The organism is Streptomyces hokutonensis, assembly GCF_000376565.1.
In the GTDB taxonomy this organism is placed as follows: Bacteria; Actinomycetota; Actinomycetes; order Streptomycetales; family Streptomycetaceae; genus Streptomyces; species Streptomyces hokutonensis.
Genome location: NZ_BARG01000044.1, coordinates 1 through 228,532, shown reverse-complemented (window position 1 = coordinate 228,532; position 228,532 = coordinate 1). Strand labels below are relative to the sequence as shown.

Sequence of the window (228,532 nt, the reverse complement as noted above, 5' to 3'; positions counted from 1 at the left end):
GACGATGTGCGGATCCTCACCCACCTGCCTCCTGATCTCGCGCCCCAGCCGTTTGCCGAGTTCGATGGTCTTCTCGGGCGTGAGTGGGGCGTCACCGCCCAGACCGATGTCGTTCCGGTTGATCACCACGTCACAGCCGAGGCGCCGCAGCACGTCCGCCCGGCTCTCGGAGCCGACCACCCCGATCGGGATGCCACCCGCGTTCTTCACCATCTGTACGGCGAAGGCGCCGAGGCCGCCGGTGGCTCCCCAGATGAGGACGATGTCGCCCTGCTTGACGCGTGCGCCCCGGTCGCTGACCAGCATCCGGTAGGACGTGGCGGCGGTGAGCAGGTTCCCGGCCGCCTCTTCCCATGTCAGATGTCCGGGCTTGGGCAGCAGTTGACTCGCGCGAACCACCGCGTAGTGGGCGAGTCCGCCGAAGTTCGTCTCGAAGCCCCAGATGCGCTGCTCGGCGCCGAGCATGGCGTCCGCGTGTGTGGCGGGCTCCTCCTCGTCGACCTGGACACAGCTCACCACGACGTGGTCACCGACCCGCCAGCGGCGCACGCCGTCGCCCACGCGCACGACGACTCCGGCCGCGTCCGAGCCGACCACGTGGTGGGGCAGGTCGTGGCGCGCCGCGAAACCGCCCTGCCGGGCATTGCGCTTGAGGAATTCGAAGGTGGGCACGGGCTCGAAGGTCGCCGACCACACCGTGTTGTAGTTGATGGAACTGGCCATCACCGCCACCAGAACTTCGTCCGGTGCGATGCGCGGCATGGGAACCCGGCCTATGTGCAGCGATTTACGGACGTCCTTGTCGTCCACCTCGTCGAACATCCCGACATCCGTGGCCCGTAGATGAGCGGCCAGATATTCGTCGGGTACGTCCTGCCGCTCCAGCGCCTCCGGGTCGGCATTCGCGAGCAGCGCCTCGGCCAAAGAATCCATGACTTCTCCTCCACCACGAAGAACACGCCGACGGAGTCAGCGGCCGCCGCCCGGGCGAGCCATACGTTACGGAGTCGACTACGCGCCGCCTACCCTTACTGGCCCCCTATCCGCGCTCCCGAAAGGCGGCGGAAAAGGAAAGCCGGCCGGTCCATCCAGGACAGGGCCCAGGATCGTTTGTCGCCTGTCGCGGCGTCACCCGCCGTGACGGGACTTCACGCAGCTCGCAGGTCAAGGGCTGTTTTTCGGTTCCGCCAAAGGGTCGTAAGAGGATCGGAGCGTCAAACGAGCGTCACGGCCGACGAACCGCTCCCCCCTTCAGAGAGCCAGACTGGGCGAGCGAAGGACCAGGGCCTGTCCGGTAAGCGGGGAGTAGTACCGGACAGGCCCTGGCGGCTTCGGGGACCGGGTCAGTCCCGGCGGAGCAGGGCCGTGGTGTCCGGGGGCAGCTGGCCGTCCTTGGTCAGGGGGCCGGAGGCCAGCAGCGTGGTGGTGGTGTCGGGGAGTGGGATCGGCTGATCGGAGAGGTTGACCGCGCACAGGATGCCGTTGCCGCGTTCGAAGAGGAGGGTGCCGGGCGGGGTGTCGAGCCAGTGGAAGTCCTCGCCCTGAAGGCCCTGTTCGGTGCGGCGCAGACGGAGGGCGGAGCGGTAGAGCTGGAGCATGGAGGTGGCATCGGCCTGGTTGGCTTCGGCGGTGCAGGTCTTCCAGTCCGGGGGTTGGGGCAGCCAGGGGGTGACGGTCGGGGAGGTGCTGAAGCCGAAGGATGGGGTGTCGCCGGTCCAGGGGAGGGGAACGCGGCAGCCGTCGCGGCCTCGGACGGTGTGGCCGGAGCGTTCCCAGGTGGGGTCCTGGAGGGCGGATTCCGGGATGTCCTCGACTTCGTAGAGGCCCAGTTCCTCGCCCTGGTAGATGTACGCGCTTCCGGGCAGGGCGAACATCAGCAGGGCTGCCACCCGTGCTCGGCGGGTGCCGAGAGCGAGGTCGCTGGGGATGGGCTGGTTGCGGAAGAGGGCCTGGACGCCGGTGTCGGCGCGGCCGTAGCGGGTGACGTGGCGGGTCTCGTCGTGGTTGGAGAGGACCCAGGTGGCGGGGGCGCCGACGGTGGCGAGGGTGGTGATGCTGCGGTCGATGACCTCGCGCAACTTGCCCGCGTCCAAAGGGCACTTGAGGAAGTCGAAGTTGAAGGCCGTGTGGAGTTCGTCCGGGCGGAGGTAGTGCGGCATGCGGCCGGGGCGGACGTGGGCCTCGGCGACGAAGACGCGGGGGGTGGGGTAGCTGTCGGCGATGGCTCGCCAGTTGCGGAAGATGTCGTGGACGCCGTCGCGGTCCCAGTGGGGGTGGTCCTGCTGGCCCTCGCCGGTGAGGACCGAGAACTCGGTCAGGCCGAGGTCCGGGAGGGCGGGGTCCTTGACCATGCCGTGGGCGACGTCGATGCGGAAGCCGTCGACGCCCAAACCTGCACCAGGCCAGATGGGAGTTGTGCAGGGTTGCACGACTTGTTGGCGCCGGTGGTGGCGAGCCAGGCCATGTCGGCGCCTTGAAGACGCCGCCGACCTTGCCTCCGACTGCCCGTAACTCCGGCTGGATTCCCAGATTCCAACCCCGCCGACCTCCCCACACGCGACCCGCCTCGGCCCAAGGCGCGAAGATCTGGGTCAGTCGGCCGTCGGCGGTGTCTTCGGTGCTCGCAGCAGGGCGCCGACCGCAGCGGCGAGTACGACAACGCTCACCGCGATCAGAGAGGCCGACAAGCCGTCCATGAACGCGGACTTGACGCCGTCGGCGAGAGCCGTGCCCCGGGTGCCGAGCCGGTCGGCGACATAGAGGCCGGCGGCTGCCGAGTGGCGTACGGACTCGGCCGCGTCGGCGGGGAGTTGGGCGACCGAGTCGGGGAGCGAGGAGCGGTAGTGACTGCCGTAGATCGAACCCATGAGGGCGATGCCGACCGCCGAACCGACCTCGCGGGTGGTGTCGTTCATGGCCGAGGCGACGCCCTGCTGTCCCCTGCCGAGGGAGCCGGTGATGGCCGCCGTGCCCACGGCGCCGCTCAGGCCGATGCCGAAGCCCGCCAGGACCAGGCCGCCGAGGAAGGGCAGGTACCCGGAGTCGACGTCGAGGAACGAGATCAGGAACAGGCCGGCGGCGAGCAGGAGCAGGCCGACGGACATGACGGCCTTCATGCCGACCCGCTGGACCAGGTGCGGGGTGAGCAGGGAGACGGGCAGTACCGCCAGCGCGACCGGAACGAGGGCGACGGCGGCCTTCAACGGGCTGTAGTCCAGGATGAGTTGCAGGTACTGCAGACCGACGAAGAAGAAGCCGAACACGGCCATGAACTGCACCAGGACCGTGATGGCACCGGCGCGGAAGCCGCGGATGCCGAACAGGGCCGGGTCGAGCAGAGGGTGTTCGGTGCGCAGGCCGAGATAGGCGTAGGCGGCGAAGGACACGGCCGTGACGACGAAGGCGCCGATCACCACCGGTTCCGTCCAGCCCCGCTCGTTGCCCTCGATGATGGCGTACACGAGGGTGCCGATGGCCAGGGCCGTGGTCACCGCGCCGGCCACATCGGGCCGGTGGGGATGGGCGTCCTTGGTGTTGGGGGCCAGCAGGACCGCACTGAGCGCTGCGGCCAGCGCGACGGCGGCGCTGGCGACGAAGATCGACCGCCAGGAGAACTGCTCCAGCAGCGCACCTGCCGCGAGCATCCCGATGATGGCGCCCGCGGCGGCGAACCCCGACCAGGTGGCCACGCCCTTGGCGCGCTGTTCGGGCGGGAAGGCGGCGGTGATGGTGGACAGCGTGCCCGGCATGATCATCGCGGCGCCGAGGCCCATGACGGCCCGCCAGACGATGAGGGTGGTCGTGGAGTCGGCGAAGGAGGCTGCCAGGGAGGCCGCACCGAAGACGACGGTGCCGACGACGAGCACGTTGCGGCGGCCGAGGCGGTCCCCGGTCGCACCGAGCGGCAGTACGAACGCGGCCAGCGCGACGGTGTAGGCATCGGCGATCCAGGTCAGGGCGCTGTTGGACGCCGACAGGTCGATGGCCAGGTCCGGCAGGGCGAGGTTGAGCGCGGAGACCGACGCGACGACCAGAACGAGTGAAAGGCACATCGCGAACAGGACACCGCGGGTTCCGGCGCGGCCGGTGGCGACGGACGGGGCCGTCTCCGTGTGGGGGGTGGTGGTCATGGGGGCCTCAGTGGGTGCTGGGTCGGACAGTGAGTCAGTACGGGAATCCTGATGAAAATATCAAACTTGACCATGCTTCGTTCAGGCTCGGAGCGGCACGGTCACCACTACACGAAGGCCGGGGTACATCCGGACTACCCGCGTCGCTGGGCGCGCCGTTCGGCACCGAGACGGGCGTAGTACGCGATCAGGGCAGGGTCGTCCAGAGCGGCCGGGTTGACGACCTGGTCGGCCGGGGCGCCCTGGAGCAGGCGTTTGACCGGGACCTCCAGCTTCTTGCCGGTGCGGGTGTGCGGGATGCCCGCCACCTCGATGATCTCGTCGGGGACGTGCCGGGGAGAGGCGCCCGTGCGGATGGCCTCGCGGATGCGGTCGCGCAGGGCGTCGTCCAGTTCGGTACCGGCCACGAGGACCACGAACAGAGGCATCCAGTACCCGCCGTCCGGCTCCTCCGCGCCGATGACCAGCGCCTCCGCGATCTCCGGCAGTCGCTCGACGACGTCGTGGATGTCGGCACTGCCCAGACGTACGCCATGCCGGTTGAGGGTGGAGTCGGAGCGGCCGTGCACGATCACCGAGCCGTGGGAGGTGAGGGTGATCCAGTCGCCGTGCCGCCACACGCCGTCGTACGTGGAGAAGTAGGCGTCGCGGTAGCGGCTGCCGTCGGGGTCGTTCCAGAAGTACAGCGGCATCGACGGCATCGGGCGGGTCACCACCAGCTCACCGACCCGGTCCACGACCGGCAGGCCCTCCTCGTCGTACGCGGCCAGCGCCACGCCGAGGTAGGGCGCGGACAACTCGCCGGCCCGCACGGGGACGGTGGGTGCTCCGCCGGCGAAGCCGGAGACGACGTCGGTGCCGCCGCTGATGGAGGCGAGCTGGACGTGTGCGCCGAGGTGCTCGCCGACCCAGGGGTAGGCGGAGGCGGGCAGCGCGGAGCCGGTGCAGCCGACCGCACGGATCGACGACAGGTCGTGCACCGACGGGTCGATGCCGAACTTGGCCATGCCCAGCAGGTATTGAGGGCTGGTGCCGAACAGCGTGACGCGGTGCCGGGCCGCCAGCTGCCAGAGGATGTCGGGCCGGGTCAGCAGGGCCGGGCTGCCGTCGTACGTGCAGGTCGTGGCACCCGTCAGGAGCGTGGAGACGACGAGGTTCCACATCATCCAGTGGGTGGTGGTGTACCAGAGGAGGCGGTCGCCGGGGCCCAGGTCGGACTGGAGGCCGAGGGTCTTCAGGTGCTCAAGGAGGACGCCGCCGTGGCCGTGGACGATGCCCTTGGGCAGACCGGTCGTACCGGAGGAGAACACGACCCACAGGGGATGGTCGAACGGCACCGGGGTGCAGGTGAGTTGTTCGGTGCGCGTCGCCGTCTCCTCCCAAGGAAGGACCAGCGACGGGTAGTTCGACGAGAGCCCCGGCAGGCCCACGTGGTCGACGAGGACTGTCGCCTTCAACGTCGGCAGTGCGCGGGCGAGTTCGAGGGCGGCCTCGCGGCGGTCGTAGGTGGTGCCGTTGAACAGGTAGCCGTCGGCCGCGATCAGGACGGTGGGTTCGAGCTGGGCGAAACGGTCGGCGGCGGCCGTGGGGGCGTAGTCCTGCCCGCACACCGACCAGACGGCGCCGAGACTCGCGGCGGCGAGGAACGCGACGATCGCGTGCGGGGTGTTGGGGAGATATCCGACGACCCGGTCGCCACGGCCCACTCCCAGGTCGCGCAGGGTGGCGGCAACGGAAGCGACCTGGGAGCGCAGCCGCTTCCCGGTCACCTCGTACCCGGAGCCGGTCTCGTCGAGGGCGACGATCGCCACGTCGTCGTCGGCGAGGTCGCGCAAGGCGTGGTGGGCGTAGTTGAGGGTGGCGCCGGGGAACCAGCGGGCGCCGGGCATCCTCTCGTCGGCCAGCACCCTCTGGTACGGCGTGTCCGCGTCGACGTCGAAGTACTCCCAGACCGCGCCCCAGAAGCCCTCCAGGTCGGTGACCGACCAGCGGTGCAGGGTGGGGTAGTCGGTGAGGTCGGTCTCGACGCCCCGGCGCCGGGCGGCCCAGCGGCCGAAGTCCGCGATCCGGCTGCGCGCGGCGGCTTCCGGGTCGGGGGTCCAGGACGGGTTCGCGTACGGCGTGGTCATCGCGCGGTGCTCCTCGGCAGCGGGGTGGACGCGGGCTGTTCGACGGGCCCGCGGGTGGTGCAGAGCAGGGGCGCCCAGGCGGCGGTGTCGGTGAAGTCGCCGCCGCCCGCCGGGACGACGTCCAGGACGACGCGGTCGGGGCGCAGCAGGACGGCGTCGGCGTGGCCGGCGCGCAGCCAGGCGGCGAGGGTGCCGTCGTCGCCGGACTCGTGGACGTCGACGACCCGGGCGCCGAGTCCGTCGGTGAGCGCGCGCGGTGCGGGCGACAGCGGCACCGCGGTCAGCACGGTGAAGGAGTCCCCGAGGACATCGTCGAAGCGGAGGTGTTGTCCGTCCTCGGTCGTCACCCGGGGCTGTGGGCAGGAGGTGCCGCCGAGTCGGCTGCGGCGCACCAGCGGACCTGTGGGCAGCGGGCGGCCGAGGTCCCGGCTCGCCCTGCCCGTCACCCCCGGTATGCGGCAGGCCGCGGCGACGGCGGTGCGGCGCAGTGCGGCGGCGCGGTCCTGGCCACCGGTCATCGCCCAGCCGGTGGCGACCGCGAGGCGGATCAGATGGCGGGCGTGCGGCTTGCGTTCCCGCTCGTAGGTGTCCAACAGCCGCTCGTCGCCGCCCTGTTGAAGGACGCGGGCGAGTTTCCAGCTCAGGTTGTGCGCGTCGCGCAGTCCCGAGCACAGGCCCTGTCCGACGAACGGCGGGGTGAGATGGGCGGCGTCGCCGAGAAGGAAGACGCGGCCCCGGCGCCAGCGGTCGGCGATCCGGGCCCGGAAGGTGTACTGCGCCTGCCGGACGACGTGGAAGTCGTCGACGCGGGAGATGTCGACCCAGGGGGCGACCAGCTCGCGCAGCCGCTCACCGTCGAGCTCCTCCCCCTCCCTCAGCCGGAACTCCCAGCGGTAGCGGTCCTCGCCGATGCGCATGAAGGTCGCCGGGCGGTGCGGGTCGCAGACCTGGTCGACGCCTTCCCAGCAGCGGACGGCGGCTTTCGTCGTCACGTCGATGACGGTCCAGTGTTCTTCGAAGCGAAGGTCCTCCCACCGCGCGCCGATGGCGTCGCGGGTGAGGCTGCCCGCGCCGTCGCAGCCGAGGACGGCGTCCGCGAGGAGCAGGTGCTCGCCGTCGTCGTCGCGGTAGGCGACGCGCACCGGCCCGTCGCCGTGCTGTCCGACCGCCGTCACCTCCGCTCCGCCCCGCAGCTCGCACTCCGGCCGGCGGGCGAGCGCCTCGCGCAGCAGCCGTTCCAGTTCGGGCTGGTCGAACATGCTGGTCTGCGGGTAGCCGTGGTGGCCCTGCGGTGAGCGCCGGAATTCGGCGATCACGCGGTGGCGGGCGTCCAGCAGCCGCAGTCCGCGCGCGGGGCGGGCGACGGCGGCGAACTCGTCGGCGATTCCGGCGGCTTGGAGGATGCGGCGGACCTCGTCGTCGGTGGCGACGGCGCGGGGCAGGGGGTAGAGGTCGTGGTGGCGTTCGAGGACGACGGTCCTCACCCCGTGCCGGGCGAGCAGCAGGGCGGCGGTCACCCCCACGGGCCCGGCTCCGACGATCACGACCGGCACGTGCTCGGCGGAGTCCGGTCGTACGGCTTGGTCGGCGGTCATGTGCGGCTCACTTCGGGTCTCAGTTCGCGTCGGCCACGGGCGTGCGCTGCTCGCCCAGGTCGATCCGGCCGTCCGGGGTGGCGATGGTGGCGGTGACGACGTCGCCCTGGTGCAAGTAGTGGGGGTTCTTGGCCTGGGTCTTGAAGAACGCCCTCCACTTCACGGCGGGCGGCAGCAGCGCGCCGATCTTCTCGACCGCCTTGGGCGGGGCCTTCAGGGCCGTGCCGCCGGGGGTGCCGGTCAGCAGCAGGTCGCCGGGGTCGAGGGTCTGGAACCGGGCCAGCAGGGTGAGGGCCTGCGCCGGGCGGACGATCATGTCGGCGAGGGTGCGGTCCTGACGCAGCTCACCGTTGACGCTCAACTTCAGCCGCAGATCGAGGAGATGACCGAAGTCCTCCGGCTCCAGCAGCGCCAGGTGGGGGCCGGTCGGCGTGAAGGTGGGGTACGACTTGCTCTCGTAGAACTGCGTCTTGGTCAACTGCACGTCACGCGCGCTGACGTCGTTCGTGACGACGAGCCCGGCGACGTACGTCGGGAGGTCCCGCTCCTCGACGACGGTGCCCACCGGCAGCGATGCCCCCATGACCAGCCCGAGTTCGACCTCGTAGTCGAGGAAGTTCACATGCGACGGCCGGACGATGGCGTCGCCGGGACCGCTGACCGAACCGGACGCCTTGCGGAAGAAGGCGGGCGGGATGTCGCCGGTGAAGCCCGAATCGCGGGCGTGGCTGCGGTAGTTGACCATCTGGGCGACCACCCGGCAGGGCGTGGTGACCGGGGAGAGGGCGACCAGGTCGGCCACGGGGGTGCCTGCCTCGCCGGAGCCGGCGGCCTCACCGACAGCGGCTCGGTCGGCCAGCAGTTCGGCGGTGGTGACGGCCTTGGTGTCGACACGGACGGCGCGCGCGTTGCGCACCACCCACCAACCGTCGGCGGTGCGCAGGACGTTGGTGCTCATGAGTTCATCGCTTTCATCAGGCCCAGCAGACGTGCGGGATCGAGTTCGTTGTCGCCGCGCAGGGCACGCAGCACCTCGCGGACCCTGGCGGGGGACGGACTGGCGCCCAGGAAGTCACGGGTGGCCGGCGGCCCCCACTGGGCCAGTCCGCTCGCCGACATCGGTGCCCAGCCGGGTTCGACATCACGGGAGAACAGGTCGCCGTCGGCGAAGTGCTCCAGCATGAAGTGGTCGGGGTCGCGCCAGTAGTCGAAGAGCTGGCTGCCCTGGATGTGCCGTCCGATGCCCCAACTCCGCTTGTATCCACGCTCGTTGAGGTACTCACCACCCGCGGCGATCGAGTCCAGGTCGGTGACCTGGTAGGCGGAGTGCACATACCCCGTCCCGGGCCCCAGGTGCATGGCCAGCGTGTGGTGGTCGGCCGGCACGCCGCCCAGGTCGCAGCGGATGAACGCCATCGTCGGACCCCGCTCGCGCTGTCCGTCCAGGAACAGGAAGTCGGACACGATCATCCCGAGCGTGTCCAGGTACCAGTCCAGGGCCCGGCCGAACACCCGTGTCTCCAGCACCACATGGCCCAGTCGCTGAATCCGGGACGGCTCCCGGGGCGGACGCTGCATGAGGTTCGTACGACGGTGATCCGTACCGAAGTTGAGGAGCAACGGCTGCTGCCCAGGCAGCGTCGGCAGGGCCTCGGCACAGTGCACGACCCGCACCGGGAAGCCGGACGGGTCGAGCAGACCGACCGCCTTGCCGCCGCCGGGCACGTCCGACTCCCGCACGTCCGTCCCCGTCGCCCGGGCCAGCCGGTCCAGGTCGGCCCGCTCGGCGGCACGGAACGCCGGGCCGATGAAACGCGACGTACGACCGCGCCGGATCACCATGCAGGGCGAGCCCGCGAACGTGCCTCGCAGCCACAGCTCCCGATCCGTGCGAGCCGCGATGCCGAAGCCGAAGTCACGGGCGAAGACCTCGGCCCGGTCCAGGTCGGGCTTCTCGAACTCCAGCCAGGCCAGGTCGGCGACCTTGATCACGGGGTTCCGGGACCGGCCGGAGTGCTCGCCACGCAGGGCACCCCGCGCGCTGTGAAGGTCCTGGTGGGGCGTCGCGACGGCGGCTTGGGCCACGCGTGTTCCAGACATGGTGTCCTCCGAGCAACATTGCCGTAATGAGGAAATCATCAGCTTTGACGGAAGCATCGTCAATAGCTGGAGCGAGAGCAAGTGATGAATTCATCAGAACTGTGGCGGCCCTGGAACCGCAGCTAGACTCGGCCCATGTCCACCTCAGCCCCGCCCGGCAACCGGTTCGAACGGCGCCGCGCCGAAACCCGCAGAGCGTTCGTCCGCGCCGCCCGGCAGATACTCGCCGAGACCGGGGACACCAGCGTCAGCATCCAGGCGATCGCCGAACGCGCCGACGTCGGCTTCGGCTCCTTCTACAACCACTTCGAGTCCAAGACGGAGCTGTTCGAGGCAGCGGTGGCGGACGCCCTGGAGGAATTCGGCCAGACCTTCGACGAGCGGCTGAACGGGATCGACGACCCCGCGGAACTCGTCACGGCCGGCTTCCGGCTCAGCGCGCGCATGGCCGACTCCCACCCGGAGCTCATGCAGGTGCTGCGCCGGCGCGGTCTCGGCCACCTCTACTCGGACAACGGCCTGGCGACCCGCGCGCTGCGCGATCTTCAGGTCGGCATCGCCTCAGGCCGCTTCACCGACGTCGAGCCGGTCGTGGCCCTCTCCGCGCTGGGCGGGACCCTGCTGTCCTTGGTGGAGCTGCGGTTCGCCCGCCCCGAACTGGACGGTGACGAGGCCGCGGTCAGTCTCGCCGAGATGGTCCTGCGCATGCTGGGCGTACCACCGGACGACGCCCACGAGGTCGCCCGTCGACCGCTGCCCGACCTGGGCTGAGTGGTCGACACCGCCGCACGGCGGGCTCGACTCCGTCGTGGTGAACGCACGGTCCGTCCCGCGAGGAACGGCGAACGTCACCGGCCGAGTCGGAGAGTCGAAACCCTCCGAACCACAGCGTCGGATCCTCCGGCGCTGTCCTGCGAGGCGTCGTCGGCTCGGAAGGTGACCGAGTGACCCGAGAAGTGGGCGATCAGGCCGTCGGTCGTGGTGGTGACCGAGCGCAGGTGCAGGCCGTGGGGGATGTTCCGCAGCTGGATGGGCTGCTCGAAGACCTTGTCCAGCGCGGCGCTCCCGGGGGCAGGCAGCGCACCGGCCGTGACGTCGAAGTCCTTGAAGGCGATGCGATTGCCCGAGGCCGCCGTAACGGTCGTCGTCACAGTGACCTGCTTCCCGAGGGGGACGAGGACCACCGCGCTCACCTGACCCGGGCGGCTGCCCTGGGAGATCTCCAGCCCAAGGGTGTTCGACACGTCCGTGTAGGACAGGAAGGCGGTCGCCTCGGCACTGTCGGCCCGTGCCTCACTGTCGTCCTCCGACTTCGTCAACCCCTGGAGCCGGAGGGAGAGTTCGGATACCGGCAGTGGGCGGGTGGCCCCCTGGGCCGGTATGTCGTGAGCGGTGATGTCCACGTGCCGCAGGGTTCCGGAGGCCGCCTGGGTCAGGACGGGGAAGCCTCGGACGTGGACCTGCGGAGGCAGAGGCGTGTCCATGCCCTCCTGGAACGCCTTGGCCGTGCGTGACTCTATGCGTGCTGCTACGACCCGGTCGACGGCAACGGAAAGGACGGCCAGCGCGACAAGAGCGGTGGTCGCGACAGCGAGGGGGTGCCGCCGACTCCGCCGGAGCCCGGGCGATGCGTACGGTTCATACAGAGTGGCCTCGTCCTGAGAGCCGTAGCCGTAGCCGTAGCTGTCATAAGAGGGGTAGTGGGGCTCGTACTGCGAGCCGTCGTCGTGCCTGTGCCGGGACGTGGACAAGGGCGATGCCCTCCTTCATTGGGGTCGGTGGGGCGAGTGGAGCGGCCTGGTTCCGTGCGGGCGGCGGACCGCGGCGGCGGCACTGGTCGACTCCGGCGGCGATCGGGACGGCGGTGGCGACGGTGCCGTCGTCGGCCCGGATCCCGGAGTTGACCATGGTCAGGGGGCCAGCAGGTGGGCCTTGATGGCGCGCGTCGCCGACGGGCGTCCACCCGGCCGGGCGTCATCTCGGGATCGGGAGGACCGGCGGCAACTGACGCGCCGTGGTCTCCGTGCCACCACTCGTGTCTCCGCCCGGCGTCGCGCCCCCGTCCGACTGGTCCTTGCCGGCGTCCTGAGTGACGACGACCACGGTGCTTCCCGCCTCCACCTCGCTCCCCGCGGCTGGAGTGCTCGACGTCACCACCGCGTCGGACGCTTGGGAGTATCCGGTGGCGACGGCGACCTGGAGGCCGAGCGCGTCCAGTTCGTCCTGGACCTCGGCAAGGGTCTTGCCGACGATGTCGGTGGGGATCTGCACGGTCTGCACGGCCTTGGCGATCTTCACGCCGATCGCCGTACCCGGCTCGACCTCGTCGCCGGAAGCGACGCTCTGTCCCACCACGGTCCCCGGCTCGGCGTCGCTCTCGACCTCGGTCGTACTGCCCAGTTTCAGGTCCTGTGCGGCCAGCAGCTTCCGGGCCTCGCTCACGGTCGCACCCGTGAGGTCCGGGACCGTCGCCTGCTGTGCCTCCTTGGCCGCCGTGAGGGTGATTTCGGTGCCCTTCTCGGCCTTCTCACCGCCCTCCGGGTCCTGTTTGAGGACGGTTCCGGGATCCTCGCTGCCGGATGTGACGTGCCGGAGCTTCACCTTGAATCCCTTGTCCTCCAGGATCCGGGACGCGTCGTCCTCGTCCTTGTCCGTGACGTCCGGCACCTCGACCTTGGGCGCCCCGGTGGACACGGTGACCGAGACCGCCTCGCCCTTGGCGAGCTCCCCTTTCGCGGGGCTCTGCTCACAGATGTGGCCACTCGGCTGGTCCGCGCAAGGCTCGCGCTTGTCGACGGTGACGGTGAGGTCGACGTTCTCCGCGGTACGCCGCGCCTCCTCCAGACTCTGGCCCACAAGGTCGGGCACGTCGGTCCTGCCGTCGTCTGCCGCACCACGCCCGAACATGAACCAGCCCACTACCAAAGCCAGGACGACGACGGCGACGCCCACCGTGATCAGCACGACGGTTCCCCTGCGCCGACCGCTCTCCTCCTCCTGGTCGGCGGCGTCGTACGGGAAGTCGCCCTCCACCGGCGGGGGTTCGGCGCCCGACATGCGCGGGCCCGTACCGAGGAACGCCTCGACGTCGTCGAGCATCTGCTCGGCGGACTGGTAGCGATATCCGGGATCCTTCTCCAGGGCGCGCAGGACGATCGCGTCCACCTGGGGTCCGACCTCCGGGTTGTAGAGGCTCGGCGGGCGCGGGACTTCCTGGATGTGCTGGTACATCAACGCCATCGGCGTCTCGCCGGTGAACGGCGTGCGGAAGGTCAGCAGTTCGTACAGCAGGCAGCCGATGGAGTACAGGTCGGACCGCGCGTCGGTCTCCCGTCCCATCGCCTGTTCCGGCGAGAGGTACTGGGCGGTCCCGATCACGACCGACGTCTGCGTCATGCCGACGTCCCGGGCGTCCCGGGCGATCCCGAAGTCCATGACCTTGACATCTCCGGCCCAGTTCAGCATGACGTTGGCCGGTTTGATGTCCCGGTGCACGATGCCGTGCTGATGGGAGTGGGCCAGGGCCCGCAGGACTCCGGCCGTCACCGCGAGGGCCCGTTCGGCGGTCATCGGCGGCCCGGAGTGCAGGGCGTCGCGCAGGGTGGTCCCGTCGACGTACTCCATCACGAGGTACGGCAACCGGGACCCGCCGTAAGCCACCTCCTCCCCCGTGTCATACACCGCTGCGATGGCGGGATGGTTGAGCGAAGCGGTGGACTGCGCCTCCCTCCGGAACCGTTCCTGAAGCGCCGGTTCGTGGGCGAGGTCGCCGCGCAGGGTCTTCACAGCCACACTGCGGTCGAGCCGGAGATCGTGCGCGAGATGCACCTCGGCCATACCGCCGGAGCCGAGCAGGTGTCGCAGCTCGTACCGGCCACCGATGAGGGCCACCGGGTGCCCCTGCTGGGGAAGCGTCAGGTCGTCTGGTCCGCCGAGGTTCACTGCGCTTCTCCACAGAGGGTCGGAAGTCAGGGCCGGGATCTGACGCGACAGCCGCGCCGCCCATGCAGCCAGGAGCAGAAAGATACTTGCACACTAGCGAGCAATTATGGTGTCCGGTGGGGTACAGAGCATGAGACGCTCATCACGGTTCACGTTCCGGGCTCCGCCTGGACGACACAACGGCAGCAGACGACTCCGCCCCGGCAGAGCCCGGGGCGGGCAAGATCGCTCACATGTCTGGTGCGACGGCGCCGACGGCTCAGTCGTCAGCCGCGGACTCCACGGTCACAGCCAGCGCGACAGTCACCCGCCCCTCCGACACTCCGGCCACAATCAGCGCGGTGAAGGCGACCCGGGTCCCGCCGCCGCCCTCCAGGGTCCCGGTGGTGACCGCCTCCGGCAGTGCGACCGCCCTCGCTTCCAGCCCTGACCCGATCCACACCGAAAGCGGGCCACGACGGCCGGCCACGAAGCCCCGGGCCGGCGATCCCGGGACCGTTTAGCCGACCCAGCGGTACGAAGTGAACGTCACCAGCGCACGCTCCGCCGCAGACGGTGCACTCCTCAAGGACGCACACCTGCCCTGCAGGGCAGGTGCCGGCCGACGAGCGCGCCTGACAAGTCCAGGGGATCCTCACCCAGCACGGACAGCACCAAGTCGCCCTTCTGGGGCGGCCGACGGAAGAGCCGCCCGTTCCCTCGCCACCACAAGCCGCCCGACCAGCAGCACAAGCCACCTGACACACCATCAGGACGAGCGTCGAATGACGCCCGCACCGCGCATACTGCGCACGCACAAAACCACAGGTCAGGACAGCTTGGCCACCGGCTCAAGGATCGCAACGCACTCCACAGGTGGGGTACTCGGAGGACGCCAACGGCCCACCCCGCTCACGTCTTCAGGTCCGCGCTGTCACCTACGGCCCGGACGTACACTCCCACTTCGCGGACTTCGTCCAGTTCGCGGCGACGCGCCGGACGGAGGTCAGCAGACAGGCGCGTACGGCGTGCTCGGGCCCGGAACCGCCGCGCACCGCCTGGAGCATGCGGGCGAAGACCTCGGCGGTCAGGTCGTCGGCGGTGTGCGCGTCCCGGCAGCAGGTGCGGGCGTAACGGCGCACGGCGTCCGCGTGGCGCCGGTACAGCTCCTCGTACGCCGTGTCGTCGCCGGCGCGCATCCGCTCGATCAGCGAGACGTCGGCCGCCGGCAGCTCCAGCACACCGCCCTCGCCGGGATCGCCACCCTGATCCGCAATGGCAGCCTCGATAGGGTCGGGCCCCCGAGGGAGGCGTCCTCCCCAGCCTGGCACCCTCGTGGAGCCGATGCCTCCCGAACCTACGTCACTGCCAACGAGTGACTCGTCCCACCCGGCAACACTCATCGCGAAAAGCCCCCGCCAAACGACTACTCTCCGTCAAGGACGTTCTGAATCTGGGCGACATCGTCGTGGTCGGTGACGGGGCAGCTCTGCACGACGGTGTCTCCGGTGTCGAGATCCTCGTACAGCCTTTGGCACTTGTCCTCCTCTCCGATGGTGCCCAGCATGCGGAGTTGTGGGGCTACGGGTCTGTCTCCTGCCACGGTGGGGAGCCCCGGCATGGTTTTGTGTCAGTGCTCAGGCAGCGAGGCGCCGTCGCGCGCGATCGCCGGGCCTGTACGCGGATGAACCCGATGCCGGGCACGGGTACGTGTCACGCATGCGGGTCAGCTCGGCCGGAGGTAGCGGCGGGCGATTGCCGTCCACTCCTCATCCGCCCGTCCGGGGACGAACCGACCGGCTGTCTCCCACTGCCGGGCGAGTTCGGTGAAGATCGGCTCCAGGTCGGGACGCAGAACCGCTTCATTGCCACTGCGCCACACACGGGTGACGGGCGTGAACCACATCGTCGTCGTGGCCCCGTCGGGCTCGAAGCCGTTTGGGTCATCGGATTGGCCTGCGTACGTCACGGTCTTCCTGTTCGCCGTCGGCTGCCCGCCGGTCAGCCCAGTGCCTTGGGCGGGCCAGGCCGTGCGGTGGGCGGTGTCGCGGCGGCTGTCGTCGTCGGGACACCTCGGATGGGGGAACTGAGGCTGCTGGCCCCAGGAGCTGGACTCGGCGTCGTGGCCAAGCCTCCAGCGGTCGACAACTGCGCCGGGGGCAGGCTGGAGAGACCGTCAGGTGAGCTGGCGGCCGAGTTCGTCCAGGGCGTGTGCGGTTGCGGAGAGGGGGTAGCGGGCGGCATTCGCGTATCCGGCCTGCCGCAGGGCGGTCAACAGTCCGGGGGCGGTCCGCAGGCGCTCGATGTCGCGGGCGAGGGGAGCGGTGCGGGTGAAGTCGGTCGCCATCCCGGAGCCGGCCAGGGTCTCGGTGAGGCCCGGAACCGGTTGGTAGAGGACGGGCAGCCCGCAAGCCTGGGCTTCGAGGGTCACCAACCCCATGGTCTCCGGTGCGAGCGCCGGCTTCACGAGCACGTCGTGCTCGGTGAAGGACCGCCACAGCTGTGGGCGGCGCAGCCAGCCGAGGTAGCGGATCCGCATCCCGGTGCGCTGCAGAAGCGGAGCCAGCGCCTGGAACTGGGTCTGGGGGGTGGCGACGCTCAACTCGACACCGGGGATCGCGGCCAGGCTGACCAGGTGTGCGGCGCCCGTCTCGGCGGTCAGTCGTCCTGCGTACAGCAGTCGCAGATGGCTCGTCGGCGAACGGGGCGGCCTGGCAGGCGGCGCGGTCAGCAGGTGGTCGGGGATGCCCCACGGGATGTGAGTGATCTTGCGGCGGTCGATCGGGGCGAGCTTGAGCAGGAGGTCGGCCATCGCAGCGGTGGGCACCACGATGGCATCGGCGGCCCGTGCGGTCTCGCGCAGGATCTGCATCTGGTCGCGGTGCGTCCTGGCGCAGATCAGGTCGGTGCCGTGGACGAGGGCGATCCTCGGGTGCGCGGGGAGGGCCCTGATCAGGGCCGGGGTGGCGCCGAAGGTGAGGTGCTGCAGGTGCAGGACGCCGATCCGGGCCGGGTCGAGTGCGGCCGTGAGAGCCCTGCGCAGGGCGAGGACGTAGCGGCCGAAGGCCGGGCCGTGAAGGCACTTGCCTGCCACCGACAGCAGGTGCAGTCCGCCCGGGAGGCGGAAGCGGGGGTCGGTGGGAGCGAGCATGAAGGCACGGGCCGGAATGAGAGGGCTCTCGCCGGTATAGAGACTGAGGTAGCGTCCGGCGCTGCCGCCGGGGCTGCCTGCGGGCAGGTCCATGAAGGTCGCGGCCAGGGGCCGCGACGGTGGGGGGACAGCGGGGTTCACCGGGGGTCTCCTTGGATCTCCTCGTACAGGCCGTACAGCCGGTCCGGGTTCCCTGCGGCCGGCCCGGATTCATGCCGGGCGGGGCGGGTCTGATCGGTGTCGATGACGAACGCGAACTCCTGGAACGCCACGGTCATGACCTCGCTGGGGGTGGGTTGTCGCCCGCGGCGAGCTGGGCGGCGCGGGCGGCCACGAGGGCTGCCCGCTCGGCATCGTCGAGGATGTCGCTCTCCTTGAGCACGGTCAGGACCTGCCGCCGGAGCGTCAACGCCCGCTCCCGGCGTCGGGTGCAAGCGTCGTGGCGGCTGACTCGTCGGGTGCGGCCGGTGTGGGGGGTGTTGGTCCCGCAGGCAGGCATGCCGTGGCCAGGAGCACCGCGCTGAGGCCGTAGGTCCGGCCGTCGCAGGGGAATGCCGGCACAGATTCCGAGGCGTCGTCCACAGCTGCCTCGTCGAACAGCACCCTGGCGGTCAGGGCCGGATTGCTGTGCATTGCGCCATGCGTGAGCACGGTGCCCCACGGACCCTTGACGGCTTCCCCCGTGCAGAGAATGACTGCCGGGTCGTCATCGGCACGGTCGACCACGGCGGGGTGGTGGGGCCAGAAGGCCACCTGGTCGAGGAAAGCGGGGCTGATCGGTACGAGCGTCGTGTCACCCGTCTCGGCTTCCTGGGCCCGCTCGGCGTCTGATGCATGGAAGACAAGTCGTGCACCGCAGGCGGTGCCCCGGGGCCGCGGCGCAAGCAGCCGGGGCCGGGGGTAGAGCGGCACGACGATCGCCCCGGCGCGCAGAGCACCGAAACAGAGGGCGGGAAAGGCCGGGACATTGGGCAGTCTCATCCCCACGCGATCGCCGGGGCGCACGCCGTGGGCGAGCAGTCCGCCGGCCACCCGGGCACTGAGCTCGTCCAACTCGGCATAGCTCAGGACACTCTCGTCGACGCGCACCGCCGGTCGCTGTGGGTGTCGTTCGGCCGCTTCCGCCAGGGCAGTGGCGAGATTGCTCACGTCAGGTCGCTTTCATGCACGCAGGTCTGATCTTTACGTGACGATCCTCGCAACAAGGACCTGCCGGACACCATGTCGTCATCGACACCCTTTTCTGTGCCCGTCGACAACGACCGAGCAGGGACTCAGTCGTTGGCGAGAAACCCGTGCCTGACGCTGCCCTAGGCTCGGCCACGTGCACGTGACAGCGCCCAGACGCCTGGTGGCCGAGCTGGCCAAGATCCTGCTCGGCAGGCTCGATGCCATCGCCGCGGAGATGGCCGAACTGACCTACGAGAACATTGAGTTCTACCGAACGATGGTGGTGCGCCCGGAGGACCTGCGCGCGTCCATGCGCCACAACTTCCATGGCTCCATCAGCTACCTGGCCGACCCCGACGTGCCGTCGATCGACCTGTCCGGGCCCGCGGAGACGGGCCGCAAACGCGCCCTGCAGAACGCGCCGTTGCCGGAGATCCTGCGTGCCTACCGCCTGGGCGCCCAACACCTCTGGGAGCAACTCCTCCTTGAGGCCAGGAAGTTGGGCGGAGACGCGCCCGACGCGCTCCTGGAATCGGCGGGGCAGATCTGGGACATCGCCGACGCGCAGTCCTCGGTCCTCACCAACGCCTACCGGGAAACGCTCGCGGAACGGATGGTGGAGACCGACCGGCGCCGCTCCGCCCTGGTCGCCGAGCTGATCGACGGGCCCTCCTCGGACAGCGACACCATCTGGGAAGTCGCACGCATGCTCGACTTCCCGTTCCAGGGATCGTTTCTCGTCGTGACCGCCGAGGCCCTCACCGTCGGCGATCCGCCACTGCCGGGACTGGACAGCCAGTTACGAGCCCTCGACGTCGGATCGGCGTGGCGTGCGCAGCCGAGTTCCGAGACAGGGGTGCTCTCCTGCCCGCAACGGCAGCCGGTGGAACGGATCCTCGATGCCGTACGCGCCGTCGCGACAGGCCGCGTGGGCGTGAGCCCGCTCTACGACCGTCTCGACCAGACGAGCCGTGCGCTGCGGTACGCGCAAGTCGCTGCGCAGTCACTGTCCCCAGGCTGTGCGGCGGTGCGCCAGCTCGACGACACACCTCTGACGGAACTGGTGATGCACAACCTGGAAACCACTCAGCGCGCCGTCCACCGCATTCTCGGCGGCGTGCTCTCCCTGCCCGAGGACGACCGCACCACTCTGCTCGCCACCGCCCGGGCATGGCTCGGAGCACACGGATCGGCGGCCGAGGCGGGACGGGCTCTGTACTGCCACCAGAACACGGTGCGCTATCGCATGCACCGCCTGGAGGAGTTCCTGCGCGGTCCCCTGGACGACCCGAGGATCGTCGCCGAACTCTCCATGGCACTCGACGCCGTGGGCACCTTCCCCACCCTCCTGGAGCAGCGCCCGCCACCTCTGACTCCCTGACGGACCGCTGCGAGCTGGAGACACCCCGTCGTTGCCCTGTCGGCTGTACGCCATCGAGTCCGTATCTCAGGCGGCGGTGATGGTGACCTTGACGTGTTTCATCAGTGGCTGGTCGCTCTGGGTGCTGTAGTCGCCGATCGCGCACAGTACGTTCATCTCCGGCATGTAGCCGGCCGCGCAGCCGCGGGGGATGTCGTAGGGAATGGCCAGGTAGCCGTTGAGGTGACGGTGGCTGCCGTCCTTGGCGGTGCTGGTGATGTCGACCGGGTCGAGTTCGGACAGGCCCCGTTCCCGCATGTCGTCCTGGTTCATGAAGACGAGTGTGCGCAGGTTCTTGATGCCCCGGTAGCGGTCGTTGTCGGAGTAGATCGTCGTGTTCCACTGGTCGTGGGAGCGCATGGTGCCCAGCGCCAGGGTGCCCGGGGCGGGGACCACGTCGGGCAGGGTGGCGGTGGAGAACTCGGCGCGGCCCGTCGGGGTGAGGAAGACCAGTTCGCGGGCGGGCTGCTTGATGCGGAACCCGAGCGGCAGGCGCACCCGGCGGTTGCAGTCCTCGAAGCCGTCGAGGGCCTGGGCCATGGTGTCGCGGATGCGGTCGTAGTCCTCGACGTACCACTCCCAGGGCGTGTTGCTGTCCGGGAGGGCCGCGCGGGCCATGCCGGCGATGATGGCGGGCTCGGAGAGCAGGTGCGGCGAGGCGGGGCGCTTCATGCCGACGGAGAGGTGGACCATGCTCATCGAGTCCTCGACCGAGGTGCTCTGGATGCCGCCTTTCTGGTGGTCCTTCTCGGTCCGGCCCAGGCACGGCAGGATGAGCGCCCGCCGGCCGTGGACGAGGTGACTGCGGTTCAGCTTGGTGCTCACCTGGACCGTGAGGTCGCACATGCGCAGGGCCTCGTAGGTGTAGACGGTGTCGGGTGCGGCGAGGGCGAAGTTGCCGCCCATGCCGACGAACACCTTCACCTCGCCGCGGTGCATCGCCTGGATGGTGGCGACGGTGTCCAGGCCGTGCTCGCGGGGCGGGTCAATCTTGCAGACCTCGGCCAGGCGGTCCAGGAACTCCTCGGTGGGCCGGTGGTCGATGCCGCACGTCCGGTTGCCCTGGACGTTGCTGTGCCCTCGCACCGGTGACGGTCCGGCTCCCTCCCGGCCCAGATTCCCGCGCAGGAGAAGGAGGTTGACGATCTCCCGGACGGTGTCGACACCGTGTTCGTGCTGGCTGACGCCCAGGCACCAGCTGACGATGCTGCGGTCGGCGTCACGGTAGACCCGGGCCGCTTTGAGGATGTCGTCCCGGCCGACACCGGACTGATGCTCGATCTCCTCCCAGGACGTGGCCTCGCACACCGCCCGGTACTCGTCGAAGTACGCCGTGTGCCGGTCGATGAACTCCTGGTCCACGGCCTTGGGATCGGTTCCGGCCCACTCCAGGACCGCCTTGGCCATGCCGCGCAGGAGCGCCATGTCGCCGCCGACGCGGGGCTGAAGGTTCAGGGTGCTGGTCCGGGTCGCCTTGAAGAGGGCCATGTCCGTGAAGTCGTGCGGCACGATGGTGCGGGTGGCGGCTGCTTCGACCAGCGGGTTGACGTGCACGATCTGGGCGCCACGACGGTATGCCTCGGCGAGGGCGGTGAGCATCCTCGGCGCGTTCGAGGCGGCGTTGACGCCCATGATGAACAGGGCGTCGGTGGCCTCCCAGTCCTTCAGGTCGACGGTCCCCTTGCCGGTGCCCAAGGACGCCTGCATGGCGCGACCGCTCGCCTCGTGGCACATGTTCGAGCAGTCGGGCAGGTTGTTCGTGCCCAGTTCACGGGCCATCAACTGGTACAGGAAGGTGGCCTCGTTCCCGAGGCGGCCGGACGTGTAGAACGACGCCTGGTTCGGATCGTCCAGTTCACGCAGAGCGCGGCCGGCCAGCTCGAACGCGTCGTGCCAGCTGATGGGGACGTAGTGGTCCGACTCCGGGTCGTAGGCCATCGGTTCGGTCAGCCGGCCCTGGTCCTCCAGGTCGAAGTCGCTCCAGCCGGACAGCTCGGTCACCGAGTGGGCGGCGAAGAACTCGCGGCCGACCCGTTTGCGGGTCATCTCCCAGGTGACGTGCTTGATGCCGTTCTCGCAGATGTCCAGGTGAAGGCCCTTGGTGTCATCCGGCCAGGCGCATCCCGGGCAGTCAAACCCCTTGTTCTCGTGGTTCATCCGCATGATCGCCCGTGGCCCGTCCACCAGCGCGCCCTCGCTCACCAGCACCCGGGTCACGCTCTTGGCGGCCCCCCAGCCCGCCGCGGGGTGATGGTAGGGGCTGAATCGCGGTTTCTCCGCCGGAACGGGTCCCACCCGGGGCTCCGGCTCTTGCTGGTCGTCATCGGAGGCGTTCAAAGGTCTCACCCCTTCGCGACCCGGGCATGGGCCGATGGCCGTCACTGTTTTTCAGGCTATGCCGGTGGATCAAGCGATGCATGCGGTGTACCGGCCGTGGTGCCGGCGGACCGCTTCGAGTTCGGGAGGGCGCCTCGGGCGGATTGCCGTGGGAGGCGGGTGCCGCGCCGTCCTGTCTCCGCGGCGAGGCCCCGGGGCGGGCTGTTTCGGCAACCGGTTCGGGCGGCCGGCCTGTGAAGAGTTTGTCCGTTTTGGAGCCGGCCTCGTGAAACGATCAGAGATGGATCCTGTCCTTGATCTTTTCCAACCGCTCGTGGAACTCCTCGCGGTGTTCGGCGCGCTTCTCGGCACGGAGTCTGTCGGCCGCGGCGGCCTGGGCCTCCTTGGCCGCCGCGCCGGCGGCCTCGTACTCGTCCAGGACCTCGTGAGCCGGGCGCCGGACCACCGTGCCGCCTTCCGCGGCGACATCGGTGTCGATGACGCTCTCCCGCACCTCGGTGACATCGGCGATCAGCGCGTTCCGCCCCGGCAGAACGGTCCTGGCCAGCTCGCTGATGGCAGCGTCGGTGTCGGATGCCTTGTGCGCATCGATGACACCACCGACCAGGGCGCCCGCGCCCCAGCCCAGCAGGACTCCGAACGGCCCGCCCAGAAGGCCCACGAGCAGGCCGATGAGGCTGCCCTTGGTCACACCCGCCGCCGTCACCTGGCCGGTTCCGTCCATGATCTCAAGGGTGCCGTCAGCCCTCCGTTCGATCACGACGGCGGCGTGGACGTCGACGAGACCATCGGTATCGGCGTTCTTCAGCAGCGCCAGTGCGCGGTATGTCTTGTCGTCATCGGCGAACCGAATCGCGATCACGTTCCGGGATTTCGTTTCACTCATGATTTCTCCATGGATTCCGGAGGTGCAGAAACGTGAAATCTGTCGGCCGACTGCACAGAAGCTAGAGCATGCCGTCCCTGATTTGTTCATGACGGTGACAGGTTTGGTCAGTGCGACAACATCCTTTGTGGTGCATGCCAGTGTTGGCGCGACAAGGTGTCGTGAGTGACACCCGGCGATAGCGTGGCCGCATCGTTTCCGTCGGGCGGGGAGCGCTTGTGAAAGGAGCCCGGCATGACCGATGAGGAGCTTCGGTTCGCGACAGCCGGTGGCTGCGCCAGGGGATGCGCCGACGACAGCGATGGCGGGTCACCGGTGGCGCGGGCACGGGCCCGGTTGCGGGATCTGGCCGTTCAACTGCGTGACGACGTCGCGTGGTTGGCCGATCCCCGCACGCAGGCGCTGTTCGGCACGACCGCGAATCTGCTCGTGGAACTGGACCGGGCGTTCGCCGAGGTCGACGCCCGGGCCGCCGCGTCCGCGTGGTCCGGCTGAGACCGGACCGCTTGAGCGGGGCACCGCATTTGTGCTGCATCGCTCCCCCCGTCTCACGCGGAATGGTGATTGTTGCGTACCGGATTGAACATCCCGCGGGAAGTCCATAGGAATCCATGGCCGACCCGGATTCTGCACCAGGAGTTGCTCATGTCGATGTCGTCATTCGGTTTCAGCCCGTCCGATCCCTTCAGTGAATTGTTGAACCGGTTCTTCGGTATGTCCCCCGCGTCATCGCCACCCGCGGTGCAGCGCGTGCCGATCGGGCGGCTGTTGAGCGAGCCGTCCCAGGAGCTGATCAATCTGGCGGCCCAGCGGGCGCTGGAGGACGGAACGTCGGACCTGGACACGGAGCATCTGTTGTGGGCGGCCACGAAGGTCGAGCCCGCACGAACGCTCCTCGCGCAGGCGGGTATGGATCCCGACGCGCTCGCGTCGCAGCTCGCCGGGATCCTTCCCCACGAGTCCGGCGAGCCGTCCTCGGAGCCGGGCCTCACCCCTGCCGCCAAGCGCACCCTGGCCACCGCGTACGCGCGCTCGCAGCGGGCCGGTGCGTCCTACATCGGCCCGGAGCACATTCTCGGAGCCCTCCTCGACGGTGCCGACAGCGGCGCTGCACGGCTGATACGCGGTGACGACGTGGACGTGCGCAGGCTGCGCGGTCTCACCGACCGGGCAGCCCAGGCAGACGGTGTCCCGGCGGCCGGCAAGGAGCCGTTGACGACGTTGGACGAGTTCGGGCGGGATCTGACGGAGGAGGCGAAGGCCGGCAGGCTCGACCCCGTGGTGGGTCGGGCCGAGGAGATCGAGCAGACGGTCGAGATCCTCTCGCGGCGTTCCAAGAACAACCCCGTGCTCATCGGTGAGCCCGGTGTGGGCAAGACCGCGATCGTGGAGGGACTGGCCCAGCGGATCGTGGCCGGCGAAGTCCCCCACACTCTCAAGGACAAGCGGGTCGTGGCCCTGGACCTGTCGGGCCTGGTCGCCGGCGCGCAGTACCGGGGGCAGTTCGAGGAACGGCTGAAGAAGGTCATCGAGGACGTCCAGGCGGCCGGCGGCGACGTCATCCTGTTCATCGACGAACTCCACACGGTCGTCGGCGCGGGAGCGACGGGCGAGGGCTCGATGGACGCGGGCAACATGCTCAAACCCGCCCTCGCCCGCGGTGAACTCCACGTGGTGGGCGCGACAACCATCGACGAGTACCGCAAGTACGTCGAGAAGGACGCCGCCCTCGAACGCCGCTTCCAGCCGGTGCTGGTTCCGGAACCGACGGTCGAGGAGACGGTCCAGATCCTTGAGGGGCTGCGCGACGCGTATGAGGCCCATCATCAGGTCCGTTTCGCAGACGGTGCCCTGACGGCCGCGGCGGACCTGTCCGACCGGTACATCAGCGACCGCTTCCTGCCGGACAAGGCGATCGACGTGATGGACCAGGCGGGCGCCCGGGTACGCCTGCGCAGCGCCGGCCGCTCCACCGAAGTGGTCAGCCGCGAGGACCGCATCGCCAAGCTGGGCCGCGAACGGGACCAGGCCGTCGCCGCGGAGGACTTCGAGAAGGCCGCGCAGCTCAAGCACCAGATCGCCGAGGCAGAGGGCGAACTCGCGGGCATCGAGGAGCGGCGCGAGGGGGTCGTCTCCGTCACCGCCGCCGACATCGCGGATGTGGTCTCCCGCCGCACGGGGATCCCGGTCTCCCAGCTCACCGCCAGGGAGAAGGAGAAACTGCTCAAGCTGGAAGCGGACATGCACGCCCGGATCGTCGGCCAGGACGAGGCGGTGACCGCCGTCTCGCAGGCCGTGCGCCGCAACCGGGCCGGCATGGGCGACCCGAACCGCCCCGTGGGCTCCTTCCTTTTCCTCGGCCCCACCGGCGTGGGCAAGACCGAACTCGCCAAGACCCTCGCCGAGTTGCTGTTCGGCGACGAGAACCGCATGATCCGCTTCGACATGAGCGAGTTCCAGGAGAAGCACACCGTCGCCCGTCTGGTCGGCGCGCCTCCCGGATACGTCGGGTACGAAGAAGCGGGCCAGCTCACCGAGAAGGTCCGCCGCCAGCCCTACAGCGTGGTCCTGTTCGACGAGGTGGAGAAGGCACACCCCGACATCTTCAACACGCTGCTGCAGATCCTCGACGACGGCCGCCTCACCGACGCGCAGGGCCGTACCGTCGCCTTCCGGCACTGTGTCGTCATCATGACGTCCAACATCGGAGCCCACCGCATCGTCGACCACAAGGGAGACGTATCGGAGCTCAGGGACGAACTGATGGACGATCTGCAGGCACGGTTCCTCCCCGAGTTCCTCAACCGCATCGACGACATCATCATCTTCCACAGCCTCACCGAGGACGATCTCGCGCAGATCGTGGACCATCTCCTGGACCGGAGCGAGCACCGGGTGCACGCACAGGGCCTGAAGCTGGAAGTGACGGAGGCCGCGAAGAAGCTCCTGGTCGCCCACGGCTATCAGCCCACGTTCGGTGCCCGCCCGTTGCGGCGCACCATCCAGACGGAACTCGACAACCGCATCGCCGACCTCCTGCTCGCAGGCGACGCCGACCCCGGCGACACCCTCATCGCCGACATCGACCACGACACCCTCCACGTCACGATCGGCAAGGGCACTGCCGACGACGACCCGGCCACGGAGCAGGAGAGCAGGAAGTCGCCCCACGACGACACAGAGACCGGAGAGGCGGACGCGAAGGCAGTGTCCTGACAAAGGCATATCCGTGCCCGCACGCTCGGATACTCACTGGAGGAGACCCCGGATGGCACACCATCACAAGCCGAACCGAGCTGTCGAAGGCGACCCGGACTCCGGCCACGGCAGGGGCCTGCCCCGACGGCCTGACGAGGACGAGCTCGCGGAGCGGACCGTGCAGGACCGACTGGACGCAGGGCTGCGCGGCGGCCCCTCCCCCACCCCCGAAGCCGCGTACGGGCAAGGACCGGTGGAGATCGATGCCGAAGTGGAGGCGGGCCCAGGTGTATCCGTACACCAGCCACACCATGCGCATGGTTCGGCTGGTGGTTCCACAGACGGGAGTGGGTAATCGGCGCGGGTTGTCACGGGCACCGGCATCACCGTCTTGGCCGCGCTGATGCCGGTGGCGATCGGTGGGCTGTTACTCAGCACGGGCCTGTCCTGTGGCATGGACTGACCGACAATCGCCGTGGCGAAGTCCGCGCCGCCATCGGAGAGTTGAGGGCGTGCGGCCACCGCTGCGGTCGGCGGCGATGGTGGCCGTCGAGACGGGAATCGGCGTTTTCGCCGCACGCGTTCTTGCGAGAAGTGTGGCCCCGGGCGATCGGGCCACGGCCTCACCAGGCTGTCTTACCGGCCCGTCTGTTGCCGGCCGGACGCGACACGGACCGCCGGCGCGGCCGGGCAGGTCGTCGGCGACGCAGTCTGCCGGCGCCGTCGCCGCGGCTGAGCCACGACGCGGATCCGATACGGCACACCGTCACGCACCGCCAGGTGCCCCACACCACGCTCTCCGTCGAGCCCCCGCCCGAACGTCAGCAGGAGAAGGCCAGAGGCGTGTCGCACGGCATCGGTCACACGGGACCGCCACCACCAGAGCCATCGTCCGCCCAGATAGCCCCCAGTCCGTGCTCCACCCCGCCGACCGGGTCCGACGCACGCACCAGAGATGGGAAAAGCGCACTCAGCCACTGCGGTCGGGCGAATCCCCCAGAGACACCACCACCGCGGTCGCCTGCCCCTCGGGGGCGTCGTAGCTGACCGTGTCCCCGGCACCGCGGCCGAGGAGGGCGCGTCCGAGGGGGCTGTCGGCCGTGACCAGCCGCTGGTCACGCGCCACGGCCGTCTCGCCGATGTGGACGGTCTCCACGGTGCCATCAGTGAACCGCACGGTGACGGTGCTGCCCACACCGACAAGGCTGATGGAAGGCGGGCCTGCCACATCCGCCTCACGCAGCCGTGCGGTGACCTCCGAGATGCGCTCATCGAGGTGCCTGAGCTCGTTGGCACGCTGCAACTCATCGGCTTCGTCAGCTCGGTCGCCGACCACCGAGTCGGAGTCCTGCAGTGTCGCTGCGACCGTCCTGCGTTCAGTGTGGAGGTCGGCAAGCTCTTGCCGGAGGGCGTCACGGGCAGCGTTGCTGATCGGCGCTGGTTCGCTGGGCATGCCTGCTCCTCGGGGACGCAGGAAGGCAGAAGCAAAAAGCGGATAATCCGCAGTTTATCAACACCTTTGGGTGCCATGTCGCGTCGCTGCGTGCCGTACGGAGTCGTGGGTGGCCCGTTTCCAGGCTGGTGTCATTCCGACCGGGCGCCCAGGGTCCGCTCGGGGACGGGCTCAGTCGCCGGAACCGGGCGGGATCCGAACCCGAGATCGCCGAACGCATCGGTTAGTGTTCCCGGGACCGCCGGGGTGCCGTAACTAGTCTCTTCCCGGTTTCAGAACCTCCCATCTGCCCGCCGGTCATGGCCTGCGGGCATTGAGGCGAACCGCCTGCTCCGCCGTCGCCAACTCGGCGAGTGCCAGGGGGTCGTTGAGAGACCTGCCGGTCAGCTCGCGCAGCCGGTTCAACCGGTACCGGACGGTGTTGGCGTGGCAGTGCAGGACCCGCGCGGCCCGGTCCGCCGATCCGCCGTGGTGCAGGAACGCGTGAAGAGTGTCCAAAAGCGCGTCGCGGTCTTCCGGCGGCAGATCGAGCACCGCGCCGAGCACCTCCGTCGCCAGCCGCCGCCCCTCGTCCGGGTCGTAGGCGATCAGCGCGGAGAGCGGGCTGGTACTGAACATGCGTACGTCGGTCTTGCCGGCCGGGATCTCGGCGAGAGAGGTCCGGGCCAGATGCAGGGCACGCGGCGTCTCGGTGAGCGACACGTAAGGAGGGCTCATCCCCGTGCGCGCGCCGGCCGCCGCGCGCAGGATCGCCAGTACCGTGGTGCTCTGCTCGTCGCGCATCGCCACCACACCGGCCTGCAGGGTGGAGGTGAGCTGCCACGCCGACACGATGCCGCGCTCAGCGAGCCTCCGCTCCACCCCGACCAGGCTCTCCTCTGCCAGGCCGCACGTCTCCGCGGCCACCACCACCAGCTTTGTGTCAAGTGGCAGACCCAGCAGCTTGCCCACTTCCCACGGGCCGGCGTCACTCAGCAGCTGACCGGTGAACAACGCTTCCACCAACGCCGAGCGCCGCCGTATCTGGACGGCCATCAGCTCCGCGGTCGCCGCCCGGTACGCCTCGGTGAGGAGCAGCGCATGCGCGTCAGCGAGCCGCCACAGCAGGCTCGAAGCCTCCAGCAGCGCGTCCATGACGCCCGGCCGGTCGTTGCGGCGGGCGTGCCCCACGAGCGCGTCGAAAAGCATGGAGCAGCCGATGCGGTAGACCTGCAACACCTCGGGCAGCGGCGCCCCCTGATGGGCCCGGCGCCGGCCGGTCTCGGACGGTGCGGCCCGATCGGGCGTGACCCCAGGATCACCGAGCCCGCTGACCATGAATCCCAAATTGAGCTCGACCGAACGATGCAGGTCATCGCGCGGTACGACATCGCCCTCGCGGTACAGGGCAATGCGTTCGCACACGGTGGCGCACACATCGTCGATCAACTTGGGCAGCTGCCGCCCGACCCACGCGACCAGCTCGGCGAGTGCGGCACCGCACGCCGGGTCCACTCCGTCTGCAGTGATTCGATCAGCCATCAACGCTCCCCGTCCGGCCCTTGACATCGTAGCCGCGGCGCGGAGGGACGCCTCCACGGGCTGAGGAGAGCGGGGGTGGAAGACGGCACCGCATGGCATCGAGCCGGGCGCGCCGGCGGCAGATCGGCGTCGCCGACGACGGCCGCCTGCCGGGTACCGTCAACCACTCACGATTCCCACCACGAGGTTGATGGCCGTGGCGAGAATGCTCGTGCCGAAGACGTAGGACATCAGCGAGTGCCGCAGCACGATCGCGCGGATCGTGGAACTTGAGACATCCGTGTCGGACACCTGATAAGTCATGCCGAGGTTGTAGCTGAAGTAGAAGAAATCCCGGTACGCCGGCGGATCGTCCGAATTGAAGTCGATGCCGCCCGCGGACTCGTAGTACACGTAGGCGTAGCGGGTGGCGTACATCAGGTGCAGCGCGGCCCAGGCCGTGAAGACCCCACACAGAGCGGTCGCGGCGTGGCCGGTCTCGGACCCGCCGCCGTGCACGAGAAGCAGCACGATGGCGACCAGCCCGCACAGAGCCACCGACACCACCACGACTTCCTCGGTGACGGGCCGGAAGTCCTCACGTCGCGCATTGCGGTGAGTGGCTGCAGCATCCATCGGCCACAGCACCGCCCAGCCCGCCAGCACGAAGAACAGTTCCATCGCGGCGATTCCGGCCAGCACACCCAGTGCCGCGTCGGTCGGCGGTCCGACCGCCACGCCGACCACGGCTCCGAGGACCACCGCACAGGCCAGGCGAGGCACGGCGCCCACGGGCAACCAGGTCCTCATGCACCACCATCGCAATCCCGTTGGCGCCTCAGCCCGGAGCCGTCCAACGCCGCCGAAACGGCGTCGGCCCTGCGAATGAGCGTCAACCCGACAGGAACACGGGGTATGTACCCAACATACCGATCCGGCATCGCCTCGTTCTTTCAAAGACCCGGAACGGCCGACGAGGATCACTCGCGACGCGACGTGGGTGCTGCATGCCGTGCGTGTGCATGGCAGCCGTGCCGAGACAATGCGCCGGATCGCGTGCCCGGCCTTTGCCGACCCGGACGGGGGTTCGATCAGTCGTCGCAGTGTGTGATCCGGCGAGCGGCGTCGCCACCTTCGTGCGGGTGACGCGTTGGGACTGCCGTGGCGCCGCAGAAGTGACGGTTCTGCACTGGGGCCTGCCGCCCCGGACCGCGGTGCCACCGCTTGCGGTGTCCGATGAGTACGGAAGGTCATGAACGTGTGGAAGTCTGTCGGCAACCCTGTGGCGCCGACTGTGTATGACGGTGGGTCGGACGAAGGTCTGATCGGCCGGGATCGGGAAGCCGCCGTCCTCCGGGAGTTGTTGACGGGGCACCACCTGGTGACGGTGACCGGCCGGCCCGGAATGGGCAAGAGCCGACTGGCAGTTGAGGCGGCGGCGAGGCCGGACGGGCCGTGGCGCCGCGTGGTCCACGTCCGTTGGCAAGAATCCGGACCCGGAGGTCCCGGGGCGCTGACCACAGCCGTGTGCCAGGCCCTGACCGGCCGACGGCCGCATCGCCGGGAATCGGACATCGCCGCGGTGCTGCGTCATCTTCCGGCCACAGGCACCCTGCTGTTCCTCGACGACGTCGACCCGGTCCACCGGGAATGCACCGGCCTGGTGCAACGCCTCCTCGTGGCCCTGCCGGCGCTGCGGGTACTGGTGACGTCACGTCGAGTGCTGGGGCTCGGAGAGGAACAGGTACTGGTGCTGCCGCCGCTGGCCACAAGGAGCCCGGACACCTCACCCGACCGGGCACCGGCAGTAGAGCTGTTCTTCCGGCGAGCGCGAGCCGTGAGGGAAGTGTCGCTCCCCGACAAGGCAGATCTGCCGGCGGACGCGGCGGAACTGCTGGCAGTGGAGGCGATCTGCCACTCGCTGGAAGGCGTTCCGCACGCCATCGAGTTGGCCGCCGAGCAGGTGGCGCACCAGCCGGTGGGCGAGCTGGCGGACCTGCTGGAGAGTCACCAGTGCTGGCTGTCCAGCGACCGGCCCATTTTGCGGCGGCACCGCTCACTGCGAGACACCATCGGGGCGAGCTACGCACTGTTCGAGCGCGAGGCCAGGATCGTGTGGGGCAGGGCCAGCGCCTTCGCCGGAGACTTTGACGAGTCGACGGCCGTGTTCCTGTGCGCCGGCGGAGGCGTGACGCCACACCAAGTGCCCTCCTTGCTGGTCCAGCTTGCGGCCGTGAACGTGCTGGAGGCGGTGCGTGACCCGGGCGGGCCTCGCCAGCCCCGCTACCGGATGACCCGGGCCGCACGCGACTTCGGTGCCGAACGGCTGCGGGAGGCCGGCGAGTGGGAGGTGGCCCTGGAACGCCGGGCCGCGCACTGCCGTCAGGTCGCGGCGGTCGCAGAGAATCTGTGGGCCTCGGGCTGCCAGGACCGGGCCGTACGCCTCGTCCAGGAGGAGCAGGCCGAACTGACGACCATGTTGCGCCAGGCTCTTTGCCGCCCTGACCAGGCCGAGACCGCCCTGCAGACGGTCGTGAGCCTGTGGTTCTGGTGGGCGGTGTTCGACCACGGCGAGGAAGGGCGCGGCTATCTGCTGCGACTGCTGCCGCTCTGCCCCCCGGACAGCGATGCAGGGATGCGCGGCAGCTGGCTCGCTGCCTGGCTCGGCGCAGGCTGCGATCCGCAGAATGCCCGTGCCCTGCTGGGCCGGGCCTGGCCGACGGCCGTCATGGCCGGCGACGATGCCACCGTCGGCCACATCGCCCACGTCCAAGGAATGATCGCCCTGCGCGAGGGGGATCACAGGGCAGCCGCCGAGCGCTTCGAGGAAGCCGCCCGCACCATCCCCGACCATGCCCGCAGCGGTCCCTCACCGGTCGTGAGCCTGGCCGCCCAGGCCATCGCCCAGACAGCCTTCGCCCCGGACACCGCGCACCGCACCGCACGCCGGGCACTGACCCGGCAAAACTTCCGCGACGACACGTGGGCCGCTCTCGAAGCCCGTTACGCCAAGGCGTTCGTCGACCATCATCAGGGCCGCAGTGGCCTGGCACGACGTCGCGCGCAGCGCGCGCTTTCCGCGCTGGACCCGACCCTTCCCGTGCCGCGATGCCATGAAGCGCTGCGCACACTGATCACCGACACCGAGGCCGGCGCTCCCGGCCGCCTGCCACTGCCCCGAGCGCTGCCCAACACGGCATTGCCTCACCAGGTCCGGGCCGAAAGGGCGGACAACGCCATTACCGGCTAGTGGAATGCGCCGCAGAAGGTCTGCGGGCGGGTGTGGGCGGACGTCACTTCGGTGATGACCAGAACCGCAGGCCGACGGCACAACAGGACTGACACCCCATCAGAACGAGCGTCAAATGAGCGTCACGAGCGTCATTTCAGCGTCAAGATATCGCCCGTAACGCCCACACCGCACCTACTGCGCACGCACAAAACCGCAGGTCAGGAAACCTTGGCCACCGGCTCAAGGATCGCAACACACTCCACATGGTGGGTCATCGGAAAGATGTCGGCCTGGGTGAGCCACAGAAAAGACCAGGTCAGAGGCGGTTTATTCGCTTGCTGTCCCGCGCGCGGAAGCCCAGAGCGTCAAACGAGCGTCACTACCGACAATCCATCCCCGCACTTCGGGCAGCCCTCCGCGCGACCAGGTGGCGGTCGTGCAGGGCATCACCACCTCGTTCAGCTCCGGTGTCAACGAGGGCCGCATCACCGATCTGAAACTGCCAACACGGCTCAGGGCCGGACGCGCGAAAGCCACGCTGCTCCGCCACCGCGTCATCCTCGCGGCCCTGCTCCGACCCCTCCACCCGTGACGGAGCGTCACCAGTGCTCGGGCGCACGCCCCAGCTTCCCGGGAATGTTGACAGGGCCGTGTTCAGGTATACGCCGACATTGGCCGCTGCCACGGAGCCAACGTCGAGTCGACGGCAGTAATGGACGGCCACATCATCGGAAGGCGGCTGTGGCGGGTGGCCGTCAGAGCCGTCGTCCTAGTTGCCAGGCACGGGTTCAGCGGCAAAACGATCTCGGTGCCGATGGGGGCGGCTGAACGCCGACTTGCTCTTCTCCACGTTGTGAGCGCCGCCTAAGTGGTCGGCTCCGGAAGTCCTTCGGGGGTTGACTCCGGAGCCGGTGCCGTGGCTGACGTTCGTCAGATGGCTGGGGTGGCGACGTAGAGGCCGCTGGCGCAGCTCCCTGATGGCCACGGACCGGGAGAACCGCGTCCCCATGGCCGTTGATATCTGAGGCGCACTGCTGTCGGCCTGCCCGCGTTTCGGCACGGGTCGTTCTTCCTCCTCGACCTCCATCGGCCGGTCTCGCCTCTGTACCCGGATGCTGTTCATATTCGAGTCGGCTGGCCGGCGGTTGACCCTCGACTTGGTGGAGGGCTCAGAGTTCCGGGTGTGGAGAGCGAGATGCGCAGTATTGGTGAGATGGCTCGGGACAGTGGACTGAGCGTGAGCGCCCTGCGGTTCTACGACGGTGCCGGCGTGCTGGTCCCGGCCTGGGTGGATCCGGTGAGCGGCTACCGCTGGTACCGCCCCGAGCAGCTTGAAGAGGCCCGGTTGCTGGCCCGGCTGCGCCGGGCCGGTATGGCATTGGCGGACATTCGGCTGGTGCTGGCCGGCTGGTCCAGTGAGAACACCGACCTGGTGCGGAAGCTGCTTCAAGCGCACCTGTGTCGTCTTGAACTGGGGCTGTCCGATGCCCGCATCGAGTTCTCCACGGTCCGAGCGCTACTCGAACGCAGGGAGAATCCCATGGCTTTGCTCCGCACCGCCACCGTCCGGTTGGCTGTCTCCGCGCCTGAGTTGGCCGCGGCGTTGGACGCGGTCCGCTTCGCCGCCAGTACCGACCCGGAGCTGCCGATGCTCGGCGGTGTCCTGTTCGACATCGAGGGGGAGACGCTCCATGTCGTGGCCACCGACCGGTACCGGATGGCAGTCGCACAAGCCGGTACCACCGGGCATGGCGGGCCCCGTGTGCAGGTCATCGTGCCATCCCCACTCGCCGACGCGATGCGAGCGCTGCTGAGTGACGACGCATCCGTCCAGCTCACTGTGGACGGTGACCGCGTGGCCCTGGAGGCAGGGGACCGTCAGGCCGCTGGGCAGCGTCTCCATCACGACTTTCCTGATTACCGTCGCCTCGTCCGCCTGCCGGCAGGGCACCGTGCCCTCGTCGATGTCCCGGCTTTCCGGGCGGCGGTGGAAACCGGCTCCGTCCGCGTCAGCGAGGTGCGCGAGCAGGACAGCGCGTCCTGTGACCTCAGCGTGCTCAAGGTGACGGGCGACGGCACGGTCTGCGTCTGTGAAGACGGTGACGACAGCCAGGGCAACATCGCCGTCAATCGCGAGTTCCTGCTGCATGCCCTCGCCGCCGGAGCCCGGGACCAACTGATTCTGGAGTTCGGCGCCCCTACGGCGCCCCTGGCGATCCGCCGGACCGACGGCGAGGGCACCTTTTCGATGCTGATGCCTGTCCGCCTGGAAAATTAACCGGTCTGCTTCGGAAGTCCTTCGAGGTCCTTCGAGGTCCTTCGAGGGTTGACTCCGGAGCCGGGTGCTGTGTGGCGTTGGTCAGACGCCCGGGGTGGCGAGGTAGAGGGCGAAGCCCCAGGTGGTAACGGAGCCGCCCTAGTGCAGGCGCATGAGCTTGATGCTTTCGCCAGCGGCCAGTTCGCCGTCCACGTAGGCGAACTGGCCGCAGTGGCGGACGTGCACGGCGGCCAGCTGGGGCCAAGCCGTGCGGGCTCGCGCGGTCAGTTTCTGGGCGCAGGAAAAATCCTCCGCCGCCCCGGCACCATGATCAACCCCCGAAGGACTTCCGGAGCAGACCACTAAGTTGACGGTGGGGCCTCCAAACCGGCGGCTGACCGTGAATCGCTGGACTCCAGGTCCGCCGATTTGAGCACGGCGACCTCCCATCCGAACCCAGCTACGAGGCGGCCGTCGGCAGTGGCGGTCAGCGCATTAACCCTGTCCGGCAGAGCGATCCGTGCCAGCAGGCGACCGGAGGCAAGGTGCCAGACAGCGAGCGCGGCGTCGTCACCGCCGGCTATGGCTACGGTCTGTCCGTCGAGCGCTGTCACAGTCACACACTTCACCCCCTCGTGCAGACCTCTGAGTCGACGCACCACCTCGCCGGTATAAAGGTTCCAGATGCTGACCTGTCCGTCGTCGGCTCCTGCAACCGCATGCAGTTGCCCCTCGATGTCCGTAAGGCCGACGGCGGTGACCATGTTCATGTCGTCCCGCAGCGCGCGTCCGAGCTGGACCCCTTGCTCGACATCCCACAGCAACAGGGACCCATCGTTGCTACCGCTCAGCGCAAGGGCCTGCTGTCCGTCGACCGAGACTGCGAGCGAGGTCACCCAGTCACCGTGTCCGGACAGGACGTGCCTGACAGTCTGGTGTTCTACGTCCCAGACCCGGACGTAAGTGTCGTCCCCTCCACTGATCAGCTGGCGTCCGCTGAGGCTGTCGACTGCTGCCAGCGCGCTGACTGGGCCGTCGTGGCCGTCCAGGGTGCCCAGGGTCCGGCCGGAGTCGATGTTCACCAGCCTGATGACTTCGTCTGTCCCAGCCACTGCGACCACACCGGTGGCTACCGTGGTCAGTGCGTCCATCTCCCCCTCGCCGGTACTGGTCGATACGGTGTGGGTCGGCCGCAGAACCGCGCGGGGCGTGCCAGCGTCAAGGTTCCATATCCGGATGGAACCGTCGGCGCCTGTGCTCGCGACAACGGGTTCACCGTCGCACACGGCGATTGTGACCGCTCTGACGTCCTGGGTGTGGTTACGTTCCTGGTCTGCTGCGGAGCCTGCGGTGAGGTCCCACAGGCGGGCCGTGTTGTCGGCGGATCCGGAGACTGCGACGGGCCGGCCGTCAAGCATTCCTGTGGCGACGGTCGTCACGGGCATGGTGTGGCCGGCCAGGACCGAGCTACGGCCCTCGGCGAGATCCCAGACGCGCATCGAGGAATCGTGGGACGCGCTGAGAATGTGAAGTCGGCCCTCCACCATGGTGACGTCAATGCCATTGACGAGTCCTTGCCCCTCCAGGGTGTGCAGGAGTTCTCCACCAGAGCCGTCCCACACCCGGATTCTTGCGTCGGTGGCGCCCGTCACCACCAGGTCGCCTTCGCCAGTACTCGCCACGGCTGTTGCGGTGACCCAGTCCTCGTGTTCGAGTCGCAGCAGTTGGTGGCCGGATTCCAGGTCCCAGACTGCGGCGGTGTTGTCCCTGCTGGCAGTAGCCGCAACGGGACGGCCTGCCATGCGGCCACATGCCACGGATGTGATGCCCCGCTGATGGCCCTCCAGCGGATGCGGGTCCCGTCCGTCAGCGAGGTCCCAGACCAGTAGTGTTCCGTTGTCGTCTCCGCTGACGAGCAGGGGACGATCGCTTGGGAGCACGCTCAGCGCGGTGACTGCTGCCGTATGCGCGTCGAGTTCCCTGACGTGCTGGCTTGTCACGAGATCCCACAGTCGGATCGTGTGGTCGTCCGAGCCTGAAGCGGCATACGTTCTGCCCGCGAGGCACGCTGTAGCGACGGCTCGTACGGTGTCGCGGTGGCCCTCCATCGGCAGGCCGATGTGTTGAGCGCTTCGAGCGTCCCAGAGGGTGAGCACGTTGCCTGTCGCTGCCAGGATGACGAGGCGTCCGCCAAGGTCGGCAAGTGCGACGGCGTTGCACCAGCCGGGTAGCGGGATCTTGGCGAGCAGGGCGGGTGTTGCCTGCGCATCGGTTGTCCAGTGCGGGGTCCAGGGCTGACGCACCGCGTCGCTCCGCTGCACGAGGTCACCCGCGAGGGCTTCGGCTCGGTGGCGTAAGGCGTCGATGCTGAGGAGTTGGCGCCGCTGGTTCACGTCTGTGGTCGGATGGACGCCGACGGAACTACGGTAGACCGCGGCGGCCAGTCGCGCGGCCGGTACACCGGCCCGGGCCAGCTCCGGCAGCAGGGTCTCGGGGTCGGCGTGGACCAGAAACTCGGGGTCAGTCAGCAGGTCGTCGACACGGCCCGCATCGACCGCGTGGGAGATGGCATGCCGTAGTGCGTATGCCTCAGCCAGGTCCCAGCGCGGTGCTGCACCGGGAGTAGGCCGTAAGGCGTCGAGTATCCCGGCCAGCACAGCCTGCTCGAACCAGTCAGTCATCGGCGCTCCTTCCCGGTTCCTGAGCGTGAGCCCGCAGGTAATCGGCGAGTCCTTGGTGGAAGAGCCGGTAGTGCGTTCGGGAATCCGGTCCGGGCGAGCGACGCAGATAGAACCGCATCGTGTCGAGAATCTCCTCGACACGCCAGGGCTCGGGTGGCACCGGCACGGGGCCGAGAGTGTCGGGTCGTCCGGGCCACTGGGTGAGGATGCTGGCGGCGATCTGACCGACCAGCCGTGCTGGTGTTCCGGTGTCCTTGGCAGCAGCCACGGCGGCGAGCACAGGCCGAAGCCACGTATCTGAGGGCAGTTGGGCGAGGTGCATTTCCAGCACCGCGCCCAAGGAAGTCGGGACTTCGGCGACCATGCCGTCAGGATCGTCGAGGAGATGCGGTGATGCCGTGGTGACATACGCCATGTACAGCGCGGCCACCAGGAACGGGCCGGCCTCGTCTCGTCTGACCCGTTCCACCACCGCGTCGGCCACCGCCCGTGCCAACTCCGGGCTTGGGCGGGTCGGCCGGGCCTCCTGCAAGAGCTTGCCGACATACTCGGCCACGTCCGCTCGGAGTTCGCTCTCCGGCACAGCGTCCAGGTCCAGCACCCCGTCGTGTCGGCGTGCCGTCTCGAAGAGTGGTTCGAAGTCCTCAAGCGGGCGGGTGCCGACAATAAGTCGGCACACCTTTGCCGTGCTCGTCTCGCCCGCTGTCGCGTCGGCCTTGGTTGCGGAGGCCGTGAGCTGGCCGAGGGGCAGGAGGAGGAAGGTCAACAGCTCGGGTGGGTGGGCGGCCTCGTCGAGTGCGTCGACGATGACGATGGCGGGTTCTTGCGCCGTGAATCTGTCCCGGATGGCCTCCAGGACTCCCTCCACGCTGGCGGATCCGGTACGTGACGTGAGTCCCAGCTGCTTGTGGATCGACTGAACGACTTGGGCGACTGACTGGCCTCGTGCGTGCACGGCTGCAAAACGATCACCGCATGACGCGGGAGTGTCAAGGGTGTCGTCGAGTGCGACCGGCCGGATCCTTGTCCGGATCTCCGGGTGAAGCAGGCACACCATCACCCCGAGCAAGGTGGACTTTCCGGCGCCGGGGCTACCGATGACCATGCGCAGTCCATCGGTGCGGGGACCTTGACCGCACAGCCAGTCCGCCAGGTCCTGCAACTGTTGTCGGCGGCCGGAGAAGAGAGACGGGGCTGATGTGAGCGGTGCCCCGGGGTGGGCCAGCGCACGCCCGATGTAGTGGCCCGGATCGAGGACACTGTCGAAGCTTGCTACGAAATCCCGCACGCCGATGTCCAATAGGGCAGCGCGACGGCGCGCCTCATCTTCTTCGTAGCGCGGATTTCGGAAAAACTCCGTCTGTGGTGACCCAGTGATGTGACTCAACGTTGCCGAAACCTGCTGGGCAGGCTGCGGTGGCCCAGGCATCGTCTCCGGGTCCAGCGCGGCCAGTTCCCGCTCGATCTCCTGAACCAACACGGGGAGGGGAACAAACTCGTCCGACGGATGGACCGGTAGGCGTTCTTGGTGGAGCCGACGTAGCACTTTCGCCGTTGCGGTGCTGAAACGCCCGTAGTAGGCCCATTCGTTAATTGCTGCACCACCGATGACCCAGGCGCGGCGCTCGCTGCTGTTCACCTCGTCGGCCCATGCGACCCAGTGCCGGGTCGCCGCTCCGGCGTGACAGACGTCCAGCAATATCAGGACGTGTGGTCCCGTCTCACTGTCCTCTATCAGGCGAAGTACGTGCTCGATGTCCAGAGCGGTCGTGGGTCTGGTGGGATCAGTGTCCGCTGCCGCCACATACAGCGAGCGGCTCGTTCTCCCGAGGATTCCGTGGCTGATGATGTGGATGACCACGGTTCCTGCATGTGCGTCGGCAAGCTCGTACAGGGACCGTTGCATGTCTGCGACGCGGATGTCGAGTTGCAGCCCGTCTCCCCTGAGGCGGTGGCCGAGTGCGCGCAGCACGTCAGCGATCTCCTGACCTTGGGGGCGTGCGAAGGGCAGAGCTGGCAGAACTCCATCGGAAGCCTCCTCGTCGGCGGCTTCGTCCCCGCGTGAACGTTTGGTGCGAAAATCGCCCACCGCGATGACCAGCGCATGCGGTCCGCCCAGCGCGTCGTCAGGGTCGACCTCCGTTGAAGGATCGCTCGGCACTTCGTCAGTTCCTCCCGGGCCCCAGATCGGACAACGCCCGCGCCGTCGCAGCGCAAGCCAGGTAATTTGCCGCCTTGTGAAAGTCGAACGCGTGGATGGCTTTCTCCGCGTCCTCTGGTTCGACCTGCGCGAAGTGGCGCGGGATGGCGCCACGGGGAATGGCCACGAGATCCCCGGGATCGGCGATGTTCACCCACTTGCGTACTCCTGGCGGGCGCGCGCCCCGGCCCGCACCGATTGCCGCCGGTTCCAGACGGTGCAGAACCGCATGTGGCAAAGCCAATGGCGATCCAACCGTCAGGAAGAGGTCGACATGAATGTCCGGATGTGCCCATAGCGCCTCGTAGGCGACAACCGAGCCGAGAGAGTGTGCGATCACCACCTGGGGCACCTTCCGGCGTATCTCGTCGGCCACTTCCTCTTGGGCTGCACGACGCGCAGGATGCACAGATCCGTCCGCTGCGAGGTAGGTCGCGACCTCGCGGAAGAAGGTGCAGACGAACTTCTCCACCGCGGGCTTCCCCAGGCGCCGGGACTGCGCCAGCCAACCCAACGTTTGTCGCAGTGGCCGCGTAGCCCACCCCTGCGACCCGTTCGCCTCCCCGACCAAGGTTTCCAACCACACTTCGACGAGCTCCCTCACCTCGGCAGGAAGACGGTCAACGGAGTCGTCAACTCCCTGGATACCGCGGGGCGCCAGGTGGTGCGCGTAATACGTGACCGAGACCTCACTCTGTCTGACGAGATCGGCCGCCGCTCCGCGCAGCAAGTGGCGATGCCACACGCTGCCTAAATCCCGTCGTACCTCTTCGGGTGTCTGGTTCGGTCTATAGTTGCCAACTCCATGCACCCCGACGATTCGCATGTCGGTCCCCCGGAAGTAGATGTCGTCGGCCCACAGGCTCCACCACGCAGCTTAGAGTCGTATGGTTCCGCCGTACTGAGTCTGCGTGTTTCCGTGCGCCCAGATCGATACAGTGGCGTCAAATGGCGTCGCGTATGTTCAATTTCTACGTCGCCAAGGGCCGTTGACAGCTGATGGATGGGTCAGCTGCCCGGCCTCGGCGGCGAGGTCGCCGTACTGGGCAATGTAGTCGGCCATATAGGCACGGTTGACCGCCCTGGCCCGTCCAGCAGCGCGGCGTCCACCTGCCCGTCCAGGGTGCGGCCCAGCGCAATACTGAGAGCCCGAGCGGGCGCCAGAGCCGGCCGACGCCCTGCGACGCAGTCGAACCGTCGCACCGGTCGCGGCGGACGAGGCGAACTGTCTGGAGTGGGCCGAGGCGTATACGGAACAACTCGACCCGCTCCTAGGCCCCTTGTGCACTCTGCCGGGCCCGCCGGCCGGGCGGGAAGTATGGCGTGAGCTGGCGAAGATCGATGCCTACGCCTACCAGTGTCCCGACACCAACGGCCGCTGGACTCGTCCCGACGACGACCCGAACGCCGCTCGTGGGTGATCCTTCCCGGACCAGCGCGGAGACGACTTCGCCCTGCCCGGGAAGGACAGGGCGAAGGTTTTATGCGGCGATGGTGAGCGGGGTTTCCATACGCTCCCAGGCTCCGAGGACGGCCTTGTGGGCGTCCGGCTGGAGGTGGGCGTAGCGCTGGGTGGTCTGAAAGCTCTCGTGGCCGAGGAGGTGCTGGACCTCGTAGAGCGAGACTCCCTTCTGGACCAGCCACGAGGCGCAGGTGTGGCGCATGGAGTGCGGCGGATAGTGCGGGACGAGCTGCAACTCACCGTCGTCGCCGAAGTGGTAGGCGGCCTCGACGACAGGCCACCACGTCTGCCGGCGCCAGTTACTGTCGGCGAGCAGGCGCCCGGTGCGGCCCTTGGTGATGGTGGTGAACACCACCGCGTCGCGGTCGAGCCGGTGGATGTGGCGTTCGAGGGCCTCCAGGACGTGGGGCGGGAGAGGGACTTCCCGACGGCTCTTGGAGCTCTTGGGATACTCCTTGATGCCGCTCTTGGTGTTGACCTCGACCACGAACAGTCGCGAGCGCCGCGTGTCGATGCGGTGGCGGTGCAGGCCGGAGAGTTCACCCCAACGCAGTCCGGTGTAGAAGCCGAGCAAGCACATCGTCCGCCAGGCGGGGGCGAGTCCGTCGAGGATGCTCTGCGCCTGGTCTGGCGTGAACCACTGCGGCGGTTTGACCGCGATGGCTGGCAGGTCGATGCTGCGGCACGGGCTCACCGCGATCACGTCGTCGTCCACTGCCGCGCGCATGATGGACGACGTCAGGTTGTATGCCCGCTTGATCGCGGAGGCCCCCGCCCCCTTCTCGACCAGGGAGCGGATCCAGCTCTGGACATCCATACGGGTGATGGCCCGCATCTCCCAGTCCGCCCAGTAGGGCATGACGTGGTTCTTGATGCTGGACGCGTCACCCCTCAGGGTATGAGGCTCGACGATGCGTGCGTTCCACCATCGATCGTGCCACTCCTGGAATGTGATTTCGCCGGCGCGCGGGTCGCGCATGCCTCCGCGGGCGAACTGGGTCTCCAGCTCGATGCCCCAAGCCCGCGCCTGGGTCTTGAGGGGGAAGGACTCGCTGAACCGGTCTCCTGACCGGTTGCGTACGGTCGCCTGCCACTTGCCGGACTGCAATTTGCGCAGGTACGCGGTACTACTCCTTCGTTCGGAATGGGTGAGGGCCGGACTGGTGGAGAGAAATCACCGGCGAGTGCGCGGGGAAGCAACCAGCCTTTTGGCGATGAACTCCTCAAGCCCAGTAGCGGGGACACGGACGCGGGAGCGTTCCGTCCCGGTACGCAGATCGACGACGGGGAGGTCTCCGGCGGCGATGAAGCGGTAGACGGTGCGGCGGTCGACGTCCAGGGCGGCGGCGACAGCGGGGATGGACAGCAAACGGGCAGGCATGCGCGAGTCCTCGGGAACAGAGTGGGATAGGCCAGGCCGACGCATCGATTCAGCCGGCTGTCGGGTGGTCCGGGACGAAGGTCAACCAGCCCCGTCGGGACAGTGAGACCTCATCGCCGAAGGACATCGTCATGTGATGGCGGCAGCGAGGCGTGGACCGCCGAAGTTCGGGATGCGCACGGCGGGTGGCCCCGCGCTCGGCGCGTCGGCCGGAGCGCGGGACGGGAATTACCGTTCGGAGGTGTCCCGAAGGCCCATGATCTCTTCCAGATGGTCCCAGTCGATCTCGACGTCTTCCAGTCTGAAGCGATGCGGGTAACGCAGCGCAACCCAACTCGCGCTCACACCAGCCCACTCAGCGACGCCCCACGCCGGAACGCCCGCCTTGAGCCAGCGGTCCAGACAGGAATCACGCAGACAGGAGACCTGCTCCCCCAAGCCCGCTTGCACCTCGTCCGGACTCAACACCGCCTGACGAGCCTGCCTCCACACCCTCCGGTACTCGGAGGACGACAACGGCCCACCCCGCTCACCGGGGAACAACAGATCGCCAGTCTTCAAGTCCGCCCTGTCGATCCACCGCCTCAGCACGCCCACGAGGTCCGGGGAGACAGGAACCTTCCGGCCCTCGCCGGCGCGGACCAGCACCTCCCCGAACTCCCCGTCCGGAAGCGTCACATCATGCACCCGAACCGAGGCCGCCTCGCCCGGCGACAGCGCGGTGCCCGCCATGGAGGCGAGGAAGGAGAAGACCGCTCCCGGAGATTCCTCCTGGATCCATTCCAGAAGGGAGCGGACGTGGTCCGCAGAGAGCAAGGACGATTCGTCTATTGCGAGCTGCGACAAGCCACTTGACTCCTCACGCGAGACATCGGGACGCCTCGGCGTCCCCTGGTCATTCAATGGTCCGAAGAAGCGCCGGTTTGGCCAACCGGCGATCGTCGGCTATGTTGCGCGCCGCGTCACGTACCCGACGTCTGCTTGGGCTCGCCATCGGCGGGAGGGGGAAGAAGGTACGAGCGCAAGGCCCCGGGCTCGTTGTCCGCGGCGACCACTAGAAGGCCGTCGCCCGCAAGCCGGTCGAGATTCACCGTGACGCGGCGCTCGGCAACACCGAGGGCCTGTGCCACTTGCCGAGTTGTGGCGCCTGGGTGGATGGCGTCCCGCCGGGTGGTGTAGCCGAATCAAGGCGTCGGAATCCACAGGTCGGGGACGGTGGATCGGCCAGACCAGGTACTCAACTCGCCTCAACAGGGCGCCTCGTGGACTGCCGCCCCTCCAAAGATCGTCAGGGACCTCGTACCGGAACGCGCAACGCTTGATCCCCTACACCACGACACGGGACACGACCCCTGGGTGCTGTGCCACGTACGCGAGGACGACACGATCGCCCCGGTACCCTCGTTGCAAGAGGTCTTCGCCGAAAAGGCCAGCCGCACAGACGCAGACACAGAGCCCGGTGGAGACCGCAAGGTAGTTACCTGCCGCCTGGCCGACCCAAGCGTTCAGTCCTCCGATGGCAAAGAGCACGGGTGAAGTGAAGCGGGCAGATCGGATAGCGGAATCAGACAGACAGACCTCCGAAGTAGCAGCCACGCCAGAGGACCGATCCACGCGACGCGTAATTCCGAGGTGTTTCGGAATCCTCATCGCACTCGAACGGCAGCACCGGTTGACCTGGTTTTTGCGGGACGTTGTACGTTGACATAGTCCTGACGCAACTATCCAGTTTTTCGGCGCGCTTTCTTGTCTGCCGTGGGCGAATCCCTAGCTCACGACGATGAGGTGTAGATAGTTACGGCCCTTTGGCCCGGGTATGCTGCCTCATCTCACATTCGACGTTGAAGCCGGGGCAACACGACACATCCTCGTCTCACCCGTGAGGCTCGATCAGGGCCGTACCCATTCTGATTGCGGCATAGCCTGGCACCTGCGTGCCCACGGGACGCCGCTGGATAGAGTCGGGTTACTCCCGGCTTGAGAGGCAGTGGCATGACCGACATCGTGATCGCGCAGACGACCAGCGACGACGAGGAGCTGGCGAAGGCGCTGGCCCGAGGTGCGGTTGAGAGCAAGTTGGCAGCCGGCGTTCACATCGATGCGCCGGTCGCCGCGTACTACTGGTGGGAGGGCAAGATCGCGGCAGCGCAGGAGTGGCGGATCTCGTACATGACCACGACAGACCGCCTCCCAGCACTGGAAGCCTGGCTACACGAGAACCACCCGTACGACGTTCCCCAGTGGATCACACTGCCCGTGACCGGGGGGTCGGAGGCGTACCTCTCCTGGGTTGCCGAGGAAACGAAATCGGTCTGAGAATTGCTGAGCCCGCCGTACGACGTCATTCGTTGCCCGCGATCGCCCGCGTCCTCCACGACGGGGCGCTCATGCTGCGAATTGCGCGAGGTGAAGGGCTAGTTCTTGCTCTCCTGCCGGAAGGGAAGCAGCGATGGCTGATGCGCGCTCCTTGCCCATCGTGTTGGGCTTAGCCTGAGCCGCCACGACGAACTGATGTGACACGTAGACGCCTTGGTCGACGTCGCCCCCGCGCAGGAGCGCCGAAGCAAGATCGCCGAGAACCACGACGCCCCCGTCCGAAAGTTCCCCTCCGAGGCGGTCGAGTGCGGTATCAGCTGTGGACGTGAGTTCGGGACGCCTCAGCTGGCCGTATACGGAGAGCGCCAACGAGTCCATGCGGTATGGGGTCACAAACCGAACCCATGCCTGCTCGCTGGTGTGATCCGCGAAGTCGTAGACGAACCGCGCTCGCTCCAACGCCCGGAGTGCACCCACCTCATCGTCGGCCGCCGCAGCTTCCTCGGCATGCCTGCCCAGGACCCAGGCGGCAGCCGTTGCGTTGCCATGGCCTCGTACGTCCCTGGCCGCTTGGGAGAGGAGTTCAGCCTTCGCCCTCGGCGTCGAGGTGCCGTAGCTGGCGTAGGTCAAGGCCAGAGCTCGGAGTGGAGGGTGCCCAGCGGTCGACGCACACTGCGACGTGACCTTGTAGTAGGCGTCGGCTTTGTCACACTCCCCCAGGTCCCAGGCCACCCATCCGGCCAGGGCGGCGGTCTCCCCGGCCGCGATGGTGAGCGCGCGTTCATGCTCGCCGGCATGAGGTAAGGCCGCGGTGATCGCGTCAAGATGCGACTCAACCGTGTTCTGTAGCCGCCGGGCGCTGAGGCTGAGTTCCTGAACGTGCAGATCAGCGGCCCGGTCGACGAGCGCGATGGCAGCGACCCTATCGATCTTGGCCCCCTTGCGGAGAGCGAATGCGAGGCGCCCCCAGGGCTCGGCAGCTGCGCTCACGCCGATCGCAGCGCCACCCAGCAAAGTGCGGCGCTTCACGACGTCCTGATCCTCCCCTGCATTGGCACGCCCCCTTCCCTTCCGAGCGCGGGCTTCCTTCGCCAACTGCTGTAGCTCCCCACAAGGGACACCACAGGCCACCGCAATATGGCCGATCGTGTGATTGGTGGGAATGGTCTCAAAGTTCTCATAACGACTGATCTCTCGGCGGGTCATGGTCTCCCGGCCGGAGACCACGTTAATCGCCTCTGCCTGCTCCTCCTGCGTTCTGCCCGCATCTTGCCGAAGTTGGAGGAGCAAGTCGGCGAACGGATCTGGCATGAGTCTGACCTCTGTTGGTGGGCGGAATCCAATCATGGCCTCAATTCCCCCTCCAGTTTCCCCCCTTGACAGATTTTTCCCCCTCCGAATTCCCCTGGTCCGAGGCCGGGGCACACGATGCGATGAGCCCATGACGATGTTCCGCAGGGTGGCACCGCTCCTGCTCGCGGGTAGGACCAACCTGGCGGGCAGAAGCTGGACCAGGAATAGGTATCCCTGCAACGCAGCCAAGCCGTCAGGCCGCGGCTGGCTCTTTGCGTACCGCCGGAGAGCAGGTCGCCGACGCTACCGAGCGTCGGAGCCGTTGATCGGCTCCACACTCTCCAAGGGGGCGCGGTGACGACCAATTCCGCCGTTTCAGCGTTCGGTGGCGTTTCGCCAGTAGTCCGTCAGCATCTCGCTCGGCCAAGAGGGCTGAGTAATGGGGCCGCGAGGAAGCATCTCCTCGAACACCGCCACCAGATCCACCACCTCCGTACCCTCATCTGCGTCGAGATCGGTCACGTGCAGATCGCGCCCGTCAACGCGGAGAAGTCGAGGAAACGAGGTCGCCAGCCGAGCTGGCCGCCGGTGGTTGTGGTGTACGAACGTGCCGGTCGCCGGCCACGCCGGATTGTCCCGTGGGCTACGGGCGTGCAGGGCTACGTCATCAGGGGACCCAAAGTTGAAGGACCAGGTGACCTGGAGGTGCGAGAACTCCTCGATGCCCTGCAGGGTCTCCACCGGGTAGTCCGGCCGCAATCGAATAATCGATTCCACGCCGCCCTTGAAGTCGTCGAGCCGCCCGGTATGGCCTCCAACCACTGTGGCGACGACAGGCACTTCAATGGACTGTGCGGACACGGCTTTCCCCTTCTCGGTTTAGAGCAGAGCGGGAGGCACGGCTGTACCGTGCTCGTCCTCGCCATCACGGCGCCGTCAGGCTACTCGTTCGAGTACGGCCTTGGCTCGCTCGTCGATCTCCGCTGCTGCGTGGATTCCGCGGTTCCGGAAAGGAGACAGCACTCGGCGCATGTTCACGACGGCTTCCCGTGCTCGTCCCGACTGGACGCCTTCCATGGCGTCCAGGGCTTGGGCCCACGTGTGGCAGGCTGCCTCGACGTTGCCCTGCTTGGCCTGGACGGTGCCCATGTAGCCCAGTGTCACAGCGTGGGTCCGGCTGAATGTGTCGGCCTTTCTTGTGAGCACGCTGTTGTTGAACTCGCGGAGCGCTCCTTCGAGGTCGCCGAGGGTCCACAGGGTGCGTGCCGTCTCATGAGCCAGCGACGCTTGTTGGAAGAACCACACCCGGTGGGGATCTTCGTCGCCGGGCTGTGCCGCAGCGAGGTCGTCCTCGGCCCGGAGAAGTGCCGCGATCGCCTCGCGCTTCTGTCCGTCCGTCGCGAGACTGCGTGCCTGCACGACGCCGAGCAGCGCGCGCTCTCGGGGCTTGGCCAGGGTGTACCGCTTTTGGTCCACAGAAGCCGCCGCGAGTCTCACTCCCGCCCTGGGATGGCCCAAGTCGGTTGCCTGATGGGCCATGGCGCGCAGAATGTGACCCGCCAGCGGGGCTTCGTCGGATTCGGCAGCGAGCTTCAGGGCAAGGGTGAAGTAGCGGCGCGCTGCCTCGTGTTGAGAGGCGTCGAAGCTCATCCAAGCGGCCACATACACGGCTTCAGAGGCGGCAGCGAGAAGGTCTCGGCGTGTCTCTTCGCTCGCGAAGACCCCACCCACGTACCCGGCGACGTCGTCGAGGATGTACTGCCGCAGAGCTGTGCGGCCGTCCATCCCGCCGTGCCGCTGGTCTCGCTTGGAGAAGAACTCGGTCATCTCGCGGACGGCGGTGACCTCGCTAGCGCCGATCCGACGGCTTGTTGCCGCTGGACGGGACCTGGCTCGCTGTGGGGCGTCGTCCCACCACTGCTGCCCGGGCAGCACCAGGCCGCCTACCGAGTAGGCGGCCCCAGCCAGCAGTTGGCGGCGTTCCAAGTCCACGTCGCTCCTCCCCAGATCCACCAGCGCTGTCAGCGTATCGACGCGCCATTCGGATGCCGGGGCGGCCTCGGGAGTCGATCCCGGGAGTCCAATCTCCGCCAGTGTGACCGGGCGTTGCAGCCGCCGGGACAACGTCTCACACAAGATACGGGGCGCCCTGCCAGTGGGGCGGGTTCCAGAGATCCACATCGCGATGTGCGAACGGCTCGTGCTGAACAGTTCGTCCGCGCCAACCTCCGCCGCAACCCTGACCACCGCTGCGGCCACCTTGGGCTGCGACCAGCCAGTCTCCGCGATCACAGCGGCCAGTTGTTCGTTCCTGGGTGCCATCCTGCGTCCCCGTTCACAAGAGAACAATCTTTGACGGGTTTGACGGCATCGAGGACTGGTCGGGGATACCAACCCGTCGTCATTCACGGTTCGCTCAAGGTCAACGAAACCACCATCTGCCTTTGCCCGGGAGGAAATCCGGTGAAGACCAGCCACACGTCTGGTGCCGACGCCAGAACCTATCCCGGGGCCTCGACAACCGCTACCGCGGTCTCAGGGGCGAAAGAGGGCTGGGAGCCACCGTTCCCCCCAGGGACGCGCCGTCAGGAGCCGGGCATGAATCAATCTCAGGCCAAAGACGGCTGGGTCGACATCCCCGAGCACCAGAAGAGTCTGACGCTGGCCGCAAACGACAGTGCCCCTCGGATGGCCCGTTCCTTCACCCGGGATGCCCTCAGTGCCTGGGGGCTGGCCGACCTCTTGGACGATGCCGTGCTCATCGTCAGTGAACTCACCACCAACGCCGAGCGCTATGGCCGGGCCTGCGAGGCTCCCGCGAGAGACCGGTCCACAGGACAGGGCGAGGGCCACGAGGAGATCACGCTGACGCTCGTGGTCCAGGCGGATGTGGTGACGATCGAGGTGCAGGACAACTCGCCTCACGCCCCGGTGGAGCACGCTGCCGATGAAGACTCGATCAGCGGGCGCGGCCTCCACCTCGTGTCGGCGACCGCCGACAGCTGGACCACGTGTCCCACCGAGGACGGGACCGGCAAGCGGGTGCTCGCCTTCATCAGGCGCCCCGAGCCGACTCCCGCCTCCTGAACCTCGTCATCCCCTCGTCCTCATTGGAGCCCTCCGTCATGCCCCCTCAGCTACCTCTCCCTACTCCGTCCACCGCGACGGAGAGCAAGTCCGACGCCGACTCCGAGGCACCGCGCAGCCTGCTCCTCGACTTGGACGGGGTCCTCGTCGACACACTTCCCGTGATGGAGAGCGCGTGGCACGCGGTGCAGGCGACCCATGGTCTCGACGTGCCATTCACGGCGTACCAGGAGCATCTCGGCCGCCCCTTCGACGTCATCATGGAACGTCTCGGCCTGGCCAACGCCGAGGCGATTCACCGGACATACACGGAAACGTCAACTGCCGTGGCCCACCTGGCCCGAGTGTTCGATGGCATCACGGACGTGCTGCTCGCCGTCGCTGCTGCCGGCTGGTCGCTCGGGGTCGTCACGTCCAAGCCGCTGCTCCGGGCAACGCCTCTTCTCTCGGAGCTGGGCTGCCCGTTCGCCGTGGTTCGCGGGCCCGACGGGCCGGGGCGCGGTAAGCCGGCGCCGGACCCGATCCTGCTCGCCTTGATCGAGCTCGGCACCGATCCGGCCAAGGCGACATACGTCGGCGACATGGCGGTCGACCAGGAGACCGCCCACCGAGCCGGCGTCCCCTATATCCATGCGGGTTGGGGGTACGGGGCTCCGATTGGTCCCTCCACCGTGGTCGCTGAATCTCCCAGGGAACTGTTACACCTGCTCGACGTCACCGCCTCTCCGGCCCCGTTTATCGAAGGGGGCCTGGTGTGAGGGCAGTTGGGCACAGCGCACTCGGCCTCGTGCAGACCGGTGCCACGGGCCAGTCGTTGTGGGCTTTGGTAGGAGAGGGCTCTCTCGCCCACATGCGGACGGAGCAGATCACCACTCGGGACCTGGAGGCTCTGCCACTGAATTCGGGCGAGGTGGACGAACACGTCGACCGGATCATGGGTGCCCTTGAGACGCACGGCGCGCACCTCGTGACGACACAGGGCGGTGCGGGTTGGCTCCATGTGCAGCATGTGCCGGCCCGGCGCCTGGTCGCGCAGCTGGTACGCAAGCTCTTAGCGCTCAGCGCCTGGGAACCGTTCGCGACGGCCCCGGGACCGATGGCACTCGCGCCGTACGAGGGGCTCGTCGGGGTGCGGTCGAGCAGTTCGCGAGAGTACCGGTCCTACACCGTCAGCTGGTCCGGTGTGGCCTTCGTGCTGGGCGCGGCAGCCCCGCACAACCCGCTGCGCTCCGCGCCATTGCGCACCCTTCCCGCTCCTCAGGTGGCTGCTGGTGCCTCGGCTGTCTTAGGGGACTTGAGCAGTGACGTGGTGGCGCTGTCATGGTCCTCTCGTCACGCGGCCACTCTGCTCCCCGTGCTCGACGTGCTCGCACGTGACGGGCGAAGGACCCTTCTGATCGACCTCGCCACCGATGCGGCGGAGCGGAGTCCGGCTCCAGATTCCGAGGACGTGGGGCTGTGCTCGCCGCCGGCTGGACTCTTCGGGCTGAGCAGTGCCGTGGAAGCGCTTCGGACGACGGACGGCGGCGGCGTGCGGGTGAAGGAGCACACGGTCCTGCTGGACCGGCTGCTCCAGCTCTTGTCGGTGCTGATGGAGACAAGCGGGGGTTGCACCCAGCCGTCGTGGCGCTCCGTCGTGGAAGCGGAAGCCTGGTTGGACGATGTCCTTGCCTCGGCCCGGCCGCACACTCTGCTGGTCAGCAACGACACCAGCCCGCTGGGAGCGCTCGCCGTGCACGCGGCTGAGCGCCACGGCATCAGCACGGTGCACGTTCAGCACGGTGCGTGGACGGCAGAGGCCGTTGCCTGGCCCGCGCTGCACAGCCGTCACATCGTCGTCATGGGAGAACGCGACGTCGCCCTCGCGAACGCCTGGGCGCGGCATCCCGACGCCGAGGTCCACGTCCTGGGCCAGCCTCGCTTCGACGGCCTGGCTCATCTCGACCCCGAGGCCCAACGGCGCTATCTGGCACGGCTGATGGCCTCCACCGCAGGGAGACAGCCCGAGCGGATCGCGGTCTGGGCCTGTCAGCCCTTCGGTCCTGACCGACTCCGCGCCCAGGCCAACGTGCTCATGGACGGACTCCGTAGAGCCGACGGCGACTGGGGACTCGTCATCGCCCCCCACCCCGCGCAGAGCGCCGACGCGTTCTCCGCCCTGACCCGGCAGAACGATGGACCGCTCGTGGCCGTGGCCGACCTGCAAGTCGGTGCACGGGGGTGCTTTGCCGGTGCCGATGCTCTGGCCAGCGCGTACTCGACCTGCGGTATCGAGGCGGCCCTCCTGAACGTGACGGTCCTCGAAATCGGCGCGGCCGGCGAGCGCACCCTCGGTCTGGCCGACCACGGCCTCGCCTCGCGCTGCACCAGTGCCGAGGAGGTCGCCGACGTTCTCTCCGCCCTGGCCCGGCCCGGCCAGTCCACCGACTTGACGGTGCCGGATGCGGTGTGCCGGTGGCGCGGCAACAGCGCTGCCGACATCGCACACCTCATCCTCGGCCGCGCCGACACCGTCGCGCGCCCTGCCCCCGTCCACCACGATGCCCCCGGCGCTGATCGCACGCAGGCGCAGGGAGAAGGAGTCCGTGCCCGATGACCCAGTTGACCGGCGACAGCGTCGCCGAACTCTTCGCCGGGGCCGTCGCCCTGGCGAAGAACGGTGTGAAGGTCGCACCGCGCGGCATGGCGACCCGCGAGGTCTTCGATGTCCACATGCTGCTGACCCAGCCCCGGGCCCGTCTGCTGTCTGCGCCGCCGTCGAGGATCCTCAATCCGGCGTTCGCGGTGGCCGAGACCGTCTGGCACCTCTCCGGCTCGGACGCCGACTGGATATTTAACTACAACGGCCGGTTAAGGAAGTACGCCGATGACGGTGTCCTGCGCGGTGCGTACGGGCCACGGATGCGGAACTGGGCAGGGAAGGTCGACCAGTTGCGCCGCGTCGTCGAAATCCTCACGGAGGATGCCGACTCGCGCCGGGCTCTGATCCAGCTGTACGACCCGGCTCTGGACGCGGCCGGGCACAAGGATGTGCCCTGCACGCTCGGTTTCGGCTTCCGCCTTCGCGCCGGCCACCTCCATATGACGACCTCCATGCGCGGCCAGGACGCGTGGGTCGGCATGCCGTACGACCTGTTCTTCTACACGGTCCTGCACGAGCTGGTCGCCGGGTGGCTGGGCGCCGAGCTCGGCAACTTCCACCACCACGTCGGGTCCCTGCACATCTACGAAGACCATCTCGACCAGGCCGAGCAGCTCACCTCGCTCACCGCGAGCGAGGTCATGCCCGACCTGCGCACGCCCTGGGAAGGCTTCGACGAACTGCTCCGGCACGTGCAGGCCCTGGACCTCACCGGGCATCCAGGTTGGGACGCCATGACCGCCACGATGCGCAGCTACCAGTTGTGGAAGATCAACCTGCGCGACACGGCGTGGCGCCAAGCGGAACAGGTCGACGGCCCTCTCGGCCCAGCGCTGACGTCCTGGTACCAGGAACTGAACCGCCGCGCCGCCTCCTCGTCCGCGCGCACCACAGCCGGGGCCAGGTGACAACCGCCATGGACCACACCCCTTCCGTCATCCTCGGTCTGTGCTCCTACACTCATGACTCGTCCGCCGCCCTGCTGGTCGAGGGGGAGCTGGTCGGATTCGTCGAGGAAGAGCGCCTGTCCGAGGACAAACACACCAAGGCGTTCCCGCAGCACGCGGTCGACTGGCTGCTGAAGGAAGCCGGACTCACCCCCGGCGATGTAGACGCCGTCGCCTACAACTTCCAGCCCGCTCACTACCTGGTGGAGTCCCCGGCCGCGCTGCGTCTGGCGCTGTCGGCGACGACCCGCGAGCGGGCGCTGCCCAGGGCCCACGGGTTCGCCAAGGTCGGGCTGCGTACCCAGCGGCGCGTCGGCGCCCTGGGTCGGTTGTTCCCCTCCGCCCGCGTGATGCCGGTCCTGCACCACCGGGCCCACCAGCTGGCGGCCTTCGCATGGTCGGGGTGGACGGAGTCCGCGGTGCTGGTCGTCGACAGCCTCGGCGAACGGCAGACCACCACCATCGCCCACGGCCACAACGCGCTGCGCCCGAGCAACCGCACCCTGGAATCCCTCAACGACCCGGCCTCGCTGGGCTACGTGTACGGCGCGGTCACCGAGCATCTGGGATGGCGCCGCGGTGATGAGGAAGGCACCGTGATGGCGCTCGCCGCCCTCGGCGACCCGAAACGGTTCCGGCATCTCTTCGCACGCGCCGTCCGCACCACACCGAGTGGCTTCTACGTCGACCCCTCCTATTTCCCCCCGCGCACGCTGTCCTCCGGCTACCCGCGCACCTCGCGTCGCTTCCTCGCCGAGACGTGTCCTGCGCGCCATGTGGCCGAGCCGGTCGCGTATGTACATCAGGACCTGGCGGCAGCCCTCCAGGAGCGCACCGAGCAGGTCATGCTGCACCTGGCCCGCCGAGCAAGGTTGCTCACCGGCTCGCGCCGGCTGTGCGCGGGTGGCGGGGTCGCCACGAACTGCGTGAGCATCGGCCGGATCATCGAGGCCGGCATCTTCGACGACGTCTTCGTGCCGCCTGCCCCCGGTGACGCCGGCACGGCGGTCGGTGCCGCGGTCGCCGTGCACATCGACAGCGGCAACCAGCGTCCGTTGTCGGGCATCGCGCGAAGCTGCTACCTCGGGCCGTCCTTTGAGGACCAGCCCCTCGACCTCACCGCGTGGCCCGGGCTGCAGCAGAAGATGCTGGGGATCGAGACGGCCGAGTTCCTCGCCGACCAGCTCGCCCACGGCATGATCGTCGGCTTGTTCCAGGGCCGGGTGGAAGCCGGCCCCCGTGCCCTGGGCAACCGCTCCATTCTCGCCTCGCCCCTTGAGCCGGGAGTGGTGGAGCGGCTGAACGCGACCGTGAAGTTCCGGGAGCCGTTTAGGCCCTTCGCCCCAATGGTCCTGGCCGCGCGCGCCGAGGAGTTTTTCACCCTCGGCCAGGAGGCGCCCTATATGTCGATGGCATCCGGCGTCACGGACACCGCGCGCGAGCGGGTGTCGGCCATCGTCCACGCCAACGGCACCTCCCGTCTGCAGACCGTGACCGCTGAACAGAATCCGTTCATGCATGCGGTGCTGACCGCCTTTGCCCGCCGAACCGGGGTCCCGGTGCTGATCAACACCTCGCTCAACGTCAAGGGAAAGCCGATCTGCGGGACACCGGCCATGGCCCTGGACTGCCTGACCGGCTCCGGCCTGGACGCTCTGCTGCTGGAAGGCCGGTGGATCACCAAATGAGGATCGGATACAGCTTCTGGGGGTTCCTCGGCAACGGGATCACTGACACGCCGGACGGGGGCCGCAGCCACCGCCGCCCCTTCATCGACGCCCTCCGCGACCGTGGGCACGAACTTGTCTTCCTCCAGGCCAACCGCGACCTGCTCGAAGCAGGAGACGACCTCGGCGGTGCCTACGTCTTCGACAACGGCCTTCCGGAGATCGATGTCCTGTTCCTGGAGTGGCGCTGGCTGATCAGCGGACGCAACACCAGCGCGTGCGGTACCGAGGGGCACACCTGCGACCTGCACCGCCAGGGCGAACTCCTCATGCACTACGCCGTACGGCGCGGCACGCCGACCGTGATCTGGGACAAGGACCGCACCCTGCGGATCGACAGCATATGGCGCCGCGCACCGCGGACCGCCGTGTGCGAAGCAGCCCTCGCCCTCTCGCCCGGCGCGCACCGCCTGCTCTTCCCGGTCAGCGACCGGCTCCTGGATCAGGCAGATCCGCTCGCGCTGGCCGCGACACCCCGCGATCTCGACCTCGGCTATGTGGGCAATCAGTACGACCGCGACCACCACTTCGACCGTTACTTCGCCCCGGCCGCCGCCCACGTCGCGCACCAGGTCGGCGGCAAGTGGACCCGGACCGAGCGCTGGCCGCAGGTCCGCTTCCTCGGCCGGATCCCCTTCCCTCAAGTCCACGAGCTGTACAGCAGGTCCCTGGCCACCGTCCTGATGCTGCCCGAGCGGTACACCGTCGTCGGGCAGATGACCCAGCGGATCTTCGAAGCGGTACTGGCCGGCTGCCTGCCGCTGGCGCCGGCCGACATCCTCCACGTCGAGCAGTTCGTGCCTGCCGAGCTGATCGTGTCCTCCGGTCGGGAGGCGATCGAGCGCCTCGCCTTCCTTAGGCAGATCGCCGGCGGCCAGCAGCACGAGGAGCTGATCGCGTCCTGTCTGGACCACCTGGATCTGTTCCGGCTGAGCAGGCAGGTCGACGCCCTGGAGAGCGTGCTGAACACACTCGTCGCCCCCTCGGCCGAGCGAGGAGCGGCATGATGCGACAGACCACCCGGGCCACCGTGCCCGGATCATCCGAATGCGTTCTGGCGGCCGGCCCGCTCGGGCGCCCGAGCGACTCTAGGCTGGAGCACCATGGAGAAGGTCGCAATCGTCGGCTGCGGAGGCAGCGGCAAGTCCTATCTGGCCCGAGCGCTGGGGAAGATCCTCGACGCCCCGGTGACGCACCTGGACGCCGCGTTCTACGACGACGAATGGACCCCGCTACCCATGGAGAAGTTCACCGAGCTGCAGCGGGAGCTGGTCGCGCAGCCGCGGTGGGTGATCGACGGCAACTACAACTCGACGCTCCAGACCCGGCTCGAAGCCTGCGACACCGTGGTGCTTATGGACGTGTCCACGATCTCCGCGCTGTACGGGATCTTCTCGCGGCAGCTGAGGCACGGGGCCGGGCACAAGGGCAACGGGGTGCACAACCGCATTCACTGGGGTGTGATCCAGTACGTGGCGACGTACCGCCGCAAGATGCGCCCGCGGGTCATGGCCAAGATCGAGGAGTTCGCCTCCGGCCGGGCCGACGTGGTGTTGCTGGCCAACCGGCGCCAGACGCGCCGCTGGCTGGAGACGGTGGCCGCCGAGCACCGCTGAGCCGTCCGCGCCCTTGGCGGGAGGGTCCGGCATGAGCGTCATCAATCCGTTCCTCGACCCCGAACGGCAGACGGAGCTGTACGGCGACGCGTCCCGGCTCGCCGGCCGGTCCAACGCTCTGATGCGGGCCAAGACCGCGGGCCGGCCCGTTCCGGACACGATCGTCGAGCTGGTGCGGGCCCATCACGTGCGCGCCGGCCGTCTCGGTGTGGCCCTGGACATCGGCTGCGGTCGTGGCACGAGCAGCGCGGTGCTGGCCACGTTGCTGCGCCCTCAGCGGGTCGTCGGTCTCGACGCGGCCCCGGCCCTGATCGGGCAGGCCCGCGAGCGGACCCGCCATCTGCCGGGCGGGCAGGTGAGCTTCCTCCAGGGCGACTTCCATCACCTGCCCCTGCCCACCGCCTCGTGCGACCTGGCGGTGGCCGCGTTCTGCCTCTACCACTCCTCGCGCCCGGAAACGGTGATCGCGGAGATCAACCGGGTCCTCGCCCCCGGCGGGCTGGCCGTGCTGGTCACCAAGAGCCTCGACAGCTACCGGGAGCTGGACCAGCTGGTCACCGCCGCGGGCCTCGACCCTCGCGCCGAGCGACACGAGAGCCTGTACGTCTCGGCGCACAGCGGGAACCTCGCCGCGCTAGCCTCCACGTCGCTCGACGTAGTAAGCGTTGAGAACGAGGAGCACGTCTTCACCTTCGACAGCCTCGACCACGTCGCCGAGTACGTGGCCACCAACCCGAAGTACGACCTCGCCCCGGGCCTGTACGGCCAGCCGGACGCCCTGGCTGCCGTGCTGCACGAGTTCGTGCCGGACCGGCCGCTGACGACCGGGTCCGTCATCACGTTCGTCGTGGCCCGCCCTCGGGAGGCCCGGGCATGACGAAGGAGCAGTTCACCAAGTTCTACGCGACGCCCGCTCAGGTCGGCGCGGCCGTCCGCCACCACTGGTGGCTCACCGAACACGCGCGCCCAATGCGGCTGCCGGCGTTCGTGGTGATCGGGACGGGCAGCCTGACCTACCGGCGGATCGAGGGCCGCTCGGTTCAGCCGGACGACCTGCCCGCGCTGGCCACGCTGCTCGGCCATGCCCACGGAAGTGCCTGGGAGAGCGATTTGCACGCCGCCGACCTGGCCGTACCGCACCGCTTCGAGGACGGCACCGCCTTCGCCGACTACCTCACTCCCCGCCGGACCGCCCTCCAACGCCGCCTGGAGCAGGGCTACTTGCCCAACAAGGCCGCTCTGCACGCGGTGTTGGCGCTGTTGGAGAAGACTGCGGAGGGGCCTACCGCCTTCTACAAGGACAGCAACCCCCGCAACTTTCTCATCACGCCGGCCGGGGACGTCGTCACTGTCGACACCGACGACCTCACCCTCGCGCCGATGGCGTACGACCTCGCGAAGCTGATTGCCACGCTGCTGCTGACCTACGGGCCGCTCCCCGAACTGGCTGTCGGCGCAGCCCTGGACGCCTACAACGAGGCCGCCGGACACCACGACACCCGTCTGGGGGTCACGGACCGCCACCGCCTCGACGACTTCCTCGCCCTGCACGCCGTCCTGACCGCCCCCTACATCGGGCGTCACGGCTACAGCTACGGCTGGCCCCCCGCCTACCCCCGACTCCGAGGTTGAGCATGATCGCCACCGAACTCGTCTTCGTCCGCCACGGCGAGGCCCAGTGCAACGCCGACGGCCTAGTCGGAGGACCTCGGAGCTGCACCGGACTGACCAACCGCGGCTACGCCCAGGTGGCACAGGTCACCCGCCGGCTCGCCGACGAACACCGCGACAGGTCGTTCGACGCGCTGTACGCCGGACCGCGCCTGCGCCTGCGCCAGACCGGCGAGATCATCAGCCAGGCCCTCCGGATCCCGCTCACCACGGACACCCGGCTCGACGGCCCTGTCCACGGCGACGCCGACGGCCGACCTTGGGCCGAGGTGAAGACCGCCGCCAACGGCGGCCCCCACGCCCACCCCGACACGCCCTGGGCGCTGGGCTCCGACACCTGGAACGGCTACCTGGAACGGGCCGGCGCCCACCTGGCACAGCTCATCGACGAACACGAGGGCGACCGCGTCCTGTTCGCCGCGCACGGCGAGACCGTGATCGCCGCCCACACCCTGCTCCTGGGCCTCCCGCCCGGCTCCCCGGCGGGCTTCACCATCACCCACGCCTCCATCACCTGCTGGCAGCACCACCGCAACCGCCTCGACCAGAGGCGGTGGATCCTCGACCGGCACAACGACACCTCCCACCAGGCCCTCCCGGCGCAGGAGGCTGCCTCGTGATCACGGCCCCCGCCGATCCGCGCCTGGAACTGGCCCGCGACCGGGTTGGCGCCGTCCGCGTCATACCGGACCCATCCCTTCCGCCCCACCTGCTCCAGCTTGCCGACGGCACGGGACGTAGATACTTCGCCAAGCAGCACACCGGCAGGACCCGGTACCTCCAGGAGGTCCACGCCTACCGCACCTGGGCGCCGCACCTGACCGGGCACGTGCCCAAGCTGGTCGGCAGCCACGACACCACACGCACGCTGCTGGTGACCGCGCTGTCCGGCACGTCGGCCGACACCGTCGCCCCGGGATCGTCCGAGGAGGAACTGGCCCACTACGAGGCGGGCCGCATCCTGCGCCTGCTCCACCAGGCCACCCTCATCCCGCGCTCCGGAGCCATCGGCCCCGACCTGGCGAACCGTCTCGCCCGCTGGATCCAGCGGGCCGATGAGGCCGGCCTCATTTCCGCTGTCGAGCGTCTCCTGCTGTCCGCCCACCGGGACATCCTGGCGGGCACGCTCATGGACAGTACGGCCTGTCACCTCGACTACCAGCCGCGGAACTGGAACATCGGCGAGTTCTTCGGCATGTACGACCTGGAACACATGCGGCGCGATGCCCGCATCCGTGATTTCGCCCGTCTCGAATTCCGCCGCTGGCAGGCGGCTCCCCAACTTAGGGACGCGTTCTACTCCGGTTATGGCCGCCGTCCCAACGACACCGAGCAGCGCCTTCTCGAATCCTTCGGTGCCATCGAGGCGGTCACCGCTCTCGTCCGCGGATACGAGCAGCAGGATCTCGCCCTCACCGCCCACGGCCGCACCGTCTTGGCCCGGCTGAGCTGAACCGCCGACCCCACCGCTTCTGGAGACCTCACCGTGACACAGCAGTTGAGCCCTCAACACCCCCAACTTCCGCGCCGTGCCGTCGTGACCGGCGCCGCCGGTTTCATCGGCTCCCACCTCGCCCACGCCCTCGTCCAGGCCGGGACCACGGTCATCGGCGTCGACCGCCGTGACCCGGCCGCCGACCCGACTGCCGCAGCCAACCTTGCCCCTCTGCGGTCGCTGCCCGGGTACATGAACGTCACGGCCGATCTGATCGGCTGTGCGATTGATCCCCTTCTCGTCGATGCGGACGCCGTCTTCCACCTCGCCGGCATCCCTGGCGTCCGTCCTTCCTGGGGAGCGCAGTTCGGCGAGTACGTTGCCTCCAACATCGTGGCCACCAAGCGCTTGCTGGACGCCGCCCTCCGCTTGCGCGTTCCCCGCCTGGTCGTCGCCTCCTCCTCTAGCGTGTACGGCTCCACCGACGGCGGACCGAGCGTCGAGACCGACCAGCCGCGGCCTGCCTCGCCGTACGCCGTCACCAAGCTCGCCGAGGAACAGCTCTGCCTCGCCCACGCCGCGCAACCGCACTGCCCCACCACCGTCGTCGCACTGCGCTACTTCACCGTGTACGGCCCCCGCCAGCGCACCGACATGTTCACCCACCGCGCTCTGCTGGCCGCCCTGACCGGCCAGCCCCTACGCCTGTACGGCGACGGTCACCAGCGCCGGGACTTCACCTACATCGACGACGCGGTCGCCGCCACCATCGCTGCGGCCACCGCACCCCACGCAAACGGGGTGATCAACGTAGGGGGAGGAGCGAACGCCTCCCTCCTCGAAGTGATCCACATCGCCAACAGCCTCGTCGGCCGCGACATCGAGATGCTTCAGGACGGCCCCCGCCACGGTGACGTCCTCACCACCCGCGCTCACCCCGGTCGCGCCCACGAGGTTCTGGGCTGGCAGCCACAGGTCGACCTCCACAGCGGCATGCGCGCCCACATGCAGACCCTCACCGCCGCGCCCACTGTGCGCGCGCAGGCCGCCTAACAAGCGGGAATTCAGAAGGAGTTGCTGTGGAGAGCCCCGAGCGAGCACGACTCGACACCTTCTTCCGGCGCATCACCGAGCAATTCCCCGCCGCCGGCCCGATCACCTCACTGATCATCACGCACCTGCTCTCCGAACGCCCGGCATTTCTGCGCGCCATGGCCGCGACCTCGACCATCGGTGCCGTCCTGCCCAAGCCCAAGTCCATCAACCAGCGAACCCTGGACACGGTCCGGGATCTCTACCCCGTCCACGAACTCAGCCGGGACCTGTTCGCCGACCCCACCCGTGCGCTGGAGTACGTCGAGGAGACCGCGGGCGGCCAGGACATCGTCCTGGCGGACATCGGCGGCTACTTCGCACCCAGCCTCGCCACGGTGGTCGAGAAGTTCTCCGGCCGTGTCCTGGGCGTCGTGGAGGACACGGAGAATGGCCACCAGCGCTACGCCGGACTCGACCAGCTCAGATGCCCCGTTATCTCGGTAGCCCGCTCACCCCTCAAAGACTGCGAAGACCACCTGGTCGGCCAGTCCATCGTCTTCTCCACCGACGCTCTGGTCCGCGCCCGCGGAGACATTTTGACCAGCCGCAACGCCTGCGTCCTGGGCTTCGGCAAGGTCGGCCGCGCCATCGCGCAGACCCTCCGCGCCCACGACCTGCGGGTCACGGTCTACGACAGGGACCCCATCCGGCGCGTGCAGGCGCACTCGCACGGCTTCCGTACGACCACGACCACCACCGAGGCGGTCAGGGACGCCGAACTCGTCCTGTGCGCCACCGGGAATCTCGCCCTGCGCCAGCACGACTTCGCCGCCCTGCGCAACGGCGCCTACCTCGCATCGGTGACCTCCTCGGAAGACGAGCTGGAACTCGCGCCCCTCCACGACCTCTACCAGCGCGTACCGGTGGGTGATCAGCTGACGCGCTACGAGATCACCGGTCACTACTTCTACGTGCTCGCCGACGGCGGCGCCGTCAACTTCGTCCACGGAGCGGCCGTCGGCACCTACATCCACCTCGTCCAGGCCGAGATCCTCGCCGCCACCGCCGCCCTCAGCCACGGACTCTTCGAGCCCGGCCTGCACACCATGCCCACCACCGACCGCCAGGCCATCGCCGGGATCTGGCTCGACCACTTCGAAAGGTGACCCTCGTGCCGCCGTCCCCCGACCGCATCCGCGCGACCGCCGAGGCGTATCTCGTCCGCAACGCGGGCGAACAGCAGCTGCTCGCCCCGCTGTTCACCGCTCTGGCCGGCCCGCAGGACCCCGCGCACCGCAAGACGTTCCCCGCTCACGTCACGTGCAGCGCCATCGTCCTCGACGCCGCCGACCGCGTGCTGCACATCCATCACAACGCCACCGGCAAGTACCTCGCGCCGGGCGGCCACATCGAACCGGGCGACCAGGACCTCCTCCACGCCGCCCTCCGCGAACTCTTCGAGGAAGCCGGCCTCCCCGACCACGCGGTCGCCCCGCTCCCCGGGTTCGAGACGGTTCCCCTCGACATCGACGTGCACGACATCGACGCCAACCCCGCCAAAGAGGAACCGGCGCACCAGCACATCGACTTCCGATTCGCCTTCCGGCTCACAGCGCAGCACACGGTGACACTCCAGACCGAAGAGGTCAGCGGCTACGACTGGCGGCCGTTTGAGGAGACCGCGTCACCGACCGTCCGCGCCAAGCTCGCGCTCCTTCAACGTCCCGCACGTTCCTGAAACGCCAACCAACCGGGGGTATTTGCCATGTCCGCCGCCTCACCAGCACAACCACGCACCGTACGCCGCCACATCGCGGTCATCCCCTGCCGGTGGGGCGCCTCACGCTTCCCCGGAAAACCCTTGGCCCTGCTCGGGGACAAACCTCTGCTGTGGCACGTGCACCAGCGATGCTTGGAGGCCACGCGTCTCGACGGCGTGGTGGTCGCGACCGACGACGCACGCATCGAGGCCGTCTGCCGCCGCCTGGGCATCGAGTCCATGCGCACCCGGGAACATCTCACCGGCACCGACCGCGTCGCGGAGTGCGCCGAGCGTGTGTCCGCCGACGGCTACATCAACGTCCAGGGCGACGAGCCATTCATCTCGCCGGCCGCGATCGACGCCGTCTCCGACGCTCTGCACCACCTCACCACCGGCAACCTCGCGGTGAACGCCTATACGGAACTGGTCGACGCCGCTGCCGTGCTCGACCACAACGTCGTCAAAACCGTGGTGGGAACGAGCGGCAGCGCCTTGATGTTCTCGCGCCAGCCGATCCCCTACCCGCGAGGGACCCGCCCCACATACCTGCGCCAACTCGGCCTCTACGGCTTCACGGGTGAGGCTCTCCGGCAATTCCAACAGCTCCCTCAGGGGCCCTTGGAGAAGGCTGAGGGCGTGGAGATGCTGCGTTTCATCGAGAACGGGTACGGCGTTCGGATGCTTCCCGTCACGGACGAGGGCGTAGCCGTTGACACTCCCGAGGATCTCGCAAGGGCCTTCAAAATCCTGCGTAGCCGAGCGATCGCTGCCGGAACCCGCGGTTGCCCCGCCTCGGGCGGCCTGCAGTGACTTCACTCGCCTGCACCCCCGGTTTGACGTCTATCTCCTGATCAGTGGCGGGGCCACGCTGTCCGTCGCCTCATCGACCATGGACTCGTGCACAAATTCGTGCAGATCAGGCGAGTCCCACGCCATCGGCGCGTGGCAGCCGAACGGTCTGGACGACGCGCCACTTGTAGGAAGCACACTCACGTCGCATTTCAACAAGATCGATGCGATCGACCAGCAGGTCTATGGGTGGCAACGATCGGAGGGGCTTCACAGCTGCATGGACGGGGCCGGCCGGACCCGCTGTGTGGCAGTAGCCAATCCCAATGTGCGGTCTGAGCCTGCTGGTGCTCTTCATGGGGGGTAGGCCGCATCCGGCCGACGTCTCGACCAGGAGCTGGTGGAGAGAAATGACTGGAGTCCAGGGAGCAACGCTGTAGCGCAGGGCTCCGCGGGATCCGGTCAGGGGCAGGGCCGACAGCTTGAACGTGTGCGGCGCACTGGCCTGAACAGCCTCGGCGATATACCTGAGTTGGTCCTCATCGACTTCATCAGTGCGACCAATGCGACCGAGCGTGAGGTGGAAGTCCCCCACGCCGATCAGATCGAACACTCCGAGATCGCGGACGAAGTGCTGACTGCGCAGAGCGTGGGCGACGAAGGTGTGGTCGTCGGGGATGGTGATCAGCCAGTAGTAGGCCCGGGTCTCCGCAGTCCATCCCGGGCGCTGCCAGTGGTCTTGCATCTGGACCAGCTCATCGAAAGCCTGCCACTCGTGGGCAACGATGACCGCGGGATCATCGAGGTCCGGAGGAGGCGTGGCGGGGAACGCGTCCGGGTGCGATATCAGCGGAGCCATTCCGTTGGCGACGTCCTTCCTGAGGCATCTCCTGATGCGGACATCGTGACAGATTCGGTCAACTGTCGTACGCGAGGGGTATCTGACCACGCCCGCAGGGCCTCGCCGTACTCGCGTACGGCCGCAGTCTCCTTCCAGCTCTTGGCACTGCGGTGCAGGGCGTGGGCACGCTGGACGACTGAAAGGATCAGGGGGCCTTGCTGTGCGTCGTCCAGGACCTGACACCCCAGGAGCATGGCCTGCTCGACATCCGTACTACGGCCGGAGACGAGGACGGTTGCGACGTCGAGTGCCACAAGGGAGCGGGTCCAATCCGATTCGGAGGTGGCGACGTGTCCGCTGATCTCGTTCTCGTAGCGCAGGACGTCAGCGGTGTCACCGAGGGCGACATGGCCGGTGATCGCGTTTGCCAGAGTGCGGGGAAGACCGTAGGGCTCCAGAGAAATACATGGAGTGAGAGCGGAGCTGACGTCGTGTCGGGCGGTGAGGTCTTCGGCCGCCAAGATCGCTTTGAGCGTGCCAGGACGGTCGCCTTGGCGGGCGAGTGCGCGGGCAAGTCCGTTGACTTGTAAGCGGATCGCCTGCGGATGGTCGGGAGCAAGGTCGATACCCGCGCTGGCCCAGCGAACTGCGTCCGTGAGGTTTCCTCGGTAGTAAGCCGACAGCGACAGCGTGCCGTGGGCCCACATCACTGTTTCCAGATCGCCGATGTCCACCGCCATGGCCACTGCTTCAGTGCAGTAGGCCGTGGTCAGGTTGTGGCGTCCGGCGTTGACGGCCATATAACCCAGGACCGCCGAGGTGCGTGAGGCGATCCGGAATAGCTCGGTACGGTGGGAAGGCGGCTGGTGCCCTTGCAACAGTTTGTGCAGACGGGAGCGGAGCCGGCGTGTCTCGGCCGCGAGCTGGAAGGGGCCCGTGGGGCCGTCAGACTCGTACTCCTCGATGATGCGCAGCAGTACGTCGCTCGATGCCTGAAGGGCGGCCAACGCAGTATTGGATGCCAGCAGGACGTCAAGAGTCGATGTGATGTCTACGGGACTGTCCCAGAGTGGCTCGACGGCGACCGTGTCGACTACGGCACCCTCAAGCAGGGTGTGGCGTTTCGTGCTGTCTTGGCTCTCTCCTTCCCCCTGGGCGCTCTGTCTGCGCCGCGCACGGGCGGCTGCCGCCTCCCGCTGTAAGCATTCGGTGGATGTGCCACAGGCCATCGCGATGTACACAAGCGTGTGGTTTGTCGGGATGGTTCTGGAGTTCTCGTAGCGGGTGATCTCACGTCGGGTCACGGTTTCCCGGCCCGAGGCAGCGTTGATCGCGTCGGCCTGCTGCTCTTGCGTCCGGCCTGCTCCCTTCCGGAGCTGGATCAGCAGTTCCGCGAACGGGTCTGTTGCCATGAGCGTGACCTTGTCCTCGTGTGTGTGCCAATCATGGCTGCAACTTCCCTCTTCCGTTTCCCCCTTGACAGATTTTTTCCCCCTCCGAATTCCCCTGGTGAGGCGCCCCGGCTCGCGAGACGGTCACTGTGTGACCACGATCCGTACAGGGCTTCCTTCGGAGCGACCCGATCGATATGGCTTCGCCCGCCGGGGCAGTCCCGCGCCTTCGTCCTCCGGTCATGTGAAATCACTCCACTCGGAAGGACTTCCGCTTCCATGCTCCGGCTCCTGATCCAACCGCCGCCCGTCCACTCCGCACGACTGGCCCGCTAACCAGTCGCAGGGACGGGCGCTGTCCCTCTGCCGGCTTCGTCCCGCCCGGTTCTTGGGCCTACCGACGCTGGAAGGACGGGCCCAAGTCCGTGCTCCCGCCACGTGTGAGGGAGATCCGGTTCTCCCTTCCAGCGGTCCGGCGAGTGCTGCTGATCCCTCCTGTGCCACACCATCCGTACGCCCGGACCGTCCGGGCCTTCCCCGAAACGAAAACATGACTCGCGCCCGCATCAAGGACTTCGGGCCTGTCGCAGACCCGCACATCGCCGCGATGGTCAGCCGGGACAGCGGTGTCTCACTGCCGAGCCGGAAGATGCACGTAGCAGTGGCATCGAACCCCACGCTGGCCAGCGTGCTCCCGGCCGCCTGTCTGGCCTCGTTACCTGTCGAGGTCTCGGTCGGCGACCTGTTCGACACCTTGGTTCTGCCCGAACCGCAGGCTCGGCAGGTCCTCGCTCGTCTCGCTCATCACCGTCCCCATCCCGTGGGTGCAGTCCTTGCCCGCCCTGGTGAGTGGGTGCTGTTCCTCCCGCCCGGGTCGGGCTTCGAGACGTACTGGCCGACGCCGGCGGTTCACAGGGACAGCGGCACGCTTCAGGTGCCGCCGGTACTGGCCCCGGCCGACGGGCACCTGCGGTGGGTCCGCCTCGGCAACGCCGGGCGCGCGCCGGCCGGGCCTTCACCGCGCCGATGATGCTGCATCCCGTACTGCCGCTGCTGCGCGTCGCCGAGTGTCCCGTCCCCGACTCCCGTACGTCCGTGAGGATCTGATGACGTCCCTGATACAGAACGCGCTGCTCTGGGCGCCGTCTGCCGGTCTCGGTGCCGCGAGTTTGGCCGCGCTGCACTACCGGGGCAAGGCCAAACGCGCTGAGGCCGACATCGAGGGTGCCGAGATTGACATCGAGCGGCAGTTGGCCGAGCGGGACGAGGAAGCCTGGCACCTGGCCAAAGCCAGGATTCCGGGGCTGGTGTACGCCCTCCAGAACGGTACCGGCACCCTCGCCTCCTCCGCCGGGCTGATGTTGCACCCGCACCTGGCCGGGACCGAGACCGGCAGGGCGTATCAGGCGATCCTGGAGCAGCTCGATGCCGCGCTCACGGAGGCCGCCGCTCGGGCCGAGGCGTCCGCCCGCGCCGCCGTACATGCTGCCACCAGCTCGGTTCAGCCACTGGTCTACGAGATACAGACCGCGATCACCGACCTGCTGAACGCAGAGCACGACGAGAAGGTCCTGGCGCGGGTCCAGCCGATCGACCACGCGGCGAGCCAGCTGGCCCGGCGCCTGCAGATCCTCGCGGTGATCATCGACAAGTGGCCGGGCCGTCAGCGTGAGGACGTGCCGATGCTGGACGCGGTCCGGGGAGGCGTGTCACGAATCCGCGACTACTCCAGAGTGCGGGTTCCCAGGGAAATCCCCTATCACCTGTCCAGCCGGTTCGTGGAACCGGTGGTGCTCGCGGTGGCGGAACTGCTGGACAACGCCGCCCGGCACAGCGCACCGAACACACCGGTCGAGGTGACCTTCGTAGATGCCCACCAGGGCATCAGCATCGAGATCCACGACGCCGGGTCCGGCATGACGGCCGAAGTCCGCGAAGAAGCAGCCCGGCGTCTGTCCGGAGATCACCCCGTCAGGCTCACGGAGCTGCGCACACCGCCCGCCTTTGGCCATCTGGGCGTGGGAGCGCTCGCCCATCGGTACGGCTTCCGCGTGTTTCTCGACCATGCGCACTCGGTCCACGGCGGAATCCGGGTCGTGGTGCATCTGCCCCGCACCATGCTCGCCGCTCCGCCGACCGACGCCTCCGAGCCCGGTACGACTCAGCCGGCACAGGCGGCTTCCCCGGCCGCCGACGACAACCAGCCCGTCTCCAACGGCGGATACCAGGTGACGCCCGACGGACTCGCGGCCCGCGGCCCGCGGCGCGGGGGGCCCCGCCACAGGGCTCCGGAACTGGTCGCGTCGGAACCCCCGCCCCCGGGTTCCGGCCGCGGGCTCGCCGCGTTCGCGCAGGGCACCCAGTCCGTGCACAACCCCACCACCGAAACCCCCACCGCTCCCGAGGAGCCGACGCGATGAACGCCTACCCGGAGTCGAAGCAACGCCCCGACCTGAGCTGGATCCTCGATGAACTCGTGAAGGTCCCCCATGCCCGGCACGCCGTCCTGCTGTCCGCCGACGGGCTCGCGATGTCGGCCTCGGACGGCGTCGGCCGGGTGCTCGCCGAAAGGATCGCGGCGACCACGACCGGGCTCCAGTCCCTCAGCCGCAACGGCGCCGAATTCGTCAGCGACCTGGACACTCCCTGGCAACAGACGATGGTCCAGTACCGGGACGGGTACCTGTTCGTCATCGCCGCCGGCAACGGCTCGTTCCTGGTGGCCTCGGCCGGTACGGCAGTGGAGATCGACCACTTCTCTTACACCATGGCCGACATCGTCAAACGCCTGAGTGACGCGCTGGCGGTCGATCCGCGACCGTCCGCCGAGCAGGGATGACGTCCGCAGGGCACGGCGGTGACCCGCTGGTACGGACATACGTGGTCACCGGTGGCCGTGCCACGGCCAGCCGCAACACGTTTGACTTCGTCACCCTCGTTGCCCTGTCTCCCTATTCCCCTCAGCCCGGCCGGGCCCAGCTCAATCACGAGCAGAACGCGATCCTCGACCTGCTCGCCCGCAGTGCCCAGTCGGTCGCCGAACTCGGCGCCCTCCTGAACCTGCCCATATGCGTAGTCCGCATCCTGCTCGCGGACCTCATGGAAACCGGACACATCACGACCGCGGGGCGCATCCACGAAGCCGCCGAAGCCCCCGACCGAACGCTGCTGGAGGCTGTCCTTGAAGGGCTGCACAAGCTCTGAACCCGCGCCGGTCCTGCGCGGGACCGAGGTGACCACGAAGATCCTCGTCGCCGGTCACCTCTCGGCCGGGAAGACCACGCTGATCGGCAGCGTGTCCCAGATCCGGCCCGTCACGACCGAGGAAACCATGACGAGCGCAGGTGCGGACGTCGACCGCACGGACCTGCCCGGCAAGACGAAGACCACGGTGGCCATGGACTTCGGCCGCCTGCACCTGAATGACAACCTCGTCCTCTATCTGTTCGGTGCACCAGGGCAGCCCCGCTTCTTCCCCATCCTCCAGGACCTGGCCCACGGTGCGCTCGGCGTGCTCCTCCTGGCCGACACTCGTCGCCTCGACGACACCTATCCCATCCTCGAACTCATTGAGGACCTCGGCCTGCCCTACGCGGTGGCCATCAACCGGTTCGACGGCGCTCCCGAGCCGACCGCGGACCGGCTGCGCGAGGTGATGCGCCTGGAGGCCACGACCCCGGTCGTGACCTGCGACGCCCGCGACCGAAGCAGCTGCCGCGACGCGCTGATCGCACTCATCACACACCTCCTCACCCTGACGCCGGAGCCCAGCCGATGACCACCCGTCCCCAGCCCGGAGTCCCGCAGTGCCCGGTGTCCGCGCCGGCCCCGCCGCCCGACAGGCCGCTGCCCATCTTCGGCCCCACCTTCAGCGCCGACCCCCACGCCACCTACGCCCGCCTGCGCGCACAGGCCCCGGTCGCTCCGGTCGAGATCCACCACGGTGTCTACGGATACCTGGCCGTCACCCACTGGTCCGTCAGCTACCTCGTGCGCAACAACCCGGACCTGTTCGCAAAGGACCCGGCACACTGGAGGGCACTCCAGCTCGGCCAGGTCCCGGCCAACAGTCCAGCCCTCATGATGATGGGGCCGCGCGACAACGCCCTGTGGAAGGACGGCGCCGAACACCTCCGGCTGCGCCACGCCATCACCAGTGCCCTCGACCGGGTCGACACATTCGCGCTGGGCGACTCCGTCGCCCAGATCGCCGACCAACTGCTCGACGCCATCGCCGCGGCGGGGCACGCGGATCTCATGGCCCAGTACGCGGGCCCGCTGCCGATGCTGACCGTGATCGGCATGTTCGACTGCCCACCCGCCCTCGGCGAACGCATCATCCACGCGGTCAGCCGTGTCTTCGACGCCGGCGACGACGCGGCCCAGGCCAACGCGGACCTTGAAGCGGCCTGCCTGGAACTCACCCGCCGCAAGCGCGCCCGCCCCGGCTCGGACGTCATCAGCTACCTGATCCAAGGCGGCCTCACCGACGAGGAGATGGTGCAGACCCTCCTTCTCCTGTTCGGCGCAGCCGCTCCCCCCACGACCGAATACATCGGCAGCGCCCTGCTCGACATCATCACCGACCCGCAGTTCGCCGGCAGCGTCCACACCGGCGTCCGCCCCGTGGAAGCCGCCCTCGAAGCGGTGCTGTGGAAGAACCCGCCCGTCGCCAACTACTCCCCCCTGTACGCGCGCGGCCCCCAGCTGATCCAGGGCGTCCTCGTCCAGCCCGGCTACCCGATTCTCTGCTCGTTCGCCGCCGCCAACAACGACCCGGACCTCTTCGTCGGCACCTCGCCCAGCAGCTTCGCGGGCAACCGCGGCCACCACGCCTTCTCCGCCGGCGCCCACGGCTGCCCGGCCCCGGGCATCGCACGGATCATCGGCCAGACCGCCGTCGAACGCGCCCTCGACCGCCTGCCCAAACTCGCTCTCACCATCAACCGGTCCGACGTGCCCACCCTGCCCGGACCGTTCCTGGCCGGGCCCACGTCACTGCCCGCCCAGTTCCAGCCAGACACGACCCGACCCGCCCTGTACGGAAGGTGACCGCCATGACCACCGCCCAGACCCCCGCCACCGGATGCCCCTACCGCCTCGACACCACCGGCTCGGACATCCACGGCGAAGCCGCCGCCCTGCGCGCTCTCGGCCCGGCCACCCGCGTCCTGCTCCCCGACAACATCCCCGCCTGGTCGGTCACCGACCCCGACCTCATCCGCCGCCTGCTCCTGCACCCCGACATCTCCAAGGACGCCCACCAGCACTGGCCCGCCTACATCAACGGGCAGATACCCGACACGTGGGTGTTCCGCCCGTGGGTCGACGTCATCAACGCCCTGACCGCGTACGGGAGCGAGCACACCCGGCTGCGCCGCCCCCTGGCCGCCGCCTTCAGCCCGCGCCGGGTGAAGGTACTGATCCCGCAGGTCGACGCCATCACGCACGCCCTCCTCGACGACCTCCAGACCGCCGGCCCGGACGAGGTCGTGGACCTGCGCGCCCGCTTCGCCTGGCGTCTGCCGCTGCTGGTCGCCAACATCATGCTCGGCGCCCCCGAAGAGCTGCACGACCCCTTCCGCGACGCGATTGGCTTGCTCTTCGCCACCAATCTGACTCCCGACGCGGCGAAGGCCGCCCCTGGCCGCGTCTACGAGCTCATCGCCAAGCTGATCGACCACAAGCGCCGCACCCCTGGTGAGGACGTCACCTCCGGGCTCATCACTGCGCACGACGAGGGCAGCCTGACGGAGCAGGAGTTGGCGGACAGCCTCCTGCTCCTGATCGGCGCGGGACACGAAACGACGGTCAACCTGCTGGACAACGGCATCGTCAGCCTCATCACCCACCCTGAACAGCTCGCCCTCGCTACCACCGGCGAGATCTCATGGGCCCTGGTCGTCGAGGAGATCCTGCGTCACCAAGCGCCCATCGCGACGATCCCCGCGCGTTTCGCCGTCCGCGAGGTCGTCGACCGGCCGACCGGTCTAGTTTTCGCCCAGGGCGACGTCATCGTCATCAACTACGCGGCGGCCGGCCGCGATCCGCAGCACCACGACAATGCTGACGCCTTCGACGTGACCCGCGAACGCCCCCGCGACCACCTCGCCTTCGGCTACGCAACCCACCTCTGCGTGGGCTCCGAACTCGCCCGCACGGAGGGCCGGATTGCCCTAGCGGCCCTCTTCGCGCGCTTCCCCAACCTTCGGCTCGCCACCGACCCCGGCAGCCTCCAGCCCTTGACGAGCTTCGTCTCCAACGGCCACCAGCGCCTGCCCGTCGTCCTCGGCCGCGCCGCCGCCTGAACCGACAGACCCCCGTCGTGGTGTCCGCCGACGGCGGCGGACACCACGACGGGCCCCGCGCCACCCCGGTTCCCGCCTCCGGGAACCGGCCCCTCCACACCCCCGCGGCTTGCGTCCGGTCACCGGCCGGACCGCAGCACACCCCCGGAGAACCTCTTGCCCGACATCATCGACTCCTCCGTCGCCAACTCGGCACGCGTCTGGAACTACTGGGCGGGCGGCAAGGACTACTACGACGTGGACCAAGAGGCGGGCGACGCCTATCTTGCGATCGCCCCCCAGGTCGCGACGATGGCCCGTGAGTCCCGCGAGTACCTGGTCCGCGCGGTCACGGCGCTCACCCGTGAGCTGGGCATCCGGCAGTTTTTGGACATCGGCACCGGCCTGCCCTCAGGCAACAACACCCACGAGGTCGCCCAACGCATCGCGCCGGAAGCCCGGATCGTGTACGTCGACAACGACCCGCAGGTCCTGGCCCATGCGCGGGCCCTCCTCTACAGCACGACACCCCAGGGCGTCACCGACTACATCGACGCGGATCTCCACGAGCCCGAGAAGATCCTCCACACGGCGCGCGGCATCCTGGACTTCGAGCAGCCCATCGCCCTGATGCTCATGGGGATCCTCGGGCACATCCAGGACTACGACGAAGCCACGTCCATCGCCCGCTATCTTCAGGCCGCCCTACCCTCCGGCAGCTATTTCGTGCACTACGACGGCGTCGACACCGACGCCGATCTCCGGGACGCCCAACAGGGCTACGACGACACCGGAGCCATTCCCTACGTCCTGCGCAATCCGGAGCAACTCGCCGCGTTCTACGAGGGTTTGGACGTGCTGCTCCCCGGCATCGTCTCCTGCCCCCTGTGGCGCCCCGACCCCGATCCCACCACCTCCCCGAAGCCCACGAACATCCACGGCGGCATCGCCCTCAAGCGCTAGCACGCCGAACCTCGTTCATCGCCACGCTGCCTCCGACGGCACTTCGCCGCAGAAGGGCAGATCCGGCCGTACGGCACGCGCGCCGTACGCCGCTGACCTTGGCCAGGTCACCGTGTCCATCCGTCCTGTCGGGCCACCAAAGGAATCCCGTGTCCACCGATGCCGATTCGGCCGGCCTCCGCCTGAGCGAGGTCAGCGGCCTCGATCCGAAAGCTGCCAGCCAGGCTGAGGGGGTGTACCGCAGGCTGAGCGAGTCCATCCTCGACGGCGAGATACCGCCCGGCGCCATCCTCAACAGCGCCGTCATCGCGACGGGATACAAGACCGGCGGCGAGGTCGTCCACGCCGTACTCAAGGGCCTCGCCCTGGCCGGCCTCACCAGCGAGCATGGGCGATCCGTACACGTCGCAGCCTCATTGGATCGTCCTTCTGGGGGCAGGGCCTCACCCAGGAAGCCGCCCGAGAGGCCCGCGGGCTGGGCGCAGTACTACCCGGCGTTCGGCGAGAACAAGACGTTGACCCAGTGGGTCGCTGATCGGCGATGCCGAGTGGACCTCATCCGTCTCCACCAGCGGATTCACACCGACCGCTGGGACGTCGAAAAGGCCATCACCACTCCTTCGGCCGGGAACCGCCGCTCCCGATGAGCACGGTCGGCGCGGCCTGCACCCGGACGGCCGCGCTCGCCGTAGGGCCACTCCTGACCCGTTCATCCCACTGCTGCCCCAGAACACGGAGACCACATGAAGCCTGACGTGCTCGTAGTCGCGTCCTGGAACATCCAGAAAAACGGACAAGCCCCGGTCGATGGCCGGAACCACTCTCCCAGTCCGACCGAGATCCTCGCGCAGTACAAGCCGCACATCGTCCACCGGCAGGAACTGTCGGGAGCGGGCGCCAACGGCAAACGCGCCCTGTACGCGGAGGCGCACGCGCTCGGCGGCCTGATCCCGTTCATGGGCGACGAAATCGAAGGGCGCAGCAAGAATCCTACGGGGGTGATGGTCGACCCCGGCCTGTTCGACATCGTCGCCCACACCACCGACGACCTGCCCTGGAAACAGATCTGCCACGTCCAGATCCGCCGCAAGGGCAGTCACAGAACACTGCACCTCGCCTCGGCCCACCTGACCCATTTCGATCCCGACCTGCGGGCCACCGAAGCCCGCCGGCTCACCACCTATGCCGACCACGGCAACACTGTCCTGATCGGCATGGACGCCAACAGCTACCCCCACCGCACCGCCGACGAGATCTCTGACCCGATCGACTGGGACATGGTCGAGGACCGCGTGCACTTCCAGCACCGCACCATCGAGCGCGACGGCCGACGGGTCTCCGACACCCGCCCCAGCGAGATCCTCACCGGCGGCGCGCGGCCCGTCTACACCGACCTCGCCCACCACGCCGCCACCGTCCTGGGCCGTCGCCAGGCCCTGACCCCCACCTCCAGCCTCCAACGAACCGACCAAGGCCCCCTGCGGCGCATCGACTGGCAGCTCAGCACCCCGGACCTGGCATCGGCTCTGATCGACTTCGAGGTCATCGCCACCGGCGACGTGCCGCGGTGGACTGATCACGCCATCACCATCAGCTGCTACGACCTCGACCGAGTCGATCGCCAACTGGGCAGGGCCGCGTAGCCCGACCCGCGCGTCAGGCCGTCCTGCCAGACACGCTCTAAGCCGATGAAGAGACAGAAGGGGCACGGTACGGTCCGATGTCCGATCCACTCGCACCCCACCACCCGCACAATCACGATGGTGCCGAAGCCGCTGGCCCTGCGTGCCTGCGCCGTCGGCTCGATGAGGCGTTCGAAGGCGCCGACTTCACTGCACGCGTCGACACCGGCCTCGCCCCCGCTCTCGTTTCCGCAACGCTGTACACGGGCAGCAAGATGCCCTTCGCCTCGCCTGAGGAGGCTGCGGCCTGGCTGGAGAAGGAGGCCGTTGATGCGAGTGCGCGCCTCGACGACATGGACAACATCGTCATCGACCTGCGCACCGCCTCCGCTGTCGAGCTTCTGATCAGCGTGCTGCTGGGGCCTCACATCCGTGCCCAGACCACGGCCACTGGCTTGCACAAGGTGCTGGCCGATCACGGACTGGAACACACCGTCCACGTACTCGTCGACAGCATCGTCGTAATTCTGAGGGACAGCGCCGAACAGGGCACTGCGACCACGCTCGCTGGCCTGCTCGGTGCTCCGCACCTCGACGCCGGACTCGACCTCAACCTTGACGGCGACCTGCGCCGCTTCGCCGACCATCTCGCCTTGCTCATCACGGGTGCCGTCGGCTCCCTCGTACTGGCCGGGGCTGTCCCTGGGTGCGCACACGAACCCGACCAGGTGACTCTGGGCCTCACGCTCGACCAGGCCCGCCTCCTGACCCTCCGCCTCGGACTCACTCGGGTCCCGGACGCAGACCCGTCGAGTAGCGCCAGCCAATGAGATGAACGGTAGGACCAGCCGACTGGTCGACCGCATCACTCCGGTTATCTGGCTGTTCGCCATGGACCCGCGGTGCCGTTTCGGCTCGCTCATGCGCATGGCCCTCGCCGCGTAGTGCAGGACCATGCACGCCCTTTCCATTCTTTCGACCAGAAGGAAACACCAGCAGTGCCCGTCACACACCAAATCACCTCGGAGCAGAGACCGTTCATACCGCTGCCGGTGCAGCGCGAGGCCGATGTGATGACCCGCAGGACCGCGGTCTCTCCGGTGATCACCCATGATGGCGAGGCTGCCATCCGCCTCACCCACGTCAACGGCCGTCTGCGGATCGAGACCGTCTTCCGACGTAGCAGCAGAGGATGGAAGCGGTCCGACTACCAGTTGTTCCAGGACGGCGAACGACGCCTCGCCACGGCAACGTGGGAGGAGTACGACGCACTCCTGGAGCGTCTGTCCTCTGACGCGTCCCAGCCGGCAGTACTTCCCGTCCTGACCCCGCTCAGCGAACAGGACGCGCTCCCGATGGAGATCCTCCAAAACCTGGAGCAGTGCGAGAGGCGGTTGGCCGGACGGGAGGACATTGCCGTCTGCGTCGGACGTGATGACAAGGGGCGGTACGTGATCGCCATCTCTTCCTCGAAGGCGGCCCTGCACCTGGCCTTCGAGACCCAGCGCCGCAGCGGGAGGAAAGGCGTCTGCGTCGCCAGCACCAACTCAGTCCGCGTGGTCACCGCAGAGGGGAAAGACCTCACCGAGGAGGTCCAGGGCAAACTGGCCAAAGCGCTCACCCGGCTCATGGCTGAGCCTCCCGGCACCAGCACGGCCGAAGCCGGAACCGGCGGCGCGCAGGGACCGCAGGGCGGCGGACCCTCGGATCGCAAGGGCACCATCCTGCGGCTGTAAGCCCACGGGATGATCGGAACCGATGATGGCGGCGATCAGTCTCGATACGGCCCACACGGCACGTTCCACCTCCCGCGTTCTTCTGTTACCGGCGCTGCCCGCCTTGTCCGCCATCCACGGACTCCCGGTTGCCGCGCCGCCGGCACGGCACGGGCCAGTCTTGCCCACTCCACGGCTGAAGGTTTCCTTGGCGGAATTGTCCACGCACGCCACAACTACGCGCCCCGTCCGCGCAGTTCCGGCTGCTGGAGCATGCGGTGCGGCCGTTCACACGGCTGTACTCACCGGCGCCGACAGTCCTTGCGCCGCAACAACTTCGGGACCGCAACACGATGGACAGCACTCACCTAGAGGCCCCAACTTTCCGCGCTGGGAGGCATGTTGATGGAGCAGCTCCACAATTGGGGCCCCGAGGATCCACGTAGCGCAGGCAATTCCCCGGAGTCGATCAACACAGACGCCTGGACTGCCTACGGCCACCACCACATCCAGCGCCTCACCCCGCTCACGGAGGTGGAGCAGATCGGCTGGGGCCCTTCCTATACCGGGCCGGGCGACGCGATCCTCGGTGTCCTCGAAGCCCGGCGAGTGCTAAATCTGGGCTGCGGTCCCGCCCGCCACGCCGCCCATCTCGCCCGCGACCTCAGCGCGGTGGTGGACGCCGTCGACTCCTCACCCACGCAGATCCAGCGTGCCCGCTCCCGTTACGGCGATCTACCCGGGCTGCGGCTGGTCGTGGCGGATGCCGCCAAGTATCTCAGCACCGCCGTGCCGTACGACCTGATCTATGCCGTCAACGCCGTCGCGTTTCGTGGCTTGGGGGTGCCGGTCCTCGGCGATTCGGCCACGACCGGGACCCCCGTGGGCCGCTGAATTCGGGGTGCGCGATGCCCGCGCCCCGTAACTGTGGGGTGGGGACGCGACTCAAACACGCGCGTTCGAAAGCGGCGGTCGGCTCGTTGTCCCGGTCATCATCAGTCATCCCCAACCTGGCCTGCCCGCCGCCCTGTTGGCGATTGATACCGGTGGCCGTCGTCCGTGCTGGCACCGGTACACGCTCGTTCGTTCGCACCGTCGATCGCAGGAGGAATCATGCGCCCCACCCCCGTTTTCACCCATCGTGTCCCTGGACGGCCCGAGGCCGCGCGCGCGGCTGCTCGTTCCCGTGTGCCGGTCGGTGCCTGTGTTGCCGTGTCGCCCCTCGCGGATATGTCACGTCCGACACCGAGGTGGGGGGCATGAGCGTCGGCCATCCGATCCCGCCCGCTCTCCGGGAATGGGCCCAGGGCGTCGCCGGCCCGGTACGGTCCGCACGCAATTTCTCCCACGACCGCCCCGACTCCCGTGTGTGGGAGCTGACTTGTGATACCGGTCGGGTCTTCGCGAAGCTGTCCCCGAACCCGGCGTTCTTCGGCCGGGAGACCCGCGCCCTGCGCGAAGTGGCACCCGGTCTTCAACCAGGCACCGTCCCCTTACTTCGGGGAGCCGACCCGCTTCAGCAGGCGCTGCTCCTCTCCCCGGTCGCGGGCTGCCCGGTGAAGTCGCTGTCCCTCACCTCCGCCGAGCAGTGCGCCCTGCACCGGCAGGCCGGCAGTTGGCTGCGGCGCTTCCACGGCGGAGAGGGCGATCTCTGCGTCCAGGACCGCTTGGACGCCGCCGCCGAGATCGCCCGCGCCGCTGCTGGCGCCGACAAGCACCTGGAACGGGCCGGTGACCTGATCAGCCCCGTCGAACAGCGGACCGTTCGTCGGCATGCCGCCGCGCTCGAACACGTCGGAGCGCTCCCCGCCGGATACATCCACGGAGACTTCCAGGCCCGCAACTGGCTGCTGGACACGGACCGGCGGAGCAGTGTGTTCGGGGCTGTGGACCTGGAGCGCGCCCGCCCGCACGCCGTGGTCGCCGATGTCGTCCCCCTCGCCTGCGGCCCCTGGGCCGGGCATCCCGTTCTGGGGGAGGCGTTCTGGACCGGGTACGGCCGGGAGCTCACCGGCGAGGAGGAGCGGGCGCTGCGCTGCCTGTCTGCGCTGGATGCGGCGAGCGCCATTTCCTGGGGCGTGCCCAACGAGGACCGCGAGATCGTCGAGCGCGGGCGGGCGACGCTGGCCCGGCTGGAGGTGCAGCCCGCGTGAGTGATCCGTATCTGAGTCCGTCGAACGTGATGGTGCTACTGGTGCGCGGCGACGGGCGCATCCTGGCGGTGCGGCACAACGCGACGTCGAAGACCAGCGCGAACCAGGTCACCGTGGTCGGCGGAAAACTCGAAGCCGGCGAGTTCCTCGACGAGGGTGCCCTGCGTGAACTGGCCGAGGAGACCGGGATCCGTGTCGCCGCCGACGACCTGGAGTTCGGGCAGGTGGTGCACTACCTCGACGGCGACGGTGTGCGGGTGATCGGGGTCGTGTTCGTTGCGTACCGGTGGCAGGGAGAGCCGCACAACGCCGAGCCCCGCAAGCACGACCAGATCCTGTGGGTCGATCCCGCAGATCCGCCCGCCGACTGCCACCCCTACACCCGGCAGGTTCTGGAGAATTTCCGCGCCGGCCGGCGGTTCGGCACCATCACCGTCCCCGCGAGCGGGGGTGGCTCGTGAACCGCAATCTCGTCCCCGCCCAGAACACCCCGCCCAACGCCGGACCGCCTGGCCGCGGTGCGCGGGCGGCCGTGCCGCCGCCGGCGCCGGCGGAGATCCGCTACGAGGGCCGGTATGCCAAGAACCCTCTGGACGAGGCGTCGTTCGGGCAGATGTGCGCCCGGCTGCCTCGGGTGCTGGGCCAGACCGCGCGGATGGCGTGGGCCACCGACCGGTCCGCGGTCCTGCTGCTGGCCGCCTGCACGGTACTGACCGCCGTAGCTGCCGGCCTGCTGCTGACCTACACCCGGCACGCCATGCAGCCGATCCTGGCCGCCGGGCCAGTGGCCGAACGGCTGCACCAGGCGCTGCCCGCGCTGCTGGGCATCGCCATCGCCGCGGCAGCCGGCCGGATCGCGAGCGCGTTCTCCGCGTACGCGGACGGGCGGATCACACCCCGGCTGACCACGGAGGCGGACAGCGCGCTCGTCGAGGCGGTGTGCCGGGTGGAGGCCGCAGCCCGGGCCGAGGACGGCTTCGCGGACCGCCAGGAGGCCGCGGAGATGGGGGTGGTCCGTGGCCATGTGATGGTGCAGGACGCCACCCGCTTCGCCGCAGCCGTGGCCCGCATGGTCACCGCGAGCGGGGTGCTCCTGGTGCTGAACCCGCTGATGCTGCCGCTACTCCTGCTCGCCGTCGTACCCGCCGCCGTGGGTGCGATCCTGCACGCGCGCATCAACTACGAGACGCATTACGCCAATGTCGGAGACCGCAACGTCCGCCAGAACATGCGGGGTTGGGTGACCAGCCCGAAGTTCACCGACGAGATCCGCGCCAACGGCATGGTCCCCTACCTGGGGTTCTGGCACCGTACGATCTCCGAACGCATCGACCGGCGCACCCTGTCGATGGCGCCGAGGACGCTGCGGGTCGTGCTGGCCAGTTCCGCGATCGGCGGTGTCTTCCTCACCGTCACCTGGGCCGCGCTCGCCTGGCTGGCCGCCACCGGGCGCATCGAGCCGGCGATCGCCGCGACTGCGGTCGTCGCCGTGCAGACCACGCTCGCCGCCCTGAGCCAGCTCGTCATCTACGGCGCCGCCATGTTCCACACCGCCCTCTACCTCGCGGACATGGAAGCCTTCCTCGCCTTCGCCGCCGAACGTGCCCCGAAACGCGGCGAGTTGGCTCTGGCCGGGCCGGTGGAGGAGATCCGCCTCGACGAGGCCGTCTACCGCTACCCCGGCAAGGAGACCCCGGCCGTGGCCGGAGTGTCGCTGACGGTGCGCCGCGGGGAGATCCTCGCCGTGGTCGGCGAGAACGGCTCCGGAAAGTCCACGCTGACCCGACTCCTCGCGGGCATCTTCCTCGCAGACAAGGGCACCGTCCGCTGGAACGGCCACGACCTCACCGGTCTCGACCCGGACAGACTGTGGGAACGCTCCGGACTCGTGCCGCAGAACTTCGCGCAGTGGCCGCTGAACGTCCGCGACAACGTCACCCTCGGCCAACCCCGCACCTTCGACGACGACTTGGTGTGGCAGGCACTGGAAGCCGTCGGCCTGCTAGAGGCCGTCGAGGAACTGCCAAACGGCCTGGACACCCTGCTGGCGCGGGAGTTCTGGGGCGGAACCGAGCTCTCGGGCGGGCAGTGGCAGCGCCTGGCGTGCGCGCGGGCCCTGTACCGGCAGCCGGAGCTGCTGATCCTGGACGAGCCGACCAGCCAGATGGACGCCCGCGGGGAGCACGCCATCCTCGAACAGATCAAGTCGATCGCCGCCAGCCGCATGACGATCGTGGTCACCCACCAGCTAATCAACACCCAGATCGCCGACACGATCATCGTCATGACGCGCGGCCGGATCGCCGAGCAGGGCACCTACGACCAACTCGCCCACGGCGGCGGTCTGTTCGCCGAACTCCTCGCCCTGTCCACCGACCGATGACCCACCCGTCACCCGAACCGCCAGAAGGAGCAACCCCGTTGGGATACACACAGCAGGGCGAGTGGGACACGCACTACGCCGAGGGACGACGCTTCCGCCCCCTCGGAGACACGGAACGGGCACTGCTGGCCGAACACGTACCAGCCCCCGGCGACGGTGGTCGCGCCCTGGAAGTCGGCTGCGGCACCGGCGAGTTGGCCCTCCACCTGGCATCGACGGGTTACACGGTCGACGCCGTGGACTGGGCCGACAGCGCCCTCGGACACGCCCAAGGCAGCGGTCCGGCCGGTGTGCGCTGGCTCCGGCTCGACGTCGAACGCGACGACCTCGCCGCCTTGGAGGACAACACCTACGACCTGATCACGATCCGGCTCGCGTACGCGTTCCTCAGCGACCGCACCCGGGTCATGCACGATCTCGGACGCCGGCTGCGCGAGGGCGGCGCGATCGTCGTGATCGCCCCGCTCGCCGCGAACACCCCTACCGAGAAGCGGGACATCGCCTTGGCGGAAGACGAGATCAGCTTGCTCAGTGCCAGCTGGGAACGAGTCCAGCGGTTCGACGCGGACGGGCTCGCCATGATGGTCCTGCGCGGCCCGCGCCTCAACCAGATTGCCTTGGCGGAGAAGGACCGGCCTTCCGTGCACGCGGTGACCGGCGCTTGCGCGGTCGTGACCGACGCCCACGGCCGGGTCCTCCTGGGTCGTTCCACCAGCGGGATGTGGGAACTGCCGGGCGGGCGCACGGAGGGGTCCGAGCCGTTCGAGCAGACGGCGGTGCGTGAACTGGCCGAGGAGACCGGCCTTATCGCCGACCCCGCCGACGCGCATGTGCTGAGCATGCTCTGGGACGACAACCGGGGCATCTCCCGCCTGACCGCCGTGGTCCGCGTCACCGCCCATTCCGGCACGCTCGCCTGCCGCGAGCCGGACAAGTTCACACGGTGGGAGTGGCATCCCCTGCACACCCTGGCCCACCTCGACCGGATCTTCGCCCCGTCGGCGCAGGCGCTGGATGCCGTCTGGCCCGGCGTCCTCCCCGGTCTGCCGCCCATGCACGCCTACCAGCACGCGATCATCCACCCGCGCGTGGACGGCGAACCGCCCCAGGCAGTGAGGCTACGGCTGGACATGACCGCGAGGGTCATCGTCGGCGGATGGGCGCCTTCGAACGCGGTCCGGGCGGCCCTGCGGGCGGTGCCCCGTCACCGGTTCACGCCCGAGAGCCCCCTGGCCACGGCGTACGACGACGACCTTGCCGTCGTCACGCGCCGCGACGACGAGGAGCAGGCCACCAGCTCGGTGTCCGCCGCCTGGCTCCAGGCCGACATGATCGAAAGCCTCCGTCTGGAGCCGGGGATGACGGTGTGCGAGGTGGGATCGGGCGGCTATAACGCCGAACTCCTCGCCCACGTCGTTGGCGGGGGCGGCCGGGTGGTGAGTGTCGACATCGACCCGTACGTCGTCGCGCGCACCCGCCGGTTCACCGCCGAGGCCGGCAGCGGCCGGGTCACCGCGCTCCTCGGCGACGGACACCTCGGCGCCCCCGGCCACGTTCCGGCCGCCGGGTTCGACGGCTGCGTCATCACCCACAACTGCTGGGACATCGCCCCCTCCTGGCGCGAACAGCTCGCCCAAGGCCGGTACCTGGTAGTGCCGTTGGAGATCCACGGCTATACCCGCGCCATCACCCTCCAGAAGCACGGCGACGTGCTGCATGCCCGCGGCTTCACGTTCTGCGGGTTCGTACGGGACCTCGGCAGTGCATCCCGCACCACCCCGGTCGCCGACCTGCGCGGCGGGGAGCTGCAACTGCGCTTCGAGGACGGCGAACCGGCCGACGTGTCCGGCATCGAGGACGCACTGCACGGTGCACGGCACGAACTGCCCACCGGCGTGACCGTCGCACCCATGGAATCCTTCGAAACACTGCAGCTCTACCTCGCCACCACCCTGCCCGGCTTCTGCCGCCTCGCGCTCGACCGTGCCCGGGACACCGCCATCGCTGCCGTGCCCCGTGGGGCCGACGCAGCCGCCGTGCTCGGTGGCGGTTCCCTGGCCTACCTCACCCACACCCCGGTCACCGGCACCGCAAGCTCCGACGAGGGACGGGCCGAGTTCATCGCCCACGCCTACGGCCCCGACGGCACCCGCCTCGCCGAACAGCTCGCCGCCGCGGTGCGCTCGTGGGACCAGCAGCTTCGTGGCACCGGCTACCCCGAACTGGCCGTGTTCCCCGCAGGCACCGCCGACCGAGAGCTGCCCGCCGGGCATGTGCTGGACAAGCCGCACAGCCGCCTCGTCTTCACCTGGAACACCGAGGGCTCCTGAGCGGATCGGATCACATACCCAGCCCCGGCTCAGGAGTTGGCCCCGCGTTCTCCATCCCGGCCGGCCCAACCAGGACTCGCCCACAACGGCCCAGGCAGCCGGTAACCGTAGCACCAGCTCGACCACGTCGGAAACGGAGAGTGCAGATGAACGGCGAGGAACTGGCCAACGTGACGGCCTGGACGGCGTACGGGACGCGCCACCTCGAAAGAGCCACCGCCGTCGCCGAGGTCGACCGTCTCACCTGGGGATTCTGGCCGACCGGTCCCGGCGTCGAGGTCCTCGGCGATGTCACCGGCCGCCGGGTACTGGACCTCGGCTCGGGCCTGGGCAAGTACGCCGCATACCTCGCGCGCGAGCACGGCGCTCTGGTCGACGCCGTCGACGTCTCCACGACGCAGCACCAGCGCGCGACCGCTCGCTACGGTTCGCAGCCCGGCCTGAACCTGATCCTCGGCGACGCCGTCGAGCACCTCCGGCAGTGCGAGCAGTACGACGTCATCTACTCCATCCACGGCTTCGCCTACGTCGACCCCTGGCGGCTGCTGCCCGCCCTCGCCGCAGCCCTGGCACCCGGAGGGCGCCTGGTCTTCTCCGTCCTGCACACCAACTCCGACGGTGTCGGCCCCTCGACGACCGTCGCTGCGCGGCCCGAGATTCTGCCGCTGGCCGGCGGCGGCCAACTCACGGTCGAGATGTGGGTGTGTTGACCGAACCAACTTCGCTGTTTATGCAGGTCAGATGCTGTTCTGCTAGCTTCCCGTCATGCGCCAGCGGAATGGTCCTGAAAGGGATCTGAAGAGCTTTGTCCTGCCCGAGATCGGCCGGTTGCTGAGGACCGAGGATCCCTGGGAGCCGTACCGGATGTTGGATGTGCACGGATCCCCGGTGGAACCGGTGACGGTGTACTTCAAGGAGCTGATGGCGGCCGACAGCTCTCCGCTGACGGTGCGTTCGTATGGAATGGACCTGCTGAGGTGGTGGCGGTTCTTGTGGTCATTAGGCATTCGCTGGGATCGCGCGGTACGTAGGGACGCCCGGGACTTCACGCTGTGGATGCAACTGGTGGACAAGCCCATACGCCCCCACTGGCGCCACCGCGGTAAGGGGCCTGCCGAGTCTTCTTCTCTCCAACGCCCGAGCGGCGGGTCGGCGCCAGGAACTCCGAACCCGGTGACGGGGAAGCCGACGGTTGGCACGAAGTACGCGGCGAGCACGCGGGCACACTGTGAGACGGTCCTGCGCACGTTCTACGACTTTCACCTGGAGTGCAACACCGGCGCGCTGTTGGTCAATCCCTTCCCCCTGGTCCGCAGCCGTCGCTCCGGGCGTGCTCAGTCTCATCACAATCCGGAGCGCGAGTATCAGCGCCAGCGCGTCGGCCTTTATCGTCCCACTGTCGTGCAGCGGGTTCCGCGCCGGATTCCCGATGACAAGTACACCGAGGTCTTTACCAGCTTACGGTCGCACCGCGATCGGGCTCTGCTCGCCTTCTGGGTCGCTACTGGGGCCCGTGCCGAAGAACTGCTCACCTCATCCCAGGACGACGCGGTCGTCGGCCGGCAGACCATTGGGGTGATTCGCAAGGGCACTCGCGAGTACCAGGAACTGCCCGCGACACCTGACGCGTTCGTCTGGCTACGGCTCTACCAGGAAGAAGCCTGGCACAAGGGAGTTCCCCGCGGACGCAAGCAGCGGCTTTGGTGGACTCTGCGCCGCCCCTGGCGGCCACTGAGCTACGACGCGGCCCGCGCCATGTTCAACCGCGCCAACCAGATCCTCGGCTCCAACTGGACGCTTCACGACCTGAGGCACACCGCGGCGTTCTTGATGCTCGACGATCCGGCGATGCCGCCGGCCTACGTCCAGCACATCCTTGGCCACAAACACCTCTCCACCCTGGACATCTACAATCGTCCCACCAGGGACGGCGTCATTGCCGCAGGTCTTGCTCACCACGGTCGACAGCAGCAACAGCGCGACAATCCGCCACCGGCCCCGCTCTCGCCGGCCTACAGCCCCGACTCCCTCAACATCCTGTTCGGAGGTCCGCTCCGATGACGAACCTCCTGGTCGCACCGGTTGCCGAGGCGGTAACCAATCTGCGAGGAGAAGAGGCCGCGGCCCTGCTACGAGCCTTCCCTCCGCGCCTCCGAGCAGCATCATGGCGGGCAACTCGGCTTTCCCGGGAGGCCGTTGTCGACCGACTGCAACGGCGGCCCTTCAGAGCTACGACCGACAGTGCTCAGTCCGTGCGGATGGGCGGCGCCAGGATGCTACTGGACTGGCTGGAGACTTTTCCTGGCGACACTTGGCAACAGCGGTGGGAAGCCAGCCCCGCCGCTGACGCCTATGCCGGCTGGAGCGAGGCGCTCATGGCCTGGCGCCTCGGTGAGGGGAGGAAGCCTCGCCAGGATGCCGCTCCCTCCGGCATGTTGGCTCTGATCAGCGCGGACGTCATCCGGCCTAGCCTGCAGTGGCTTTCTCCCAACTCGTCGCGCCAGCTTCGGCCCGCCATCGCTGCAGCGCGTGATCCTGACGGCTTCGCGCGCCTGTCGGCTCAGATCCCCTCGGGTGAGTTGGCTACCTCTCCGGCCTCGGAGGCGCTGAAAGTCATCGCCTTGATCGTCGCGTCTCACGGCGGCGGCGTCGATGACATCGTGGTGGGCGACCTGCTCACACTCCTACAGATCAAGGCAATCCAAAACGCCCAGAATGGTCCTGTCCTGCGCGCCTACACGTGGCTGCGCGCCCGTGACCAGTTCCCTTCAGACGCCCCGGCCACGCTGCAGAACCTCCCGGCCCGGAGCGGACAGGTCGCTCCCGCAAGTCTCGTCGACCGCTTCCCCTTACGTTGCAGACCAGTCCGCGACCTCCTCGTCGACTACCTCACCGAACGCCAACCCTCACTCGACTACACCACCCTGTTGGTCCTGGCCAACCATCTGGTGGGCCTGTTCTGGGCTGACCTGGAACGCCACCACCCCGGTGTCGACAGCCTGCGGCTGCCGAGCGAGGTGAGCGAGGCGTGGAAGACCCGCATCGCCGTGAAGACCGTCCGGCGGCGTCAGCCGGACGGCACCACAGCCGAGATCACCGCGCCACGGGCCAGCGCGGCAGCCGTGAAGATGAACGTGCGGGCGTTTTACCTCGACATCGCTGAATGGGCCCTTGATGAGCCCGAGCGGTGGGGCCCGTGGGCCGCTCCGAGCCCGATCAGCGAAGGCGACTGCGGCGCCAGAAAGATGGAGCGGGAGCAGAAATCCAGATCAGACCGGCGCACGCGTGAGCGTCTGCCCGTCCTGCCACTGCTCGTTCGCGTCGCTGATCGCCGCCTCAAAGAGGCCACAGCCCGTCTCGATGCTGTCGACGCCGCGCCGTTGGGCACTGCGGTCACCGTTCTCGGCGAGACCTTCACCTTGCCTCAGACCTCCCGGCGGGCTGACCGGCGGCCGGGGCATGTCTGGGACGCACACGGGAAACGCCGAAGCCCCCGCGCAGAAGAGAAGCAGGCTTTCTTCGCCTGGGCAACCATCGAAATCCTCCGCAATACAGGCATCAGGGCTGAGGAGCTTCTGGAACTCAGCCACCACAGCATCATCCGCTACACACTGCCCACCACCGGAGAAATCGTCCCTCTACTGCAGATCGCCCCCTCCAAGACGGAGAAAGAACGCCTGCTACTCATCAACCCCGAACTCGCCGACGTTCTCAGCGCGCTCGTCACCCGCGTCCGGCAGTCCGACGGCCAGATTCCGGCCATCCCCACCTACGACATACACGAGAGGACCTGGAATCCACCGATGCCGGTCCTCTATCAATGGCCCGTCAGCGGAGAGCGCCGCCCCGTCTCAGGCGCCTTTCTCCGAACAGCCTTGAACGACACGCTAGAAGCCTCCGGTCTCCTCGGCAAGGATGGCGAGCCGTTGCACTTCCAGCCGCACGACTTCCGAAGGATCTTCATCACCGATGCCATCCTCAATGGCCTGCCCCCGCACATTGCCCAAATCATCGCGGGCCACGAGAGCATCAACACCACAATGGGATACGCCGCCATCTACCCGTCTGACGCCATTGAGGCACACCGTGCGTTTATCGCCAGACGTCGCCAGACCAGGCCGACTGAAGAGTACCGCACGATCACCTCGCAGGAATGGGACGAGTTTCTTGGACACTGGCAGAAAAGGAAACTGGCACTCGGAGAATGCGGGCGGGCTTACGGGACAGACTGCGCTCATGAGCATGCGTGCGTCCGCTGCCCTGTTCTCATCGTCGGACCGAGCGATAGACCCAGGTTCGAAGAGATCCGTGACAACCTCCGCGAAAGAATCGCTGAGGCTGAGAGGGAAGGGTGGTTGGGTGAAGTCGAAGGGCTCTCGGTCAGCCTTGCAGCCGCAGAAGAGAAGATCGCACAGCTCTTTTCTAGGCAGGAGCGAAGAGACTCACCTGTATTCCTTGGGGTCCCCTCGATCGGCCAACTCGCCGCTGGCATCAGCGATACGGAGGAATCGTCCATATGAGCCTGCCACCGTGAACTTGTGCGCTTCGCACCGACGGCCGACGCGGGGGCCCTTGGCATCCTACTGTATAAGTCTCAAATCAACGACAGGTGCAGTACTGATCGTGGGAATGCACGTGGGACGATCACTGTGGGTCTGCGGCCTGGGAGGATGCATGCGGGCGAAGTCGAGCACGGACGAGTTGATCGCCCGTCAACGTCTCGTCCTCCCGCAGCCGCAATAGCATGTCCCGGCGCTGGGTGGGGGCTGTGGCCTCACCCCCGGGCCGGAAGCCCGCGCCGGATACCCTGAGCGGATGATCGAGAACCTTCCTGCTTGTCCGAAGTGTTCGTGTGAGTACACCTACGAGATGAACGCCCTGGTGGTGTGCCCGGAGTGCGGCCACGAGTGGGTTCCCGCCGAGAGTGGCGCACAGGGCGGGGACGTTGCTGGCGAGCGCAGCGAGATGGGGGTCCCCCCGGCCGAAGGCTGGGGGAGGGTCGTCAAGGACGCGGTGGGCAATGCGCTGCAGGACGGTGACGCCGTGGTCGTGGTCAAGGCGCTCAAGGTCAAGGGGAGTCCCTCGGGGATCAAGGCCGGCACCAAGGTGCGCGGCATCCGGCTGGTCGACGGGGTCGACGGCCACGACATCGACTGCAGGATCGACGGTTTCGGTGCGATGCAGCTCAAGTCCAGTGTGGTCAAGAAAGCCTGACCGCAGCCGACGGCCACCGCCTTCCTTTCGGTCCGCCGTCCTGCATGGAGAAGTCTGCCGGGCAGCAACATGATGCTGAATTGCAAAATTTCGCAATTCATTAGATGCTGTGCTGGCTGTGTCCGTCGCCGGTAGCCGCGGGCACAGCCGTTATGTCTGCGCCGGGTGGGGCGCCGTCGGGAAGGCGAGGAAGCCGTGTCCGTTCCGCTGTATCAGGCCAAGGCTGAGTTCTTCCGGATGCTGGGGCATCCCGTACGGATACGGGTGCTGGAGCTGCTGCAGGAGGGGCCGATGCCGGTACGGGAGCTGCTGGCTGCGATCGAGGTGGAGCCCTCCAGCCTGTCGCAGCAGCTGGCGGTGCTGCGCCGCTCGGGCATTGTCACCTCCCGGCGTGAGGGCTCCACGGTGGTGTATGCGCTGGCCAGCGGGGATGTTGCCGACCTGATGCGGGTGGCGCGCCGGATCCTGAGTGACGTGCTGGCCGGGCAGAAGGAGCTGCTGGCCCAGCTGCGGGATACCGGGGTTTCCGCGTGATGAGAGTCTTGCTGGGCCGGGTGGGTGGCCGGCTTGCCGGGCTGCTGCCCGGCCGCGGTGATCTGGCCCAGATGCGCCGGGATCCGCGCCGGGACCTGCTGGCCGGCCTGACGGTGGCGATCGTCGCGCTGCCGCTGGCGCTCGGTTTCGGGGTCTCCTCCGGGCTCGGCGCGGAGGCGGGGCTGGCGACCGCGGTGATCGCGGGAGCGCTGGCCGCGGTGTTCGGCGGCTCGAATCTGCAGGTGTCCGGTCCGACCGGTGCGATGACGGTGGTGCTGGTGCCCATCGTCGCCGAGCACGGGACGGGCGGGGTGCTGACCGTCGGCCTGATGGCGGGGGTGATGCTCGTCGTCCTGGCGGTGCTGAAGGCCGGCAAGTACATGCAGTACGTGCCCGCGCCGGTCGTCGAGGGTTTCACTCTGGGCATCGCCTGCGTGATCGGGCTGCAGCAGATCCCCAACGCCCTGGGCGTGCCCAAGCCGGGGGGCGACCGCGTCCTCGTGGTGGCCTGGCACGCACTGCAGGAGTTCGCGCAGCACCCGAACTGGACCGCCGCCGCCTTCGCCCTGGCCGTCGCCGCCGTCATGCTGATCGGCGCCCGCTGGCGGCCCACGGTCCCCTTCTCCATCCTCGCGGTGATCGCGGCGACGGTGGTGGCGCAGCTCGCCGGCCTGGACGCGGCGAAGCCGATCGGTGACCTGCCGTCCGGCCTGCCCGCGCCTTCCCTCGCCTTCCTGGACCTGGGGGCACTCGGCTCGCTGCTTGCCCCGGCGGTGGCGGTGGCGGCGCTGGCCGCGCTGGAGTCGCTGCTGTCGGCCTCGGTGGCGGACGGGATGACGGTCGGTCAGAAGCATGATCCGGACCGGGAGCTGTTCGGTCAGGGGCTGGCCAACATCGCCGCCCCGCTGTTCGGCGGTGTGCCGGCGACCGGCGCGATCGCGCGGACCGCGGTCAACGTCCGTACCGGTGCGAGCTCGCGGCTCGCCTCCCTGGTCCATGCCGCGGTCCTCGCGGTGATCGTCTTCGCGGCCTCCCCGCTCGTCTCGAAGATTCCGCTTGCCGCGCTGGCGGGCGTGCTGCTGGCGACCGCCGTCCGCATGGTCGAGGTCGGCTCGCTGCGGGCGATGGCGAAGGCGACCCGTTCCGACGCGCTGATCCTGGTGCTGACCGCCGTGGCCACGCTCGCCCTCGACCTCGTCTACGCGGTGATCATCGGCCTGGCAGTGGCGGGCGTCCTCGCCCTGCGTGCCGTGGCCCTGCAGGCCCGCCTCGAAGAGGTCCCGCTCGACCGTGGTGATCACAGCGCCGAGGAGCATGCGCTGCTGGCCGAGCACATCGTCGCCTATCGCATCGACGGCCCGCTGTTCTTCGCCGGTGCCCACCGCTTTCTGCTGGAGCTGGCGGAAGTCGCCGACGTCCGCGTCGTCATCCTGCGCATGTCCCGGGTGAGCACCATCGACGCCACGGGTGCGCTCGTCCTCAAGGACGCGGTGGACAAGCTCCAGCGGCGGGGCATCGCCGTCATGACCTCGGGGATACGTCCTGGCCAGCGCCAGGTCCTGGACTCGGTCGGCGTGTTGGAGCTGCTGTGTCTGGAGGGGCGCGAGTACGCCACCACACCCGAGGCGATCCGGGGCGCCCGCACCTACCTGGAATGCGCCGGTGTCATGTGGCCGCTCCCCGCCCAGTCGCCCCGGCCCGTCAGCGAGGAAACAGAGGAAACCGTCGGATGAGCACTCTGCCCGCATCGCTGCGCATGGTCGAGGTCTCCGGTACCGAAGCCCTATGGCTGCTGGAGGGCAGCGTCCTGGGGCGGCTGGTGTACCCGCAGCGGGAGGTGACCGTCATCCGGCCCGGCCATCCCACCTGGGAGTACGGGCGGCTGGTGGTGCGTACCCCCGCCCCTGCCGCTGCGGTTCCCTTCGACGTGACCTACCACGTGGACGAGGTACGCGTGGTCACCGGCACGGGCTGGAGCGTCACCGTAGCCGGACGGGCCGACATGATCACCGACCCCGACGAGGCCGCCCACTACCGGCGCACTCTCAGCGGCTGGACGCACGGCCCGCACGACACCTTGCTGCGCCTGCACCCCCGGACCGTCACCGGATTCCGCTTCGCTCGCGCGGAGGCGTGATGAGGACCCGGCTGGAGGCCCTGCCTCACCGGCATGTACTGACCCTGCCCACGATGCCGTCCGCGGTCCGCACGGCCCGGGAGACCGCCGAGCGGGCACTGGCCGAGTGGGGCATAAACCCCCGCCATCCCACCGTCGATCCGGCCCTGCTGATCCTGAGCGAACTGGTCACCAACAGCGTCCGGCACGCCGCGGAACTCTCTCCTCAGCTGACTGTTATCTACGCCGCCGGCGAGGACACCCTGGCCTTCGCCGTGCACGACCGTCACCCCCATCAGCCGGCGCTGTACGCGACGCTCATCGATGCCGGGTCCGGCGGCCTGACGACCGTCATGGAGCTCACCCTCGGCCTGGGCGGCACGGCGGTCGTCCGGGGCGATGCCGACGGCAGGGGCAAGAGCATCTGGATCACCCTCCCCCTGTGAAGCAGACCGGCTGACGTGCAAGGAAGTTGACGATCATGACCATCGAGTGGCGTTACACCGTCGAGCAGGAACTCGGCGTCCTGTCCGTCTCGGGATATCTGGGCCCGGACGCCGTCCACCGCTTCGCCGGTGCCATCGGCTGGGTGGTCCAGCGCGCGAGCGGTCCGGTCATCGTCGACCTGACCGCGCTGCGCGGCTGGTCGGCCGAGGGCCAGACGGCGATCACCGAGGCCGCACGCCATCTCGCCGCAGCGGGTCGCGGCCTGGAACTGGCCGCGATCCCCGCAGACGGCTCCCTCGTGCCCGACGCGGACTGTCCGCCCATCACCGTGCACAGCGATCTGGCCGGCGCGCTCGTGGCACACAGCACGCGGCACGCCGAACCGGCACAGGGCCGCCACGAGTGGCGCACAACAGGCTGGCCGAGCACAGACCCCGCACAGGAGTGAGTCCGCCGGGGTCAGCCGGGGGCGAAGGCGCCGTCGCCGTCCCGTACGGATACGACGGTGCTGACGTCCTCCTCCGTCGCGATGGCCACATCCTCGACGAAACCCGTCGCGGCCAGCTCCCGGCCGGAGGCGCAGCCGGCGACCACGCGCCTGAGGTCGGCGGTGCCCTCATAGGCCGCTTTCGCGGCGGCTGCCTCAACGGACATGGGTCCCGCGCCCTGGGCGTGCAGGTCGCAGATGAGGGCACCGGCGCCGAGCAGGTCCTCCAGCGCGGGGCGCAGGCTGCCGTCCGGCCACTGCTCACCCGCGGCAATTACGGCCACCGGACGGTTGGACGTGCCATAACCATGGGCGGTGAGGCCAGTCGCCGACCGCAAGGATTGTTGCGCAGGCAGGCGGCGACCACCCGCACGCGCGGCGCCTCAGCCGCCGCGATGGCCGCACTGCTCGGGGAGGGCAGCACCAGGCGTGCGGCAGTGGGGGCGCGGCGCAGGTGGGCCGGGGAGAGGGACCAGGGACTCTCGGAGGTGACGGCGTGGCGGGGGAGGGCCAGCCGCGCCCCGCACTGCCCTGCGTACACGGCGGCGGCCTTCGCCGCCGCGGCCCGCTCGACCGGGGCGGCATAGCCGTCCGGCACCCAGAACGGCAGCACCTGGATGCCCGCCTCGACAGCGACGCTCACCGCGCCGTGGTGAAGGACAGCACGTCGACGATGACCACACAGGCGGCCTCCCCGGCGAGGCGGCCCGCTCCGGCCGGCCCCCACTCGAAGCGGATCCCATTTCCAGACTGGCCGGCCCAGTCACCCATGCCCCACTCCCTTATGGTCCGCTTGCCGTGCGCGGGTCAGCTCCGGTCGTCGCCGCCCGGCGTGGAGGAGGTGCGCCGACCGCCGAAGGACAGCCGCATCATGTGGGCGTGCCCACACCGGGGACACGCGCCCTCCGGACCCACGGCGGTAGGGCGGCACTTTAGGCGGCAGGCGGGGCACTTGTACCAGGAGACCCCGGGGCCGCGCAGCGGAATGATTCTCACGCAAGCCTCCCTCACATGACCTATGGAGTTGCTAATCTTAGCAATTGTTGAGGTCGGCACTGCTGTTTTCGGGTGGCCCGGTTTCTGGTGCGCGGATTCGGTGTGGCCGCTGCCGCAGGCGAGGATGGGCCGCATGTGTGTGACGAGTGGGTGGATGCGATGGGCCGAGGACGGTCCGGTGCGGCCGTGCTGCTGCGCGCGGGAGGCGACGGGACGATGAGTACGCCGCTGTACCAACTGAAGGCCGAGTTCTTCAAGACGCTCGGCCACCCGGCCCGCATCCGGGTGCTGGAGCTGCTGAGCGAGCGCGAGCACGCGGTGGCGGAGATGCTGCCCGAGGTGGGCATCGAGGCTGCCCACCTGTCCCAGCAGCTCGCGGTGCTGCGGCGGGCGAACCTGGTGGTGACCCGCAAAGAGGGCTCCACCGTGTACTACTCGCTGACCAGCCCGGACATCGCCGAGCTGCTCCGGGTCGCCCGCACCATCCTGTCCGGCGTGCTCGCCGGGCAGGCCGAACTGCTCGCCGATCTGCAGGCAGCGCAGATGCAGACGAAACCGCCGTCGTAGCGACGGCCCTCAAGCGGCGGCCGCCTCCCGAGAGTTGACAGCGCTCTCTGGTACCGGGAGGCGGTCGCTTCACCCCCGAGCGACGTCACTCCGGTCGCGGGCAGCCTGTTGGACGCCCGCGACCTTGTCCTCACCGTGTCAGGGAGGGTTCATGGGCCTGTTGCGCAAGATCCGCGACACCGGACGGGTGGCCGAGCCCGCCCCGCTCAGGCCGGAGGGCGAACCGCTCCCCGCGGCCAGGGAGTTCGGCGGCTCGGTGCAGGTGCGGTGCGTGGACGCGGGCTCGTGCAACGGCTGCGAGATCGAGATCGCGGGCGCCTTCAACCCGGTCTACGACGCCGAGCGCTACGGCGCCCGCCTGGTGGCCTCGCCCCGGCACGCCGACGTGGCCCTCGTGACCGGACCGGTGACCCGGAACATGGCCGAGCCGCTGCGCCGCACGGTCGCCGCGATGCCAGAGCCGCGCTTGGTGGTCGCGGTCGGCGACTGCGCGATCAACTGCGGTGAGTTCGCGGGCGGTTACGGCGTCGAAGGCGCGGTCTCCGATGTCGTACCGGTGGATCTTCAGGTTCCCGGCTGCCCTCCGGAACCGGGCGAGATCGTCGCGGCGCTGCGAAGAGTGACCGGGCGGTGAGTGTGATTCCGGCCGCTCTCGCGACGGCCATCGCGCTGGGCGGCGCGGGCGCGCTGGCCGGAGTCGTACTGCCGTACCGGCTGCGCGTTCCTGTCGTTGGAGCCCTGACGGCTGGTGTGGGGGTGGGCGGTTGTGCGGCGGGGGTGGCCGCACTGGGCGGAAGCAGCTGGGCAGCCACGTTCCCGGAGGTGTTGCCGCTGGCCGGGGTGCATCTGGCGGTGGACGCGCTGGCGGGTCTGTTCATGGCGGTGGCCGGGGCGGTCGTAGTGGCGGTCGCGGTGTACAGCATTGGGTACGCGGCGGGGCACGGCGCGCACGGGCTGGGCTCGCGTACCGCGCAGGCGGCGCTGCCGCTTTTCACGCTCACCACGGGCTTCTTCTTTCGCATGAGCGTCGCCCGGGCGCAGCCGCGGACGGTTGATGAGCTAGTGGGGGTGCGTAGCGTTGGTGATTCCGGTGGCGGCTGGGTGGGCGTGGGCGGCCCGGAGGAGTTTCGCGGCGCCGCGGACTGCGGCGGTGTGCGGAGCGGGAACTTGGTCGACGGGGGCACACAGTCGGCTGGTGAGGCGGTAAATGATGTCGGGGCGCAACGCGCCTCCTCCAGCCAGGAGGGCGCCTCGCTGGAGGGCGTCGAGGGTCTGGGAGGTGTGGTCCTGGTCCAGCATGGTGGTCACCATCTCGACGACCGCGTCGGCGATCTGTGCAGGCGGGGTGCGGCTGTCCAGGTCGCTGGTGCCCAGGGCGCTGTGGTGGGCGTCGATCACCACACCGTCGGCGAGGAGCGTGGCCTCGGTGACGTGGGCGCCGACGTCCACGACGAGCAGGGGGCGGGTCAGGTCGGCGTCTGCGGCCGTGGCCACGGCTCGTGCAGTGGGGACGGTCAGGACCGTGTGCGGGCGCAAGATCTCGACCGCGGTGCGGGCTTCGGTCCGGTAGGCGACTCCGCCCAAGACGGGGGTGGTGAGGATGAGTAGGGGGCGGCCGATGCGGGGCAGGCGGTGGCCGAGCAGCCGGTCGAGCATTCGGGCGGTTCCGGGGGTGTCGACGATGGTGCCGCGCTGAATGGGGTACGTGGCACCGGTGCCTGGGAAGGTGACCGTGGGTACGTCGAGGATCATCCGTCGGCCGGATATCCAGGCCCGGGTGCGGGCGCTGCCCAGATCAAGGGCGATGCCGAAGCACTGCCGGCAGCAGGGCCAGGTGCGATGCCGGGCGGTGAGGGGGGACACGGACGGGGTACTCATCGGTTGGCCTGCCTGACCTGTTGGCAACGGGCGCAGTAGCGGGCCTGCGGCACGATCATCAGTCGCTCGCGGGCGATGGGCGCGCAGCACAGGTGGCAGGGGCCGTAGCGGTCTTGGTCCATCCGCGTGAGGGCGGCTTCGACGTCGGCCAGGACCATGCGGGCGGAGGCGGCGAGCTTGACGCGGACCTCAAGCTGGGAGGCGGTCTGCCGGGAGCGCAACGCGTCGGTGCGGGTCGTGGCGGCGGCTGAGAGCTGCTGCAGCTGTTCCTGGCGGAACAGGCGTTGCTCGTGCAGGTTTTCGCGCAGTGCGGCGAGGTCTTGGGTCGACAGGGTCGTTCTGCGGTCGCCGTCGATGATCTGATGGTTCACCATTTCACCCCTTGGGCAGCGCGGGAGACGGAGGGCGGACGGGCGGTCGTCGTCAGCGGGCGTTGCGCTGGCAGGGCACGCAGAACCGGGTGTGGGGCAGGATTTCCAGGCGCTCGACCGGGATGGGCTTGGCGCAGCCCTGGCAGCTGCCGTAGCTGCCGTCCTGGACACGGGCGAGGGCGGCCTCGACCTCGGTAAGGACCCGCAGGATGGTGCCTTTCTGCGCGGCCATCACATGTTCCTCCGCTTCCGCCTCGGCCTCGTCGATGGCCCGCAACTGCGTGAGGCGGGAGGCACGTTCGTGTTCGAGGCGCTGGAGGGCCTCGTGCACCGTCAGCCGCTCAAGGCGGGTTTCGGCCTGACGCATATCGAGTGACATGGTGGCTCCTACTTTCTACGAGGCGGATCATGCCGGGCAGGGGAGTCGTCGGGGAGAGGGGCGAGTGCCAGACATCACGGGTGGCGGTTCATGTCTCCACCGTGACCGTTATCCCGCGCAAAACCCATCGGGCGCGATACCCATTTACGGCAGGGCCCAGGACCCATCGCGGCGTGGGCACGCCCAGGTGCGGGAAATGGGCATGAGAGCCCATCGACGGTGGAACCGGGAGCGGGCAGGCTGGGCAGCAGGCCGGTCAAGCCAAGTGGCCGCAGTTCATGCTCGGGGTGCGCGGTGACCGACAGTAGAGGCAATGCCGTGTCACCAAAGGAAGGCGTCGTCCCGGTGTCCCTGTTCTGGCGGATCTTCGCGCTCAACGCGGTCGTGCTCGGAAGCGCCACCGCGCTGCTGCTGTGGGCTCCGGTGACCGTCTCGGTGCCGGTGGTTTTGACCGAAGCGGTCATCCTCGTGTCCGGCCTGGTCGTCATGCTGGTCGCCAACGCGGCCCTGCTGCGCATCGGCCTGGCCCCGCTCGACCGGCTCACACGGCTGATGTCCACGGTCGATCTGCTGCGTCCCGGGCAACGGCTGCCGGAAGGGGGACGTGGTGAGACCGCCGAACTGATCCGCACCTTCAACGCCATGCTAGAGCGTCTCGAGCACGAGCGGGCGTCCAGCAGCGCCCGCGTCCTGCTCGCGCAGGAGGCAGAGCGGCGCCGCATCGCCCAGGAACTGCACGACGAGGTGGGCCAGAGCATGACCGCGATACTGCTGTCGCTGGAGCGGGCCGCGGACGAGGCGGACGAGCCCCTGCGCGGTGACCTGCGGCAAGTACAGGAGATCACCAGGGGGAGCCTGGACGAGGTACGGCGGCTGGCGCGTCGGCTGCGGCCGGGCGTATTGGAGGACCTCGGTCTGGTCAGCGCCCTGACCTCGCTGACCACCGAGTTCGCCACCCACGCCGGATTGCGGGTGGTGCGTCGCTTCGAGACCGGTCTGCCGACGCTGGACCGGCAGACGGAACTGGTGCTGTACCGCGTCGCCCAGGAAGCGCTGACCAACGCGGCCCGCCACGCCGAGGCCGACCAGGTGGAGATGAGCCTGCACCACGCCGACGGAGTGGTGGTGCTGGCCGTCGTCGACGACGGCCGCGGCAACGTGGTCGCCCGCGAGGGGGCGGGAATCCGCGGAATGCGGGAGCGGGCCCTGCTGATCGGAGCCACCCTGGACGTTGTCGCCACACCACAGGCCGGTACGACCGTCCGGCTGACCGTGCCCCTCCTCAGGAAGCAGCCATGACCACGCCCGACACCACCGTGATCCGTATCCTTCTGGCCGATGACCATGCGCTGGTACGTCGTGGGGTGCGGCTTATCCTCGACCGGGAGCCGGACCTGGAGGTCGTCGTCGAGGCCGGTGACGGCGCGGAGGCCATCGAGCTGGCCCGCACCCATGAGGTCGACCTGGCGGTGATGGACATCGCCATGCCCCGGATGACCGGCCTGCAGGCCACCAGGGAACTCCTCGCGGTCAAGCCCAGGGTGCGGGTGCTGATGCTGACGATGCACGACAACGAGCAGTACTTCTTCCAGGCGCTGAAGGCCGGCGCCAGCGGATATGTACTCAAATCCGTGGCGGATCGCGATCTGGTAGCAGCATGCCGGGCCGCCATGCGCGACGAGCCCTTTCTGTATCCGGGTGCGGTCACCGCACTCATCCGCAACTATCTCGACCGGGTCCGCCGCGGTGAGGAGCCGCCCGATCAGGTACTGACCGCGCGCGAAGAGGAGGTCCTCAAGCTCGTGGCCGAGGGCCACTCCTCCAAGGAGATCGCCGAGATGCTGTTCATCAGCATCAATACCGTCCACCGGCATCGGGAGAACCTGCTGCACAAGCTCGGCCTGCGTGACCGGCTGGAGCTCACCCGCTACGCGATCCGCGCCGGCCTCATCGAAGCCTGAGCCGGCCTGACTGCTTCAGGGCTCCGGCTGCCGGCTCCCCCACCGGGCCTTGCGGCTCCGGACCGCTGCTGGCAGGCCGCCACCTGCAGGGAAGGGAGAGGACGATGGCCCGCTCGGCGCGGCACACCGTTCCGCGCACGCACGGCCCGGGTTCGGCAGCCGTGTGGGCCGTCCTGCTCACCGTCCTCGTCACCCTGTTCAGCTCCTCGGTTCTCAGCAGCGAGCACCCCCGTGTATCCGGCGGCGCAGTGCTCACGGCCGAGGCCGAGTCGCCGTACGGTCCCGCGCATTCCGGCGAGCCGTCCGCGGACAACGCGGACGCGGCCGTCTCCGCCGCCGCTGTACGGAGCCATCGGGATGTCACCGGGGAGCGTCATGCTCCGCCGCTCTCCACCCCGGCCGCGTCAGCTGTGGCAGCGACTGGCCCGCTCCAGCCCGCGCGGTGCCCGGTCCCGGCGGTAGGCCCACCCGCATCGGAGCAACCGGCACATCATCACGGGGTGAGGGGACCGCCCTCACTCTCCGGCATCTGAACCTCTGCCTCTTCCTTTCTCGACTTTCTCGACCGCAGCCACTGCTCTGGCCGCGGTGTGCCTGCCGGAAGGCCCGCTGTGAACCGATCCCCGCACATCAGAGGGCTGATCGCCCTCGCCGCTGTCGCCCTGTCGCTGTACGTCGCGCTCACCGTGCCCGTCCACCTCGGACTCGATCTGCGGGGCGGCACCCAGATCGTGCTGGAAACCCGCCCCACCACCGGTGCCGACGCCGACGGAGAGGCGACGGATCGCACCGTGGAGGTGCTGCGTGGCCGTATCGACGCGCTCGGTGTCACCGAGCCCACCATCGCCCGCTCCGGCAGCGACCGGATCGTCGTCGAGCTGCCCGGTCTGCAGGATCCCCGGGAGGCGGCCGACGTGCTCGGCCGCACCGCCCAGCTCACCTTCCACCAAGTGCTCGGCACCGCAGCCAACGCCGACGACCTGCCGAATCCGCTGCCCAAGCGGCCCCGCGAGGAGGTGTTGGCCAACGAGTCCGGCCAACTTCTGCGCCTTCAGGCACCTTCACTGACCGGCAAGGACGTCGAGAGAGCAGCGGCCCGTTTCGACCAGCAGGGCGGTGCCGGATGGCATGTCACCGTCGACTTCAGGGGATCGGGCGAACAGGGGTGGGCCCGCCTGACCGGCGAGGCCGCCTGCCACGCGGCCGGACATTCGGCTCGCCGGGTCGCCATCGTCCTGGACGACAAGATCATCTCTTCGCCGCAGGTCGACCCGTCCGTCGCCTGCCGCTCCGGCATCAGCGGCGGCTCCACCCAGATCACCGGCACCTTCAACGACAGCGAAGCGAAAGAGCTGGCCCTGCTCATCAACGGCGGCGCCCTGCCGGTGCCGGTCGAGACCGTCGAGCAGCGCACCGTCGGCCCCACCCTGGGCGCGGAAGCCATCAGGGCCAGCGCCTGGGCGGCCGTCATCGGCACCGCCCTGACCTCGCTGTTCATCATCGCCGTCTACCGGCTCATGGGCGCCCTGGCCACCGTCGCCCTGGCCTGCTACGGCCTCATCTCCTACGCTGCCCTCGCCGGCCTCGGCGCCACCCTCACCCTGCCCGGCCTCGCCGGCTTCGTGCTGGCCATCGGCATGGCGGTGGACGCCAACGTGCTCGTCTTCGAGCGCGCCCGTGAGGAGTATGCCTCTCGCCACCGCCCCACCCCGCGGTCGTGCCTGACCGCCGGATTCCGCAGGGCCTTCAGCGCGATCGCCGACTCCAACATCACCACCCTCATCGCCGCTGGCCTGCTGTTCTTCCTCGCCTCCGGGCCTGTGCGCGGGTTCGGCGTCACGCTGGGCATCGGCGTCCTCGCCTCCATGCTCAGCGGTCTCGTCATCACCCGCGCCCTAGCCGACTACGCCGTCGCACGGCCCCGCCTGCGCCGCCGACCCCGCCTCACCGGCATCGCCCACACCGGCACCGTCCGCGATCGCCTCGCCCGCACCAATCCGGACCTGATGCGCCATCCGCGCCGGTGGCTGGCCGCCTCCGCCGCCGCCCTCGTCCTTGCCGCCTCGGGCATCGCTGTGCGCGGCCTCGACCTCGGCGTCGAATTCACCGGTGGCCGCCTCATCGAATACACCACGGCCACCCCCGTCGACGCCGACCGGGCCCGCACCGCGCTCGCCGACGCGGGGTTCCCCCGGGCCGTCGTCCAGACCTCCGGCGAGAACCAGCTCACCGTCCGTACCCACCACCTGAGCAACACCCAGGCAGCGACCATCACCGACACCATCACTGACCTGACCCACCAAGCCGACAAGATCCGCGACGAAGCCATCGGACCCAGCCTCGGCAAGGAACTACGCCAAGGCGCCCTCATCGCCCTCGCTGTCGCCCTCGCCGCCCAGCTGATCTATCTCGCGGCACGGTTCCGCTGGCTGCTGGGCACCTCCGCGGTCGCCGCCCTCGCCCACGACATCGTGATCCTCATCGGCATCTTCGCCTGGCTCGGCAAACCCGTCGACGGTGTCTTCCTGGCCGCGCTGCTGACCGTCATCGGCTACTCCGTCAACGACTCCGTCGTCGTCTTCGACCGAATCCGGGAACTGAGCCGCCGCGACCGCAAGATGCCCTTCGCCTGCATCGCCAACCATGCGCTCCTGCAGACCCTGCCCCGCACTGTCAACACCGGCATGGGCGCCGCATTCATCCTCAGCGTGCTGGCCGTCCTCGGCGGCGACAGCCTGACCGACTTCGCCCTCGCCCTCCTCATCGGCCTCGCGGTGGGCACCTACTCCTCGATGTTCACCGCCACACCACTGGCCATCGAACTGCACAAACGCCACACATAGGCGAGCTGCCGGTTCTGTCGCGTGAGCCGATCAGGCGACGGGCTCCAGCCGCACACAGCACCGGCCCGGGCTGGGCGACAGACAGGCCGCATACCCGCACTCGTCCAGCCCGTGAAGGACACCGCGCAGCAGATGCAGGTTCATGCCGCACACCGTCTGCGTGTGCTCACGGGCCAAGGCGTCGAAGGGACAGTTGCCCAGCACGATCGCGCCTTCCTCATGCCGTGGCTCGAACCCGTACCGCTCCAGCAGGTCGAAAGGGCTCGCGTCGCCGGGCGCGCCCAACTGCCCGCCGAGTTCCTCGGCCTTGCGATGCAGCACCTCCTGCACCGGCGCACCGGTTGCCGTGGATTCCTCCACCGACTGTGCCAAGAGCCGTCCGGCGAGCTCGTAGCGCCGGTCCGGCAGGCTGACCTCGATCTGCTTCGTCGAACGTCGGTACAGCTTGGCCGGCCTGCCCGCCCCCGGGCCCGTCCGTCCGCTGCGCCGCTCATAGACCACGTCGAGCAGGGATTCCTCGGCCAGGCGGTCAAGGTGGAACGCCGCGGTCTGCCGCGCCAGACCCAGCGCCGTGGCCGCCTCGTCCCGGCCGACGGGGCCGGGCTGACGCACCACATGGTCGTACAGCCTCCTGCGCGTCGGCTCGTCCAGAGCGGCGACGGCGGAGACATCAGCGTCACGTACTTCCTTCGGGTCGTCTACGAACACCAGTGTAAAACCTACAGCCATTAACTAAAGAAGAGATCCGAACTTCTATAAATTACAAAGGTTGCCGATAGAAGGAAAGGTCGCCATGTCCCCCGCAGCCACAAGCACCCCGTCCACCACCCCGCGACGCGCGCTGCTCGCCGATCCCGGCTATCAGGCGTTCGTGATCCTGCGCACCGCCTTCACGGTGGCGCCGATCCTGTTCGGCCTGGACAAGTTCGCCAACCTGCTCGTGGACTGGCCCGCCTACCTCGCGCCCTGGATCCAACGACCTCGTTCCCGGCAGCGCCCAGACCGTCATGTACGCCGTGGGTGCGATCGAGATCGTGGCAGGCGTCGCTGTGTCCCTCGCGCCTCGCTTCGGCGCCTGGTTGGTGGCCTGCTGGCTGGCATCATCGTCAACCTCCTGACCATCCCCGACTACTTCGACATCGCGCTGCGCGACTTCGGCCTTCTCCTCGCCGCCATCGCACTCGCACGCCTCGCCGAGCGCTACCACGGTAAGCGGAGCCACTGAACCGGCACGGTTCATGCTGAATGGCCTTGGCGGCGGGCTTTCGGGAGCCGCTCGCCAGGGCTCGTGGCGACGTTGGCGGCATCGCGGTTCTGGCTACGGCATGTTGGGCACTCGGCGGACCCAGCGTGTCCTTGCTGTCGGCAAGGACACGCTGAGCCACGGACGCTCGCAGGCCAGGCGTCGTGGCCCCTCCGGCTCCGCCCACGAAAGAGCTTGCCCTCCTGCCCAGTAGCAGCTCTTGATCAGCTCTCCTGCGAGGGGGCCGGCGACCGGTGTCAAAGGCTGGGGGCCGCTGAGCCATGAGCGGCGGCGAGGGCAGAGGTGCGTTCGGTGTAGTCGCGGATGCGGATGACCTGGTCGTGGAAGAGATGAAAGACCCGGTAGTACAAAGCAGGCAGTTCGTCCGTGTTGACGGCAATGCCAGGATCGGCGACGCGCAGGGCCAAGACGATGGCGGCGGGGAAGGTGAAGATCTCCTCCGCGTGCACACGCACGCCTTGGTCATAACGGTCCTGGTGCCAGCGAAGGACGCCGGCCCGGCCCTGGCGCTGGGGTTCGCCGGGGCCGGCATTGACCCACAGCACCTGGGGGTGGAGCAGCGCCTCCAGAAGCCGGGGGTCGGCAGAATGCAGGGCGTCGCGCAGGTCGGCGGCGATGGAACGAGGGGAATGAGGCGGCATGCGGGGCTCCTCGGCACTGACGGGGATGGATTCACGTGCAGGTGGGCCGCCAGAACCGGCGTGCGTCGGACCTGCTTGTTCGACCGGGTCAGGCGGTGCGGCCGGTATCGCGGCTGCGCCCGGAAGCCCTGGGTTCTGGGTCTGGTGCGAGCCGGATGCGCTGACGGTGGCGCAGGTCACAAGGGCACCGGCCCGGGCGGTTCGGTCGCGTACGCGTCACCGACCACGGAGTGGAAGTCCACGAGCGCCTGGGCTGCCTGTGCGCGCACTACGGGGTTGATCCGCGACAGGATCTGCATCAATTCCTCACGCCGCCATTCCAGCACCCGCGCCACCAGCGTCCGGCCGCGATCGCTGAGCTCCAGTGTGACCACGCTGCGATGGTGCGGATCGCCACCGCGCAGCAGGTGCCCCGACTCGGCAAGGCGGTCTGCCGGCCGGGTGACAGAAGACGCCCCCAGACCCAGCGCCTGTGCGACCCGCGGCGACGGGCAGCGCCCCACATTGCGCAGCGTCAGCAGCAGCCGCATCTGGGGCAGGGACACTCCCTCGCCCGCCGCGTCCAGACTGTGCAGCGCGACACCGATCAGATCCCGTGTGGTCATCTGGAAGGCCAGGATCTCCTCGTCGCTCGGGCCGGCCGGCCCGTGGGCCACCGTTCTCCGCACGGACGCAAGTATTGCATAGGGCAACTCTTGCTCCTGCGTAGGATTGTGACGCGGGGCGCGTGGAGCCCGCCTGCAACAAGGCGAGGCCCTGCGTGGTCGCCCGGAGTCGGCGCGGCAAGCTCACGGGAGGTCAAACCCAGCGTTCGGGGAAAGCCTGCTGCGGCGGACAGCTCTCCAACGGATTGGCCGCGGCGCCCCGACGCCCAACAGGTCGGAGATCTCGCAGACCGGTACCGCGGCACGTCCACGCGCCGTTCAGGTACCCGTCGAGCGCTCGTCCGCCTGGGCCGCGAGTCATGCCGATCATCTCGAACTGCCTTGTGTCGGCCGCGTGTTCGTTGGATCGCTGCCGGTGTTCAGCGAGCTCAGTGCGGTGTGCCGCTGCATGATCGCACCTCCGCCATCATGCGACAATGCAATGGTTTGCAGCGAAGTCGGTGCTCGTGCACTGCCATACCTGGACGGGTGCCGCAGCAGGTTGCTGTCCCGTCATTCGAGGGAAGGAGCGGCCCGTCATGTCAGCAGTCCCGGCTACCGGCCCAGCGAGCCGGCAGGGCGCCGACCAGAGCGGTATCGCCGCCGGTGGACGCAGCGCGGGTGCCCTACTCGCAGTCTCGGCAGGGCTGGGGCTCCTGGCGTCCTGGGTCATCACGATCGACGAGTTCAAGATCTACGAGGCGCGGGCGGCCGGCCGGACCTTTACGCCGGGTTGCAGTCTCAATCCAGTGGTGTCCTGCGGCAACATCATGGAGAGCGCTCAGGCGCATGTGTTCGGCTTTCCCAACCCGCTCATCGGCCTGGTCTGCTTCGCGGTTGTGCTCACTCTCGGGGTCGGAATGATCGCGGGCGTCCGGTATCCGGCATGGATCTGGGCAGGGCTCGGCTGCGGTGCCGTATTCGGCGTAGCGTTCTGCAGCTGGCTGCAGTTCCAGTCGCTGTACCGCATCGGCTCCCTATGCCTGTGGTGCTGCCTGGTGTGGACGGTCACGATTCTCGACTTCAGCTGCATCGTTGTTCAGCTCGTCCGACATCGTGTGGTGCTGTTGCCCGACGCGGCGCGTCGGAGCGTGATGGAGTTTCCGTGGGTACTGCCTCTGCTGTGGACGGGGCTGATCGGCGTCGCTGTCCTCGTCCGATGGTGGGATTTCTGGACCGGCTGAGGTCGCAGCCCCGCTGATTCGACGCCGGCCGGGCCAGTGCCCCCGCCGGTTCAGCTCATCTCTGTTTTGTGGCACGCCAGGCAGGTGATGTGCCTCAGAGGTGCGTCATGTGTCGCACGGCCGGTGCCGACGACGTCCTGGGCCGGATTGTGGCTCGTGTGCGCGTGTTCGCGACAGACCGCCGCGCCGCAGCGGATGCACACCGCCACCGCCGACGTTGCGATGCTGTCGGGGCAGTCGTAGCAGTTCACCGCTCTCTCCCCTCATTCGGGGCCGGGCTCTGAGGCCCGCTTGCCTTTCCACCCATGGTCCTCTCGAACATTGCAGAATGCAAGGAACGGATGGCGTCTCCGCGCAACACGACTACGCCAGACCGAACGGTGACGAGGACTCCAGGGGCGGAGGGAGGGTCCGGGGCGAGCGGAGCCGGCCACTGCCTCTCGATGCCGCTGGTCAGGGTCAGACTGCTCCACCCTTCCGGCGACGACGGCCTCCCTGTGGTGGGTCCGGCGGGGTCGGGTTGAGCGGATCGTCGACAAGGCCACCGACGCGGCGGACTTCGGCAAAGGGGTCTACGGCCATTTCGTCGGCAGCCTCGGTCAGCGCCCTCAGTGCGGGAACGAGCGCTGCACGCGCTTCGGCGGGCAGCCGTTGCACGAGAATGCGGATCTCGGACCGCCGGTGTACGAGGACGCGCTCCACCAGATCCCGCCCGGCGGGCGTGAGGCGGAGGATGACCTCGCGCCGGTTGTCGGGATTGGTCTTGCGGTCGAGGTGGCCGGTGGACTCAAGGCGTCCGACCATGCGCAGGGCCGTCGAGGGGTTGACTCCCAGAGTCGCGGCCATGGCGGCGAGCTTCACGGGCCCGCAGGTGTCCAGCACGACCAGGGCCCGCAGTTGGGGCAGGGTCAGGGTCTCGTCGGTGGACGCGAGAGCGCGGGCGGAGATCGCCACGAGCAACCTGGATGCCGCCATGACGGAGAGAGTGACCTCCTCCGCCTCCTGGTCGAGCTCCGAGTGGGAGCTTGGTTGCTGTCGCGTCATCATGTCCGTTCCACTGCTTCGCCGGCGCCCCTGCGGCCCGGCCTCCTAGCCAGCCGCGATTATTGCAGAACGCAATGTTGAGCCGGGTGTGACGAAACCGGAGCCGCGCGGGGCGTGACGGTTCGGGCAACAAGGGTGTGATGGCGTTGTAGGCCGAGCCGATACACGAAGCTTATTCGTTCGCCTGTCTGCGCTGTGGGCCTGCCTGGGAGGGCGCCTACGACATCCGGCACTCGGTCGATGGTCAGGGGCGCGTATGCACGTACTGCTACGTGAAGAGCCTCAAGGTCCGGTCACCGCTGACCGCGAACCGATGCCGTGCGTGCGGCGGCCGCGGAATCCTGCGGCCCGGCCGGCTGAGGGCGGCCAGCCCACGATTCGACTGACGTCACCACCAGCAAGGTGAACGTGTGGTAACAGGCCCACGCCCGCGCAGCCGACGTGGCACTCGCCACTACCGCGCACACCATCTCCGTCACTCCTGCCTTCTGCCCCGCCGGAGCTGCCTGCCCGGATCCCGATGAACATTCGGCAGCCGGCCACCCCCAGCCTTGGCCACTGGCTGGGAAGGCCAAGCCCGTCGTGCGGCATGATCAGCCCGTCCCCACCAGCGGCGAAGGCCCGTGTAACGCCAGGCCGGTTGACGATCTGGCGTTACGATCCCGGATCGGCTTCTACTGACCCAGCCACAGGTCCGGGCCGAAGACCTCGTAGTGGATCCTCTCGGCGGGCACGCCGTGCCGCAGCAGGCCGCCGCGCACCGCCCGCATGAACGGCAGCGGCCCGCACAGGTAGGCGGTCAGGTCTGCCGGGAGTTCCAGGCTGCTCACATCGGCTTGGCCGGGTGATGCCTGTGGTGCGTGGTCGCCGGGCACCTCGTACCACAGGTGATACCGGGCGTTCGGCAGCGCTTGCACGAGGCCGAGCTGCTCCGCCCGGTGCGCGTGCTCGGCAGGAGAGCGGTCGGCGTGGACCGCGATGACGAGACGGCCGGAGCCGGTGGAGGCCAGGTGGTCGAGCATGGCCAGCATGGGGGTATTGCCGATCCCCGCGGATGCCAGCAGCAGCGGAGCGTCGCCCTCAGACAGGACCAGGTCGCCGAACGGCGCCGACACGTTGAGCACGTCGCCGGGCCGGGCGTGGTCATGAAGCCACGTCGAGACCTCACCGTCCGGCCGCGCCACGTCGTGGACGCGCTTGACGCTGATACGCCAGTCCTGCCGGCCGGGAGCCGAGGAGAGACTGTACTGGCGGATCTGCCGGGCGCCATCGGCGAGTTCGACCTGAACGCTGACGTACTGGCCCGGCCGGAAGGAGGCCGGAGGGCCGTCGGCGGGCCTCAGGAGGAAGGAGACGACATCGGGCGCCTCCTGGCGCCGTTCAGTGATCTCCATGCCCTGCCAGACCTCCCCCTCCGCGACGCCCGCTTCCTGGTAGAGGCGCGCCTCTACGGCGATCAGCGCGTTGGCCATGAGCCAGTAGACCTCGTCCCACGCTGCGGCGACCGCGTCGCCGACCGCGTCGCCGAGTACCTCGGCTATCGCCGCGAAGAGATGGCGGTGGACGATCTTGTACTGGGCGGAGGTGATGCCGAGCGACGCGTGCTTGTGCGCGATCCGCGCGAGCATCGCGTCGGGCCGGGCGTCCGGCTTCTCCAGCAGCAGGCCCGCGAAGGCTGCGATGGAACCGGCCAGCGCCTTCTGCTGCTCGCCGTTGCCTTGGTTGCCACGGTTGAACAGGTCCCGCAGAAGCTCGGGATGGGCGTCGAACAGCTTCCGGTAGAACAGTTCGGTGATGTCCCCGATGGCGGCTGCGACCACCGGAAGGGTGGCCTTGACTACAGGGGCGGACTGCTCGGACAGCACTGCGACTCCTAATTGGTAAATTAAATGAGTATTCAGATCTGCAGATGACCGCGCCCCTGGGGTGTGTCCGGGCGGGCATCAGCGACTTGGGCTACTGCGGTGGGCGGCCGGTGAGGGCGAGAAGTACCGGCCCGGTGGGTGAGGTGATGAGATCGGCCACGGTCAGCGGGTCGAGCGTGGCGTAGAACGCCTCCTGGGCGTCACGCAGTGCGCGCCGCAGACGGCAAGCTCCGCGCAGAGGGCACGGCGGGTCGTCGCAGGAAACGACCTCGCCCACCCCTTCGAGCGCTCGCACCAGCCAGCCCACCGATGCGCGCCGGCCGAGGGCGGTCAGGGCGAGGCCGCCGCCGCGGCCACGCCGGGCCTCGACCACGCCGAGGTGCTGCAGGCGCGTGATCGCTTTCGCTGCGTGCGTATACGGCACAGCCACCGCTTCGGCCACCTCGCGGGTGGTGAGCACCTGGTGGTCGGCACAGACCGCCAGACGCATGACGGAACGCAGCGCCAGATCGGTGAACTTTGTCAGTCGCACAGACCGGACGCTAACAAATACGAATAACCGATACCTATTTGAAGGTGCCTTTGCTGGTGTGGAGTGCGTCACGGACCGACGGCTTCCGGTGTCGTCTCGGCTGAGGGCTGGCAGTTCGGAGCGCGCTCGGCCCAGCATCAACGGACGCGGCGCGGCCGCCGTCGCAGCCCGGCGGACAGGACGAGAACCGTGAACACCGCACCGAGGGCGGGCGAGTGCGTCGGGCGCCCCCGTTGACCTGATGGAGGCTGGCCTCGGCGTGGTCGCTACGGCGCGCCGCCCGCACAGCCTGAACGAGATCGACGTGTCGCTGGGGCCCCTTGCGCATCGTGCGGTGGCTTTTGGGTACTTGGCGAAACCATTCTCCTGGCGATAGCCGCGCACTGGGCCTGCTGCGTCCCGCTTCCCTGCAAGCGGTAGTGGCCGTCTGGTCGTTCGTACGGAGGGCGTGGCCCCTACAGCACGATGTCGAAGGGGCGTTCAAGGAGCCTCTTGAGATCGGCCAAAAAGGCTGCTGCGGTGGCTCCGTCCAGGACGCGATGGTCGACGGACAGGGTCACAGCCATGATGGTGCCCACACCGAGCTCGCCGTCGCGGACGACGGGCTGGTGCCGTGCGGCGCCGACGGCGAGGATCGCTGCCTGGGGCGGGTTGATGACGGCGGTGAAGTGGTCGATGCCGAAACTGCCGAGGTTGCTGATGGTGAACGTGCCGCCGCTGAGCTCCGCAGGCAATAGGTGCCGGGCACGTGCCTTGCCCGCAAGGCCGTGCGCTTCGCGGGCGATCGAGGTCAGGGTCTTGCGGTCGGCGTCGTGCAGAACCGGGACCATCAGCCCGTCGTCGGTGGCGACGGCGATGCCGATGTGGACGCGACCGTGACGCAGAATCCGGGTCGTGTCCCAAGAGGAGTTGACCTGCGGGTGGTTACGGAGGGCTGCTGCGCACGCCTTGATGAGCAGGTCGTTGAGGCTGATCCGGGGGCCGTCATCGTCGAGGCGCTCGTTGATCTGGGCGCGAAGGGCCAGCAGGGCGTCGGCGTCGATGCCGGTGGTCAGGTAGAAGTGTGGTGCCTGCTGCGTGCTCTGCGTCAGGCGCTGGGCGGCGAGGCGGCGAATTGTGCTCAGCGGTACTACGTCGTCGCTGTCGTCGAACGCGTTGCCGGCCGTCCCCGTCACGGGCGGGGGCGGGGCAAGTTCGGTGGACGATCTGGTGGCGTCGGGCCGACCGTCGAGCGCGCTGACCGCAGCATCCACGTCCGCGCGCACCACGCGCCCGCCGGGGCCGCTACCGGTGAGGTCCGCCAGGGCGATGCCGTGCTGAGCGGCGAGCGTACGAGCCAGCGGGGACCCGCGCCCCCCCGGAAAGCTCTGAGGTCGTGTCGGGCGAGGGCGGCTGGGTGCCGGCCGAGGGGGACTGCGTGTCTTCGGACGGGGCGGGCCGTGCGCCCCTTGGTGCGGATGCCTGCTCGGGTGGGGACTGCTGCGGGGTGGCCTGCGGCTCGGTTCCGATGACGGCGATGGGTGTCCCGATTGGGACGGTGGTGCCTTCGGCGACGAGGATGCGGGTCAGCGGCCCGTCGTCGTATGCCTCCAGTTCCATCACCGCCTTGTCGGTCTCGATCTCAGCGACGGCATCACCCTTGTGGACCGGGTCGCCTTCTTGCTTGAGCCACCGGCTCAGGGTGCCCTCCTCCATCGTGTCGGACAGGCGGGGCATGAGGATCTCGGGCATCGCAGGCTCCTAACCGACGGTGGAGGCGGCCGGGTGAGCGGTGAATCCGCTGGCATCGAGGGTCTCGTGGATCACCCGGACCAGTGCCGTCGCATCAGGCAGAGCGGCGCGTTCCAGTGGTTTCGCGTACGGCAGGGGTACCTCGGCGGCGGCGACGCGGCGGACGGGTGCGTCGAGGCGGTCGAAGGCGCCCTCGGCGATGGTCGCCGCGATCTCGGCGCCGATGCCGTAGCTGAGCCAGTCGTCTTCGAAGACGACGGCGCGGGTCGTTTTGCGGACCGAGGCGCAGACGGTCTGCCGGTCCAGCGGTCGCAGGCTGCGCAGGTCGACCACCTCCACCGAGATGCCGTCCGCTTCCAGGCGGCGTGCGGCTTCGAGGGCGACCAGGCTGCCTCGGGAGTAGGCGACGACGGTGACGTCACTGCCGGACCTGATGACTGCTGCGGTCCCGATGGGCACGGTGTGCTCGCCGTCGGGGACCTCGCCCTTGGTGTTGTACAGCGCGAGGTTTTCCAGCACGAGCACCGGGTCGTCGTCGCGGATGGCAGCGGTCAGCAGCCCTTTGGCGTCCGCAGGGGTGGCGGGGGCGACGACCTTGAGCCCGGGCACGTGCGCGTAGTACACCTCAAGGTTCTGCGAGTGCGTGGCGGCCAGCTGCTGTCCGCCGCCTCCGGGGGTGCGGATGACCATCGGCACGCGGACCTGACCGCCGAACATGGCGTGCATCTTGGCGGCGTGGTTCACGATCTGGTCGATGGCCAGCAGGCTGAAGTTGATGGTCATGATCTCCACGATGGGTCGCAGGCCGAGCATGGCCGCGCCCACCGCGGCTCCGGCGAAACCCTCCTCGCTGATCGGGGTGTCGCGTACCCGGCGGGGGCCGAACTCGTCCAGCAGCCCGGCGGTGATTTTGTAGGAGCCTTCGAAGACGCCGATCTCCTCACCGATGAGCAGGACGTTCTCGTCACGCCGCAACTCCGCCTGCAGCGTGTCGTGCAGTGCCTGGCGGTAGGTGACGACTGCCACGGCTACTCCCCTCCTCCGGAGCCGGCGTGTACTGCGGGGCCGATCGGGGTGTCGCCGGGCAGGCCACGGTAGGTGTTGGCCACCTCGGTGGCGTACACGTGGTCGAACAGGGTTTCCGTGTCCGGTGGTGGGCTGGCGTCGGCGAAATCGACGGCGGCAGTGACGGCCCGTTCGGCTTCCTCGTCGATACGGACCGCGGTGTCCGGTTCGAGGATGTGATGGTCAATCAGGTACGCCCGGAAGGCGGGCAGCGGGTCCTGCGCACGCAGCCGCTGGGTTTCCTGCGCCGAGCGGTACTGGGCCGGGTCGACCACGGAGTGGCCGCGCAACCGGTAGCTGACAGCCTCCAGGAGCCGGGGCCGGTGCTCGGAGCGCGCCTGGTCCAGAGCGGCCTGCGCGGCGTCGCGGACCGCGATGACGTCGTTGCCGTCCACCCGCGCGCCGGGGATCCGGTAGGCGCTGCCGCGCCGGTACAGCGCTGGTTCGCCGGAGGCGGCCTCGACCGACGTGCCCATGCCGAGGTGGTTGTTGACGATGATGTAGGCGATGGGCAGGTGCCATACGGCCGCGAGGTTGAGAGATTCGTGGAAGGCGCCGATGTTGGTGGTGCCGTCTCCGAGCAGGCACATCACGGCCTCGCTGTCGGGACCGGGCCCGCCGCGGTGAGCGATGGCCAGGGCCGCGCCGGTCGCCGGTGGCATCTGGCCGCCGACGATCGCGTACCCGCCGAGCATGCGCAGCCCGGCGTCGAACAGGTGCATGGAGCCACCGCGCCCGCCGGACAGGCCCGTGGCGCGGCCGAAGAGTTCGGCCATCACCCTGCCGGGGTCGGCGCCGCGGGCAAGCGCATAGCCGTGGTCGCGGTAGGTAGTGAACAGATAGTCGGTGGGCCGCAGCGCAGCCATCAGTCCGACGACGGTGGCCTCCTCGCCCAGGTTGAGGTGGCAGTAGCCGCCGATCTTCGCCCGGGTGTACATCTCCGCGGCCCGCAGTTCGAAGGACCGGATCAGGGTCATCTGCCGGTAGTAGTCGCGCAGCAACTGGGCGTCTTCGCCGGCCGAAGCCGCCGATGGGCGGGATGCGGTGCGTTCCTGGATCGCGTCCATGGCCGGGTACCTCCTGCTTCCTGGGCGAGTCAGAGTGCCGGGCGACGCTTGCGGGCCGCGCCGACTCGGTTTCCGCTCAGCGCCGCAGGCGGACAGCCGGGGTGGGGCTGGGTCGCGTCGTCCCAGCCTGTTGCCCGGGCAGGGGATGGAAGTAGGGCCATGTGGCCCACCTCCGTGCGACGAGTGGCCCCCAAATGGGGCGGGACCGCATAGGGCGGCGCAGAGGTCGAAGCGTTCCACCGTGCACACCGGTGCTGAGCGTCCTTTGCACGGCAGCAGCCTGTTCGCTTGCCTGGCCGTCGCCCCGGGGAGGGCCGAAAGTCCTCCCCGGTGACCCCGACCGGCCCCTGTTGCCGCGCAGAAGACCGGGCCACGGTGAAACGCAGAAGCCGCATCGGACACATTTCGTGGTGCCAGGCGCCGAGACACGGACACCTCGCGCCTCGCGCAGATCGCCGTACGCCGGGGCCTTGTGTCCCGCAACGCTCGCCCGCCGGACTCCGGAAAGGAAGGCGTAATGTCGGCCACCGAGAAATACCTCGCCAACGACCAGGGCTACGTGTCCGGGTTCACCGGCCCGCTTCCGATGGAGCGCTCCCGGCATATTGCCAACGTGGCCTGCATGGACGCGCGGCTGAACATCTACGGCGCCCTGGGCCTGAGGGAGGGTGAGGCCAGTGTGATTCGCAACGCGGGCGGGGTCATCACCGAGGACGTCATACCGTCGCTGACGGTGAGCCAGCAGTTGCTGGGCACCCGCGAGATCATGCTCGTCCATCACACGGACTGCCGGATGCTGGCCTTCCCGGGCTACACCCTCAAGGAGCCGATCCGCAGCGAGGGGGGCCTTCGCCCCTCTGGTCGGAGGAGTCCTTCCACGGCGTGGTGGCCGACGTGCAACGGGTCCATCAGCCGGATCAGGACGAGCCCGTACATCCCGCATCGCGCGGCGGTCCGCGGATTCGTCCTCGACCTCGCCACAGGACAACTGGAAGAGGTGAAGTAGCAATGCCGGCGGTGATCGGATGCCGGCCCCAGCCGATCGGAGGCGGACGGATCCCGCCCCTTTCGCGTCGGGCTACCTGCCCGGAGCTTCGTTGCCACGGCCCATCGCGGGCCGGGACGGGCCACGCCTTCGGGACCGTACGGCCCGCACCGACCCGTCCCCTGCCGGCCATCAGTCGGCCCGTCCTGAGGAGGCCCCTATGTCCCTCGACAGCTTCGACACCCGCCACACGCTCGACGCCGACGGCACTTCCTACTCCATCCACCGGCTCGACGCTCTGCCCGGCTCACGACGGCTGCCGTACAGCCTGATGGTGCTGCTGGAGAACCTGCTGCGCAACGAGAACGGCCGCACCGTCACCGCCGATCAGATCACGTCACTGACCAGGTGGAACGCAAGTGCAGACCCGGCAACCGAAGTCCAGTTCACCCCGGCGCGGGTGCTCATGCAGGACTTCACGGGGGTGCCGTGCATCGTGGACCTGGTGGCGATGCGTGAAGCGATGGCCGCCCTCGGCGGCGATCCGGCGCTCATCGATGCGCGCCGGCCCGTGGAACTGGTCATCGACCACTCGGTGATCGCCGACTACTTCGGCGGTCCCGAGGCGTTCGGCCGCAATGTGGAACTGGAATACCGGCGCAACCGCGAGCGCTACCAGTTCCTGCGCTGGGGGCAGAGCGCGCTGCGCAACCTGCGCGTCGTCCCGCCGGGCACCGGCATCTGCCACCAGGTCAACCTGGAGCACCTGGCAAGGGTGGTGTTCGCCGAGGACGGCACGGCCTTCCCGGACACCCTGGTCGGCACCGACTCCCACACTCCCATGGTCAACGGCCTGGGTGTGCTCGGCTGGGGGGTGGGAGGCATCGAGGCGGAAGCAGCGATGCTCGGGCGGCCGGTGAGCATGCTCATCCCCAAGGTCGTGGGCGTGCGACTGACCGGAGCGCTACCGGAAGGGAGCACCGCCACCGACCTGGTCCTCACGATCGCCGAGCGGCTGCGCTCCCACGGCGTGGTAGGCACCTTCGTCGAGTTCTACGGGCCCGGCGTGGCCGAGGTGCCACTGGCCAACCGGGCCACGATCGGCAACATGAGCCCCGAGTACGGCGCGACCTGCGCGATCTTCCCCATCGACGCCGAGACACTGTCCTACCTGCGGCTGACGGGCCGGGACGCCGACCAGGTGGCATTGGTGGAGGCATACGCAAAGGAGCAGGGCCTGTGGCACGAGGCCGACCACACTCCCGACTACTCAGAGACCATCGACATCGACCTGTCGGCCATCGTCCCCTCGATCGCGGGACCGAAACGGCCCCAGGACCGCATCGCCCTGGCCCACGCGCCACGAGCCCTGCACGCGGTCCTGGGCGACTACTACGCGGCCACCGAGGCGGCACCCGTCGGACTGGACGCGAGCGGCGCGGAGTCCTTCCCCGCCTCCGATCCGCCGGCCGTGACCGGCAGCCATCCCGGCGACCGGCCGGTCCCCGTCGATGAGTCCGAACCCGACGACGCCGTGCCGCTCGGAGCCGTCACGGTGCCGCTGGACGACGGCACCACCTGCGAACTCACTCACGGCACCGTGGTGATCGCCGCGATCACCTCCTGCACCAACACCTCCAACCCGCAGGTGATGGTCGCGGCCGGGCTTCTGGCCAAGAATGCCGTCGAGCGCGGTCTGCGCTCCAGGCCCTGGGTGAAGACCAGCCTCGCCCCCGGGTCCCGGATCGTGATGGACTACCTCGAACGCGCGGGCCTGATCCCCGCCCTGAACGCGCTCGGGTTCGACCTGGTCGGCTACGGCTGCACCACCTGCATCGGCAACTCCGGCCCGCTGATCCCCGCGGTCTCGCAGGCGGTCGCCAAGACAGACCTCACGGTTGCCTCGGTACTCTCCGGCAACCGCAACTTCGAAGGCCGCATCCACCCCGAGACGCAGCTCAACTACCTCGCCTCACCACCGCTGGTCGTCGCCTACGCGCTGGCCGGGTCGATGGCCGTCGACCTCACCCGCGACCCGCTGGGCACCGGCAGCGACGGACGGCCGGTCCACCTGCGGGACATCTGGCCCACCCAGGACGAGATCCAGCAGGTGATCTCCGTCAGCCTGCGCCCGCAGATGTTCACCGACGGTTACGCGGACCTGTTCACCGGCGACGAGCGCTGGCGCTCCCTCCCGACTCCCGAAGGCGACCTGTTCACCTGGGATCCCGACTCGACCTATGTGCGCCGCCCGCCCTACTTCGAGGACCTGCCCCGCCGGCCGCAGCCGCCCCACGACATCACCGGCGCCCGGGTGCTGGCCCTGCTCGGCGACTCCGTCACCACCGACCACATCTCTCCCGCCGGGTCGATCCCACGCCACTCGCCCGCCGGCGAGTACCTCCAGTCGCACGCCGTGGCACCGGGCGATTTCAACTCCTATGGCTCCCGCCGCGGCAACCACGAGGTGATGATCCGCGGCACCTTCGCCAACATCCGGCTGCGCAACCTGCTGGCCCCCGGCACGGAAGGCGGCTACACCCGCCACCTGCCCGACGGCGAGCAGACCACCGTCTATGAGGCCGCGACACGGTATGCCACCGAGGGTGTTCCCCTGCTGGTCATCGCCGGCAAGGAGTACGGCTCCGGCTCGTCGCGGGACTGGGCCGCCAAGGGCACCGCGCTACTCGGGGTCAGGGCCGTCCTCGCCGAGTCGTTCGAGCGGATCCACCGCTCCAACCTGATCGGTATGGGCGTCCTGCCGCTGCAGTTCTCCGCGGGCCAGAACGCCCGGCTGCTGGGCCTGACGGGCGAGGAGACCTACAACATCCGCGGACTGGCCGAACTGCCTCGCGAGGTCACCGTCGAGGTCCACGGCCCCGGCGGTCCCCAGAACTTCACCGCACAGGTACGGCTCGACACCCCCACCGAGGCCGACTACTACCGGCACGGCGGCATCCTGCCCTACGCCCTGCGTGCCCTCCTGCCTCAATGAATACCGGCCGACAGCGCCGGTCAGCGGGGCAGACCCGTCAGCGCCAGGAACTCACTGCGCGACCGGGCATCGGTGCGCAGCAGGCCCAGGAGGGTGGAGGTCATGGTGGTGGCACCGGTGGCCCGGACCCCGCGCAGGGTCATGCAGGTGTGCTCGGCCTGGATGACGACACCTACACCCTTGGGTTCCAGCTGGCTCTGGAGCCAGTCGGCGACCTGCTTGGTGAGGCGTTCTTGCACCTGGGGCCGGCAGGCGAAGTGTTCCAGGACACGGGCGAGTTTCGACAGCCCCAGGATGCGCTGCCCGGGAAGGTAGCCGATGTGGGCGGTGCCCACGAACGGCAGCAGATGATGCTCACAGACGCTCCGCAGCGGGATGCTGCGGGCCAGGACGAGCTCGTCGTAACCCTCGTCGTTGGGAAACGTGGTCAGGTCGAACGGACGGGGGCTGAACAGCTCGGCATAGGCATGCGCCATCCGGCGCGGCGTGTCGCGCAGGCTCTCGGAGTCGGTGCTCACACCCAGCGCCCGCAGAAACTGCCCTGCGGCGAGTTCAGCGGCCTCCAGATCCATCCCCTGCAACTCGTGGACCACGCGCAGCGCGGCGGGCACCGACGCCGGAGTCTGGGCGCCGTCTGCCGCTATGTGCAGCTTCGTGTGGGGGTGCTGGGTCATGTCACTCACCGATCCTGAACTGAGCTGGTGCGTACAAACCGCCGCCAGCGGTGACCGCCCGGGCGATCGAGGCAGCGATGCACATGAGGAACTGCTGCACATAGGTGCGGCGGACGACTGCCGTACACCGCCAGAGGCGAGCCGGCCGTCGTCAGCCGCTCCATACTACGATCGCCCACGCGCGTCTATTTCGCCAACCATCATTAGTTTTATTTTCTCTCGGGTCAGCATGGTGGGGCGTTGTGAGGTAGATGCGAGTTCCACTAGTGATAGTTGGCGTTATTGTGGAGGTATGGACTCTGACCTGACTCCGGCTTCGTCTCCACCGCCCACCGCCGTGGGTCTGGAAGCGGTCACCGTCCTCGCGGACGACGTGCGCCGTCGGCTGTACGGCTTCACACGGCGCGCCCACCGGCCGGTGACGAGGGAGGAAGCCGCAGCCGACGCAGGTGTCTCGGCGAAGCTGGCCGCCTTCCATCTGGACAAGCTCGTCGCCGCCGGACTGCTGCGCTCCCGCTACGACAGCCCGGACGGCGTCCGCCGGGTCGGCCGCAAGCCCAGAGTCTACGAACCGGCGGACACCGACATCCGCATCAGCATCCCGGAGCGCCGTCCCGACATTCTTGCGGAGATCCTCCTCGACGCGCTCCTCGACCAGGAGCCGGGTGAGGACGCACAGTCGGCCGCACTGCGCTCGGCACGCTGCCGCGGCGAGGACCTCGGCGCCGCGACGCGCGCCCGCCGCCGTTCCGGCCGCCTGGGGCCGGAACGTTCCGTCGCCCTCGCCGAGGCCGTGCTGGAGCAGCACGGCTTCGAACCCGACCGTCCGGCCCCGGCCGAGTTGCGGCTGCTCAACTGCCCCTTCCACCCCCTCGCCGCCCGCTCGCCCGAGCTGGTGTGCGGGATCAACCACGCTTTCCTCGGCGGTTTTCTCACCGGAGTGCAGGCGGGCGGGATCGAGGCGGTCCTCGCGCCGGTCCCGGGACGCTGCTGCGTGGAGCTGCGCGTAGCGAAGGGGGGACGCAGGGAGCCGAGCCCTGCCGCCGACACCGGCCCGAAAGAGCCCGGCGCCATGCCCCCGCAGGACCCCGACGGCGCGCCCTGAACGGCATCACGTGATGCAACGCAAGGGAGAAGACCATGAGTGAGAACCTGGACCGGCTGACCGCCGAAGGCGTGGCGGTCTGGCTCGATGATCTGAGCCGGGAACGGCTCGCGGGCGGCGGACTGGCCGACCTGGTGCGCGAGCACCGGGTGGTCGGCATCACCAGCAACCCGACGATCTTCGCCAAGGCGATCCGTTCCGGTGACCGCTACGACGAGCAGATCGGCGATCTGACCCGGCGCGGGGTGCGGGTGGAGGAGGCCGTGCGGCTGCTGACCGCATTCGACGTGCGGTGGGCCTGCGACGAGCTGCGCCCGGTGTACGAGGTCAGCGACGGGGTGGACGGAAGGGTCTCCATCGAAGTCGACCCGCGCGTCGCCCACGACACCGCGGCGACGATCGCCGAGGCCCGCGCCCTGTGGTGGCTGGTGGACCGGCCGAACCTGTTCGTGAAGATCCCCGCCACTCAGAAGAGCCTGGAGGCGATCAGCACAGCGCTCGGCGAGGGCATCAGCATCAACGTGACGCTGATCTTCTCCCTGGACCGCTACGACCAGGTCCTCCGGGCCTTCCTCGACGGCATGGCCCAGGCGCACGCGGCCGGACGCGATCTGGCATCCATCGCCTCGGTCGCCTCCTTCTTCGTCAGCCGGGTGGACACCGAGGTCGACAGCCGACTGGACAAGATCGCCACGCCCGAGGCACGGGCTCTTCGCGGACAGGCCGCGATCGCCAACGCGCGCCTGGCCTACCAGCACTTCGAGCAGACCGCCGCATCCCAGCAGTGGCAGGTGCTGGCCGCGGCCGGCATGCGCCCCCAGCGCCCGCTGTGGGCCTCCACCGGGGTGAAGGACCCCTCCTACGACGACACCCGTTACGTCACCGAACTGGTGGCGCCCGGCGTGGTCAACACGATGCCGGAGCAGACCCTGCGCGCGGTCGCCGACCACGCCCGCATCCAGGGCGACACCATCCACGGCACCTACGCGGCAGCCCGGCAGGTATTGGACGACCTGGAGGGGGTCGGTGTGTCCTACGACGACGTGGTGCGCGTGCTGGAGGACGAGGGCATCGCCAAGTTCACGGCTTCCGGGACCGAACTGTTCCGCGGCCTGGAGACCGTGCTGAACACCAACCGCAACGCTGCCTGACGACGTCGCATACCCCAGCAGAGGAGAGGACATGACCGCACACACCGGATTTGTCATTGTCGGAGCCGGGCTGGCTGGCGCGAAAGCCGCGCAGACCCTCCGGGAGGAGGGCTTCGGCGGCCCGGTCGTCCTGCTCGGGGAGGAGAGCGAGCGCCCCTACGAGCGGCCCCCGCTCTCGAAGGGCTATCTGCTGGGCAAGGACGAGCGGGACACCGTCTACGTTTATCCGTCCCAGTGGTATGCCGACCACGACGTCGATCTGTGTCTCGGTACCACGGTCACGGGGATCGACCCCGCCGCCCACGAGGTGGCCCTCGCCGACGGCAGCCGCCTGGGCTACGCGAAACTGCTGCTGACGACCGGTTCCTCGCCGCGCCGCCTGCCGCCGGTGCCCGGAGCCGACCTCGACGGTGTGCTCTATCTGCGCCGGCTCGACGACAGCGACCGGATCAAGGAAATCTTCGCGTCCGTCTCCCGGATCGCGGTGATCGGCGCTGGCTGGATCGGCCTGGAGACCGCAGCCGCCGCCCGCGCCGCCGGCGTCGACGTCACGGTGCTGGAGGCGGGGGAGTTGCCCCTGCTGCGCGTGCTGGGCCGCGAGGCCGCCCAGGTCTTCGCCGACCTGCACACCGATCACGGGGTCGACCTGCGCTGCGGTGTTCAGGTGGCCGAGATCACCGGCGACGGTGGCCGGGCCAACGCGGTCCTGCTGGCCGACGGCAGCCGCATCGATGCCGACGCGGTCATCGTCGGCATCGGCATCACCCCCAACACCCAGCTTGCCGAAGCGGCCGGCCTGGAGACCGGCAACGGCGTCCGCGTCGACGCCCACCTGCGCACCTCGAACCCGGACATCTACGCCGCCGGAGACGTCGCCAACGCCGCCCACCCGCTGCTGGGCACACACATCCGCGTCGAGCACTGGGCCAACGCCCTGAACCAGCCGCAGACCGCCGCCAAGACCATGCTCGGCCAGGACGTGTCCTACGACCGCGTGCCCTACTTCTTCACCGACCAGTACGACCTGGGCATGGAGTACACCGGTTATGTCGAGCCCGGCGGCTATGACCAAGTCGTCTTCCGCGGCCCTACAGACACCCGCGAATTCATCGCGTTCTGGCTGGCTGAGGGCCGGGTACTGGCCGGGATGAACGTCAACGTCTGGGACGTCACCGACCCGATCCGCACTCTGGTGACTTCCGGCCGGGCCGTCGACACGAAGAAGCTCGCCGACACCGACGTGTCTCTCGCCGATCTTCTCTGCGCATCCGACCGGGCCAGTTGACGCCGAGGTAGAACGTTATGGACAGGGTCCCGGCTGACCACAGGCCAGCCGCGCTTCGAGCAGGTTGTCCGTCAGGGGCCCCTGGGTGGCACTGGCGAGCAAACGGTTGCACTGGCACCCGGCGCGTTCTGACCGGTTGTCAGCCTCGGAGGAGTTCGGCCAGGACCTCGGCTTCACTGATCTCAGGTTGCTTGGTCGCGGTCAGGAGCGTCACCGTCCGTTCCTTGGCGAGGTCGCGAAGGTGGGCCAGCGCTTCCGCGTGGTCGGGATCTTCGAGTTCGGCCCGGTAACGGCGGCTGAACTCGGTGAAACGCTCCGGGTCGTGGCTGTACCATTTGCGCAGGTCCGTGGACGGGGCGACCTGTTTGCACCACTCGTCGAGGTGGGCCTTCTCCTTGGTCATTCCCCGCGGCCAGATGCGGTCGACCAGCACTCTGGCGCCGTCGGCCCGCTCCCGGGGCTCGTAGACCCTGCGGACGTGCACCTTCTTCGTGCGTGCCATGGAGGGGCCTCCTGGTGAGCTGGGCCGAGTGCGCCGCTTCCGGCGCCGTCACATGTAGTAGCGGGAGATGATTTCGAGTCGCGCGACTTCGTCCGGCCCCGGGTAGGCCACCAGCACCGGCAGGCCGCTGGGATCCCGGCCTTCGATGAGGGTGAAACCCTCCCCTTGCCGGGTGTAGACATGCTCGGACTGGGCGCGTAGCACGCGCTCGCACCGCTGGAAGTCTTCTGGGCCGTCGGCCGTCCAGATCACGTACTGCGCGCCTACGTGGCCCACCGGGTGGGGGGCGCTCGGACCCACGGCGCGAACGTACACCTGGAATCCGCCTGGGCCCACGAGCAGCGCAGCCGTGGCCGTGCGGACCGTGACCTGCATGTTCAGCAGTTCTCGGTAGAAGTCCGCCGATGCGTCGTGGTCGTTGACGAACACCACGACCGAGGCCAGCCGTGGTCCGCTCGCGTTTAATCCGCTCCCACCCGATTGCGGGTCCGCCGGGAGCGGGCCGGCGGGCGCTTCTCGTGAGTGTGCCATGGGAACCCTTCCGCTTTCGGCCGAGGTACGAAGGCTTCTTTCGGGGCTTGCTGGCCCGTCATCCACGCTACCCGGCCCGCTTCCGGATGGCCGAGCCAAACGAGTCGGTGGCTGGCGTGGGCGCGGGTGGCCAGTCTGGGCATGCGAGGAAACCTCCGATGATGGCGCCGTAGCACGTCGGGTTAGGGGATGTCATGGCTTGACGATGTTGTCTTTCGGGGACGTGGCTGGCGCTGGTGGCAGATGGCAACTGCCGCGAGGCCAGGGGTTCGAAGCAGGGCCATCAGGTGCTGTTCCGTCGAGGCCCTCACCTCGGGTCTGGTCAACGGTGCGAGACGACGGCCACGGGGACGGTGCAGTGGTGCAGTACGGCATGGGTGATGGGCCCGGTGTGGGCGCCGAGGGGCGAGCGGCGGATCCGGCGGCCGACGACGATCAGGGAGGCGTCCCGGGAGGCGTCCAGCAGAAGGTCGGCGGCTCTGGCCGGCCGGGAATCCTCGACCACGTCGACGGTCGGGAACTTCTGCCGCCAGGGCCGCAGCGCCGCTGTCAGGGCGGCGGCTTCCTTCACGGCCAGTTGGGCGTTCAACCGGTCATTGGCGGAGGGCGCATACCAGTCGTGGGGCGGGACGGTCCAACTGTGCACGGCGTGCAGAGTGGTGGCCCGGCGCTCGGCGGCATCGAAGGCGAACTCGATCAGTGAGCCGTCGGGGTGTTCGGTGTCGACACCGAGGACAACGGGCCGGTACGCGGTATCGGCGGAGGGGCTTCCGGCAGGATCTCTCGTGTGCTCGAAGGCGGCCAGTTCGCCGGCACGGACGAGGACGACGGGCCGCTCGGCATGCGCCACCACTGCCATGCCGACGGAACCGATCATGAAGCCGCCCACCCCGCTCAAGCCACGCGACCCCAGGACCAGCAGTTCGGATTCCCTCGCCGCATCTACCAGTGCTTCGCCGGCCCAGCCGGTGCGCTGCTCCACGGTGACGTCCAGCCCGGGGTGGCGTGCTCGGATTCTCTCGGCGGCCTCACGGGGGATGCGCTGACTCCAGTGCTGCTGTGTGTCGGCCCCGAGGAGCGGGTCCTCTGCCATCGGCGCCGGGACGGGTTCCCACACATTGACCAGCTTCAGCGGCAGGGCGCGGAGTCTCGCTGCACGGGCTGCCCAGTCGGCGGCGGCACGGCTTTCGGGGGAGCCGTCGAGACCTACGGCGATGGTACGGGACATGGCGGGTACCTCCCGGAACTCAGATGCTTCGGAGGATCTGGTTCAAGCCTCGTGGTCCAAGAGGACGGGCGGCAGGGGCCGCAGGTCCTCGACATGGGCCGAACGGCCCTATGGGCGGGGCCGAACGGCGGGCGCGGCCGAGGTGTCCGTCATGCCTGCGCGCGTCGGCTTTCCCGTCCTCGCGACGCGGTCCTTCCGGGACCGTTTCCATCCTTCGGATCGGCGGCAACCGTCCTTCGTCTCAACGCTTCCTTCCCCCACACGCCTTGGGGCGGGTTGGCCACAAACGGGGGCCGGGTGGCCCATTGGAGACGTGGCGACGCCGGCCGAGGGTGGAAGGAAACCGCGCACAAGAGGAGACACAAGCCATGCAGCACCGGACGGTGAGCGACCTCATGACCACATCCGTCGTGCGAGTGCGGCCGGACACCGGCTTCAAGGAGATCGTCAGACTGCTCGCCGATCACGACATCACCGCCGTGCCTGTCGTGGACAGCGACGACCGCCCTCTGGGCGTGGTCGCCGAGACGGATCTGCTGCACAAGCAGGCGGGACAGCTCGACCCGGCCGGGCTGCTGCCGGCTCTGCATCCGCAGCCCGCGGATAGGGCCAGGATCGAGGCGACCACTGCCGAGGGACTGATGAGCAGCCCGGCTGTCACCGGCCGTCCGCAGTGGACGGTCGTGGAGGCCGCCCAGGTGATGGAACGCCACCGCGTCAAGCGGCTGCTGGTCGTGGATGAGGCGGAACGGGTTGTCGGCGTGGTCAGCCGGGCCGACCTATTGAGGGTGTTCCTGCGCGGGGACCGGGCCATCCGGGACGAGATCGCCGAGGTCGTGCTGGTCCGCACACTGGGCGGTGCCTGCTCCGCGGTGGCGGCGCGCGTCGTGGACGGCCACGTCTTCCTGAGCGGCACGGTCGATCGCAAGTCCCTCATCCCGCTCGTGGTGCGTCTGTGCCACGGTGTGGACGGAGTCGTCGACGTCGAGGCCGAGAGGTTGGGCCACCGCGGCGACGACGTCTGCGGAAGTGCGGCTGCCGGCTGAGAGGCCGCTCCCGCCCGCGGACAGGGTCAGACGGTCCGGGCACAAAGGACCGAACGGCCCTGGCGTAACGGGCGCGATGCCCGTTCGATTGACCTCGTCAGGCCGAGCCCTGAAGGAGCCAGTCGCCCCGCCCGCGACACGGAACGGGCGGCGAAACCGTACGGAAGTCCACCATGCCAAGTAACCACCGGGCGATCGCCGACGAGCCGCGCCAGTCCGTGGAACTCGACAGCGACGAGGCACTCAGGCTGCTGGGCGGGGTCTCGCTGGGCAGGATCGTCTTCACCCGGCAGGCGCTCCCGACCATCCGTCCCGTCAATCACGTCCTGGACAGCGGCGACGTCATCATCCGCACCCCCGAGGGTGCGGCCCTGACATCCCATGCCCAGGAGGCCGACAAACGAGGCGTCGTCGTCGCCTACGAGGCCGACGCCATCGACCCGGACACCCACCTCGGCTGGAGCGTCGTCGTCACCGGATACGCCTGTCTGATCACCGATCCCGGCGAACTGGCCCGCTACCGCTCGATGCTGCGCCCCTGGACGAACCAGGTGATGGACTACGCCGTCCGCATCCACCCCGCCTTGGTCACCGGCATCCGGCTCACCCTGCCTCCGCTGCCCCTCGACAGCTGACCCGGACAGCCGGACGCACGGGGCAGCACCACGGGCTGGCCGGAGCGCAGCAGCCGCATTGGACCTGCCTCTCGACGACGGTTGCCCAGGCGCTGCGCCGAACGGCCTGGTCTCCGGGCCGAGTGGCCCATGGCGAGGGCCGGCACACAGGCACACACTGGAGAAGTAAGACCCTCCCTCGTCCCAGAGGTACATGGCAGGCGGGACACAGTGCAGCGTGGCCCTCGACCGGACGGAACGTGACGCCGTAGTCCTTCGGGTGACGGCCCGCGAGTCCTTAAGCGGCCGTGCTCATCGCGCACCTACCCGCAGACGAGACAGCGGCCCGCAACGACGGAGCGGCCAAACCGGCCCGTCCTCAGCACAACCCCCGTAGGTAGACACCTGAGGTCGGCCGCGCCTCACCCGCGCGGCGTCCGCGTCGGATCGACCAGCTCAGCGGCTCCGCCCGCAGCTGGCACGGACATGGATCTCGCACAGGAGGTCCCGGCTCTTCAGGAAGAGGCAGACATGAGCACTTCCTCCCCATCCAGCATGCTGCGGGCCTTGCCCACGCAATACCAGGAACGGCTGATGCGCGTCGCCAGGGAGGTGGCGTTCCCCCAGGGGGCGCGCCTCTTCGAGGAAGGCGGGTGCGCCGACCGGCTCTGGGTCATCCGGACCGGCACCGTCGCCCTCGACATGCACGTACCCGGCCGCCGGGCAGCGGTCATCGAGGCGCTGGGGCACAACGAACTCGTCGGCTGGTCCTGGCTGTTCGCGCCGCACACCTGGCATCTGGGTGCCGAGGCGATGAGCCCGGTACGCGCCTACGAGTTCCCTGCACCGGAGGTACGCGCGTTGTGCCAGGACGATCCCGCGCTGGGCGTAGCGGTGACCCAGTGGGTGGGAGACGTCCTCGCACATCGGCTGCGAGCGTCCAGGACCCGCCTTCTGGACCTGTATGCCCCGTCCGGCAGTCCCTCGGTTCTGCGCTGACCTGGCGGTCTCGGAGGACACGGCCGTCACCCGTGCAACGTGTCGGCTGGCCGGCCGCTGAGAACGCGCCCGCCAGCCCCACGCCCTTTTGCCGCGCCCACCGGATCAGCCCTGGAACCGCGGCCATAGCCGTGTACCTCGCGCGCGAGGGGTGCCATACAGGCGGTCGCCGTCACCAGGCTCGGGGTGGACAGGGCGCTCGCGGCTGTGGCTTTCCCTTATCGCGTCGGCGGCCTGGTCGACGGCCGTCATCACCCTCTGCTGGTCCGGGAGATGACACGATCCGTCCACAGGAAGAACGCGCGTGCCTGTCCATCGACCAACAGACACGCGGGTGGGGTGCGATAGGGGCTCCCGCGTCCTTACCGCACCGGCAGATTGGGGCGTGGAAGGGCCATCAGCCGGTTTTGTGCTCCCACCCCGGGCCCACCTGGCCCCACTCCGTGCCCCAGCACTCCGTGGCCCGCTCTTCCACCTGCCTGCGTACCGCCCTTCCCCCCAACAGGACAAGCGCGCCCCCGGCGGCGGCGGTGCTCGCCCCTGTCAGCGCGAGCAGTCCCGCTGCATGAGCCTGGCTGATCGGCGAGGGACCCAAGTGGCCGTGACCGTCCGTCCACACAGTGAGGGCCGCACCGGCCTTGGTACCCGGGTCCGCCTTCGTCCAGTCCGTCCGGACGGCTCCGTCCTGGTCGGTCCAGCGCACCTCTGCTACGACCTGGCCGTACACGGCGCCGGTTTCCACATTGCGGGTACTGGCCGGCACCTCACGCACCAGCAGCGCGGAGACGGGCGTGGTCTGCGCCCGCTGGCGCTCCACCACGCCCTCCATGGCGTCTGCGCCGGCGATGCCCGCAGCGACACCGCCGGCCACCGCCAGCGCCCACGTGAGGAGCACGATCCGCGCCTCCAGCACATCACTGTGCCGACGGAGCTCATTAGGCCGCCACTGCCAGCCTCGGACCCTGGTGCGCGTGGTCTTCCGCATCGGTCACACCCCCTCGCACAAATATCTGGCACTGCCACGAACGTGCCATACACCAAGCGGGTACCGGCAGGGGCCGCTGGACCGTTGCGGGTGGGCCGATCGGGGTAGGCCAAAGACGCGCGCACTAGGGCCGGTCGGCCCTAGTGCGCGCGTCTTTGGAAGACGATGATCGTCGTGAGAGGCAGTCTGTGGTCCGCCATCCACCGGGAACGAGGGGTCGCCATGGCCGAGGCACGGACCTTCACCGAGCAGGACCCGATCCGGGTCTTCCTGGTCGACGATCACGAGGTGGTGCGGCGCGGGCTCACCGACCTTCTGGACACCGAAGCGGACATCTCGGTGGTCGGGGATGCGGGCAGCCTGTCCCACGCGCTGGCGCGCGGTCCGGCGCTGCGCCCGGACGTGGCCGTCCTCGATGTGCGGCTGCCGGACGGCGACGGGATCACCGTCTGCCGGGAGCTGCGCAGCCAGATGCCGGAGCTGGCCTGTCTGATGCTGACGTCGTTCGACGACGAGGAGGCCCTGCTCGATGCGATCATGGCTGGCGCCGCGGGCTATGTCCTCAAGCAGATCAAGGGGTCCGACCTCGTTTCGGCGGTCCGCACCGTCGCGTCCGGTCAGCCGATGCTGGATCCTGCCACGACGGCCCGGCTCATGCGCTCCCTGCGTGCGGATCCGGCCGAGGAACGGGATGTCGCTCCCGAGTTGGCCGGCCTCTCGCCCCGCGAGCGGGACATTCTCGCCTTGATCGGCGATGGACTCACCAACCGGCAGATCGGCGGGAGACTCTACTTGTCGGAGAAGACGGTGAAGAACCATATCTCCCGGCTGCTGGCCAAACTGGGCGTGCAGCGCAGAGTCCAGGCAGCAGTTATCGCCAGTCATCTGGAACAGCCCGGGACCCCTGGCCGACCGGAGCGATGAGATCTACTCGGTTCCAGTCGGCGCGAGAGTGCAGGTCGGCCCTTCGGATCAGGTCATCTGCAAGGGATGGCTCCGTTCAGACGAACCGAGCAGGGCCGCGACGCGGAGTATTGGCAAACCGACGACACCGGCGCAGCTCCCTCCGGGGGAAGGCGCGCAATCTCGCGAAACCGAGCGGGTCCGTAAGGCAGTCTCTCGCGTGCCGTCCTGGCCGAAGATGCCGAGCGGGAGACAGGGGAGGCAACGCCTTGGTCGTGCAAGAGGACGGCGCCGCCGAGTTCAGCACGTATGTGACGCCCTCCTTGGATGAGGCCCACGCGGCGATCGCAGCCCACTACTACGACCTGTTCCTCCAAGTGACGGGTAATGCTTCGGACTTCTTCACGAACCTCAGTGTCGTCGAGATGGGTGCGCTGACCGTCGGCGCCATCCGGTTCGGCACCGAGATGCGGATGAGCTTCGGCGAGCCTGACGTCTACCACGTCGCCGTGCCGGTGGAAGGCTGCTTGAGTGTTCGGCAGGGGCGCGGTGACGCGGCATTCGGTACTGCACGACGGGCCCTCTTCTTCGACCCCGGACGTGATATCCGGGTCGACGACTGGTCGGGCGACTGCCACTCCCTCACGGTCAAGATCGACAAGTTGGCCCTGCACCACACATTGGAGATCCTGCTGGGCCGGCCGCTGCGGCGTGCTCCGGCGTTCGAGCCGGGCTTCGACGTCTCCCGCGGCCCTGGCCGTAGCTGGGCGCAGCTGGCGATGTGGAGCCTGGGGGATGGGAGCGTCTCACACGGGCTGTTGCGTTCGCCGCTCATCCGCGGGCGGCTCGAACACACGTTGTTGGAAGGCGTGTTACTGGCCGCCGACCACTCCTACCGCGCCAGTCTTGACGCTCCGCCGCCCCCAATGCGACCTCGCGCGATCAAGCGGGTCATGGACACCGTGCAGGAGATGCCCGCTGAGCCGTACGACGCGGCCCGACTCGCGGCCATTGCCCAGGTCAGCGTCCGCACCCTGCAGGAAGCCTTCCGCATCCACGTCGGCATGCCGCCGATGGCCTATGTGAGCGAGGTGCGCCTGCAACGTGTCCGCGAGCAGCTGTTGGTCTCTGCTCGGGGTACGACGACGGTCGCTGAGGTGGCCCATCAGTGGGGGTTCGCGCACCTGGGCCGGTTCGGGCGGCGCTACCGGGAGCGGTTCGGGGAGACCCCGTCGCAGACGCTGCGCGCCGCAGAGATGCCTTGATTCGGCGCGTTTTACGGATGGTTGCCGCGCAAGAGGGAGCGACGAGACCGTCCCGCTTGTCGTACCTTTCCGTACGGCAAGCGCAGGCGCCTTTTGCTGATGAACGGAGTCGGCGCCGCTCATTCGTGCGCCATACGTGAGCCCGGGGTGCGGAAGCGGGAGACCGCCCGCACCCCTCCCGGGGCCCGGCTGCTCCCCCCTCGGCACCAGTGGCATGCGCTGGCCGTGAAGATATTTCGGCAGCGGAATGCCGTGGGGGCGTCGACCTGCCTGTCGCGCTCCTGTCCGTCGGCGTGGGCAGGGGTGGAGGTTTCGTCGATACCCCGTTGAGCGACGGGGATATCGGTGTCCGGGTACATATGGATGAGCACAGACCAGGAACCGTAGTCCAGTCCGTGTCTCCACCGGGTATCGAGTTCGATAGGGGGGTGCCAGCCTCGCAGATCCGGGCCGCGACTTCGGGTGAGCCGCCGGCCAGATACTGCACGTCGAACAGGACCGGAGGGAAGCCTCCGAAGTCGTGGAGTGCTGAAGGGTGCGCGTCGGCGGTGACCTGGCCGTCGGGTACCTACCAGTGCGCCGAGATGGGCAGGATCGCCCTTGGCCGTGGGAGGGAGCAGGCTAGCTCCCGCCATGCCGTGGCATAGGCGTTGTCCGTGATGGCGTTCATCGGGTTGTCATGGCCGATGCAGACAGCCGACATCCGTATGGCTTGGTCTCGGGCGGAACGCGCCGTATGCCGTTTACCCCCGGGGCCTTCGTGGGCGTACACGTGCTCCATTGCGGTGGTGCATCCGGTCAGTCGGTCCAGTTCACAGGCACCCGCCATACCAGGCGTGTGCCGCCGCCCTCCGCTCGTTGGCCAACTATCAGCGTCCCGTTGCGCTCCACGGCGCGCTCCTCCATGTTCTTCAGCCCGCTGCGGGAGGCGCCGTCCGGCACTCCGTGGCCGTCGTCTGTCACCGTGAGGATCAGCTCGCCCCCGGCGCACCGGAGCCGGACGTCCACGGCTCGGGCCCTGGAGTGCCGGGCTGCGTTGCTGAGTGCCTCGCCGAGCACTGCGATCGTGTCGTCCGCGATGTCGTCAGGGACCTCGGTGTCCACGAGTCCCTCGATCTGCAGCGCGGGCGGGAATCCGAAAGAGGTGACTGAGGCGTTGACGGCCTTGGTCACCCTGCCGCGCAATCCGCTGCCCTCCTGCGTGCCGTCGCTGTGTGTGCGCAGCCCGAAGATGGTGGAACGAATTATTTTGATGGTGTCGTCGAGGTCGTCGACGGTCCGTGTCAGTCGTTCCACGGCCTCGGGGTGTTCCACGAAGCGCTGGGTGCTCTGCAGTGTCATGCCGGCCGCGAAGAGCCGCTGGATGGCCAGGTCGTGGAGATCTCGCGCGATCCGGTCACGGTCCTTCAGCAGCGCGATCTGTTCCGCTTCCCGGCGCCGTTCGGCCAGCTCCAAGGCCAGTGCCGCCTGGCCTGCGAAGCCGAGGAGCGGTTCGGTGTCGGCTGCCTTGAAGGCACGGCCGCCGGTCACTCGGCCCAGCAGCAGTACACCGCGGGGCCTGCCAATGGTGCCGAAGGGCACCGCAACCACGGGTCCGAGCCCGGTCCACTGCGCATCCCCGTGCCCGGCACGGACGTCCTGCCGGATGTCGGGACTCACCACAGGCTGCGCCGTCTCCAACGCGGCCCGGATGAAGACGTCGTTGTCGGACAGCACCACACCGGTGCGCCGCTCGGCGTACAGACCGACCGCAAACATCGGCCGCAGTGTCTTCTCACCCGGCACGCGCTCCGCGATCATCCCGACGTCAGCACCGGCGATGATACGCGCCTTCTCGACGATCAGTTCCAGGACCTCGGCACTCGGTGCCCCGATCAAGAGGCTGCGGGTGACCTCCCCGCTGGCCAGGATCCAGCGCTCACGGCGCATCGCCTCCTCATACAGCCGCGCGTTCTCGATGGCGACGCCGGCGGCCACCGCGAGAGTCGACAGGACCGCCTCGTCTTCCTCGTCGAACTCCTTCGCGCTGCGCTTCTCGGTGAGGTACAGGTTGCCGAACACCTCGTCGCGCACCCGGATCGGCACCCCGAGGAAGGAGTGCATCGGCGGGTGATGGGCCGGGAATCCGTACGACGCCGGATGCTGGGAGAGGTCCGGCAGGCGCAGGGGTTCGGGATGCCGGATCAGCTCGCCGAGAATGCCGTATCCGCTGGGGACAGGCCCGATCTCGGACCACTGCTCGTCGCTGATGCCGACCGCCAGGAACTCGGACAGTTTCTCATCGTCGCCGAGTACGCCCAGTGCCCCGTACTCGGCATCCACCAGCACGACGGCGGCTTCGACGATGTTCCGCAGCACGTGCGTCAGATCCAGCTCCCGCCCGACCGACAGCACCGCCTCCAACAGGCCGCGCAGCCGGCCCCGGGTGCCGCGCACGGCATCAATGCGTATCTGCAGCTCGGCCAGCAGCTCGTCTAGCCGCAGACTGGGCAGGTACCGCCCGGCGTCCCCGAGCCCGTCCTCGCTCATCGCTTCCTCCGCCCGACTTGCGCAGTGCACGGTGTTACTCGAACCGGCGGTCCTGATTCCTTCCTCCCTTCTCACCGTACGGGGTGCGTCCGGGCGGGAGACCCCGGCGGGAAGGGCAGCACCATTCCTGCTGGTGCGAGCCCCGACAGTCCGCAGGTGTGCGAGGTGGCGGCGGGCCCAGCACCCCGGCGGCTGCAGGGAGGCTGCGGTGGTCGGTCGACTCGTTAGCCCGCCGGGGGTGACGCTCCGTCCCAGGGCGGTCGGGAGCGGATCTGCATGCCTGGGCGACGCCGGTGGACGGTGAGGTAGGACAGCCCCTCGCTGTGCGCGGTGATGCTGCGGACGGATCCACACGGCAGCCACACCAGGCTGCCCTGGGCGAGGGCCTTCGCCCCTTCCGGCGTTTCCAGTGTGCCGGCGCCGGCGACGACGAGGAGAAGAACGTCCAGCTCCGGCTCGGTGTGCGTGTGGACGCCGCGGCCGGCGGGAAGATGCACGAGATTGGCATCGAGCTGGCGTCCGGACTCAGCGAGCTTCCACAGGGCTCCGGAGGAGTCCACAGGGAGTCCGGTCAGCTCCTGAACATCGCACAGGACATCCGCGGCGGGCGTCGGCGTCCGGTCTGCCGGGGGCTGGTCTTGCCGAGCAGTGGTGCCTGATCCGGGGGCGGCGTGTGTGTCAGTCATGGGATGCGCTCCGCCCGATGCGGATCTGCCACTGGGCTGGGCCTTCCTCTACGTAGGTCCAGGTGTATGCGCCGGGGTGGGCGGCCTCGAACTCCCCGCGCAGCGGCTTGGGATCGTGATTGTTGACCAGGGTGAACGTCTCGCCCGGGGCGAGACGGGCGTAGCGGGCGAAGATACGAGGGTGACGCTGTTCGCGCGGCATGCCGCGCACGTCGATGACGGCAGGGGGGCCGAGGCTGCCGCCGTCCAGCAGCGTCTGGAAATCGGCTACCAGCAAGGGCAGTACCGCGCCGGGCAGAGCGGCGAGCGCAGGCAGCAAAACCATCTCTTCCACTGCCTGGTGCACAGACAGCACGGCCTCGATCGCCTTCGCGGCGCCCGACGTGGCGGTGCTGTCCTCGGCGGCGTCCAGCGCATCGATGCGCTGGACGAGCGTGGCACTGCTGATACGCAGGGCGCGTACCACCAGCTGGGTCTCGGGCACCTGGGCTGCGGCGGCATACAGCGTCTCGTCGAGTGCGGCGAGATGGCGGCGCAGCTCGCCAGCGCACCAGGCACTGGGGGGCCGGGCACAGGTCTCCCCACCGCCGGTCACTGACTCCGGCTCGACGAGCGTGGCGATCATGGCATGCAGCCGCTCGTGGCAGGCACGGATCACGGCCCGGGCCTGCACTTCGGGATCGGTCTGGGTCGACTGGATGTAGACGCCGGATGACGAAGTCACAGCGCCCCCTTTCGTGCCGTTGCGGTGTGCACCATTATTACATGTAGGATTCGTAAAAATTAAGGGAGGAGGATGCCGTGACCTATGTGATCGCCCAGCCCTGCGTGGACGTGAAGGACAAGGCGTGCATCGAGGAGTGCCCGGTCGACTGCATCTATGAGGGGAGGCGTTCTCTCTACATCCACCCGGACGAATGCGTCGACTGCGGGGCCTGCGAGCCGGTCTGTCCCGTCGAGGCGATCTTCTACGAGGACGACACCCCGCCCCACTGGAAGGACTACTACCGGGCCAACGTCGAGTTCTTCGACGCGATCGGCTCGCCGGGCGGCGCCTCCAAGCTCGGCCTCATCGAGCATGATCACCCGCTCATCGCCGCCCTGCCACCCCAGGACGGGCAGGGCTGACGACCATGAACCGTGATCATGAACCTGACCGGGAGACCCCGCGCCGCCGCGCCGTGCTCGATGTCCTGCGCAACGCCGACGCGCCCTTGGGCGTCAACAACGTCGCCGAGGCGGTGGGCGTCCATCCCAATACGGTCCGTTTCCATCTGGAGGCGCTGGTGACGCAGGGCGCCGTGGAACGGACGCTGGAGGCATCGACCGGGCCGGGACGCCCCCGCACCGTCTACGCGCCCCACCGCGGAATGAATCGTGGCGGCAAACGCGGCTATCAGCTGCTGGCCCGTATCCTGCTCAGCCAGCTCGCCTTGGAGGAAACGGACACCGAGACCGCCGTCGAGGCCGGCCGCGCCTGGGGCCGGCATCTGATGCCACCGGCGCCGCCCTTCCACACGGTGACCGAGCGCGAAGCGATCGACCGGCTCACCGAGCTCCTCGCCGACCTCGGCTTCGACCCGCAGACTGGCGGGAACCCGGGTGAAGCGCCCGACCGTATCCGCTTGCGGCATTGCCCCTTCCTCGAACTCGCCGAGGAATACGGCCAGATCGTCTGCCCCCTCCACCTCGGCCTCATGAAAGGCGCGTTGGCCCAGCTTGGCGCGCCCGTCGACGCTACCCGGCTCCAGCCGTTCGCCGAACCCGACGTCTGTCTCGCCCACCTCGCCCCCACGCGCGCCGCGTAGCCCGCAGCCCGCCGACACCGATCGCCACCGCCGTGGAGGTGGCATCCATCCGCCGCCACATCACCACGAGGAGCCACCGCATGCACGTCGCCAACGCCGGGACCACACCTGTGCGCCGCGCCCCCATTCCCGGCGGCCCGACCGCGGAAGCTCTCATCGCTCCCGGTGTCTCCGACCAGGTCGCCGTCGTCCACATGGAGATTCCAGCCGGCGGCCGGCTGCCCGAGCACGCGCACGGAGCCTCCCAGATAGTGCTCATCCCGCTTTCCGGCTCGGTCGACCTCCATCACGGAGACGACCGGCATACCCTGCTCCTGGGCTGCGCCGCCCACATCGACACCGGTGAACGCGTCAGCCTCGTCAATCGCGGACCGCTACCGGCGTCTCTCATGGTCGTGGTCTCACCACCGGACTTCGCCGCGCATCTGGCCGCCTGGCCCGCTCTCTGAGTACACCGGCAGTCCTTGGCCGGACAACTACACGTGGAGGTCCGGCAGCACCTGGCGGTCATGCCTCACCCCGTACGGGCTCCCGGCGAGCATGGCGCACGACTGCAACTCCAATCGAGAGAAAGGCAATGCAGCAGTGAACACCACGTCAGCCGCGGTAGCCGGAGCCGTCACTTTCACCTGGCTCGGCATGGTGCTGGCCATCTCCTTCCTGGAGACGCCCCTAAAATTCCGGGCTCCGGGAGTGACCATCCCCATCGGCCTCGGCATCGGCCGCATCGTCTTCCGCGCGCTCAACCTCGTCGAGACCGTGCTCGCGGCAACCGTCCTCATCGTCATCGCAGGAAGCGGGCCCTCGACCTCGGTCGTCATCCTTGCCGTCGTGGTGGCAGGGACACTGGCGGGACAACTTGGCCTGATCCGCCCGAGCCTCAACCGCCGGTCCGACCCCGTCCTCGCCGGAGAACAACTACCCCGCTCCCACGCCCACCTGTACTACGTGGCATGCGAGGTCATCAAGGCAACAGCACTCCTGCTCCTCGGCATCACCCTGCTCACCGCCTGACCCTCGCGCACCAACTTCCTCTCCCCGCCCGACCCGGCACGTACATGACGTCCCTGCACGGAGGGACCCTTCACGCCTTGCGGAGGTCACCCTGGAAGGGCTGGCCTCGACGACCGCTAACCGGAGGAGTGTCACAGTGACAACATCGGGCAGTGCCGCAGCAGTTGCACCTGAAGCCGAGCGGCCTCCCGGCCGGGCGCGAGGCGGCAAGACCGTCGTTGCATGGCTGACCACCACCGACCACAAGACGATCGGCTCGCTGTACCTGGTCACGTCGTTCTCGTTCTTCCTCATCGGCGGGGTCATGGCGCTGCTGATGAGGGCCGAGCTGGCCCGCCCGGGCAAACAGATCCTGTCGAACGAGCAGTTCAACCAGGCGTTCACGATGCACGGCACGATCATGCTGCTGATGTTCGCGACGCCCCTGTTCGCCGGCTTCACCAACTGGATCATGCCGCTCCAGATCGGCGCGCCCGACGTGGCGTTCCCCCGGCTGAACATGCTTGCCTACTGGCTGTATCTGTTCGGCTCGCTCATCGCGGTAGGCGGTTTCCTCACCCCGCAAGGCGCGGCCGACTTCGGCTGGTTCGCCTACGCCCCCCTCAACGACGCCATCCACTCGCCGGGCATCGGCGGCGACATGTGGATCATGGGCCTGGCTCTCTCCGGCTTTGGCACGATCCTCGGGGCGGTCAACTTCATCACCACCATCATCTGCATGCGTGCCCCCGGCCTGACCATGTTCCGCATGCCGATCTTCACGTGGAACGTCCTGCTCACCGCGGTGCTGGTCCTCATGGCGTTCCCCGTGCTCGCCGCCGCGCTGCTGGCCCTGGAGGCAGACCGGAAGTTCGGGGCACACGTCTTCGACGCCGCCAACGGCGGACCACTGCTGTGGCAGCACCTCTTCTGGTTCTTCGGACACCCGGAGGTCTACATCATCGCGCTGCCGTTCTTCGGCATCGTCAGCGAGGTCGTCCCGGTCTTCAGCCGCAAACCCGTCTTCGGCTACCTCGGCCTGATCGGCGCGACTATCTCGATCGCCGGCCTCTCGGCAACCGTGTGGGCCCACCACATGTTCGCCACCGGTGGCGTCCTGCTGCCGTTCTTCTCCTTCATGTCCTTCCTCATCGCCGTCCCCACAGGAGTGAAGTTCTTCAACTGGATCGGCACCATGTGGAAAGGGTCCCTGAGCTTCGAGACTCCGATGCTGTGGGCGACGGGCTTCATGGTCACTTTTCTCTTCGGCGGCCTGACCGGTGTCCTGCTGGCCTCACCGCCACTGGATTTGCACGTCACGGACTCCTACTTTGTCGTCGCCCACTTCCACTACGTCGTCTTCGGCACCGTCGTCTTCGCAATGTTCTCCGGATTCCACTTCTGGTGGCCCAAGTTCACCGGCAAGATGCTTGACGAGCGCCTCGGCAAGATCACCTTCTGGACGCTGTTCACCGGCTTCCACGGCACCTTCCTCGTCCAGCACTGGCTGGGCGTCGAAGGCATGCCACGCCGCTACGCCGACTACCTGGCAGCCGACGGCTTCACCGCCCTGAACACGGTCTCGACGATCAGTTCGTTCCTGCTCGGTCTGTCGGTGCTGCCCTTCCTCTACAACGTGTGGAAGACGGCCAAGTACGGCGAGAAGGTCGAGGTCGACGACCCGTGGGGCTACGGCCGATCTCTCGAGTGGGCGACATCCTGCCCGCCGCCGCGCCACAACTTCCTCACTCTGCCGCGGATCCGCAGCGAATCCCCGGCCTTCGACCTGCATCATCCGGAAGTCGCCGCGGCGGAGGCGGAACTGCTGCGGGACAGCACGTCCACCCTTGTACCCTTCAGGAAGACGACAACCGGAGACGAACCGTGACACCTACCGTTGATTGCAAGCTTCTGCGACGACCTTGAAAGCACGCTTGTCGCAGATTGATCAGTACGCCGTCGGCGAGGTTGCCCTGCTGCCTGGGGATAGCACCGACGATCTGTCACGGCACCTGTACCGGCCCGGAGCACCCGCCCTCATTCCTTGTGAAACAGAAGGTGCTCTCCGCCCTGGCAGATATCTCGGCGAGGTACCGCAGCGCCGACGATGGCCCGGTCAGGCCCTCACGATGTCGGCCTTGAGCGGTAGCAGGAGTTCGGCGATGCTTCCGATTGTCTTCTCATCGAGCCCTGCATCGGCGAGTGATGCGGCCAGGTGCTCGACGACCCGGTCGAATGCTGCGTCCGTGACTGCCAGACCTTCGTGTGCCCGTTTCATGGTGCGCCCCGGGAAGGGGCGCTTGGCCCCCAATGCCTGCCCGATGAAGAGTCGTTGGTGGCGCTTGAGGCGGCCGATCTCGACCCCGCCGAAGTAATCAGCCAACAAAGGGTCGGCGAGCACTCGGTCGTAGAAGAGATCCACTACTGCCTCTACGGCCGGTTCTCCTCCTATCTGATCGAACAGCGTGGCGGCCGTCAGTTCGGTGGCCTCTACTGGCAGGGATTCAGTCATGGAACCCAAGGTCGATCTCCCCCTTTGCAGTGCCGTGAGGGGTACGTTTCCCTGGTGTCAATTAGTTCTGTAGTTCAAATACGGGTCGCTCGACGGGGAAAAGCAACGCGCTTCTTACATTGTGCGCGACCGCCCGTTACACGGCTTGCTGGTACAGGGTGAGCGATTCTGTCGGGACTCTTGAGGACTTCAGGCGCGGTGGCTTGATCGGCGGGCATGCTCAGGGTGGTTCATGAACTTGACTGCCGTACGTGAGGTGCCCGATGTCCATCCGCCCGCGCTCCGGTGTCCAGATCCCGCCCCTGACCGCGCGGGTGGCTCGGGCGAGCAATCCCTGCGGGACGACGACGATATGGGTGCGGGACCGGCTGGATGGGCTGTGGCGGGACGAGGATTTCATCGCCTGGTATCCACAGGACGGCCGGCCCGGGCTGTCGCCGGCCCAGCTGGCCACGGTCTGTGTGCTTGCAGTTCCTGCACGGGCCGTCCGACCGGCAGGCGGCCGAAGCGGTCCGCTGCAGAATCGATTTCAAGTACGCCCTGGGCCTGGAACTTGACGATCCGGGCTTCCACCACAGTGTGCTGTCCGACTTCCGCGACCGACTGGCCCAGGGGGACCGAGCAGATGCCCTGCTGGATCTCATGCTGGAGCGATTGCGGATGGCCGGGCTGGTCAAGGAGCGCGGACGACACCGCACCGACTCCACTCATGTCCTGGCCACAGCAAGGAAGTTGACCCGGCTGGAGCTGGTCACCGAGGCGGTGCGGGCGGCCTTGGAGGAACTGGCCCGCCACGCGCCCGAGATGCTGGACGGCCTGGTGACGGCCGAGTGGGGTGAACGATACGGGCGGCCGGTGCGGATGTGCAGCCAGCCCAGTCACCCCGTCGCCCGGCTCACCCAAACCGGCCTGGATGCCCGCGACCTGCTCGGACGCTTCCGGGAGAATCGCCCCGGCCAGGTCTTGGGACCCATGCTGGAAGTACTGCGGCAGATCATGGTGCAGCACTTCGTCGTCGATGCCCGTGGGCAGTTGCGGCCGCGCACCGAGCGGGACGGCCTGGCACCGGCCAGGATCCGGATCGAGTCGCCCTACGAAACCGGGGCCCGGTGGGTCCGCCGGGGCAACACGCGCTGGACCGGATACCTCACCCACGTCACGGAGACCTGCGACGAGACGAGCATCAGCGTGATCACGGACGTGGCCACCGTGGCGTCCGCGGCGGTCACCCGACTGCCCGAGTGTGTGCCCGGCACCGTCACGATCGGACGGTTCACCATCGTCACAACCCCTTCGACTCGGGCATTCGCTGACACTCCGAGTCGCGGCATGAAGCCGTTCGTCCATGGCTGCCGGGGCAAAGAGAGCGGAGTTGCGATGGCCTACCTGCTCGGGCGGGAGGATGCGACAATCGGCATGGTCAAGGAACGGGGAGGCTGTGGTGACCGGGCTTGAATTGATACTGGCGGCGCTGGCGGCTGGGGTGGGCGGCGGTATCACCGACGCGACGAGCACCGGCATCCGGGATGCCTACACCGGGCTCAGGGAACTGCTCAGGCCCAAGTTGGCCAGTCATGACGGCCAGGCAGTCGAGGTGTTGGACGCGGAAGAAACCGAGCCCGGGGTCTTTGAGGCGCAGTTGCGCGAATACCTCGTGGGGTCGGGGGCAGACCGGGACGATCAGATTCTCACCTCTGCCAGGCAATTGCTGACCTTGCTCGACCCGTCCGGAGAACGGACGGCGAAGTACACGGTCGACGCTCGGGAAGCCAAGGGCCTGCAGATCGGTGATCACAACACCCAGACCAACACGTTCTCCTGACGGAACAGAGCTTGCATGAGCGGGGACGAGGTCGATCCGGGCGTACGGATCGACCTCTGGGGCGCCAAGGGTGTCCAGATCGGTCACGGCAATTTCCAGGCCAATGTGACCGTTGTGGCGGGACCGGTCGTGCGGTCGGCGTATCTGCACCAAGTACGGTTGATCGCCCCTCAGGTCCTGTACGACCGCGAGCGCGAGTTGTCGGAGTTGGCGCAGTTTTGCTCAGGACCCGGACCGGGCGCGTACGGATGGTGGCGTGCCGCGGCATGGGCGGGCAAGTCAGCGCTGATGTCGTGGTTCGTGCTGCACCCGCCACCCGGCGTGCGAGTGGTTTCCTTCTTTGTGACGGCTCGTTACGCGGGCCAGAGCGACCGGGTCGCCTTTACCGATGTCGTCCTGGAACAGTTGGCGGAACTGCTGGAACAGCCGATGCTGGCCTACCTGACGGAAGCGACACGCGATGCGCACTTCCGGGCCTTGCTCCAGGACGCGGCAGCGCTGTGTCAGGACCGGGACGAGCGACTGGTGCTGATCGTGGATGGCCTCGACGAGGACCGGGGGGTGGTGGCAGGACCCGACGCACACAGCATTGCCGCCCTCCTTCCCGCAGATCCGCTCTCCGGGATGCGGATCGTCGTGGCGGGGCGCCCCGACCCACCGCTGCCGGCTGATGTGCCCGATGATCATCCGCTGCGGGACGAGAGCATCGTCCGAGAGCTGGGGAGTGCCGCATCCGCCCAGGCGGTGAAGCGGGACGCCGAGCGTGAACTCAAGCGGCTGCTGTACGGAACGGCAGTCGAGCAGGATCTGCTCGGCCTCGTCACGGCATCCGGCGGCGGCCTGAGCGGTGTCGACCTGGGACAACCACCAGGTCAACGGGCGCCGCCTGGAGCTGCTGCTGGCCGATCCGGCCACCGCGCCACACGGGAGCGGGGTGCTGGTGATCGATGATTCCGGGGACCGCAAGTCAGGGACGGCGACCGCGCACGTGGGCAAGCAGTACCTGGGCTCGGTCGGGAAGATCGACCGGGGTGTGGTCACCGTGACCACCTGCTGGGCGGACGAGCGCGTCTACTACCCCGTGCACGCCCGCCCCTACACCCCGGCCCACCACTTCCCGCAGGGGAAGAAGGACCCGGGCTTCCAGTCCAAACTGCAGATCGCGGTGGCCCTGGCCGCCCAGGCCAAGGCGGCCGGGCTGGTCTTCAGGGCGGTGGCCGCCGACTGCGCCTACGGCGACCACGACAGCTTCCGCGCCGGCCTGCACGCAGCCGGCCTGGCGTTCGTGATGGCCCTCAAGCCCCGGCACGGCACCTGGTCCTACGGCACCGACGCCTACACCCCCGTCGATGCCGCTCACGCTCTGACCTGGACCGACGCCGACCACCCCGGGGACTGGACGCGCATCGAGCGCACCTTCCGCGACGGGCACACTGCCACCTGGTGGGCCGCCGAGGCCCGGCTCGGCTGGTGGGGCCCGGACGGGAACGTCCGCCTGGTCGTGGCCACCACCGACCCGGCCACCCTGCCGGCGAAGGCGACCTGGTATCTGGCCACCGATCTGCCCCGACCCGGCTCCCCGCGCGTTGCCGCCTCGCCCTACCTGCCCGCCGACCTCGCCGAGATCGTGCGGATCTACGGGCTGCGGCACTGGGTCGAGCAGAGCTACAAGCAGGTCAAGGACGAACTCGGCTGGGCCGACTTCCAGGTCCGCTCCGACACCGCCATCCGCCGCCACCAGACCCTGGTCAACTGCGCGTTCAGCTTCTGCTGGAACACCTGGTTCGCCCCACCGCCACCGGCGTCGGTCGACCCGACACCTGAGCCTGATACACCGTCAAGAGCGGCAGAGAGGGGGCGGGACAGAACATCATCCGCCCCAACTGCCCTGCTGGCCCCGCGCGATCCGGGCCGTCCGTGGCTGGCTGGTGCCCTGGAACATGCTGCAACGCTGCTGGCGAGCCTGGACAGCCCAGCCTCCACCCAGCGAACTCCAGGCACTGATCGACGCCGTCGCCACCGGCAGACCTCTTGACCTCTACCGCCCCGATCCGCCGTCAACAAACCACCGCTAGTGTGATGCGCCAGAAATCCTGAAGGTTAGTTCTGCTCGGTTTTCTGGCTGTCGGTTCCGATCTTGGTGAGGTAGTCGGCGAGGGAGTTGAGGATCTCGTCGGCGGTCTTGGTCCAAGTGAAGGGCCGCGGGTTCTCGTTCCAGGTGTCGATCCATGCGGTGATGTCGTTCTCCAGTGCCTTCACGGAGGTGTGGACGCCGCGGCGGATGAGCTTGTCGGTCAGCAGACCGAACCACCGCTCCACCTGGTTCATCCAGGAGGAGCCGGTCGGGGTGAAGTGGACGTGGAAGCGCGGGTGTCTGCCCAGCCACGTCCTGATCTCGGCGGTGTTGTGGGTGGCGTAGTTGTCGCAGACGAGATGGACGTCGAGCCCGGCGGGCACCGCCTTGTCGATCCGGACCAGGAACTTCTTGAACTCGATCGCACGGTGGCGGCGGTGCAGTGCCGATATGACGGTGCCGTCGGCGATGTTGAAGGCGGCGAACAGGCTGGTGATGCCGTGCCGCAGATAGTCGTGGGTGCGGCGTTCGGGCATGCCCGGCATCATCGGCAGGACTGGCTGGGACCGGTCCAGCGCCTGGATCTGGGACTTCTCGTCCACACACAACACCACCGCCTTCTCTGGCGGGTGGTGGTACAGGCCCACGACGTCGACGACCTTGGCGACGAACTGCGGGTCGGTGGACAGCTTGAAGGAGTCCTGCAGGTGGGGCTTGAGGTCGAACCGCTTCCAGATCCGGCCGATGGTCGACTTCGACAGGCCGGTGCGCTGGGCCATCGAGGCCCGTGACCAGTGCGTGTCCTGGCCCGGGACCGACTCCAGGGTGGCCACGACGACCTCCTCGACCTGGTCGAGGAGGATCGAGGGCGGGCGGCCCGAGCGGGGCTCGTCATGAAGACCGTCGAGGCGTTTGGCGATGAACCGGGCCCGCCAGCGGTCCACGGTCGATCTGTCGATGCCGAGGTCGGCCGCGGCCTGCTGGTTCGTCCCGCCCTCCGCGCAGCGCAGCACGATCTTGGCCCGTAACGCGAGGAACTGGGCGGTCTTCGCCTGCCGCGCCCACTGCGTCAACTGCCTGCGCTCAGCATCGTCCAGGACCAGGTCGGCCTTCGGCCGGCCGATCCAGCTGGCATCCTCAAGCCCTGCCATCCGCTCCGCGGCGAAAGCCCGCCGCCACTTGCCCACCGTCTTGGCCTGAACACCAACGACCCGCGCCACCCCCGCGTTTGACATGCCGTCAGCGCACGCCAGGATGATGCGGGCCTTCTCAGCCGAGCGCCGGTGCGGCAATTCCGTCCGGCGCACCAACTCGGCACGCTCGGCCTCGGACAGCGTGATCTCCACAGCAGAAGGCCCCGGATGCGACATACCAACAGGGTAGTAACTAACCTTCAGGATTTCTGGCGCATCACACTAGTGCCGTGGCAAGCAACGTTTGCCCTGCTGACGGGGTGTCGTGACCGTTGCACGGGGGCGATCCCGTCCAGCATCGGCGGCGTGGGAAGCTGATCCAATGTCTGTAACCCTTCACCGCTTGGACGCCCGGCTCTTCCCTGCCTGGCTTGAACGCAGTCGGGACGAGTACGCCAAAGATTTGGTCGCCGTGGGGCAGACGCCCGAGGATGCCCACCGGCATGCGGACGAGAGCATGGCCCGCTCCTTTCCCTCCGGTGCACCAAGCCCAGGGCACGCGGTCTTCGACGTGGTCGATGACGCCGGGGTAACCGTCGGCTACCTATGGATCGGACCGGACACGAGCGACGACTCCAGCGCCTGGTGGATCTGGGACATCGTGATCGACGCCGACAAGCGTGGTCGGGGCCTCGGGCGCACGGCCATGGTCCTCGGCGAGGAATACGCCCGGGCGCAGGGCGCTCGTACCCTTGGTCTCAATGTCTTCGGGTTCAACACGGGTGCCCGCGGCCTTTACGAGTCGCTCGGTTACGAGACGACCTCGGTCAAGATGCTCAAGAGACTCGGCTGAGGTTCAGGCGACGCTCGCCTTGTCGACGAGCGTGCGTAGGGTCCGGTCGTGGGCATGACGGTTCCGCCAGATTATGTAACGGCGGATCATGCTGCCCTGCTCCTTGTGGTCGGCGTGGTCGGCGTGGTCGGTGCCGTCGAGGGTGAAGTAGCGCAGGGCGGTGAACTGGGCCTCGATCCGGTTGAGCCAGGAGGAGTTCGTCGGGGTGTAGGCGATCTCGACGTTGTTCGCCGCCGTCCAGGTCCCGACCCGCTGGCACCTCTTCGTGGTCAGGTGCGGTGAGAAGTTGTCGCAGACGATCGCGATACGGACGTCGGGCGGGTAGAGGGTTCGCAGGTAGCGGCAGAACTCCAGGAACTGTGTGCGCTTCTTGACCGGCTTGATGTGGCCGTAGAGCTTGTTCTTGGCCAGGTCCAGGGCGAACAGGTGCCGGACTCCGCCGTAGCGGTTGTAGATCGCCCGCCGAGCTCGGCCCGCTGCTTCCCGGGGTGCGGCATCAGGTTGAGCGGGTCGAACTCGTCCATGCAGAAGATGACTTCAGGCTCGCCGGCCTCGGGTATGACCTCGCCGTCCGCAACCGCGTAGAGGTGCTCCACGCGGGCCTTCTTGGCCGCGTAGTCCGGGTCGCGGGAGGTCTTCCAAGTCTTCAGGCGTTGAAACGAGACGCCTTCCTCGCGGAGCAGGATGCGCAGGCCCTCGTGGCTGATGTCGTCGACCACCCCCTCAGCAACCAGGAAGTCCGCCAGCTTGGTCAGACTCCAGGTCGAAAAGGGCAGGTCGTGCTCGGTCGGCTTGGACTTCGCGATCTTCTTGATCTCGCGCCGCTCGGGCAGCGTGAAGGTCTTCGGACGGCCGCCGGAGTATTTCGGATACAGCGAGTCGAAGCCGTCGTTACTGAAGTTGTGGATCACATCCCGGACCCGGTCCGCGCTGGTGAAGGTGACCTCAGCGATCTTCGCCACCGGCATGCCCTGGGCGGACAGCAGCACCATCTGGGCACGCCGCCAGGTCACCACCGAACCGGTTCCCCGACGAATGATCCGAAGCAGCCGTCTGCCTTCGTCATCGTCGAGATCGCGCACACGTACTCGTTCTGCCACCCGGACAGAGTGACGGCCACGCGCCGCCCGACACAGCATCGGGACGGCGCGTCACATCGCAACAGGGCAAACATTGCCTATACGGCGCTATCATGCTCAGCCACACCGACCGATCGCCGGGGATGCGTACAGGACAGCGCGGCAGTCGCTACACGGGGAGATACCGTGAGCGAATCTCCCTTTGCCGCAGCGTTTCTGACGCTCCGACGGCTGAGCAGTCCGCAGTGTGTCGACGGTTGCCGGAACTGGGAGGGCGACGGTACCCGGGTCGGCCCGAACTGCCCCGGCTGGGCCCTGGCGCAGCCTCTTACGGGCTCACTGCCCTCGTCACCGTCGACGCCGTACGCGCCCTGACGGGCATCGGCCCGCCCGCCGCCGGCACGCTCGCCCGCAGGAACGGGTCCGGCCCGCCGCTACGGGGGGAAGTGACGGGCCAGATGACCGCCACGGTCTCATACCCGCCGTCTCCCGCGTGCCACATCCGGCTGAATTCGCCTCCGCACCGCGACAGTTGCCTCTCCGGCTGCGCGGCGCGGTGCCTCAGCCGAGTCCGCTGAGCGCAGTGGTCCAGTCGGTGACGATCGCATTCTGCGCGGCGGCGAGGGTGACTGTGCCCTTGCAGACCGCGGTGTGCAGTTTCGTCTCCACCGGATCCTTCGCGCTGGGGTTCGTGTCCGAGCCCCGGGCATACCGTGCACCTGCATCTCCGCGCAGGGAGCGAAGAGTCTCTCCTTGGACCACCAACGCACCACCAGGTGCCAGGAACTCTGGTCACCAGCTCAAGATCACGTACAACGCAGGGCGAATGGGACGGGACGGGGGTGAGGCCGTCGACCGAGCCCGCCGCCCGTAGCAGCTGGCTGCGCCGGCGTCGTGCACGCGCTCGATCGGTCATTGGAGCCGGAGCCGCCCAGTGCCTCTACCGGACCGCCACATGAATCGATGATCCGTTCGTCGACGGCGGCATCGGGGTTGCCGGGAGCGCCATTCGCCGAGCACGAGCGGTCGCAGGCATCGCATCATCCGCCCTTTTCGGGGCTCCCTCGGCCAGTACAGGAACAACGGGGCTGCCGGGCCACGGCACTACGTAAGGTCCGGGGCACCGGCGAGGAGGGCCACGCCCGAGTCTCGCAGCGACAAGGAGGAGATGCCTGCATGAGCAATGTGGAGATCTGTCTGAAGGACATCATGACGTCGATCGAGGGCGCTTTGGGAACTGCTCTGGTCGACTTCACCAGCGGTATGGCGCTGGGCACTCTGGGGGGTGGCAAGGACCTCGACCTGACTGTTGCGGCGGCGGGCAACACGGACGTGATCCGATCCGAGCTCCGCACCATGGAACATCTCGGACTCAAGGGTGAGATCGAGGACATCCTGATCACACTCGTCAGTCACTATCACATCCTCCGGCCGCTCAAGGGCCGCAGTGGCAACGGCTTGTTCCTCTACCTTGTGCTCGACAGGAAGAAATCGAACCTCGCCATGGCCCGCCACCAGCTCAGGACTGTCGAGGGCCAACTGGACGTGTAGAAAGCCGCGTGCTCCGCAGCCTCGCACGCCCACGACTTGAAGACTTCTTCAATTGGTCACATCTGCACCAGGTCAATTCCATGGGCATGCGGGGCCGGATGCACGAGGATCGGTCGGCATGACTGTCTGCGGTGGCACGTCCAGGGCCAACGGGCCCGGATGCAGCCCGCCGCATGCGGCAGGGAGAGATTTACCCCGCAGGTCCTTCTCTGCCAGGCCAAGGCCAAGTTCTTCCGGATGCTCGGACACCCGGTACGCGTCCGGGTCCTGGAACCGCTGCAGAACGACCCCATCCCCGTACGCGACCTGCTCGGCGAGATCGAGGTCGAACCGTCCGGCCTCTCCCAGCAACCGGCCGTTCTGCGCCGCTCGGGGATCGGGGTGCCCATCCGGGAGGGCTCTGCCGTCAGCTACGCCCTGGCCGGCGGCGATGTGGCCGAGCTCCTGGGCGCGGCGCGCCGGATCTTGTTCGAACTGATCACTGGCCAGAGCGAGTTGCCCGCCGAACTCCAGCAGGCAGACCCTCAGCCGGCCCTCGCCCCGGGGGAACCAGTCCACGATCCTGAGTCCTCGGGCGCTACTTGTGCTGACCGAGGTAGAAGAGCAGCATCACCCACGCGGCGACGATGTGCGTTCCGAAGATGTACAGGCCCGCCCGGATCATGACCCCGCGCTGGATCCGGCTGTCCCGGTCTGTGGCCCTGGCCTTCTTCTTGCCCTTCGGCCGCTTGGCCGTCTCGTCACTCACGTGCCGTTTCCCTTCACCCTGCAATCTCCTCGGACTTCCTGCGACGGAACCGATTGCTACGACGGCATGCGGAAGCGGACCAGGACGACCTTGCCGTCGCGGTTGACGGCCGGCTTCGCGCCGATGCCGCCCCCGTGGGCGGCGGCCAGCTCCGCCACCAACTGCAGTCCCGCACCCAGCTCGCCGGGCCCCAGAGCGGGAAGCCGGGGTTCATCGTCCGCGACGCCGACGACGAGGTGCCCCGCTCCTACCGTGAGTTCCACGTCGGCGATGGGGCAGCGCGGCGCGTGCCGCCCCACGTTCGCGACCAGTTCGCTGACCACGAGCAGCACCGCGTCGGCGAATGCGGAATCCGCCATGACGCCGACCTCGGCGAGGCCCTTTGCCACTGCCTCACGGGCCCGTGTCACCGCCTCCGGCGCCATCTCCACCGACACGCAGTACCGTGCCACCGGCGGCGGCACGGCGCTGACAGCCGCCGCGGGCCGGACCCGTCGGCACGGCCTGAACCGGTCGCGGCCCGTCACCGCGCCGCCTCCGCAGCGCGCAACCCGTCCCGCAAGTGGACGGGCAGCAATGCCGGCATCCTGCTCACTTCCCGCTCTCCCCGGTGTTCGGCCACCGGCCGCTGCGCATCCGCTCGGCGTCGACCGGCTCGCCCTGCGAGCACGAGCGGATCCGGGACCTCGCTCTCATGACCCTCTACTTCCTCAGCGCCTAGTAATTTCGGCAACTGCCTAATTGAAGAATTCTTCAAGTGTACGCGGGGTGAGGATCCTGGCGGGGGCCTGCCCGCTCGGGGGTGACGCCACCGTCCGCCGGAAGCGGACTGACGTGTCCGTCGCTACGGGATGATGATCACGGGATGCCGGGGCTGCCGGGCCAGGCGGCTGCCGACGCGGCCGAACAGCCGGGCGGCGACGCTGCGGCTCGCGCCGACGACGATGGCGTCCGCCGCATACCGCCTGCCGATCTCTTCGAGCCCGCGCCGGATGTCGCCGCGGGTGTGGACGGCGACCCAGGGCACCTGTGTGAGCTGCCCGGAACGGAGCAGGGCGTCGGTCAGGCGCTCGCTGCTGTCATCGGGGAGGTCGAGGAGAGCCATGGGATCGCCGCCCTCCCACCAGCCGGGGCTGGGCAGCCGGTGGGTCACGTGGACAATCACCAGACCGCGGCCGGCTCGGCGCGCCATGCCGCTGGCGTAGGCAAGGGTGTGCTCGTCGGAGGGGGATCCGCTGTATCCCACGATGATGGCGTGCCGGAAGGGATCGTGCCGCAGCGGAAGCGCCGCCCCGGGGGCGGGTGCCGCGCCGGGCAGGGGCGGACGCCGCTCGCCGCTGTGGCGTCTGCGCGGTAGCCACTGGCTCATGGTGGGTCATTCCTGGTGTGAGAGAGGGAAAGGCTCGGGTGGACCGCAGGACGCCGCGATCATGCGGACCGCAGGGAAGGGACGAGGCCCAGCCGCCGGTCGGCACACCGTCAGGGCCGCTCGGCCGTGCCGCCTGCCGATGCCGCGAGAACCGTCTCCAGCCCCGTGGCGGTGACGATGCCCAGGGCGAAGCCGTCGTCGTCGACGACGGGCAGGGCCGCCAGCGAGCGCTCCCGCATGTCGGCGGCCACGTCCACGGCCGCCATGCCGGGACGTGCGAACGGGCTGTGGTCGGGCGCGATGTCACGTACGCGGGTGTTCTCGGCGTACCAGGGCTTCGCTCCGGGAACGGCGAGCTGCTCGCGGGTGACGAGGCCGGCGCACCGCCCGGTGTCGTCACGGATGAGGACGAACTCCGTGTGGGATCCGCGGAGCACGTCGAGGGCCCTGTCGATACTGGTGTGATCGCTGACCTGGACTTCCGGCGCGAGCATCGCGTCGGCGGTGGTGGGCGTAGGGGAAGGCATCGTCGGCTCCAAGAGCAGGAGGGCCGCAGCGTCAGGCCGGGCGTGGGTGAGGTGGGAGGTCAGCGGCCGGCGCCGCCTGGAGATCTGCGAGGAGCCCGGCCCGGCCCGCCAGGACACCGCCGAGGATGCCGTGGGCCGCGGCCAGCAGGCCGGCCACCTCGGGGGTGGTGAGGCGGTAGTAGACGGTGGTCCCTTCCCTGCGCGCGACGACCAGATTCGCGCGGCGCAGGATGGCCAGTTGCTGGGAGAGATGGGCGGCTTCGACGCCGGCCTCGGGAAGCATCTCGCCCACGGCGTACTCGCGCAGGCTGAGCAGTTCCAGCACGCAGACGCGCACCGGGTGGCCGAGGGTTTTGAAGAAGCCGGCCTTGAGCTGGTACGGCGGCGGTGTGCTCACGCTCTGGCCAGGTAGGCCAGGGCGGAACGGAGGTCGGAGGAGATCCGGATGAGCCCGCTCGTGTCTCCGCTCAGCAGCGGCGCGGGGCGGTCGAGCAGTCCGCACACGGCCAGCGGGCTCCGTGCGGCGCGCACCACGGCGGCCTCACCCTCCTCGCTCCAGCCGAGCAGGCCGGACAGGTCGAGCACCAGCGTGCCGTTCGAGCGGGAGCGGACCCAGTCCACAGCTCCCTCGAAGCGGTGCGTGTCCTGACGGCCCAGGAAACCGAACAGGTGCAGCACGCCCACGCCGTCATGCTCCGTGAAGTCCCAGCGCACGCTCACCACCACCCCAGTCGCTGCCGGAAACGCAACAGACCGGTCCGAGCCGGCTTGCGGCTGGTGCCGGACACGTACTGACCGAGCCGGGAACTCTCGCATCGCGAACACCGTCCCTGGCCGTCCAGTGCGGAGGGCCGGCACAGCAGTCCGCACGCCGAGCAGAGCAGGACGGGAGCACTCCTGCCGCGAATCGGTGTGACGCGCATCGCGCCTCCTAGGTAATCCATGAATTGCCAATCTTAGCAACTGGTAACGTACGCAGCTAGTGGCTGCTCCTCCCAGGGTCGGCGCGGGAGGAGCAGCCCATGCCCCTGAAGTACCGGTGGACAGCCGCGACCTCACCTGACGCAGCCCTCCCGTGGAGTGGGTGCGCCAGCAGGTACGGGGGCTATGAATGAGTGAAGGACGCGAGTCAGCGTTGCGCCGATTGGCGGCGGAAATATGCCAGGCGCGCGCCGGGGCGGAAGCCGCAGGGCACGCGTTGTTCGGAGGTCCGTGACGGCGCGGCGTACACGGTCGCATAGCGGTAGTTCGGAGAAGGTGCTGGCCCCATCCCTGTGGGAGGACCTGTTCGTCGAGCAGGGCCTCGTCGTGGACCAGATCGACGTCCTCACCGCCCCGGACGAAGACAACCCTGTCGCCTGCTCGCTCTTCCAGGTCCGACGCCGTGCCCGGGTGACCAGCCGGCCCCGCACCAGCCGGCCCCCAGAACCCAACGGGGCGTTGGGAGTCGGGGCCATCCTCTACGGCCCGAAGGGCCTGCTTCTCGGCCTTCACCGCCGGGGCACGCGCGAACTTCCGGGCGGCAAATTCGACTTGGGCGAGTCGATGAAAGGGGCCGTCGTCCGCGAACTCGCGGAGGAGACGGGCTGCACGGCCCGCGAGGAAGACGTGGTCCTCCTCGGGACGCTGGTGGACGAGGTAGGTGGCGTTGTGCGACTCACGGTGGCCGCGGTCGTCACCTCATGGGACGGCGAACCCACCGACCAGGAGGGCGAGGGCGTCGGGGACTGGCGGTGGTATCCGCTCGACCGACTGCCTGATGGGCTGTTCACCCCCAGCGCCCAATGCCTCACGGCATGGCGCCCCAGCCTCCCCATCGATCACACGCCCGCCGAGTTCACGCCGTTCGCCGCCTCCCAGGGTCTGACGACGATCGAGCTTCAGTGATGCGCTGCACCCGCCCGCCCCGCACGATCGGAGAACGCATGGAATCCCCCCGCGACGCTGCCGACTCAGCCGGCACCGCGATGACGGTCGCCGCGTACGGTGCCTCCCGGGCGACGCTCTGGACCGGCGTGTCCGTGCTCATCACCGACGCAGCAGGCCGCATCCTGCTCCAGCGCGTCACCTACCGCACTACACGGCTCCTGCCCGGCGGCGGCGTGGACACCACGGAGGCCCCCACCGAGGCCGCTGCCCGCGAGGTCCTGGAGGAACTCGGCGTCCACCTGGCCGTCAGCCGGACACTGGCGGTGGACTGGGTCCCGTCCACCGCACCCGGCTTCGATCCCGCCACACGCTTCCCCGGCGAGATCATCTATGTCTTCGACGGCGGTACCTGGGACAGCGATCAGATCGCCGCGATCCGCCCGCGCCAAGGCGAGATCGAAGGCGTCGACTTCATCGACCCCGCCGACCTCCCCGCCCTGATGGCGCCCGGGAACTCCCGCCGCGCCCTGGCCGCTCTCCACGCCCGCGCCACCGTCGGCGCGGTGGTGCTGGAAGACGGCTACCCGATCACGCCGCCAGCACCTGCCTCCTGACCGTCTGCCCGTGTCAACTCGCCGTCTGTGAAAGGACTTCGCGTTGCTGAAGATAGGCAACTACAACGCTTACAAACTCAGCCTCGACGCCCGCGGCACCGACGCCTGGAACGCACGCGTCGCTGCGGTCTGCGAGCTTGCCCCCGACATTCTCGGCTTCCAGGAAGGCGTGGTCGACGAGGACGCCACGCCCCACGATCAGTGGGACGCCCAGGCCGCCGAGACGATCTCCGCGTTCGCCACGGACTGCCGTCTGACCGCCGCTGTCGCGGCCACCCCCGGACGACCGCACGGGGTCGCGATGGCCGCCAACGCGCACCGCGCCTGGTACACAGCCGTGTTGTGGAACCCCGACACCATGACCCCCGTACCCGGCAGCTACCGGCCTCTGGGATCACCTGATTTCTGGCACGGGCTGACCACCATCGACTTCGACATCGGCGCTGCCGAACCCCTCACCGTCTTCAGCTACCACGGGGATCCGTTCCGCCCGAACTGGCGCGCGGAGGAGTCCCTGCGGATCAAGGGCCTCCTGCGCATCACCGGAGGCGTCCGGCCCGCTCTCGTCATCGGTGACTTCAACGCCCTGTCCGCCGCCCTGAGGCGACGCCGGTGGTGGCAGTTGCGCCGGAAATACTACGACCCCGAGCCGTACCTGAAGCAGCGTCACGACGATCTCGAATACCAAGTCCCACCCAGTCAAATCGGCAAGTGGTACCGCAGACAACTGGCGGACAGACGGCAGACCAAGAACCTGCTGCGCAGGGGTTACATGGTGGACGTGGCGGCCCATCTCGGCGCTCCGTGGCAGGCGACGGTGGGGCACTGGGAGGACGGCCAGGGTGACCCCGACCCCTGGGGCCGGCGCCGGATTGACCTGATCCTTGCCAGCCGCCCCGTCGCCCCGGCCGTAACCGGGTACGGCGTCCTGAACAGCGAGACCGCGCTCAAGGGATCCGACCACCGGATCATCTGGAGCACCCTCGATCCCTCGCTGATCACTGCGCCGGAGGCCCGCCGGTGAGACGGTTCATGAACGAGCAGCGGCTGTGGGTCCCCGAAGGCTCACCCGAGGAAGGCCGGGTCCGACCCCACGTGCTCTGGCTGCCGCACGACCAGCCCGACGTGCTCGCCTACCTCGCCCGTGTCCGCCGGATCCTGACGCCGTACGCGGACATCATCACCCCGGTCGCCGAGCACGACGCGCACATGACCATCGAAAAGCTGGAGCCGCACGATGACGACGGGCAGCGCGTCGATACGGCACGCCTGCTGCGCGCTGCGCCGATCATCCGGCAACGCCTCGCGGGGCGGGTGCCGTTCGGGATCGAGATCGGTCCGCCGCGATCCTCCGCGTCCGCCGCCGTCATGGATGTCTGGCCGGAGACCGAACTGCACGAGTTCTACCTGAGCGTGCGCGCCGGGTGCAGCGACGCCGGCCTCGCGATGGCGCCTGCCGCCGCATGGTTTTGGGGTCATGTCTCCGGCGGGTACGGGCTGGAGGACACCAACACGCCGGAGATGGCGGGCCGTTCGGACCGGCTCGCCTCCGAGCTGGGCCGGGGCCTACGCCCGGGCAGCCGCGTGTCGGCGACCGTCTCCTCGCTGTGGCTCGTATTGGAGAGACAGGATCCCGAGTCCAACACCTACACGTTCCGCCGGGTGTGCGAGATCGGCCTCGGCCGCACTGAACGAGCCTCGTAGCGGAGCCCGCCGAGCGAAGTTACGGGCCTGAAGTCCAGCCCACCGCATGACCTGCGTCGTCCACCGGCCTCGCGCGCTCCCGGCGACTCGTGCAGGTCGGTATCTCGCGTCTCTTGCCTGGCCAAGGACCCGAACTAGGAGAATCCGTTCACCATGGACCACGACCTCGCTGCCGAACTCCACCGTCGCGCCGAAGAAGACCAAGCCGCACGCCGTCTCGCGGCCACGACTCATGACGGACGCGACATGTGCCGGATTGACGCCGACAACACCGCCTGGCTCCAGCAGGTCATCGCCGAACACGGCTGGCCAGGCGTGGAGTTGGTCGGCGGGAAGGGAGCCGATGAGGCATGGCTGCTTGCCCAGCACGCCGATCTCGCTCCCGCTTTCCAGCGCCAGGCCCTCGAACTCCTAGAGGTCGCGGTCGCGGCCGGAGATGCCCCTCCACGCCACCTGGCCTACCTCACCGACCGGGTTCTGGTCGCGGCCGGCGAACCCCAGGTGTACGGAACGCAGTACACCGACGACGGAGACGGCTCGAACCTGTGCCTGCAACCTGTTGCCGACCCTGGCCGGCTCGACGAGCGCCGCGCCGCGATGGGGCTGGAGCCAGCTGCGGAGTACGACCAACGCATGCGCGGCCACTGACCGCCCCCATCGACCTCAAGGGGCAAGGTCGCGAGACGGAATACCGGGCCAACTGAACGAGACAGCACGGGAATACGCAGGTCGCCACGACGGAACGGGACATTCCAATTGCGGAACGGTGCGTTCCCTGCCGAAGCCTCCGGTCTCTGCCAGTGCTCCTTTCGGATCGTGCGGTTGACTGTCTGCTGGCGAGCGGACTGTGGGTGAAGGAGATTCGTCAGGCAAGGACGCCGCTGCGTGCGGCGAGTCCGCGCAGTTCCATCGACGTGGGACCGGAGACCAGCAGACTGGAGATGAGTGACTTGGTCGCCGGGCGGGCGTGGGTCTCTTGGGGAGCACACTGCTCGGCGGCAAGCAGCGTGCGGACACAGTCCGTGCGGCGGGGCCAACTTCCCTTTCCAGCAGCGGACTTCGAGGTCAGATGGGTACGTTGAGTCGTTATGAAGCCGTTCACCTTCCAGCAGGGCAAAGACCGCTGGAATGCGGAGAGCACGACGTCCCTGCTGCACGCGTACGTCGCCGTTGACCTTGAACGCCAACCGGAGCTCTCCGAACTCATCCGGGGTGTCCGTGAGGCAACCAGGGACGACCCGCTCACCCACGTCGGCGACGAGTGGTTCCACATCACGCTCTACCAACTGAGCCAAAAGCCCGCCTCCGAGATCCCGGAAGACGAGCGGCAGGCCCTCGTCACCGCGCTGACCGACCAGATGAAGGCCATCGCCCCCTTCACCATCACGGTCGGCAGCCCTCTCCCTTACACTTCGGGGCTGATTTTTGATCTCGGCCCGGACGAACCGCTCCACAAACTACGGGCCGCCACCACACGCGCTTTCGAACTCGTGCGTGGACCCGAGGCCACCACGTACGACACCGGCGTGCTCCACCTCACCGAGTCGTATGCCACCGCCGAGGTCAGCCTGGATCACTTCCACCAGATCCACCGGCGCGTCCGGCGCGTCCGCCCCAGCCACGCACCCCTGCGGATCGAATCCATCGAACTCGTCGACGTCACCGCCAACGCAACGGAGAAGACCATCACCTGGGAGAGCCTCGCTTCGCTTCCGCTGGCCGGCCGCCCGTGACCCTCGCAAGCCAAGCCGAGGCGATGATCCTCGTTGACCGGGCGAGGTCAGACGCAGGACACGCCCTCGTACGCAGCCTGTTCCACGCGAACGAAGCCGATGCTGCGGGCAGGCAGCGGCTCGACGCCGAACGGGAGGCCGCCGCTGCGGACATGGCGGTACTGGAGCACTCGCCGGCCGAGGCCGATGTGGCGCGGGTCACCGCGCGCTACGCGTATGTCCACGCGCAGGCGGCCCGCGAGGTAACGACGGAGCCGACCTCCGCCCCGGCGGGTCCCGTTCCTACCCAGGCTGTGCTGCTGGACTGGGCAGGAACGGTGGCACACCTGGAAAGCACTGAGGAATGGCTCTCCGGCGCCCTGGAGGAGGCCGGGATCTCGCCTCCGGTACAAGAACGCCACGCCTGGGTGCGCCGCGCGGAGGCCGCGGGCCTGCCAGGCGGTCGCCGGCCCGCAGACCTCTCCGCGCACGACCTCGCGGCGTGGTGGCGGCGGGATCTGGACCCGAAAGCCCACCAGGGCGTGTACTACCGCCTCCTGGACGAGGCCGGGCTGCCCTGGCCGGATGCCGCCGGGGCGCTGTACCGCAGGTCGATGAGCGCCGACGGATGGCGGATCGACCCGGCCGCGCTCCGGGCGATGGTGAGGCTGCACAGGGCCGGGGTGCGGCTGACGGTGGTCAGCAACATCGGCTGGGACCTCCGGCCGGTCCTGCACCGGCACGACCTGCTGCGCTGGATCTCGGACTGCGTGATGTCCTACGACGTCGCCGCGAGGAAGCCTGGCCGGGTCATTTTCACCATGGCCTGCGAGCGGCTGGGGGTAGAGCCTCGCCACGCGCTGATGGTGGGCGACAATCCGGAAGCCGACCGGGGCGGCGAGGCGCTGGGGATCCGCACGATCATCCTGCCCCCGACGCCGAGCGGAGATGACCGCTGGCAGCCGGTGCTCGCCGCCGCTCTGGGGCCCAATGCCGCAGCCGGACGCTGACGGCGTCCCTGACACAACAAGGACATCCGCCCAACCGGTGCGGGTGGCCCGGTGCAACGGGGAGAGGAGTACGAGGTGATCAATGTGCCGACTGGTTCGCCTTGGACGACCTAGTCGAATTGCGGACCTTCGAACAGGTCCGCTCCCTGGCCCGCTTCGCCCTGCTCAACTACCCCCTCGCCTCCCAGCGCGCCGCGCAGTAGGCGCCTCACCCCACTTCGAGCCGGAGGACCGATCGCGTGGACCTGCGCCGGGAGCTGGACGAGCTCGATGCTCTACGGGATGGCCTCACTCCTCAGGACCGCGGACGCAGGTTCGAGAAGTGGCTGGTCAAGCTGCTGTCCCGGGACAACCTCGCGCCCCGCGCGTCCTTCCGGCCAGGGGGCGAGGAGGTGGACGGGTCCTTCCGGTACGGGGGCCGCTACTACCTCCTGGAGGCCAAGTGGTGGGCGACGGACTCCACGGTGCCTGCGTCAGCGCTCTACCAGTTCAAGGGGAAGGTGGACGGCAAACTCGTCGGCACCATCGGCGTGTTCGTCTCCATGTCCGGTTACAGCAGCGAGGCCGTCGACGCGCTGCGCGTCGGCAAGGATCTCAACGTCATCCTGTTCGACAGAAGCGACGTGGAGTACGCCGCTAACCTGTCCTTCGCCGAAGTACTCGAATTCAAGCTCCGGGAGGCGGCCGAAACCGGCGAAGTCTTCGTCCCCTACAAGGCCGCGGTCGCCCCGCCGCCCACCGTGCCGAAGCCGCCGCTGACCATCGTCGTGGAGGGCCAGTCGGACACGGTCATCATCGGCGGCGTCGCCAAGGCACTGCGCGACAGAGGTGACACCGTGCGCAGCTTGAACTTCATCGAGGCAAACGGTATCGAGGGTCTCGCACGGGTTGCGGCAGCCGCGGCTCAGGTGAACCCCGGAACGGTCCTCGTCGTCGCCGACTCCGACGGAGTGCGGACCACCATTCCGAGGGCCGAGCAGCTCGACGGCCACGACCACGAGATCATCATCGTGGTCCCCCGGATCGAGAAGTGGCTGGGCTTGGCCGCTCCTTCCCACGCGCCGAGGCTCCCCTGGGCAGAACTCGCTCGGCGCGCGGCGGCGATCAACCTCGATGAGACGGCTGCTCGGGACGAGCAGTTCGCGCGGCTGATCAAGTGGCTTACGTCCTAGGAGCACTGCGATGTCCGGCAGGACCCGCTTGTGCATTCCAGATCTGAGACGGCTCCCGTGACCGGGGGACGGCTCCGTCAGGACGAGGTCGGACTGCGCCCAGCCTTCCGGCCAAGTCCGGCATGCGATGACAGCGGCAGCATGCTGATCTGGTACTAGGTCTGTTATGACGGGCAGACTGTCCCGTGATGCTCGTCCAGGGAGGGTGGCTACGATCGTGACGACGACGCTTGAGGAATGGGTGCGGCACAACCTCGCCGAGCACACCGAGAAGTATGTCGCGGCACACGGGCAGCACCCGCTCGCAGAATGCTTCGAGTGGGCGCGGGCCATTGAACGCTGGCAGCACCAACACCCCGAGCTGCGCGGGGACTTCGGACAGGTCGATCCCGCCGTCGACCGCGGTCTGCTGACGACAGCCATTGCCGAAAACCTCCGCCTGTCCCTGGTGGTCCAATCCAATAGCGTCCTCGGCGATCTCGATCTGGACAGGGCACGATGTGAACTGTGGCGCTGGACCCGCACCGCCACAGAGCACCCGGCGCCGGGATCTGTGCACTGGCCTGCCCCACCGGCGCCGTACGACATTCCGTGGCGGGCGCTCATGCTGGACGTCCCGGCCGACGAGCGGCGCCGTGTGGTCATGTCCGCGACTGCGGCCATGACCGTGCTGGCGGACAGCGTGACCGCACTCCTCCCGACAGTGGTGTTCTACCGTCGGCTCGACGAGGCCGGGATCACGTATACGGCACTCGCGCAGGCTGCGCCGGTGCTGGGCATCACGCATCCGACCGCGGTCAGCAACCCCCGCTTCTGCGCCGGGATAGAGGGATTGACCGTTACCGCGCAAGACCAGCCTCTCTGAGGAAGCCGGACCCGGCCTCCTGGATCGGCCTCTTGCACCGCATCAATGCGCTCCGGGCACTGATCCGCCGCCGGAGTACTCTCCAGTGGCGCCTTTCGTTACTCCTGCGGCCCGCCATCAGCATCGGGAAACCTCCGGTGTCCGGTCACCACGGCGCCAGCTGATCGTCTACCGTCTGGAGCAAGGGAGTTGACGAGCCGTACCCCCCAGATGCCCGCAACACGGCCCCTGCGGCGGCTCGTTCAGGCGAGCTGGCCGACGGGTGCGGGGAGAAGCTGCTGATGATGACATTGACCCGGGAAGCCGACTTCGACGCGGTCCATACCCGGCCGACTCTGCCGTCCTGGCACATGTGCCACCCGCCCCACCAGCACCGGTGGACGGTGCGGCTGGAGATAGTCGCCGCCGACAACCTGACCGCCGACGAGTCGGTCACGGTGCACACCGCGTTCGCCGAGTTCGACGCCTGGATCGACGCGTACCTGCACCTGCACAACCTGAACACGCTGAACGACACGCTGACGCAGGACTGCGGCGCCTGGCAGCTGGGCAAGTGGATCTTCAACACCTGGGCAAGCCGGGTCCCGCATCTCGCCGCGGTGCACGTGCAGGGTCCGACGCGTGACCATCCGTCCGACCGCTACGAGCGGCTGGTCGTCACCTACCGTCCCGAGGACGATCCGTCCTACGGCCGCTTCCGGCTGGACAACGACAACGTCCAGACCGCCGGAGTCGACGTGTCCTGGGAGGAGTCCTGGTCCGGTCCCGACGAGGCCCGGACCGTGGAGATGGTCAAACACGTCACGGTGCGCTTCGCCGAAGGCCATCACCCCTATACCCGCTGGCGTCCGGCCAACATCCTGTCCCAGTACACTGCCCCGGACGACCAGCTGCTGCGCGTGGAACAACTCACCATCGAATACCGCTACGCCGCCGCGCACACCCTCTACGGCACATGGCTCGCCGCAGAGTGGTGGGCCTGCGCCACTCACGCCACGACCGTGCACGCGGACGAGACGGGCCAGGTCATCGAGCCACGCCGCGAGCAGAGCCTGTACACGCTGGGCTCCGAGGACCTTCCCCCGTGGGTGGCCCGGTTGCGGCGGACCCACCTGCCTGCCCCGGACGAGCTGCCGCCGCCCGTGACCGCCCGCTCCTGACCGCAATGTGCCTCGTCGGGCGCGATACCGGGCAGCGGCCCTGCGTCCGGGCGAGTACTCAGCTCGGGGGTGTCCGGGCGGTGACGCCGTCGCCTGTGATCGTCGCTCGGTGGCTCACGCCAGCATGCCAGTGGTAAAGCGGGACAGGTGGCGCGGGTCGGCTCGTTCGTCGTAGGCGCTGCTGGTGACGGGGAAGTTGCCCTCGACGGCCACCGCAGCATCGATGGGCACTCCGGCGTATGCGAGGGCGTTGCGTACGCGCCGGACCTCCAGCCGGTGGTGGGCGGTGGTGTGTCCCTCGGCGCACACGAAGGTGACCGCGGGGCCGTCCACCCGCAGTACCCCGCCCTTGCGCCCGGCGCAGGTGTCGCATGTGACCGGTTGGATGGCGCGGGCAGCGACGATCTGGACGTAGGCGCCGACCAGGACGTTCAGGGTTGTGAGGGAGGGCAGCGGTACCGGCGTCTGCCGGATAGCGGCTTCTTCCAGGGGGCTGATCACGTCGTGCAGCCCGCGCACGGCCGCCCACAGCACCGGGGGGTGTCCCGGTGCGTCGCCCATCGGCTCGCCCGGCGCCTCCAGCCAGCTGCTCAGGCCCCTCCACAGGGTGTCCAACGGGCCGGGACCGTCGCCCCCGCCCAGGACGCCGGCGCTCACTCCCGCCGCCTCGATCCGCCGGCTCAGCCCCTCCGGTTCTCCGCCCTGGGCACGCAGGTTCTCGACCGTGACGGACAGGGGGACGGACTGCGGGTGCTGCTCACACTCGACCGACAGCGTGAGCAGAATGAAGGAGAGTGCCCCGATGTTGCCGGGGCGCTCATCCCAGGTGGGTGCAAGCAGCTGGGCGGCGCGTGCCACAGCGGCCCGCCACACGTCCGGCGCCGCGGCGGGCAGGAGGTAGGCCATCTCGTCGGGCAGCGTCCGTGGAGGCAGGACCACCGTCATGCAGCGACTCCAAGCAGGTCGGAGGAAAGGTCAACGAGGCGCCGGGCTCTGCGGGTTCGCCAACCGGTCGAGGCTACCGCGTGAACCCGCGCCCGTGCCGGGCTCCATGGCCACACTCGTGCCCAGCACGATGTCCTACGACACCGCCTTCCTGACGTTCGGACCAGCGGAAGGCACCTCGACCGCGACAGGGCGAGGCAATCCCTCCCCGCTCGACCGGCCATCTGCGGCGCCCGGGCCGGCAACCACTCGCCCCCCTCACACGATGACGAGCCAACCCGTGCGTCGTTGCTGTGCACGGCTTCCTCTCGTTAAAGCGGCGGATCACCCAGGCACCCGCGGAGAGTTCTGCCGCAACCAGTATCGGATTGCGAGCTAAGCCGTTCAGGCCGAAGTGGGCGCCGTCACCGAGTCGTTGCCGGGACAGAGACGCAGCCGCTTCGCAGGTGGGCGAGATCTTCGGTGGCCGTGGGGACGCGCTCGCCGATAGCGTTCGGTGAGCTGTCGCATCGACTGCGTTCCGGAGAAAGGGAATACGGGTGGGGATCACTTTCATGCCGCTGCTGGGTCATGCGTGGAGGCATCGGTGACGATGTCCCCGGCTCAGTGGTCGGCGATGTTCGACTACCTCGAAGCCGTCCTCGTGAAGGACCCGCAGAAAGCCGCGGCCAGCGCGGAGATCCTGGCCGCGCCAGGCCAGTTCGCCTCCACGATCGCCGCCGCGGCCGACGAGTTGATCCCCGTGCTCTTGAGCCAGGCATTCCAGATCAGCGCGACCATGAGCGAGGCCGAGCGCCACGCGGCCGAGGAGTCAATGGCCGACGACCGCGGAGCGCAGGCGTCGGTGCTGATCCAGATGGCTCTGCGCGCGTGGGCCGCCGACAACCCGACGGACACCGAAGCCCAAGACCTGGGCCTGGTGCTGCTGGGTTGGCTGCAGCTGATGGCCGGAGCGCCTCCCGGCGACCACGAGCAGACCCTGCTGATGCTCGGCTCGGCCCGGCACATCGTCCGGGGAGGAACGCAGTGAACCGCGATGAACTGCTGCAGGCCGTCGACTACCTGGAGGCCGTCGTCCACCAGGACGCGACTCGGCTGGCACGGATCCGGGTGAGCGTGGCGCCGCCGGTCACCCCCGACTTCGTCGCGGCCGGCTTCGCCCTGCACTGGATCGCGTCCGTCGGCGAGATCCCCGACGCCACCCTGTCCGTACTCACCGATCTGCGCCGTCCCGCCCCGATCGCGGGCCCGCTCGACGACCGGCTGATGACGCTGTACGCGCAGACTCTGCTCCACTGGGCCCGTCACCGCGGCGACCGGGACGATGACTCCGTCGCCCGGCAGGTCCTCGGCCTGATCCGTGCCACACGGAACACCGACGACGCCGGAGTTCTTGCCCTGCTCGCCGCGATCCGCAACCTCCCGCAGGCCACGACCTCATAAGCCTCAACCGCAGCCCCCGGGCCAGTCGGGATAGCGGCAACACAACGGCACCGGACACTGGAGGACGCAGCCACCGCGCCGGGCCGTCCCACCCGGTGGAGTCATCGGCGCCCCCAGATCCTGATGGTTGCCTTTCGGAACTCAGGGGCGTCGTGAAACTCTGCTACCAGCTGAGGTACGGACGCGGAGGGAACTACGGTGAATCTTGCGGAGTGCATCGTGATGCCGGGCAGTGTGGACAGCCACGTCATCACCGCAAGTCCCATGCTCCGGGTCCAGGTGAGGGTGAGCGCGCCACGACCGTCGTTCGAGGAGAAGGAGCAGCGGTACGTGCATCTGCTGGCCCCCGCATCGGATCAGTTGTGGGCGTCGAGCGCCTCGGTGGTCGTCGCGGACGCCCGCGACCAGGAAGCCCATCAGGCACAGAGCACCTTCCACGATGCCGTGGCACGCTACGGCTACGGGGCGTTGGTGATCGGCGCCGTCACGACCCCGTGCAGCGCCCTCGTGTGGATCCGCGACAACAGCGGACGGCACCTGGAAGAGCCCACGGGATACGCCGTAGAGATCCGTAGCCACCGGCCAGGGCCTGCGGAGCTGTACCCGTCCGTGCTCTACACGTGGATGCGCTGGTGGACCGCACAGACCCGCGCCAGCCTCCCGCCCGGCGACCGCGCTCCCCTCCAACCGCCCCAGCCGCCCACGGAGTTGACCGCGCTCCTCCCCGGGGCGCAGCGGCACCTCACCGTCCACGACGCCGGCATCGACACCCGAGGGGATTGGGGGCGCACCGTATCGCAGGGTTACTTCGAGCCCTTCGATCCCTGGGACCCCTTGTTCCGCTGATCCGGGCCAGCGAGTTCGTCTCCCCCGCCCATCCACGAAGCCAACCTGTGCCCGGTGCCCAGCGTCTCCGAGTACCCAGGTCGCGTGCGACTTCAACGTTCAGGACGAGAACAGTGTCCTGGCACTCCGGGGTCCGCTGCGACGGTACGCCCAGGTGAGCTGGACCGACCCACATCATGCTGCCTCGGCGTATTCGGTTGCGGACCCGAACCAGGTTCCGCCGGACGCGAGACTCCCGAAGCCCCCGACCGGCCTACCTGGCTCCACCTCACGACCGGCCTGGCCAGCACACACAGCACCGCACACATTCCCAGCCGATGCCCACGTGCATGACCGGTGCGACGGAGCACACTCGTTGGCGGGCTCGCCATAACGATGCGTCGGGCAAGAGCCTCCAGGAGCGGAAGCCCTTCCCCTGACATCTACCCTGTCCAGACAGGTCAACTGCTGTGAAGGGAAACCGTGTTGATCCAGTACCCCGCGTTCCGGACGTGGCAGGCGATGCAAAAGCGGTCAAACAACAGCATCGTGGCACTGGCTATCGGCGCCGGCCTCGCAGAGAAAGAGATGGCCCGGTCCACTCACACAGCGGGCGTAGTACTCGCCGGGGTGGCGCACGCCGAGCGGCTGGACGTGACATCTACAGACGCGCAACAGATCTTCAGGACCGCGACGGAAGACATGGCATTCCTGGCCATACCGCAAGTCGTTGCCCTGCACATCGAGTTGTGCGTCCGCACGGTCATCGAGTGCCAGCGCTTCCCGGGCCTCATCGCACCACACAACAAAGACCCTGAATGGTGGCCTGTGCCAGACCTGGCGAAGACGGTCCGATTCGACGAGCCGGAGACAACAGCGGACCATCTCATGAAGTTCTGCGTCAAGCTGCGGAACACCATCATGCACGGCGCCGGCAAGGTCGACGACCCCCTGGTCAAGGTGTGGAGTCGGCTTCCTCAGCCCGCGAAGACGCGCTGGGAGAATCTGGCCGGGCGGCCGTTCACCTATGCGAAGGTCGGTGCACTGCCGGACCTCCGTTGGCCTGAGGTCATGGCCACGCTTGCGGTGACGAAGGAGTCGGCCGGCGAGATCAACGCACGCATCGGGCAGTTGCTCACACGGGAGCAGTGGGCTCAAGTCATCGCCTACGACTACCGGGATGGTTCGCAGCACGGACGCAGGCGCTTCAACAGCATGACGCCGGGCAGAACGCTGTTGGACGAGAACAACAAACGCCGTCCCGGCCAGGAGCGCGCCCTGCAACGGCTACAAGGGCACGCCACCACGTATTACCGACCGTTGGGGATGACACTGGACGAACTGCGTGCAGGCCGAGCGGCCATTCGTTAGGAGCGGGCGCTCTGCCATTGAGCTACTGGTGGATCGAATGGTCCACGGACCGGGCTCGAACCGGTATCTCCCGCACAGTGACGACTCCGGTGGTGAACCGGCCCATCCCGCAGATGGCCGCCTTCGCGCACACTCTACCGAGGAACGCCGCCAACTCAAGCGCTCATCCGTCAAACCGAGCACTCGATCACAACCAGTCACGCCCAGAACGGCCTTGAGGGAACGGTCAGTACTCCACGTCTCCGCTCACGGCGGCCATCGTGGTGGACCGCACGCCCCCGAGGAAGTTCCATGCCGGTTCCATCGCCGCCCACAGCGAGCGCCGATCCGGCTCGTTCTCCCAGCGGGCGGCGATGTCGTACCGCAGCCGGGCCGCAGCCTCGTCGGCCGACGCACCCGAGTAGCGGACCTGCCGTACGATGTCGTCGCTCGCTGGCTCAGGCAGGGTCGCACCTTCCCAGGCTGCCCGGACGGCCGACGCGTGCTGCACCACCGGCTGCGCACCGCGGACATAGAGGTCGATCAGCTCGGTCATGGGTGACCCGCTGGGCACACGGGAACGCCATACGGGCAAGAACTCCTCCTGCAGCAAAACCACTTGCTCCTCCAGGACGAGGACGTTCTCCGTGTGCAGACGCATCGTCCAGCGCCCCACTCCCCTCTCCCTCGGGAACTTGGGACGTTCCGTCTCCTCCAGACCCCGAAGCAACTGAAAGAACGCTGCCCCGCAGGCTACTTCGGCCGCCACAGGTGCCCACTCGTAGCGGTTGAGCGACCGGGCGATCTCGCTCACCCTGCGCTGGTCCGGGGTCTTGGTCATGGCCGCTACCGTACGAGCGGAAGGAGGCTACTGCCAACGCCGGTACGTGGCGGCCCTGCGCCGTCGCGACTTGCCGGAACCCCTGGGCCGCCCTACTCGTGCGGGGGAGTCACAGGTACGCTCAGCCGACAGCAACACGCTTTCACCGAACGATAGTTGGGGCGAGCCAGCAGGCATCGAGACCGACACGCCACGGCGACCATCCCACCGGTGGCGCAGCAACAGGTGGCCCGCGATAACTATCCGTATCGGTCAAGCTTCGCCAGCAAGCGGTCACAACTCACACGAAGAACGCCCCGTTTTGTGAGCACGTCAGCCCGCTAGGGTGAATGGGTGCTTCTACTGATCGAGCCGTTCTGTGAACTCGCCGACGTCACCGAGGCGTTGAGCTCGTCACTGGCCGAAGGCCGGGACGAGGAGAGCCAGTCCCTGCTCGACGACCTGGACGGGAACAACCGCGTCGCCTCCGTTCTCGTGGTCTGGGCGGATCTCATCTCCCTGGCGTGGCCGTCCGGGGAATCGGCGTTCCAGCACGTCCGCGAGCAGGACCCGCATACGGCGTGGCTGCCGCACGCCACCGCGATGGTGAACGCGTCGGGCGCCGGCGACATGGCAGGTTTGCGCAACGCGTGCGCGCGACTGTTCGCCGAACTCGACGATGCGGAAATGACCGCCCTGTTCTACGGCTTGGCCGTGGGCGTGCGGGGTGTGCTGGATTCGGCGGGCGGCATAGAGTGGCTGCGGGAAAGCGTCGGGCTGCACCGGGCGTGTGCCAACCCCGCGATGTTCAGCGTCCCTTCCCGCGAGCGGATCCTGTCCCCGGCCGGCTGGATCATCGCCGCGGTCGCCGCCGGGCAGTACGAGACCGCCCGTGAACGTACCGCCACGCTCGTCGGCAGTAGCCCCGACGTCTGGGAATGGGTGAGCGCGCTATGGCTCCAGATCGGCTCCGTACTGATGACCGGGGGCGGGCGGATCGTTGAGGTCGAAGCCCTCAGTGGCCTGCCCACGACCATGATGGAACCGGGCACGCCGCACCCGCAGATGCACACGGCCCGCCTGATCCAAACTGGCGTTGACGCCCTGCGCCGCAGAGACGAGCCCGCCCTCAACGGTGTCCTCCGCGACGTCCTCGCGCTGGGCGAAGACGACAAGGCGGTCCTGATCTGGCAGCTGTCCCGCACGATCGGAGCACGGCTCGGGCAGCGGCTGAGCGAGCCCGCCTAGAGCCCCTGTACACGCCACCGTGGGCCTCGGCCGCGGGGCCGCAGGTGCTGACGCCGATCGGCACTCTGGTGAGACAACGTTGCGTACTCGCGACGACCATGGCGCTCCAAGACCGCGGCATTGCCCATGGATGCAGGAGGGAGCCTGATGGGACCGTCCGCGTTGCTTCACCTCATTGCCCGTTGACTGAGTGAGGTGTCGGGCGGGTTCAGGTCGCCTGCTGCACGTCCACGTTCTCCGAATCGAGGTGGTCCAGCAGCCACCGCTGCCACTCGGTAACGGCGCCGGGATCTGTGTTGCTGACTTGCCGGGCAGACTCCCGCTCCTTCACCGCACTCTTCACACCGCCGGCCACCCGCGCCCAGTTGTATGCCTGGACGGCAGCGTACGTACGGCGGCCCTCTGGCTGTGTCATAACTTCCCTTCCTGGACAGCGACTTGGCTCTCACCGTACCCGCGGCGGAAAACCACGACAGATCGGTCAGCCCCGACCAGCCAGTAGAGTCCGAGCATGAACAACGACGGTAGATGGCGCCGGAAGAGCAGCCGACTCCTCTACGCCGGTGGTCCCCGAAACAGCGTCGAGCTGAGAGTTGATCAAGCGCAGCGGCCCGACGACGTCACCGTGGACTATCCGCACGTGGCCGTGCCGGATTCCGTACGAGTCCTTGCCGTGCACCGCGGGCAGGTCGCCATGGTCACCCAGCACCACTACCTGCACGACGCGGAGATCACTGATCTTCCCGGTGGTCTCGTCGAAGACGGCGAGGAACCCGCCGACGCCGCTCTCCGCGAACTGGCCGAAGAAACCGGGCTGCGGGCCACGTGGCTCTATCCGCTGGGCATGGTGGCCACCGCGCGGGCGGTCAGCACCGAGCACGCGCACCTGTTTCTCGCCCACGGTTGTGCGCCGGGCCACATGTCCCTCGACGAAGGTGAGTCGGTACGGACACACTGGTGTTCGTGGCACGAGCTGACCGAGCCCGACTTCATGGCCTTGCAGACGGCACTACCCCGAGCCCTCGGTGACGCGGCGTCGGAGGGTGCTGTGCAACGCACGAATGCCTCACTGAGGGCAATCGGCGTGAGCTTCCCGACGCGTACGGACGATCTCGCGAAGGCCGCGTGGGCGGCTTACACGGTGGCCGCCTTGCGCGATCCCATCGCGGACGACCGGCTCAGCCTGGTGTGGCTCGATCTTGCCGTGGGCCGATACGTACAGGGGGCGGCGATTCTCGACGAACTCGCGTCCGGATACGACGGGGACGATGGCGAGGCGGCCTGGATGCGTGCCGCCGATCAGTTCTTGGCCCTGGCCCGGATACCGTGACTCGGACACGAGCCGGTGCGTCACGTGGAGGCACGCCTGCGCCAGGTGAGCCACGGTTCGACTCCTCGCTATCCGCATGTGCCCCCAAATGCAGAGCGACTTGACGGGCAGGGCGCTGAAATAGGTAAGAGGTGCCGGGAGTTCGGCGCGAGATCCAATGGCCCCTGCAGCCGGGCCCGCAGTGCGCCTCCGATCAGACTGATTCCCCGTCATTTTCCTTCGACAGGAGTGTCTTTCGATCAGATTCAGGACGGAGTTGACGGCTTTCTGACGTGAGACGTATGCGACCCGCCGCGAGCGAGGTGCGCGATGTTCCGTGGCCGCCAATCAGTATTCCGGCAAGAATCAAGCCCATGGAGCGCGATACCTAGTTGCTCGATACGGCCTCCGCGGGCGTGACGACCATGAGGCGGTACGAGGGAAGTTCGTCGGGTGTTCCCGCGATGAAGCGGATGGAGAATTCCTGCCCCCCGCGGCCCGCCAGGTAGAGGCGGCGCGGCTGTTCCGATGTGGGGTGGGTGATGGCGGGAAGGTCGGGAGCATCCCAGAGCTTGCGTGCAGCCGGGTCCGCCCTCACGGTTTCGATCACGGCCCGCAGACGGTCGTCGGTGCGCCACTGCTCTGCGTGCACACGCAACTGGGCCGTCATGGGCTTGGCCCACTCCTCTTCCCAGTTGACGAGCTGAGTGCGCGCCTCGGGCCAAGTGAGGGCCCATTCCATGACGTTGAGGCCGTACTGCATCCACGGGAAGAGTTCCAGGGTCTTGGCGTTGTAGGCCAGAACGTCCCAGCGGTGATCATTGAGGTAGACGGCCCAGGTACGGCTCTCCTCAACAAAGGCGCGGAACGCATCAGGGAGCAGAGGTCCGAGGTCACTGACGGGGGCCACCGCGGGGGCACGACCGCGGATGACGCGGTACACGATCTCCCACTCTTCGTCAGTCAGATCGAGGACCCTGCGCACGGCGTGCAGGAACGCGTCGCTGAAGTTGCCGGGGCGCCCGCCCTCCAGACTGCCGTACCAGTAGCGGCTGACGCCAACCAGGTGGGCCGTCTGGAGCTGCGTGATCCCGGCGGCCCGGGGCGTCCCGAAAGCCGCCTCAAAGCCGGGGATGTCCGATCCGTTACGGCGTGCCCGCGCTTGCTTGAGAATGCGCGTGATGATCAGGGTCTGCATACCACTCCTTTGATAACGGTCACATAACAACATGCACTGAGACCCAGATCACATTACCGGCGAATTCGCGAGCCCCCGCCTTGGCCGGCCATTCAGCACATCACGGCCCGCATTCAAGGGAGTTGACGCCATACACCCCGTCCAGCATTTGGAACGCAAAGCACCATCGCCCGGCAGTGGAAAGTGTCAGTTTCCACTCCCAGGATAAGCACAACCTTTGCGTTCCTTTGAATCCCACAGTGACGCCCTACTGTCACTGGCACCGCCGCGGCGAGGAGATCTTCGCTACGGCCTACTGGTCCAGCTGACTCGTGTAAGGGATCTTCATGTCGCGCTCTGTTCTGGTCACCGGCGGAAACCGTGGAATCGGGCACGCCGCGGTCCGCGCATTCGCCCACCGCGGCGACTCCGTCGCCTTCACCTACCGCACAGGCGGCATCGATCCCGACCTCGCTTTCCTCGGCGCCATGCCGGTGCACTGCGACATCACCGACCCCGAACAGGTCGAGAGCGCCTTCAAGGAGGTCGAGGCCGACCAGGGTCCGGTCGAGGTTCTGGTAGTCAACGCCGGCATCGCCCGGGACAACTTGCTGCCGTTCATGTCGGAAGAGGACTTCGCCGCAGTTCTGGACACCAACCTCACAGCCTCCTACCGGCTCGCCAAACGGGCTGTGCGCGGCATGCTGAAGGCCAAGCGCGGCCGGATCATCCTGGTGTCCTCGGCTGTCGCACTCAAGGGCGAGGCTGGCCAGACCAACTACGCGGCTTCGAAGGCGGGCCTGATCGGCTTCGGTCGCTCGCTGGCCAGGGAGATCGGCTCGCGCGGGATCACCGTGAACATCGTGGCTCCGGGTTTGACCGACACGGCCATGGCCGCAGCGCTACCCAAGGAGCGCGTCGAGAAGATCATCAGTGACGTCCCGCTGCGCCGCATCGGGAACCCGGAGGAGATCGCCGCGGCCATCGCCTTCCTGGCCAGTGAGGACGCCGCCTACATCACCGGCGCCGTGGTACCGGTCGACGGCGGCATCTCCATGGGGCACTGACCCTCCTCGCCCCGAGCACCGCCGGCGTCGCCGTACGACCTCCCCGCCAGCGCGGACCCAAGGCGCGAAGAGGTACTCACCGTGCCTCGACGGAGGGAGTTCTGTCGCACGTGCCGCCCGCCAGAAAGGCGAGGGCCACGTCCGGCAATTCATCGTGGTCGAGTGGCCCCCCTGAGGCCCGCGCTTCGACCGTAGGGCTTCGGGGCGTCGAGGCGGCATGCGGCCGGCGCATTGAACCGGCGGCGATTCCCTGGCTCCTGCCTGCCGGCAAAGCCGCCCGGAGGCAGTGCCATGGCCCGCCTCTGCGCCGATCGACGACTACCGAAACGTCTTCATGCAGCACGCTCTGCAACTACTACAGAGGTTTAGAACCAACTCTGGATCTTGAAGCGGGTCCGTGCGTATGTTCGTCGTCCCCCTGGGGGCACCGCGCCCAGCACCACGAACGCGAGGAGCACATCACGTAGCGCCCCACCGGCACCGCTCTCCATACAGCGGCGGCGTCCGAGAGCTGTAACTCCCGGACGCCGGACGCCGGACGGCACACCCGCCTCGGCCAGAGGCCGTTGCGGAGATACCCACCTTCACCACGCTGATCCCTTTGCACGGGGTACGTCAGCGTGGCAGTACTGCAAAGGGGATTCTTGCATGCCTCCTGCCCCGCGCAAAAAGGCCGACCGCCCGGCCTGCGCGGCAGCCACCTCCGCCTCGGTGCTCTCCCTCACCGTGGCGAAGCACGCTCCGACCGCAGTCTCGGCGCACCGCAGGTCGGCCTTCCCCTACGGGAGCGGCCGATGAGCAGCGATGCCCGCGAGTGGGTGTGGGAACACAGCACGGGCAAGGGAGCAGCCCGCCTGGTCCTGCTGTCGATCGCCGACCGGGTGGCCGACGAGCAGTGCGTCTCCTGGGCCTCGCTCTCCAGCCTGGCCACGCGCACGAACGCGTCCGTCTCCACGGTGCGCGAAGCCATCGATCGCCTGGTCCACGCCGGTGAGCTGGAGCAGCTCGACGACCTCACCGGCCCGCAGCGCAGCACGGTCTACCGCCTCCCTCTCGCCGCCAAGGCTCTGGCAGCGAGGGCTGAGGACGAGGAGGGCTCCGCGGAGATGTCGGAGGCGGTGTCCGACGCCGCCCCGGCACTCCGGATCTCGGCCCTGCGCCGGTGCGGAATCCGCCCGCGTGAGGTACCGGAATCCCCTGCGAAGGTTCGGAAACCGGCAGTACCGGAAACCGGCAGGTCCCGACGGAAACAGGCACCTCGACGTACCGGAAACCGGCACAGCGATGTACCGGAAACCGGCACACAGAACCGTAGTGAACCTGATTTGAACCGTAGGTACAGCAGTGGTGGTGCCGCCGTCACCTCGGCTGCCGAGTGGCAGGTCGACCCAGCCACCCACACCTGGGCCCGCCAGCAGGGACACCTCGACCGCCTCGGCGAACAGGGCCTGCAAGCCGCCGACACGAAGTGGCGTGCCCACCGCGCCGGTCTCAAGCCGAGGCCGGCGGAAGCCTGGGCTGCCGACTGGCGCTCCTGGATCGCCCGAGAGCACGCCCCCCACCGCCCGAACCTCTACGCCGTCCCCGGCCAAAGCCCCAAGGCGCGGGGCGGCATGACCCGGGCCGAAGCCCATACCGCGGCCCTGCGTGCCGCCCTCGACGAGCCGACCGGAACGGAGGGCTGACCGTGGACCGCCGCGAAACCGCCGCCCTGCTGGCCTACATCGGCCGACTCGACCCCCGCACCATCCGCACCGACCAAGGCGAGGTGCGCGACCAGCTCGCCCAGTGGCACGAGCTGCTGGACGACGTGCCGATGGCAACGCCGCACGGCTGGGACGCACGCATCGCCGCCCGCCAGCACATCCGCACCTCGCCCTACCAGATCCTGCCCGCGGACGTCGTCCGCCCGTGGGAGAGCTACCGGCGAAACCGCCTGGCCCGGCACTCGGACCCGACGCCGTCCGTCGACCCGGACGACCCGGCGGCCTGGACCGCCGAGCTGGTCGGCATGCGCCGCGCCGTCGCGGCAGGCATCGCGGAGCCCGCGCAGGCACGGGCTATCACCAGCGGTCGCGACGGGACCGACCCGAGGCTGGAGGCGATGCTGGGTGAGGTCGGCTCGTGCATACCGCCAGCTGCCCGGGCCGCCCTCGCGCCCTACCGTCCCGCCCGGGCAGCGCGCGAGGCGGCCATCGCCCAGGGCCGGCCCGACGCCCTGAGCGTGCGCTGCGAGTGGTGCAAGGCCCAGCCCGGCGAACCGTGTCGTCGCCGCCGGATCGGTCCCGACGACGGGGTACGCGGTACCGCCCCGCGCGCCACCCCACACCCCGGCCGCCTCGACCTCGCCGCCGCCCTGCAGGCCCAGCAGCCCGCCATGGCCTGACCGGCGCATCCGGCGCGTGCATCCCGTCCGACGCACCGCCCCCCCATGTCACTGTCCCGCCCCGGCTGCGGCGCGCCCCCTCGCGCCGCAGCCGGCACCCGACGCCGCGCCCGGCATGCACCGCCCCGGGCGGGCGACGCGGCAGCACATCGGAGATCGTCTTGCGCCACATCACCACCCACGACGCGCCAGCAACCGGCCTGCGCGGCATCGGGGACACCAGCTGGCACACCCGCGGGGCGTGCTACGGCATGGATGTCGAGGATGCCGAAGCCGTGTTCTTCCCCGGCCCTCGGGACCACGAAGAGATCGCGGAGGCGAAGGAGCTGTGCGGCTGGTGCCCGGTACGCCGCGACTGCCTCGACTTCGCCCTGGAGAACGTCCTCAAGGAGGGCATCTGGGGTGGCCTCACCGAAGTCGAACGGCGCCCCTGGCACGACGGACTCCCCCAGCGCCTCGACTACCGGCGCGTGATCGCCTTCTTCCAGGGTCGCGACGTGCATCTGACCGAGGCCGAGCGGCAGATCGTCGTCGATCACGCCTACGTGCGCGGCTGGCGGCCCGCCCGGCTCGCCGCCGCGCTGCAGATCAGCCACAAGCACGCCCGTGACCTGCTCCGGCAGGCGGCCAACAAGGTGTTCGACCGCGACCGCACCTACGGCGTGCCCAGGCCCAAGAAGAAGCGGAAGAAGACTACCCCGGCCTCAGGCAGCCCCGCGCCCACGGCACCCGGCACCCAGCAGCCGGCAGTCCGCCCGGCAGCGTCGACTCCGGCGCCCGCCCCTCTCGGAAAGGCCGCATGACCCACCTTGCCGCCGCGCACACCGCTCCGGCCGTTGCCGAACGGAGTGTGGCCCCCACTCTTCTCGGCGTCCCTCCCTCCGCGGAAGGCTCCAAGCGGGGCCCCACCACGGCCCAGCGAGCTCTCATCGTCACTGGGGCCACGCTGGTCGCTGTCGTTGCCATGGCCGCGAGTGCCACCACCCTCTCCGACCTCGGTCGCGCCGTGGGCTGGGGCGAAATTCTCGCGTGGTCACTTCCGGTGAGCGTCGATGTCCTTGCGCTCGTCGCCGGCGTCGCCTGGCTCGCGGGAGGCGCCGGCCAGGCCCTCGGCCGCGTCCTGACCCTCATCACGGTCGGCGTGTCCGTCCTGCTGAACTCCATCGGCCACCTGGTGTCGACCAGGCACCTGGAGGCCAGCTCCTACCTGGTGATCGGGGTGTCGGCCGTTCCACCGCTCGCCGCGGCCCTCGCCGTCCACCTCGGTGCCACGGTCAACGCGGACCGCCCCGACGCCCTCGCCCCCCGGCCCTTCGACACCATCGAGGCCGTCCCCTCGAAGCGGACCGTCATGGACCCGGGGCACCGCAGCGACAACACTCGCGGTCCGGCAGACCAAGCCGATCCGGATCCTGCGTGCCGTAGCGCCGTCGGGGACCGGCGGACCGTACCGGACCACCCTCAGACCACGGGCCAGCCGACGCGGTCCGCGGCTCCCGGCCTCCGCGCTGGCACTCCGGACCAGCGGACTGGCATCGCGGCGGAACGCACGGACCAGTCTGCGGACCAGGACGGGGACGCTCCCGGCAGTGGTCGGCAGGGGACGGACCGCGACCCGCGGACCACGGACCAGGCGGGCGAAGCCGCCCCCGCGGACCACCACCCTGATACCCCGGTCAGGCGGACCACCACCAGCCCGCACCACGCGGACCGGGACGCCGGTCCTGGTCCGCAATCGGCCGACTCCGTCGAGCGGACCAGGAAACCCGCAGGCCAGTCGGCAGACCAGGCATCACCTCCGACGGACCACGAGCGGACAGACCACTCCGGCGGTCCGGACGAGGAGACCCGTCCCGCCGCCCCGGACCGGGGCGGCCCTGCCGACCAGATGCAGGTGCTGGACCACCCGTCAGCGTCGGACCAGGACCCGCAGACCGCAGACCCGGCGGCGGACTCCGTGCCCGCGGACCAGGCCCCCGCCCCTGAACACCGGCGGACCGGAATCGCAGCGGACCAGCCCGCAGACCCGGACGAGGAAGGCGGCGAGGGCGATCCCACCGGTGGTCCGCACAGCGCCCGGACCACCGGGGACCACGACACCGCGCCCGCCGCACACCCGGACCCCGCGGACCATGACGGCGAGGTCCCGTGGGAAGTGAAGGTCGCCTTCGCCCGCCAGGCCGCCCTCGAAACGGGTCAGATGACCCGCCGAGCCATCACGACACGCCTGCGCGATCACGGCATCGCGGTCAGCAACGAGCACTTCAGTGACATCCAGAACCACTTGTACGCGGACCCGGCTCTCGCGCACCTGCCCCGCTCTCCCAGGAGGCCCCGATGAGGACCTGCCACCAGTTCGACAAGGTCCGTGAGGAATACGAGCGGGAGATCGGCTACCTGCTCGCCCACTCCCAGCGGCACGAGGGCAGGCCGTCGGCGAAGTCCAGTGCGAAACAGGCCACCTCGACGAAAAAGCGGATGGCCCGCGCCCTCAACAGCCACATCGGACGCTGCCCCGAGTGCGGCTGAACCGACAAAACACCAGCTCAACGCCCCTATCCCTCAAAGGGTGGTCCGGCATCCTGCCGGGCCACCGCCCTGCTTAAGAGGTACGCCGTGATTCCGCTTCCTCCTCGCCCGTCCGAGCCCACGGCCGCCGAGGCCAGCGCCTGGGCGGACGTTCTGGTCCGCCGGCGACTCCTGCACGCCGCCGTCCTCGCGCCGACTGGCCAGTGGCTCGTCCAGGACCGGCCCCACGGTCCCGTCCGCGTCCTCATGGGACCGGCCGACGTCCTCGCCCTGGCCGCGACCATCCAGCACCACACCCGCACCACGAGGCCCGAGATCCGATGACGAACCCCACCCAGAACGGCACCACCCCGGAACCCGCTCCCGACTCCAACTCGGTCTCGGGGCGGTCGGGTAGCCGGGGGCCATCTCTGGTCCCCGGCCCCCTCAGAACCGGACGTGCGACTTTCACCGCATCCGGCTCAAGCAAGCCGCGAGGGCTCTGCTGGACGGCAACTTACGTTCCGATTTCCGTCGTCTGCATGATACGAACGGTGACAATCGGCATGAACGAGGCGGAGGTTGGTCCGTCTATCCGTGCCGCCGCTGCTGCGGTAGGCGAAGTGATGCTTGTTCAGCATCTTCTTCGTCGCGGCGAACCAGTCAATCCATTCCCGCAGATTGTCCGGCTCGTATTCCGCTCCTTCGATCAGCGCCCGCCCGCAGAGAGGGCACAGGCCCTTCTGCCGGGCCGCCAGGACCAGACTCGTCTTGTCCATCGGCGGTGGCGCTGTGCTGCGGCGACGCTTCTGCCAGTAATCCGTCAAGGCCGGATCATCCGGGGATGCCGCGCCTTTGACGGGGTGATGCATTACATGGCGTGTCCAAGCGAACTTCTGGACGTAGGCGCCACTCGCGTGGTCGCCGAACACCCAGTTGTCGCGCCTGGTCTTGTTGAACCTGCCGAAATAGTGGCGTTTTATCCACAGCCCCGAACGGTTCTCGTGACCGCGTTTCACCCACTTGTAGAGCAGCTTGAACATGTAAGCGTCCATCGAGCAGAACACTTGATGCGACGCCGCACTGCGGTAATACGCCGTCCAACCCCTCACAAGCGGGTTGAACTTCACAATGACCGCTTGGGCAGGCGCACCCCGCAAGGTCCGCATATCCGTCCGCAGCCGTTTCCGCAGCGCGTTGCAAGCCGCCTTACTCGGCCTGATGTTCAGCTTGTCGCCGTGCCGCTGGATCGTGAAACCCAGGAAGTCGAACCCCTCATCGAGGTGAACGACCTTCGTCTTCGCCTCGTTGAAGCGCAGACCTCGCGGCGCCAGCCAGACACCCAGTTCCTCCTTGACCCGGTATGCCTCCTCCTCGTCGTGGCAGAGCACCACGAAGTCGTCGGCATAGCGGACCAGCACGGGCACACCGGCGGACGCGTGATGAGCACGCGTCCGATACCCGTCGGCGCGGAATCCCGCTGCCTGTTCCATCCCGTGCAGCGCAATGTTCAGCAGCAAAGGGCTGATGACGCCGCCTTGTGGAGTGCCCTCCACACTCGGCGCCCATCTCCCGGCATCCATCACGCCCGCCCGCAGCCAACCCCGGACGAGGTCCCTGGCGGGGAACTGCCCGAGCATGGCCGTCAGATGATCGTGACTGATGCGGTCGAAGGCCCCTTCCAGATCCGCATCCAACGCCCAACGACGCCTCGCTCGCGAGCCGCGCGCCGTCTGCAAGATGGAAGCGATGGCATCCTGGCAGCTACGACCGGGACGAAATCCATAGGATCGCGACTCGAACCGCGCCTCCCACTCCGGTTCCAGCGCGTTCTTCACGCGTGCCTGGAGCACCCGGTCACGAATGACCGGGATCCCGAGTGGGCGCTGCTTGCCGTTGGCCTTGGGGATGTAGACCCGCCTGACCGGCTGGGCCCTCCACGGAGCGGACGATCGGTGGCACTCTGCCACCAACCTCGCCCTCGCCGCTGGGGTGAGGGCTGTCTCCCCGTCGATACCCGCCGTCTTGCGGCCCTGGCTCTGCTGGGTCACCCGCTTCACGCTCACCAGCGTGTTGCTGCGGCTTCTCAGCATGAGCTTCTGCAAATTGCGGACCTTCTTCAGGTCCCCGTGCTGCGTCGCCTTGAAGATCCGCTGCCTCAGCCGCCGTACGTCGCGCTCACATCTGGCCCAGTGGATCCCGTGCCAGTCGGAGGCCCCGCCCTCGGGTCCGTTCCCCTCGGGCGGGCGGGTGGCTGCAGCCGCCCTGATGGTGCCCATGTCCGCCTCCGGTATCTAACTTGTCCGTCGGTTCCGGTCGCCTTGCCTTGGTGCTCCAAAGGCTCACCTGGTCCACGTGGGCGCCCTTTCGGGCCGGGCCACACGGGCCCGTATCCGGCGGGTTATGGCGGGCAGCGGGCGGAGAGTGCCGCCGCCCGGTTTTCCCCTGGCCTTTCGGCCGACCGGCCTTGGCTTCTTGGACCATCCTGTTCCTGCCGGGGACTTGGGCCTCCCTTGCGGTCGGCTTACCGGAACTACTTCCGGACCCCGTCAGGGTTTCCGTGTTCCGCATTTCGAAGACGCGACTGGGGTGGGCGCCCCCTCTACCCCGTGGCCGGCGGTGTCTCACTTCCGGTGTTGCTTGCACCGGAAGCCGCTGGCGCCTTGCAGCGCCGGGCCCTGCCCCGCTGAGAGCAAGCCATCCGCGGGGGTTCCATATACCGAGGCATTAACCAGGGGTTCACACGTGTTCGCCCGTCCAGTCTTCCCCTCGCCTGTGGCCTCTCGATGGCCGAGACGCCCTTGGGCTTGAAAGCTCAGCTTCACACCCCGCCGTTACCAGCGACGCATGTGAGCGCGGGGACGAATCCAGACACTGATTCGGAGGAAATTCCTTTGTCAGAACCTCTCCACGAAATCCACCTCACTTCGGAAAATGCGACCTCACGTCGCACAGCAAGTTGGGGCGGAAGCGTAGCTTCCGCCAACCCCGCCCCCGAGGGGGACGGGGAGGACCTGCACCGGGGGGCGCAGGTCCAGGAGGCTTCGACCGAGGGCGGATCGAAGCCGGGACAGGAGGAGAAGCCAACCGAGCGCCGCAGCCGCCGTGAGCGCGCTGCCCGCGCTCGTCAGCGTCCGCGTCAGCCGCGCGCCACGAAACGCCTGCACCAGCCCAACACCCGTTTCAACGAAGAGGAGTTCACGCTGATCACGTCCGCTGCCGCCCGATGCAGCCTGTCCGTCGCCGGGTTCCTCGCCCGCGCCGCGCTCGCCGCAGCCCGTGACCTCGACCGTACGAGCGCCGAGATCGCCGACGAACGCGAAGTGATCACAGCGCTGTTCGACAGCCGCCGCAAGCTCGGCTGGGCCGGCAGCAACCTCAACCAGGCTGTGAAGGCCCTCAACTCCGGTGCGGAAGCACCCCAGTTGGAAGCGGCGATCGACGCGGTCCACCGTGCGGCCGAGAGCGTCCGCGACGCCTCCGCCCGCCTGATCGACCGGCGTGCCGCGTGATCCCCAGCGTCAACAACACCGGATCGAAGACCTTCGGTCTCCTCAAATACCTCTACGACACCGGTAAGTACGAGGACCACACCGACCCCCATCTCGTCGCCTCCTTCGACGGCATGTCCCCCGACCCCAGCCGCCACCCAAACGCCACCCTCAAAGATCTCCAGCAGCTCCTGGACCAGCCCGTGATGGCCCTGCCGAAGCACGCCCGCCCGGCCAAGCACGTCTGGCACACCTCCGTACGCGCAACCGCGGACGACCGGATCCTGTCCGACGAGGAATGGGGTGAGATCGCCCGGCGGATCGTGGCCGCTACCGGCATCGATCCCGGCGACGGGCAGCCCGGCTGCCGCTGGGCCGCCGTACGCCACGCTGACGATCACATCCACATCGTGGCCACCCTGGTGTGCGAGGACGGCACCCGACCCGACGACTTCCGCTCCGGCAAACGCGCCCAGGCCGAATGTCGCCTCATCGAGAAGGAACTCGGCCTCCACCAGGTCACCCCCGGCGACGGCACCGCCGCCCAGCGGCCCACCAGCGCCGAACGCTACAAGGCCGAGCGCCAGGGCCGCGACCGCACCGCGCGGGAGGAACTGCGCGAGAGCGTACGGCGGGCGGTGGCCGGTGCGACGGGCGAGGAGGAGTTCTTCGACCGGCTGGCCGCCGCCGGCCTGTTGATCCGCAAGCGGTTCGCGCCCTCCGGGGACCTGCTCGGCTACAAGGTCGCGCTGCCCGACGACCGCAACAAGGACGGCGAGCCCGTCTTCTACCCCGGGGCGCGCCTGGCACCGGACCTGTCCCTGCCCCGGATCCGGGAGCGCTGGTCCGCCGGCCACCACGACCAGGACGTCGTACCCGCCGGTCCGAAGGACCGTACGGCGCCGGGCGGACCGTCTGTAGCCCGTCGGCGTACGGCCGCAGCGGCGTGGCAGGCCGTGCTCGTCATCGAGGACGGCGACGACGCGGTCGCCGCCGCCCACATCGCCTCCGCAGGTGAGGTCCTGGACGCCCTGGCCAAGACGTCCGCCGCCCACACCCGGGCCCAACTGCGCGAGGCCGCCTTCGTGTTCGAGCGTGCGTCCCGTTCCCATGTCCGGGCCGTACGCGGGCACGACCGGGCGCTGCGCCGGGCTGCCCGTGACCTCGTCCGCGGCGGCCCCGCCCTCGGCCGGGGCGAGGACGGCGCGACGACCGCGATGGCGATCGACATGCTGTTCTTCCTCATCACCGCCGCCGCCCACTGGCACGCGAAGAAGGGCCACGCCCAGCAGGCCGCCGCCGCACGCCAGGCCGCTGAACATCTGCGTGCCGCCTACCAGTTGGCCGCCGCCCAGCCGCTCGGCGCCCTCTACCAGCGCGGCCGGCACCTTGGGCGGCCACTCATCCAGCGACAGACCACGGTCCTGCGCGAGGCACTGCCTGAGCTGGCGGAACAGATCCTCGCCGAGCCCGGCTGGTACGCGCTCGCCGCCACCCTCACCGATGCCGAAACCGCCGGCCACGATCCCGCCGGCCTCCTGGCCGACGCCGCCGCAGGGCGGGAACTGGGCACGGCCGAGTCCGTCAGCGACGTCCTGGTCTGGCGCCTGCGCCGGGCCGCGGGCCTGCCCGCCGACACCAGCACCATGGGCAGCGGCGCCCCTCAGTCGGATGAGTCCGCACACCGTACGGGGCGGCAGGCATCACGGAGGTCCGGGTCCCGGCGCGGGCGGAGGTGACTGTGGAGTTTGTGAATTGAAGCAGGCCGGGACGTGGGGCACGATCATGACAGGTGCTGGACGAGACGAAGGAGAACACCGGATTGTTTGAGCGGATACGCCGCCGTCGCGGAGCGGACACCGAAGAATTGCGCCGTGTCCACGAGCAGATGTGGGCGGGTCTGGAGAGCTGGGTGCCGCCCGAGGCGGAACGGATCCGGGCCGCGATCGCGGCGGAGGAGACGGCCGCGGCGGTGGACGACTTCCTTCCCCCGGATCTGCGGGTTGCGAGCCACGATCAGCTCGGCGGGCGGATGATGCCCTGGCCCCAGCCGCTCGTCATCGACGGCGAGATGGCCGCGTGCGCGACCTGCGGGGCATACCGGGACTGGCTCGTCCTCTCGACCCGCGACCAGATCTGGTTGCGTTGCCGGGCCGGCCATCAGCAGCACGAGACGCGGCTCGACACCGCCTGGTACAACCGGCACGCCCGACCGGCGGACGCGACGCACGCCACGTTCGAGGACTGCCTGCGCCACCTCGGGCACTGACCCCCACTCCTTCGACCCCACCGGGCCTGCGGGCCCGTACTGACCACCCGTCGCCCAGCACCAAGGGGTCAGTTCCGCATGCGCGTTCGCGTCACCACCACCGCCCTCGGCCTCGTCGCCGCCACCGCCCTCGGCCTGTACGCCTGCTCCACCGACACCAGCGAGCCGAAGCCGACCACCCCGTCCTCCGCCCGCACCGGGACACCGACGGGCGCCGACACGGCGACCGCCACCCCGCTGTCGTCGGCCGCCCTGGCCACCCGGCTGCTCGGCGAGCAGGATCTCGGCAGCGGCTACACCCCAAAGCCGGCAAGCGCCTCCGCCCAGCACGACGACGTGACCGTCCTGGGCTGCCCCGCCCTCAACGACCTGGGTGGCGACGCGGTCACCGGAGGATCGCTCGACTTCCCCCACCGCGCGAAGGCCGCCTTCGTCTACGCCAACAGCAACAACTCGGAGATCACCGAGGAGCTGTACAGCGACACCGCCGCGAAACTGTCCACCGGCACAGACCGGATCTTCGACGCCATGGTGTCCTGCCCGAGCTACCAGGTACTGGCGGGCAGCACGCTCATCGACATACAGGTTCAGGAGATCCCGGTGCCCCGCCTCGGGGACGAGCAGTGGAGCCAGCTGCTCACCTACAGCACCGGTGGACAGCGCACCATCGTCAAGCAGACAGCAGTCCGTACAGGCACGATCCTGGTGATCGTCTCTGGGGCACTGGCCCTCGTCGACGCCCACATATCCAGCGCCGTACGCACGGCGCGGGGCCGCTGAACCGGGAGCCTGCCCACCCGCCCGGTCCTGCCCCAGCCAGTTGGGGCAGGACCGAGGGTTCGGCGTCCGGCTGCCGCATGTCCCTCACACTCCTATGGTGCGGACCACGGTCGAGCGCGGTGCACAGCCGGGCGCCGACAGGACGCCGTCGTACGAGGAAGGGCCAACATGCCGAACCGTCAGGTAAAGGCCCGCGGATGCTTCGCGTTCGTCACCACCCCGCGTCGGGAGGTTCTCCTCCAACTGCGTGATGACAAACCCGACATCGCATGGCCAGGGCACTGGTCGATGCCCGGCGGCGGGCCTGAGGCCGGAGAGACGCCGCGCGAGACGATCCTGCGCGAACTGCGGGAGGAGACTCGCATCGTCCCGGACGTGATTGAGGAGGTCGCGGTCACCGCGTACGAGAAGGACAAGACCCCACCCCACGTGTTCGTCACGCTCTGGGAGGGGGCGGAGAACGAGCTGGTACTCGGCGAAGGCCAGGACCTGCGTCTGTTCCCACTCAACGCTCTTCCAGAGCCGATGCCGCCCCACGTCCGTCACTACATCGAGCAGCTCGCCCAACGCCCGAACTCGCCAAATCCTTAGGCGGTTCCCTCGAACGAGCTGCGTCTGCGGCCCGCGACCGCGCGTTCCGCGATTTCGGCGGGGCGCTCGAAGTGGCCCGCGCGTTCTACCTCGGCGCCCGCGCGGACAGCCCGGACCCCTCCGTGACAACCGGCTCGTGCGCGGACTGTCCGGCCCCGGCCAGGGCGCGGACCTGACGGACCAGCAGCGGCACGACGGCGGCAAGCATGATCACCAGGGCGCCGCCCGCGAGGGTGGTCCGGACGCCGACCGTGCGGGAGAGCGGGCCCGCCGCGAGGTTTCCCCCATTTCACCGGGCGGGGTGTGGCGAGATAGGGGTGCAGGCCGATCCCGGGGTCCCGGAGGTGCGCGTCTGCCCTGCCGGGATGCCCGGCAGGAGGCCGTCAGGGAAGGAAACCAGCCGATGAACCCCGACCCGCTCGCGCCCAGAGGAGGCGACCGGCCCCCTCTGTCCGCGCTGATCCTGGCGGTGGCCGCCGCGGTTCTGGCCGCGCAGAGCGAGGCGTGGGCGAGCGCGCTGGGAACGGCGGCCACCGTCTACACCGTCCTCGCAGACGGCAACCAGAACCGCAGGAGCTGACCATGGCCCGAACGAAACCCTCCGCCCTCGAACTCGCGATGGTCGCCGCCGTCAGGGAGTACGGATTCACTGTCAGTCCCACCCAGTTGGAACGCTGGCGTACCCAACTGTGGCTGCCCCGGACCGCGGAGTGGACCGACCCCCAGACGGGCGCGCTCCGTCCCGAGATCGTGCACCGGGCCGCCGCCCTGGCGGGAATCTCCAAGACCGGTCGCAAGATCAGTTGGTTCGGATGGGCCTTCTGGGCGATCGACGCCACTCCCGAAAGCACAGCACGGCTGCGGGCGGCGGTGGCCGATGCCTTCGAGCGACCGTTTAAGGGGGCCGGGATCGACTTCGGCCAGATCCCCCAGGGCGATTCCGACGAGGCGTTCGAGGCCCGCCAGGAGATGGCGGCCCGGATGCTCAAGGACCGGCGCAGCCCCCGCCGGGACTTCGACGGGACCTTGCGTGCCGGCGCGGCCGGCGCCGAATTCGACCTTCCGCCGACCGGGTCGGTGTCCAAAATCTTCCACCCGGCCCTGATGGGCCCGGGCGTCCGGCTGATGATCGGCGGCGCCCAGGACGTCGGGTTCGACGAGATGGCGGAAGCGTGGGAGGCCGCCAAACCCGGCAACCCGGAGATGATCGAGCACATCCGTGCCGCCCAGCGCGAGGCCGCCCTCGCCGGTGAAGACCTGTTCGCACAGTCCCCCCTCGCGGGCGGTCTGCCCGGTCTGATCCGCGCCGTCCAGGAGGCCGACGGTGAGCGGCTGCGCACGGCGGTACTCGCCTGCACCAAGGCGACCATGGCTCTGAGCATGCTCCTGGCGCACGCAGTGAACGAGCCCGAGATCCTGCGGACCCTGATGGCGCACGAGATGTGGGACCAGTGGGTCCGCGTCGGCTACGCCCCGGTTCCCGGGGTCGGCGGCGAGGTCGCGGTTGTCATGAGTGTCGTCCAGCATCTCCTCACGCCCGGATGGGCCGAAGACCTGGAGCGCTACCAGACCCTCATGGACACACTCCTGGCCCAGCCCGCCCCCGTGTGACCGCCGCCGGGCCCGTCGGTCGTGGGTCTGACCTCCAAATTCGAACACGTGTTTCACTCGTCGCATGGTGCAGCACACGACGTTTCCGCGCGATTTGATCCAGACCCAGCGCCAGCGGACCCGCACATACGCGGCCCTGGAGCGCCGACCCCTCGAAACCACGGCGCTGCGCCAGCAGTTGCAGCGACTCGACAACCGGATCTCCAATCACCCGTTCTGGTAGACGGCGGCCGGGCGCTCGCCGTCGGCCAGAGTCGCGCTGCGCGACCTGGTCCGGGAGACCGAGGCGACCGAGGAGCTCCTCTCGGAGCAGCAGCGGCGCATCCTGACGCGCATCAGGAAATGGGCCGCCGAGCACGACGGCGAGACGCACTCGGTGTGGGAGATCGGCCGGAGCGTGGGGCTGGCCAGTACCAGCAGCATCGCGTACCAGCTCGGGCAGATGGAACAGCTCGGCGTCCTCGACCGCAGCCTCAGCCGCGGCCCGGGCAAAGGAATCGCACTGCCCTGGTGACCGGCACGGGACCTGCCGCCCGCGGGCCGGTCAGTCCTCGTCCGACGCTGCCGTGTCGGCGAACGCGGTCAGGTCCTCACCGAGACCGGGGCCCGTCCGTACAGACCCCCTCGCCGTCCGGGCCGGAGACCCGTCGGTGCGCTCCAGCGTGATCGTGGCATCGAGCACGGGCCCCTCGTCCGAGGTCGGCTTGCGGTGCAGCTTCGACTTGAGGCCGCTCAGCCCGCTCCTGACGTACGGCGCGGCCTTCACGGCGGCGGCGCCCACCACGAGGCCGACCGTAAGGCTTGCGGCCGCGATCACCTTGATCGCGTGGGCAGCCGGGTAGAGGTCGGCATGGGTGACGAGCGCGTTGTCGTCGTCGAACACGAGTCCGCGGTTCCCCTCGGAAGCGCGCGACTGCGAAAGACGTGTCCCGGACGGAAACTCGACCCACATCAGTTTGCGGTCCATTCCGGACATGTCGTCAGAGGCCATGGCGCAACTGTAGTGATCGCCGCCGGTACCGGGGCGGGGATTCGCGAGACCCGATGCCCGGTCCAGGCGTGCCGTCCCGGCCGGACAGCCCGTTGATCCCGGCGTGAGCTCACCCCACCCCCACCGGCCGCGCCTCGCCGCGCTCCCGCCCGTCTGCCACCTGTGCGGGCATCCCGCCGACCAGGGACAACCTGTCGTGCTGCACCCGGCTGCGACGTCTCACGTCGACGCGCTGGAGATCCTCAGGGGATGCCGCCCCTGATTGGCCCGGCGCGTCAACGAGTTAGAGCTTTGACCAGCGGGGACATCTGACGTCCAAGCGAGAGCCAGGCTGAACAACGACGTGAGCCGTCGCAGTGGAGACGCGGCCGACGAACACCGAGCGGCGCGGGCAGGTCTACCTGCTGAAAGTGCGGCCGGTCAGAAAGGTCACTGGGCGCTCCGACGGGCGAGGGCATGGCATTCCTACGTTCCCTTGGCCCAACTGGCCTATCTGAAAGACAAGTTGGTGCACGACGCGGGAGCAGAGCGCTTCCTGGATCTCGGCGGCCCCGGGCCCGAAGTCAGCGGGCGAGGCGCTTCTCGTGGAGGGCCGAGGCCCTCTTCCACCACGCATCGCGAAGGGCCGAGTCCTGGCGGGCCTGCCTGCACTGCCCTCGGTGTGCGCCCATTCCGCCGACGAGCGGGGCCAGGAGATGGGGCACCGAGGGGGCGAGTAGAGCGGCGTAGTCGCGTCCGCCGAGGAAGATGACGTCCGCGTCGAACAGGCCGAGCCCTGCGGTGTGGCCGCTCATCTTCTCCGCGGTGATCGCCTTCTCGTCCCCGAGCGTCACGTCGTACGGGTGCAAAGGGCGATCGAGCGGCACGAGCCCGTGGAGAGCAGACGCGACGAAAATGAGTGCCTGGTCGGTCAGAGCGTCGGCCGCCCGGCGCAAAGACTGGTGGTACTGGCCCGTGTACAGCTTCCCGGCAGGCCAGCCGTTGCGCCGTTCCTCGGGCACCGGCCGCTTCTCGGCCCCGCACGCGATGATCACCACCTTGCGGCGGTGGACATCGATATTGCCGCGCAGCCGGGCGTACTCACGGCCGGCTGCGGTGAGGTACATGGGCCCGCCCGTCTGCTCCCAGGTACAAGGCTCCCTGTGGAAGGGCGCGGGGTGGCTGTCGGCGTATCCGGCACGGTGGACTGCGGCCAGCGTGCGCTCGTTGAACCAGGGCTCCCCCTTCGCGTACACCCGGTCGTCGCGTCCGGCGACGAGCTGGTCGGGACGTGCCGCGGCGGTCAGCACCGCCTCGTGCTGCTTGACGGGCAGTTTCGTCGGGACCCTCGAATGGACGAGCTGAGCCGTCCGGTCGGGGTTCCGCTGGCGCCACTCGTCCAGGGCCGCCCTGCCGGCCTCGGTCATCCGCTGCGTGCCGCCGTCGGGGCCGTGGCGCGCGACCAGGCCGTCGGCCTCCAATCGGGCCATCGCAGCGGCATGACCGGACACGATGCCGTTGTCGTTGCCGTCGAGGATGCGCGCGCCGGTGGAGCTGAGCGGAGACATAGTGCTCAGCTGGCCGGCGCGCGGAGAAGCCGGTCCCGCGTGCTCTCAGGCAGCACGCGGCGCAGGACCGGGGCGGAGGAGCTGAGGGAGCCGGCGAACGTGGCGACGAGGTCGTACGGCACGCTGCTGCTGAACGTCGCCGCCCACAGGCAGCGCGCGCCGAACACCGGCTCCGCCCACGCCTGCCATCCGACCGGGCCCGCCTCGTCCACACCGGCTATCAGCGGGAGCGGGGTGGCGTCCTGGATGAGGGCCGGCACCTCGCCGAGGGTGATGTACGAGGTGAACGTCGGGTCCATCGCTGCTGCATCGGGCCGGTCGACGTCACGCAGCCAGCCGTGCGCGGTGACAGCGTCAAGGACCGGCTCGGGTCCACCGCCGTGCTCAGCGGGCAGATCGCGGGCATCGAGCGCGAAGAGGAAGTCGACGATGACCTCCCCGGGGACGTCGGGGGTGAAGTAGGCGGACCACTGGGCGAGCGGGCTGTCTGTGTCCGCTCGGGCGGATATATGCCAGGCGACCGGCAGCTCCCCCAGGTAGAACGGCTCGTCCGCGAGGACCCACTGGGCCCAGCGCAGGGTGTCCGGGCTGAGGTGCAGGACGGTGGAGCGCAGGACCTGCCGGTCCTCGGGCGCCTCGTCCGGCTCCCGCCGTCCGCGCAGGATCGTCAGGCTCGTCCAGCCGAGGCCGGTGAGCGTGTCTGCGACGGTGTCGTAGAGCCGTCCGTCGTCACCCGCCAGGTGACGGGGACCGACCCAGTACGCGCCCTGGGCCTTGTTCGGGGTGGAGCGGTCGAACGGGGAGTCGGAATACAGGGGCGCCTCCAACGGCTTGTGGGAGCTTTACGCTCCGCGAGCGGTACGGCGGGGACGGCGCGGGGGCGCCTGGACGGAGCCCTGCCAGGCCAGCAGGACGGCGACCTCGGGCGGCAGATGGCCCAGCTGGGTGTCCGCGTCCCGGCCCTCCGCGAGGTAGACGACCAACTGTCCAGTCCAGTCCGTGGCCGCCACCACCTGCATGAGGCGGTGCTCCATCGGGGAGAACGGGTTCATCGCCTGGCGCACCGGCGCACTGCGATCGAAAGCGGACAAGTGGTCGATGAGATCGCCGACGGTCATCTCCGGACAGGACACGGACAGCCTCCTTGGATGAGGGAACATGGCGGAAGGGGTGTGGGCCGTGGAACGCCAGTGAGCTGAGAGCGCCCTCCCCCGCAGGATCTCGGCTCACGGCGCCGGGTCATACGCGCCGGGAGGTCTCCAGAACGCACGCCACGGCCGCGGCAACGACCATGGCTGGCGTCTCCACGTCGAAGGAGATGCCGTACCCACGCACCTTCGCGGTACCGGTGACGGCGATCTTCCATCCCTCGCCGTCGGTCCCGGGGCGGCCGAGCGGAAACCAGCCGAGGTAGAAACGGCCGTCCTTCGAGCTGACGTGCACGTCCCCCCGGTCGTCCACGACCAGATGGAAGTCCTCGGCGGTGAACTGGTCCATGACGAGCGTGGGCTCGCCCGGACCAAGCTGCCACTCACGCCGGCGCAGGGCCTCGACGGTAGTGGAGAATCCGGGGCTCACAGGAGCCACGGTCACGAGCAATCACCTTCCTGACCTGCTGTTTTCCCAGAAGGTGATCTACGTTGACATGCCGGCGCACGCCTTGGCCAGTCCTTCGCGGGTCTTTCCTGTCTGCCCCCGGCGAACTGCTGTCCTTCGACAGCGAAGTTAGTCGTGTGCGGCTCGCTGACCTGGGTCGACAGGTTTGGATGTCAACGAGTCTGCTCGTTCTGGCTGCGTAGGTAAGAGCATGCAAACCGTGTCGAAGACAGTGCGACGTTAGGGCATGTGATCGATGGTCAGAAGAACGTCGTCAGCTCGACGCGCTTGTCCTCCGGGTTGAACCGGAGTCCGATCGTGAAGGTCTGGTATCGGCCGTCCTCCACTTCGACGTCGACCAGCGCCGTGTAGAGCAGGTTCCCGTACTTATCGAGGCGCAGGTTGTATAGGTACCCCTGCGCCACCAAGTTGCTGACCGCGGCCTCCAAGGCGGGCTGATCCAGATGGAGCAGGCCGGCCTGCTCCACGGAGTCTCGGTGCTTGCCGTCTTGGAGGTACCCGTACCGGCCCGGGGTCATCCAGATGTCGGGTGACTCCAGTCGCGCGGCGTCAGGGCTGAGCGTGGCGAGCGCGGCGTGGTTGTCCTCGCGATTCTGGCCGGTGAGGTGGCTGTTGATGCGGTAGCCGAGGAACGGCAGGAACAGCATGTCGATCACTGCTGTGGGCGTGAAGCCGAGTGCTTCAAATGGCAGCCCTGCGCTGTTTGGCTCTTCGTCGACGTACACGCCTTCCAGGATCCTGTCGCCCACGCGAAGGCCGGAGTTCATAAGGGACAGACCGAGGTACGCCTTCAGGGTGCTGCGGCCGGTGCAGTCGGCGTACCCGAAGCAGGCGGGGTGCTCAGCAGCAGTCGAGGTAAGCGTGTCGGCCTGTGCCTTGGACAGGTTGGTGACGTACACGCAGTACACCAGCTCCGAGTAGGTGACTCTGTACGGCCGGTGGTAGACGACGGTCTCCTCCATGGCCGCCTGCACCTTTTCGGCGGGGATGCGAAGGAGGTCGCCGCGTAGGATCGAGTTGACCGGGACGCTCTTATTTGGCCGGGGGAGACCCGCGACCCACGCCTCCGCCACGTCTATGGCGTAGAGGCCGTTGGAGCGCTTGGAGTCGAAAAGGAGGGCGACCTCCTTGCGGCGGTGATCGGGCACGAGCGCCCTGGCAAGGCCGCTGTAGGCGATGCCCAGCTTGTCGAGGGCCCGGCTGAGGTGGAGGTGGTCGGCGCGCATCCTCCGGTGGTACGCCTCGTCGGTCAGGTTGAAGCTGTTCCGCATCGCAGCGAGGAGGAGGTTGTCGTGGGTCGTGACCGAGTGGATGTTGAACGGTCCGGCCAGCAGCTCATCCCACGTCGTCGCGCTGTCGGCGGCCATGCTTGCCTCCTTGTATCAGGGCCTTCGCATGCTGGGCGAACCAGAGGCTATGCGCCCGTGTACGAGCGCGACCACTGATTTCGGCGGTGCTCATCCCCCACGGCTAGATCGCTGTCAGAGAAGCCGAAACGGCTAGGTTCGCTGTCAAGCGCCTCGATTGGATGGCAAAGGACAACTGCGATGCGCCCGCTGCTGCGGGATCGCCCATACACGGCCACCTGTCACGCCTGGTAGCCGATCGGTCGTTGAGCTGCCTGGCCTTCCAGTTGCCTCAGGAAGGGGGTGCGTACCGCGGGCGCTCGCCGTGTCACGCTTCGGCGCCATCAACTCGCCGAAGCGCAAATGTGGTCAGGGCGCCGATTCTCCGGCGGGGTAGAAGCCGGTGATGCGATAGCGGAACTGGTTGTGCCAGACGCTGAACCCCATGGCCCAGCGCTCGGCCAGCTCATCCACGACGATCAGTGCCGGGTGGGCATCGGGAGTGGGCCGGTACAGAGTTATGGCCACGGGAACCGGGCATTCGCCGAACGCCGAGTCGGCGTGGAAGGCCCTGGCAGTCAGCATGCGGTCCACGAGTCCACTGGTCGCGTGGTATTCGGCCGGCACCTGCTGGAGGAGACCGTCCAGCTCGATCACCACGGTGCGGTAGCGCGTTGCCTTCCGTCCATATGACGGCTCCCACGTCACCCGGGCACCACCGGGCGCGAGGCGAGCGGAATGTCGTAGCGCATCCAAGAGCGCATGGCAGCTGCGGTATGGAGCCTGCCGGAACCCAGAGCGCGGTATCCGTCGAAGTTCCAGCCCGTCACCTCCAGGAATGTGCCGCAGCCCGTGGTGATGTCCAGTTCCGTGTTGAGGAAGGCGGGCCGCTTGGCCGCCGCGAAGCCCTGCCAGGCGCGGTCCCAACGGAACAGTGTGCCGAACTCCGGGTCGCCCCACACCAGGAGGCGGTTGCGCGCGTGTGCGGCTCGGCCGTCGAGGATCCACAGGTCTGCGTGGGCCTCCCGGCCGGCGACTTCAACCGGGGGAAGCGGATGGGCCTGGATCTCTGCCCGCTTACCGCAGCGCAGCAGGCAGTCCGCTCTGCGGTTCCCGAGCGGGATCTCGGTGGCCACTCCCCAGGCTTTGACCTCTTTGTGCCACGTGGACTCGGTCACAGGGCGCCCGCGTACCGGAGGAGCTCGGCGTCTTCGTCGTCCAGGCCGAGGGCGTGGGCTCCGACCTCGGCGATGTAGTCGGCGAGGTTGAAGATGCCAGGGATGCTGTCGATGCCGACGACGAGCCGGTCGTAGCGCTTGAACAGGGCGAGGACGCGATTTCCGCGGGCCCTGTGTTCCTTGGCTCCCTGCGCGGATTCCTTGGCCGCACGCTCAAGCCGGTCGGCTTCCATGAAGTCGCGCTCGGCAAGAGGAGGCAGGACTTCCATGATGCGGTCGAGGTCTTCCAGCACGAGCTGCTGAGCCGTCTTCTCCGTCAGCTCGCCGCCCTCACCGATCAGGATCTTCGCCACGACCCTTTCGTCGTCGGATCCAAGACCATGCGAGCCGGGCACCGCACCTCTGTCAGTGCCTGATGCTCCGGTTCCGCAGCCCGGCCCCGGCACTGCGGTTCCTCCCTGCTCTGGTCCGGCCGGACCAGCCAGAGCGGCCATACGGAGTTCTTTGCAGACTTTGTTGAACGAGGTGGTGCACATCGATCTCACCGCGCGGTCGAACACCGGGCTGTATTCCGCGGAGAGCACGTTGATCTTCGACCGGACGGCGCCTTGCATTCGGGTGAGCTGCTCGGTTTCGCTCCCGCCCTGATGGATGCACCGGAGGGCCTCCCGGTCGAGGACGTCGCGTACGGCGTTGGGGTAGCGGCCTGCGGCATTGGGGATGGGCACGGGTTTCTACTTTCCGGTGAGGAGTCGGATCGTGCGGGGGCGCTTCTCCAGGACGCGGCCGGCCCACGAGACGACCGAGTCACGGATGGATTCGACGGACTGCCATACGTCGGGGTCGTCGACGTCTGCGAAATCATCGGGACCCAGCAGGAGGATTTCCCTGCACTTGTGGGCCAGGCCGAAGTAGCGGATGGTCCAGTCGGCTCGCGGATCGCGTTCGTCGTCGCCGATCAGCGCGTTGACCAGGTCTTCGTCCCGATCCGGCACGGGGCGCATCTGCTCACGCACGTACCGGGCGACCTCCTGGTCCTGGAGAACCTCACGCACGGTGGGCTCCCGCAGAATGGACATGACGGCTTGCGGGGTTTTGGTCAACTCGGCGACGACGGCCGCCCGCACCCCTGCGCGGCCGAGTTGGGCGACGATCTCGCCCGGCGTCTCCGTACCGAAGGACGCTCCGTCCGCCAGGCCCAGGGCCCGGCAGTACTCCCCGGCGTCCAGCACGGTCGGCCATCCCGCCCGCTCGGCGCCGGCGACCCTCCCGAGCAGCAGTCCGACACGGCGCCCGCGCTCGGCCGGGTCGGTTACGCAGGCTGTGACCACGCACTTCCACGGCACGTGGACGGAGGATGTGGCGAGACGTTCACGAAGTTCCGCGCCCGCCAGCGCCGTGACACGTTGGTATCGCTCAAGTGTGTCGGCCGCATAGCCGAGTTGGCGTGCCAGCGGTTCCAGGGCGCTGCTCACCGCCAGGCTGGACTGCTCGGCGATCTCGGCGCATACGTCACCGAGTCCGAAGCGCGCCGCAAGCTGCACGCGCGTCGCCTGGACGTCCTGTTCCGCGAATGCTCTCGCGCGTTTGAGCTGCTCGTCGGTGTAGCCGGGATCTGCGCTGCCGCCCGGCTCGATCCACACGTTCTCCATGGCCGAGGACGGTAGAAGCCCAAGCCGTCGGAAACGGCCGCGAGCCACTCGAACAGCCGCTCAAAACACGGGTCGACGACCAAGATCTCAAAAATGTGCCCTAAGGCCGATCACCCTCGAAGTCCGGTTTGACCCAGCCCAGTTGAGGCCCTGAATCTGCCGCGCATGACTATCCGATCGTCAGGAGAGGCAATGCTCGGCGCAGAAGAACGGCAGGAGGTGAGCGCGGGGTACCCGTCGTTCGTCCATGGGATTCGTGAGAGCGACTGGCCCCATCTCCGGCTCGGCGAGGAAGACATGCGGCTGATCCAGGGCAAGCGAGGCGAGCACAACCGGCTCGGCATGGGCGTGCAGCTGACGGTCCTGCGCTTCCTGGGCCGTTTCCAGACCGACATGGAGAGGATCCCCGAGGATCTGGTGCTCCGGGTGGGCGAGCAGCTCGGCATCTCCGATCCGCTGGCCAAGATCAGCGTGTACGGGGAGAACGGCGACACCGTCCGAAACCACGCACGAGAGATCAGGCAGGAACACGGCTGGACCTCCTTCGCGGAAGGCGAGACCCAGCTCGTCGCCTGGCTGGAAGAGCGGCTGAAGTACTCCACGGACGGCCCGAAGGCGATGACGCTCCAGGCCGTGGTCTGGCTCCGCGAGCAGCGCGTGCTGCTCCCCACACACTCGACACTGCGAGACGTGGTGACGCACTGCCGGGCTGAAGTCGAAGACGCGATGTTCAAGGCGCTCGTCTCCAAGATGAGCCTTCGACAGGTCGGCATCATCGACTGGTTGATGGAGGTGCCCGCCGACAAGCGCACCAGTCGTCTGGACAGCCTGCGCCGCGATGTCGGCGAGCCCTCCTGGGACAACTTCGCAAAGGCGCTGTCACGCGCGGATGAGATCCGCGCTCTCGGGTTCGTTGATGTGGATGTCTCGTCCATCCCCGACCGCAAGCTGGCGCAGCTGGCTGATCACGCCCTGACCGAGCGGGTACCGCGCCTGAGAGAGCAGACCGGCCGGCGGGCTGCGGTCCTTGCGGCCATCAAGCGCCTGGAGACGAGCGCTCTGGATGATGCCATCGACATGCTCGACAAGCTGATCACCGAGCGCTTCATCGCCAAGCCCAAGAGGTGGGCCGACAAGGCCCTCGTCGACGCCTACCCGAAATTCGCCCCGGACGGCACCCTGACCGCACAGGCACTGCTCGCCGTCCTGGAATCCGTGGCGGAGAGCGTCGACCACGACAGCGGTGAGATCACCGACCCCGTCACCGACACCAGCACCATCCGCGCCGTGCTGGAGACAATCGCCGAGCGGAACACTCTCGTGCTGGCGGCCAAGAACCTCCTGGAGTACATGCCGGCCCGGGACTCCGACACCCACGAGGCCCGTCGCGCCAAGGCACTGGAACGGTTCCAAGACGTACAGACGCTCGTACCCGTCCTCATCGACAGGGTCCGCTTCGGCGCAAGCCCCGCGGGCCGGACTGCGCTCGCCGCGCTCCACGCCTTGCCGCCTCTCCTTGATCGCGAGGACGTCCAACTCGACGACATCGACACCACGTTGGTGAAAGGCTCCTGGAAGCCCCTCGTGGAAGGTGACCCGGAACAGTCCGACGGCGCGGTGAACGTGCCGGCATACGCCCTGTGTGTGGTTGAGACCTTCCACCGGCATCTGTGTAAACGAGAAATCTTCGTTCAGGGCTGTGCACGCTGGGGGAATCTGCTCGCGCGGCTCCTGTCCGGCGAGGTCTGGGCACAGGAGAAGCCCAGCCTGCTCACCAGCCTGGATCTGCCCGAATTCCCCAGCACCTACCTCGACCGCGCCGCCAGCAGCTTGCACGCCGACCTCGCCGCAGTCGCCTCCCGGATGCCCGAGGGCGCTCAACTCACGCACAACAACGGCGACTTGGCCTTGCCGAAGGGGCGGCCACCGCGTGCATCGAGCCTGAGCCGGCAAGTGCAGAAGATGCTCCCCAGGGTGGAGCTGCCGCAAGTGGTGCTGGACGTGCTCAGCCGGACGGGCGCGATTGCCGCCTTCACCACTCGTAACGGCAACCCTTCCCCCTACCCGGAATTCGAACTGTCCGTAGCCGCCGTGATGGTCGGATACGGCTGCAACATCGGCCTCGAAGCCGTCGCGAACGACGAGAAGGACGCCCTCAAACTCGACCGGCTCACCAGCATCAGCCGTGAATACTTCCGCCCCGACGTGATCGAGGCATGCACCACCGCCATGCTCGGCGCGGAGACCGACGCACTCAACACCCTGCACTTGGACGGGGAACGCCTTGCCTCCGTGGACGGCCACAGCTTCGTCATCCCCACGCCACAAACCGGCCTGCACATCGCGCCCGAAGGCAACTCCGAGGTCACCTGGCTGACCATGTTGACCGAGCAGGCCATCCAGCTGTCCGGGCGCATGGTCAGCGGCCGGCCCAGCGCCGCGCTGGAGGCACTCAACACCCTTACGACGTACCGGGACCTGACCAGCGTCCGGGACAGCCGGCACCCCGAAGCCATCGTCGCCGAGGCCGGAACACACGAGGACCTCGTCTTCGGGCTTCTGACCCTCTCCGGCTACTCCTACCAGCCCACCTCGGACCAGACCAACGACCCCAGGCTCTGGCGCATCGACAAGTCAGCGGACTACGGACCTCTCCAAGGCGCAACGCGCCGACAGATCGACGTCTCCCAGATCGCCGCACACTGGGAAGACATCCTGCGAGTGATCGGCTCGATCCACCACGGTGCCGTCAGCGCACACGACGCGCTGCGGATCCTGACCCGCAACGGCCAGCCCACACACCTCGGATCAGCGATCGCCTCCGTAGGACGTATCGCCAAAACCCGCCACCTGCTCCGCCTCTACGACAACCCCGAGTACCGGAGCGGGATCGAAGCACAGAGCAGACTGCACAAGGAACGCTCCGACCTCGCCCGGCGTATCTGCCACGGCATCGACGGCCCCTTCCCCAACTACTACCCCGGTCTGGAAAACCGGCTCGGTGTCCTCGGCCTCGTCCTCAACACCGTGGCCCTCTTCAACACGGTCTACATCCAGAAGATCGTCGAGAAGATGCGCGCCCAGGGCAAGGACATCTCCCAGAGCGACCTCCGCCAGCTCTCTCGGATGATGTACAGCCACATCAACATGCGCGGCCGATTCCACTTCGAGCCGCCGACCGACACGATGTTCGAGATCGCCGACCTCGAACCGGATCCCTCCTGAACACCGCACGCCACCTTCAAAGGTGGAGCCGCCCCTGAGGACCGCTGAACCCGAGCAGCGAGCCCATCCCCCCTAACACCGAAGCCGGTGCCTCACACGAGGTACCGGCTTCGTCCGTGCCCGCCCATGTCCACGCTCCCCAGCCTGCGACGGCTAACTACCTCATGTCCCAACGCCACGTCAACTTTGAGGAGACCGAGGGAGGAGGAACGCCCAGGCCCTGTCCAACTCAATCGTCCAGACCTCCTGACCAGGGAAAACACCCCTTAACCCGTATTTTTGAGATCTTGGTCGTCAGCAGTCGGACGTCAGGGTAAAGAACATGCCGCACATGGCAGCGGTCCTAGGTTGCTCGCTTCACCACCATCGCCTCGTGGCCCGCCACCCTGTGCTCCGCCCACCTTGGCGACGACGGTCCGTTCGACGACTGGCCTACATCCGAACGAGCATCGGCCACGACGGCCACGAGCACACCGAGCAGCCGGGCTTCGCAGGCCACGGCGAGCGAGACCTGTCGGGCTAACACGCCCGGCGTGAGGTCTCGGCTTCCTCCAGGAGGCGGATGGCCCAGGACGGCGGGGCCGTCGCTGCGACGATCCCCTTCAGCAGCTCATCCAGCACCGCACGCAGGTACTGGCCTTCCTTGGACACGGTGAAGGCAGAGGAGCGCAGTAGCTGCGCGCACTGCGCCAGGGCCGGGGCGAGCCGCCCGCCGACCGGGGCGACCTCCGGGCCCGCGGCACGCAGGCCGTCCACGATCGCGTCGGCGGGCTTCGTACGCGGCGACGAGGTCAACACCACGGCCGCGCACACGCTCTCCGGAGTGCCCGGCGTCCAACTCCCGTCCGCTAGGGCGCCGACCATGGCCCGGAGCCGGTCCGTCGCGTCCGCGAAATTGGCCGTCATACGACGTAGCCTAGGCCGGGCGATCGGTCACGCCTCGACCGACTCGACCTAGTCAACGGCCTCGGGCACTTCGACCGTGTCGAGATCGAAGCCCAACGCCCTGATCTGCATGTTGTAGTCGTTGGTCGCCAGCACGAGCGGGGCCCGGAACGACTTAAGGAGCGCGGCCCGCTCGCAGATCTCCTCGTCATTGACAGGCAGCCGGCGGTGTCCGACAGGGTCGGGCAGCACGGCGATGGTGACGCCGTCGGCGAGCCGAGCCGCGTCACCGGGCTTGACACCGTGCAGCACGGCCCTGAGCTGACGGATGTTCGTCCGGATCGTCTCGCGATCCTTCTTGTCGCGCAGCGTGCGCTTGAGCTCGTCCAGTTCGGCCACCACGACCAGCGGAACGATGATGTGCGTCTTCTCGGCGCCGACGGCGGCCTTCCAGTCGATGCCCTGCACTTCGCCGCAGTGGATCAGGATGTTGCTGTCAGGTACGACGACGATCCCCTCCCCCGACTGCGCGAAGTCCCGGACGGACTCCAGCTGTTGGGCGGCCCGTTCAAGCCGCCACGCCTGGAAGTTGAGTTCCTGTTTGAACACCCCGGCTCCGTAGACATCGTCAGGGACGGAGTTTTGCAGGATGTGCCAGTAGCGATCCGTCAGCAAGCCCTCGGCGAGTCCGGTGTCCTCGAAGGAGTGGCGGCACAACGTCTCCAGCGAGTCGACCTGGCCGGCGTACCACTGAGCGCGGGTCGGCTGCCCATAGCCGTCCTTGAAGCGCTGCGCGAACTCGCGCAACAGCCTGATCACACCGGGCACGTCCGATCCGGGCTTCACTCGCATCCCCTCAGTCTGCCCCCTCCACGGCGAACGCGAGAACGAATATCGGCGTGCAGCCGCCCGCCTTGTGGGCGACAACCCGTGATTTCTGCTGAACATCCGACTCGGCTCCGGCAACACATGTGCAGTGGTGCTGAGACTCGCCGTTCAGCGCGTTCATTCGGGCGGCTGGCAATGACAGAGACGTGATCTCCAGAGGGCTGACGTGTGGTTGTGGTCCTTACACGGAGGCGCTGACCAGGTCGACTGTTCCTGTGGAGAATTCGAAGCAGATACCGCCGAAGATCGTGGTTGGGCGGTGCCCGGCTGAGCCGTGGTGGTAGGCAACGGCGGCACTACCGAGCCACTCGCGGGTCATGTTGAGGTGTTCGGCTTCGTCGTGCAGCAGCGTCCGAGCCCAGGCCGGAAGTGCTCCGTCGGAGGCGTTCAGGCTGCGGAGGAGAGCGTCGAGGGCTTCATGACGTTGGTCAGCAAGGTGGACTTGGCGGCGCACGAGCGCGTCAACGGCACGAGGTCCGCCTTCAGCTGCCGCCTCTCTCAGGTCGGCTTCCTGCAGGAGTCCATCGAAGAGGTCGGCGACCCGGTCGACATACGCTGCGACGATAGGGCGGTATTCGGGGGGAACGCTCTCGTACTTGCTGGAGTGCCATCCGGCATTGAAGTAGTCGGCGTGCCAGCCGACGGTGTCTGCCAGGGGGTGCAGGCGGATCTCCGCGTCTCCGATGCTGATGGTGTGAAGGTCGTCGCCCACCTCGCACCATGTGCCGTCAGGCCCGAAGCCTTCGGCGATGGAGAGTTTGATTTCGCCCATGTCGCTTCCGTGGCTTCGCACGAGTTCGTGTGAGGCAGTCAGGACTGGGCGCTGACGCACTGCGACGTTGAGGGCGGAGATGTCGATGACAGTACCGGGCATCAGGGTGTCCCATCGGTTCGTGGTGGGGTGCGACGGGGACAACGACCTACCTGAGGCCGGGGATGCGTCTCTTTGGAACCCGTTTCGCCCACCGCGCCGAGCCGCCGAAACAAGGCTCAACTTCTAGCGTCAGTAGCGGACTTGGTCAGCGGACTCCCTCCGGCTGCGGGCTGGAGTTATGGACTCTGTGGTGAGGCCGAGGGGGCTGGATAAGGCGTGGGCGACCGTGAGAGGCCACAAGTCACAAGGTGGATCGACGTCATCAGAGCTGGAAACTTGCGCTGATACCGCATCCTGAACTTCACGTCGGACGCCAGCCGGATCCGGAGAAACGATGCGGTGAGTCGAAAGCGCCCGAACGGAAGACACGTCAGCGCCGCCCTGGCCACGCCCTCACACGGGTGACAATCACAGAGGCATGGGCGGGGTGCCGCTACCTCTTGACGCATGATCATTTCCCGTAGGTGGTTGCGGGGCGCTGCGTCCTTCGTCGGCCTGTCCGCCGTTTTCGTATCTCCGACCATGTCGGCTTCGGCCGCCCCCGTCCACGCACTCCAGGTCTTGCCAGCGCAGTACCGGACGCTGCCCGAGCCGCCGTCGGCCGACATCGCCCGTGGCGAGTTGGGCGATCTGAACGTCGAGGCCCCCCACGCCATGGTGGGCTACAGCCGGGCCAAGTTCCCGCACTGGGCCGCGCAGTTCGGCGAGTGCGACACCCGTGAAGTGGTCCTTCAGCGCGACGGACAGGACGTTGTCCAGGACGACAAGTGCAGGGCCGTGCAGGGTACTTGGTACAGCGAGTACGACGGCAAAACACTCACCGCCGCAGGCCAGGCCGACATCGACCACATGGTGCCCCTGGCCGCCGCATGGCGGGGCGGGGCCGATCTCTGGGACACCCCCAAACGCAAGGCGTTCGCCAACGACCTCGTGCACTCGCAGCTCCTCGCCGTCTCCGCCGCGTCCAACCGGTCCAAGGGAGACCAGACGCCGGATCTGTGGAAACCCCCGCTGAGGTCCTACTGGTGCACCTACTCCCGGGCCTGGATCGACGTGAAGCACGTCTACGAGCTGAACATCACCGCACCGGAGAAGGCAGCGCTGAACGAGATGCTCGACACCTGCGACATCTGATGCACATCCCCGAACCCCCGGCGTACGAAGGCCAGGTGACCGCCGGCCCCGGCGGGGCGATGACCGATGACGTGGGCGCCATCACCGGCGACCTCACCGTCCGCACCGTCCGGCGTACCGACCACCTCGTTGCCGTTACTGTCCAGTACACCGGCGCCGACGAGTGGTACGCCCTTACTGGAAGTCCCGTCGCCGTACCCGACGGCGCTCTGGAGTCCTTCCACTCGGCTGTTCTCGCTGCGGTCGAACGCGGCGGAGGGGCCGTGGTCACTCCTCTGGGTTCCCCATGATCGCCACGCCCTGGCCGCTCGTCGAGCGGGCGGCCACGGCGTGCGGTCACCAACGTGGTTCGGCGTTCGGCTGTGGCCGGCCCCATCACCAAACGGCTGGCGCGGCTTCTCCCAATCGGTGAACAGCCGAACGACGCCCCTCACCAATTCTGTTGGCGTACCTTCGCAGTGGTCGTGAGCCAGGCGTCGGCCTGCGCGGCATCGCCCAGCGAATCCGCGAGACACAGTGAGCGGTGACGCACCACGGTGAACCGACGCGGGATGTCCCGGAAGAGCCGGTCACCGTTCGTCCGTGCGAACGACAACGAGAAAGACGTACGCGCACTTCGGACAAGTGACCCAGCCCCACCAAGTCGGGAGCGGCGGATTTCGATGGTCGGTTGTCCGATCACCACCAGCCACGCGCTCTGCCCAGTGCAGAACCTCCGCCGCACCCGAGGGGATCCGGATATGGTGCCGGGTCGAGGCGCCGTCCACGGCGCAAGTCAGCCTCCCCGATGCGGAGTACGGCGTGGCCACCACCACCTTTCTCAATCTGCCGGTGAACCCCGGCTACCCACTCTGCGACGTGGCAGGCAACGCCTGCCACGGTCGACAGCTACCCGGTTCCGGGAAGTGCCTGGCACACGCAAACACGTCGGAGAAGACGGCCTACTTCGCGAGCCTCAGCTCGGGCGCAGACATCGATCACCGCGGAACGCACATCAGCCGGGAGAACCTGTCAGCTCTCCGTGATGCCGTAAGCGACGGCGCGACAGGCCAGCCCACGATCGGCAAAGCCTCCTTTAATCAAGCCGTTTTCATCGACCCGGCCGACTTCTCTAACGTGATATTCACGGAAGGAGCCTCCTTCACCGACGCCGAATTCCCCAGAGGGTGCAACTTCACAGACGCTGCTTTCCTTCAGGCGGCCCGGTTCGGTGACACCAAGTTCACACACACGCAAGGTGATTCGGCTACTTTCCGGCGTGCAGTGTTCAGCGGTATAGCCGATTTCCGCGCGTCGAGATTCGCCGCGAATGCCGAGTTCGACAGCTCCTGGTTCGAACAGCTGGCGCTCTTCCAAAAGGCCGATTTCCAGACCGTGGGCCACTTCAGCCGGTGCGTCTTCAAGGGAGTCGCCGAGTTCATCAACACTACCTTCACGAAAGCGGTCTTCGCGGCATCCACTTTCGAGCGGGCCAGGGAGCTGGGCCCCATAGTCTGCATGGATGAACTGAACCTGGTGGAAGCCGAGTTCTACGTCTCCGTGACCATCAAGACGGCAGCCCACCGGGTGCGGTGCGAGCGCACCATCTGGAACTCGTCCGCCTCCCTGCTCCTTCGATACGCAACCGTGCATCTTGAAGGGACGAACCTGGTCAGCCCGTTCGCCGTCACACACGCACCGACTGCTTGGGGAGGCACCAATGCTGCGGAGAGCACCCTCATCACAGCTCATCCCATGGACAGCGCGTATCCAAAGATAGCCTCGCTGCGCGGAGTCGACGCCACGCACGTGGTACTGACCGACACCGACCTGACCTTGTGTCAGTTCACGGGCGCATTCCACCTGGACCAGCTGCAGCTGAGAGGCCGGACCCTGTTCGCCCAGCCTCCGAGGGGCTGGAGGTTTAGCCTTCGTCACGGGCTCCACCGGTGGAGCAGACGCCGTACGCTCGCAGAGGAGCAATACTGGCGCAGATTGAACTGGCCGGAATGGCAACCGCCCATACCCCCCTCCGCCGTTCAGGACCAACCCGGCACGGAAGACCTCACCGCGTTGTATCGGCAGCTGCGCAAGGGCCTGGAGGATGCCAAGGACGAGCCTGGCGCGGCGGACTTCTACTACGGCGAAATGGAAATGCGCCGTCACGACCATGTCGACACCAATCGCTGGGTACGCCGATTGCTCTGGCTCTATTGGGCGATCTCCGGATACGGGCTGCGCCCCTCCCGGGCGATCGCCTGTCTGCTGACCCTCGCGTCGGGAAGCCTCCTCGCCCTCGTCCTCTGGGGCCTGCCCGGCGAATCACCGAAGGCGAAGACGACGGGGACCTTGCCGACGGCCGGACAACAGCTGCTCCTGACCACCGACACACCTGACCCTCAACTGAGCCTGCCGTACGCCCAGCGCGTCACCTGGGACAGGGCCAGCAGGGCCGCTCCGATCGTCTTCAACTCAGTGGTCTTCCGCTCCTCTGGAGAGAGCCTCACCGTGGGAGGCACCTGGATCGAGATGACCACTCGGCTCGTGGAGCCCGCCTTCCTCGGTCTTGCCCTCCTGGCCATCCGGAGCCGCGTCAAACGATGACCGGCCCCGGCGCCCTTTGCATGCCGAGGTCAGTCAGCCGCCTCTGGTGTCGAGGCCGGGCCGGTAGCGGTCCGCCGACAACGCCCAGCAGCCTCCGCCGTCCCAGGGCCGGACGGTAATGGGGGGTACGGATCCATCCCGTAGTCAGCCCATCTCATTCGTCCTCAACGCCGCAGGCTTCTCGTCGGAACCAGCGTCGGCCTCGCGCCATGCCAAGCAGAGGTCCTGGAATTCCACGCGCAGGGCTGTCCGACAGTCGTCGGGCACCCCGGTGGCCGGGACAAGGAGGTAGATGTTCTCCCTGTAGAACGCGAAGCCAACTCGCCCCCATGCGGCGGCGATCCGGGCCATGACGCGGTCCCATTCGGCCTGGTCCGGCTTCCAGTCGTCGTCCGGCTCTGAAACTCCCGGGGAGCAGGCGACGGCTCGGCAGCCTGGCTCAAGGCGGTTGACGGCTTCCGCTGCGAGGACCGGGCCGAGACCAAATCCCCGCCACGGCTTGTCGAGGACCACACGGTCCATGACCAGCAGATCCGTACCCACGTATTCGAGTTGTCGACCGACCTCGTCAGTGAAGTAGCCGGTGGCCTCATCGAGCAGCACCTGGGCAACCTCGTACAGCTCCTGGGACTCCTCTTCCATGGCCAGCCAGGCATTCATGCCCTGGGTGAGGCGGATACGGAAAAACGTCATGCGGCCGACTTCCAGGCCGTGCTCCTCGTACGCGGAGCAGTCGGCACCGCAGACGACTTCAGGAGACTCCGTGCCGTTGAGGACGGGACAGCGGGACCGGTCGTGGACGTCGTGTCCGTGCCGGATGCTGATGTCCCATCGCTCTACGGTCTGGTCGTGCGGGCCATCGTGTAGTCCGTGAGCGTAGGTGTACTGAAGGTGCAGCTGGGAGGGGTCGGCCGGGAGCTGCTGGGCGGTCTTGGGCACGTCCCGAGCGTAGACAGTGGCGGTGCCGATCGTGGTGACCGCCCGGGTGCTCAGCCATCCCGTCTGTCGGCCTGACCGAGGGTTTCCGCGTATCGCCGGCTGCGCGGCTCACCGCCGACGCCGAGAACGGACGGTAGTGGGCACGGCTATGGGCTCGGCTTGGTGGACGATGACGTTGACCGCGCCGTACGACCGCTCCACGTGCCCGTCCAGGAGGACGGCGGGGGCTTCCAGCAGGGTGCGGTGGCAGCGTTCCCACACGGGTGGGGAGAAGACGAGGTTCACCATCGCGGTTTCGTCCTCCAGTGCCCCGAAGGCGACGCCGTTCGCGGTGGGCGGGCGCTGGAGGTATTTGGCGAGTCCGCCGAGCCGTACGCGGGTCTGGTCGGCGAGGCCGCGGACCACGGCGGCGGTCAGGGCGTCGCGGCGGTCGAGGTGGGGCCGGATGTGGTGGACCGGGTGGCTGGTGGCGCTGGCGCCGGTGGCGGCCAGGTCTGCGGCGGTCTCCTCGGCTGGGCTCATGGCCGGGAGGTCGGGGGCGGCGGCGAGGGTGCCCAGCCCGGGGAGGTAGGGCTGGTGGCTGCGGGGGAAGGCGCCTGCCGTCCACAGGACGGCGCGGCGGTGGCCGTCGAACGCGGCGAACGCGCCGGCGATGGCGAGCTGTTCCATCAGCCGGGCGGGCAGCCGGGTGCGGCGGGCGACGTCCTCCAGGCCGGCGAAGGGCTGTTCCGTACGGGCGGCGACGATGGTGTGGGCAATCGCATCGCTCAGGCCGGTGACGCTGGTCAGGCCGCGGCGGATGGCGAACTTCCGCTCCGGGCCGTCGGGTTCGAGGGTGGCGTGCACGTGGGAGGAGTGGATGTCGACGTCGCGCACGGTGATCTGGTGGCGTTGGGCGTCCTGGATGAGGGTCTGCACGTCGTAGAAGCCCATGGGCATGTTTGCCAGGATTCCGGCGGTCAGGGCGGCCGGATAGTGGTGCTTGATCCAGGCGCTGGCGTAGATGATGTGGGCCATCGACTGGGCATGGGACTCGGGGAAACCGTAGTCGCTGAACGCCTCGATCATGTGGATGATCTGCTCGGCCGCCGCGGGCGGGATGCCCTTGGCGGTCATACCGTCCGTGAGGCGTCCGCGCAGCTCGGCGACCCTTTCCGGGGCGTGTTTGGCGGCCATCGCCTTGCGCAGCCGGTCCGCGTCACCGGGTGTGAAATTGGCGCAGTCGATGGCCAGTTGCATGGCCTGCTCCTGATACAGGGCAACGCCGAGCGTCTTCTCCAGCGCACGGCGGGCAAGCGGGTGCGGGTAGGCGACGGGCTCCTCGCCGCGACGGCGGCGCAGATACGGGTGTTTCGAGCCGGCCTGGATGGGCCCGGGACGGATGATCGAGGCCGCGATGGCCAGGTCGTTGAAGTTCTCCGGCCGCAGCTGGGGCAGGGTGCTGATCTGCGCGCGGGACTCAACCTGGAACACCCCGACGGTGTCCGCGCGGGCGATCATGCGGTACACGTCCGGGTCGTCCGGCGGGATCGAGGCGAGGTCGAGGCGTACGCCGTAGTGTTCGGCGATCAGATCGCACGCGGTGTGCAGGGCACCAAGGGTCCCCAACCCCAACAGGTCAATCTTGATGAGGCCAGCGGCGGCCACATCGTCCTTGTCGCCCTGGAGAACGGAGCGGCCCTCCGCGGTGGCCCACTCCAGCGGCATCACCTCCCCCAGCGGCTGCCGGGTCAGCACCATCCCGCCCACGTGAATGCCCATGTGCCGTGGCAGCGTATGGAGTTGGGCGGCAAGGCCGCGTACCTCAGCCGGCAGGTCAGTGTCGGGGCCGGGCGGGGTGTGGTGGATGTGCCGGGTCATCTCCCGGATCTGGGCGGCCGGGTAGCCCAGGACGCGGGCCGCGTCATGCACCGAGAGGCGCGGCTGATAGCTGATCACGTTGGCGACCTGCGCGGCGTGATCGCGCCCGTAGCGCCGGTAAACGTACTGGATGACCTCCTCGCGGCGGCCGGCTTCAAAGTCGATGTCGATATCCGGCGGGCCTGCTTTCTCGACGCTGAGGAACCTTTCGAACAACAGGCCATTCTTCAGGGCGTCGACGGCGGTGATGCCCAGGACGTAGCAGACCACGCTGCTGGCGGCGGAGCCGCGGCCCTGGCACCAGATGTCCTGTCCGACGGCGAACTGCACGATGTCGTGCACGATCAGCACGTAGCCGGCCATGCCGAGCGTGCTGATCACGTCGAGTTCGTGGTCGAGCTGTTTCCACGCCGCGCGCGTTTCCGGGTCGGTCTCGTCGCGGTCGCCGTACCGGGCGTCGCAGGCCCGTTCGGCGAGGTAGCGCAGCCACGTGTCCTCGGTGAACCCGGCCGGGGTGGGGAAGCCGGGGAGCTGGGGCCGCAGGGCGCCGAGGTCGATGACGCTGGTGCGGCCGAGGTCGAGGGTGGTCTCCAGCACGCCGGGGTAGCGGGCCATCCGCTGTCGCATTTCCTCGTACGAGCGCAGGTGCGCGGTAGGGGCCGGCATGAGGTGGCCGGCCGCCTTATCGAGGGTTTCGCGGCGGCGCAGTGCGGCGAGCGTCTGGGCGAGCCGGGCCTGATGGGGTGTGGCGTAGTGGACGGCGCCGGTCGCCACGATGGGCAGGCCCAGGCGGCGGGCGGCGACGACGGTGACGTCGTTGGCCACGGAGTCGCCGGGAAGATGGTGATCGAAGAGTTCGGCGTACACGTTGCCGGCGCCGAAGACCTCGGTGAGACGGCTCAAACGGTGGGCGGTGGTGGTGACGTCTCGCCGTTCCGTGCCGGGGGCGGGGCAGCCGGGCAGGACTGCCCAGTGTCCGCTGCCGGCGGCCGTGGACAACAAGTTCAGGTCGTAGACGGGGGCGTTCTTGGCGCCGGCCAGTTGGGCGGCGCTGATCGCCGCCGACAGCAACCGGAAGCCCTCCACACTGCGGGCGAGCACCACGGGCGTGCCCAACTCCGCTTCGCCGAGGGTGAGCTCGGCGCCGTATATGGTACCGATCCCGGCCGGGGTCGCGGCCTCAGCCAGACGCCGCGCGGCGTACAGGCCGTCCCGGTCGGTGACCGCCAGCGCCGTGATGCCCAAGCGCCCGGCCTCGGCGACGAGTTCGTCCGACTGAGCAGCACCCTGTAGGAAGGAGAAGGCACTGTGGGCGTGGAGTTCGACCCAGCCCGGCTCCCCGCCACTCGACCGTCGAGCGGCCGTGGAGCGGGTGGTGGGCAGGTGCAGGACGGTGGCGTCGTTCTCACCCATAGTGGGCCTCGGCCCACCAGCGGCCGTGTTCGATCGTGAGCAGCCAGGCGTGGCCGTCGGCGGTCGTGATCTGCATGCGGGCGATCCGACGACCATGGCCGCGGTCCCACCACCGTTCCAGGACCGGCCAGGGGCCGCTCCACCCGTCCACCACGGCCTCGCCGTGGCCCTCGACCGTGAGCCGGTCGGGTGTGGCAGACAGGGCCAGGCGTCCGGAGACGGTCACCTGCTGAGCGCGGGGGTCGGTGAGCTGAGCTGGCACCCACTGTGGAAACACGGTGGCCGGGTGCGGGGCGGGCAGCCGCCCCGGCCAGGGCCCGTCGGGCAGGCGCGCTCCGGTGTCGAGGTCGCCGAACGGGACGAGGCGGACCTGGTCCGCCGGGCCCCGGCCACCGCCCAACTCGGCGCGCACCACTGCCTGGTGGCCGAGCATCGCCTGCATCCGGGCAGCCGCGCGCTCGATCTCGTCCGAGGTGCGCCCCTCGCCGAACAGGGCACTCTGGCGACCGGTGGCCGCCGTCAGCTGCTCCGGGCGCAGCACCAACTGGACGATGCCCGCTTCGCCGCCGGCGTCGAGGAGGCCGGCGTCGGACCACGCTTGCAGGACACCGCGCACCCGCTCGGCCACCGCCAGGGACGACAACCGTCCCTCGTGGCGGAAGGTCCTCGACAGGCTCCGGCCGCCGACCAGCTCCACGACGGTCTCCAGCCGGGCGCACACCACCCCGGCCGCGGTCAGGTGCTCGTGGAGCTGCTCGGCGCACGCCTTCGCGGCGAACACGACGGGGTCCAGGAGGTGCACGGCCGGCTCGAAGACGTACGACACGGCGTGCTCGCCGGAATCCGTCCGGACGGCGAGAGGGCGCTCGAGCTGTCCGCGGGCAGTGCGGTGGGCGGCGATGCCCTCGACACCGAACCGGGCCAGCACCCTGTTCTCGGGCAGCGCCGCGAACGCGCCGACCGTTCGGACACCCAAACGCTCCAGCAACTCAGCCAGCCGAGGCAGGCCCAGGACACCCACCGGGTAGGGAGCCAGCCAAGCCGCGTCGCCACCCGCAGGGACGAGGTGTCCGGTACGGGCGGCGAGCGCCGCCGTGAAGACCGAGTCGGCGATGCCCGCCCGGGCCGGAAGATCCACCTCGTCCAGGGCTGCGGCAAGGCGTTCGACCAGGTGCGACTCACCGCCCCAGTAGCGGGACGGACCACGGGCGGGCGCGGCGATCAACCCGGGCCTGATCACCTCCAGGCGCGGCATGACCGTGTCCTCGATGTGCCGTACGGCGGGCTCGAAGACACGGAACTCGGCGGCGATATCCCGCTCGACCACACGCAGCTGCGGGCAACGGGACTGCGCCACGCGCACCCGCATCCGGCGCCGCACGCCCGCCATGCGCGCGGACCCCGAACAGGCCACCACCTCGTCGCGATGGACAACGGCGATCGGCCCAGCGTCCAGGGCTCCGGCGGCGATGACCGGATAGTCGGGGATCCAGCCGACGATGATCCTGCTGCCCATCGCGGTCACCCCACCACGCGCAGTACCGGCCGCCCCCCGAGTTGGACATCGGACACGGTCTCGGGACCGTCCGGTACGGCAGCACCAGTTGGCAAGGGAGCGACTCTGCCGTCGGGGCCGGGCAGCCACATGTCCGCGTATCGCGGAACCGCAGACGCGCCGCGCCCAACAGCCGCTACCCGTACCCGCCGCCCGCGCAACAGGCCATGCCCCTCGCTGACCCCCTCCCACGCCGCGGACACCACGTTCATCCGGACCTCGGCGCCATCCCACGACCCGGCGGCCAACAACACCGACCCGCTGCGCCGCAGCACGGCAGCCAGCCGACGGGCGATCTGGCCGGGCACCGTACCGAGCTGTCCCACCAGGACGACCGGGACCACCTCGGCCAAGGTGGCCACCACCTGCGCCCACTGACGTCCGGGCTCGTCGACCCACAGACCGCTCGCCAGATCCAGCCCGACGGACTTGGCCGCGAGTGCACCCATCTGCGGCAGGCCGACTGCCGCCCAACCGGCCGTGCCGACGGACGCCTCGGCGGCGAGTGCCAGAAGCAGGGGCATGTCACCGCCCGCGCTCACCGCGGTTCCGGGACGGATACGCCCCTCAGGCAGCAAACCGCCGATCGACGCCCCGTACACCACCTCGGCAACACGCTCATCTGCCCGCTCGCTCGCCACCGGTCTTGCACTCATGACTCGATATTCGGTCATCAGTTCGAATGATTCAAGTCGCGGCTGCCACGCTGTTGTGACTGTCACCGGTAGTTGACCCGTTGCAGTGAACGTTGAGCGATTCTCACCGAAGGTTGAGTGCCGGATTGCGCAGTGTCGAAGCGGTGCCAGCCGGTGAGGTTCTGCCCGCCGTTTCAGCACTGCTGGTGGTGGCGTTGACAGGTGCGCAACTACTGCATATGGAACAACGACATCAAGCAGGGCATCCTGGGCCTACCGGCCTTACCCGATCGTGCCACTCGTGCTGTCGGTCCGGCTGGGGAGGGGGAACAATATGGACGCCGACGACCATAGGGGCCCCAGTCACAGGGCCGCCACTTCGCTTAAGCACTTCGACCAGTTGGCTCGCGGGGTGCTGAGGGCCGCCCGCAGCGCGGCCCGGGAGTTGCGGCGGGACCCGCCAGACCCGGATCGGCGGACCGGGGCTCTCAGCGTCCTGGCCGGACAGACACAGGCGATGTTGGGCCATGACCGGCCAGCCCACCCACCGGTCGGGGCCGCAAGGCAGAGCGCATTCGTTTGCACCTCTCTCCAACTCGCCGTGCATGCGCTGGCACACCGATGGACAGAGGCTGACCTCGGTCTGGCGGGTCAGGCCGAGGTACCGCATCTTGGGGAGCGCCAGACGGCCGGCGCCTTCGACGTTCTCGGGCGGCTGATGCTCCCCTACGCCTCACCCGAGGGCTGGACCGCCGCCGTCTTCACCGACCTGGCCCGCGGCGACGAGGCGTGGGAGGCGGCGGTCAAGCTGGGCAAGTACATCCTGCACCCGACTTTCCTGGCCCTCGCCGACGACGCGACCCGTGTCGTCGGCGAGGCCGTGCACCACATCCATGTGGACCGCCTGCAGGCGCTGGCCGACTCGGTGCGACACTTCGCGTGCGCCGCTGTCCCACCCCCTCCGCCGGTGATCGGACAATGGGTAGTGAGGGCGCCCGCCGAGAAATCGGTGCCCGATGTGCCGGCGATCGGCTTTTACGTGGCACTCGCGGACTTCCCGGGCGGGGGCGAAACGGTGATCAAGAAAATGCGCCTCGTGGACGAGTCGGACGGTTTGAGCATCGACGACCCTCATCTGCGTGGCCACGGTCCGATCGGCCTCTGACCGGGACCGCTGGAGCGCACTCGGGACGCGTTGCTTCTAGGCCCCCGAGGAGGCGCTCAATGTTCGATGAGAATGCTCAACCTTCGCTGCGAGGGGTCAGTAGTTGGCCATTGTCAGCGTTAGTTGGCCACCGAGTCGTGCGACTAGTCCGCTGACTGGGTGAACGGGAGTCAAGTCGCACGCGCGGTGACTGTCGGGACCGCTACGAAGATCACGCGATGTTCGTGATCTTCGGAAGGAATCGTTGGTGCACCTCTCCCGTACAGGTCGCAGGCTTGCTGCCGCGCTCTGCTCGCTCGCCGTCGTACTCGTCCCGATCACCGCTCATGCAACTGCTCCCGGTGCGCCGCATGCCCGGGCGAAGCAGGAGAAGCGGCTGAAGTCGTGGGGCAACAACCGTTCCGGTCAGCTCGGTGACGGCACCTGGACCGACTTCCGGACCACCGCGACGACCGTGCTCGGGCTGACCAGCGCCGAGGTGGTGAAGATCGCCGCCGGTGGGGGCGGTCCGACCAACGGGCACGGGCTAGCTCTGCTGACCGACCGGACCGTGCAGTCCTGGGGCGCCAACGGCTCGGGCCAGCTCGGTGACGGCTCGGTGTTCTCGCACAACGCCCCCGGCCAGGTCGTCAACCTCTCGAACGCCACCGACATCGCCGCAGGCGGAGCGCACAGCCTGGCCCTGCTGGCCGACCAGACCGTGGTGGCCTGGGGCCGCAACAACTACGGCCAGCTCGGCAACGGCACCAACTCCGACAGCAGCGTCCCGGTCCGGGTCGAGGGCCTCAACAAGGTCGTCGCGATCGCGGCGGGCCTCAACCACAGCCTCGCCCTGCGCGAGGACGGCACGGTGTGGGCCTGGGGCTACAACATCAACGGCCAGCTCGGCGACGGGACTTCGGCCAGTCGTAACGTCCCCTCCCCGGTCCAGAGCCTGACGGGAGTCACCCGGATCGCGGCCGGCTGCAACCACAACCTCGCCCTCGTCGGCCGCCCGGGCAGCGACAACGCCGTGAAGGCGTGGGGCTACAACGCCACCGGCCAGCTCGGCGACAACAGCACGATCAACCGGTCAACCCCGGTCGACACCCAGGGCATCTGGACCAACGGCGTCTCGCAGATCGCCGCCGGCTGCAACCACAGCATCGCGGTCACCGGCGCCGACAACCGTCTCAAGACCTGGGGCCAGAACACCTCGGGCCAACTCGGCGACGGCACCACCGACTACCGCATCACACCGGTCCCGGTCCCAGCCCTGACCGGCGTCCAGTTGGTGGCCGGCGGCCGAGAACACACCATGGTCCTGCTCAGCGACAACACGGTCCGCTCCTGGGGCGCCAACAGCTCCGGCCAACTCGGCAACGGCACCACCACCGAGAGCAGCACCCCGGTCACCACACTCACCGCCCTGACCGGCGTCGACAAGATCGCCGCACCGGTCGGCAGCGACTTCAGCCTCGCCAACTGACGGCATTCCTCACCGCTCACAAGTCAGCACTCTCAGTCTCGCCCCCGGACGGTCACTACGCTCCGGCCGGGCGGCGGGCAGTGAGGGTGACGACCATCAAAGGGATCGCGGCGGCGGAACGAGACACGATCTTCGGCGCCGAAACCGAGACCGCAGTGGCCAACCATCTCTGAGCAAAATGGCCAACTGCCATTGAACACAGCGCAGTCACCGCTGGTCTCGCCCCTGCCAACAGCCAACTACCGCTGACGGTCACAGCTGTTTTGACGTCCAGCGATAGTTGTCCTCTGTCACTGAAGTTTGAGCGGTTGACAGTGAACTTTGACCAACCGCCAGTTCGTGACACCGAAGTTTGATCACCGCTGGTCAGCGACCCGGGTGACCGCGGCCGAGGTCGCTGACATCCGTCCGCGCCTTCATGGAAACGACGCTCGCCAGTCCGCCAGCTGACTGAATCTCTGTTCCTGTGGTCGGGTAGTTGGGGGTCCTTGCCGATCCCCAGCTACCCGAGTTTCTGGGCCGCTCGGAGCCCTCGGCGTACGGCTCGACATCCGCTTCACGCCGCGCCGCCTCCGCACCAGGCTCCGAGGAGCCTGCAAGTTCCTTAGCAAACCGGGTGGCAGCCGGCGGACGCCCAACACGGGTCAGGAACACTAACAGTCGAACCGATCAAGGTAGCCGCGGAGGTCCCAATCAGGCATTCTCCTCCGCCTCGAACAAAGCACCGGCGAGTGAGCCCACGGGATCTGGTGAAGATAGCGGGTCCGCGCCCGGCGGTTCCGCGCTTACACGGGTGACGTAAATTCCGAAGCTTGCACCAGCCAGTCTCGGCCCACACTCCGTGCACTCGGAAACAAACGTGTCTAGATGACGTGAGTCGACACGCTCGGCGCAGGTCTGGCTGAACCTCTCTGTTGGCGCTTCATGGCATCGAGAAGGAAATTCGAACACTAGGAGACTCTGTCCAATTTCGCCGATACTGACGCCGGCAAGTCTGGTGGCATTGAAGGCGATTTCACCAGCAGCGTCACTGGAGCCACCGTACGGTAGTGCTTCTGGCCCTCGACCATCGATGTTCCGGCAGCGGGAGCAGGCGGCGCGGGGCCTGTCCGCAAGGCTTTGCCAGGCGACTTCGTGCGTCTCGCCGTAGGAAATGGTTTCAATGACCTTGGCGGCCCTCAGTGTGAACGGCACCGGCCAGACGTCCCGTGCCGTTCGCGTCCACGATGACATTACGTCGGCCCACGGTTCGATATTCGCCGGGGGCACGGTCACATTTCTAATTGCGTCGGCCTCCCGGGAATGACGGAGACGGCAGGATTCCAAAGCGAACGTGGACAACTCCCTGTAGGATGCTGTTGGATCGGGGTCTAGAATTACGGCACAATCCGCCAAACCTAGATCAGGAAGCTCGGGCCTTTCAAATCTGCTCTGCGTCGCACGCGGTTGCATTAGATGCGAAAGCAACTCATAGATGAGCCTGGTTTTCCCCTGCCCTCCGAGGCCAGTGAGGAGATGGATGGTTGTGTCCGTTCCGCCCCACGCGGCCAGGGGGGCGATGTCGGCCCGGCTTGGGTAGTACAGGAGAGAAGGAGTCTCGTCTCCGTGATTCCCGATGAGTACTAGCCCGTGTGGCAACGCGGGTGGGCTTGCCTGCTGTTCTTGAGCACCGCTGCCCACGTTGCTGCCTGCCGGTGAATCTGCAGCGGGCAGCAACGATTCCAGGTACTCGCAGACGTCGGGGTAGAACTCATGGTCTTGTGCCTCGTACGGCCCGCGCTCAGGCGAGAGGAAGCACTCTGCCCAGTCGCCTGACCACGTCGGGGCATTGTCCTGGATCGGGCTCCGGCCTTCCGGCGGCTGGATGCGGCTGATCAGACGCCGGGCGTCTTCGTGGCCCCACCGAGCAGCCGTGGCAAGGTGGTTCATGATGAGCCAGACGAAGGCTGCGGTCTTGCCCGAGCCGCAGGCCACGGTGAGCATGAGGCGTTCCTGGCGGTGCTGCCCCAGAAACAGTTCGGTGACAGCCATGCGGAATGCAGCGCCGGGATGCTGTTCATCCATCGCGACGGCGAATGCGGCTCGGGCGGTGGCGAGTTCGCCACGGCGCAGGGCTTTCGTGCCGATCCGATAGGCGCTGTTGGCGTCGCTCCGGACCTCATGGCCGTCATCACCACAGCCGGTTGCCGGTACAGCCCCCCAGTCACCGTCCGGTCGGTCCCAGAAGTCGTACGGTCCCTCCAGCCGTGCCAGGAAGCGCCCTGCAGGGGAAGTCGCGTTCATCCGGTCGTCCTCCTCGCCCGACGCCGTCGCCCACTTCTTGATCAAGAACGAGTTGAGAATCATCGTGTCACCGTTCCTTGTGGGCATCGGGCTGTGTGATCGCATGCCCCGCCCTCGTCCGGTCGCGGATCTCGGGCGCCTCCCGGACCTTCTGCTGCCCGCGGGACCACTGCTGGTAGACCTGGTTCCTCGTGATCCCCAGGGCCGTGGCGACCTCAGCGGAGTCGATGTCCTGAGCCCGAAGCTGTGTGACAGCGCGGCACTGTTCGGCTCCGATCGAATCGATCGCGGCGTGAATCCCGTCCAGCAGCTCCTCGTCCTCCGTCGGTCCCCACAGCGGATCTCGCGTCGCGCCTTGTTCCGGTACCGGCCCATCGGACGGATCCGGCTCTCGGGGCCGCGCGCGCAGGGAGGCACTCTCCAGCGCCTGCTCCAGCGTCGGCTGATCATCGGTGAGCGACTCCCGGGCCTGCCTCTGAGAGACCTTCACCGCCAATCGCCGGGCGGTCGCCTTGATGTAGGCCAGAGGCTCGCGGTCGGGGTCCAGCTGCCCGCACTTCAGGACGGAGTAGAACGCGTCATCGACGATCTCCGCACGAGTAGCCGGGCTCAGCCGGGAGAAGCCCGAGAGGCTCGCGATGATCTTGCGTCGAACCTCCTGAAACTGATCTTCGTCCAGGGCGTACAGATCCAGGGGGACTTTGTCGTCGAGTGCCTGGCCGTCCTCGGTACTCACCACAGCCGGTACTCTCCCAGGCCGTCGTCCTGCGCAGCGTCCTCGGGCCGAGGCGGTGTCCACCAGACCGTCAGTTTGCTTCCGTCCGGGGCCTCGTACTGTGCGATCGCCCCGACCGGGAGATGCCGGAGGATCTGGAGAGCGGTATCCGGGGCCGTACCGGCCGGCGGTGTCGTCTCCAGAGCCTTTCCGCGTGAGAACCGCCGTCTCAGCGCCACCGTACGAGGGTGAGCCGCCACCGTCCTCAGCAGTGAGAACAGGTTGGAGGCGAGCGAGACGTACTCGGGGATCTGCTGGATCATCTGCGCGGAACCTCAAGGGGGTTGGGCTAGAGGTGGACTCGTCCTTCAACTCCTCATAGACACCGGCAGGCTCACTTCTTAACAACAAGGTCAAGATCTTTTAGTCGACCCGGGGCCCTGCCCTCACCCGCCGGAAGTCGGCTCGCCCGCGCCGAACGGCGGTAGGTCGTCAGGTGCGAGGTCCTCGCGCAGCCGTACGAAGCGGACCGGGTGTCGGTAGCGGCCTGCGTCGACGGCGGTGTCGGCAATGAACTCGGCAACCAGGTCCGGCCGGACCGGACGGTATTCCAGCTCGGTGTGGGTCCCCCACCCGGAGTTGAAGTGCCGTCCGATCCAAGGATGTTGGGAGCCCGCCGGGGTCAACTGCTGGGCCAGGTCGCGGCGGGCGGTGGTGTTCAGCGGAGTGGTGCGGGCAACCAGCTGCAAAGCGCCGGAGTGGTCGTAGCGGCCCAGCAGGAGGGTGAGCGGACTCGTCAGGCTGCCGGCGACAGCGCCGATCACCGCTTCGGACGTAACCCGGGCGCGCACCTTGATCCACGCCCTTCTGCCCGGCAGGTAGAGCTGCGAGGCACCTTTCACAACGACCCCCTCGATACCGGCGGCGCCCCAGGCCGGGTCCAGCCAGTCCAAGGCGGTCGCCCGGTTGGCGGTAGAAGGGCAGAGGGTGAACGGGGCGGTGAGCGCCTCGCGGGCGAAGAGGCCCTCCAGGACCGCGCGCCGCTCGCGGTAGGGGCGGGTGAGCAGTTCGGTCGTCCCGGTCTGCAGGACGTCGAACACGATCAGGTAGGCGGGACGTTCAGCCGCAGCCCGGACGGCACTCGGGCCCCGGCGGTGGGCACGACGCTGGAGTTCGCCGAAGTGCAGGCGTCCCTCATGCGGAACGACGAGTTCCCCGTCGAGCACGAGGTCCTCGCCGAGGCGGGTGGCTGCAGCGGCGATGTCGGGGAAGGCGCTGGTCAGATCGGAGCCCTGGCGGGACTGGAGCATGACCAGGCCGGGACGTGCGAAGAGGATGGCCCGGAAGCCGTCCGCCTTAGCCTCCGTGATCATTTGTCCTGGCAGTGCCCCGTCCGGAGGCATCTGCCGTCGTGCTTCGGCGAGCATCGGCTGGATCGGAGGAATCAGTGCCACACAGCCACAACTACGCGGCCCCGCTGCGGCTCGCGCGCTGAGCGCCTCGCCTGGCCGAAGGTCAGGACGGCGATCGCTGCGCGGTCCTGCTCAGGGTGGGCAGGGGCACGACGGTGGCGGTGCCGCGCAGGGCGTCGTTTTCGATCGTGAGCTGCCGGATGGCCTCCTTGTACAGGGCGAGCGTCCGGCGCAGATCGGTGTTCTCCTGCCGCAGCCCGCACAGGTTCGTCTCCTTACGCTCATCGACGTCCGGCCGGTCCGCGTGTGTATCGGGCCGTGCGGGGGCCGGGATACGGGGCTGGACGTGGGTTTCGACCAGGCCGTCGTAGTGGCGGTGGAAGGTGGCGTGCGGATGCCGAGGCGCCGCTCGACGGCGGTGGCGGTCGGGCGCCGACCGCGGGAGGCGGCTTCCTCAAGAACGGCGTCGATAGCGGCGGCCTCGACGGTGTCGGCGTCGGGCAGGGCACGTTTCACGGGGTGAGTTCCGGGGCGTGGCGGGCGAGGAACGCGGCCGTGGCACGGTGCTGTTCCTCAAGGCGGTGACGGACGTAGAGGGCGAGGCGGTCGCCGCCGGCCAAGCCGTCCTCCAGCCGGGCGAGGCGGCCAGCCAGGGCGTGCCGGTTGGCGTGGGTGAGAGCGGTGTTGCGGCAGGCGAGGGGCTGACAGTCGGCCAGGACCGCCGTCTCGGCGAGATCGGCGCGTGCGGCCAGGAACTGCGGCCAGACGGTCGAAACAGCCACTTGAACAGGTCCCGTCAGAGGTTATCCACAGGGCTGCGCACGGTTGTGGACTAGGCCCTACGGTGCTGCGCAGACGTTCACGAATACGGAGGTGTGCGATGCAGTACGGCGTAGTGGTGGAGGAGCTGGCCTCCGATGTGATGGGCGAGTTGCCGACGGAGGCAGCGCGGCGCGAGGTCTTGGAACTCGTCGAGCTGGTGCGCGCGAACCCGTATGCCTGGCCGGACGTACGGGACCCGGGCAGCGTCGAAGAGATTCGCGAGGCGTTCGGACGCCGCTGCTGGATCCAGTACATGCCGCACGACGGAGCCGTCGAAGTACGCGAGATCGGCTGGGCCGGATAGCGGCAACATGCCGCCCACGTGCCCAGGCATCGTCCGCTCCGACCGGCCACGGGTAACCGCGGCTGCCGACCGCCTCGCCGACATCTGAGAAGACGAAGGGCCCGGGAGTCGGCATAGACTCCCGGGCCCTGGTGCCAGGGTTGGTGCAGTTGGGTCAGCTCTCACCGGACGAGGTGTGTTCACCGCTGCGGCGGATGCGGGCGGCCACAACCAGTCCGATACCGCTGGCGGCCAGCAGACCTGCTCCGCCCGCGAGCCACGGGCTGGCGTCGGCTCCGGTGTGGGCGAGGGAGCCGGTCGGGGCCTTCGACATGGCTTCGCCGGACGCATCGGCCGCCGGAGAGGTGTCGGGGTCCGTCGCGGCAGAGGACGTCGGGCTGGTCGACTCACTGCCGGACGCAGTGGGATGGTCCGTCGGCTTCGCGGTCGGATCGGGGCTTGATCCGATGGCTCCCTTGGAGTTGGTGACGGTCACGGTCACCGCGGCGCCGGGGCCTGCGGTGAACGTCTTGGACAGCTTGTAGAGGTCGTAGCCGGCGGGGGCCTTGATCTCCTTGACCCAGAACTGCGTCTTCCGGCTCGACACCGGCAGTTCTCCGGAAGCCGTGCCCTTGGCCCCGGTAGTCAGGGTGAGCAGCGTCGACTCACCGATGCCGATGTTCACGGTCGCGCCGGGCAGAAGTCTGCCTGTCTTGTCATCCTTGGCCTGTAGGAGGACCTTGGCGGCTTTGAACGGGTCGGTGATCGTCAGCCGTGTGGTCGCGCCCGGGGTGACGATGACGTCCTGGTCGGCGACGACCTCGTGGAGCGGGCTGCCGGAGGCCGTTTCCTTGAGCCGGTAGACGCCTGGAGCGAGGCCGGGGAAGGCCAGTTTCCCCTGTGCGTCGGTCTTCCCGCGTCCGGCTTCCTGGCCGGCGGAGTCGAGCAGCAGGAACGCGGCACCGGGGAGCGCGTCCCCGGCCGTGTCCTTGGTGGTGATCTCGACGCTGCCCGCGTCCGGGGCCGGTGTCTCGCCCAGGGCGGCAGAGGCCGAGGGGGTCGGTTCGGAGGACTGGGCGCTCGCGGCCGGGGCCCAGGTGAGGGTGCCCGTCACGGCGATGGCGACGGCGGCGGATCGGACGAAACGTACGTGCACGAGGAAGAGGGCTCCTTGGTCAACGGGGCGGGGAGGTCAGCGGGTTCGGCCAGAGACCGGCGCGGGCGGCGGGGCGACAGGCGGGTTGCCGTGCGGCGGCTTGGCTGTTGTGGTGGCGATGTAGAGAGCGCGGCGGGTGCGGATGGGAACGTCCTGGACGGTGCGGTGCAGTGGCTCGGTGGAGATCAGCGAGGCGGTGAAGGCCGCGGCGAGCGTGGTAGGTGTGCCGAACGAGAAGTCCGCCCTCCAGTGCGGCTCATTGGGGAGTCCGCCCCAGGAGCGCCACGCCGGCCCGCTGGACCCGCTGAAGTCGTATCGGTGGCGTACGCCACCGAGTCCTTCCGGGGTCAGGAAGGTTTGTGTCCCGTCGGTCTTGACCTCGTGGCTCCAGCCGCGGGTGAGCAGCGGCGCGTACGCCTCGTGCGGCGCCGTCTCGTCCTGGAGCAGCCGGTCCTGGTCGCTGTGGCGGTCTTCGAGGTAGAGGTCGAGCAGCTCGGCGTGGACGTCGTGGAGCAGTTCGACGGGGGTGGTGGCGTCGAAGGTGATCCGCCAGGTAGGCGCGGTGAACGGGGCACGGTGCGCGCTGATGGTCCACGCGCCCTTGCCGGGCTTGGGCTCGTAGGTGGTCTGCAGCCGCAGGCACGGGCTGAAAGCGGCGGCCGTGCCGTCGTCGGTCTGGGCGAACTGCCAGCCTTCGTCGTAGGGGAAGGCCCATGCGGTGCGGGGGTCGATGGTGCCGGGCCCGGCGAGGTGGCGGGGAAGGACCTGCACGGTCTGCGTGGGGTCGAGGTTCTCGAAGGGGTGGTTCGTCACGGGCAGGGCTCCTGCTGGGAAAGGTACGGAACGCCTGGGCGGCGGAGTGGGCACGGCTCAGCGGGCGCGGGTGCCACTGCGGGTGACCGGCGCGGCGGGAGCCGTGTGCGCGGTCCGGCCTGTGGGGAGGCTCGGTGCGGACGCGGTCCAGGCGCCGGGGAACCAGACGGCGGTGTACTGCTCGATGGCGTCGCGCAACCCGGTGGTGACGGCTCCTTCCCACGGCGGCCGGCCGGGGCGGTGGTAGGTGTCGAAGGTGCCGTACTGCTTGGTGTTCGGCCGGGTGTTGGTCGCTTCGTCGCGGCGGTGGAATGTGCCGTGCTCCACGAAGCTGAGCGCCACCGCGTCGATCTCGCCGCGATCCGGGTGGACGACTGCCACGCGTAGCCCGCCGTAGGTGTCCGCGTGGATGGTGCCGGTGAAACCGATCCGCAACCGCAGCGGGATGCCGGGGATGGGGACGGCGAAGTAGGTGTTGCCCACCACGGTGTGATCGGGGAAGGGGAGGCACAGCTCGGCGAAGAACTCCGGGGCCTGCAGGGACAAGAGGGGTCTCCGGTCGGTGTCGGGCCGGGGTCAGCGGCGTGGGCCGGGCAGGGCCTGTCGGCTGGTGGTGCTCCAGCGCGGGACGCTGGTGGCGGGCAGCGCTGCCGGGCGGCGGGACGCGGCGGCGCGCTGCACGTCGAGCGGTGTCGGTGCCGGCGGTCCGGGAGGGAGGATCGGGGTGAGCTGGGCCATGCCCTTGATGTAGCTGAAGGTGTCCTGACGCCACCGGGACAGTGGAGCGGGATCGGCGACGCTCTGGGTGACGGCGGTGAGCAGGGCGACGGGGGTGTCGGTGCTGGCCGTCGCGTACCAGACGGGTCGGTCGATGGACTTGCCCGCCCACAGCTGCCAGCGGGCGTCGCGTGTCGTCAGCTCGGCTTCCGGGTCGAGGTCGCCGGTGGTGAACTCCAGGCCGGCGAGGCCGTCCGGAGCCTGGACGGCGAAGACGCCCCAGCGCGGGCGATCGATCTCCCAGCCCTGCTTCAGGAGCGGGACGACGGCGAGGAAGGGATCGTGCTCGTCGATCCCGGCGACCGGCCGGGCGAGATAGGCGTCCGGTCCCTGCTCGTACGCCGTGGCAAGGACAGTGGTGAACGCCTGGACAAACTCGGTGGGGACACGGTCGTTGAAGCAGACGCCCCATGCCGGCGGCCCGAAGGAGTCCTTGTAGGCGTTGATGCGCCAGAGTCCGTCGTCTTCGCCTTCCGGCAGGTAGCCCAGCCGTACGCGCCGGTCGGGGGCGCTCACGTAGAGGTTGGAGTCCTCGTCGTAGTGGTGGTCCCAGCCGAGGTCGATGAGCGGTGCGAGGGCGGGATCGCCGGTTCCGGTCGTAGAGGCGAGGTAGCGCGGAGAAACGAAAACGTCTCCGTCAATCGTGCGCAGGTCGTCGTGGGAGGTCACAGGTTCCTGAAGAGGTAAGGGATCTGGGAAGGCGCGTCAGCCGGGGACGTGCAGCAGTGCTGCTTCGAGGTCGGCGATCCGACCGGTGTAGTGCAGGGTCCGCAAGCCCAGGCCCTCGGCGGCCTGGCAGTTGTCGGCCCGGTCGTCGACGAACAGCACCCGCCGCGGATCTCGGGCTCCCGTCGCGGCCAGGGCCTGCCGGTAGGCGGCAGGGTCGGGCTTGACCGTCTGGAGCCGGGCCGAGTAGAAGGCGCGGGTCATGAGCCGACGACACCAGTCAGTGGCATCGAGGACGTCGCTCAAGTGGGCGGGCGCGTTCGACAGCAGGAACAGGGGCAGCCCGGAGTGGTGGGCACGCTCCAGGACGGCAAGCACTCGGTCGTCGGTGGTGGTCCACATCTCGGTGTCGGCGTCGCGCAGTTGGCGCAGCAGACGCGGCCCCGGGTGGGCCCCGAGGACCTTGGCCCAGTACGCCATGTCACTCAACTGCCCGGCGTCGTACGCCGGTCGGGCGTTCCAGACGGCGTTCCGGAAGCCGTTGAGGTCCTGCTCGGGCCAGTTGGCGGTGCGCGCCAGGTGTCGCCACTGGTCGGCGGTGGGCTGGAGGCCGAGGACGCCGTTGTAGTCGAGGATCGCGGCGTCGAGGCCAGGGTGTGTGGTGGTAGGGGTCAAGGGGCGGTGTTCTCCAGGGCGCGGTGGGCGAGCGCGGCGACGGCGGCTGCGAGCAGTGCGGGCATCAGCAGTGCGGTGGTCAGGGTGGTGATCGAGGCGAGGGCGCCGATGAGGGCGGGGCCTGCGAGCAGGCCGAGGTAACCGGTGACGGAGACCGTGGCCACGGCCCTGGGCCCGCCGGCCCCGGCGGCCGTGATGAGCGCGGGGACCGTGGTGGACAGCCCGAGGCCGAAGGCCGCCCACCCGGCCAGGGCGAGCGGCACGCTGGCTGCCGACACACCGGTGGCCAGCCCGGCCGCGGCGAACAGGGCACCGGCACGGACCACGGTGGGGGCGCCGAAGGTGGCGGTGAGCTTGTCGCCCATCAGCCGTCCGGCCATCATGGCGGCGCTGTAGAGGCCGTACGCGGCTGCGCTGACGGCCGTGGTGGCGTGCAGGCTGTGCAGGTGGACGGCGGCCCAGTCGGCTGCCGCGCCCTCTCCGAGCAGGCTGGCGGCGGCCAGAGCGCCCAGCAGCCACAGCTTCCGAGCCGCCACCGCATGTCCCCCTTGGCCGGCCAACTGCCGGGCGAGCACTGCAGGTTGATCGGCGCCGGTCAGGGCCCGGGTGCGCGGTGCGCCGACGAGAACAGCGGCGGCCAGTGTGAGGCCGGTGATCAGGAAGAGGGTGGTGTGCGGCGTACGGGCCGTCGCCGCGGCGAGGGCGGCGCCGCCGAGGGCGCCGCCGGAGTAGGCGGCGTGCAGGGACGCCATGATGGGCCGCCGGCAGGCGTTCTGGCAGCGCACGGCCGCCGTGTTGACGGCGACGTCGAGGATTCCGTGCGCGGTCCCGAAGACCATGGCGGCCAGGAGCAGTGAGGCGAGGGTGGTGCACTGGCCCAGGACGGCGAGGCATCCGGCGAGACCGGCCCCACCGCCGGCTATCAGGGCGGGGAGCCGCTCGGGCCGCACGTACCGGCCGCCGGTGGTGAGTCCGGCGATCATGCCGAGGGCGGCGGCCAGCAGCACCAACGAAAGGCGTGCGGTGCTCAGTTGGGCGGCGTGCTGGACGGCGGGCATCCGTGCGCCCCAGATGGCCATCACCACGCCGAGGCCCAGGAAGTAGCCGGTCAGCACGGCCCGCGTACGGCGGGCGGCGGCAGGAGGACGGCTCATGCCGCCTGGTCTTCGACGACGGGAACGCCGGCTGTGCGGGGCGTGAGGTGGACGTCGAGGCGGCTCATGGCCTGCTCGGCGCGGGTCTGCGCCACGTCGGCGGTGGGCCCGGTGGTGATGAGGTAGCCGATGCGGGCGGTGAACATGTCTCCCCCGTCGGCGGGGAGCACCAGGTCGTCGCCGACGTGGTGCTGGAGGTGGAGCCGCTCCAGCCACGGCGGCCGTTCCCCCTCGTACGCCAGGCGGTCGAGGGTGCCGGAGGTGTCGGGGTAGATGAGGCGGATCGCGGCGGCGCAGGAGTGGGTGGGGGTGAGGTCGGGGGTACGGTCGCAGGCGATGTCGGCGGCGGCGCGCGGCAGGTCGATGCCGGTGGCGAGGCTCACCAGGTGTCCGATCATGTCGCCGGCGATACGGCCGTTGACCTCGATGAGGCGGGGGCGGCCGTCGACCAGGCGTATCTCGACGTGGCTGACGCCGTCGGTGATCCCGAGCGCGCGGATCGCCGCCCGTGCGGCGGGTGCCACCGTGGCGAGCAGCGGGTCGGCCGCGTCCACTGAGTGCGCCATCTCCTCGAAGTACGGCGGCTCGCTGACGGTCTTGCGGGTGAGGGCGACCGCGGTGGTCTCGCCGCGGTAGGTGACGCACTCGACCGAGACCTCCGGCCCGTCCAGGTACTCCTCGACCAGCACGCTCCGGCTCTCGACCCCGAGCCCGGCCGCTTTGGCCGCGAACTCGTAGGCCACGCCGAGGTGTTGGGGAGTGTCGGCCCGGATGACTCCGATGCTGGCCGCGTGCGCGGCGGGCTTGAGGACGACGGGATAGCCGATCCGCTCGGCGGCCTGGGTCGCCTCGTGGGCGTCGCGGACGCTCACCGAGGCGGCGGAGGGGACGCCGTGCCGGGCGAACAGGGTGCGTGCGGTGGCCTTGTTGCGGCACGCCTGCATCACCTCGGGAACCGTGGTGGGCAGGCCGAGTTGGCGGGCGAGGCGTGCGACCGGGACGAGATACCACTCGGTCCAGGTGAACACCCCGGCCAGCCGGTGGCGTTCGGCCAGCATGCGGGCTGCGGCGGACAGCGCGGCCTGGTCGGTCGGGTCGGGCACGACCACGCAGTCGCGGATGTAGGGCACCTCCCACGACGGCTCCTCGCCGGTGATGAGGACGACGTCGTAGGCGGCGGCCACGGATCGGAGGCAGTAGCCGCGGTATCCCTCGGCGTCCATGTCGGATGCGGCGATGACCAGGACGGCACTACGAGCAGGCAAGAAGGGGTTCTCCATATCGGTGGGCGGCAGGACGAGAGAAGGCAGGGGGCGTCTCAGGCGGCACGGCGGCGGCGCAGCTCGAACGCCCTGGCCCAGTGGGGGTGGTCGTCGATCAGGCGGCGGGCGTAGAGGGCGGTGAAGTTGTTGTTCAACCCGGTGACTCCGTAGGGGAGTTGGCGGCGCAGGTCTTCGAAGAGGTCCTTCAGGCTGACCCGGGTGGCGCCGGCGGCCAGGCGGCGGGCGGCCATGCGTTCCAGGGCGCGGTAGACGTGTGGGTTGTGCGCGTCGAAGGCGCGGAACTGGTCCGTGATGCTGCGACCGGTCGCGCGGTGCGATCCGAGGACGGCGAAAGGCATGAGGGTCTCCACAGGCTGGGTGCGGCGGGTCAGGTGCGCAGGGCGGGATCGGTGCGCAGCCGGGCGAAGGCGCAGAACAGGCCGAGGGCCTGGAGGGCGGCGCACGCGGTGATGACGTGGCCCATCGCGTCGGGCGGGGTGAGCGCGGTGAGCACGCCGGCGAGGGGGAAGGGCAGCAGGAGGATGAGGATGGTCGCCGACAGGGTGCTGCCGAATGTCTGCGGTGGGATCAGGCGGGAGCGCAGGGTGCGCAGGACGACCGTCATGCCGCCGTCGGCCGCCATGAGGAGCGCGACCAGAAGCAGGTAGGACCGGTAGTCGGGGGCCTGGGCGGCGGCGAGACAGGCGAGCGAGGCGAGGGTCGCGCAGGTGGCGCCGACCGGCCACAGGCCCAGTCGGTCGATCGCCAACCGGCAGAGCGTGACGCTGAGGAGTGTCGCTGCGGCGGCTGCGGACCAGACCAGGCCGACGGCGGTGGTGGACTGCCCGAAGTGCTGGACGACGATCACCGGGCCGGCCGCTTGGAGGAGGCCGGTGGCCAGGTTGGACAGGGTCAGTCCGGTCACCAGCCAGCCGAGCGCGGGCAGGGAGCGGATGGTGCGCCACCCGGTGAGGAGTCCGGTGCCCAACCGTGCCTTTGGCGCGCGGGCGGGGGCGACGGGCGAGGGCGGTGTGCGCAGGGCGAGCAGTGCGGCGAGCAGTGAGAGCACGGTGATCACCGCGAGCATCGTCGGCGGCCCGGCGAGCAGGAGCACTGCGGCGAGCGCCGGGCCGGCCAGGATCGCGGTCTGGTCGATGCCGAGCAGGACGGCCTGGGCGCGGTGGGCCCGCGCGCCCGCTCGTCGGCCGGCGGCGGCGCCCGCGGTCTCGGCCGCGATGTAACTGAACTCGGTGAGCACGCCTGTTGTCGCCGCGAGCGCCATCACGGTCGCGCTCGCTGAGGTGCCGGACGGGTGGAGATGGAGAAGGAGCGCGCCGGCCGCGAGGGTCAGCGCGCGTCCCAGAGAGGCGAGGTGGAAGACCACGGCAGCCCCGCGACGGTCGACGACCGCCCCGGCCCACCCGAACGCCGCCAGCCGCGGGATCCACTCCAGGGCGAACGCGGCGCCCGTCAGCGCGGCGGAGCGCGTGGTGGCCAGGACCAGCAGCGGAATGCCGTAGGTGGACATCGCAGAGGCGAGAGCGTCCGCCGTGCGCGGCAGGTAGATGCCGCGCAGCAGCCCGGCGGTGTGGCGTGCATGCCGGGGTGTGACCGATGTGCTCACGCGACCGGATCGGGCTCGGACACCCGGGTGACCTCGGGGTTGCCGGTCAGCCACTGGATCAGGAGGGCCCGGGGACGGGCAAGGTCCGCCTCGGCCTCGGCACTGGACGGGCGCGCGGCGGTCGGCCGCGAGAAGCCGTCGGCGCGCTCGGTGGCGAGCGAGGGCTCCAGGAGGTCGAGGACGTGCCGGATGCGGCTGCTGAACTCGCAGACCGGGGCCGGATACGCGTGGCGTCGGGCCCAGCGCGCAGCCGAGTCGTACAGGTCGGCCAACTCCGAGCCTGCATAGGTCAGTTGGAGACCGGCGCCGGGCGCGACGTGGACGAGACCATGGGCGCGGGCCGTCTCGGTAGCGCGGCGCAGTTGGTGCGAGGCGAGGTCGGGGAGAGTGCCGGCCAGCCGCCGCGGCGGTATCGCCCCGTTGTCATCGATCTCGGTGACCAGGCGGATCAAGGAACGCGAGGCCAGCAGCTCGACAGCGTTGCGTACTTCGGCCCGGGTGAAGAGGGTGGTCATCGGCGCGGGCCTCCCCCCTGGATGCCCGCCATCGGGCGGGTGGCCGGGGTGTGCGAGAAGAGATCGCGGTTGTCCCACGCCGTCCGAGCGGGCGGGAGCACTGCGGGGGCAGGCCGGGCCTGGCTGCTGACCCACGGCCGCGGTGCCGGCGTCGTCTGCGGGTGCCCCCAGACGGGATGGTGGGCCGCCTGGTGGAGGGGCTGCCCGGCGGACCATGCGGACAGGGCTCCGAGAACGGGGCCCAGGCGGTAGCCCGCCCCGGACAGCCGGTAGGGCTGGCCCCTGCCCTGGGTGTCGACCAGGCCGTCGGTGACGAGCTGCCGCAGCGCCGGGTAGATGTTGGTCGAGTCGCTGCTGGGCATCACGATCCGGGCCAGGGCCCGGCCGCTGACCTCCGTGCGGGACTTGAGCACCCACAGGATGGCGGCGGTGTGACGCCGGGTGAGGAGAGTGAGGCTGTCCTCGATCTGCTCGATCGCGGACAGCGGTCGGTCCGCCTTCTCCAGATCCTCCTCGGCCCAGGTGACGATCATCGGCAGGACCGGCAGCAGGGCGGTACCACGCTCGGTGTGACGGTAGGTCACATGCCGTGAGGTGTGCTCGGTGCGCTCGACGAGGCCGGCGTCGCACAGCGACTTGAGCTTGGGATGGAGCTGGCCGCTCTGGAGCCAGGACACCTTGGCCGCCAGCTCGGTGTAGCGCTGCGGCGGGCCGGAGAGGGCCAGCAGGATCCTCACGTTCCAGCTCGGGGTGATCATGGCGAGGGCCTCGGTGACCCGGGCGATGTCGGCGTCGGTGTCAGGGGGCAGAGCGGTGATGGCCAAGTCAGGAACTCCTGGATGGATGAAAGGGGGATCGCCTGCGGGTCAGCGGCTGTGCGCCGTGCTCTGGGCGGGAAGGGGCGGAGCCGGCAACGACGGCGCTGGTGTCGGCGAAGGCGGTGCTGGGGCCGGGACGCGGGCGAGGCTCTGGAGAACGGCCAAGACGGACTTGGTCTGGGCGTCGCGGACGGCGACGGCTTCGGCGAGCCGGCGTGAGCCGTCGAGGAGGTGGGAGACCTCGTGCGGGCCGATCTGCCGCTCGGGGTGGAGGAGCCGGGCGATGTGGTCGCGGTGGACGTCGATGCTGTGCTCGGCGAGGGCGAGGTCGTCGTGCATGCCGAGCAGGGCGGAGAGCATGCCGGGCGGCTGGTCCTGGGTGTGGACTTCGAGGTCGGCGAGCGGCGCGCCGTACAGGTCCTCGATCCGTCCGGCTATCTCGGTGGACGTGAGGTGGGGCAAGCGGTGCCCTTCACGGTCGGCGGGCCCGCGCCGCCCCGGCACGTGGGGGTACCGGGGCGGCGGACGGAGGCAGGGTTGCGGTCGCCCTGAGCTGCGTCGTGCGGACGGGCCGGGCCCGTGGGCCGGGCGAGGGCATGGTGCGCAGCAACTCGCCGAGAGCTGCGCGGTAGCCGTCTCGGGCATCCAGCGCGGCCTCCAGCCACTGCGCGTCGAAGCGGAGCCTGTCCGCCGACAGCTCGCCCATGTCGCGGTCCGGATCCATGTCCGCGTGCACGCGGTCGCGGACGCGGGCGACCTGCTCCTCGGTCAGAGCCAGGAAGGAACGCAGTTCCAGGGCACGGGCGAGCGCGGGAGAGGCATCGGGTCCGGCAGCCGCCTCGTACAGCTCGGGGAGCGGGTTCCCGAAGACCTGCTCCAGATCGGCGTCCAAGGTGCTGGACTTGCCCCGGCTCATCGGGCGGCCCTTCCCGCCCGCCACCCCGACGCCGGCGCGGGTGTGGCCGCAGGCCGTTGGGGAGGACTCGTCTGCACCGCCGGACCGGACCGGGGACGAAGACGGGCGAGCCGTTCGGCGGCGAGGCCCTTCTTGCCCGGAGCGTCCGGGTCCAGGAGCCACCGCACGACCAGGGCCCGGCCGTCGCGTACCGCGACGGCCGCGTTCACGCGGTGGGCGAGGCCCATCGTCGGGTCGTCGACCTCGCTGTGCTGGGTGTCCAGCGCGGCGAGGAGGTCGTCCTCCGCGCGGTCGAGCACCGACTGGGCCTCGACGAGAAGGCCGTGCCACTTGACGACGTCGGTGGCGTCGGGATTCGCCGTCGGCGCGGCGGCGACCGCGGCCTTCAGCTGGTCCATGTCCGTGTCGAAGCGCGCTTCGATCCGTTCGGTGAGCACGCCCACGACATCCTCGGCGTCATCGGATATGCCGTCGGACAAAAGAGTGACTCCTGTTCTGGAAAGGCCGATGCCTGGGGGAATGCGAGGAGCGGCCGTAACCGGCGCCTCAGCCGCCTACGGGCATTTACTGAATGCCTGTCAGTCCAGGCACATCCGGGTATCGCGGTACACGTACGTCGCGGACACCCAGCCCTTGACGCCGGTCGTCTTGTCCGTGATGGAGAGCCAGTTGCCGCTCTTCTTGTGCACGGTGAACTTGTGGCTCTTGTAGAGCACGCCGAGCGCGGTGGACGTCGCGCTGGCCTTGGAGCGGATGGTCACGGCCGTGGCGTGCACCTTGTACGGCAGCGGCGGCTGGGACGAGCAGCTGCTCGCGGGGGCGGCGGTGACGGCTGCGGTGGCCGCGCTGGCGGTGGTGGCGGACAGCACCGGCAGAGCGAGCGCGCCGAGCATCGCCGCGGATATGGCTATTCGGGTCGAGCGCATGCGGAAGAAACCTCCGTGAAGGCACAGGGATTGCGTGGAATGGCGCCGCTGGAGTTGTCCCGGCGGCTGTATAAGGGTCTGGAGAATCGCCGGTTTGGCTAACCGGCGATCGTCGGCTATGTTTCGCCGCGCCGGTCGGCTTCGACGGTCAGCGCGAGTGGCCGGGCGGGTGCGGTGCAGGGGCTTTCGGCACGCCGGCGGGGCGGCTGGCCGCCGCTGCCGGGCGAACCGGCGGGAGGGGGCCGGCCTCGCCGGTGAGCCGGTCGTGGCACCACTGCAGGGCGGCGTCCTTCGTGTCGAAACCGCCCTCGCGCAGGCTGTGGGTCCATGCGTCGGCGTCGACTTCCTCGACAACGACGCGGTACGGGCTGGGAGCTCGCTCGTCCATCGCTCGCAGCGCCACGACGGTGACCATGTCGTCCCGGTCGTCGCAGGTGTAGGAGTAGCCCATGGCGTAGTGGTCGCCGTCGCCCGCGAGGCGTCGCTCCAGTGCGCGCGTCGCCTCGTCCGCCGGTGGTGGCCCCAGCTCGGGGTTGAGGCCGATGGCGTCGGGCGGGCAGCCGCGGTGGATGAGCCAGGACTGCGCCATCGCCGGCAACGGCAGCAGCTCCTTCTCGAAGTCGAACGTCTCCTTCTCCCGGTCCCGCTTCAGGTGCACGGCGACCAGTTGCGGCATGCCGGGGTGGCCCCAGGTGGCGGTGCGGTCGAACAGGACGTAGTAGCTGTGCGCCCCGTTGGGGGTGTGGTGTTCGGCGAGGGGGACGAGCATGTCCTCGCGGATGGCGACCTGGCGGTAGAAGTCGAGGTGCTTGTCCTCGTCGGCGTCGAAGTCGTCGAGCCCGAAGTCGACTTGGGGGATGGACTTCCGGGCCGGTGCCGGTTCGGTGGGAGACAACGAGGGCCTTTCGGTGGGGTTCAGCGCCGCTGTGCCGGGGTGGACGGCGATGTGCCGGACCGGGCCGGGAGCTTCGGCGCCCGGGTCGTGGGCGCGCGTCGGGCGGCGAACAGCGCGGCGCGTCCGGCATCGGTGAGAGCGACCGGCTGCCCGGCGTGCACGGGGTGGCCGGTGTCCCGGACGACCAGGCCGGCGGCCTCCAGGCGCCGCAGCGTGGTGTGAGGGATGCGGGAACCGGAGGCAGTGGTCACGGACATCCGGCCGGTCAGCAGGTGTTCGTAGAGCTTGGCGCCGCCGGCGATGGCGAGCATCGCGGCCTGGTCGTTTGTCGAGAGCGGCTTCGCGCCGGGCGCGGAGGCCGCCGCGGCGGCCTCGACCGGTTCCAGGGCGGCGAGCACCTTCCGGGCAGCGGCGTCGCGTGCGTCGGTGGCATCCTCCAGTTGGTCCACGGTGCGGTCGATGCGCGCCAGCAGGGCGTCATCGACGTCGAACTCGCCGCTGGACAGACGGTGCAGGAGGCGGAGGTAGAAGGTGACGCCGGTCTGGGTCTTGGCCAACTCGCGGTGCTGGTCGACCAGTTGGGCATGCGGCTTGTCGAGGACGCCGCGGTCGCGGTAGGCCCACAGGGTGTCGATGTCGTGGCCGGTGACGGCTTCGATGCGGTGGTCGAGCGGGGAGACCGCACGCCGGGCTGGTGGCGGCGCGGGTTCAGGGGGCACAGGCGACGCTCCGTCGTTCAGTGGGCGTGATGGTGACCGAGGTGCTGGGCCGGACGGGGCAGGCCCGGCAGTGCGGCGGGCGGCGGACCGGGCCGGGGCGCGGGAGTGCTGGTGGCCAGCTGCGGGGAACGGGAGCGGGCCGCGTGCGTGCGGGCGCTCAGCGGCCGGCGGGTCATCCCCAGGCGGCGGCCGACCTCGTCGTAGACATCGTTGCCCGCACGCGGCCGGATGGCGACGACGTGAATCTCCTTCTGATGTGCGGACTCCGCGGGCCCGGGGCGCAGGCCATAGACGAGTCGCCAGTCCTTGCGGGAGTCCACGAACAGCTTGCGATAGCCCTCCAGGTCACCGTCGAGGCGCAGCCCGAAGCGCTGCGCGTTCACGACTTCCTGCAGGTAGGAGAGTGTGAGGTCTCGGATATCGCTGGGAGCCTGGAGGAGATCGTCCAGTGCACGGGGATCGAAGCTCAGTCCGAAGGCGGGCTGTCCCTGTCCCGCGGTCATGGCATCGGCTCGTCCGGCTCGGCGCCCTCGGCCGACTCGGCCGTGGATGCCGTCTCCGTGCGCGCGGACGGCGGCGGGCCGGGCAGAAGACGGTGCGCGGGCCGGTCGGGAGAGGTCATGCAGGCCGACAGCGGGCCGCCCGGTGCGCGGATCGCCGCGACGGCGTGGGTGAGGAAGTCGCGGTGCCACACGAACAGGCCGCTCAATCCGGCTTCGGGGTCCTTGTGCTGCTGGTAGGCGAGCCAGAGGGCGTGGAGCCAGGCCACGACGACGTCGTGCTCCTGCCACTGCAGGCACCAGGGCGCCGCGGTGGTGACCTCCGCCCCGTACACGGGGAGGAAGTAGCCGTCGACCCAGTCCGAGAGGGCGTCGAGTTCGTCCTCCCTTTCCTCCCCGTCGAGTTCCAGGATCGGGCGGGGCTCCGGTGGAGTGGCGGCCGGCGGGCCGCCGAGCCCGGGCATGCCGAACGCGGCGAACGGCGATCCGCTCGGCTCCGGGTCGGCCGCGAGATGGTCGAGCTGCTGGGCCTGTTGCGCCGACTGCTGCATGAGCCGTCGGACGCTCGCCTCGATTCCTTCCAGCTGCTGATCGGGAATGCGGACAGGCTCCAACTCCCCGCCGTCAGACGGTGTTATGGATTCGGGCATGAAGAGTTCGGCCTCCTACGAGACACGGAATGGGAGGAAGTCGAAGCGGCGACGCGCGCAGCGGCCGGCGCGTTGCCAGCCCGCTTCATCGGATTGCCGCCTCGGGCGCCGGGTGCCTTGACGGGAAGTGCGCTCGCGGCTCAGGCGGTGAGAATCACGTCGGCCTGCGTGAGGGTCGCGCGGATCGTTTCGGTGAGCCGGTCGGCTGCGATCGACGCGTAGTGCTCGGTCTTCTCCACGCCGATGAAGTCCCTGCCTTCCAGCAGGGCGGCCACCCCCGTGGAGCCGGAGCCGGCGCAGAAGTCGAGCACCACGCCGCCCTCGGGGCTGATCTTGACCAGTTCGCGCATCACCTCGACGGGCTTCTGCGTGATGTGCTGGCGCTTGGCCCCCGAGGGCTGCGACGCGGAGTACATGCCCGGGAGATAGACCGGGTTGCGGGAGCCGTCGATCGCCCCCTTGCTGGCCCACACGATGAACTCGCAGTTCTGCGTGAACCTGCCCTTCTGGGGCCTGGCCTGCGGTTTGTGCCAGGCCAGCACCCCACGCCACAGCCATCCGGCCGCCTGGATCGCGTCCGTGGTGGTGGGCAGTTGGCGCCAGTCGGTGAACAGCAGCGCGGTCCCGCCGGTCTTCGTCAGGCGGTGGGCTTCGGTCATGATCTGCGTCAGCCAGAACGAGTAGGACCTCTGGTCCATGTTCTCGCCGGTGAAGTCGGCGAGGTCGTTCTTGGAATCGGCAGAGGTGTACTTCTGCTTCGCGGAGCGGGTGGTGCGCTCCTTCGCAGTCCTGCCGCCGGAGTTGTAGGGCGGGTCGGTGATGACGGCGTCGACGCAGCCGTCCGGAAGGCCGGCGAGAACGCTGAGGGCGTCGCCCTGGTGAAGGGAAAACGGCAAAGAGGAACCCCTATTCGGGTGCTGAATCGCGGAGGTAACTCGCCGCCTCGCACCGAATTTCTCGGGGGCCGGGAGCGGGCATGCAGAAGCCCGGGGCCGCAGACCGAGGAGGGCGAGAGGGGAGTTCAAAAACTGTAGAGGCGAAAACGCCGACGACCAAAAAGTGCGGCGCGAGGTACCGGATT

The 228,532-nt window shown here is 68.7% G+C and carries 228 protein-coding genes and 5 pseudogenes (1 of these 233 cut by a window edge); 118 read left to right on the top strand and 115 right to left on the bottom strand.

Annotated elements, in window-relative coordinates; all coding sequences use genetic code 11:
• The 7 genes from ccrA to SSP08S_RS27270 form a co-directional block, all read right to left on the bottom strand.
• Positions 1–933, bottom strand: partial view of a crotonyl-CoA carboxylase/reductase gene (ccrA, locus tag SSP08S_RS27300; protein ID WP_019070820.1) — the 5' portion only. Its footprint begins 459 nt before the window's first position; only the first 933 of its 1,392 coding nucleotides appear in the window; its start codon is at positions 931–933; the stop codon falls past the left edge of the window.
• 410 nt (positions 934–1,343) lie between these two features.
• Positions 1,344–2,390, bottom strand: a complete 1,047-nt coding sequence (locus tag SSP08S_RS56065; RefSeq protein ID WP_019070819.1) for an alpha-amylase family glycosyl hydrolase — start codon at positions 2,388–2,390, stop codon at positions 1,344–1,346.
• 201 nt (positions 2,391–2,591) lie between these two features.
• Complete coding sequence (locus tag SSP08S_RS27290) at positions 2,592–4,130, bottom strand: MFS transporter (protein WP_019070818.1); 1,539 nt, start codon at positions 4,128–4,130, stop codon at positions 2,592–2,594.
• Positions 4,131–4,264: 134 nt separating this feature from the next.
• Positions 4,265–6,259 (bottom strand): acetoacetate--CoA ligase, encoded by a 1,995-nt coding sequence (locus SSP08S_RS27285; protein ID WP_019070817.1) that lies wholly within the window; start codon positions 6,257–6,259, stop codon positions 4,265–4,267.
• Complete coding sequence (gene mhpA, locus SSP08S_RS27280; RefSeq protein WP_019070816.1) at positions 6,256–7,854, bottom strand: bifunctional 3-(3-hydroxy-phenyl)propionate/3-hydroxycinnamic acid hydroxylase MhpA; 1,599 nt, start codon at positions 7,852–7,854, stop codon at positions 6,256–6,258. The genes SSP08S_RS27285 and mhpA overlap by 4 nt, the downstream gene beginning before the upstream one ends.
• A gap of 19 nt (positions 7,855–7,873) precedes the next feature.
• Positions 7,874–8,812, bottom strand: coding sequence for a fumarylacetoacetate hydrolase family protein (locus tag SSP08S_RS27275; protein WP_019070815.1), 939 nt, complete (start codon positions 8,810–8,812; stop codon positions 7,874–7,876).
• Positions 8,809–9,954 (bottom strand): VOC family protein, encoded by a 1,146-nt coding sequence (locus SSP08S_RS27270; protein WP_026178864.1) that lies wholly within the window; start codon positions 9,952–9,954, stop codon positions 8,809–8,811. Before SSP08S_RS27270 ends, SSP08S_RS27275 begins: the two co-directional genes overlap by 4 nt.
• Positions 9,955–10,089: 135 nt before the next feature.
• On the opposite strand from SSP08S_RS27270, the gene SSP08S_RS27265 reads away from it, so the two are divergent.
• The gene (locus SSP08S_RS27265; protein WP_019070813.1) at positions 10,090–10,725 is read left to right on the top strand and encodes a TetR/AcrR family transcriptional regulator; all 636 of its coding nucleotides are present in this window, start codon (positions 10,090–10,092) and stop codon (positions 10,723–10,725) included.
• Positions 10,726–10,802: 77 nt separating this feature from the next.
• Here SSP08S_RS27265 and SSP08S_RS27260 read toward each other — a convergent pair whose 3' ends face one another.
• From SSP08S_RS27260 to SSP08S_RS58290, 10 genes and pseudogenes are all read right to left on the bottom strand, one after another.
• Entirely contained in the window at positions 10,803–11,705 is a 903-nt protein-coding gene (locus tag SSP08S_RS27260) for an LmeA family phospholipid-binding protein (protein ID WP_019070812.1), read from the bottom strand.
• Positions 11,706–11,928: 223 nt separating this feature from the next.
• Positions 11,929–13,896: a Stk1 family PASTA domain-containing Ser/Thr kinase gene (locus SSP08S_RS27255; protein ID WP_019070811.1), complete on the bottom strand. Its 1,968-nt coding sequence runs from the start codon at positions 13,894–13,896 to the stop codon at positions 11,929–11,931.
• 259 nt (positions 13,897–14,155) lie between these two features.
• Positions 14,156–14,365: a hypothetical protein gene (locus tag SSP08S_RS27250; protein ID WP_026178863.1), complete on the bottom strand. Its 210-nt coding sequence runs from the start codon at positions 14,363–14,365 to the stop codon at positions 14,156–14,158.
• 466 nt (positions 14,366–14,831) lie between these two features.
• Positions 14,832–15,278, bottom strand: a pseudogene (locus SSP08S_RS59605) (RNA polymerase sigma factor); the annotation flags it as partial.
• A 23-nt stretch (positions 15,279–15,301) separates the two neighbouring features.
• Positions 15,302–15,442, bottom strand: coding sequence for a hypothetical protein (locus SSP08S_RS62585; RefSeq protein WP_019070808.1), 141 nt, complete (start codon positions 15,440–15,442; stop codon positions 15,302–15,304).
• 159 nt (positions 15,443–15,601) lie between these two features.
• The gene (locus tag SSP08S_RS56060; RefSeq protein ID WP_019070807.1) at positions 15,602–15,844 is read right to left on the bottom strand and encodes a hypothetical protein; all 243 of its coding nucleotides are present in this window, start codon (positions 15,842–15,844) and stop codon (positions 15,602–15,604) included.
• 207 nt (positions 15,845–16,051) lie between these two features.
• Positions 16,052–17,119 (bottom strand): glycosyltransferase family 4 protein, encoded by a 1,068-nt coding sequence (locus tag SSP08S_RS27230; RefSeq protein WP_051105996.1) that lies wholly within the window; start codon positions 17,117–17,119, stop codon positions 16,052–16,054.
• A 44-nt stretch (positions 17,120–17,163) separates the two neighbouring features.
• Entirely contained in the window at positions 17,164–17,304 is a 141-nt protein-coding gene (locus tag SSP08S_RS61900; RefSeq protein ID WP_019070805.1) for a hypothetical protein, read from the bottom strand.
• Entirely contained in the window at positions 17,301–17,435 is a 135-nt protein-coding gene (locus SSP08S_RS64250) for a hypothetical protein (protein WP_019070804.1), read from the bottom strand. The genes SSP08S_RS61900 and SSP08S_RS64250 overlap by 4 nt, the downstream gene beginning before the upstream one ends.
• Complete coding sequence (locus SSP08S_RS58290; RefSeq protein ID WP_078532537.1) at positions 17,432–18,175, bottom strand: AMP-binding protein; 744 nt, start codon at positions 18,173–18,175, stop codon at positions 17,432–17,434. The genes SSP08S_RS64250 and SSP08S_RS58290 overlap by 4 nt, the downstream gene beginning before the upstream one ends.
• A gap of 175 nt (positions 18,176–18,350) precedes the next feature.
• Between SSP08S_RS58290 and SSP08S_RS27210 the strand changes: the two genes are divergently transcribed.
• Positions 18,351–19,577, top strand: a complete 1,227-nt coding sequence (locus tag SSP08S_RS27210; RefSeq protein ID WP_043259708.1) for a PucR family transcriptional regulator — start codon at positions 18,351–18,353, stop codon at positions 19,575–19,577.
• A 66-nt stretch (positions 19,578–19,643) separates the two neighbouring features.
• Here SSP08S_RS27210 and SSP08S_RS27205 read toward each other — a convergent pair whose 3' ends face one another.
• Complete coding sequence (locus SSP08S_RS27205) at positions 19,644–21,953, bottom strand: FdhF/YdeP family oxidoreductase (protein ID WP_026178860.1); 2,310 nt, start codon at positions 21,951–21,953, stop codon at positions 19,644–19,646.
• Positions 21,954–22,227: 274 nt separating this feature from the next.
• The gene (locus SSP08S_RS27200) at positions 22,228–22,839 is read right to left on the bottom strand and encodes a DUF1269 domain-containing protein (RefSeq protein ID WP_019070800.1); all 612 of its coding nucleotides are present in this window, start codon (positions 22,837–22,839) and stop codon (positions 22,228–22,230) included.
• 234 nt (positions 22,840–23,073) lie between these two features.
• Here SSP08S_RS27200 and SSP08S_RS27195 point away from each other — a divergent pair, with 234 nt between their 5' ends.
• Positions 23,074–23,334: a hypothetical protein gene (locus SSP08S_RS27195; protein ID WP_019070799.1), complete on the top strand. Its 261-nt coding sequence runs from the start codon at positions 23,074–23,076 to the stop codon at positions 23,332–23,334.
• A 150-nt stretch (positions 23,335–23,484) separates the two neighbouring features.
• Entirely contained in the window at positions 23,485–26,055 is a 2,571-nt protein-coding gene (locus tag SSP08S_RS27190) for an ATP-dependent Clp protease ATP-binding subunit (RefSeq protein WP_019070798.1), read from the top strand.
• 952 nt (positions 26,056–27,007) lie between these two features.
• Here the strand turns inward: SSP08S_RS27190 and SSP08S_RS27185 are convergent.
• From SSP08S_RS27185 to SSP08S_RS27175, 3 genes are all read right to left on the bottom strand, one after another.
• Positions 27,008–27,490 carry a GreA/GreB family elongation factor gene (locus tag SSP08S_RS27185; protein ID WP_019070797.1) on the bottom strand — a complete coding sequence of 161 codons (483 nt, stop codon included), beginning with the start codon at positions 27,488–27,490 and terminating at the stop codon, positions 27,008–27,010.
• A gap of 297 nt (positions 27,491–27,787) precedes the next feature.
• A complete protein-coding gene (locus tag SSP08S_RS27180) occupies positions 27,788–28,918 on the bottom strand; it encodes a PucR family transcriptional regulator (protein ID WP_245607964.1) in 1,131 nt (376 codons plus the stop codon).
• Between the two features lie 252 nt (positions 28,919–29,170).
• On the bottom strand, positions 29,171–29,800 hold the full coding sequence (locus tag SSP08S_RS27175) for a DUF1345 domain-containing protein (RefSeq protein WP_026178857.1): 630 nt from the start codon (positions 29,798–29,800) through the stop codon (positions 29,171–29,173).
• A 442-nt stretch (positions 29,801–30,242) separates the two neighbouring features.
• Here SSP08S_RS27175 and SSP08S_RS56050 point away from each other — a divergent pair, with 442 nt between their 5' ends.
• The 3 genes from SSP08S_RS56050 to SSP08S_RS27155 all read left to right on the top strand — a co-directional run bounded on the left by SSP08S_RS56050 (position 30,243) and on the right by SSP08S_RS27155 (position 34,500).
• A complete protein-coding gene (locus tag SSP08S_RS56050) occupies positions 30,243–32,240 on the top strand; it encodes an ATP-binding protein (protein ID WP_063739184.1) in 1,998 nt (665 codons plus the stop codon).
• 418 nt (positions 32,241–32,658) lie between these two features.
• Positions 32,659–32,814, top strand: coding sequence for a hypothetical protein (locus SSP08S_RS61170; protein ID WP_019070793.1), 156 nt, complete (start codon positions 32,659–32,661; stop codon positions 32,812–32,814).
• A 591-nt stretch (positions 32,815–33,405) separates the two neighbouring features.
• Complete coding sequence (locus SSP08S_RS27155) at positions 33,406–34,500, top strand: DNA polymerase III subunit beta family protein (RefSeq protein ID WP_019070791.1); 1,095 nt, start codon at positions 33,406–33,408, stop codon at positions 34,498–34,500.
• A 341-nt stretch (positions 34,501–34,841) separates the two neighbouring features.
• Here the strand turns inward: SSP08S_RS27155 and SSP08S_RS27145 are convergent, their stop codons facing one another.
• The 6 genes from SSP08S_RS27145 to SSP08S_RS27115 form a co-directional block, all read right to left on the bottom strand.
• Positions 34,842–37,160 carry a WD40 repeat domain-containing protein gene (locus tag SSP08S_RS27145; RefSeq protein WP_019070790.1) on the bottom strand — a complete coding sequence of 773 codons (2,319 nt, stop codon included), beginning with the start codon at positions 37,158–37,160 and terminating at the stop codon, positions 34,842–34,844.
• Positions 37,153–39,321 carry a P-loop domain-containing protein gene (locus SSP08S_RS61165; protein ID WP_158697219.1) on the bottom strand — a complete coding sequence of 723 codons (2,169 nt, stop codon included), beginning with the start codon at positions 39,319–39,321 and terminating at the stop codon, positions 37,153–37,155. Before SSP08S_RS61165 ends, SSP08S_RS27145 begins: the two co-directional genes overlap by 8 nt.
• Positions 39,322–39,325: 4 nt before the next feature.
• Positions 39,326–39,832, bottom strand: a complete 507-nt coding sequence (locus tag SSP08S_RS56040; protein ID WP_158697218.1) for a hypothetical protein — start codon at positions 39,830–39,832, stop codon at positions 39,326–39,328.
• A gap of 1,009 nt (positions 39,833–40,841) precedes the next feature.
• Positions 40,842–41,930, bottom strand: coding sequence for a tyrosine-type recombinase/integrase (locus tag SSP08S_RS27125; protein WP_019070786.1), 1,089 nt, complete (start codon positions 41,928–41,930; stop codon positions 40,842–40,844).
• A gap of 66 nt (positions 41,931–41,996) precedes the next feature.
• The gene (locus SSP08S_RS27120; RefSeq protein WP_019070785.1) at positions 41,997–42,203 is read right to left on the bottom strand and encodes a helix-turn-helix domain-containing protein; all 207 of its coding nucleotides are present in this window, start codon (positions 42,201–42,203) and stop codon (positions 41,997–41,999) included.
• A 228-nt stretch (positions 42,204–42,431) separates the two neighbouring features.
• Complete coding sequence (locus SSP08S_RS27115; RefSeq protein WP_019070784.1) at positions 42,432–43,049, bottom strand: tyrosine-type recombinase/integrase; 618 nt, start codon at positions 43,047–43,049, stop codon at positions 42,432–42,434.
• Positions 43,050–44,195: 1,146 nt separating this feature from the next.
• Between SSP08S_RS27115 and cutA the strand changes: the two genes are divergently transcribed.
• Positions 44,196–44,519, top strand: a complete 324-nt coding sequence (cutA, locus tag SSP08S_RS27110; protein WP_019070783.1) for a divalent-cation tolerance protein CutA — start codon at positions 44,196–44,198, stop codon at positions 44,517–44,519.
• 69 nt (positions 44,520–44,588) lie between these two features.
• Here cutA and SSP08S_RS27105 read toward each other — a convergent pair whose 3' ends face one another.
• The 3 genes from SSP08S_RS27105 to SSP08S_RS27095 form a co-directional block, all read right to left on the bottom strand.
• A complete protein-coding gene (locus SSP08S_RS27105; protein WP_019070782.1) occupies positions 44,589–45,830 on the bottom strand; it encodes a helix-turn-helix transcriptional regulator in 1,242 nt (413 codons plus the stop codon).
• 357 nt (positions 45,831–46,187) lie between these two features.
• Positions 46,188–46,673, bottom strand: a complete 486-nt coding sequence (locus SSP08S_RS27100) for a TrmO family methyltransferase domain-containing protein (protein WP_019070781.1) — start codon at positions 46,671–46,673, stop codon at positions 46,188–46,190.
• A gap of 75 nt (positions 46,674–46,748) precedes the next feature.
• Positions 46,749–48,134 carry an NsdA family TPR-like regulatory protein gene (locus SSP08S_RS27095; RefSeq protein ID WP_026178856.1) on the bottom strand — a complete coding sequence of 462 codons (1,386 nt, stop codon included), beginning with the start codon at positions 48,132–48,134 and terminating at the stop codon, positions 46,749–46,751.
• A gap of 276 nt (positions 48,135–48,410) precedes the next feature.
• On the opposite strand from SSP08S_RS27095, the gene SSP08S_RS56035 reads away from it, so the two are divergent.
• The 15 genes from SSP08S_RS56035 (at position 48,411) to SSP08S_RS56030 (ending at position 62,543) form a co-directional block, all read left to right on the top strand.
• Positions 48,411–48,899, top strand: coding sequence for an ATP-binding protein (locus tag SSP08S_RS56035; protein ID WP_019070779.1), 489 nt, complete (start codon positions 48,411–48,413; stop codon positions 48,897–48,899).
• 38 nt (positions 48,900–48,937) lie between these two features.
• The gene (locus SSP08S_RS27085) at positions 48,938–49,657 is read left to right on the top strand and encodes an HAD family hydrolase (RefSeq protein ID WP_019070778.1); all 720 of its coding nucleotides are present in this window, start codon (positions 48,938–48,940) and stop codon (positions 49,655–49,657) included.
• A 92-nt stretch (positions 49,658–49,749) separates the two neighbouring features.
• The gene (locus SSP08S_RS27080; RefSeq protein ID WP_158697217.1) at positions 49,750–51,495 is read left to right on the top strand and encodes a hypothetical protein; all 1,746 of its coding nucleotides are present in this window, start codon (positions 49,750–49,752) and stop codon (positions 51,493–51,495) included.
• Positions 51,492–52,448, top strand: a complete 957-nt coding sequence (locus tag SSP08S_RS27075; RefSeq protein ID WP_019070776.1) for a thymidylate synthase — start codon at positions 51,492–51,494, stop codon at positions 52,446–52,448. The genes SSP08S_RS27080 and SSP08S_RS27075 overlap by 4 nt, the downstream gene beginning before the upstream one ends.
• 8 nt (positions 52,449–52,456) lie before the next feature.
• Positions 52,457–54,175, top strand: a complete 1,719-nt coding sequence (locus SSP08S_RS27070; RefSeq protein WP_019070775.1) for a carbamoyltransferase family protein — start codon at positions 52,457–52,459, stop codon at positions 54,173–54,175.
• Positions 54,172–55,221, top strand: a complete 1,050-nt coding sequence (locus SSP08S_RS27065) for a glycosyltransferase family protein (RefSeq protein WP_019070774.1) — start codon at positions 54,172–54,174, stop codon at positions 55,219–55,221. The genes SSP08S_RS27070 and SSP08S_RS27065 overlap by 4 nt, the downstream gene beginning before the upstream one ends.
• A gap of 96 nt (positions 55,222–55,317) precedes the next feature.
• Entirely contained in the window at positions 55,318–55,830 is a 513-nt protein-coding gene (locus tag SSP08S_RS27060) for a P-loop NTPase family protein (protein WP_019070773.1), read from the top strand.
• A 31-nt stretch (positions 55,831–55,861) separates the two neighbouring features.
• Entirely contained in the window at positions 55,862–56,707 is an 846-nt protein-coding gene (locus SSP08S_RS27055; RefSeq protein ID WP_019070772.1) for a class I SAM-dependent methyltransferase, read from the top strand.
• Positions 56,704–57,462 carry a phosphotransferase gene (locus SSP08S_RS27050; protein WP_019070771.1) on the top strand — a complete coding sequence of 253 codons (759 nt, stop codon included), beginning with the start codon at positions 56,704–56,706 and terminating at the stop codon, positions 57,460–57,462. Before SSP08S_RS27055 ends, SSP08S_RS27050 begins: the two co-directional genes overlap by 4 nt.
• A 2-nt stretch (positions 57,463–57,464) precedes the next feature.
• On the top strand, positions 57,465–58,121 hold the full coding sequence (locus SSP08S_RS27045; protein WP_019070770.1) for a histidine phosphatase family protein: 657 nt from the start codon (positions 57,465–57,467) through the stop codon (positions 58,119–58,121).
• A complete protein-coding gene (locus SSP08S_RS27040; RefSeq protein WP_019070769.1) occupies positions 58,118–58,954 on the top strand; it encodes a phosphotransferase in 837 nt (278 codons plus the stop codon). The genes SSP08S_RS27045 and SSP08S_RS27040 overlap by 4 nt, the downstream gene beginning before the upstream one ends.
• A gap of 33 nt (positions 58,955–58,987) precedes the next feature.
• Positions 58,988–59,989: an NAD-dependent epimerase/dehydratase family protein gene (locus tag SSP08S_RS27035; protein WP_245607962.1), complete on the top strand. Its 1,002-nt coding sequence runs from the start codon at positions 58,988–58,990 to the stop codon at positions 59,987–59,989.
• Between the two features lie 26 nt (positions 59,990–60,015).
• On the top strand, positions 60,016–61,137 hold the full coding sequence (locus SSP08S_RS27030) for an adenosylhomocysteinase (RefSeq protein ID WP_019070767.1): 1,122 nt from the start codon (positions 60,016–60,018) through the stop codon (positions 61,135–61,137).
• A 5-nt stretch (positions 61,138–61,142) separates the two neighbouring features.
• Entirely contained in the window at positions 61,143–61,709 is a 567-nt protein-coding gene (locus SSP08S_RS27025) for an NUDIX hydrolase (protein WP_245607961.1), read from the top strand.
• A gap of 27 nt (positions 61,710–61,736) precedes the next feature.
• On the top strand, positions 61,737–62,543 hold the full coding sequence (locus tag SSP08S_RS56030; protein ID WP_051105988.1) for a 3-deoxy-manno-octulosonate cytidylyltransferase: 807 nt from the start codon (positions 61,737–61,739) through the stop codon (positions 62,541–62,543).
• 106 nt (positions 62,544–62,649) lie between these two features.
• Here the strand turns inward: SSP08S_RS56030 and SSP08S_RS27015 are convergent, their stop codons facing one another.
• Both SSP08S_RS27015 and SSP08S_RS63630 read right to left on the bottom strand, forming a co-directional pair.
• Positions 62,650–63,381, bottom strand: coding sequence for a 2'-5' RNA ligase family protein (locus tag SSP08S_RS27015; protein ID WP_019070764.1), 732 nt, complete (start codon positions 63,379–63,381; stop codon positions 62,650–62,652).
• A complete protein-coding gene (locus tag SSP08S_RS63630) occupies positions 63,369–64,775 on the bottom strand; it encodes a helix-turn-helix domain-containing protein (RefSeq protein ID WP_019070763.1) in 1,407 nt (468 codons plus the stop codon). Before SSP08S_RS63630 ends, SSP08S_RS27015 begins: the two co-directional genes overlap by 13 nt.
• Positions 64,776–65,860: 1,085 nt before the next feature.
• Here SSP08S_RS63630 and SSP08S_RS56020 point away from each other — a divergent pair.
• The 25 genes from SSP08S_RS56020 (at position 65,861) to SSP08S_RS26875 (ending at position 90,966) form a co-directional block, all read left to right on the top strand.
• On the top strand, positions 65,861–67,174 hold the full coding sequence (locus SSP08S_RS56020; protein ID WP_019070761.1) for an ATP-binding protein: 1,314 nt from the start codon (positions 65,861–65,863) through the stop codon (positions 67,172–67,174).
• Complete coding sequence (locus SSP08S_RS26995; protein WP_019070760.1) at positions 67,171–67,593, top strand: roadblock/LC7 domain-containing protein; 423 nt, start codon at positions 67,171–67,173, stop codon at positions 67,591–67,593. Before SSP08S_RS56020 ends, SSP08S_RS26995 begins: the two co-directional genes overlap by 4 nt.
• A gap of 41 nt (positions 67,594–67,634) precedes the next feature.
• Complete coding sequence (locus tag SSP08S_RS26990; protein ID WP_245607960.1) at positions 67,635–67,958, top strand: DUF742 domain-containing protein; 324 nt, start codon at positions 67,635–67,637, stop codon at positions 67,956–67,958.
• Positions 67,959–67,986: 28 nt separating this feature from the next.
• A complete protein-coding gene (locus tag SSP08S_RS26985; RefSeq protein ID WP_019070758.1) occupies positions 67,987–68,532 on the top strand; it encodes a GTP-binding protein in 546 nt (181 codons plus the stop codon).
• Positions 68,529–69,806 carry a cytochrome P450 family protein gene (locus SSP08S_RS26980; protein ID WP_019070757.1) on the top strand — a complete coding sequence of 426 codons (1,278 nt, stop codon included), beginning with the start codon at positions 68,529–68,531 and terminating at the stop codon, positions 69,804–69,806. Before SSP08S_RS26985 ends, SSP08S_RS26980 begins: the two co-directional genes overlap by 4 nt.
• A gap of 5 nt (positions 69,807–69,811) precedes the next feature.
• Entirely contained in the window at positions 69,812–71,062 is a 1,251-nt protein-coding gene (locus tag SSP08S_RS26975) for a cytochrome P450 family protein (protein ID WP_019070756.1), read from the top strand.
• A 156-nt stretch (positions 71,063–71,218) separates the two neighbouring features.
• Complete coding sequence (locus SSP08S_RS26970; RefSeq protein ID WP_019070755.1) at positions 71,219–72,004, top strand: SAM-dependent methyltransferase; 786 nt, start codon at positions 71,219–71,221, stop codon at positions 72,002–72,004.
• A 149-nt stretch (positions 72,005–72,153) separates the two neighbouring features.
• On the top strand, positions 72,154–72,651 hold the full coding sequence (locus tag SSP08S_RS26965; protein WP_019070754.1) for a GntR family transcriptional regulator: 498 nt from the start codon (positions 72,154–72,156) through the stop codon (positions 72,649–72,651).
• Positions 72,652–72,747: 96 nt separating this feature from the next.
• Positions 72,748–73,647 carry a hypothetical protein gene (locus SSP08S_RS26960; protein WP_019070753.1) on the top strand — a complete coding sequence of 300 codons (900 nt, stop codon included), beginning with the start codon at positions 72,748–72,750 and terminating at the stop codon, positions 73,645–73,647.
• A 77-nt stretch (positions 73,648–73,724) separates the two neighbouring features.
• Positions 73,725–74,456: a hypothetical protein gene (locus tag SSP08S_RS26955; RefSeq protein ID WP_019070752.1), complete on the top strand. Its 732-nt coding sequence runs from the start codon at positions 73,725–73,727 to the stop codon at positions 74,454–74,456.
• A gap of 222 nt (positions 74,457–74,678) precedes the next feature.
• Complete coding sequence (locus SSP08S_RS26945) at positions 74,679–75,362, top strand: hypothetical protein (RefSeq protein ID WP_051105994.1); 684 nt, start codon at positions 74,679–74,681, stop codon at positions 75,360–75,362.
• Positions 75,363–75,746: 384 nt separating this feature from the next.
• On the top strand, positions 75,747–76,235 hold the full coding sequence (locus SSP08S_RS56015; protein ID WP_019070749.1) for a class I SAM-dependent methyltransferase: 489 nt from the start codon (positions 75,747–75,749) through the stop codon (positions 76,233–76,235).
• 365 nt (positions 76,236–76,600) lie between these two features.
• Positions 76,601–77,494: a phosphotransferase gene (locus SSP08S_RS26935; protein WP_019070748.1), complete on the top strand. Its 894-nt coding sequence runs from the start codon at positions 76,601–76,603 to the stop codon at positions 77,492–77,494.
• Entirely contained in the window at positions 77,491–77,955 is a 465-nt protein-coding gene (locus SSP08S_RS26930) for an NUDIX domain-containing protein (RefSeq protein WP_019070747.1), read from the top strand. The genes SSP08S_RS26935 and SSP08S_RS26930 overlap by 4 nt, the downstream gene beginning before the upstream one ends.
• 71 nt (positions 77,956–78,026) lie before the next feature.
• Complete coding sequence (locus tag SSP08S_RS26925) at positions 78,027–79,877, top strand: ATP-binding cassette domain-containing protein (RefSeq protein ID WP_051105993.1); 1,851 nt, start codon at positions 78,027–78,029, stop codon at positions 79,875–79,877.
• Between the two features lie 38 nt (positions 79,878–79,915).
• Positions 79,916–82,207, top strand: coding sequence for a methyltransferase, FxLD system (gene fxlM, locus SSP08S_RS56010; protein ID WP_019070745.1), 2,292 nt, complete (start codon positions 79,916–79,918; stop codon positions 82,205–82,207).
• Between the two features lie 146 nt (positions 82,208–82,353).
• Entirely contained in the window at positions 82,354–82,917 is a 564-nt protein-coding gene (locus tag SSP08S_RS26915; protein ID WP_019070744.1) for an SAM-dependent methyltransferase, read from the top strand.
• Between the two features lie 55 nt (positions 82,918–82,972).
• On the top strand, positions 82,973–84,268 hold the full coding sequence (locus tag SSP08S_RS26910; protein WP_019070743.1) for a tyrosine-type recombinase/integrase: 1,296 nt from the start codon (positions 82,973–82,975) through the stop codon (positions 84,266–84,268).
• A gap of 197 nt (positions 84,269–84,465) precedes the next feature.
• The gene (locus SSP08S_RS26905) at positions 84,466–86,727 is read left to right on the top strand and encodes a tyrosine-type recombinase/integrase (RefSeq protein WP_245607969.1); all 2,262 of its coding nucleotides are present in this window, start codon (positions 84,466–84,468) and stop codon (positions 86,725–86,727) included.
• Positions 86,728–87,022: 295 nt separating this feature from the next.
• On the top strand, positions 87,023–87,421 hold the full coding sequence (locus SSP08S_RS26900) for a zinc ribbon domain-containing protein YjdM (protein ID WP_019070741.1): 399 nt from the start codon (positions 87,023–87,025) through the stop codon (positions 87,419–87,421).
• 195 nt (positions 87,422–87,616) lie between these two features.
• Positions 87,617–87,955 carry an ArsR/SmtB family transcription factor gene (locus SSP08S_RS26895; protein WP_019070740.1) on the top strand — a complete coding sequence of 113 codons (339 nt, stop codon included), beginning with the start codon at positions 87,617–87,619 and terminating at the stop codon, positions 87,953–87,955.
• Positions 87,955–89,688 (top strand): SulP family inorganic anion transporter, encoded by a 1,734-nt coding sequence (locus SSP08S_RS26890; protein WP_019070739.1) that lies wholly within the window; start codon positions 87,955–87,957, stop codon positions 89,686–89,688. Before SSP08S_RS26895 ends, SSP08S_RS26890 begins: the two co-directional genes overlap by 1 nt.
• Positions 89,685–90,092, top strand: coding sequence for a pyridoxamine 5'-phosphate oxidase family protein (locus SSP08S_RS26885; protein ID WP_019070738.1), 408 nt, complete (start codon positions 89,685–89,687; stop codon positions 90,090–90,092). The genes SSP08S_RS26890 and SSP08S_RS26885 overlap by 4 nt, the downstream gene beginning before the upstream one ends.
• On the top strand, positions 90,092–90,517 hold the full coding sequence (locus SSP08S_RS26880) for an ATP-binding protein (RefSeq protein ID WP_019070737.1): 426 nt from the start codon (positions 90,092–90,094) through the stop codon (positions 90,515–90,517). Before SSP08S_RS26885 ends, SSP08S_RS26880 begins: the two co-directional genes overlap by 1 nt.
• A 35-nt stretch (positions 90,518–90,552) precedes the next feature.
• Complete coding sequence (locus tag SSP08S_RS26875) at positions 90,553–90,966, top strand: STAS domain-containing protein (protein WP_019070736.1); 414 nt, start codon at positions 90,553–90,555, stop codon at positions 90,964–90,966.
• Between the two features lie 11 nt (positions 90,967–90,977).
• Here the strand turns inward: SSP08S_RS26875 and SSP08S_RS63625 are convergent, their stop codons facing one another.
• Genes SSP08S_RS63625 through SSP08S_RS64245 form a run of 3 tightly spaced genes read right to left on the bottom strand, consistent with a single transcriptional unit; the run spans position 90,978 to position 91,776 of the window.
• Entirely contained in the window at positions 90,978–91,289 is a 312-nt protein-coding gene (locus SSP08S_RS63625; RefSeq protein WP_019070735.1) for a 2-phosphosulfolactate phosphatase, read from the bottom strand.
• The gene (locus SSP08S_RS63620; protein WP_245607959.1) at positions 91,280–91,648 is read right to left on the bottom strand and encodes a hypothetical protein; all 369 of its coding nucleotides are present in this window, start codon (positions 91,646–91,648) and stop codon (positions 91,280–91,282) included. Before SSP08S_RS63620 ends, SSP08S_RS63625 begins: the two co-directional genes overlap by 10 nt.
• On the bottom strand, positions 91,645–91,776 hold the full coding sequence (locus SSP08S_RS64245; protein WP_019070733.1) for a hypothetical protein: 132 nt from the start codon (positions 91,774–91,776) through the stop codon (positions 91,645–91,647). Before SSP08S_RS64245 ends, SSP08S_RS63620 begins: the two co-directional genes overlap by 4 nt.
• A gap of 441 nt (positions 91,777–92,217) precedes the next feature.
• Here SSP08S_RS64245 and SSP08S_RS26865 point away from each other — a divergent pair, with 441 nt between their 5' ends.
• On the top strand, positions 92,218–92,568 hold the full coding sequence (locus SSP08S_RS26865) for an ArsR/SmtB family transcription factor (RefSeq protein WP_026178855.1): 351 nt from the start codon (positions 92,218–92,220) through the stop codon (positions 92,566–92,568).
• Between the two features lie 151 nt (positions 92,569–92,719).
• Positions 92,720–93,202, top strand: a complete 483-nt coding sequence (locus SSP08S_RS56000; protein WP_019070731.1) for an NADH-quinone oxidoreductase subunit B family protein — start codon at positions 92,720–92,722, stop codon at positions 93,200–93,202.
• Between the two features lie 425 nt (positions 93,203–93,627).
• Here the strand turns inward: SSP08S_RS56000 and SSP08S_RS26855 are convergent, their stop codons facing one another.
• From SSP08S_RS26855 to SSP08S_RS26845, 3 genes are read right to left on the bottom strand one after another with little or no spacing between them, the layout of a single operon-like run.
• On the bottom strand, positions 93,628–94,446 hold the full coding sequence (locus tag SSP08S_RS26855) for a rod shape-determining protein (protein WP_026178854.1): 819 nt from the start codon (positions 94,444–94,446) through the stop codon (positions 93,628–93,630).
• A complete protein-coding gene (locus tag SSP08S_RS26850) occupies positions 94,443–94,820 on the bottom strand; it encodes a TraR/DksA family transcriptional regulator (RefSeq protein ID WP_019070729.1) in 378 nt (125 codons plus the stop codon). Before SSP08S_RS26850 ends, SSP08S_RS26855 begins: the two co-directional genes overlap by 4 nt.
• 49 nt (positions 94,821–94,869) lie before the next feature.
• Positions 94,870–95,196 carry a TraR/DksA C4-type zinc finger protein gene (locus SSP08S_RS26845; protein ID WP_026178853.1) on the bottom strand — a complete coding sequence of 109 codons (327 nt, stop codon included), beginning with the start codon at positions 95,194–95,196 and terminating at the stop codon, positions 94,870–94,872.
• A 345-nt stretch (positions 95,197–95,541) separates the two neighbouring features.
• Here SSP08S_RS26845 and SSP08S_RS26840 point away from each other — a divergent pair, with 345 nt between their 5' ends.
• The 3 genes from SSP08S_RS26840 (at position 95,542) to secD (ending at position 100,000) form a co-directional block, all read left to right on the top strand.
• A complete protein-coding gene (locus SSP08S_RS26840) occupies positions 95,542–96,495 on the top strand; it encodes a HAMP domain-containing sensor histidine kinase (protein WP_019070727.1) in 954 nt (317 codons plus the stop codon).
• Positions 96,492–97,157 carry a response regulator transcription factor gene (locus SSP08S_RS26835; RefSeq protein ID WP_019070726.1) on the top strand — a complete coding sequence of 222 codons (666 nt, stop codon included), beginning with the start codon at positions 96,492–96,494 and terminating at the stop codon, positions 97,155–97,157. The genes SSP08S_RS26840 and SSP08S_RS26835 overlap by 4 nt, the downstream gene beginning before the upstream one ends.
• Before the next feature lie 611 nt (positions 97,158–97,768).
• Positions 97,769–100,000 carry a protein translocase subunit SecD gene (gene secD, locus SSP08S_RS26830; RefSeq protein ID WP_019070725.1) on the top strand — a complete coding sequence of 744 codons (2,232 nt, stop codon included), beginning with the start codon at positions 97,769–97,771 and terminating at the stop codon, positions 99,998–100,000.
• 30 nt (positions 100,001–100,030) lie between these two features.
• Here the strand turns inward: secD and SSP08S_RS26825 are convergent, their stop codons facing one another.
• Positions 100,031–100,708, bottom strand: coding sequence for a helix-turn-helix transcriptional regulator (locus tag SSP08S_RS26825; RefSeq protein WP_019070724.1), 678 nt, complete (start codon positions 100,706–100,708; stop codon positions 100,031–100,033).
• Between the two features lie 85 nt (positions 100,709–100,793).
• Between SSP08S_RS26825 and SSP08S_RS55995 the strand changes: the two are divergent.
• Positions 100,794–101,225, top strand: a pseudogene (locus tag SSP08S_RS55995) (hypothetical protein).
• A gap of 275 nt (positions 101,226–101,500) precedes the next feature.
• Here the strand turns inward: SSP08S_RS55995 and SSP08S_RS26815 are convergent.
• Positions 101,501–101,905 carry a nuclear transport factor 2 family protein gene (locus tag SSP08S_RS26815; protein ID WP_019070723.1) on the bottom strand — a complete coding sequence of 135 codons (405 nt, stop codon included), beginning with the start codon at positions 101,903–101,905 and terminating at the stop codon, positions 101,501–101,503.
• Positions 101,906–102,081: 176 nt separating this feature from the next.
• Positions 102,082–102,573 carry a MarR family winged helix-turn-helix transcriptional regulator gene (locus SSP08S_RS26810; RefSeq protein WP_051105986.1) on the bottom strand — a complete coding sequence of 164 codons (492 nt, stop codon included), beginning with the start codon at positions 102,571–102,573 and terminating at the stop codon, positions 102,082–102,084.
• A 515-nt stretch (positions 102,574–103,088) separates the two neighbouring features.
• On the opposite strand from SSP08S_RS26810, the gene SSP08S_RS26805 reads away from it, so the two are divergent.
• Complete coding sequence (locus SSP08S_RS26805) at positions 103,089–103,733, top strand: vitamin K epoxide reductase family protein (RefSeq protein WP_019070721.1); 645 nt, start codon at positions 103,089–103,091, stop codon at positions 103,731–103,733.
• A gap of 50 nt (positions 103,734–103,783) precedes the next feature.
• Here the strand turns inward: SSP08S_RS26805 and SSP08S_RS64240 are convergent, their stop codons facing one another.
• The 8 genes from SSP08S_RS64240 to pdhA all read right to left on the bottom strand — a co-directional run bounded on the left by SSP08S_RS64240 (position 103,784) and on the right by pdhA (position 111,037).
• Positions 103,784–103,984: a DUF2180 family protein gene (locus SSP08S_RS64240; RefSeq protein WP_078532528.1), complete on the bottom strand. Its 201-nt coding sequence runs from the start codon at positions 103,982–103,984 to the stop codon at positions 103,784–103,786.
• Positions 103,985–104,192: 208 nt separating this feature from the next.
• Positions 104,193–104,780 (bottom strand): MarR family winged helix-turn-helix transcriptional regulator, encoded by a 588-nt coding sequence (locus SSP08S_RS55990; protein ID WP_019070720.1) that lies wholly within the window; start codon positions 104,778–104,780, stop codon positions 104,193–104,195.
• A gap of 671 nt (positions 104,781–105,451) precedes the next feature.
• A complete protein-coding gene (locus tag SSP08S_RS26795; RefSeq protein ID WP_019070719.1) occupies positions 105,452–106,642 on the bottom strand; it encodes a globin domain-containing protein in 1,191 nt (396 codons plus the stop codon).
• 91 nt (positions 106,643–106,733) lie between these two features.
• Positions 106,734–107,174 carry a nitric oxide-sensing transcriptional repressor NsrR gene (nsrR, locus tag SSP08S_RS26790; RefSeq protein ID WP_019070718.1) on the bottom strand — a complete coding sequence of 147 codons (441 nt, stop codon included), beginning with the start codon at positions 107,172–107,174 and terminating at the stop codon, positions 106,734–106,736.
• A gap of 455 nt (positions 107,175–107,629) precedes the next feature.
• Positions 107,630–108,478, bottom strand: a complete 849-nt coding sequence (locus tag SSP08S_RS55985; protein WP_245607968.1) for a dihydrolipoamide acetyltransferase family protein — start codon at positions 108,476–108,478, stop codon at positions 107,630–107,632.
• Positions 108,459–108,905, bottom strand: coding sequence for a biotin/lipoyl-containing protein (locus SSP08S_RS63615; protein WP_245607958.1), 447 nt, complete (start codon positions 108,903–108,905; stop codon positions 108,459–108,461). Before SSP08S_RS63615 ends, SSP08S_RS55985 begins: the two co-directional genes overlap by 20 nt.
• Before the next feature lie 9 nt (positions 108,906–108,914).
• Positions 108,915–109,931, bottom strand: a complete 1,017-nt coding sequence (locus SSP08S_RS26780; protein ID WP_019070717.1) for an alpha-ketoacid dehydrogenase subunit beta — start codon at positions 109,929–109,931, stop codon at positions 108,915–108,917.
• A 2-nt stretch (positions 109,932–109,933) separates the two neighbouring features.
• A complete protein-coding gene (gene pdhA, locus SSP08S_RS55980) occupies positions 109,934–111,037 on the bottom strand; it encodes a pyruvate dehydrogenase (acetyl-transferring) E1 component subunit alpha (RefSeq protein ID WP_019070716.1) in 1,104 nt (367 codons plus the stop codon).
• A 517-nt stretch (positions 111,038–111,554) separates the two neighbouring features.
• Between pdhA and SSP08S_RS26770 the strand changes: the two genes are divergently transcribed.
• Positions 111,555–112,043, top strand: coding sequence for a beta-class carbonic anhydrase (locus tag SSP08S_RS26770; protein WP_019070715.1), 489 nt, complete (start codon positions 111,555–111,557; stop codon positions 112,041–112,043).
• Positions 112,044–112,242: 199 nt separating this feature from the next.
• Positions 112,243–115,017 (top strand): aconitate hydratase, encoded by a 2,775-nt coding sequence (locus tag SSP08S_RS26765; RefSeq protein ID WP_019070714.1) that lies wholly within the window; start codon positions 112,243–112,245, stop codon positions 115,015–115,017.
• A gap of 20 nt (positions 115,018–115,037) precedes the next feature.
• Here SSP08S_RS26765 and folE read toward each other — a convergent pair whose 3' ends face one another.
• Positions 115,038–115,691, bottom strand: a complete 654-nt coding sequence (folE, locus tag SSP08S_RS26760; protein WP_019070713.1) for a GTP cyclohydrolase I FolE — start codon at positions 115,689–115,691, stop codon at positions 115,038–115,040.
• A gap of 292 nt (positions 115,692–115,983) precedes the next feature.
• Between folE and SSP08S_RS26755 the strand changes: the two genes are divergently transcribed.
• Genes SSP08S_RS26755 through SSP08S_RS26745 form a run of 3 tightly spaced genes read left to right on the top strand, consistent with a single transcriptional unit; the run spans position 115,984 to position 119,232 of the window.
• Positions 115,984–116,796 carry a helix-turn-helix transcriptional regulator gene (locus SSP08S_RS26755; RefSeq protein WP_051105985.1) on the top strand — a complete coding sequence of 271 codons (813 nt, stop codon included), beginning with the start codon at positions 115,984–115,986 and terminating at the stop codon, positions 116,794–116,796.
• Between the two features lie 35 nt (positions 116,797–116,831).
• Positions 116,832–117,947, top strand: a complete 1,116-nt coding sequence (gene tal, locus SSP08S_RS26750) for a transaldolase (RefSeq protein ID WP_019070711.1) — start codon at positions 116,832–116,834, stop codon at positions 117,945–117,947.
• A gap of 31 nt (positions 117,948–117,978) precedes the next feature.
• On the top strand, positions 117,979–119,232 hold the full coding sequence (locus tag SSP08S_RS26745; protein ID WP_019070710.1) for an NAD(P)/FAD-dependent oxidoreductase: 1,254 nt from the start codon (positions 117,979–117,981) through the stop codon (positions 119,230–119,232).
• Positions 119,233–119,371: 139 nt separating this feature from the next.
• On the opposite strand, the gene SSP08S_RS26740 is transcribed toward SSP08S_RS26745, so the two are convergent.
• The 3 genes from SSP08S_RS26740 to SSP08S_RS26730 all read right to left on the bottom strand — a co-directional run bounded on the left by SSP08S_RS26740 (position 119,372) and on the right by SSP08S_RS26730 (position 121,493).
• Positions 119,372–119,734, bottom strand: coding sequence for a DUF488 domain-containing protein (locus SSP08S_RS26740; RefSeq protein ID WP_019070709.1), 363 nt, complete (start codon positions 119,732–119,734; stop codon positions 119,372–119,374).
• 48 nt (positions 119,735–119,782) lie between these two features.
• The gene (locus SSP08S_RS26735; RefSeq protein WP_102133424.1) at positions 119,783–120,265 is read right to left on the bottom strand and encodes a VOC family protein; all 483 of its coding nucleotides are present in this window, start codon (positions 120,263–120,265) and stop codon (positions 119,783–119,785) included.
• Positions 120,266–120,587: 322 nt separating this feature from the next.
• A complete protein-coding gene (locus SSP08S_RS26730) occupies positions 120,588–121,493 on the bottom strand; it encodes a universal stress protein (RefSeq protein WP_019070707.1) in 906 nt (301 codons plus the stop codon).
• A 368-nt stretch (positions 121,494–121,861) separates the two neighbouring features.
• Here SSP08S_RS26730 and SSP08S_RS26725 point away from each other — a divergent pair, with 368 nt between their 5' ends.
• The 3 genes from SSP08S_RS26725 to SSP08S_RS26715 all read left to right on the top strand — a co-directional run bounded on the left by SSP08S_RS26725 (position 121,862) and on the right by SSP08S_RS26715 (position 124,152).
• Complete coding sequence (locus SSP08S_RS26725; protein ID WP_019070706.1) at positions 121,862–122,539, top strand: CBS domain-containing protein; 678 nt, start codon at positions 121,862–121,864, stop codon at positions 122,537–122,539.
• A 173-nt stretch (positions 122,540–122,712) separates the two neighbouring features.
• On the top strand, positions 122,713–123,174 hold the full coding sequence (locus SSP08S_RS26720) for a pyridoxamine 5'-phosphate oxidase family protein (protein ID WP_019070705.1): 462 nt from the start codon (positions 122,713–122,715) through the stop codon (positions 123,172–123,174).
• A 510-nt stretch (positions 123,175–123,684) separates the two neighbouring features.
• Positions 123,685–124,152 carry a Crp/Fnr family transcriptional regulator gene (locus tag SSP08S_RS26715; protein ID WP_026178851.1) on the top strand — a complete coding sequence of 156 codons (468 nt, stop codon included), beginning with the start codon at positions 123,685–123,687 and terminating at the stop codon, positions 124,150–124,152.
• Between the two features lie 397 nt (positions 124,153–124,549).
• On the opposite strand, the gene SSP08S_RS26710 is transcribed toward SSP08S_RS26715, so the two are convergent.
• Positions 124,550–125,137, bottom strand: coding sequence for an Rv1733c family protein (locus SSP08S_RS26710; protein ID WP_026178850.1), 588 nt, complete (start codon positions 125,135–125,137; stop codon positions 124,550–124,552).
• A gap of 222 nt (positions 125,138–125,359) precedes the next feature.
• Between SSP08S_RS26710 and SSP08S_RS26705 the strand changes: the two genes are divergently transcribed.
• Both SSP08S_RS26705 and SSP08S_RS26700 read left to right on the top strand, forming a co-directional pair.
• The gene (locus SSP08S_RS26705) at positions 125,360–126,061 is read left to right on the top strand and encodes a response regulator (RefSeq protein WP_026178849.1); all 702 of its coding nucleotides are present in this window, start codon (positions 125,360–125,362) and stop codon (positions 126,059–126,061) included.
• Between the two features lie 254 nt (positions 126,062–126,315).
• On the top strand, positions 126,316–127,305 hold the full coding sequence (locus tag SSP08S_RS26700; protein ID WP_245607967.1) for an AraC family transcriptional regulator: 990 nt from the start codon (positions 126,316–126,318) through the stop codon (positions 127,303–127,305).
• Positions 127,306–128,103: 798 nt separating this feature from the next.
• Here the strand turns inward: SSP08S_RS26700 and SSP08S_RS26695 are convergent.
• From SSP08S_RS26695 to SSP08S_RS26685, 3 genes are all read right to left on the bottom strand, one after another.
• On the bottom strand, positions 128,104–129,834 hold the full coding sequence (locus tag SSP08S_RS26695; protein WP_019070700.1) for a sensor histidine kinase: 1,731 nt from the start codon (positions 129,832–129,834) through the stop codon (positions 128,104–128,106).
• A gap of 224 nt (positions 129,835–130,058) precedes the next feature.
• Entirely contained in the window at positions 130,059–130,520 is a 462-nt protein-coding gene (locus tag SSP08S_RS55975; RefSeq protein ID WP_051105984.1) for a cupin domain-containing protein, read from the bottom strand.
• Positions 130,513–131,244, bottom strand: a complete 732-nt coding sequence (locus SSP08S_RS26685; protein ID WP_019070698.1) for a DUF2249 domain-containing protein — start codon at positions 131,242–131,244, stop codon at positions 130,513–130,515. Before SSP08S_RS26685 ends, SSP08S_RS55975 begins: the two co-directional genes overlap by 8 nt.
• A 77-nt stretch (positions 131,245–131,321) precedes the next feature.
• Between SSP08S_RS26685 and fdxA the strand changes: the two genes are divergently transcribed.
• The 5 genes from fdxA (at position 131,322) to ctaD (ending at position 135,209) form a co-directional block, all read left to right on the top strand.
• Positions 131,322–131,648 carry a ferredoxin gene (gene fdxA / locus SSP08S_RS26680; RefSeq protein ID WP_019070697.1) on the top strand — a complete coding sequence of 109 codons (327 nt, stop codon included), beginning with the start codon at positions 131,322–131,324 and terminating at the stop codon, positions 131,646–131,648.
• Positions 131,649–131,653: 5 nt separating this feature from the next.
• Entirely contained in the window at positions 131,654–132,328 is a 675-nt protein-coding gene (locus SSP08S_RS26675; protein ID WP_019070696.1) for a helix-turn-helix transcriptional regulator, read from the top strand.
• Positions 132,329–132,408: 80 nt separating this feature from the next.
• On the top strand, positions 132,409–132,777 hold the full coding sequence (locus SSP08S_RS26670) for a cupin domain-containing protein (RefSeq protein ID WP_019070695.1): 369 nt from the start codon (positions 132,409–132,411) through the stop codon (positions 132,775–132,777).
• Positions 132,778–132,913: 136 nt separating this feature from the next.
• Positions 132,914–133,342 carry a hypothetical protein gene (locus SSP08S_RS26665; RefSeq protein WP_026178848.1) on the top strand — a complete coding sequence of 143 codons (429 nt, stop codon included), beginning with the start codon at positions 132,914–132,916 and terminating at the stop codon, positions 133,340–133,342.
• Positions 133,343–133,478: 136 nt separating this feature from the next.
• Entirely contained in the window at positions 133,479–135,209 is a 1,731-nt protein-coding gene (gene ctaD, locus SSP08S_RS26660; protein WP_019070692.1) for an aa3-type cytochrome oxidase subunit I, read from the top strand.
• 228 nt (positions 135,210–135,437) lie between these two features.
• On the opposite strand, the gene SSP08S_RS26655 is transcribed toward ctaD, so the two are convergent.
• Positions 135,438–135,833 (bottom strand): group I truncated hemoglobin, encoded by a 396-nt coding sequence (locus tag SSP08S_RS26655; RefSeq protein ID WP_078532527.1) that lies wholly within the window; start codon positions 135,831–135,833, stop codon positions 135,438–135,440.
• A 465-nt stretch (positions 135,834–136,298) separates the two neighbouring features.
• Between SSP08S_RS26655 and SSP08S_RS55970 the strand changes: the two genes are divergently transcribed.
• From SSP08S_RS55970 to SSP08S_RS55965, 4 genes and pseudogenes are all read left to right on the top strand, one after another.
• Positions 136,299–137,288 carry a transposase gene (locus tag SSP08S_RS55970; RefSeq protein ID WP_051105983.1) on the top strand — a complete coding sequence of 330 codons (990 nt, stop codon included), beginning with the start codon at positions 136,299–136,301 and terminating at the stop codon, positions 137,286–137,288.
• Positions 137,275–137,655, top strand: coding sequence for a Het-E N-terminal domain-containing protein (locus tag SSP08S_RS26645; protein ID WP_102133429.1), 381 nt, complete (start codon positions 137,275–137,277; stop codon positions 137,653–137,655). The genes SSP08S_RS55970 and SSP08S_RS26645 overlap by 14 nt, the downstream gene beginning before the upstream one ends.
• A gap of 15 nt (positions 137,656–137,670) precedes the next feature.
• A complete protein-coding gene (locus SSP08S_RS26640) occupies positions 137,671–138,606 on the top strand; it encodes a P-loop NTPase family protein (protein ID WP_019070689.1) in 936 nt (311 codons plus the stop codon).
• Positions 138,506–139,690, top strand: a pseudogene (locus SSP08S_RS55965) (IS701 family transposase); the annotation flags it as partial. The gene SSP08S_RS26640 and the pseudogene SSP08S_RS55965, both read left to right, overlap by 101 nt.
• Before the next feature lie 65 nt (positions 139,691–139,755).
• Here SSP08S_RS55965 and SSP08S_RS26630 read toward each other — a convergent pair.
• Positions 139,756–141,099, bottom strand: a complete 1,344-nt coding sequence (locus tag SSP08S_RS26630; protein WP_078532526.1) for an IS630 family transposase — start codon at positions 141,097–141,099, stop codon at positions 139,756–139,758.
• A 166-nt stretch (positions 141,100–141,265) separates the two neighbouring features.
• Between SSP08S_RS26630 and SSP08S_RS26625 the strand changes: the two genes are divergently transcribed.
• The gene (locus SSP08S_RS26625; protein WP_218006668.1) at positions 141,266–141,715 is read left to right on the top strand and encodes a GNAT family N-acetyltransferase; all 450 of its coding nucleotides are present in this window, start codon (positions 141,266–141,268) and stop codon (positions 141,713–141,715) included.
• 3 nt (positions 141,716–141,718) lie between these two features.
• Here the strand turns inward: SSP08S_RS26625 and SSP08S_RS64560 are convergent.
• Positions 141,719–142,815: pseudogene (locus tag SSP08S_RS64560) on the bottom strand (IS630 family transposase).
• Between the two features lie 1,155 nt (positions 142,816–143,970).
• On the opposite strand from SSP08S_RS64560, the gene SSP08S_RS26605 reads away from it, so the two are divergent.
• Both SSP08S_RS26605 and SSP08S_RS63605 read left to right on the top strand, forming a co-directional pair.
• On the top strand, positions 143,971–144,345 hold the full coding sequence (locus SSP08S_RS26605) for a roadblock/LC7 domain-containing protein (protein WP_019070683.1): 375 nt from the start codon (positions 143,971–143,973) through the stop codon (positions 144,343–144,345).
• 159 nt (positions 144,346–144,504) lie between these two features.
• Positions 144,505–144,891 (top strand): annotated as a pseudogene (locus tag SSP08S_RS63605) (ArsR/SmtB family transcription factor); the annotation flags it as partial.
• Positions 144,892–144,922: 31 nt separating this feature from the next.
• Here the strand turns inward: SSP08S_RS63605 and SSP08S_RS61890 are convergent.
• Both SSP08S_RS61890 and SSP08S_RS26590 read right to left on the bottom strand, forming a co-directional pair.
• Entirely contained in the window at positions 144,923–145,093 is a 171-nt protein-coding gene (locus SSP08S_RS61890; RefSeq protein WP_019070681.1) for a DUF6126 family protein, read from the bottom strand.
• Positions 145,094–145,149: 56 nt separating this feature from the next.
• Entirely contained in the window at positions 145,150–145,518 is a 369-nt protein-coding gene (locus SSP08S_RS26590; RefSeq protein WP_019070680.1) for an ATP-binding protein, read from the bottom strand.
• Between the two features lie 137 nt (positions 145,519–145,655).
• Here SSP08S_RS26590 and SSP08S_RS61885 point away from each other — a divergent pair, with 137 nt between their 5' ends.
• Complete coding sequence (locus tag SSP08S_RS61885) at positions 145,656–145,814, top strand: hypothetical protein (RefSeq protein ID WP_158697214.1); 159 nt, start codon at positions 145,656–145,658, stop codon at positions 145,812–145,814.
• A gap of 123 nt (positions 145,815–145,937) precedes the next feature.
• On the opposite strand, the gene SSP08S_RS26580 is transcribed toward SSP08S_RS61885, so the two are convergent.
• The 4 genes from SSP08S_RS26580 to SSP08S_RS26565 form a co-directional block, all read right to left on the bottom strand.
• The gene (locus SSP08S_RS26580) at positions 145,938–146,462 is read right to left on the bottom strand and encodes a universal stress protein (protein WP_019070678.1); all 525 of its coding nucleotides are present in this window, start codon (positions 146,460–146,462) and stop codon (positions 145,938–145,940) included.
• A gap of 110 nt (positions 146,463–146,572) precedes the next feature.
• Positions 146,573–146,989, bottom strand: a complete 417-nt coding sequence (locus SSP08S_RS26575; protein WP_019070677.1) for a CBS domain-containing protein — start codon at positions 146,987–146,989, stop codon at positions 146,573–146,575.
• Between the two features lie 31 nt (positions 146,990–147,020).
• Positions 147,021–147,386, bottom strand: coding sequence for an ArsR/SmtB family transcription factor (locus tag SSP08S_RS26570; RefSeq protein WP_019070676.1), 366 nt, complete (start codon positions 147,384–147,386; stop codon positions 147,021–147,023).
• Entirely contained in the window at positions 147,383–147,709 is a 327-nt protein-coding gene (locus tag SSP08S_RS26565; RefSeq protein WP_043259716.1) for a hypothetical protein, read from the bottom strand. The genes SSP08S_RS26570 and SSP08S_RS26565 overlap by 4 nt, the downstream gene beginning before the upstream one ends.
• A 537-nt stretch (positions 147,710–148,246) precedes the next feature.
• On the opposite strand from SSP08S_RS26565, the gene SSP08S_RS26560 reads away from it, so the two are divergent.
• The 10 genes from SSP08S_RS26560 (at position 148,247) to SSP08S_RS58275 (ending at position 157,095) form a co-directional block, all read left to right on the top strand.
• Positions 148,247–148,876, top strand: coding sequence for an NUDIX domain-containing protein (locus SSP08S_RS26560; RefSeq protein WP_019070674.1), 630 nt, complete (start codon positions 148,247–148,249; stop codon positions 148,874–148,876).
• 38 nt (positions 148,877–148,914) lie between these two features.
• Complete coding sequence (locus tag SSP08S_RS26555) at positions 148,915–149,472, top strand: NUDIX domain-containing protein (RefSeq protein ID WP_026178846.1); 558 nt, start codon at positions 148,915–148,917, stop codon at positions 149,470–149,472.
• A gap of 43 nt (positions 149,473–149,515) precedes the next feature.
• On the top strand, positions 149,516–150,496 hold the full coding sequence (locus SSP08S_RS26550; protein WP_019070672.1) for an endonuclease/exonuclease/phosphatase family protein: 981 nt from the start codon (positions 149,516–149,518) through the stop codon (positions 150,494–150,496).
• An 8-nt stretch (positions 150,497–150,504) separates the two neighbouring features.
• Positions 150,505–151,176, top strand: a complete 672-nt coding sequence (locus SSP08S_RS26545) for a hypothetical protein (protein WP_019070671.1) — start codon at positions 150,505–150,507, stop codon at positions 151,174–151,176.
• 153 nt (positions 151,177–151,329) lie between these two features.
• Positions 151,330–151,824, top strand: coding sequence for a DUF6624 domain-containing protein (locus tag SSP08S_RS26540; RefSeq protein WP_019070670.1), 495 nt, complete (start codon positions 151,330–151,332; stop codon positions 151,822–151,824).
• Positions 151,825–152,264: 440 nt separating this feature from the next.
• Positions 152,265–152,909: a 2'-5' RNA ligase family protein gene (locus tag SSP08S_RS26535; protein WP_019070669.1), complete on the top strand. Its 645-nt coding sequence runs from the start codon at positions 152,265–152,267 to the stop codon at positions 152,907–152,909.
• A 23-nt stretch (positions 152,910–152,932) separates the two neighbouring features.
• Positions 152,933–153,898 carry an HAD family hydrolase gene (locus SSP08S_RS58285; RefSeq protein WP_158697213.1) on the top strand — a complete coding sequence of 322 codons (966 nt, stop codon included), beginning with the start codon at positions 152,933–152,935 and terminating at the stop codon, positions 153,896–153,898.
• Between the two features lie 239 nt (positions 153,899–154,137).
• Positions 154,138–155,070 carry a restriction endonuclease gene (locus SSP08S_RS58280; protein ID WP_019070666.1) on the top strand — a complete coding sequence of 311 codons (933 nt, stop codon included), beginning with the start codon at positions 154,138–154,140 and terminating at the stop codon, positions 155,068–155,070.
• 217 nt (positions 155,071–155,287) lie between these two features.
• On the top strand, positions 155,288–155,935 hold the full coding sequence (locus tag SSP08S_RS26515) for a hypothetical protein (RefSeq protein WP_158697212.1): 648 nt from the start codon (positions 155,288–155,290) through the stop codon (positions 155,933–155,935).
• A gap of 281 nt (positions 155,936–156,216) precedes the next feature.
• On the top strand, positions 156,217–157,095 hold the full coding sequence (locus tag SSP08S_RS58275) for a 6-carboxytetrahydropterin synthase (protein WP_019070664.1): 879 nt from the start codon (positions 156,217–156,219) through the stop codon (positions 157,093–157,095).
• 114 nt (positions 157,096–157,209) lie between these two features.
• Here the strand turns inward: SSP08S_RS58275 and SSP08S_RS26505 are convergent, their stop codons facing one another.
• Complete coding sequence (locus SSP08S_RS26505) at positions 157,210–158,040, bottom strand: hypothetical protein (RefSeq protein WP_019070663.1); 831 nt, start codon at positions 158,038–158,040, stop codon at positions 157,210–157,212.
• Positions 158,041–158,626: 586 nt separating this feature from the next.
• On the opposite strand from SSP08S_RS26505, the gene SSP08S_RS26500 reads away from it, so the two are divergent.
• The 4 genes from SSP08S_RS26500 to SSP08S_RS26485 all read left to right on the top strand — a co-directional run bounded on the left by SSP08S_RS26500 (position 158,627) and on the right by SSP08S_RS26485 (position 161,679).
• Positions 158,627–159,070 carry a hypothetical protein gene (locus SSP08S_RS26500; RefSeq protein WP_019070662.1) on the top strand — a complete coding sequence of 148 codons (444 nt, stop codon included), beginning with the start codon at positions 158,627–158,629 and terminating at the stop codon, positions 159,068–159,070.
• Positions 159,067–159,483: a hypothetical protein gene (locus SSP08S_RS26495; RefSeq protein ID WP_019070661.1), complete on the top strand. Its 417-nt coding sequence runs from the start codon at positions 159,067–159,069 to the stop codon at positions 159,481–159,483. Before SSP08S_RS26500 ends, SSP08S_RS26495 begins: the two co-directional genes overlap by 4 nt.
• A gap of 198 nt (positions 159,484–159,681) precedes the next feature.
• Positions 159,682–160,329, top strand: a complete 648-nt coding sequence (locus tag SSP08S_RS26490) for a hypothetical protein (protein WP_019070660.1) — start codon at positions 159,682–159,684, stop codon at positions 160,327–160,329.
• A gap of 465 nt (positions 160,330–160,794) precedes the next feature.
• A complete protein-coding gene (locus tag SSP08S_RS26485; protein ID WP_158697211.1) occupies positions 160,795–161,679 on the top strand; it encodes a hypothetical protein in 885 nt (294 codons plus the stop codon).
• 226 nt (positions 161,680–161,905) lie between these two features.
• Here SSP08S_RS26485 and SSP08S_RS26480 read toward each other — a convergent pair whose 3' ends face one another.
• Positions 161,906–162,499 carry a hypothetical protein gene (locus tag SSP08S_RS26480; protein WP_019070658.1) on the bottom strand — a complete coding sequence of 198 codons (594 nt, stop codon included), beginning with the start codon at positions 162,497–162,499 and terminating at the stop codon, positions 161,906–161,908.
• Between the two features lie 333 nt (positions 162,500–162,832).
• Between SSP08S_RS26480 and SSP08S_RS26475 the strand changes: the two genes are divergently transcribed.
• Positions 162,833–163,726 (top strand): hypothetical protein, encoded by an 894-nt coding sequence (locus tag SSP08S_RS26475; protein ID WP_019070657.1) that lies wholly within the window; start codon positions 162,833–162,835, stop codon positions 163,724–163,726.
• A 208-nt stretch (positions 163,727–163,934) separates the two neighbouring features.
• Here the strand turns inward: SSP08S_RS26475 and SSP08S_RS26470 are convergent, their stop codons facing one another.
• Complete coding sequence (locus tag SSP08S_RS26470; RefSeq protein ID WP_019070656.1) at positions 163,935–164,141, bottom strand: hypothetical protein; 207 nt, start codon at positions 164,139–164,141, stop codon at positions 163,935–163,937.
• Between the two features lie 96 nt (positions 164,142–164,237).
• On the opposite strand from SSP08S_RS26470, the gene SSP08S_RS26465 reads away from it, so the two are divergent.
• Entirely contained in the window at positions 164,238–165,056 is an 819-nt protein-coding gene (locus SSP08S_RS26465) for an NUDIX domain-containing protein (RefSeq protein WP_043259706.1), read from the top strand.
• Between the two features lie 367 nt (positions 165,057–165,423).
• Here SSP08S_RS26465 and SSP08S_RS26460 read toward each other — a convergent pair whose 3' ends face one another.
• Positions 165,424–166,233: an MmyB family transcriptional regulator gene (locus tag SSP08S_RS26460; RefSeq protein ID WP_019070654.1), complete on the bottom strand. Its 810-nt coding sequence runs from the start codon at positions 166,231–166,233 to the stop codon at positions 165,424–165,426.
• Between the two features lie 326 nt (positions 166,234–166,559).
• On the opposite strand from SSP08S_RS26460, the gene fabG reads away from it, so the two are divergent.
• The 8 genes from fabG (at position 166,560) to SSP08S_RS26425 (ending at position 172,518) form a co-directional block, all read left to right on the top strand.
• Positions 166,560–167,279, top strand: coding sequence for a 3-oxoacyl-ACP reductase FabG (gene fabG / locus SSP08S_RS26455; RefSeq protein WP_019070653.1), 720 nt, complete (start codon positions 166,560–166,562; stop codon positions 167,277–167,279).
• Positions 167,280–167,927: 648 nt separating this feature from the next.
• On the top strand, positions 167,928–168,077 hold the full coding sequence (locus tag SSP08S_RS61880; RefSeq protein ID WP_158697210.1) for a hypothetical protein: 150 nt from the start codon (positions 167,928–167,930) through the stop codon (positions 168,075–168,077).
• Entirely contained in the window at positions 168,074–168,964 is an 891-nt protein-coding gene (locus SSP08S_RS26450; RefSeq protein ID WP_019070652.1) for a helix-turn-helix domain-containing protein, read from the top strand. The genes SSP08S_RS61880 and SSP08S_RS26450 overlap by 4 nt, the downstream gene beginning before the upstream one ends.
• 2 nt (positions 168,965–168,966) lie before the next feature.
• On the top strand, positions 168,967–169,665 hold the full coding sequence (locus SSP08S_RS26445) for a zinc finger domain-containing protein (RefSeq protein ID WP_019070651.1): 699 nt from the start codon (positions 168,967–168,969) through the stop codon (positions 169,663–169,665).
• 161 nt (positions 169,666–169,826) lie between these two features.
• Positions 169,827–170,468 carry a WhiB family transcriptional regulator gene (locus SSP08S_RS26440; protein ID WP_019070650.1) on the top strand — a complete coding sequence of 214 codons (642 nt, stop codon included), beginning with the start codon at positions 169,827–169,829 and terminating at the stop codon, positions 170,466–170,468.
• On the top strand, positions 170,465–172,006 hold the full coding sequence (locus SSP08S_RS58270) for a DUF2637 domain-containing protein (protein ID WP_078532523.1): 1,542 nt from the start codon (positions 170,465–170,467) through the stop codon (positions 172,004–172,006). The genes SSP08S_RS26440 and SSP08S_RS58270 overlap by 4 nt, the downstream gene beginning before the upstream one ends.
• Positions 172,003–172,194, top strand: coding sequence for a hypothetical protein (locus SSP08S_RS26430; protein ID WP_019070649.1), 192 nt, complete (start codon positions 172,003–172,005; stop codon positions 172,192–172,194). Before SSP08S_RS58270 ends, SSP08S_RS26430 begins: the two co-directional genes overlap by 4 nt.
• Positions 172,195–172,281: 87 nt before the next feature.
• Complete coding sequence (locus tag SSP08S_RS26425; protein ID WP_019070648.1) at positions 172,282–172,518, top strand: hypothetical protein; 237 nt, start codon at positions 172,282–172,284, stop codon at positions 172,516–172,518.
• Positions 172,519–172,655: 137 nt separating this feature from the next.
• On the opposite strand, the gene ltrA is transcribed toward SSP08S_RS26425, so the two are convergent.
• Positions 172,656–174,452 (bottom strand): group II intron reverse transcriptase/maturase, encoded by a 1,797-nt coding sequence (gene ltrA / locus SSP08S_RS55935; protein WP_019070647.1) that lies wholly within the window; start codon positions 174,450–174,452, stop codon positions 172,656–172,658.
• A gap of 570 nt (positions 174,453–175,022) precedes the next feature.
• On the opposite strand from ltrA, the gene SSP08S_RS63600 reads away from it, so the two are divergent.
• The 5 genes from SSP08S_RS63600 (at position 175,023) to SSP08S_RS26395 (ending at position 179,304) form a co-directional block, all read left to right on the top strand.
• On the top strand, positions 175,023–175,685 hold the full coding sequence (locus SSP08S_RS63600; protein ID WP_245607956.1) for a hypothetical protein: 663 nt from the start codon (positions 175,023–175,025) through the stop codon (positions 175,683–175,685).
• Complete coding sequence (locus SSP08S_RS26410) at positions 175,682–177,403, top strand: relaxase/mobilization nuclease domain-containing protein (protein ID WP_019070645.1); 1,722 nt, start codon at positions 175,682–175,684, stop codon at positions 177,401–177,403. The genes SSP08S_RS63600 and SSP08S_RS26410 overlap by 4 nt, the downstream gene beginning before the upstream one ends.
• A gap of 53 nt (positions 177,404–177,456) precedes the next feature.
• Positions 177,457–177,933: a hypothetical protein gene (locus SSP08S_RS26405; protein WP_019070644.1), complete on the top strand. Its 477-nt coding sequence runs from the start codon at positions 177,457–177,459 to the stop codon at positions 177,931–177,933.
• Between the two features lie 78 nt (positions 177,934–178,011).
• Complete coding sequence (locus tag SSP08S_RS26400; RefSeq protein ID WP_019070643.1) at positions 178,012–178,713, top strand: hypothetical protein; 702 nt, start codon at positions 178,012–178,014, stop codon at positions 178,711–178,713.
• A gap of 168 nt (positions 178,714–178,881) precedes the next feature.
• The gene (locus SSP08S_RS26395) at positions 178,882–179,304 is read left to right on the top strand and encodes an NUDIX domain-containing protein (protein ID WP_019070642.1); all 423 of its coding nucleotides are present in this window, start codon (positions 178,882–178,884) and stop codon (positions 179,302–179,304) included.
• Between the two features lie 85 nt (positions 179,305–179,389).
• Here SSP08S_RS26395 and SSP08S_RS64235 read toward each other — a convergent pair whose 3' ends face one another.
• Positions 179,390–179,512: a hypothetical protein gene (locus tag SSP08S_RS64235; RefSeq protein ID WP_281176153.1), complete on the bottom strand. Its 123-nt coding sequence runs from the start codon at positions 179,510–179,512 to the stop codon at positions 179,390–179,392.
• Positions 179,513–179,707: 195 nt separating this feature from the next.
• Between SSP08S_RS64235 and SSP08S_RS61875 the strand changes: the two genes are divergently transcribed.
• The 4 genes from SSP08S_RS61875 (at position 179,708) to SSP08S_RS55925 (ending at position 181,429) form a co-directional block, all read left to right on the top strand.
• Positions 179,708–179,884, top strand: a complete 177-nt coding sequence (locus tag SSP08S_RS61875) for a hypothetical protein (protein WP_019070640.1) — start codon at positions 179,708–179,710, stop codon at positions 179,882–179,884.
• Positions 179,885–179,886: 2 nt separating this feature from the next.
• Positions 179,887–180,915, top strand: coding sequence for a hypothetical protein (locus tag SSP08S_RS26380; protein ID WP_019070639.1), 1,029 nt, complete (start codon positions 179,887–179,889; stop codon positions 180,913–180,915).
• 64 nt (positions 180,916–180,979) lie between these two features.
• Positions 180,980–181,138: a DUF8825 domain-containing protein gene (locus SSP08S_RS62575; protein ID WP_019070638.1), complete on the top strand. Its 159-nt coding sequence runs from the start codon at positions 180,980–180,982 to the stop codon at positions 181,136–181,138.
• Between the two features lie 36 nt (positions 181,139–181,174).
• A complete protein-coding gene (locus SSP08S_RS55925; RefSeq protein WP_369407101.1) occupies positions 181,175–181,429 on the top strand; it encodes a LexA family protein in 255 nt (84 codons plus the stop codon).
• 30 nt (positions 181,430–181,459) lie between these two features.
• On the opposite strand, the gene SSP08S_RS26365 is transcribed toward SSP08S_RS55925, so the two are convergent.
• The 10 genes from SSP08S_RS26365 to SSP08S_RS26310 form a co-directional block, all read right to left on the bottom strand.
• The gene (locus SSP08S_RS26365; RefSeq protein WP_158697209.1) at positions 181,460–181,906 is read right to left on the bottom strand and encodes a hypothetical protein; all 447 of its coding nucleotides are present in this window, start codon (positions 181,904–181,906) and stop codon (positions 181,460–181,462) included.
• A 563-nt stretch (positions 181,907–182,469) separates the two neighbouring features.
• Positions 182,470–183,453 carry a DUF6884 domain-containing protein gene (locus SSP08S_RS26355; RefSeq protein ID WP_019070634.1) on the bottom strand — a complete coding sequence of 328 codons (984 nt, stop codon included), beginning with the start codon at positions 183,451–183,453 and terminating at the stop codon, positions 182,470–182,472.
• 5 nt (positions 183,454–183,458) lie between these two features.
• A complete protein-coding gene (locus SSP08S_RS26350) occupies positions 183,459–184,280 on the bottom strand; it encodes an SPDY domain-containing protein (RefSeq protein ID WP_019070633.1) in 822 nt (273 codons plus the stop codon).
• Positions 184,281–184,295: 15 nt separating this feature from the next.
• Positions 184,296–184,586 (bottom strand): hypothetical protein, encoded by a 291-nt coding sequence (locus SSP08S_RS26345; RefSeq protein ID WP_026178841.1) that lies wholly within the window; start codon positions 184,584–184,586, stop codon positions 184,296–184,298.
• Positions 184,587–184,692: 106 nt separating this feature from the next.
• Positions 184,693–185,046 carry an SPDY domain-containing protein gene (locus tag SSP08S_RS26340; protein WP_026178840.1) on the bottom strand — a complete coding sequence of 118 codons (354 nt, stop codon included), beginning with the start codon at positions 185,044–185,046 and terminating at the stop codon, positions 184,693–184,695.
• 263 nt (positions 185,047–185,309) lie between these two features.
• Complete coding sequence (locus tag SSP08S_RS26335; RefSeq protein ID WP_019070630.1) at positions 185,310–186,437, bottom strand: hypothetical protein; 1,128 nt, start codon at positions 186,435–186,437, stop codon at positions 185,310–185,312.
• Between the two features lie 348 nt (positions 186,438–186,785).
• Positions 186,786–187,073, bottom strand: coding sequence for a hypothetical protein (locus tag SSP08S_RS26330; protein ID WP_019070629.1), 288 nt, complete (start codon positions 187,071–187,073; stop codon positions 186,786–186,788).
• A 47-nt stretch (positions 187,074–187,120) separates the two neighbouring features.
• On the bottom strand, positions 187,121–187,594 hold the full coding sequence (locus tag SSP08S_RS26325) for a hypothetical protein (RefSeq protein WP_019070628.1): 474 nt from the start codon (positions 187,592–187,594) through the stop codon (positions 187,121–187,123).
• A complete protein-coding gene (locus tag SSP08S_RS61870; RefSeq protein WP_158697208.1) occupies positions 187,591–188,322 on the bottom strand; it encodes a hypothetical protein in 732 nt (243 codons plus the stop codon). Before SSP08S_RS61870 ends, SSP08S_RS26325 begins: the two co-directional genes overlap by 4 nt.
• A 6-nt stretch (positions 188,323–188,328) precedes the next feature.
• Positions 188,329–189,246, bottom strand: a complete 918-nt coding sequence (locus tag SSP08S_RS26310; RefSeq protein WP_019070625.1) for a hypothetical protein — start codon at positions 189,244–189,246, stop codon at positions 188,329–188,331.
• 192 nt (positions 189,247–189,438) lie between these two features.
• Between SSP08S_RS26310 and SSP08S_RS55920 the strand changes: the two genes are divergently transcribed.
• Positions 189,439–192,471 carry a Tn3 family transposase gene (locus SSP08S_RS55920; protein ID WP_019070624.1) on the top strand — a complete coding sequence of 1,011 codons (3,033 nt, stop codon included), beginning with the start codon at positions 189,439–189,441 and terminating at the stop codon, positions 192,469–192,471.
• Between the two features lie 519 nt (positions 192,472–192,990).
• Here the strand turns inward: SSP08S_RS55920 and SSP08S_RS26300 are convergent.
• From SSP08S_RS26300 to SSP08S_RS26290, 3 genes are all read right to left on the bottom strand, one after another.
• A complete protein-coding gene (locus SSP08S_RS26300; protein ID WP_019070623.1) occupies positions 192,991–193,377 on the bottom strand; it encodes a hypothetical protein in 387 nt (128 codons plus the stop codon).
• 48 nt (positions 193,378–193,425) lie between these two features.
• Complete coding sequence (locus tag SSP08S_RS26295) at positions 193,426–194,208, bottom strand: PIN domain-containing protein (RefSeq protein ID WP_158697207.1); 783 nt, start codon at positions 194,206–194,208, stop codon at positions 193,426–193,428.
• 217 nt (positions 194,209–194,425) lie between these two features.
• Positions 194,426–195,016 (bottom strand): hypothetical protein, encoded by a 591-nt coding sequence (locus SSP08S_RS26290; RefSeq protein ID WP_019070621.1) that lies wholly within the window; start codon positions 195,014–195,016, stop codon positions 194,426–194,428.
• Between the two features lie 624 nt (positions 195,017–195,640).
• Between SSP08S_RS26290 and SSP08S_RS26285 the strand changes: the two genes are divergently transcribed.
• The 3 genes from SSP08S_RS26285 to SSP08S_RS26275 all read left to right on the top strand — a co-directional run bounded on the left by SSP08S_RS26285 (position 195,641) and on the right by SSP08S_RS26275 (position 198,835).
• The gene (locus tag SSP08S_RS26285) at positions 195,641–196,252 is read left to right on the top strand and encodes a GmrSD restriction endonuclease domain-containing protein (protein ID WP_019070620.1); all 612 of its coding nucleotides are present in this window, start codon (positions 195,641–195,643) and stop codon (positions 196,250–196,252) included.
• A gap of 35 nt (positions 196,253–196,287) precedes the next feature.
• The gene (locus tag SSP08S_RS26280; RefSeq protein ID WP_369407099.1) at positions 196,288–196,542 is read left to right on the top strand and encodes a hypothetical protein; all 255 of its coding nucleotides are present in this window, start codon (positions 196,288–196,290) and stop codon (positions 196,540–196,542) included.
• A gap of 511 nt (positions 196,543–197,053) precedes the next feature.
• Positions 197,054–198,835 (top strand): pentapeptide repeat-containing protein, encoded by a 1,782-nt coding sequence (locus SSP08S_RS26275; RefSeq protein WP_019070618.1) that lies wholly within the window; start codon positions 197,054–197,056, stop codon positions 198,833–198,835.
• A gap of 144 nt (positions 198,836–198,979) precedes the next feature.
• On the opposite strand, the gene SSP08S_RS26270 is transcribed toward SSP08S_RS26275, so the two are convergent.
• The 4 genes from SSP08S_RS26270 to imuA' form a co-directional block, all read right to left on the bottom strand.
• Positions 198,980–199,774: a hypothetical protein gene (locus SSP08S_RS26270; RefSeq protein WP_019070617.1), complete on the bottom strand. Its 795-nt coding sequence runs from the start codon at positions 199,772–199,774 to the stop codon at positions 198,980–198,982.
• 108 nt (positions 199,775–199,882) lie between these two features.
• On the bottom strand, positions 199,883–203,047 hold the full coding sequence (locus SSP08S_RS26265) for an error-prone DNA polymerase (RefSeq protein ID WP_019070616.1): 3,165 nt from the start codon (positions 203,045–203,047) through the stop codon (positions 199,883–199,885).
• Positions 203,040–204,563: a DNA polymerase Y family protein gene (locus SSP08S_RS26260; protein WP_019070615.1), complete on the bottom strand. Its 1,524-nt coding sequence runs from the start codon at positions 204,561–204,563 to the stop codon at positions 203,040–203,042. The genes SSP08S_RS26265 and SSP08S_RS26260 overlap by 8 nt, the downstream gene beginning before the upstream one ends.
• 5 nt (positions 204,564–204,568) lie before the next feature.
• A complete protein-coding gene (gene imuA', locus SSP08S_RS26255; protein ID WP_500809282.1) occupies positions 204,569–205,258 on the bottom strand; it encodes a DnaE2-dependent mutagenesis accessory factor ImuA' in 690 nt (229 codons plus the stop codon).
• 580 nt (positions 205,259–205,838) lie between these two features.
• Here imuA' and SSP08S_RS62865 point away from each other — a divergent pair.
• The gene (locus SSP08S_RS62865; RefSeq protein WP_174479413.1) at positions 205,839–206,402 is read left to right on the top strand and encodes a hypothetical protein; all 564 of its coding nucleotides are present in this window, start codon (positions 205,839–205,841) and stop codon (positions 206,400–206,402) included.
• A gap of 247 nt (positions 206,403–206,649) precedes the next feature.
• The gene (locus tag SSP08S_RS26245) at positions 206,650–207,870 is read left to right on the top strand and encodes an RCC1 domain-containing protein (RefSeq protein WP_019070612.1); all 1,221 of its coding nucleotides are present in this window, start codon (positions 206,650–206,652) and stop codon (positions 207,868–207,870) included.
• Positions 207,871–208,563: 693 nt separating this feature from the next.
• Here the strand turns inward: SSP08S_RS26245 and SSP08S_RS61865 are convergent.
• The 5 genes from SSP08S_RS61865 to SSP08S_RS26215 form a co-directional block, all read right to left on the bottom strand.
• Entirely contained in the window at positions 208,564–210,216 is a 1,653-nt protein-coding gene (locus SSP08S_RS61865; RefSeq protein WP_158697206.1) for a hypothetical protein, read from the bottom strand.
• 4 nt (positions 210,217–210,220) lie between these two features.
• Complete coding sequence (locus SSP08S_RS26230) at positions 210,221–210,892, bottom strand: RNA polymerase sigma factor (protein ID WP_019070610.1); 672 nt, start codon at positions 210,890–210,892, stop codon at positions 210,221–210,223.
• Entirely contained in the window at positions 210,886–211,191 is a 306-nt protein-coding gene (locus SSP08S_RS55915; RefSeq protein ID WP_019070609.1) for a hypothetical protein, read from the bottom strand. The genes SSP08S_RS26230 and SSP08S_RS55915 overlap by 7 nt, the downstream gene beginning before the upstream one ends.
• Before the next feature lie 123 nt (positions 211,192–211,314).
• Complete coding sequence (locus SSP08S_RS26220) at positions 211,315–212,295, bottom strand: ATP-dependent DNA ligase (RefSeq protein ID WP_078532519.1); 981 nt, start codon at positions 212,293–212,295, stop codon at positions 211,315–211,317.
• 497 nt (positions 212,296–212,792) lie between these two features.
• Complete coding sequence (locus SSP08S_RS26215) at positions 212,793–213,062, bottom strand: hypothetical protein (protein WP_019070607.1); 270 nt, start codon at positions 213,060–213,062, stop codon at positions 212,793–212,795.
• A 98-nt stretch (positions 213,063–213,160) separates the two neighbouring features.
• On the opposite strand from SSP08S_RS26215, the gene SSP08S_RS26210 reads away from it, so the two are divergent.
• On the top strand, positions 213,161–213,406 hold the full coding sequence (locus tag SSP08S_RS26210) for a hypothetical protein (protein WP_019070606.1): 246 nt from the start codon (positions 213,161–213,163) through the stop codon (positions 213,404–213,406).
• A 154-nt stretch (positions 213,407–213,560) separates the two neighbouring features.
• On the opposite strand, the gene SSP08S_RS26205 is transcribed toward SSP08S_RS26210, so the two are convergent.
• From SSP08S_RS26205 to SSP08S_RS26110, 20 genes are all read right to left on the bottom strand, one after another.
• A complete protein-coding gene (locus tag SSP08S_RS26205) occupies positions 213,561–214,541 on the bottom strand; it encodes an MSCRAMM family protein (protein WP_019070605.1) in 981 nt (326 codons plus the stop codon).
• 36 nt (positions 214,542–214,577) lie between these two features.
• Entirely contained in the window at positions 214,578–215,354 is a 777-nt protein-coding gene (locus SSP08S_RS26200; protein WP_026178834.1) for an SPDY domain-containing protein, read from the bottom strand.
• Between the two features lie 57 nt (positions 215,355–215,411).
• Positions 215,412–215,900: a hypothetical protein gene (locus SSP08S_RS26195; RefSeq protein WP_019070604.1), complete on the bottom strand. Its 489-nt coding sequence runs from the start codon at positions 215,898–215,900 to the stop codon at positions 215,412–215,414.
• A gap of 30 nt (positions 215,901–215,930) precedes the next feature.
• Positions 215,931–216,800, bottom strand: coding sequence for an SPDY domain-containing protein (locus tag SSP08S_RS26190; protein ID WP_019070603.1), 870 nt, complete (start codon positions 216,798–216,800; stop codon positions 215,931–215,933).
• A 36-nt stretch (positions 216,801–216,836) separates the two neighbouring features.
• The gene (locus SSP08S_RS63595) at positions 216,837–217,472 is read right to left on the bottom strand and encodes an HAD-IA family hydrolase (RefSeq protein WP_019070602.1); all 636 of its coding nucleotides are present in this window, start codon (positions 217,470–217,472) and stop codon (positions 216,837–216,839) included.
• Positions 217,469–218,626, bottom strand: a complete 1,158-nt coding sequence (locus SSP08S_RS63590) for an MFS transporter (RefSeq protein WP_026178833.1) — start codon at positions 218,624–218,626, stop codon at positions 217,469–217,471. The genes SSP08S_RS63595 and SSP08S_RS63590 overlap by 4 nt, the downstream gene beginning before the upstream one ends.
• The gene (locus tag SSP08S_RS55910; RefSeq protein WP_019070600.1) at positions 218,623–219,849 is read right to left on the bottom strand and encodes an ATP-grasp domain-containing protein; all 1,227 of its coding nucleotides are present in this window, start codon (positions 219,847–219,849) and stop codon (positions 218,623–218,625) included. The genes SSP08S_RS63590 and SSP08S_RS55910 overlap by 4 nt, the downstream gene beginning before the upstream one ends.
• Before the next feature lie 95 nt (positions 219,850–219,944).
• On the bottom strand, positions 219,945–220,247 hold the full coding sequence (locus SSP08S_RS26170; protein WP_019070599.1) for a hypothetical protein: 303 nt from the start codon (positions 220,245–220,247) through the stop codon (positions 219,945–219,947).
• A gap of 29 nt (positions 220,248–220,276) precedes the next feature.
• Positions 220,277–221,512, bottom strand: a complete 1,236-nt coding sequence (locus SSP08S_RS26165; RefSeq protein WP_019070598.1) for an MFS transporter — start codon at positions 221,510–221,512, stop codon at positions 220,277–220,279.
• Positions 221,509–222,027 carry a hypothetical protein gene (locus SSP08S_RS26160; protein WP_019070597.1) on the bottom strand — a complete coding sequence of 173 codons (519 nt, stop codon included), beginning with the start codon at positions 222,025–222,027 and terminating at the stop codon, positions 221,509–221,511. Before SSP08S_RS26160 ends, SSP08S_RS26165 begins: the two co-directional genes overlap by 4 nt.
• Positions 222,024–222,851 carry a winged helix-turn-helix transcriptional regulator gene (locus tag SSP08S_RS26155; RefSeq protein WP_019070596.1) on the bottom strand — a complete coding sequence of 276 codons (828 nt, stop codon included), beginning with the start codon at positions 222,849–222,851 and terminating at the stop codon, positions 222,024–222,026. Before SSP08S_RS26155 ends, SSP08S_RS26160 begins: the two co-directional genes overlap by 4 nt.
• Before the next feature lie 42 nt (positions 222,852–222,893).
• Positions 222,894–223,307, bottom strand: coding sequence for a hypothetical protein (locus tag SSP08S_RS26150; protein WP_026178832.1), 414 nt, complete (start codon positions 223,305–223,307; stop codon positions 222,894–222,896).
• A 10-nt stretch (positions 223,308–223,317) separates the two neighbouring features.
• Positions 223,318–223,761: a hypothetical protein gene (locus SSP08S_RS26145; protein WP_019070594.1), complete on the bottom strand. Its 444-nt coding sequence runs from the start codon at positions 223,759–223,761 to the stop codon at positions 223,318–223,320.
• Positions 223,758–224,240: a hypothetical protein gene (locus SSP08S_RS26140; RefSeq protein WP_019070593.1), complete on the bottom strand. Its 483-nt coding sequence runs from the start codon at positions 224,238–224,240 to the stop codon at positions 223,758–223,760. Before SSP08S_RS26140 ends, SSP08S_RS26145 begins: the two co-directional genes overlap by 4 nt.
• 99 nt (positions 224,241–224,339) lie before the next feature.
• The gene (locus SSP08S_RS26135) at positions 224,340–224,687 is read right to left on the bottom strand and encodes an SH3 domain-containing protein (RefSeq protein ID WP_245607955.1); all 348 of its coding nucleotides are present in this window, start codon (positions 224,685–224,687) and stop codon (positions 224,340–224,342) included.
• A 148-nt stretch (positions 224,688–224,835) separates the two neighbouring features.
• The gene (locus tag SSP08S_RS26130) at positions 224,836–225,582 is read right to left on the bottom strand and encodes a hypothetical protein (RefSeq protein WP_019070591.1); all 747 of its coding nucleotides are present in this window, start codon (positions 225,580–225,582) and stop codon (positions 224,836–224,838) included.
• A 20-nt stretch (positions 225,583–225,602) separates the two neighbouring features.
• The gene (locus tag SSP08S_RS26125; RefSeq protein ID WP_019070590.1) at positions 225,603–226,301 is read right to left on the bottom strand and encodes a hypothetical protein; all 699 of its coding nucleotides are present in this window, start codon (positions 226,299–226,301) and stop codon (positions 225,603–225,605) included.
• 17 nt (positions 226,302–226,318) lie between these two features.
• Positions 226,319–226,804 (bottom strand): hypothetical protein, encoded by a 486-nt coding sequence (locus tag SSP08S_RS26120; protein ID WP_019070589.1) that lies wholly within the window; start codon positions 226,802–226,804, stop codon positions 226,319–226,321.
• The gene (locus tag SSP08S_RS26115; protein WP_019070588.1) at positions 226,801–227,352 is read right to left on the bottom strand and encodes a DUF4913 domain-containing protein; all 552 of its coding nucleotides are present in this window, start codon (positions 227,350–227,352) and stop codon (positions 226,801–226,803) included. Before SSP08S_RS26115 ends, SSP08S_RS26120 begins: the two co-directional genes overlap by 4 nt.
• A 239-nt stretch (positions 227,353–227,591) precedes the next feature.
• A complete protein-coding gene (locus SSP08S_RS26110) occupies positions 227,592–228,347 on the bottom strand; it encodes a DNA-methyltransferase (protein WP_019070587.1) in 756 nt (251 codons plus the stop codon).
• Positions 228,348–228,532: the final 185 nt, after the last annotated feature.

Bases quoted from the DNA above. Each gene is read 5' to 3' on its own strand.
- SSP08S_RS55915 (WP_019070609.1), bottom strand. From the start codon at position 211,191: ATGATCCAGCAGATCCCCGAGTACGTCTCGCTCGCCTCCAACCTGTTC.
- SSP08S_RS26885 (WP_019070738.1), top strand. From the start codon at position 89,685: ATGAGCACTCTGCCCGCATCGCTGCGCATGGTCGAGGTCTCCGGTACC.
- SSP08S_RS26355 (WP_019070634.1), bottom strand. From the start codon at position 183,453: ATGTCTCCGCTCAGCTCCACCGGCGCGCGCATCCTCGACGGCAACGAC.
- SSP08S_RS27290 (WP_019070818.1), bottom strand. From the start codon at position 4,130: ATGACCACCACCCCCCACACGGAGACGGCCCCGTCCGTCGCCACCGGC.
- SSP08S_RS27085 (WP_019070778.1), top strand. From the start codon at position 48,938: ATGCCCCCTCAGCTACCTCTCCCTACTCCGTCCACCGCGACGGAGAGC.
- SSP08S_RS56020 (WP_019070761.1), top strand. From the start codon at position 65,861: ATGACGTCCCTGATACAGAACGCGCTGCTCTGGGCGCCGTCTGCCGGT.
- SSP08S_RS26115 (WP_019070588.1), bottom strand. From the start codon at position 227,352: ATGCAGCAGTCGGCGCAACAGGCCCAGCAGCTCGACCATCTCGCGGCC.
- SSP08S_RS27175 (WP_026178857.1), bottom strand. From the start codon at position 29,800: ATGAGGACCTGGTTGCCCGTGGGCGCCGTGCCTCGCCTGGCCTGTGCG.
- SSP08S_RS26875 (WP_019070736.1), top strand. From the start codon at position 90,553: ATGACCATCGAGTGGCGTTACACCGTCGAGCAGGAACTCGGCGTCCTG.
- SSP08S_RS56035 (WP_019070779.1), top strand. From the start codon at position 48,411: ATGAATCAATCTCAGGCCAAAGACGGCTGGGTCGACATCCCCGAGCAC.
- SSP08S_RS26380 (WP_019070639.1), top strand. From the start codon at position 179,887: ATGGCCCGAACGAAACCCTCCGCCCTCGAACTCGCGATGGTCGCCGCC.
- SSP08S_RS26400 (WP_019070643.1), top strand. From the start codon at position 178,012: ATGCGCGTTCGCGTCACCACCACCGCCCTCGGCCTCGTCGCCGCCACC.
- SSP08S_RS26135 (WP_245607955.1), bottom strand. From the start codon at position 224,687: ATGCGCTCGACCCGAATAGCCATATCCGCGGCGATGCTCGGCGCGCTC.
- SSP08S_RS27145 (WP_019070790.1), bottom strand. From the start codon at position 37,160: ATGACTGACTGGTTCGAGCAGGCTGTGCTGGCCGGGATACTCGACGCC.
- SSP08S_RS26765 (WP_019070714.1), top strand. From the start codon at position 112,243: ATGTCCCTCGACAGCTTCGACACCCGCCACACGCTCGACGCCGACGGC.
- SSP08S_RS61875 (WP_019070640.1), top strand. From the start codon at position 179,708: ATGAACCCCGACCCGCTCGCGCCCAGAGGAGGCGACCGGCCCCCTCTG.
- SSP08S_RS26745 (WP_019070710.1), top strand. From the start codon at position 117,979: ATGACCGCACACACCGGATTTGTCATTGTCGGAGCCGGGCTGGCTGGC.
- SSP08S_RS27060 (WP_019070773.1), top strand. From the start codon at position 55,318: ATGGAGAAGGTCGCAATCGTCGGCTGCGGAGGCAGCGGCAAGTCCTAT.
- mhpA (WP_019070816.1), bottom strand. From the start codon at position 7,854: ATGACCGCCGACCAAGCCGTACGACCGGACTCCGCCGAGCACGTGCCG.
- SSP08S_RS26535 (WP_019070669.1), top strand. From the start codon at position 152,265: ATGAAGCCGTTCACCTTCCAGCAGGGCAAAGACCGCTGGAATGCGGAG.
- SSP08S_RS26470 (WP_019070656.1), bottom strand. From the start codon at position 164,141: ATGACACAGCCAGAGGGCCGCCGTACGTACGCTGCCGTCCAGGCATAC.
- SSP08S_RS27095 (WP_026178856.1), bottom strand. From the start codon at position 48,134: ATGGCACCCAGGAACGAACAACTGGCCGCTGTGATCGCGGAGACTGGC.
- SSP08S_RS26160 (WP_019070597.1), bottom strand. From the start codon at position 222,027: ATGACCACCCTCTTCACCCGGGCCGAAGTACGCAACGCTGTCGAGCTG.
- SSP08S_RS56030 (WP_051105988.1), top strand. From the start codon at position 61,737: ATGTCCGCCGCCTCACCAGCACAACCACGCACCGTACGCCGCCACATC.
- SSP08S_RS26395 (WP_019070642.1), top strand. From the start codon at position 178,882: ATGCCGAACCGTCAGGTAAAGGCCCGCGGATGCTTCGCGTTCGTCACC.
- SSP08S_RS27065 (WP_019070774.1), top strand. From the start codon at position 54,172: ATGAGGATCGGATACAGCTTCTGGGGGTTCCTCGGCAACGGGATCACT.
- SSP08S_RS27050 (WP_019070771.1), top strand. From the start codon at position 56,704: ATGACGAAGGAGCAGTTCACCAAGTTCTACGCGACGCCCGCTCAGGTC.
- SSP08S_RS26995 (WP_019070760.1), top strand. From the start codon at position 67,171: ATGAACGCCTACCCGGAGTCGAAGCAACGCCCCGACCTGAGCTGGATC.
- SSP08S_RS55975 (WP_051105984.1), bottom strand. From the start codon at position 130,520: ATGACTGACACACACGCCGCCCCCGGATCAGGCACCACTGCTCGGCAA.
- SSP08S_RS26285 (WP_019070620.1), top strand. From the start codon at position 195,641: ATGTCGGCTTCGGCCGCCCCCGTCCACGCACTCCAGGTCTTGCCAGCG.
- SSP08S_RS26900 (WP_019070741.1), top strand. From the start codon at position 87,023: ATGATCGAGAACCTTCCTGCTTGTCCGAAGTGTTCGTGTGAGTACACC.
- SSP08S_RS26580 (WP_019070678.1), bottom strand. From the start codon at position 146,462: ATGAGCCAGTGGCTACCGCGCAGACGCCACAGCGGCGAGCGGCGTCCG.
- SSP08S_RS63630 (WP_019070763.1), bottom strand. From the start codon at position 64,775: ATGGCAACAGACCCGTTCGCGGAACTGCTGATCCAGCTCCGGAAGGGA.
- SSP08S_RS26210 (WP_019070606.1), top strand. From the start codon at position 213,161: ATGCAGTACGGCGTAGTGGTGGAGGAGCTGGCCTCCGATGTGATGGGC.
- SSP08S_RS27195 (WP_019070799.1), top strand. From the start codon at position 23,074: ATGACCGATGAGGAGCTTCGGTTCGCGACAGCCGGTGGCTGCGCCAGG.
- SSP08S_RS27275 (WP_019070815.1), bottom strand. From the start codon at position 8,812: ATGAGCACCAACGTCCTGCGCACCGCCGACGGTTGGTGGGTGGTGCGC.
- SSP08S_RS56000 (WP_019070731.1), top strand. From the start codon at position 92,720: ATGGGCCTGTTGCGCAAGATCCGCGACACCGGACGGGTGGCCGAGCCC.
- SSP08S_RS26460 (WP_019070654.1), bottom strand. From the start codon at position 166,233: ATGCAGACCCTGATCATCACGCGCATTCTCAAGCAAGCGCGGGCACGC.
- SSP08S_RS26770 (WP_019070715.1), top strand. From the start codon at position 111,555: ATGTCGGCCACCGAGAAATACCTCGCCAACGACCAGGGCTACGTGTCC.
- SSP08S_RS56015 (WP_019070749.1), top strand. From the start codon at position 75,747: ATGGAGCAGCTCCACAATTGGGGCCCCGAGGATCCACGTAGCGCAGGC.
- SSP08S_RS27075 (WP_019070776.1), top strand. From the start codon at position 51,492: ATGACCCAGTTGACCGGCGACAGCGTCGCCGAACTCTTCGCCGGGGCC.
- SSP08S_RS26815 (WP_019070723.1), bottom strand. From the start codon at position 101,905: ATGCCGCCTCATTCCCCTCGTTCCATCGCCGCCGACCTGCGCGACGCC.
- SSP08S_RS26725 (WP_019070706.1), top strand. From the start codon at position 121,862: ATGCAGCACCGGACGGTGAGCGACCTCATGACCACATCCGTCGTGCGA.
- SSP08S_RS61865 (WP_158697206.1), bottom strand. From the start codon at position 210,216: ATGATTCTCAACTCGTTCTTGATCAAGAAGTGGGCGACGGCGTCGGGC.
- SSP08S_RS27270 (WP_026178864.1), bottom strand. From the start codon at position 9,954: ATGTCTGGAACACGCGTGGCCCAAGCCGCCGTCGCGACGCCCCACCAG.
- SSP08S_RS63615 (WP_245607958.1), bottom strand. From the start codon at position 108,905: ATGCCCGAGATCCTCATGCCCCGCCTGTCCGACACGATGGAGGAGGGC.
- pdhA (WP_019070716.1), bottom strand. From the start codon at position 111,037: ATGGACGCGATCCAGGAACGCACCGCATCCCGCCCATCGGCGGCTTCG.
- SSP08S_RS26960 (WP_019070753.1), top strand. From the start codon at position 72,748: ATGAAGCCTGACGTGCTCGTAGTCGCGTCCTGGAACATCCAGAAAAAC.
- SSP08S_RS26675 (WP_019070696.1), top strand. From the start codon at position 131,654: ATGAACCGTGATCATGAACCTGACCGGGAGACCCCGCGCCGCCGCGCC.
- SSP08S_RS27015 (WP_019070764.1), bottom strand. From the start codon at position 63,381: ATGGCTCCGCTGATATCGCACCCGGACGCGTTCCCCGCCACGCCTCCT.
- SSP08S_RS26835 (WP_019070726.1), top strand. From the start codon at position 96,492: ATGACCACGCCCGACACCACCGTGATCCGTATCCTTCTGGCCGATGAC.
- SSP08S_RS26295 (WP_158697207.1), bottom strand. From the start codon at position 194,208: ATGCGAGTGAAGCCCGGATCGGACGTGCCCGGTGTGATCAGGCTGTTG.
- SSP08S_RS61880 (WP_158697210.1), top strand. From the start codon at position 167,928: ATGCCTCCTGCCCCGCGCAAAAAGGCCGACCGCCCGGCCTGCGCGGCA.
- SSP08S_RS26915 (WP_019070744.1), top strand. From the start codon at position 82,354: ATGAACGGCGAGGAACTGGCCAACGTGACGGCCTGGACGGCGTACGGG.
- SSP08S_RS26865 (WP_026178855.1), top strand. From the start codon at position 92,218: ATGAGTACGCCGCTGTACCAACTGAAGGCCGAGTTCTTCAAGACGCTC.
- SSP08S_RS26335 (WP_019070630.1), bottom strand. From the start codon at position 186,437: ATGGCCGCCGACAGCGCGACGACGTGGGATGAGCTGCTGGCCGGACCG.
- folE (WP_019070713.1), bottom strand. From the start codon at position 115,691: ATGACCCAGCACCCCCACACGAAGCTGCACATAGCGGCAGACGGCGCC.
- SSP08S_RS26300 (WP_019070623.1), bottom strand. From the start codon at position 193,377: ATGACGGCCAATTTCGCGGACGCGACGGACCGGCTCCGGGCCATGGTC.
- SSP08S_RS26310 (WP_019070625.1), bottom strand. From the start codon at position 189,246: ATGGAGAACGTGTGGATCGAGCCGGGCGGCAGCGCAGATCCCGGCTAC.
- SSP08S_RS27185 (WP_019070797.1), bottom strand. From the start codon at position 27,490: ATGCCCAGCGAACCAGCGCCGATCAGCAACGCTGCCCGTGACGCCCTC.
- tal (WP_019070711.1), top strand. From the start codon at position 116,832: ATGAGTGAGAACCTGGACCGGCTGACCGCCGAAGGCGTGGCGGTCTGG.
- SSP08S_RS26980 (WP_019070757.1), top strand. From the start codon at position 68,529: ATGACCACCCGTCCCCAGCCCGGAGTCCCGCAGTGCCCGGTGTCCGCG.
- SSP08S_RS26220 (WP_078532519.1), bottom strand. From the start codon at position 212,295: ATGCTCGCCGAAGCACGACGGCAGATGCCTCCGGACGGGGCACTGCCA.
- SSP08S_RS26730 (WP_019070707.1), bottom strand. From the start codon at position 121,493: ATGTCCCGTACCATCGCCGTAGGTCTCGACGGCTCCCCCGAAAGCCGT.
- SSP08S_RS58285 (WP_158697213.1), top strand. From the start codon at position 152,933: ATGATCCTCGTTGACCGGGCGAGGTCAGACGCAGGACACGCCCTCGTA.
- SSP08S_RS27265 (WP_019070813.1), top strand. From the start codon at position 10,090: ATGTCCACCTCAGCCCCGCCCGGCAACCGGTTCGAACGGCGCCGCGCC.
- SSP08S_RS64245 (WP_019070733.1), bottom strand. From the start codon at position 91,776: ATGGGTGACTGGGCCGGCCAGTCTGGAAATGGGATCCGCTTCGAGTGG.
- SSP08S_RS26935 (WP_019070748.1), top strand. From the start codon at position 76,601: ATGAGCGTCGGCCATCCGATCCCGCCCGCTCTCCGGGAATGGGCCCAG.
- SSP08S_RS26975 (WP_019070756.1), top strand. From the start codon at position 69,812: ATGACCACCGCCCAGACCCCCGCCACCGGATGCCCCTACCGCCTCGAC.
- SSP08S_RS26260 (WP_019070615.1), bottom strand. From the start codon at position 204,563: ATGGGCAGCAGGATCATCGTCGGCTGGATCCCCGACTATCCGGTCATC.
- imuA' (WP_500809282.1), bottom strand. From the start codon at position 205,258: ATGAGTGCAAGACCGGTGGCGAGCGAGCGGGCAGATGAGCGTGTTGCC.
- SSP08S_RS26480 (WP_019070658.1), bottom strand. From the start codon at position 162,499: ATGACCAAGACCCCGGACCAGCGCAGGGTGAGCGAGATCGCCCGGTCG.
- SSP08S_RS26670 (WP_019070695.1), top strand. From the start codon at position 132,409: ATGCACGTCGCCAACGCCGGGACCACACCTGTGCGCCGCGCCCCCATT.
- SSP08S_RS26845 (WP_026178853.1), bottom strand. From the start codon at position 95,196: ATGTCACTCGATATGCGTCAGGCCGAAACCCGCCTTGAGCGGCTGACG.
- SSP08S_RS26890 (WP_019070739.1), top strand. From the start codon at position 87,955: ATGAGAGTCTTGCTGGGCCGGGTGGGTGGCCGGCTTGCCGGGCTGCTG.
- SSP08S_RS27120 (WP_019070785.1), bottom strand. From the start codon at position 42,203: ATGCCTGCCCGTTTGCTGTCCATCCCCGCTGTCGCCGCCGCCCTGGAC.
- SSP08S_RS26910 (WP_019070743.1), top strand. From the start codon at position 82,973: ATGCGCCAGCGGAATGGTCCTGAAAGGGATCTGAAGAGCTTTGTCCTG.
- SSP08S_RS26655 (WP_078532527.1), bottom strand. From the start codon at position 135,833: ATGACTGAATCCCTGCCAGTAGAGGCCACCGAACTGACGGCCGCCACG.
- SSP08S_RS27080 (WP_158697217.1), top strand. From the start codon at position 49,750: ATGCGGACGGAGCAGATCACCACTCGGGACCTGGAGGCTCTGCCACTG.
- SSP08S_RS63590 (WP_026178833.1), bottom strand. From the start codon at position 218,626: ATGAGCCGTCCTCCTGCCGCCGCCCGCCGTACGCGGGCCGTGCTGACC.
- SSP08S_RS26855 (WP_026178854.1), bottom strand. From the start codon at position 94,446: ATGAGTACCCCGTCCGTGTCCCCCCTCACCGCCCGGCATCGCACCTGG.
- SSP08S_RS26465 (WP_043259706.1), top strand. From the start codon at position 164,238: ATGAACAACGACGGTAGATGGCGCCGGAAGAGCAGCCGACTCCTCTAC.
- SSP08S_RS26630 (WP_078532526.1), bottom strand. From the start codon at position 141,099: ATGTCGCATCCGGGGCCTTCTGCTGTGGAGATCACGCTGTCCGAGGCC.
- SSP08S_RS26575 (WP_019070677.1), bottom strand. From the start codon at position 146,989: ATGCCTTCCCCTACGCCCACCACCGCCGACGCGATGCTCGCGCCGGAA.
- SSP08S_RS27105 (WP_019070782.1), bottom strand. From the start codon at position 45,830: ATGCCAGATCCGTTCGCCGACTTGCTCCTCCAACTTCGGCAAGATGCG.
- SSP08S_RS56050 (WP_063739184.1), top strand. From the start codon at position 30,243: ATGAACGTGTGGAAGTCTGTCGGCAACCCTGTGGCGCCGACTGTGTAT.
- SSP08S_RS26880 (WP_019070737.1), top strand. From the start codon at position 90,092: ATGAGGACCCGGCTGGAGGCCCTGCCTCACCGGCATGTACTGACCCTG.
- SSP08S_RS26755 (WP_051105985.1), top strand. From the start codon at position 115,984: ATGGACTCTGACCTGACTCCGGCTTCGTCTCCACCGCCCACCGCCGTG.
- SSP08S_RS26715 (WP_026178851.1), top strand. From the start codon at position 123,685: ATGAGCACTTCCTCCCCATCCAGCATGCTGCGGGCCTTGCCCACGCAA.
- SSP08S_RS27190 (WP_019070798.1), top strand. From the start codon at position 23,485: ATGTCGATGTCGTCATTCGGTTTCAGCCCGTCCGATCCCTTCAGTGAA.
- SSP08S_RS26850 (WP_019070729.1), bottom strand. From the start codon at position 94,820: ATGGTGAACCATCAGATCATCGACGGCGACCGCAGAACGACCCTGTCG.
- SSP08S_RS26540 (WP_019070670.1), top strand. From the start codon at position 151,330: ATGGACCACGACCTCGCTGCCGAACTCCACCGTCGCGCCGAAGAAGAC.
- SSP08S_RS26290 (WP_019070621.1), bottom strand. From the start codon at position 195,016: ATGGGCGAAATCAAACTCTCCATCGCCGAAGGCTTCGGGCCTGACGGC.
- SSP08S_RS27285 (WP_019070817.1), bottom strand. From the start codon at position 6,259: ATGACCACGCCGTACGCGAACCCGTCCTGGACCCCCGACCCGGAAGCC.
- SSP08S_RS27230 (WP_051105996.1), bottom strand. From the start codon at position 17,119: ATGGACCTGCCCGCAGGCAGCCCCGGCGGCAGCGCCGGACGCTACCTC.
- cutA (WP_019070783.1), top strand. From the start codon at position 44,196: ATGACCGACATCGTGATCGCGCAGACGACCAGCGACGACGAGGAGCTG.
- SSP08S_RS26710 (WP_026178850.1), bottom strand. From the start codon at position 125,137: ATGCGGAAGACCACGCGCACCAGGGTCCGAGGCTGGCAGTGGCGGCCT.
- SSP08S_RS26805 (WP_019070721.1), top strand. From the start codon at position 103,089: ATGTCAGCAGTCCCGGCTACCGGCCCAGCGAGCCGGCAGGGCGCCGAC.
- ltrA (WP_019070647.1), bottom strand. From the start codon at position 174,452: ATGGGCACCATCAGGGCGGCTGCAGCCACCCGCCCGCCCGAGGGGAAC.
- SSP08S_RS26605 (WP_019070683.1), top strand. From the start codon at position 143,971: ATGAGCAATGTGGAGATCTGTCTGAAGGACATCATGACGTCGATCGAG.
- SSP08S_RS26365 (WP_158697209.1), bottom strand. From the start codon at position 181,906: ATGGCCTCTGACGACATGTCCGGAATGGACCGCAAACTGATGTGGGTC.
- SSP08S_RS61900 (WP_019070805.1), bottom strand. From the start codon at position 17,304: ATGACCGTGGCGTTCCAGGAGTTCGCGTTCGTCATCGACACCGATCAG.
- SSP08S_RS27070 (WP_019070775.1), top strand. From the start codon at position 52,457: ATGGACCACACCCCTTCCGTCATCCTCGGTCTGTGCTCCTACACTCAT.
- SSP08S_RS26170 (WP_019070599.1), bottom strand. From the start codon at position 220,247: ATGCCTTTCGCCGTCCTCGGATCGCACCGCGCGACCGGTCGCAGCATC.
- SSP08S_RS26590 (WP_019070680.1), bottom strand. From the start codon at position 145,518: ATGGCGCCGGAGGCGGTGACACGGGCCCGTGAGGCAGTGGCAAAGGGC.
- fabG (WP_019070653.1), top strand. From the start codon at position 166,560: ATGTCGCGCTCTGTTCTGGTCACCGGCGGAAACCGTGGAATCGGGCAC.
- SSP08S_RS27045 (WP_019070770.1), top strand. From the start codon at position 57,465: ATGATCGCCACCGAACTCGTCTTCGTCCGCCACGGCGAGGCCCAGTGC.
- SSP08S_RS55990 (WP_019070720.1), bottom strand. From the start codon at position 104,780: ATGATGACGCGACAGCAACCAAGCTCCCACTCGGAGCTCGACCAGGAG.
- SSP08S_RS58275 (WP_019070664.1), top strand. From the start codon at position 156,217: ATGATGACATTGACCCGGGAAGCCGACTTCGACGCGGTCCATACCCGG.
- SSP08S_RS55910 (WP_019070600.1), bottom strand. From the start codon at position 219,849: ATGGACGCCGAGGGATACCGCGGCTACTGCCTCCGATCCGTGGCCGCC.
- SSP08S_RS26720 (WP_019070705.1), top strand. From the start codon at position 122,713: ATGCCAAGTAACCACCGGGCGATCGCCGACGAGCCGCGCCAGTCCGTG.
- SSP08S_RS26545 (WP_019070671.1), top strand. From the start codon at position 150,505: ATGAACGAGCAGCGGCTGTGGGTCCCCGAAGGCTCACCCGAGGAAGGC.
- SSP08S_RS26450 (WP_019070652.1), top strand. From the start codon at position 168,074: ATGAGCAGCGATGCCCGCGAGTGGGTGTGGGAACACAGCACGGGCAAG.
- SSP08S_RS26505 (WP_019070663.1), bottom strand. From the start codon at position 158,040: ATGACGGTGGTCCTGCCTCCACGGACGCTGCCCGACGAGATGGCCTAC.
- SSP08S_RS26735 (WP_102133424.1), bottom strand. From the start codon at position 120,265: ATGGCACACTCACGAGAAGCGCCCGCCGGCCCGCTCCCGGCGGACCCG.
- SSP08S_RS26145 (WP_019070594.1), bottom strand. From the start codon at position 223,761: ATGAGCCGGGGCAAGTCCAGCACCTTGGACGCCGATCTGGAGCAGGTC.
- SSP08S_RS26705 (WP_026178849.1), top strand. From the start codon at position 125,360: ATGGCCGAGGCACGGACCTTCACCGAGCAGGACCCGATCCGGGTCTTC.
- SSP08S_RS26555 (WP_026178846.1), top strand. From the start codon at position 148,915: ATGGAATCCCCCCGCGACGCTGCCGACTCAGCCGGCACCGCGATGACG.
- SSP08S_RS26695 (WP_019070700.1), bottom strand. From the start codon at position 129,834: ATGAGCGAGGACGGGCTCGGGGACGCCGGGCGGTACCTGCCCAGTCTG.
- SSP08S_RS55920 (WP_019070624.1), top strand. From the start codon at position 189,439: ATGCTCGGCGCAGAAGAACGGCAGGAGGTGAGCGCGGGGTACCCGTCG.
- SSP08S_RS27200 (WP_019070800.1), bottom strand. From the start codon at position 22,839: ATGAGTGAAACGAAATCCCGGAACGTGATCGCGATTCGGTTCGCCGAT.
- SSP08S_RS26430 (WP_019070649.1), top strand. From the start codon at position 172,003: ATGAGGACCTGCCACCAGTTCGACAAGGTCCGTGAGGAATACGAGCGG.
- SSP08S_RS64235 (WP_281176153.1), bottom strand. From the start codon at position 179,512: ATGCTTGCCGCCGTCGTGCCGCTGCTGGTCCGTCAGGTCCGCGCCCTG.
- SSP08S_RS62585 (WP_019070808.1), bottom strand. From the start codon at position 15,442: ATGCTGGGCACCATCGGAGAGGAGGACAAGTGCCAAAGGCTGTACGAG.
- SSP08S_RS26265 (WP_019070616.1), bottom strand. From the start codon at position 203,047: ATGGGTGAGAACGACGCCACCGTCCTGCACCTGCCCACCACCCGCTCC.
- SSP08S_RS27055 (WP_019070772.1), top strand. From the start codon at position 55,862: ATGAGCGTCATCAATCCGTTCCTCGACCCCGAACGGCAGACGGAGCTG.
- SSP08S_RS26640 (WP_019070689.1), top strand. From the start codon at position 137,671: ATGAGCGGGGACGAGGTCGATCCGGGCGTACGGATCGACCTCTGGGGC.
- SSP08S_RS58270 (WP_078532523.1), top strand. From the start codon at position 170,465: ATGACCCACCTTGCCGCCGCGCACACCGCTCCGGCCGTTGCCGAACGG.
- SSP08S_RS26120 (WP_019070589.1), bottom strand. From the start codon at position 226,804: ATGACCGCGGGACAGGGACAGCCCGCCTTCGGACTGAGCTTCGATCCC.
- SSP08S_RS26955 (WP_019070752.1), top strand. From the start codon at position 73,725: ATGTCCGATCCACTCGCACCCCACCACCCGCACAATCACGATGGTGCC.
- SSP08S_RS62575 (WP_019070638.1), top strand. From the start codon at position 180,980: ATGGTGCAGCACACGACGTTTCCGCGCGATTTGATCCAGACCCAGCGC.
- SSP08S_RS26905 (WP_245607969.1), top strand. From the start codon at position 84,466: ATGGGCGGCGCCAGGATGCTACTGGACTGGCTGGAGACTTTTCCTGGC.
- SSP08S_RS26740 (WP_019070709.1), bottom strand. From the start codon at position 119,734: ATGGCACGCACGAAGAAGGTGCACGTCCGCAGGGTCTACGAGCCCCGG.